We start from the raw sequence: 230,686 nt of genomic DNA, 5'->3' as shown, positions 1-230,686 counted from the left end.
TGTCAGGTTCATAATCTTCGCAACCTGAGAAATATTCCCCGAAGCTTCCTTGATTCCGACAATGTTATCCACATTCTTCACAAGATGCGCAACTGTCGCCGGCTCAATATTGCAGCCTGTTCTGCTTGCCACACTGTACATGATAATTGGCGCTTTAGCTTCATTCGCAACCGCTGTATAATGTTGAATCAATCCGGCCTGTGTTGCTTTATTATAATATGGGGTGACAACCAGTAATCCATCTGCCCCGTACTCTGCTGCCGCTTTTGACAATTCAATTGCTGTTCTTGTACAGTTTGATCCCGTTCCCGCGATAACCGGAACTCTTCCTTTTGTGAAATCAATTGTCTTTTTAATACAGTCCAGATGTTCTTCTTCTGTCATCGTCGCAGACTCACCTGTCGTGCCACAAATCACAATACTGTCTGTCCCGTTATTGCAATGATAATCAATCAATTCTTCTAATTTTTCATAATTAATACTTCCATCCGCATGAAATGGTGTGATAATCGCCACTCCTGCCCCTGTAAAAATAGCCATTCTAGTCCTCCTTACATACCGAGTTCTCAGTTCTCTCTTACAGGATTTTAGCACCATTCACAGGCAATGTCAATGCACGTGAACTCATTCTTCTACACATTCCAGTTTGCTTACAGAAACTTCATATGCAATCCGTTTCTGCGTCTCTGTCTCTGTCAGTTTTTTTATATATTCCCGGCTCTGAATCCGCCCTAATATCTGCACATGTTCTCCGACTTCAAAGCCAGATGCAAATCTTGCATTTCTTCCCCAGCAGATGCATGGTATGTAATCCGATTTCCCATATGGTCTGTTTACAGCCAGCAGAAGATCTGCAATCTCTCTTCCAAGCGGTGTCTTTCTGTAAATCGGTGTTTTGCAGATATAGCCATCTAAAAAGATACTGTTTGTCTTTGCCCCATCAAGCTCTTCTTCCACAAATGTTACCTCTCTTACAAATACAGAAAGTACAAGTCTGTTTTTTTGTTCATCATGATGATTATAGGAGCGGAATTGCCCTGTTACCATAATATATTCCCCTGTGTAATCCTGATGCACATCAATCAGCCTCTCTGAAATCATCAGCGGAATACGATCGTCTGAATTGCTCAAACGCTTCACAAGCACTTCCACCATATAAAAGCCTTCCCCGAATACCTCGTGGCTGAATGTAAACTGAGACGCCACCTCTCCCATAATCGTTACCTGGTTGTTTTCAATAATCTTATCTGACATGAATTGTAGTTCTCCCTTCCTCTTCGCAGTATTTTTTAGTCACTACTAAGTCTATTTCTATTTTACACACTTTAGAACTTTTTGCCTTAAAAACCGTGCGCCAATTCTCGACAGCCTTTCTCGACATTTTCTATATTTCTCACTTAAACTCTTGTATTCTGTTAATAATATGATAAACTATATGAGTTATATTTTAAAACCTTTGCTTTTATGGATATAAAAGCTTTTTGATAACAGAAAGAAGGTATTTTACAATGAAGAAACAAAGAGAAGATATTAGAAATATTGCCATCATCGCTCACGTTGACCACGGAAAGACAACACTGGTAGACGAGCTTTTAAAGCAAAGCGGTGTATTCCGCGCCAATCAGGAAGTGGCTGAGCGTGTCATGGATTCCAACGATATCGAGCGTGAACGTGGAATCACTATTTTGGCAAAAAATACAGCCGTATACTATAAAGATACGAAGATCAACATCATCGACACACCTGGACATGCCGATTTCGGCGGTGAGGTAGAGCGTGTCTTAAAGATGGTAAACGGTGTTATCCTTGTCGTAGATGCATTTGAAGGTGCGATGCCTCAGACAAAATTCGTATTGAAAAAAGCGTTGGAGTTACAGCTTCCGGTCATCGTCTGCATCAATAAAATTGACCGTCCGGAGGCAAGACCGGAAGAGGTCATCGACGAGATTTTAGAATTGTTCATGGATCTTGACGCATCTGACGAACAGTTGGACTGCCCATTTGTATATGCATCTGCCAAAGCCGGACATGCCATCTTAGATTTGACAGATGAACCGGAAAATATGATTCCATTATTCGAGACAATTTTAGATTATATCCCTGCTCCGGAAGGTGATCCTGACACCGATACACAGGTTCTTATCAGCACGATCGACTACAATGAATATGTCGGACGTATTGGTATCGGAAAAGTAGACAACGGTACGATCGCCGTAAATCAGGACATGGTTGTCGTAAACGCCCACGAACCTGACAAACAGAAAAAAGTAAAAATCAGCAAATTATATGAATTTGACGGACTCAACAAAGTAGAAGTAAAAGAGGCAACAATCGGATCGATCGTTGCAATTTCAGGAATTTCAGATATTTCTATCGGTGACACACTCTGTTCTCCTGAAAATCCGGTTGCAATCCCATTCCAAAAGATTTCAGAACCAACGATTGCAATGCAGTTTATCGTCAATGACAGCCCATTTGCCGGACAGGAAGGAAAATTTGTAACGTCCCGCCACCTGCGTGACCGTCTGCTGCGTGAATTGAATACAGATGTCAGTCTCCGTGTCGAAGAGTCAGAAAACGCAGACAGTTTCCGTGTATCCGGACGTGGTGAACTTCACTTGTCCGTTCTTATCGAAAACATGAGACGTGAAGGTTATGAATTTGCAGTAAGCAAGGCGGAAGTTCTCTATAAAAAAGATGAGAACGGCAAACTCTTAGAGCCAATCGAGACTGCATACATCGACGTACCGGATGAATTTACCGGAACAGTCATCGACAAGTTAAGTCAGCGAAAAGGAGAACTCCAGAATATGAGCGCCTCCAACGGGACAACTACAAGACTGGAATTTTCAATCCCTGCAAGAGGTCTGATCGGATACCGTGGGGAATTCATGACAGACACAAAAGGAAATGGAATTTTAAATACTGCATTTGACGGCTACGCACCATATAAAGGAGACATTCAGTATCGCAAACAAGGTTCTCTGATTGCTTTTGAAACTGGCGAATCTGTTACTTACGGATTGTACAGCGCTCAAGAGCGAGGTACTCTCTTTATCGGGGCCGGAGAAAAGGTATATTCCGGAATGGTCATCGGACAGAACGGAAAAGCTGAAGATATTGAACTCAACGTATGTAAAACAAAACATTTAACAAACACCCGCTCTTCCGGTGCCGATGATGCGCTCAAGCTTACAACTCCACGTATTTTGAGCTTGGAAGAAGCGCTTGATTTTATCGATACCGACGAGCTGTTAGAAGTAACACCACAGTCACTTCGTATCCGTAAAAAAATTCTGGATTCCAAGATGAGAAAAAGAGGAAAACTATAGTTTTCGAGTTTTTTCTTATTTTAGCTTTATTTGTCAGTTTTTTTATATTATTTTTAGAATTTTCTCGTTATTTTTATTGCATGTCCCATCATTTGGTTGTATAATAAGACCATAAAATATATCGCAAAGGGGTTGGAGACATGAACTATATTATTAGCGGCAAAAATATCGATGTAACACCTGGTTTAAAATCAACCATCGAGCAAAAATTAGGAAAACTGGAAAGGTATTTCACTCCTGATACTGAAATTATCGTGACACTCAGTGTTGAAAAAGAGCGTCAGAAAATTGAGGTAACTATCCCTGTCAAAGGTCACATTATTCGTTCCGAACAAGTGAGTGACGATATGTATGTATCCATTGACTTAGTGGAAGAAGTAATTGAACGTCAGCTTCGCAAGTATAAGAACAAATTAATTGCAAGACAGCAGGAAGGCGGGAACTTCCAATCAGAATTCTTCGAGGCAGAGCAGGATACTTCTAACAACGATGAGATTAAGATTATTCGTACAAAACGTTTTGGAATCAAGCCTATGTTCCCAGAAGACGCATGTGTTCAGATGGAACTTCTTGGACATAACTTCTTCGTATTCAGCAATGCTGAGACAGATGAAGTGAACGTTGTCTACAAACGTAAGAACAACACATACGGTCTGATTGAACCGGAATTCCAATAGAAGATAAGAAAGAGGTGCTCACGCACCTCTTTTTCAATCTTTAAAAGTCTTCATTTCCCCATCTATCTCCGCGAAGTAGCACTCCTCTTCTATCTCCATGACAGCTTTTCCATTCGTGCCTTCTGTAATCTCATTTCGCACTGTTTTGAGTTCCTCCGCCGGAATTAACGCAGTCAGCTCCACCTGATCAGTGTACACAGAATCAAGTACCGACAGTCCTCTCTGCCCCAAAATATACTGTATTTTTCCAAGTCCTGTATAATCTGTCTGTATCCGAAGTTTATACCCGTGCAATTTGGTAATAATCTTACTAGCGGAAAGTCCCGCCTGTACCGAACCGGAATAAGCTCTCACAAGTCCACCTGTTCCAAGAAGCGTTCCTCCAAAATACCTTGTCACAACAACTGCTGTGTCATGAATCTCCTCGCCAAGCAGGACATCTAGCATTGGTTTCCCAGCTGTACCACTTGGCTCTCCATCATCACTGCATCTTTGGATTTGAAACTGCTCACCGATTACATAGGCAGAGCAATTGTGCGTTGCATTCCAATACTTTTTCTTCATGCTTTCGATAAACGCAATCGCCTCTTCTTCTGTCTTTACCGGAATGACCGTCGCAATGAATCTTGACTTTTTTTCAACGGTCTCCCCTTCGCCGCCTTGATATACTGTTTTATATTTTTCTAACATGACATCACCTTTTCATTTTTCTTTCTGTATAACACTATATCAGGAAAGCAGGTATTTCCACAATATTTTCTTAAGTTTTTCCTAGCGAAATGTGAACTTTTCAAATTTCGCTTTATTTAAAACTATATCTTTGCTATAATGAACTTCGAATAAAGGAGGCAATATTCATGAATTATGGAAAAAAGAAAGCTTCAAAACGGCAGAAGAATGTTACTTCAAAAGCCGCTATGAAGAAAAAACGAGCTGGTGTCCGCCTTTTCAAGGCCATGCTGCTTACCTGTCTTGTCGCGATTGTACTATGTGTCGCCGGCGGCGGACTTTTCATCAAAAAGATGATTGATGATGCTCCAGATATCACCCCGGAAGATGTAAAACCTTCTAAGTTTACCACACAGGCACTTGCCGATGATGAGACAACCGTTCTTGATACTTTCGTAGATGCCGGTGCCAACCGTGTCTATAAATCAATTGACGAGATTCCAAAAGATCTGCAGAATGCGTTTGTTGCAATCGAAGACTCTCGTTTCTACGAACATAACGGTATTGATTTGAAAGGTATCGTAAGAGCCGGATTAAAAGGTATTATATCCGGACATTTTTCGGAAGGTGCGAGTACACTGACCCAACAGCTTATAAAGAACAATGTTTTTCCTAATTTCGTAAATGAAGATACGTTTTTTGACCGTGTAGAACGTAAGCTTCAAGAGCAATATCTGGCTCTGGAAATTGAAAAACAGATGACCAAAAGTAAAATTCTTGAAAATTATCTGAATACAATTAACCTTGGACAAAATACCCTCGGTGTACAGGCCGCTTCGAAGCGTTATTTTGGAAAAGATGTCAGTGAACTGACTTTATCAGAATGTGCGACGATTGCTGCAATCACACAGAACCCTGGAAAATATAACCCTGTCACTAACCCTGACAAGAATGCGGAGCGCCGCGAAAAGGTTCTCAATGATATGAAAGAACAGGGATATATCAATCAGACACAGTATGATGAGGCGCTTGCCGATCCTGTATATGAACGGATTCAGGCTACCAATGCCCAATACGAGGACAGTACTTCTGTCAGCTCCTATTTTATAGATGCTGTGGCAGATGAAGTTATCGAAGATCTCGTGAACGAGATGGGATATACAGAAACACAGGCCTACAATGCCGTGTATAGTGGCGGACTTAGCATCATCACCACACAGAATGTTGAGATGCAGAAGATTTGTGAGGAAGAACTCAGTGACGACAGCAATTACCCTTCGAATATCGAATGGGGCATCAGTTGTGCAATCACTGTGACTCATCCGGACGGAACACAGGACAATTATGATCACAATACGATGCGTAATTATCTGTATGAGAAAACCGGTGATAAATATTGTTTGACACAGTCGACGCAGGAAGAGGCGAATGCAAAAGTAGAGGAATACATCGCAGCGATCACCTCAGAAGGCGATACCGTAGACAAACGTGTAAAACTTTCCCCTCAGCCACAGGCTTCTATTGTCGTTATGGATCAATATACCGGACATGTCAAAGCAATGGTCGGAGGACGCGGAGAAAAGACCGAGAGCCGAAGCCTGAACCGTGCTACGCAATCCTATAAACAGCCTGGTTCCTGCTTTAAGATTTTATCCACATACGCACCTGCATTGGATGTGCATGGCGATACACTTGCAACTGTAATTGAGGATTCTCCATTTTCTTACTCAAATGGTCGTGAAGTAAAAAACTGGTGGGGAAGCAATTATAAAGGCAATATGACTATTCGAGAATGTATTGAACAGTCAGCTAACGTATGTACGGTGAAGAAATTTACAGAGATCACACCTACACTTGGATTCAAATATCTGACTGAAAACTTTAACCTGACTACTTTAGATTCCAAGAGCGATATCGTACAGGCTGCCTGCCTTGGTGGTATCTCAAAAGGTGTTTATAATATCGAGATGACTGCTGCCTACGCAGCAATTGCAAACGGCGGTGTTTACACAGAGCCAGTTCTGTACACAAAGATTTATGACCATGACGGAAATCTGTTATTTGAAAAAACACCAAAGACACATACAGCTATTAAAGAGACAACTGCTGCATTACTCACAAATGCTATGGAAGGTGTTATCACAAACGGTACTGGTACTGCTGCCAGAATGTCTAACATGCCGGTTGCCGGAAAAACAGGTACTACAACAGACAGCGTTGACCTTTGGTTATCTGCCTACACTCCATACTTAACAGCTTCTGTATGGACGGGTTATGATGATAACAAACCGATGGAAGGTCTTAGCCAAAGTTTCCATATGAAGATTTGGAAAAATGTTATGGAACGTATTCATGAAGGATATGAGTATAAAGATTTCGAGATGCCATCTTCCATTGAGAAAAAGACGATTTGTGCAAAAACCGGAAAACTTGCAAGCAGTGAAGCCTGCAGTGCCTATACGGAATATTTTGCACCGGGAACTGCTCCTACTCAGAGTTGTCCTGGACACGTAGTTGAAAAGCCTGATACAGATGCGAATTCTTCTGACACCTCAGGTGAAACTGACGATACAACAGACAACAATAGCGGAACAACCACTCCGCCATCTGATAACAGCAGTGACAGCAGCGGAAATACAAGCGGTGGCGACAGTAGCAGCAACAGTGGCAGTAACAGCGACAGCGAAACTCCACCTACTCCGCCAACCCCTTAAAAAATAAGACATTGCATTCTGCAATGTCTTATTTTTATAGTTCCTATTTTAATACCATCTTTGCCGCTCCGAAGATTCCTGCATCATTTCCAAGCTGTGCCAATGCAAATCTTACTTTTTTATTTGCAAAGAACACTCTTTCTTTATATGCCTTTTCTACATAATCCAATAAAATCTCTCCAGCTTTCGATACGCCGCCTCCGATTACGATTGCCTCCGGATCTACCAATGCTGCAATGTTTGCCAGTGCATATCCCAGATAACGTCCGAATTCTTCCGCAATTTCCATTGCGACCTGATCTCCTGCCTTCACCGCATCAAACACATCTTTTGCTGTCAAATTCTCTGCATTTAATACTGTATCTGCTGTACCTGCTTCCAGTTTTTTCTTTGCAAGACGCACAATTCCTGTCGCAGATGCATATTGTTCCAAACATCCACGGTTGCCACATCCACATTGATCTGTCTCTTCATAGTTCACACAGATATGACCAATCTCTCCGCCGGCGCCATTTGCACCTGTCAAAATCTGGCCATCAATGATAATTCCACCGCCGACACCTGTCCCAAGTGTCACCATCACAATATTTTTCTGTCCAAGACCGCCGCCTTTCCACATCTCACCGAGTGCTGCCACGTTCGCATCATTTCCAACTTTTACTTTGATTCCTGTCAATTCCTCAAGCTCATGCTTTACTTCTTTATATTCCCATCCAAGGTTTGCTGTGCCATTGACGATTCCATCTTCTGATACCGGTGCCGGTACTCCGACACCAATTCCTAAAACTGCTTCTTTCGGAATTGCATGCTCTTTTAATTTCTCCGCAACAGAATATGCTACATCAGGAAGAATTGCCGATCCCTTATTCTCTGTTCTCGTTTTGATCTCCCACTTGTCCACAGTTTCTCCATCAAATTTAAAAATTCCCATTTTTACAGTTGTTCCACCAATATCTACTCCAAAACAATAATTCATCTTTCTTTTTCTCCTACTTTCTTGTCAAACTTTCCTGTACACGTCTGTATAATTCCTGTGCTGCATTGTATCCCATCTGTTTTTGTCTATGGTTAACAGAAGCAGATTCTACGATAATCGCAAGGTTACGTCCCGGACGGATCGGAATCGAATGGCACACAACTTTATTTCCTAAAAATTCTGTGTATTCTTCTTCCAGTCCAAGTCTGTCATATTCTTTTTCTTTGTTCCAATCTTCCAGTGTAATCACAAGATCGATTGTCTGTGTCTCCCTTACACTCTGTACACCGAACAGTGTCTTTACATCCACAATACCAATACCACGAAGTTCAATCAAATGCTTCGTAATATCCGGTGCAGATCCAACGAGCGTATCATCACTGACTCTTCTGATCTCGACTACGTCATCTGTAACAAGACGATGTCCTCTTTTTATTAATTCCAGCGCTGCTTCACTCTTGCCGATACCGCTTTCCCCCATAATAAGAACGCCAACACCATACACATCCACCAAAACACCGTGGATAGAAATACAAGGCGCCAATTCCACATTCAGCCAGCGAATCAACTCAGCCTGAAACGGTGATGTCTTCTGCTCTGTGGAGAATACAGGGGTATCAGTCTCATTTGCCTGCTTTAACAACTCCTCATCCGGGAAAATCTCTGTTGTAAACACAAGACAAGGAATTTTATAAGATAAAAGCTGTTTGTATATCTTCTTTTTCTGTTCCATCGGCAGTGTCTGTAAATAAGTATATTCGACATATCCGATTACCTGCACACGCTCTGAATCAAAGTGATCAAAGTATCCAGTCAACTGCAAAGCCGGACGGTTGATATCCGGTACTGTAAGACATTTTTCTGTCATATCAATATCTGGTGTCAGATTTTTCAAATTCATCTTTTCCACCATCTTACTCATTTTTACTCCTGACATGTTTCTCTTCCTTTCCTACTTTTTATTACTCTTTTTCTAGTATAACATTAATGAAAAAAGTTGTATACGTCCTTTGCAGACTTTTCATTCATAGAAGGTAAATTTTTTAATTCCTCTACACTTGCGTTCTTGATTGCATCAAGATTCATAAAATGCTTCATCAACGCTTTTCTCCTTGCCTGCCCGATTCCAGGAATATCATCCAAAATCGAATGCACCTGTCCCTGACTTCTAAGCTTCCTGTGAAACTCAATCGCAAATCTGTGCGCCTCATCCTGTATTCTCGTGATCAGCTTAAACCCTTCTGAATTCCGGTCAATTGGGATTTCAATATTATTATAGTAAAGTCCTCTCGTGCGGTGGTTATCATCTTTCACCATGCCGCACACCGGAATCTGCAGATGTAATTTGTCAAGCACTGCAAGTGCGACATTTACCTGACCTTTTCCCCCATCCATCATGATCAAGTCTGGGAACACATGGAAACTTCCAAGCTCTTTCCCATCTTGGCGTTCTTTCAGACCATGCTCAAAACGCCTTGTCAGAACTTCCTCCATACTGGCATAGTCATCTGCCCCCTGAACGCCTTTGATTTTAAATTTTCGGTAATCATTTCTCTTTGGCTTTCCTTTTTCGTATACAACCATAGAGCCTACCGATGCAAATCCATTTGTATTCGATATATCAAATGCCTCCATACGCACAATACCACTCAAATCTAAAAGCTTTTCAATCTCTTTGACTGCCCCGATTGTTCGTCCTTCTTCCCTTTTCAGTCTTTCCTTATCCGTGTTTAAAACTAACGCAGCATTCTTTCTCGCAAGCTCCACCAACTTTTCCTTTTCTCCTTTTTTCGGTACACGGATATGCACACGGTGCTCACGCTTCTTTGAGAGCCACTCTTCTAATATCTCGCGTTCTTCAAGTTCTTCCTGAATCATCAATTCCGCCGGAATAAACGGTGTGCCGGCATAGAACTGTTTGATAAAGCTCTCAAGAATCTGCCCCTTCGATTCTTCCGAAGAATTACGCAAAAAGAAATGGTCTCGCCCAATCAGCCTTCCTCCCCGTATAAAAAAGACCTGTACAACCGCATCTTCTGCATCCTTTGCCACTGCAAGAATATCCCGATCCTCCCCACTGCTGTCTGTAATCTTTTGTTTCTGTGCGATCTTCTTTACACTGCCAAGTAATTCCCGATATTCGATCGCTTTTTCAAACTCCATCTTCTCAGAAGCTTCTAACATTTTTTCTTCCAAATCTTTTAAAATCACATCATAATGCCCATTTAAAAACCGAATCACCTCATGGATGGATTCCCGATATTGCTCTTCTGAAATATATCCCTGACAAGGCGCTTTGCACTGCTTGATATGATAGTTCAGACAAGGTCGGTCTTTTCCAATATCTTTTGGCAGATTTCGATTGCAGCTTCTGATATGATAAAGCTTCCGAATCAGCTCAATTGTATCTTTCACTGCCCCGGCGCTTGTATAAGGTCCAAAATATTTTGCTTTGTCCTTTTTCATCGTCCTCGCCATCATAATACGCGGAAATGGTTCGTTCACCGTCACCTTGATAAAGGGATACCCTTTGTCATCCATCAACATCGTGTTATACTTTGGACGGTGCTCTTTGATCAAATTACATTCCAGTACAAGCGCTTCCAATTCCGAATCTGTCACAATATACTCAAAACGACGTATATGTGTCACCATCTGTTCAATCTTTGCCCCTTTGTTTCTGCTTGTCTGAAAATACTGACGTACCCGATTCTTCAAACTGATTGCTTTTCCCACGTAGATAATGTGATCTTTTTCATCATGCATCAGATATACCCCCGGTTTTGCCGGAAGCTTTTTCAACTCTTCTTCTATGTCAAACATCTTTTTACTCCATCTTTTTTCGTTTTTTCCATTATAGCATAGATTAAGGGTACAGGAAACGCTGCATTTCCTGTACCCTCAATAAAACTTGCTTTCTTTTAGACTAACCTATCACAATCTCAAATTCCGAGCCTACTTCTTTTGTACTTACCTTTTTCCCATGATCTTTGGCAAATTTCTCTACATTCGTTCTCTGGTGCGGCTCACTCACCAAAACTTTTATCTGCCCTTTCTGTTTCTTTAATGCCTCCGCCGTCATCATCAATGGCTCCGGACAAGATAATCCCCTTGCATCTACTTCATACATATTTCATTTCCTTCTTTCTCTTTTTCAAGATATCTACGCTGTTTTTCTTTTATTTCCCACAAATGCAATGATAAATAATACGACAATACAGATGATACATGCCACTTTTCCTGCTGGTGCTGCTGCTCCGGCTGTGATAACTCCTTCTGCATCTGCTGCTGTTCCGCTTGAAGCAAGTCCCAAATTGTGGCAAAGGGCTGCTCCTACAAACATTCCGATCACAGTCATTCCTGCATCAGATGATCCCTGCCCTGCAAGAACAAGCTGACGAAGTGGACAACCACCCGCTAAAGTTGCCGCAAATCCTACCGTATACATACCTAGAATGTTCCATAAATGATCTGAGTGCGCAATAATTCCAGGTGTGTCAAAACCTAAAATAAAATTTCCTGTTGCGATATTGTAAATCAACATTACAACAAATAAGCCACCGATCACCGATAACAGATCAAAATTTTTCATAAGAATGACGTCTCGAATACTTCCTGCAAAACACATTCTTGACTTTTGGGCAAATGCGCCAAATAACAATCCGCCAATCAATGCGATTACAATCGGCGCATGTTTACTTCCCGGTCCCTCTGTGCTGGACGCCAGAAGCGTTGTTCCGACTGCAAGAATCAAAATTCCCACCATAAGTACCGGCAGCACTGCTCCGCTCATCTTGTTCGTTTCATGTGCCCTTCCAAGGCTGAAACCTTTTTTCAATGCAACAATCCCAGTTGCAATTCCAAGAATAAATCCAATCAATGCCACATACGCATTCAAATCCCCTGCCGACATACGAAGTACCATTCGAAGCGGACATCCTAAAAATACCAATGACCCAATCATGATAGCAATTCCGAGGACAAAACGTGTCATCGGAGATGATCCTGCTGTAGAACGATATTCTTTTGTAGCCGCTGAAATCACAAATGCACCTACCACAATCCCGATAATCTCAGGTCTTGCATACTGTACAACCGCTGCCTGATGCATCTTCAATGCACCTGCTGTGTCTCGAATAAAACAGGCAACACAGATTGCCATATTTGCCGGATTACCAAAATAGGCTAGCACCGCTGCAATCACACCGCATAACGCACCGGCCAATGCTAATTTTTTCTTTGAATCTGAAAAGTTCATTTTCAAATCCCCCTTTCTTTGTTCTCATATAAAAATTGTAGCATATCGGTAATTTACGGTCTAATTGCTTTATCTTATAATCCTCATAGGAAATTTCTATAAATATGTAACAGAAAATGAGGTGGAAATCCACCTCATTTTCTACTCTTCATTATCATGATGCTCTTGTGCTGCTTCTGCAAATTCACTTTCTTCTACAACTGCTATCGCTTCTTTCTTTTCCTCTTGTACCGTCTCTTCTTTTAAAACGTCCTCTTTTGAAGTCTCTTCCTCTTCCATTTCAATGCCTTGTACTTCATGGAAAATCTTCATGAATTCTTTTCCTGTGATTGTCTCTTTCTCAATCAAAAATGCAGCAATCTTATCTAGCGCTTCTCTGTTCTCCGTCAAAAGACGTTTTGCTTCTTCATAAGCTGCTTTTAACATCTTCATAACTTCCTGATCGATCTCTGCTGCAGTTGCCTCACCGCAATTCAATACTGCACGACCGTCCAGATATCTGTTCTGGATAGATTCCAATCCCATCAATCCGAACCGCTCTGACATACCATATTGAGTGATCATCGCTCTTGCTACCTTTGTAGCCTGTTCAATATCATTCGATGCACCTGTTGTCACTGTGTCGAAAACAATCTCTTCTGCCGCACGACCTCCAAGCATACCGACAATCATCGCTTCCAGTTCTTTCTTTGTATTCAGGAACTTTTCTTCTTCCGGTGTATGCATAACATAACCAAGAGCTCCCATTGTCCTTGGCACAATGGTAATCTTCTGCACTGGCTCAGAATCTTTTTGCAGAGCACTCACAAGCGCATGTCCTACCTCGTGGTAAGAGACGATTCTTCTTTCTTCTGCATTCATAATGCGATCCTTTTTCTCCTTACCGACAAGAACTACTTCCACCGCTTCAAATAAATCTGCCTGCAATACAACATTTCGGCCATTCTTGACTGCATTGATGGCAGCCTCATTGATCATATTTGCTAAATCTGAACCAACTGCTCCTGAAGTTGCTAGCGCAATTGCCTCCAAATCTACTGTCTCATCCATCTTTACATCTTTTGCATGTACTTTTAATACATCAATACGCCCCTTTAAATCCGGCTTATCCACAATAATTCTTCTGTCAAAACGTCCCGGTCTCAAAAGTGCCGGATCCAAAATCTCTGGTCTGTTTGTTGCTGCCAGCAAAAGCAATCCCTTATCCGTATCAAATCCATCCATCTCAGCTAACAGCTGATTCAGCGTCTGTTCACGCTCGTCATTGCTTCCCATACTGTTATCACGGCTTTTTCCTATTGCATCAATCTCATCAATAAAAATGATACATGGAGCCATCGACTGTGCCTGCTTGAACAAATCTCGCACTCTCGATGCACCGACCCCGACGTACATCTCTACAAATGCCGAACCAGACAATGAGAAAAATGGTACTTTTGCTTCTCCCGCTACCGCTTTTGCAAGCAATGTCTTACCTGTTCCCGGAGGTCCTACTAATAGTGCACCTTTTGGAAGCTTGGCTCCAATTCCTGTATATTTTCCCGGATTATGCAGGAAATCCACAACTTCCTGAAGAGATTCTTTCGCTTCATCCTGCCCGGCAACATCTTTAAATGTAACCCCTGTCTGCTTCTCCACATACATCTTGGCATTGCTCTTTCCAACTCCCATCATTCCGCCGCCTTTTGCCATCTTCTTCATGAGATAATTCAAAACGACAAAAATCAATACAAACGGAAGGATCAATGTCACAAATATGTTCAGTAAAACGGCACTTGTAGAGTCCGGAATTTTTTCACCGAATCTCACATCCGCCTTTTCTAAACGGTCAACCAGCTTACTGTCCTCCATACTTCCGGTGTAACCGGTGTAATATGTCACCTTTACCTGCGGCAGACCATTTTTCTTTTCTGTCTTCGGTGTGATGATCAGCTGATTCGTATCAAATACAACTTCTTCAATTTTCTTGTCATCTAGCATCTTCAGGAACTCACTGTAACTAATCTCCTTCGATGTCGTCTTCTGCATAAATGAGTATAGTCCTAATACCAAAAATACAGTTACCAGAGTCGTAATGATAATAATACTCCAATTCTGTTTATTGTTCTTAGGATTTTTATTATTGTTCTGGTTATTATCCATCTTTATCCTCCTAATCTCTATCTTCTTTATTATAAGTACTGCTTTTCTATAAATCAATAAAAACATTATGAAATACGCAAATACTTTTCTAAAACTTTTGTAAAATAATCTATTTTGTAGTATACTATCCTAGTGCATTTATTATGCCATTGAACAATGTAGGAAAAACTTTTAATAGAGGGATGGATTACTTATGAAAATTGGATTTGATAACGAAAAGTATTTAAAAATGCAGTCGGAACATATTCGAGAACGGATTAATCACTTTGATAACAAACTTTATTTGGAGTTTGGCGGAAAATTATTTGACGATTATCATGCTGCCCGCGTATTACCTGGATTTGCTCCCGACAGCAAACTCCGATTATTGATGCAGCTGTCAGATCAGGCGGAGATCGTAATTGTAATCAGTGCCGGAGACATTGAAAAGAATAAAGTCCGCGGAGACCTTGGAATCACATACGATTCAGATGTCTTGAGACTGATGGACTCTTTTAAAGAAAAAGGATTGTTTGTCGGAAGTGTCGTAATCACACAATATTCCGGTCAGGGAAGTGCAAATTTATTCAAAGCTCGTTTGGAAAAACTTGGAATCAAAGTGTATACACACTACTCCATCGAAGGATATCCATCTAATATTCCGTTGATCGTAAGTGATGAAGGTTATGGAAAGAATGATTATATTGAGACATCCAGACCACTTGTCATCATCACTGCACCTGGTCCTGGAAGCGGTAAGATGGCAACTTGCCTTTCACAGTTGTATCACGAACATAAGAGAGGGATCCGCGCCGGATATGCAAAATTTGAGACGTTCCCAATTTGGAATATTCCGCTAAAGCATCCTGTGAACCTTGCTTATGAGGCTGCAACAGCTGACTTAAATGATGTGAACATGATCGACCCGTTCCACTTGGATGCCTACGGAGTCACAACAGTCAACTATAATCGTGACGTTGAGATTTTCCCAGTTCTAGATGCTATTTTCGAACGAATTTACGGAGAAAATCCTTATAAGTCTCCAACAGATATGGGCGTTAACATGGCTGGAAATTGCATCTGTGATGATGACGCTTGCCGCGAAGCTTCCAATCAGGAGATTATCCGCCGTTATTACGCTGCATTAAATGGATTGGCGGAAGGAACTGCACAGGAGGAAGAAGCATTCAAGATTGAACTTCTGATGAAACAGGCTCATATCACAGTGGAAGACAGAAAAGTGGTGGATGCCGCGCTCAAACGTGCCGAAGAAACGAATGGTCCTGCTGCTGCTATGGAACTTCCAAACGGACAGATTATCACTGGAAAGACTTCCTGTCTTCTCGGTGCATCCTCAGCACTGCTTTTGAATGCCCTAAAAAATCTTGCCGGATTGAATGACGAATTACACTTGATTTCACCAAGTGTAATTGAACCGATTCAAAAGTTAAAGACAGAATACCTTGGAAGTATCAATCCAAGACTTCACACAGATGAAATTCTGATTGCGCTTTCTATCTGTGCTGCTACAGATGACAACGCAAAACTTGCTTTGGAACAGATTCCTAAGTTAAGTGGATGTCAGGCTCACACTTCTGTAATGCTTTCTTCTGTGGACATCAAGCAATTTAAACGTTTGAACGTTCAACTCACTTCAGAAGCAAAGTATGAAAACAAACGAATTTATCACTAATTTTATAAAAAGTAAGACGAGAGAAATCTTCCATTTCCCTCGTCTTCTTTTTTATTTATGCACTCGTTTTTTCAAACTGTGAATTATAAAGTTCTGCATAAAATCCATTTTGTTTCAGCAATTCCTCGTGATTTCCCTGCTCGATAATATCACCGTCTTTCATCACAAGAATCAGATCCGCATCACGAATCGTAGACAATCTGTGCGCAATGATAAAACTTGTTCTTCCTCGCATGAGGTTATCCATTGCTTTTTGAATCCGCACTTCAGTTCGCGTATCTACCGAACTTGTCGCCTCATCCAAAATCAAAATCTTCGGATCTGCAAGAATCGCTCTCGCAATCGTCAAAAGCTGCTTCTGTCCCTGAGAAACATTGCTTGCCTCCTCATTCAGTTCCATATCATAGCCGTTCGGAAGAGTCTGCACAAATCGATGTACATGAGCCGCTTTTGCTGCCTCAATAACTTCCTCGTCTGTCGCATCCAATTTTCCATACCGGATATTTTCCTTGATACTTCCATGGAATAACCATGTGTCCTGAAGAACCATTCCAAACATCTGACGAAGTTCACCTCGATTGAAATCTTTCAGGTTATGTCCGTCAATCAGAATCGCACCGCTGTTTACGTCATAGAAACGCATCAGCAATTTGATCATCGTCGTCTTTCCTGCTCCGGTCGGTCCAACAATCGCAATTTTCTGTCCCTGTTTTACCTTCGCTGAAAAATCATTGATAATAATCTTATCCGCATTATATCCGAAATGAACATGATCAAACTCCACATTTCCTTCCAGTCCCTCTACTGACACTGGATTTTGCGCAAATTGATCTTCCTCCTCTTCTTCCAGGAATTCAAACACTCTTTCCGAAGCGGCTGCTGTCGACTGCAGCATATTGGCAACCTGAGCTACCTGCGTAATTGGTTGTGTAAAGTTTCTTACATACTGGATAAAAGACTGGATATCTCCGACTTCAATCGTTTTCTTAATTGCAAGGTATCCTCCTAAGATTGCAACTGCAACATATCCAAGATTTCCCACAAACTGCATGATCGGCATCATCATTCCTGAGAAAAACTGTGATTTCCATGCTGACTGATACAGGATCTCATTTGTCTCATCAAACTCTTTGATGACATCTGCTTCCTTATTAAATGCCTTTACAATATTATGCCCGCCATAAACTTCTTCTACCTGACCATTCACATGTCCCAGATATTCCTGCTGGTTTTTAAAGTGTCTCTGTGATCGCTTTACGATTGTCGAAATCAATCCAAGCGAAATCGGAAGGATCAAAAGTGCCACAAGGGTCATCAGAGGACTGATGCTCAGCATCATGATCAAAACACCGATAATTGTTGTAAAAGAAGTAATGATCTGAGTTGCACTTTGGTTCAAACTCTGGCTTAGTGTATCAATATCGTTTGTCACACGTGACAATACTTCTCCATGTGTCCTTGTATCAAAATAGTTCATCGGCATACGATTGATTTTCTCTGAAATCTCTTTTCGAAGGCGATACGTCAGCTTCTGTGACACACCCGTCATAATATATCCCTGAATGAATGAAAATATTGCACTTGTTACATACAGGCACATCAGGAAAATCAAAATATGTGCGATTTTTTCAAAATCAATTCCGGAGCTTCCGGATACTTTTCCCACAAGTCCTGTAAAAATCTCTGTTGTCGCTTTTCCCAAAATTTTCGGTCCCGCGATATTAAAAATCGTACTTCCGATTGCAAAAAGGAGAACAAAAATCAATCCAATTTTATATTCGGAAAGATATTTCATCAATTTCTTGATTGTTCCTTTGAAATCTTTTGCCTTTTCTCCGGCTCCCATTCCTCCGTGTGGACCTCCGCCCATAGGGCCTCCCTGTCTTTTACTCATGACTCTTCTCCTCCTTTCCGAGTTTTCCTGCAAGTTCTTCTTCTGATAGCTGAGACATTGCGATCTGCTGATATACTTCACAAGTTTTCAGAAGTTCTTCATGCGTTCCTCTTCCTACTACTTTTCCTTCATCTAATACAATAATCTGCTCTGCATGCAAAATTGTACTGATTCGCTGTGCTACAATCAGGACGACACTGTCTGTTGTATGCTCCTTCAGAGCCTTTCGAAGTGCCACATCTGTCTTATAATCCAATGCTGAAAAGCTGTCATCGAAAATAAACACATCCGGCTGTTTTGCAATGGCACGCGCGATTGACAGACGCTGTTTCTGTCCACCTGATACATTTGCACCACCCTGTGCGATTCTGCTTTCATATTTTTTGTTCTTTTCTTCGATGAAATCACTTGCCTGTGCAATTGCTGCAGCCTCTTTCATCTCAGTTTCAGAACCATCCGGATTCCCATATAAAATATTGGATTCAATCGTTCCGGAGAACAGCACACCTTTTTGCGGCACGTATCCAAGACGATCACGCAATTCATGCTGTGTAATGTTTCTGATATCCTCTCCATCGATTGTGATACTTCCTTCTGTCACATCATAAAATCTCGGAATCAGATTTACCAACGTTGATTTTCCACTTCCGGTACTTCCGATGAATGCTGTAGTCTCTCCCGGTTGTGCCACAAAATTAATATCGTGCAGCACATCTTCTTCTGCCCCCGGATATCGGAATGACACATGATCAAATTTCACAACACCTTTTCCATCTTCTGGAAGCTGTTTTGGTTCTTTTGGATCATGAATCAAAGTCTCGCTTGTAAGGATCTCATCCACACGTGTTGCGGAAACAGCTGCTCTTGGGAGCATGATTGAAATCATACAAATCATTAGGAATGCCATGATAATCTGCATTGTGTACTGGATAAATGCCATCATATCTCCTACCTGCATCTGTCCGTCATTAATTCCATGTGCTCCACTCCACACGATCAGCACTGAAATTCCATTCATAATGAGCATCATAGTTGGCATCATAAATGTCATCGCTCTGTTTACAAATAGATTCGTTCTTGTCAAATCTTTGTTCGCCTTATCAAATCGTTCTTCTTCATGTTTTTCTGTGCTAAATGCACGGATAACAGAAAGTCCTGTCAATATTTCTCTTGTTACCAGATTTAATTTGTCGACCAGATTCTGCAACATCTTGAATTTCGGCATTGCCACAACAAACAATACAATCACAACACATAAGATCAGAGCTACTGCAAGTGCGATGATCCATGACATCGATACATTTGTGTGGAATACTTTAAACACACCACCCAGTCCAAGAATCGGTGCATAGATCACCAATCTCAGCATCATTACCGTCAGCATCTGAATCTGTTGAATATCATTCGTGCTTCTAGTGATCAAAGACGCAGTTGAGAATTTATCAAACTCCCCATTGGAGAACCCAACTACCTTCTTAAACACACCACTTCTCAAATCTCGTCCGGTAGCGGCCGCCACCTTTGATGCCATAAGACCTACAAGCACACTTGCCGCCATTCCTAAAAACGCAAGTGCGATCATCTTTGCACCAGTTGCAAACATATAATCTGTCTGCACTTTATCCATATCAATTCCCAGATTTTCATACGCAGACTTGATGTATATTGTGGCTGCCTGTTCCACCATCGTCTCCGGCATCTCTTCCATCTTTTCATCTAACTGCTTCGTCATCTGCAGCCTCTGTTCCTCTGGCATCATAGAAAGTACATCGTATATCGTTGTATCCTCCGTAAGCATCTCCTGAGGCACATTCGCAAATATTGCCTGTTTCATCTGTTTGCTCGTCTCAGAATCTGAATCAAATCCAGATACCAACAGCATTGGTTTTCCAAGGATATCAATTAATTTTTCTTCCTTATCTTCATCTTTCAACATATCGTCTTTAAGAACATAAGCATCTTTTTTATATGTCTTAGAATCTAACGTATAGGCATCCATCACAATTTTCTGATCATCCTTAGACACAAACAGCAATAACTTTTCCATGTCGTCTTTTGCAATCTGTTCCGGAATTGCCGAATCAATTCCTCCCTGTTGGATTCCAACATTTACAATATCAGAAGTGTATCCCGGCAGCGACAGATCACAATATGCCTGAATGATCAGCACTGCAACAATTGCAAGCACCGCACCTACACGTGGCTTCAAAAATTTAAATAATTTTCCCATCGTTTTGTCTTCCCCTTTCTAGTCTTTCTCGCCTTTTATAAGGTTCTCTTTCATTTGCAATAGCAATCTGTGAAGCAGCATAATCTCCTGCTCGCTCATATTTGCAAATGCCTCTTTCTCAAGCTGATGCAAAGCATCATCCATATTCTCTGCGATTTTTCTTCCCTTTTCTGTAATATAAATACGGGTAATTCTTTGATCCTTCTCATCCTGATGCTTTTCAATCAGATCTTCCGCTTCCATCTTTCGGATCATCACCGTAATAGACGGTGGCGTAATCCCCATTTTAGATGCAAGTTCCTTTTGTGAAAGTCCGTCATTTTGGCTTAATCCCCACAACATGCCGCATTGCCCAGGATGTATTTTCAAGTCCCGCAGTAAGTGCATACTTCTTTGAATATACAGATGCAGTACTTGGTTTACCAGCAACTGTGTATTATTCTCCATCCCTTTCTTCTCCTTTCCAAATTAGTTAGATGTCTAACCGTTATATTATTAGTATTCACTAAAAATGTCAATGAAAATCCTTCTATTTAACATTTTTTTTATATTTTTTGTCAAAATTTAATTAAATATCTAATTAACAAAAGCAGGAGTGACTACTTCTCACTCCTGCTGATAATGCGCATTTATTCTTCTTTTATAAACTATCTCTTATTTTTACCGAAACATTTTGGTTTCAAATTTCCCGGCAATGATAACACTACCAAATATACAATCAAAATAGAACCGATTTTATCAAGTAAATTATTGAATAACTTCGGTATAAATGATGCCGCAAAAATACCTGCTCCACTCTGTTTTAAGAACATTACCGCCACATCAGATATCGTACCTGTCAGTCCTCCATAAACTGCAATCCCAATCGGTGTCCCCACAACCGGCGCTGCAATTCCTGTAATGATTCCAACAACCAACGCCGTTACAAAATTAAATTTCACTTTACGGAATACAAAGCCGACAATCAACGCTACCACAATACTCACTAACATAAATGGCATTCCGGTAAACGAACCGCTAAAAAGGCTTGTCAAAATATTAGTCAACGCTCCAACAACTGCTCCATACCACGGTCCAAAATAAATTGCAATGAATATCGTCCCCATCACATCCAGATAAAATGGGAATTTCAACGCTGCCGTCACGATTCCAAGCACTATATTCAGTGCAATTGCGAGACCACACAACACAAGTCTTGTTGTCCCTGAAATTTCTTTGTTCATCTCTCTTTTCTCCTCCTTTAAATACATCTAAGACTATTTTATCAACACATCAACTTTTTGAAAAATTGAATATTTTTATATGTATATTATATTTTTCTATAACCTTTTCTTAAAAAAAATGATACAATATCTATAATATAAAGCGGAGGATTTATTTTATGAGACAAAAAATTTTATTTGTCAGCCATTGTTTTTTGAACGATGCGGCAAAATTAAAACATCAAAATTTAGAAGCTCAACAATCTGAACGAATTTCCAAAAGAGCCTTCTTAAAACAAATATTAGACAGTGACATTGAACTCATCCAACTCCCATGCCCTGAATTTCTCTTATATGGCAGTAATCGCTGGGGGCATGCTGTCTCTCAGTTCGACACTCCTTTTTTCCGTAAAGAGACAGAACGTATGCTGGAACCAGTTCTCATGCAGATTGAAGAATATCTTTCTTCCCCAGAACGTTTTGAACTCTTAGGAATCGTTGGAATCGACGGAAGTCCGAGCTGCGGTGTTCATTCGACCTACGACGGCGATTGGGGTGGAGAATTAACTGGCATTCCTGATTTAACTGAATCTATCCAGACGCTCAGAAAAGTAAAACACTCTGGCATTTTCATGGAAGTGTTTCAAAAGCTGTTAGAAGAGCGCTGCTTAAACGTTCCTTTTTTCTCTATTGAAACATTTTCATTTCCACCAAATTCAAAAATTGTGGAGAGATAATTACATATCCCTCCACAATCACACATTTCGTACTTTCTTTGTATATGCTAATCCCACACATAATATCACCGGAAATACAATTGCCGCCAAAGTTCCCATCTGCAAATTATCTGCAAAATGACCGGAAACCATTCCTACGACGGTCGGACCTCCTGCGCATCCAAGATCTCCTGCAAGCGCCATCAGCGCAAACATCGCTGTTCCACCTCTCTTTATGGACACTGATGCCATACTAAACGTTCCCGGCCACATAATTCCTACAGATAATCCGGCAATTCCACAAGAAATAAGCCCCAACGCCGGTATCGTAAAAAATACGATTCCAAGATAAGAAACCACACATAGCATGCTGCTTCCAATCATAAAACGCTGCAAATTTATTTTTTCTCCAAATTTTCCATAATATGCTCTGGAAAGTCCCATACAGATTGCAAAGAACATCGGTCCTGCCAGATCTCCGATTGTTTTGCTTACACCCAAACCTTTTTCCGCAAATGTAGATGCCCATTGACTAACAGCTTGTTCACTCGCTCCGGCACATATCATCATTAAAAGAAATAGCCAAAATAGTTTCTTTGAGCATAACTCTTTTATCGTAAGTCCCTTCTCTCCTTCTCCTATCAATGGTGCAATTGGGACTTTTGCAAACAAAATTGTATTCGCCAATGGAATACATGCCCATATTATCGCCATGATTTTCCAGTTGTCAATTCCAAAAACAGCAAAAAAGACAGTGGAAAGAAATACAACTCCAACATGTCCCCAACAATAAAATGAATGTAAAAGGCTCATTGCTGCCTCCTTATTGTCTGTTGGGCACGACTCTATTATTGGACTTACCAAAACTTCCAAGAGACCTCCTCCTGTCGCGTAGATTATCACTGCAATCAAAAGACCTACAAATGGCTCTGAACACCTATCCGGCAATACTGTTAACAGCAATACTCCACCTGCTGAAAAAATATGTGCTATTAAAATCGACACCCGGTATCCAATGCGATCCACGAATCCAATTGCCAGTAAATCCACCAATAGCTGTACTGCAAAATTAATCGTCACAAGGAGTGTAATCCTGGACAATGGTATTTGATAGGTTTCCTCAAAAGTTAAAAATAACAGCGGAACAAAATTATTGACAATCGCTTGTACAATATACCCCAAAAAGCATGCATAGATTGTTTTATGATATTGATTTTTCATCAACTATTCTCCTCCGGAAATAAATATTTTTAATTGCATAGAAGGCAATTTATTATAAAACTAAAAAACATCTGGAAATAATCTCCAGATGCTTCACTTTATATACCTGCAAAATCACATACAATCCACTCGATAAGTCTCTCTTCATCCTTCTTGTTCCTATCACCTTTTGGTTATGCCCTCGACCGATTAGTAACAGTCAGCTGCATACATTACTGCACTTCCACCTCTGTCCTATCTACCTTGTCGTCTTCAAGGGGTCTTACTAACTTGACGTTATGGGATATCTCATCTTGAGGGGGGCTTCACGCTTAGATGCCTTCAGCGTTTATCCCTTCCCGGCTTGGCTACTCTGCCATGCTCTTGGTAGAACAACAGATTCACCAGCGGCCAGTCCAACCCGGTCCTCTCGTACTAAGGTCAGCTCCTCTCAAATATCCTACGCCCACGCCGGATAGGGACCGAACTGTCTCACGACGTTCTGAACCCAGCTCGCGTACCGCTTTAATGGGCGAACAGCCCAACCCTTGGGACCTACTCCAGCCCCAGGATGCGATGAGCCGACATCGAGGTGCCAAACCACTCCGTCGATGTGAACTCTTGGGAGTGATAAGCCTGTTATCCCCAGGGTAGCTTTTATCCGTTGAGCGATGGCAATCCCACTTTATACCACCGGATCACTAAGTCCTACTTTCGTACCTGCTCCACCCGTCGGTGTCGCAGTCAAGCTCCCTTCTGCCTTTGCACTCTTCGAATGGTTTCCAACCATTCTGAGGGAACCTTTGAGCGCCTCCGATACCCTTTCGGAGGCGACCGCCCCAGTCAAACTCCCCACCTGACATTGTCCCCCAGCCGGTTCACGGCTGCTGGTTAGAAATCCAATACTGCAAGGGTGGTATCCCAACAGCGACTCTGCGGCAACTGGCGTCACCGCTTCCTAGTCTCCCACCTATCCTGTACATGCAATATCGAATCCCAGTATCAAGCTGGAGTAAAGCTCCATGGGGTCTTTCCGTCCTGGCGCAGGTAACCAGCATCTTCACTGGTATTTCAATTTCACCGGGTGCATTGTCGAGACAGTGCCCAAATCATTACGCCTTTCGTGCGGGTCGGAACTTACCCGACAAGGAATTTCGCTACCTTAGGACCGTTATAGTTACGGCCGCCGTTTACTGGGGCTTAAGTTCAAAGCTTCGCGTTACCGCTAACCTCTCCCCTTAACCTTCCAGCACCGGGCAGGCGTCAGCCCATATACTTCACCTTTCGGTTTTGCATAGACCTGTGTTTTTGCTAAACAGTTGCTTGGGCCAATTCTCTGCGGCCAGCTCTCACTGGCACTCCTTCTCCCGAAGTTACGGAGTCATTTTGCCGAGTTCCTTAACAATGCTTCTCCCGTCGGCCTTAGGATTCTCTCCTCATCCACCTGTGTCGGTTTACGGTACGGGTACGATATGAACAATAGCGGCTTTTCTTGACGCATGGCTCACGGACTTCCTTACTTATATTTCAGTACGCATCACATCTTCAGATTGACTGGCGGATTTGCCAACCAGTCTCCTACCTTGCTTGCACCGGTCTTTCCATTCCCGGCTTCCGCTTTCCACACGTGTCCCCACAGTTCTGTCATATCATAGTACAGGAATTTCAACCTGTTATCCATCGACTACGTCTTTCGACCTCGCCTTAGGCCCCGACTTACCCAGAGCAGATCAGCTTTACTCTGGAAACCTTAGATATTCGGCCGGAAGGATTCTCACCTTCCTCTCGCTACTCATTCCGGCATTCTCTCTTCTTAAAAATCCACTGCTCCTTCCGGTACAGCTTCTTCTCTTTAAGAATGCTCCTCTACCAATCATCTTGCGATGATTCCACGGCTTCGGTAGTGTGTTTCAGCCCCGGACATTTTCGGCGCAGGACCTCTCGACCAGTGAGCTATTACGCACTCTTTTAATGTATGGCTGCTTCTAAGCCAACATCCTGGTTGTCTTCGAAATCCCACATCCTTTTCCACTTAACACACATTTTGGGACCTTAGCCGGTGGTCTGGGCTCTTTCCCTTTCGACTATCCAACTTATCTCGTATAGTCTGACTCCCATACATCATCTACGCGGCATTCGGAGTTTGATATTCTTCGGTAAGCTTTGACGCCCCCTAGGAAATTCAGTGCTCTACCTCCGCAAGACTCGTATGAGGCTAGCCCTAAAGCTATTTCGAGGAGAACCAGCTATCTCCGGGTTCGATTGGAATTTCTCCCCTACCCACACCTCATCGCCACCCTTTTCAACGGATGTGCGTTCGGTCCTCCATTGCCTTTTACGGCAACTTCAACCTGGACATGGGTAGATCACCCGGTTTCGGGTCTGCTCCGACTGACTATATTCGCCCTATTCAGACTTGGTTTCCCTTCGGCTCCGGACCTTCAGTCCTTAACCTCGCCAGCCAGCGCAACTCGCCGGACCGTTCTACAAAAAGTACGCGGTTGAGCATGTAAAGCTCTTCCACAGCTTGTAAACATATGGTTTCAGGTTCTCTTTCACTCCCCTCCCGGGGTCCTTTTCACCTTTCCTTCACAGTACTATGCGCTATCGGTCACTAAGGAGTATTTAGCCTTACGGGGTGGTCCCCGCTCATTCCCACAAGGTTTCTCGTGTCTCGTGGTACTCTGGATACTGCCATGCTCACTCGTCTTTCATGTACGGGGCTTTCACCCTCTCTGGCAGGCTTTCCCAAAACCTTTCCATTAGACTCGCTCGTCAATTTTGCAGTCCGAACCCCGACCTGCACGCAGGTCGGTTTGGGCTCTTCCGCTTTCGCTCGCCGCTACTCACAGAATCGATGTTTCTTTCTCTTCCTCCGGCTACTTAGATGTTTCAGTTCACCGGGTTCCCTTCTTAACGTTATGGATTCGCGTTAAGATGACGGAGGGTTGCTCCGCCGGGTTTCCCCATTCAGATATCTCCGGATCGTAGGATATTTGCTCCTCCCCGAAGCTTTTCGCAGCTTATCACGTCTTTCATCGGCTCTTAGTGCCAAGGCATCCACCATACGCTCTTTCTAGCATAACCAACTGCTTCCATCCACGGGAATGGATGTCTGCTACACACACCTAGCGTGATGTGCGTTGGTAATAGGTCATTTTTTTAATTCGTTGTGTTCGAATGAGTTAATTATTAGTTTTAACAATTACCTCGGATGTCTTGATATTTTTCTTATCATTTCGTTTCTTGTATGCGATTTTCAAGGTACATTCTTTTTTGACTGTTTTATCAGTCATCAGAAATCAAAATCTCTTTTCATCTCTGATCACTGGTAAACCCAGTTCTTTTCTTTTGTAGATTCGGCAGCCACCTACTCTCCCACACCGTCTCCAGTGCAGTACCATCGGCCTCCCAGGTCTTAACCATCGTGTTCGGGATGGGTACGGGTGTTTCCCCTGGGCGTATCGCCACCGAAAAGTTGGTTCTTAGCGAGGTTTCTCACGAGCTTAGAATAAAACTTTGTTCTTCGTTCTTGGCGAGGTCCTTTCGAGCCTTAGTTCGAAGAACTTCCTCTTTTCAGAACACTCATAACTAAACAACAGATTTCTTTCAATCCCTTACTTCTTCCCTAGAAAGGAGGTGATCCAGCCGCACCTTCCGATACGGCTACCTTGTTACGACTTCACCCCAGTTATCGGTCCCACCTTCGGCAGCTCCCTCCTTACGGTTGGGTCACTGACTTCGGGCGTTACTGACTCCCATGGTGTGACGGGCGGTGTGTACAAGACCCGGGAACGTATTCACCGCGACATGCTGATTCGCGATTACTAGCGATTCCAGCTTCATGTAGTCGAGTTGCAGACTACAATCCGAACTGAGACGTTATTTTTGAGATTTGCTTCCCCTCACAGGTTCGCTTCCCTTTGTTTACGCCATTGTAGCACGTGTGTAGCCCTGGTCATAAGGGGCATGATGATTTGACGTCATCCCCACCTTCCTCCAGGTTATCCCTGGCAGTCTCTCCAGAGTGCCCACCTTAAATGCTGGCTACTGAAGATAGGGGTTGCGCTCGTTGCGGGACTTAACCCAACATCTCACGACACGAGCTGACGACAACCATGCACCACCTGTCACCGGTGTCCCGAAGGAAAGGCAACATTACTTGCCGGTCACCGGGATGTCAAGACCAGGTAAGGTTCTTCGCGTTGCTTCGAATTAAACCACATGCTCCACCGCTTGTGCGGGTCCCCGTCAATTCCTTTGAGTTTCATTCTTGCGAACGTACTCCCCAGGTGGACTACTTATTGCGTTTGCTGCGGCACCGAAGAGCTTTGCTCCCCGACACCTAGTAGTCATCGTTTACGGCGTGGACTACCAGGGTATCTAATCCTGTTTGCTCCCCACGCTTTCGAGCCTCAACGTCAGTGATCGTCCAGTAAGCCGCCTTCGCCACTGGTGTTCCTCCTAATATCTACGCATTTCACCGCTACACTAGGAATTCCGCTTACCTCTCCGACACTCTAGTTACATAGTTTCCAATGCAGTCCCGGGGTTGAGCCCCGGGCTTTCACATCAGACTTACACAACCGTCTACGCTCCCTTTACACCCAGTAAATCCGGATAACGCTTGCACCATACGTATTACCGCGGCTGCTGGCACGTATTTAGCCGGTGCTTCTTAGTCAGGTACCGTCATTTTCTTCCCTGCTGATAGAGCTTTACATACCGAAATACTTCTTCGCTCACGCGGCGTCGCTGCATCAGGGTTTCCCCCATTGTGCAATATTCCCCACTGCTGCCTCCCGTAGGAGTTTGGGCCGTGTCTCAGTCCCAATGTGGCCGTTCACCCTCTCAGGCCGGCTACTGATCGTCGCCTTGGTAGGCCGTTACCCCACCAACTAGCTAATCAGACGCGGGTCCATCTCATACCACCGGAGTTTTTCACACTGTGCCATGCAGCACTGTGCGCTTATGCGGTATTAGCAGTCATTTCTAACTGTTATCCCCCTGTATGAGGCAGGTTACCCACGCGTTACTCACCCGTCCGCCACTCAGTCACAAAAACTTCAATCCGAAGAAATCCATTTAAGCGCTTCGTTCGACTTGCATGTGTTAAGCACGCCGCCAGCGTTCATCCTGAGCCAGGATCAAACTCTCGTTAAAAGTGTTTGTTCCGGTTTAGATAACTGCTAGCTATCTTTCCCTTTACTGTTTTAGGTTGACATTTTCATGTCTGTTCTGAATTTTTCTCTTTTAAGAATCTTTCAGGGTTATCTTGTCATCTGTTGTTTAATTATCAATGTTCTTTGTTTTTGTTGTCTTGCGACAGCTATATTAGATTACCACATCTCTTTTCGCTTGTCAACAACTTTTTTTATTTTTTTGAGATTCTTTTTTCTGTCATTCATTTCTGTCTGTTTAAACCTCTGTTGTGTTCGCCGCATCTCTCAGCGACGAATGTTATTCTATCATGCCTCTTTCTAATTGTCAATACTTTTTATATTTTTTATTTTATTTGTACAATTGGCACAATTTGTCTTCCCATAGCTATCATTTCTTATCTACTTTCCTTAATGGATTGACCTGAAATAAAATCTTTGCTCTCATCAGACATTCCTGTTCATTCTATCCCATCTGCTATTGTAAAGGCTATGTAAATACCTTTAAAACCATTGACAAGCAGCCCCCATTTGTATTATTATACATTATATAAAATATAAACAATATTCCACATAGGGGATTGGTCAAATGGTATGATAGGAGTCTCCAAAACTTTTGGTGGGAGTTCGATTCTCTCATCCCCTGTACCTAAAAACACTGCTCAACCGTAAATAGTTGAGCAGTGTTTTTATAATGCTTCTAAAACTTCCCTGGCTTTTTTTATTCTTTCCGCGCTTGTTCTCCAAATTTCATATTCACTCATAGATGCAATTCCCATACTTACATCTTCTTTTCGATACTTCATTTCGCTGTTCAAAGTCACTTTCCCGGACATATGATACGTATGACTTCCCGTCTCTTGATAAAGTTTTGGAATGACGTTTCCATCAACGCCGCCCGCGATTAATATATCTAATTTCCCTTCCGCCTGTTCTACCAGCTTTTTAAGCAGTTCTATTCCCTCTACACAATTATTTTTCTGTCCTGAGGTCAAAATGGTATGAATTCCAAGCCGTTTTGCCTGTTCCAACGTCGCAAATGGATCTTTGCACATATCAAACGCCCTATGAAGTGTAATCGACATATCGCCTGCCTCTTCAATCAACTCCTTCATCTGCTCTGTATGAAGTGAACCATCTGGTCTCAATGTGCCGATGACAACTCCATCTGCTCCAAGTTCCCGAAACATTCTAACTTCTTTTTTTAATAGTTCATGTTCATAATTTGTATAACAAAAGTCTCCAAACCTTGATCTCAGCAACGTATGAATGCGGATATCTACGTTTTCACGAACCGCTTCAAACAATGCTTTTGACGGAGACAGTCCTCCAATTACAAGTCCACTGCACAGCTCGATACGATTTGCGCCACCCTTTTTCGCCTCAATTGCAGATTCTACTGAATCTACACAGCATTCTAAAATATAATCTCTCATAGTTTCGCTCTTCTATTCGACAATTGCCTCTGCGAAAAATACCGGAAGATGAAAATTCGGTGTTTCGCTGCCTATTGGGGCATATGCTCCATAGTGTTCAATTTCCGGGTCCTCTGAAATCTTATAAAAATTACAATAAAAGATTTTTCCAGATTTAATAGCTTCTAAATCGCAGATTTTTTTCAAGAAAGATTCTGGAATCACAAATTCCACAGTCCAATAGTCTTCTTTTATGTCTGCTTGAATTTCTGTTTCCGATACTACATCCTCTGCAATGAACTGTCGATTCTTACGTCCCTTGCCATATTTTGCAAAAAGCGCTCCATTTGAATTTATCTCAAAATTGATATACATGGAATCGTTTGTTAATGTCTCTCCCTCTTCTACAAATGACATAAATACTTCCACCGCACTATCATCACAAACTCGCTCTCTATGCTCTGTTTTAGTCCTTTTCGGATTTTGTTCTTCACATACTATCTTCACAAAAAAACCTTTATTCTCCAAATATCCAAGCCATCCATATGTTTTTGGCTCTTGTGTACTGTTCCACATGTATTTATCAATAACAAAATTTTCGCATTTTTTTATATCTGATTTTTCACAAATTTTCTTTACTGTATATTTCATAATTCCTCCTGTTTAGAAATAAGGAGATGCATGATATGCATCTCCTTATTATTTTTATGTAGTTATCTACACATTAACTATTTACATAATTTTTTGAATTCGTCTGCTACATGCTGTACCTGTGTACCAATGATAACCTGTACGCTTGTTTTTCCTGGACGAATTACACCTGCTACACCTGCAGATTTGATTTTCTTCTCATCTACTTTTGTATAGTCTTTGATTTCAAGACGAAGTCTTGTAATACAGTTGTCGATAGAAGTAACGTTTTCTTTTCCGCCGATACCTTCTAATACGATTCTTGCAACTTCTGTGAAGTTATCGTTTGCTAAAACAACTTTTGTTTCATCATCATCGTCTTCTCTACCCGGTGTTTTCAGGTTAAATTTCACGATTACGATTCTAAATACAACATAGTAAATAACAGCTACGATAAGACCAATTCCTAATAAGTAGATCGGATTCAATGCCATAGGAGCTTTGAAGCTCAAGAACCAGTCAACGAAACCGGCACTAAAGTTAAATCCTGCTCTAACTGGAAGAGCTGCAACAACTGCTACTGTAATACCTGTTAACAATGCGTGTACTACGTAAAGTCCTGGTGCAAGGAACATGAAAGCAAATTCCAATGGTTCTGTAACACCTGTAAAGAAAGCAGATAATGCTGCTGCACCCAAAAGACCTGCTGCAACTTTTTTCTTGTTTTCTTTTGCTGTGTGGTACATAGCCAAAGCACCTGCTGGAAGACCAAACATCATAACTGGGAAGAATCCAGCCTGGTACATACCTGTTACACCTTTTACTCCACCTTCAATCTGTCCCCAGAATTTACCGATATCATCGATACCAGCAATGTCAAACCAGAATACAGAGTTCAATGCGTGGTGTAATCCGAATGGGATTAATAATCTGTTGAAGAATCCGTAGATACCTGCACCGATTGCACCTGCACCCATGATCATCTCACCAAATGATACTAATGCGCCGAAGATTGCTGGCCATGCGAAGAACAGGATAAGTGCTGCCACGATTGACATTCCTGCTGTAACGATAGCAACAGATCTCTTTCCACTGAAGAAAGCAAGCGCTGAAGGAAGCTTTGTTCCTTTAAATTTGTTGTAGCAAGTTGAACCGATCAAACCTGCTAAGATACCTGTAAACTGTGTTGCGATTTTTCCGAATGCCGGAGCTACTTCTTCTACCGGAATACCTTTTAACATACCAACTACTGCTGGTGATAATAATGTTGTGATCATCAACCATGATACAAGTGCTGCAAGACCACCTGTTCCGTCATTATCCTCTGACATACCAACACCAACACCGATAGCAAATAAGATACCCATGTTGTCAATGATAGATCCGCCTGCTTTGATTAAGAAAGCAGCAATTGCGCTGTTAGCTCCCCAACCTGTAGGGTCAATCCAATAACCGATTCCCATTAAAATACTACATACTGGCAATACAGCAACTGGAAGCATTAGGGATTTCCCTAATTTTTGAAGATATTTCATCATAATTTTTCTCCTCCTTTTCTCTCAATCTTTTATGAGTTATCTTCACTTATATAAAAGTCCGCTCTGCAGACTTAAATACCTATTTTACTAATGTCATGACTTCATCTAAAACTTTTACATGTTTTCCAGCTTCTACTTTCACCTCTTTGTAATCCGGTGTATTGCAGACTACAACTGGAGAAATTATTTCAAGACCGGCTGCTTTGATTGCTTCGATATCAAATTCAAGCATCAAATCACCTGCTTTTACCTCCTGTCCTGCTGAAACATGTGCTGTAAACGGCTCTCCTTTTAAATTCACAGTGTCAAGCCCTATATGAATCAAAAGTTCTGCTCCTCCTGCTGTCTTCATAGAAATTGCATGCTTCGTATCGAAAATCATCTCAATTCTTCCATCAACAGGGGCTACCACTTTACCCACTGTTGGAATGACAGCCATTCCTTTTCCAAGAATTTCCTGACCAAATGTCGGATCACTTACTTCAGAAATTGCAACTGCTTTCCCTTCGATCGGCGATCCAATCACTTCTCCTTCTTTTTTTCCAAATCCTAATTTCCCTTTTAATGCGTTTAACATCTCTTCTCCTTTCTATTGCTTGCTTTCTTCCAATTTATGAAGTTCTATATAAATTCTTCTAATATGGACTGCAAGATACGTCATCTCATCTTGAGAGATCGTGTAATTCTGATATTTATTTTTTATATAGTCTACAACCTTTTTACTGCATTCATACTCATGCGGATACATTTTCTGAATCATTAAAGAGAGCTCAGTCTCTCCATCATCCAGCATCTGATTCGAAAAAATTCTTTGTACCAAAAACTTCAGATGTGTTACCAAACGTGAATAATGAAGGCTTTCCTCATCTAGCTTCATTCCAAAAAAATTCTCAATAATACTTAATACCTCACGAATAGTTGTAGTTATTCTCATTGTATTACTCATATCGGAATCATATTCTGCATTCACAATATGAAGTGCAATTGAAGCCGCCTCATCTGTCTTAAATTCGATTCCTAAATCCTTGCGAATCAAAGCGATTGCATATTCTCCAATCAGATATTCACTTGGATAAAAACTCTTCACTTCCCACAAAAGTGGATTAGGAAATTCCATTCCATCCTTTACTCTTGTAATTGCAAAATTGATATGATCAGTTAATGTAATATAAATGTTCTGGTTGATTCGCCTCTTCAAAACACTCTTGGCATAATCTATGATTTCCACAGAAGTCTGTATATGCTCTAATGGCATCGCTTCTAAGAGCTCCTTGAACTTTCCAATCTCACTTTCATCATTCAATCGAAAAATCTTCTCAATTCTCTCTTCTGGTATCTTCTGACCTGCCTTTGTATGGAAACCAAGTCCTTTTCCCATTACTACAATTTCTTTATTCTCATCATCTAATGCACTTACGATATTGTTATTAATTATTTTGACAATCTCCATAAAAAGACTCCTAAAAAATAAAAAACCAAATCAAAGCAGATCAATCATCATAATCTACCAGACTTGGTTTTGCCTGCCGAGCAGTAACAATCCATTAATATTTTTTGTCTAAATCTATGATAACAATATTGTACATGAATGTCAAATACTATTTTATAGATTCTTTATTTTTAATTAAGATTTTGCTAAGATTACACTCTTACTCTTCCTGTCACTTACAAATGTCTGTGTTCCAACTCTCTCAACAGTTTTCTCCTTGCCTGATAATCCGGTAAAACCTTCTCAACATGATTCCAAAATCTTTCTGAATGGTTCATCTCCTTCCGATGTGCCAGTTCATGTACAACCACATAATCTAACACCTCTTCTGGCATAAGTACAAGTTTCCAGTTAAAATTCAAATTGCCCTTGCTACTGCAGCTTCCCCATCTTGTTTTCTGTTCTCGTATCGTAATTCTCCCATAAGTAACATTCATCATCTCTGCAAAATACTCTACACGTTCCGGAATCACACACAAAGCTTTTTGAACTCCCTTCAGCCTTTCCTCTTCTGAAAGAATCTTATTGCTCATCTGCCTTTCTGAAATCTCTTTCAAATGTTTTTCTATCCACTGTTTCTTCTCCTCGATAAACATCTGCACTTGATATTTGGAAATGCCATATGGTGTCCGCACAATTACTTTTCCATCTGTCTTAATCTGAATGCTCATTGTTTTTCTATTCGAACGAATCCAATCATATTTTATCATAACCTAATATCCTTTAAAATCTAGTGTACTGTCTCATTCACTTTCAGCATAATGACACAGAATGAATTTTCAGTCTGCAAGGCGGCGGAGTGAGGCGATGCGGTGGCATCGTCGATTGACGACAACGCAGTAGAGTGGAATTCAGGCAAGTCATTATGCGAAATATGAATGATACAGCACACTAGTATACAATACGGTACAAAAAAACCGCGTAAACACGCGGTTTTTTTGTAACAGGGGATGAGAGAATCGAACTCCCACCAAAAGTTTTGGAGACTCCTATCATACCATTTGACCAATCCCCTATATACTATTGATATATTCGGAAAAGCATCTGGCAATAACCAAATGCTCTATATTATGTACCTTCAAAACCACATACAATCCACTTTGATAAGTTTTCTCTTCATCCTTCTTGTTCCTATCACCTTTTGGTTATGCCCTCGACCGATTAGTAACAGTCAGCTACATACATTACTGCACTTCCACCTCTGTCCTATCTACCTTGTCGTCTTCAAGGGGTCTTACTAACTTGACGTTATGGGATATCTCATCTTGAGGGGGGCTTCACGCTTAGATGCCTTCAGCGTTTATCCCTTCCCGGCTTGGCTACTCTGCCATGCTCTTGGTAGAACAACAGATTCACCAGCGGCCAGTCCAACCCGGTCCTCTCGTACTAAGGTCAGCTCCTCTCAAATATCCTACGCCCACGCCGGATAGGGACCGAACTGTCTCACGACGTTCTGAACCCAGCTCGCGTACCGCTTTAATGGGCGAACAGCCCAACCCTTGGGACCTACTCCAGCCCCAGGATGCGATGAGCCGACATCGAGGTGCCAAACCACTCCGTCGATGTGAACTCTTGGGAGTGATAAGCCTGTTATCCCCAGGGTAGCTTTTATCCGTTGAGCGATGGCAATCCCACTTTATACCACCGGATCACTAAGTCCTACTTTCGTACCTGCTCCACCCGTCGGTGTCGCAGTCAAGCTCCCTTCTGCCTTTGCACTCTTCGAATGGTTTCCAACCATTCTGAGGGAACCTTTGAGCGCCTCCGATACCCTTTCGGAGGCGACCGCCCCAGTCAAACTCCCCACCTGACATTGTCCCCCAGCCGGTTCACGGCTGCTGGTTAGAAATCCAATACTGCAAGGGTGGTATCCCAACAGCGACTCTGCGGCAACTGGCGTCACCGCTTCCTAGTCTCCCACCTATCCTGTACATGCAATATCGAATCCCAGTATCAAGCTGGAGTAAAGCTCCATGGGGTCTTTCCGTCCTGGCGCAGGTAACCAGCATCTTCACTGGTATTTCAATTTCACCGGGTGCATTGTCGAGACAGTGCCCAAATCATTACGCCTTTCGTGCGGGTCGGAACTTACCCGACAAGGAATTTCGCTACCTTAGGACCGTTATAGTTACGGCCGCCGTTTACTGGGGCTTAAGTTCAAAGCTTCGCGTTACCGCTAACCTCTCCCCTTAACCTTCCAGCACCGGGCAGGCGTCAGCCCATATACTTCACCTTTCGGTTTTGCATAGACCTGTGTTTTTGCTAAACAGTTGCTTGGGCCAATTCTCTGCGGCCAGCTCTCACTGGCACTCCTTCTCCCGAAGTTACGGAGTCATTTTGCCGAGTTCCTTAACAATGCTTCTCCCGTCGGCCTTAGGATTCTCTCCTCATCCACCTGTGTCGGTTTACGGTACGGGTACGATATGAACAATAGCGGCTTTTCTTGACGCATGGCTCACGGACTTCCTTACTTATATTTCAGTACGCATCACATCTTCAGATTGACTGGCGGATTTGCCAACCAGTCTCCTACCTTGCTTGCACCGGTCTTTCCATTCCCGGCTTCCGCTTTCCACACGTGTCCCCACAGTTCTGTCATATCATAGTACAGGAATTTCAACCTGTTATCCATCGACTACGTCTTTCGACCTCGCCTTAGGCCCCGACTTACCCAGAGCAGATCAGCTTTACTCTGGAAACCTTAGATATTCGGCCGGAAGGATTCTCACCTTCCTCTCGCTACTCATTCCGGCATTCTCTCTTCTTAAAAATCCACTGCTCCTTCCGGTACAGCTTCTTCTCTTTAAGAATGCTCCTCTACCAATCATCTTGCGATGATTCCACGGCTTCGGTAGTGTGTTTCAGCCCCGGACATTTTCGGCGCAGGACCTCTCGACCAGTGAGCTATTACGCACTCTTTTAATGTATGGCTGCTTCTAAGCCAACATCCTGGTTGTCTTCGAAATCCCACATCCTTTTCCACTTAACACACATTTTGGGACCTTAGCCGGTGGTCTGGGCTCTTTCCCTTTCGACTATCCAACTTATCTCGTATAGTCTGACTCCCATACATCATCTACGCGGCATTCGGAGTTTGATATTCTTCGGTAAGCTTTGACGCCCCCTAGGAAATTCAGTGCTCTACCTCCGCAAGACTCGTATGAGGCTAGCCCTAAAGCTATTTCGAGGAGAACCAGCTATCTCCGGGTTCGATTGGAATTTCTCCCCTACCCACACCTCATCGCCACCCTTTTCAACGGATGTGCGTTCGGTCCTCCATTGCCTTTTACGGCAACTTCAACCTGGACATGGGTAGATCACCCGGTTTCGGGTCTGCTCCGACTGACTATATTCGCCCTATTCAGACTTGGTTTCCCTTCGGCTCCGGACCTTCAGTCCTTAACCTCGCCAGCCAGCGCAACTCGCCGGACCGTTCTACAAAAAGTACGCGGTTGAGCATGTAAAGCTCTTCCACAGCTTGTAAACATATGGTTTCAGGTTCTCTTTCACTCCCCTCCCGGGGTCCTTTTCACCTTTCCTTCACAGTACTATGCGCTATCGGTCACTAAGGAGTATTTAGCCTTACGGGGTGGTCCCCGCTCATTCCCACAAGGTTTCTCGTGTCTCGTGGTACTCTGGATACTGCCATGCTCACTCGTCTTTCATGTACGGGGCTTTCACCCTCTCTGGCAGGCTTTCCCAAAACCTTTCCATTAGACTCGCTCGTCAATTTTGCAGTCCGAACCCCGACCTGCACGCAGGTCGGTTTGGGCTCTTCCGCTTTCGCTCGCCGCTACTCACAGAATCGATGTTTCTTTCTCTTCCTCCGGCTACTTAGATGTTTCAGTTCACCGGGTTCCCTTCTTAACGTTATGGATTCGCGTTAAGATGACGGAGGGTTGCTCCGCCGGGTTTCCCCATTCAGATATCTCCGGATCGTAGGATATTTGCTCCTCCCCGAAGCTTTTCGCAGCTTATCACGTCTTTCATCGGCTCTTAGTGCCAAGGCATCCACCATACGCTCTTTCTAGCATAACCAACTGCTTCCATCCACGGGAATGGATGTCTGCTACACACACCTAGCGTGATGTGCGTTGGTAATAGGTCATTTTTTTAATTCGTTGTGTTCGAATGAGTTAATTATTAGTTTTAACAATTACCTCGGATGTCTTGATATTTTTCTTATCATTTCGTTTCTTGTATGCGATTTTCAAGGTACATTCTTTTTGACTGTTTTATCAGTCATCAGAAATCAAAATCTCTTTTCATCTCTGATCACTGGTAAACCCAGTTCTTTTCTTTTGTAGATTCGGCAGCCACCTACTCTCCCACACCGTCTCCAGTGCAGTACCATCGGCCTCCCAGGTCTTAACCATCGTGTTCGGGATGGGTACGGGTGTTTCCCCTGGGCGTATCGCCACCGAAAAGTTGGTTCTTAGCGAGGTTTCTCACGAGCTTAGAACAAAACTTTGTTCTTCGTTCTTGGCGAGGTCCTTTCGAGCCTTAGTTCGAAGAACTTCCTCTTTTCAGAACACTCATAACTAAACAACAGATTTCTTTCAATCCCTTACTTCTTCCCTAGAAAGGAGGTGATCCAGCCGCACCTTCCGATACGGCTACCTTGTTACGACTTCACCCCAGTTATCGGTCCCACCTTCGGCAGCTCCCTCCTTACGGTTGGGTCACTGACTTCGGGCGTTACTGACTCCCATGGTGTGACGGGCGGTGTGTACAAGACCCGGGAACGTATTCACCGCGACATGCTGATTCGCGATTACTAGCGATTCCAGCTTCATGTAGTCGAGTTGCAGACTACAATCCGAACTGAGACGTTATTTTTGAGATTTGCTTCCCCTCACAGGTTCGCTTCCCTTTGTTTACGCCATTGTAGCACGTGTGTAGCCCTGGTCATAAGGGGCATGATGATTTGACGTCATCCCCACCTTCCTCCAGGTTATCCCTGGCAGTCTCTCCAGAGTGCCCACCTTAAATGCTGGCTACTGAAGATAGGGGTTGCGCTCGTTGCGGGACTTAACCCAACATCTCACGACACGAGCTGACGACAACCATGCACCACCTGTCACCGGTGTCCCGAAGGAAAGGCAACATTACTTGCCGGTCACCGGGATGTCAAGACCAGGTAAGGTTCTTCGCGTTGCTTCGAATTAAACCACATGCTCCACCGCTTGTGCGGGTCCCCGTCAATTCCTTTGAGTTTCATTCTTGCGAACGTACTCCCCAGGTGGACTACTTATTGCGTTTGCTGCGGCACCGAAGAGCTTTGCTCCCCGACACCTAGTAGTCATCGTTTACGGCGTGGACTACCAGGGTATCTAATCCTGTTTGCTCCCCACGCTTTCGAGCCTCAACGTCAGTGATCGTCCAGTAAGCCGCCTTCGCCACTGGTGTTCCTCCTAATATCTACGCATTTCACCGCTACACTAGGAATTCCGCTTACCTCTCCGACACTCTAGTTACATAGTTTCCAATGCAGTCCCGGGGTTGAGCCCCGGGCTTTCACATCAGACTTACACAACCGTCTACGCTCCCTTTACACCCAGTAAATCCGGATAACGCTTGCACCATACGTATTACCGCGGCTGCTGGCACGTATTTAGCCGGTGCTTCTTAGTCAGGTACCGTCATTTTCTTCCCTGCTGATAGAGCTTTACATACCGAAATACTTCTTCACTCACGCGGCGTCGCTGCATCAGGGTTTCCCCCATTGTGCAATATTCCCCACTGCTGCCTCCCGTAGGAGTTTGGGCCGTGTCTCAGTCCCAATGTGGCCGTTCACCCTCTCAGGCCGGCTACTGATCGTCGCCTTGGTAGGCCGTTACCCCACCAACTAGCTAATCAGACGCGGGTCCATCTCATACCACCGGAGTTTTTCACACTGTGCCATGCAGCACTGTGCGCTTATGCGGTATTAGCAGTCATTTCTAACTGTTATCCCCCTGTACGAGGCAGGTTACCCACGCGTTACTCACCCGTCCGCCACTCAGTCGCAAAAACTTCAATCCGAAGAAATCCGTTTAAGCGCTTCGTTCGACTTGCATGTGTTAAGCACGCCGCCAGCGTTCATCCTGAGCCAGGATCAAACTCTCGTTAAAAGTGTTTGTTCCGGTTCAGATAACTGCTAGCTATCTTTCCCTTTACTGTTTTAGGTTGACATTTTCATGTCTGTTCTGAATTTTTCTCTTTTAAGAATCTTTCAGGGTTATCTTGTCATCTGTTGTTTAATTATCAATGTTCTTTGTTTTTGTTGTCTTGCGACAGCTATATTAGATTACCACATCTCTTTTCGCTTGTCAACAACTTTTTTATTTTTTTGAGATTCTTTTTTCTGTCATTCATTTCTGTCTGTTCGAACCTCTGTTGTGTTCGCCGCATCTCTCAGCGACGAATGTTATTCTATCATGCCTCTTTCTAATTGTCAATACTTTTTATATTTTTTATTTTATTTGTACAATTGGCACAATTTGTCTTCCCATAGCTATCATTTCTTATCTACTTTCCTTAATGGATTGACCTTCAATCTCTCTCTTCCAATAAATCCGAAACTGTTTTGCATCAATTGACTCAATAAAGCGTTTTTTATACATCAAAAACTCTTCTAGATCCATCATAATATGATATAGTTTTGCCTCATTTTCAAACTCTTCAAAATTTCTCGGAAGAGCATGCTCTTTCATTTGCTCTAGCACCCTTTCCAGTTGTTTCATCTGTAATTTCGGATCGTTCATCTCAGTGACATGCTTTTTTACTTCTTTGATATAATCAGATATAATGTCTGCTTGTCTGGGAAGATTTCGAATTTTCTGCATCTCCGCATGCAGACTCTGCAGCACCCCACATTGTTTTAAGCGCATCTCAAAATAGTAAATATAATAACTCGGATGTGAATGAAATGTATTATTCTGATACTCAACCGCCTGTTCTACAAATTCTTCCAAATCTTTTTCCAGTGCACTGATATCTCTCCACACATGTTCTCCAATTACCTGTTGTTTTAAATATCCTGCCAATTCTTCTAATATTTCCTGCATCTGGCGTTCTACATGACGCATACTTTGTATGATATCTTGTTCATGACTTCCATTGATATGAAAGAGATTCAAAATAATCGCAATGGTAATTCCTATTGCGACAAGCAAAAACTCATCAAATATAAATGCAGCCGAAAAGTCTTGTGTAGCCAAAAAATGTGTTCCGATTACTGCGTTGACAGAAATCGTATTTCTGCACCCTAATTTATCACAAATCAATATCAGGAAAAACAGAAAAATCCCAAATTCAATCCATTTGCCAGACATCAAGTGAAAAATTCCCCAGCAAAGTGCAACTGACATCAAAAAAGTAAGGACTCTGAGGAGGGACAGCTTTAATGTCCCCCATTTTGTCGATACGAGCGAAAGCATGGCAATAATCCCTGCCGAAGGCGCAAACTGCAATCCTATCTTTTCCGCAATATAAATTGCTGCACTTCCTCCGATCGCAGTTTTTAATGCCAGAAGTAACAACTTTTGCCTTTTTAATTTTACATGCTCACTCATATGTTTCTCCTAAGTCCTTTCTTCTATTTTTCTGTCACTACTCCTCTATGATAATTCCAGTTTTCCTGTATACAACTGATAATAGGTTCCTTTCATCTGAATCAGATCTTCATGATCCCCACGCTCAATGATCTTTCCATGTTCCAGTACGATAATCGCATCACTATTGCGGATAGTCGATAATCTATGTGCAATTACAAACACGGTACGACCTTTCATAAGATTATCCATACCTTTTTGCACGATACTCTCTGTTCGGGTATCGATACTTGATGTCGCTTCATCCAAAATCAGTACCGGTGGATTCGCAACTGCTGCTCGCGCAATCGAAAGAAGCTGTCTTTGTCCCTGGGAGAGTTCCTCTCCATCACCACTTAATACTGTATCGTATCCATTTGGGAGCATTCTGATAAACTGATCTGCATGAGACAGTCTTGCTGCTTCATACACCTCTTCATCTGTCGCATCCAGCTTTCCATATCGAATATTTTCCATAATTGTTCCTGTGAACAAATGTGTATCCTGCAGTACAATGCCAAGCGAACGTCTGAGATCATCTTTTTTAATCTTTGTAATATTAATTCCATCATAACGGATCTTTCCGCCCTGAATATCATAGAAACGATTAATTAAATTCGTAATTGTCGTCTTTCCGGCTCCTGTGGAACCAACAAACGCAAGTTTCTGTCCTGGCTTTGCAAACAGACTGATATCCTGAAGAATAACTTTGTCACTGTTATATCCAAATGTGACATCCTCAAAGCGGACATCTCCTTTTAGCTCTGTGTAAGTAACTGTTCCGTCTGCTTCATGCGGATGTTTCCATGCCCACATACCAGTTCTCTCTTTGCACTCTACAATATTTCCCTGTGCATCTTTCTTTGCATTGACAAGCTCTACATATCCTTCATCCATTTCCGGTTCTTCATCAATCAAGTTAAAAATACGTTCCGCACCTGCCAGTGCCATTACAATCGAGTTGAACTGCTGCGCTACCTGCATGAACGGCTGTGTGAAACTCTTTGTAAACTGCAGGTAAGACGCCATCACTCCAAGCGTAATTCCTCCAACTCCCTGAACAGATAAAAATCCACCGAGTACGGCTGTCAATACAAACTGAAGATTTCCGATATTTCCAATAACCGGTCCCATCATGTTTGCAAACGCATTTGCATTTGCCGCGCTTTCGAACAGCTGCTCATTCAGCTTGTCAAATTCTTCTTTTGATTTATTTTCATGATTAAACACTTTTACGACACGCTGTCCATTCATACGTTCTTCTACGTATCCTGTCACATCAGCAAGTGCAATCTGCTGGCGAACAAAGAATTTCCCACTGTTTCCACCGATTTTCTTTGTCACTAACAGCAACACACCAATCATCACAACCGCAAGTACAGTTAGTAACGGACTTAAAATAAGCATAGAAATAAATGTTACTATGATTGTAAAAAATGACATCAATGCCTGCGGAATTGACTGATTGATCATCTGTCTCAATGTATCTGTATCATTTGTGTAAAGACTCATAATAGAACCATTTGTATTCTGGTCAAAGTAGCGAATCGGAAGCGTCTGCATATGCTCAAACATGTCATCTCTGACTTGCTTTAACACACCCTGACCAATCGTTACCATCATTCTTGTATACACAAAAGTAGAAACAACTCCCACTAGAAAAATACATCCCAGCACCGCCATAGCCTGATATAATTCCGCAAAGTTTGGCTGCTTTTGTCCGATCAACGGAATGATAAAATCATCCAATAAAAATTTCAAGGACAACGATACTGATATAGATGCCACAGAACTTAATAAAATACAGACAAACACAATAACAAACTGCACTTTATACATTCCTGTTACATATTTTAGGAGACGTTTTGCTGTCTTTGCCGTGTTTTTAGACACTCCGGATTTTTGATTCTTACTCATCGTCTCCACCTCCTTTTACTTGTGACTCGTATACTTCTCTGTAAATTTCATTTGTTTCAAGCAATTCTTTTGAAGTTCCGATTCCGCTAATGCGGCCTTCATCTAATACAATAATCTGATCTGCATCTTCTATAGAAGAAACCCTCTGTGCAATGATAATTTTCGTTGTATTCGGAATTTCTTCCCTAAATGCTTTTCGAATCAATGCATCGGTCTTTGTATCAACCGCACTTGTCGAATCATCCAAAATTAAAATCTTTGGTTTTTTCAGCAATGCCCTTGCAATACAGAGACGCTGTTTTTGTCCACCGGACACATTGTTACCGCCTTGCACGATCATCGTATTATATTTATTCGGAAACTCCTGTACGAAACCGTCTGCCTGAGCCAATTTACAAACTCTTTGTACCTCTTCGTCGGTTGCATGTTCGTTTCCCCAACGGATATTTTCATAAATTGTCCCTGAGAAAAGAACATTTTTCTGTAATACCATGGAAACCTGATCTCGCAGCGCCTCCAAATTATATTCTCGGACATCAATTCCGCCTACTTTTACACTTCCACCTGTCACATCGTAAAGTCTTGGAATCATCTGAACAAATGTTGATTTTGCACTTCCGGTTCCACCGATAATACCGATTGTCTGACCTGATTTAATGTGTATGTTAATATTTTTCAAAGACAGGTTGCCACCTTCTCCTGCATAACTAAAGTCTACATTTTCAAAAGATATGGAACCGTCCGGAACTTCTTTTACTGCGTCTTCTTTATCCTGCATCTCCGGAACTTCTTTTAACACTTCTTCAATACGATCTGTAGATGCCTCTGCAATCATAATCAAGACAAACACAAAAGTCACCATCATCAGTGACATCAAAATCTGCATTGCATACACCATAATACTTGTCAGTTCGCCGGTCTCCATCGTCTGGAATACAATATTGCGTCCCCCCAGATACACAATCAGCAATACTACGATATACATCGTAAATTGCATCACCGGAGAATTCCATGCTACAATTTTCTCCGCTTTTGTAAACAGGTTATACACAATTTTTGAAATTCCATGAAATTTTTCAATCTCATGATCTTCTCGTACATATGCTTTCACAACACGGGAAGCATTGACATTTTCCTGCACAGAATTATTCAAAATATCATATTCGTCAAACACCTTTATGAAATGCGGATGCGCTTTCTTCGCAATAAAAATGAGCGCGCCTCCTAAAAGCGGAATCACTACCAAAAACAACAGCGCAATCTCTACATTGATCGTGAGTGTCATAATCCATGACAGAATCACCATAATCGGCGCCCTCGCCAAAAGACGGATACTCATCATATATGCCATCTGCACATTTGTAATGTCGGTTGTCATTCGGGTCACCAAACTCGGTGTGGAGAAATGATCAATATTTTTAAATGAAAAATCCTGTATTTTATAAAAAATATCATGTCGCAGATTTTTCGCATATCCCGCTCCTGCTATTGCAGCAAATTTTCCTGCCAGCACACCAAACCAAAGCGCAAGCATTGCCATCACCACGAGAATCACACCCATTTTTACAATGTATCCTAAATCTCCTTTGGCAATTCCCACATCGATAATTTTTGCCATCTGCAATGGAATCAAAACTTCCATAAACACTTCCAGGATTACGAAAAGCGGTGCCAGTACAGATTGCTTTTTATATTCTCGAATCGATTTTAGTAATGTTCTATTCATTGTTTTCGTTTTCCTCCTTTTTTTCTGATTGTTTTGTCTCCGTCTGTGCAAGATTGTCAAACATCTTCCACAATACATACATGCACATCGAAAATTCTTCTTCTGAAATTCCTTTCGTCAGCCGCTTTTCCATAACGCGTATATTTTCCAGAATCTCTGCTCGAAGCGCCTCCGCCTTTTTGGTCGGTACAATCGTCTTAAGTCGGGCATCTTTCTCGGAAGATTCTCTGTAAATAAAGCCGTTCTTTTCCATCAGCTGAAGAATACCGGTTGCCGTTGATTTTCGTATCTGAAATTCTTCTTCTACATCTTTTTGGTAAATCTCTCTGTGCAACGTCTCCAATAGAATGAATTTCAATACATGCTTTTGCATCGTTGTAAGTCCGTCATCTCCACAAGGTATAATATTCTGACGTTTTAAGCGATGTGATAACATATGAATCAACTTTCCTGCATGAACCTTTTGTCTTTGTCCGTCTGTTTCCTGCACATCTTCACTTCCTTTCATTAGTTAGTTTCCTAACCTTTAACAAGTATAATGAAAGAAAATTTTATTGTCAAGAGAAAAGATATTCATATTTTCTTTTTTGTTCTCTTTATACTTTCCCTTACTCTTTCTCCATCATTGTGATTGACACCTTTTTATAGGAATCTCCCTCTAAATTCTTCCATGTAAATGTCTCATCTTCCATAATCATATAACTATGCTCCGAATCCTCTTTTGGGATAGATACAGAGCCCGGGTTCATATAAATAATATTGCCAACGGTTCGATATGCTGGCACATGAAAATGTCCGTTTAACAAAATATCACCCGCTTTCAGCATCGGAAGGTGTTCTGCGTTAAATGTATGTCCGTGTGTGGCAAATATCATGCGGTCTTTTACATATAAAATACAGTACTCTGCCAAAACCGGAAATTCCAATACCATCTGATCCACCTCTGTATCACAGTTTCCACGGACGCAAAGAATGTCTTCTTTGATATCATTCAACATCTGAATCACTTTCTTTGGATTGTATTCTTTTGGCAGATCATTTCGCGGTCCGTGATATAAGATGTCCCCCAGAAGCAGCAACTTATCTGCTTTCTCTCTCCGATAGGCCTCAATCATTTTCTCACAATAAAATGCAGAACCGTGTATATCTGATGCAATCATAATCTTCATATTCTCTTCTCCTTTTATACAAACTTAGGCGATACTATATTAGCATCGCCTCATTTCTTATTTTCTTTATTCTCGTTCATGATAGTTCCGGAAAAACTCTGATAACCCATTTAGTGTCTTCAATAATACCGGGATCTCTTCTTCTGTCAGTTTATCCACAACCGCCTGTGTCATCTGCGTATGGAAATCTTCGTGATGTCGATACGCCTTCTCCCCCTTCTTTGTCAGTCTGATATAGACAACACGCCTGTCCTCCTCACTGCGAATTCGGACTGCATATTTTTTATTCACCAGACTGTTCATAGAAGTTGTCAGAGAGCCAACTGTAATATTGAGCTTTTTTGCAATCGCAGACATGTTGTTACCTTTGCCTAATCCGATTGCTTCTATAATGTGCATATCATTATTACTGATGTCTTTATATTCCTCCGTAATAATTGCTTTTTCTTCCAGTTCCCAGATCTCATTGAACAAGTGAACCAATATATCATTGATCGTCTCATAAGCATTCACGTTATTCTCTCTCCTTCAACCAGAATATCTTTCCTTTTCTATTATACACATTCTTGCATCAAATTCGCAATGACTTCTTTTACAGTTTCTATTTTCTCTGCTCGATAAGCATTTGCACCACAGAACAGCAACCCCTCTTCTGTATTTCCTTTCGCCGCTTCTATGAGCGCTTTTGTGATACAATATGGGATTTTTCCAGGATCACATTTTGCAAGACAATGATAGCATCTTCTTGGAGGTATGTTCTCACCTCGCAGCACACTCTCAAGCATTGTATTTTTGATCGCTCTCCCCGGCATACCAACCGGACTTTTCACAATTACAATATCTTCTTTACAAGCTTTGATATACGCTTGTTTATACCGGATATCTGCGTCGCATTCTTCTGTCGTGACAAACCTTGTTCCCACTTGTACTGCCTGAACTCCCAAATTCAATACATGTTTCACTTTTTGCGGTGTGTCAATCCCTCCTGCCACCGCAATCGGAATCTTTGTGTCATACTTTTTCGCATAACTATCGACTGTCTTTTGAATGTTTCCGATCTCATGGGCATATTTTTCATCTGTATAATACGAAAGTTCTTCTTCTGAAAAACCAAGATGTCCGCCGGCTTTTGGTCCTTCAATGATCACCATATCTGCCGTTCGTCCATATTTTCTATCCCAATATTTTAAAATGACATTTGCTGATTTACAGGTAGATACAATCGGAGCAACCTTTGTATTACTTCCTTTTACATAGGCAGGCAGATCTACCGGAAGTCCTGCGCCGGATACAATAAGATCGGCTCCTGCCTCCACTGCTGCACGGACATATTTCTCATAATCTCTCATCGCAGTCATAATATTGAATCCTACTATTCCATCTTGCGCAATACTTCTTGCTTTCCGTAATTGCTTCTCTATTGCCCGCAAATTCGCTTCCAACGGATTTCCTTCAAAATCCGGCTCCGAAAAACCAATCTGTGCCGCAGAAATCAGACCAATCCCGCCTTCTCTTGCTACCGTTCCAGCCAGATTTCCCAGACTGATTCCAATCCCCATACCGCCCTGTATCACCGGAACTTTTATTTCTTTTTCTCCTAGTTTAAACGAACCCATCCTTTTCCCTTCTTATACGTTAGTATTTTCGAAAACGCGCATATCGATGTTCCATCAATTCTCCCTCTGTCATATTGGAATAGACACCAAAAAACTGTCCCATATAAATAGAAAGCCTTTCACAGACCCTTCCCATCCGATCCGCTGTCAAATCTGACTCTTCAAAAATCACGCGCTCCACAACACCCATCTGTTTTAAATCTTCTGCTGTAAGGCGCATGACCTCCGCAGCCTCCTTCGCCTTCTTGCTGTCTTTCCATAAAATAGAAGCAAATCCTTCCGGTGAAAGGATGGAGTATACGGAGTTTTCCAACATCCACACTTCATCTGCCACTGCCACGGCAAGCGCTCCACCACTTCCACCTTCTCCAATTACAATCGAGAGCACAGGAACTTTCAACCCAGACATTTCAAATAGATTTCTCGCAATTGCTTCTCCCTGACCTCTCTCTTCTGCCTCCAGACCGCAAAATGCTCCCGGCGTATCTACCAGACAGATGATTGGGCGACCAAACTTCTCAGCCTGTTTCATTAGACGAAGTGCTTTTCGGTATCCTTCCGGAGAAGGCATTCCAAAATTACACTCAATATTTTCTTTCGTTGTCCTTCCTTTTTCCTGCGCAATCACTGTAACCGGAATTCCCTGGAACTTTGCAATTCCACCGATAATCGCCTTGTCATCTTTATAATAGCGGTCTCCGTGAAGCTCTATAAAATCCGTAAACAGACGTTTGATATAGTCACTTCCGGTCGGTCGATCTTTTCTGCGAGACAGTTGAACACGCTCCCACGCAGACATCATCTTCCTTTCTGCCTCTCCTTCATTTTCCTCCTGCTGCCTTTCTGCAATCGGAATGTCTCTTTTTTGATGCATGGAAAGAATTTTTGAAAGTACAGCCTTCAATTCTTTTCGCTCTACAATCCGGTCAATAAATCCATGTTCCAGTAAAAATTCAGAGCGCTGAAATCCTTGCGGGAGTTTTTGTCCGATTGTCTGCTCAATGACTCTTGGACCCGCAAACCCGATCAATGCCCCAGGTTCTGCCAGAATCACATCCCCAAGCATTGCAAAACTTGCTGTCACTCCTCCGGTTGTGGGATTTGTCAACACCGAAATATAAAGGAGCCCTGCATCACTGTGCCGTTTCAATGCTGCCGACGTCTTTGCCATCTGCATCAGCGACACGATTCCTTCCTGCATTCTCGCTCCACCTGAGCATGCAAATAGAATTACTGGAAGTTTTTCCTCTGTCGCGCGCTCAACCATACGCGTGATTTTTTCTCCCACAACTTCTCCCATACTTGCCATAATAAACCGGCTGTCGCACACACCGATTGCTGCTTTGATTCCATGAACCAAAGCGCTTCCAGTCAAGACAGCTTCATCAAGTCCTGTCTTTTCCTGCAGCATTTTAATTTTCTCTTCATAGCCTTTATAATGCAGAGAATTCCTTGTCCCCAGATCGGTATTCCATTCTTCAAAACTTCCTTCATCCGCAACCATCTCAATTCTATGACGTGCATGAATCCGAAAATAATTGTGACATTTCGGACAGATATAGTCTGCATCTTTTACGTCCTGCGCAAAAATTGCCGATTTGCAGGCATTACATTTTTTCAACAGTCCTTCCGGCACTTCCGGCTTTTTGGAGCTGTTTTCTGTAAGCGAAATATAAGTATTCTTTTTAAACATGTTTTTTAGTCTCAACTGTATCACCTGCCTTTTTTCTATCCTTTATCAACACATCTTTTCGGAAATGAATTCAATATCCACATTTCCTGCCTGATAATCCGGATGATTCATAATTTCATACTGATAGTCCACATTCGTATCGACCCCCTCGATAATCACTTCTCCGAGCGCGCTTCTCATCTTGGAAATCGCCTCTTTTCTGGTCTTTGCATACACAATCAGTTTTGCGAGCATGGAATCATAATACGCCGGCACTTCATAGCCATTATAGACAGCTGTATCAATCCGAACTCCTTTTCCGCCCGGAAAATACACATCTGTGATCAGCCCCGGCGATGGACGGAACTGCTCTTTTGGATTCTCCGCATTGATCCTACACTCAATCGCATGTCCCCCAATCCTTACATCCTGCTGGCGATAGGAGAGTTTTTTCCCTGCCGCGATACGAATCTGCTCCTTGATCAGATCAATCCCTGTCACACATTCTGTGACCGGATGCTCCACCTGAATTCTTGTATTCATCTCCATAAAATAAAACTGCTCATTTGATTCCAGCAAAAACTCAATCGTTCCCGCATTGACATAATGTGCTGCCTTTGCTGCCTTTATTGCTGCCTGCCCCATCTTCTCACGAAGTGTATCTGAAATTGCTGCCGACGGAGATTCCTCTATCATTTTCTGATGATTTCTTTGAATGGAACAGTCTCGCTCCCCAAGATGAATCACGTTTCCATAGCTGTCTGCCAGAATCTGAAATTCAATATGGCGGGGATGCTGTACAAAATGTTCAATGTACATGGTGCCATCTGCAAATGCCATCTCAGCTTCTTTTTGTGCCGTCTGAAAACTTGTCTCAAATTCATCTGCATTGTGGGCGACACGCATTCCTTTTCCCCCTCCGCCAAGTGCGGCTTTTACGATGACAGGATAACCTATTTCCTCTGCAATCTTTGCTCCCGTCTTCGCATCATATATCGGCTCCTTACTTCCGGGAATGACCGGCACCCCTGCTTGGATCATCGTGTTTCTCGCCTCAGCCTTGTGCCCCATTTTGCGGATGACATCCGAATTCGGTCCGATAAAAGTAATATGACATTGCTCACAAAGCTCCACAAACTTGCTGTTTTCCGACAAAAACCCAAATCCGGGATGAATCGCATCTGCGCCTGATACAATCGTCGCACTGATGATCTGTTCCATATTCAGATAACTGTCTTTTGACGGTGCCGGACCGATACAGACCGCCTCATCTGCAAGCTGTGCATGCAGCGCTTCCGCATCCGCCTCTGAATAAACGGCAACGGTCTCAATTCCCATCTCGCGGCATGCCCTTATAATGCGCACTGCAATTTCTCCTCTGTTGGCAATTAACACCTTTTTTATCATTTTCTCACCTATCCAATCATAAATGTCAATTCTGCGCTGACTACTATTTTCCCATCTACACTTGCTACCGCTTCACCGACTCCGACCGGTCCTTTTTGCCGAATAATCTTCGTCTCCAGCTTCACCTTATCTCCGGGTACAATCTTTCCTTTAAATTTGCACTTCTGAATTCCTCCGAAATATGCAATTTTTCCACGATTCTCTTCTTTTGCAAGAATTGCAACTGCGCCAACCTGCGCCAACGCCTCCACTGTCAGCACACCCGGCATAACCGGTTCCTGCGGAAAATGTCCGGCAAAAAAATCTTCTCTGTATGTGACACATTTATATCCTGAAGCAAACACACCCGGCTCATAATCCTCAATGTAATCCACCAAAAGAAACGGATGTCTGTGCGGAATGATTTCCTGAATCTGCTTTGTACTCAAATACCTCATACGTGATCTCCTCTTCTCAACTCTATCCAATGCGGAACAATGGTTGTCCATATTCCACCATCTGCCCATTTTCCACCAAAACTTCCTTGATTTCTCCTGTGTATTCACTCTCAATCTCATTCATCAGTTTCATCGCCTCCACAATTGCAAGTGTCTGACCGCTTTTCACCTGATCACCAACCTGTACAAATGGATCCGCATCTTCTGAAGGGGCGGTATAAAAAGTTCCAACTAACGGAGACTTTACCACATACCCCTCTTGTTTTTCTGCCCTTACAGGTGCTTCCGGTATCGGAAGTTCTTCCTCCTGATAAACAGTTACCGCTTTTGCGAAACTTTCTTTTTGCAAAGATAGCTTTACGCCCTTTTCTTCATATTTAAAACTATTCAATGCGGACTTTGACACCACATCAATCAATTTCACAAGCTGTTCAAATTCCATATTTTCACACCTATCCTTCATATTTCTTGACAAGCAGCGTCGCATTATGTCCGCCAAATCCCAAAGAATTACTCATCGCATAACGAATCTCTTTCTCAATCGGCGCTCCGACTGCATAATTCAAGTCACAATCTGCCTCCGGTTCTTTTGTTCCCATTGTCTGATGAATAAAACCTTCCTGTATCGCTTTTACACAGACGATCAATTCCACCCCGCCTGCTGCTCCAAGCAAATGTCCAATCATTGATTTTGTAGAATTAACGATGACATCTTTTGCCGCCTCACCAAATGCACTTTTAATTGCATACGTCTCGAACAGATCATTGTGATGTGTGCTCGTGCCATGTGCATTGATGTAGGCAACTTCTTTTGGCTGTATCCCCGCTTCTTCCATCGCAAGCAGCATCGCTTTTGCCGCACCGCTTCCATCTTCTGCCGGAGATGTAATATGGTAAGCATCCCCTGTTGCACCATAGCCGACAAGTTCTGCATAAATATTTGCTCCTCTTGCCTTTGCATGCTCCAGCTCTTCCAGTACAACGATTCCAGAACCCTCCCCAATCACAAATCCGCTTCGGTCTTTGTCAAACGGAATTGACGCCCGCAACGGATTTTCCTCTGTCGTAAGCGCAGTCAATCCGGTGAACCCTGCCACTCCAGTCGGGCAGATTGCACTCTCAGTTCCTCCTGCAACCATCACATCTGCATCGCCATATTGAATGGCACGAAACGCATCTCCGATGGAGTTTGTCCCTGATGCACATGCGGTTACAACATTCGTACACTTTCCTCGTGCTCCTAATTGTATGGAAACATTCCCTGCTGCCATGTTAGAAATCATCAGCGGAACCATTAATGGATTGACTCTCGAAGGACCCTTTTCCATAATCTTTGTATACTCTCGCTCCACGACCTGCAGACTTCCGATTCCGGATCCAACCATCACTCCCACACGGAACGGATCTTCTTTTTCCATGTCAATTCCCGCATCCGCAAACGCTTCTTTTGCCGCAGCTACCGCGTATTGAGAAAACGGTTCCATACGTTTTGCCGCTTTAAAATCCATATGATCCTTTGCCTGAAAATCCTTTACTTCCGCAGCGATCTTTACTTTATACTCTGAAGTATCAAATTTTGTGATCGGTCCGATTCCTACTCTTCCCGCTCTGATACTGTCCCAAAATTCCGTCACACTGTTTCCGACTGGGGTGATCGCCCCCATTCCTGTTATTACAACTCTCTTTTTCATGCGCTCCTGCTCCTCCTTTTAAATTACCATTCCACCGTCTACATGAAGCACCTGCCCTGTAATATAGCCGGCCTCCTCCGACGCAAGAAATGCTGCCGCATTTGCCACATCTTTTGGACTTCCAAATGTTCCAAGAGGAATTTTCGCCTTTGTCTCTTCCTTCACCGCATCTGAAAGAATCTCGGTCATCTCAGTCTGAATAAATCCCGGAGCAATCGCATTTACCGTAATATTTCTGGATGCAAGCTCTTTTGCAGCAGACTTCGTCAGTCCGATCAGCCCGGCTTTGGACGCTGCATAGTTTGCCTGTCCCACATTCCCTGCAACGCCTACAACCGAAGACATATTGATAATTCTTCCCTGACGCTGTTTCATCATATATCTTGATGCGAACCGGATACAGTGAAACGCTCCCTTCAGATTCGTCGCAATCACATCATCAAACGCCTCCTCTGACATTCTCATCAGCAGACCATCTTTTGTGATTCCCGCATTATTCACAAGGACATCAATTCTTCCATATTTATCCACAATCTGTTTGATAAATGTCTCGCATGCCGCAAAATCAGCCACATTACACTGCATAATTTCTGCATTTCCTCCATGCTCCAAGATTTCACGCTTCACTTCTTGTGCATGTTCTTTTGAACCGTTATAGTTAATGATCACAAACGCACCTTCTGATGCAAATCTTTCCGCAATCGCTTTGCCGATTCCTCTTGATGCCCCTGTGATGACCGCTATTTTCCCCTGTAACATATATTTTCTCCTATCTTTTCCACATCTTCCCACTCACTGACATGGAAAACCTTCACTTCTTTATTGATTTTACGTATAAATCCTGCAAGCGTCTTGCCCGGACCAATTTCCACAAACATATCCACACCGTCCGCAATCATTTGTTCCACACTTTGCTGCCATCTCACAGAAGAATATACCTGCTTCTCCAAAAGAGGTTTCGTATCCTCAATATCTGTGACATACTGCGCAGTCACATTTGTAACATATGGTCTTTCCAGCTCTTTGAACGAAATTCCCTCTAAAACTTTTCCTAATTTTTCTCCTGCTTCTTTCAAAAACGGCGAATGAAATGGTCCGCTTACATTCAGTAAAATCGCTCTTTTAGCGCCACTGGACAACAGCGCCTCATTTGCTTTCCGAACCGCTTCCGCCTTTCCGGTAATCACAATCTGTCCCGGACAATTGTAATTTGCAACAAATACATCTGGTATCTCCTCTAAGACAGCCTCTACCGCCTCTCCTGACATTCCAAGAATCGCTGCCATTGCCCCGACTCCCAAAGGTACTGCCTCCTGCATCAAAATTCCTCTCTGCCTTACCGCCATAATAGCATCTTGGTCATTAATTCCTCCTGCCATCGCCACGGCACAGTACTCACCAAGACTTAATCCCGCGGTCACATCCGGTCTGATTCCTTTGCTTTCCAACACCCTCGCCATCGCAAGACAGGTAGCTACAAGCGCTGCCTGTGTATATTCTGTCCTGTCAAGCTTCGCATTTTCTTCAAAACAAAGTTTCCTCATATCAAGCTGCAATGCTTCCGTTGCCATATCGTAAATGTATCTTGCCACTTCACTATTTTCATAAAAATCTTTTCCCATGCCAGCTTTCTGTACGCCCTGCCCCGGGAAAATAAATGCTGTCTTACTCATAAAAGCCGGTTCCTTTCATCAATGAATCTGTCTCCCTCACCAGTTTTTCGATCAGTTCCTTGCAGGTCATCTCTTCTTTGACCATTCCTGCAATCTGACCTGCCATCACACTCCCGTGCACAACATCGCCTTCTACCACTGCCTTTCGCAGACCTCCAAGCGTAAGCAGCTCCAATTCTTCAAAAGAGGCTCCTTCTTTTTCCAGACGAAGATACTCTTTTGTCATCTGGTTGCGAAGTGCACGCACCGGATGACCGGTTGTTCTGCCTGTCACTCTCGAATCAATGTCCTTTGCCTTTAAAATACATTTTTTATAATTTTCATGCACCTGAGACTCTTTTGTCACTACAAAATGTGTTCCCATCTGAACTGCTCTTGCCCCCAGCAGAAACGCTGCGGCAATTCCTCTTCCATCCGCGATTCCTCCGGCTGCGATGACCGGAATCGAAACCGCATCTACAATCTGAGGCACCAGAACCATCGTCGTATTCTCTCCGATATGACCTCCGGCTTCTGTCCCTTCTGCCACAATCGCGTCTGCCCCACAGCGCTCCATCCGCTTTGCCATTGCTACCGATGCGACAACCGGAATCACTTTCACCCCCGCAGATTTCCATATCTGCATATATTTTTCAGGATTTCCGGCCCCCGTCGTCACAACAGGGACTCCTTCCTCGACAATAATCTTTGCCACCTCGTCCGCATTCGGACTCATAAGCATAATATTCACACCAAATGGTTTGTCTGTGAGTTTCTTCACTTCTCTGATCTGCTCGCGCACCCATTCTGGCAGCGCACTTGCTGCTCCAATCAGTCCCAGACCTCCGGCTTCTGATACGGCGGCGGCAAGATGATATTCTGCAACCCAGGCCATACCACCTTGAATAATCGGATATTCAATTCCTAATAATTTTGTGATTTCTGTCTTCATCATCTTGTTCCTTTTCTATTTTTCCAAATATGCTACCACCGCTCCAATGGTTGTTAATTGTTCTAAATCTTCTGATGGAATCTCTTTTTCAAACTCTTCCTCAAACGCCATTACCATCTCGAACAAATCTAACGAATCTGCTCCCAAATCTTCTTTGAAAGAAGTCGCCTCTGTAAGCGTCTCCACATCTGCTCCCAATGAATCTGCTACAATTTCTTTTACTTTCTCTAACATCTTTTTTTCTCCTTTTATCTCACTTATTTTTGATTCTGTTTTTATGTAATCCCAAAGGGAAATTACCACTCTAACAAGCTTGCTCCCCACGAGAGTCCTGCTCCAAATCCTGCCAGGACAAGCTTTTGCCCTTTCTTTAGTCTGCCTTCCCGATTCATCTCGTCTAACAATAACGGAATACTGGCAGAAGATGTATTTCCATACTCCTGCAGATTCATCGGAAATTTTGTCAGCTCTACCTTCATCCTTTTGGCAACCGCCTCCACAATCCGCCGGTTTGCCTGATGTAATATAAAATAGTCAATATCTTCTGCCATTAAGTGATTGTGTTCCATCACTTCTGCGATGCAAGCAGGAACCTGTCTTACTGCAAATTTAAAGACCTCCTGCCCATCCATTTTCATAAACGAGCCTGTGTCGCACGTCAGCGCTTCTCCCTTGCTCCCATCGGAATGTGTCACCATATGGTATGACTCTCCCTCTTCTGCCCTGAGTACCACTGCCCCCGCTCCATCTCCAAACAAGATACAGGTACTTCTGTCTTTCCAGTCCACAAGGTTCGATAAACTCTCCGCCCCGATCACCAGTACATTTTTATACATGCCGCTTGCGATATAGGCCTGCGCCGTATTATATGCAAACAAAAATCCCGTACAGGCTGCATTCAGATCAAAACAGGTCGCATGTACTGCATGAATCTGCTTTTGCACTTCACACGCCGTGCAGGGCAGAATCACATTCGAAGAAATCGTAGACACAATCAACAAATCGATTTCTTCCGGCAGCATCTTTGCCGATTCCAACGCTTTTTCTGCAGCTTGCGCCGCCATCGAAACCGTCGTGTCTGCCTCCACAATATGTCTCCTGATTATTCCTGTTCGCTCTTGAATCCACTCATCTGAGGTATCCACTATCTGCGACAGATTATGATTATCCAGATACCTTGACGGTACATAAGAACCCGTTCCACTTATTTTTCCTATCATTATTTTTCTCCAAACTATATTGTTTTTGTTTTCTTATATTTTTATTCTAAAGTATTTTGATATTCAAAGTATATCATCAAAAAAATATTTGTCAAGAGAAAGCTTGACATTGTGTGAAATATCAACACGTTTCATTCAAGTTTTTTTGTATATTATCATATTTTCTATTGCCATACACACATTTTTGTGGTAATATATTTTTTGTTAGCGGAAATGTCGGAATGGCAGACGAGCTAGATTCAGGTTCTAGTGTGGGTTACCACGTGTGGGTTCAAGTCCCATTTTCCGCATATAACTAAGATGCAGAAGCCTTTGATATACAAGGGTTTCTGTATTTTTTTATTTTCAGAAATCGTAAAAAGGAGTATCAATTATCTTCTAATCAATACTCCTTCTTACTTCGATTCTTCAATCATTCTTTTACCCTTTCTTCATTTTCCCATCTTTTCATTTCTCTTTCTAACATCTGCTTCCACAATCCTTAATAAGAATTGACATTCTCACTAACCAACCGTGTCTTGCAAATCCGAATTCCGAAACTATAATGGTTTTTCTTATGAGTGAAGTCCTCATTCTCTTACTATTCTGGTGGTCCGTACCTCCTGTTATAGATTTGCCTCTCCGATTCCGATATCTTCAAAGCTCTTACCAACAATAAATAAATTTAATAAAAAGATATTTTTATCTGTTATTAACTTTATTTATTTTGTTTATACCGTCATTATATCATCATTTTTATATTTGTCAATACATTTTTAATTTTTTTTTAAAATTTACAGATTTTTACACTTATCTTTTTAATCTCTGCTCATATATCCAAAAAACAGCAATCGCCATTCTGCATGCAAGCATGCCAATGTCAATTGCTGTTTTTATCAGACCGTGAACTACCCACACTTTCCAGTTAGATCATTTCACTGTTCTTTCTCATATTTTTATATTCCGCAACAGATCTGTCAAATGTTTTGATATGTCCAAACAACCAGTCTACCACTCTTTTATTCACCTGTGCAACAAACGCATCCGATGGTCCTTCCTCTTCCTCTAACATCTCATGAAGATCATCAATTGCTTCCACAAATTCTTTGTGTTTTTCCTTGTGTTCTTTTATTCCCGGATATTCAATCTCTTCCTGAAGCTTTTCCTCTTCCTTGAAGTGATAATCCGTATATGTTGCCAGATAATTGAGCATCTTTACCGCGGTTGCTTTTTCACTTCCTTTTTCACAACTTCTAAGCAAATCCTGAATTTTCCCAATCAGTTCTTTGTGTTGTTCATCAATCATCTCATTCCCTGTTACTAAGCTTTCATCAAATTCTACATTATACATTGTGTTTACTCCCTTTCATTATTATATTTACACTACATTCCCGATTCAATCTCGCTGATCAGGCTGATATTGTTTTCCTCTACCATGCTCAATTCTACTGTATCCAATAGCTCACTGATCGAAAGTGTAGGTGTATACCATGATTTACTTTGGAAATATGCATCCAGATCATCCACTCCGAAGATGGCACCATGTCTTGCATAAATCTCATTTCTAGCAATACGTAATTCCTCTTTTGTATGCCCTTGAACCTCTTCTCTTGTCAGTTCTGTTGTCCCACTATTCGGGAAAATATAATCTGTCTCTGTCGGCTCACTTACCGGTTCGTCTACTGTTCCATTCGTCTGTTCTTCCGGGTTCTTCGTATCCGTATCTTCCTGTTTTTGCTCCTCTTTTTGGGAACTTTTCTGTTCTTCCGTCACTTTCGGCTTTTCTGATGACGGCTTTTTCTTTTCCGGTCGATTCGCCACCACGGCAATCACTACTGCGACAATCGCAAACACTACTGCTGCTCCTGCCAGACAGACAGCAATCTTTTTATCCAGTCTTTTCTTTTTCTCATGCGCAATGATCTCTTCCTGTATCGGATTCCAATCATCTGCTTTATAATAGACAACCGTCTTTTTCACACCTGCAAATTCTTTTCCGCTCAGAGAAATAGAATGTCCGTGCAGCTCAAGTGCCTTGCAGATATTATAATATATATTTTGCGCACTTGTTATACCAAGGCAATGTTCAACTCCCCATTTGCGAAGTGCTAGACAAACCGCCTCCACAGAAAATGTATCGCAGCCTTCCGTGCTCTCACCACGCTCTTCCCATGCATTCTCTATCGCTTTTTTGAAATATTTTCTTGTATAATTCAATCGGTTAATGATCACGCCCACACTACAGTCCATCAGGTCCGCAATCTCATCCATTTTCAAATAATCAAAATAAAATGCAAACAGAGTTGCCTGATACAAATCCGGAAGCTGCTCCAAACTTTTGCTGATAACATCTAGATTCTCATTCAGATGCTGCTTTTGCTTCGGATTCAGCTCCTCCTCTTCCATCTCCACAAAAGCCGCTTCTCTTTCTTTTCTCTTTTTAAAATGCTCGCATCCAAGCCGATACACATGCTTTCCGAGCCATTCATACAAATTATCCAGCTGTATCTCATCTGCGGACCGATACAAATCCACATACACCGTCTGCATAAACAGCTTGATATCTTCCTCATTTTTCAAAATACTTTTCGCACGTAGATAGATAAAGTTATACGTCTGGGAGTAAATATAATTCAATCCGCCCTCTTCTTTTTGTTTCATCTGCCAAACGGCATTTTCCATTCCGTTCTTCATATCTGCTCTCTCCTGTTAGTTATGTCCTAGAGTATATTACTACTCTTAGTTTAACATGTTGCAGATAGGTAGGCAATATCTACTTCATTTTTATATTTTTCATGTAGACCGACACTGAGAACAGATAGCATATAAGGAAGAAAATTCCTATGATCACTACACTTAAAATGTTAATTTCAAGTAGTTCTGTGCGCATCATATTTCCTAATGCTTTCACAGAAAAATAAGAGGATATCGCCATCACAAGGAACGGTGACAAATAGGCAAACCGAAGTTCACACGCAATTTCTTTTTTTACAGTTCTGCTGCCCACGCCGATTTTGTTCAAGATAACATATCGTTCCCGTTCTTCAAATGCATCATTATAAATCTTCACAAAAATAATACTTCCACTCGCAAGTATGAATACCATAAACATGAAAATACACACCGAATAAATAATCTGAATCCAGCTTGCTTCCTGATCATCAGGATCAATTTTAATCAATCCTGCACAATCTGCGCTCCCTTGCAGCGCCGCCACAGAAGCCTCAAAATTTTTTACATCTTTAATTCTATAATTATACACATAAACTTCTTCGCCAATATTTTTCAGACGTTCATATTCATGATTATTGACAAGATAAAATTCTGTCATTTCCTGCAAATATCCAAGATACGGCTCCGTGGTCACATCTGCACATTCATAGGTCTTATCATGAATCTCTATAGCGTCCTCTTTCCTATCCGTAATCAATGACAGCAGTACCAACTTATCTACATTGATATATTCGTCATCCTTCGGCTCCTTCAGATTAAATTTTAGATTTGCTTCTTTTGCCGCCTCTTTCACTTTGGAATACGGTAAAACTGCATACCCAGTGGATTTCCACCTTGCCTTGATTTCGGATTGTTCCAATTGAATCATAGACACCTCTGTTCCATATGCAATATCGTTATCCTTTTGAATTAATTTTTCAAACTCTTTGTATTTCCCCGCACTTGTACTTAGCACCTGATATGTGTAAGTATTTCTGAAGTGTATCATCCCGTCATATCGCTCTTTCATCGCAAATCCTGCTGCCAGTGCGGTAACTGAACACAACATTAAAACAGATACAATTGCATATGTCCGATAATTTCTCTTCATGCGGAATACGATATTATTCACCCAAAGCGTTCTCTGTTTTTTATAAAGAAATGATTTTCTCTTTGTAATACCCTGAAAAATAATCGGAATCAAACCACCAAACACAAGGTACACTCCAATCGTAACAAACACAACTGCGGATAATGTATTTCTAAATACTTCCATTCCACCTTTGACAATCGCCAGGTAATATCCTGTTGAAAGCGCGGCAACTCCGAGAACTGTTTTTACAAGCAGAATTACCGGATGCTGTCTGACATACTCATTTTTTCTGCTGGCAGAAATCATCTCCAACACACTGCTTCTCACGATATTGGCATAGCCTTTGACCGCAAAAATCACATATATGGCCACGTAACAGGCAGAAACTGTCAAGATTGATTTGAGCGAAATACTGTTAAAAACCTCCACCGTAATGTCAGATAACTTCATCATAATCATTTGGAAAAGACGCGCTGTCAATGTGCCGACTCCAAGTCCAAGCGCCAGTGATAAAAGTCCTGTCATCGAAGTCTCTATCATATATAACTTCCCGATTTTTTGATTCGTCAATCCTATAAATGCATAAATTCCAATTTCCTTTTTCTTTTTTGTAAGAAATACACTCGTGGAATACCATATAAAAAATAGCATAAAACAAATTAATACAAACGTGACTGCCTGAATGACGAACTCTGCATTTTCTCGATTTGTTTTTCCAAGTCCATCCAGAATCCCCGAATCAATCACATTTTGAAAATTCAGAAAAATCAGAACCGTGAACGCCAATGATACCATGAGTGAAAGATAGTTTTTCAGACTTTCTTTGAAATTTTTGAACGCCAGTTTCCACATACTCATGAAAAATCCCCTCCCATAGACACCTGCATGTCAATGATACGGTCGTAGAATTCTTTCCTGTCTTTTCCCCGGTTAATCTTACATTTAATGACACCATCGCTTAGAATATAAACTTCCTTCGCATAAGAGGCTGTAAACGCATCGTGTGTAACCATCAAAATAGCCGCCTTTTCCTTCTCGTTCACAGTACGCAGACATTCTAGCAGCTCTTTACTCGATCTCGAATCCAACGCCCCTGTCGGTTCGTCTGCAAAAAGGATTTTGGGATTTGTAATCAACGCCCGGCACGCTGCCCCTCTTTGTTTTTCCCCTCCTGACAATTGATACGGATATTTCTCCAAATGCTCTTTCAATCCAAACATCGCCCCCATCTGCCTTGTCCGTTGAATACATTCTGATGCAGGAACTCCATTCAATGACAATGGCAGTGCAATGTTATCCTGAAGACTCATCGTGTCTAACAGATTATAATCTTGAAAAATAAATCCCACCTTATCCCGCCGTATCTTAGATAACTCTTTATTGTGAATTTTTGTAATGTCCTTCCCATCTAAGATCACCGAACCATGCGTTGGCTTATCAATGGTCGACAGCATATTCAAAAGCGTTGTTTTTCCGGAGCCACTCGGTCCCATAATCGCAATAAAATCACGCTCACATATGCTGAGACTGATTCCCTTCAACACCTTTGTCTGAAAACCTTTCGAGCCATATGTCTTTGTCAGATTGTTTACTTCTAATACTTTACCTTCCATATTTCGACCTCCTTTACAAGCAATATTATACGAAAAGTTCTGCTCTTTTGTCCTTACATCCACATTACAAAAACAGCCCTAACATTACAAAAATTGTAATGTCAGAGCTGAAAATAGTCTCTGTTATCCCGAAACCCCAGTATCACTCTCGTGAAACAGCCAAATTCACTCTCCACCGTAATCGTATGTCCAAGTTTTTTCATAATCAAATGCGCCAAATATAAACCCATTCCGGTAGATTTATATTTTCCGTTATGATGGTTACTTCCGGTAAAGCCCTTCTCAAATACATTTTTCAAATCACTATCCTTGATTCCTTCACCATTGTCTTCTATATAAAGCCGTGTCACATCCTCCTCTGACTCTCCCCAGATAGAAAGTCTCGGACATTCGGATGTATACTTGATTGCATTACCGATAATCTGATCCAGGACATAAATCAACCACTCTTTATCTGTGTACACTGTAAGTTCAGGCACCGACACTTCCATCTCAAACCGATTCTGAATCAGGAAAAACTGATTGTTTTTAACAGAGGCACGCACACATTGACTCAAACTTGTCTTTCCGATCTGCAAATCGTACATCGTACTTTGTACACGACTTCCAATCAGCGCTCCGTTCAACAGCTGACGGATTCGCTCCAATTGCTCCTTCATCGCCTTTTTCTGTACACTATCCTCAATTTTTTCATTCATCAAAAGCAGGGCAGCAAGAGGTAGCTTCACCTCATGACACCATTTTGTAATGTAATCCTGCAGATTGCAATTCATTTCAAACTGCTCATCCAGCTGTCCTTTCAGAACCTCCACATCATGAATCACAATTTCTCTGTTTTCAAACTCCGAAAGCTCCGAATAAATAACATCCTCCACCTCAAGCAGTTCCTTAACTTGTCGCCTTTTTTGCGCCTGCTGCCTATAATCTACGACCACAAAACTCATCAAGGCAATCCCAATTAACATATCCAGATAAAAAAGATTCTCTCTATCTACATCTGCAAAAAGCAGACCAAAATATAAGTTGTATGCAAGAATGACAGCCAAGAGCAGAAGGAACATCTTTCGATTCTTCTTCAAATACCACATCATTCGATAAAATACCCCACTCCCTTTTTTGTGTGTATCACATCATCATTACAATTGGCTTTGAGTTTCGCACGAAGACGGCTTACAATGGTCGTCAAAGTTCCATCAGACACATACTCATCCGTATTCCACAGCTCCATCATCAGTTCTTCTCTGGTCACAACCTTGCTTTTTTCCTCCAGCAATTTTACAAGAATCCTGTTCTCCATCTTCGTCAATTCTATTTTTTCAGATTGAAACAATAACGTCTGGCTGTCCACATCATAGTAAAGATCCTTCAAAACACAAATTTTATCTTTTACTTTATATTCATACGCCCGCCGTAATACTGCATCAACTTTTGCCCTCAAAAGCTCCAAATGAAATGGTTTTTCGATATAATCGTCGCCCCCTTGTGCAATTCCCATGATTTTGTCTGCATCATTGCTTCTGCTGCTCACGAACACAATTGGAACCTCTGATTGTTCCCGAATTTTCCTGCACCAATAAAACCCATCATAATAAGGAAGATTCACATCCAGCAATACAATATGCGGTCTGCAATCCTGAAATTCTTCGCTGATCCTCTCAAACTCTTTTGCCACAACCGCATCATAATTCCATCGCATCAGATAACTTTTCAGTTCTTTTGCCAATGCTTCATCATCTTCCACTATAAAGACTGTTATCTTTCCCTCCATCTGTTTCACCTCATTCCCATTATAAAGGCTTCCACATGGAAAAAAAAGAAAAATTATCTAATCTTACAATAATGTCAGAAACCGCACGTTATCGTCTTATAATTATAACGCCTGTTCATGAATAAATTGTCATTTTTTTAACTTCGTTAACAAAGATGTCATTTTTTAAACACACTTTTATCACATTTTCATAGTATTATAGTATATGAATAAAGGATAAAACCTTTAAGTTTCTTTTTTCATAACGCCGGTCGAAAGACCGGCCCTTTCCTTTTTATAGGGAATGTTCTGTAACAAATATACAAATTTCTCATTCGCATTTCCTCCAAGGGTCTCTTTATCTGTTCCCACTATCCCCAAAAAATATCTATCTTAAAATATAATTCCACACACGAAAAAAGCCGCAACCCTTGATTTCTCAAGAATCACGACTTCTATACTGCGGATGACAGGAATCGAACCTGCACAGTCTCCCACTAGATCCTAAGTCTTAGAAATAGCCTTTTCCCCTCTATTTTCCGCTCTTTTTTAATGTTTTTACTACATCAACCGCCCATTATTTTCTTTTATTTCCACCTATTTTTCAGACGTTGCTGTAGTCGTTGATGTAGTTGCTGCAATCAATTTACAATCAAATTAGCAAGCAATCTCTTGGCATTATAATGTATTCTGCGATTCTATTTTGGAATTTGGAAATCGCCCATCCTTTTTCTATACTTCGAAACAGGTTTGTTCTGCTAATTTCTCTAATTATTTCTTTACCCTTTTAAAGACAGCTATTTTTTCTTATATAACTTCCTGCCTATAATTACGACAACTACCATCCACGTTATTACACTAATATTTTCTATAGTAATATATGGAATGTCCCCTCTTACAAAGTACATGATTTTTCGAATAATAACAAATGTTTCACATATGGCAGGTAGTCCAAATATTATCGAAAAAAACAAGCCACTGAGAGCTAACCCATTCTGCAGTCTTTCCTTTTCATTTTGAACTTTCTTTTCTATCAAGTTATTTATTGCTACTTGTTTTTCCTGCATTAAATCAGGCATTAAATAATATTGCATATGTTTTTGGAAAAATTCTATTTGCTCAGATACCGAACCATAGCATCCTTCTTGCAATCCACTTATAAAAATTTTATTCCAATTATAATTATTTCTTATCTCATAAAGATCCCGTAGATATGACTCTTTTTGGTAAAAATCTGCACTTGCATTAATTTTTTTCAGCATAACCACAATTAATGCCAGTTCTGAATTGATTTGTAACTCTCTAACTATGCTATTGCATACGTAATAGTAATCCCATTCATCTTGTACCTCATATCCTGTTTTCTTCAAAAATGCTAATTTATATTCATTTATACAACCACAATCTATAAAAGAAAGGCATCCTCCTGTTGTTTTTACAATATATCTTATATCTTGCTTTCCAAATGAATTAGCTTCTATATATTCCTTTGCCTCTTTGAGACAAGAAATATTTTTTCTCTCAGGAACAGGTGCACATATAATGCGATAAAGTTCTTCTTGCAATTGATTTGATAAGTTATTCATATATTTAGGCATACCTTCAAAATCAGCCAACACTATATGTCTAAAATCTAAATTATACTTTATTACATCACTTTTCGTTTCTTCACCGATTGTTTTTAAATACATCTCTGGTATTTCTGATATTCTTTTACAAGAAGTTGATGCCCCATCTAACCAGTTATTTTCTATTTTAGTTACAAATAAATCAATTTGATTTTTTAAAAATGGAGTAATGTCAACATTTAATAGCGGCAATTCTATTTTTAAAATGATCATTTTATTTGCAAACAAATATAAAATAACCTGAGCCCAAACCACCATTTCATTACAAAGTGTAATTTTAAATGGTAACAGCACAATCCTCTTATGTTCCTCTAAAAATTTTCTACCATAAATATTTTGGAAAATATTATTTTCTTTCTCCAAAAAACTTGTTCTTTGTTTTAATGCTTCTAGCTCTCTATGTTTTAATTCCATCAGAATACCTGATTTATGGGGATTATTTACCTCAGATAAATTTATATATGTATCTTTGCTTTCTATTTTATACGAAGATTCTTTGGTATTTTGTAGTTCCGTAACTTTTATATTCAATTCTTGCTCTTGACTTAATCGCTCTACTTTATTGCATATATCATTCAATGCATTCCCCAAAGCATTTTCTATTTCTTCAATATTATCCTTTTTTAACGCGATTAGACTATCTCCTATTTTCTGTTGTATTTCTTCATAAGACATAGTCGTATTTAACGTAAACGGAAAAAAAAATTGTATTTCTCCATATTTTATCTTTCCAATACCGTCATTATATTTCATGCACATTCCTCATCTTTTTCTTATCGTTTTCACACTATTACTTTTCGTATTTATACGGTACAGAATAATTTTCTGTAACACACATTTTATTATAATTGGCTTAGTATATGCATTGTCCTTCACTCCTCAAATGCCAGTGCTGTCTCTGCAATTTTATTGTCTCTTACAAGTTTCTCTAAATAAAGATATACAAAGTTTTCATTTACAATCTCTTTTAGCTACGTTGCATCCAAAGAAAATCCAAGCGGATATGGTTTTTGGGGAAACATCGTTCAAGACTATGCAAACCAATTTCAAATCAGTTGTTTTCTTTCTTCTCAGGAAGAAGATCAGAACATTTGGCACTTCTGCATTTCTTCACGTTTTTTCTCAAGCAATAAATATTTCTCTTTGGGACTTGCAAATCAAATTGCCCAAATTTTCAAAGATCATTTTCAAATCATGTACGCCTATGATGGTAAAAAAACAAATCACCCACATATACATTTTGCTGTAAATGCGTACAGCTATTATCCAACTGTACCTGCCTTGACGAAAGCACGCTTTACTTCCTATCTCGAAAAAGTAAAGCTGCTTCTAAGGAACGAATACCCGAATACAGAAGTGCAAATTCTATTTAAGGAGGATTCTCAAAATGTTTGAAGGTTATGATGATATTTTAACGATTGAAGAAGTTGCCGAAGCATTGCGTATCGGTTCTTCACAAGCATATCGCATTGTGCGTTCCAATCAATTAAAAGCCTACAAAGAAGGACGGGATTGGAAGATTCCAAAAACTACTCTCATTCAATACATTCAAAAAAGGATCTCATAAACTTATAATGCTGGACTGACACCCTCAGTCCGGCACATATTTTCTCTTTTATTTAAAATTCATAACTCTCTAGCATATAAATTGGCACCGTCTCAATGTTCTTATCAATTCCGCCTTTTGTGTCTCCCTTGAGGTACAGCAACTTATTCGCTTTCCCACTCTGTAATGCTTTTGTTGCTGTAACCGCAGTTCCCTTTCCTGCTTTTACTTCCACCAAATATCTAAGATCATTTTTCAAACATTGTACGACAAAATCAATCTCACCACCTTTGTATGTTGCAAAAGCTGGCGTTTCAAATGCAATTTCAGGTGGAAAATCTTGACGTTTCTTTAAATTAATATATACATAATTCTCATTCAAAGTCCCCATCAATACTCTTGAATCAGTTCCTGTTAATTTTAAATAGTAATTAGCCACTCCCAAATCCATAAAATAGCATCTGCTTGCTGGTTTGAATTCCAAAATATCCATTTCAGAAATTTTAGCACAGAACCCAATGATTCCTGAAAAATATAACCAGCTAATAGCACGATTACAAGTTGCTTTTGAAATATTACTAGAGTAGTCTCTTGTCACAATTTTCTGCAGTTCTTCGCTAATGCTATCTTCTGCCAATCCTTTTTTCTCTCGGTTCAATATTCTGCACACAGATAGAAAAATTTCTGTAAATACCCTGCTGTCTAAAATATCTGTAAAATATCGGATAGATTCGTTGATGAATGTATCTATAATCTTCACCAATTCTCCCTGTGCTAATTGTATATTTTTTGTCTTCAAATAAGTTTCTACTACTTTGGGATATCCTCCGATCTGACAGTATACATCGTAAATCTGTTTCAATGAAGCATAAATATCTTTCTCGCATTTTCCTATCGCCAATTCACAATATTGTTCATAGAGACTCTCATCAAACGCTCTTAAAAATTCTTCATAAGAAAGTGTATAAATTGTCAGTTTTGTAACATCTCCACTGGAAAACCGAAACTCTGAATCATACACTCTTCCTAAATAACTTCCTGTCACAATAAATCGACACTTAAACTGTCTTGTAAATTCACGAATTCGATTATAAATCTCTGCTGATTCCTGTATCTCATCAATAATGATTACTGTGTCTTCTGTATCTTGAAATGATGGCTCATATAATAAAAATGCATCATGCAAGGGATGCTCCGGTCTTTTTGTTCCCGGTTTCCACGCTATTGCCTGTTCGTAGCACTCCAAAAATTGCTTTCCACTCAGTTCAAAAAGATTGATATAAATCTTTTGCTTAAAATATTCATCCGCAAATTTATTTATTAGATACGTCTTTCCTACCTGTCTTGCTCCATTTACCTCTAAGGTACTATGATCAACACTGTTTTTCCATTCTATTAGACGTTTATATACATTTCTTTTCAGATACATATCTAATCTCCTTCCACTTTCTTCTCCTATTATAGCAAACTCCATTTCAATAATCTACACTTTAAAATCTATTCCATAATTCGGGCATAAAACGTCAGGCTGATTTTTTCAGCCTGACATCTTCTAATCTTATCGTTTTTTCTTATGATACGTCCAATTTGTTCTCTTAATTTCTGCAATTGCACCCATCTCGAAACCATTTTGAAATTCATAAAATCTTTCTTCCGCCCATTCTTTTGCATCTTCAAAGTTACTGAATTTCTTAATGTTCGCCTTTTTTACATATGTTTTAGACAACAATGCTTCGTCATAATTGTTGTAAACTCCATATGCGTTGCATCCTGCCAGTGCATAATATTCTCTTTGTCTTTTTCTTCTACTCATAATCTTGCTCCTTTTCTACTGTTTTAATTCATTTACTGAAACTACGATATCTTTGTTCCCACGGTTCTTTCCAAAATTTCAATCGACCGTTTTTTCGTTTCCTTCGTCACATGCGAATATATATCCATTGTTGTTGTAATTGTTGAGTGCCCTAGTAGTTCTTGGATTACCTTCATCGACTCCCCTTCATTTATCAAAATGGATGCAAAGGTGTGGCGTAAATCATGGAATCTGCACTTTCTTACTCCTGCTTTCTTCAAAATTTTGTGAAAACGTCTTAAGACTTCTCGTGGATCTTCAAAACTTCCATCTGCCTTTGCAAATACAACACCATTGTCTTGATAAATGTCCCGATAAAGCATTTTTTGTTCATTCTGTTTTCTTTTGTGCATTTTCAATACTTTTACCACTTCTTCACTTAACGGAATTTCACGAATACTTTTCTTCGTTTTCGGTTCTAACAAAATCAGCTTTGTCTTTCTGCCGTCCTCTTCGTCATTGTTCTCAACTCGGCATAAATTTTTCCGTACCCATAATACCTTCTTTTCCAAGTCAACATTTTCCCATTGAAGACCAAGAATTTCACCTTTTCTCATTCCATTAAAAACTTCTAAAAGTATGAGCGAATACAAATCTGTTTCTTTCGCCACTCTCAGAACTTTCTCTAAATCTTCTATTGTCAACGGCTCAATTTCTTTTTCCTCTTTTTTCGGTAAAACAGTAAATTCATTGACATTCTTTGCGATCATCTCGTTTTTATATGCCTGCTCCAGTGCACTCCCAATAATTGTGTGAAGATATTCCACAGTTCGTCTTGAAAGTTGCTTTCTTTGTGCCGTTCCTTTCAATTTCATATTGTAAAACTTCTGCAATGCACTTGTACTAAGCTTTTCTAATGGGATATCGGCAATGTCACTCCCCTGCACATGCGTCCGAATATATCCCAAATAATTTTCATAAGTGGTTATCTTCAACACATTTTTCTTATACTGCTCCATCCACTCAAGCATCCGTCCCACCAACGTCGTTGTCTGTGCTTTCGGCTCTTCGTAGTTTTCTAATTCCTTCAATTTTTCTTTTACACTCTTCTGTGTCTTGCCATACACGTATTTTCTTTTAAATTTACCATTTCCACAAGGTACATAACGGCTGGCACACCATATACCATCTTTTCTTTTGTAAATTGTTCCTTCACCATTACTTCGCTTTGCCATAAGTTTTTCCTCCATAAAAAAAGACGCTCATATTTGAACGCCTTTTATATAGGTTATTCAGTTACATCAAACATTTCTTCCAGCCTTTTGATTGGAACTAAAATTCTGTTTCCCATTCGAATGATCGGGAGTTCTCCTTTTTTAGCCATCTCATAGGCAAGACTTTTGCTGATTCCTAGTACCTCAGCTACTTCTTTCATGTTGTACGCTAATTTTTCCATTTCTTTTACTCCTTTCCATAGTAATTCAAACAATTCGTTTGATTACCTTTAAGTTGGAAACATTGTAAATTTTTATTTTTAGTTGTTTATCTTATGAAATGTAAAGGTTGATTGACTACTTTTTTCAAGGATATACGGTAAATCCGATGCCTCCATAACCCTATTGAATTTTTCTTTTGTAAGAGTCTTCGCCCTATCATTGAAACTTTTAATATCATTCCTTCTGTTTGCTTCATCTTTGATATATTTCGTTGCTAAAAAAACTAGTGATTTTCCTAGTTGTTCTTTCAACTTTTTGTTATCATCCACTGTTAATTCTTTATCCAAATTATCCATTAGCACTTCTTCTATCAGCCTTTTATGATTATTTTCTCGCTCCTCTTCCGTTTCTCTAACAATCTTTTGTATATCATCCATACTTTTTCCTAGCCATTGAGCCTGTAAAATTAGAAATGCATTTTCATCATTCTCCAAAGTCTCCATAATCTCTCTCTAAAACTTCTTCAAATTCCTGCATCTTTGAATTGAAAACCAATTAACTGCAAATGTTCCCCAAACCAAATAACACACACGTCTGATATTACTATACACTCTTTTATTTTTCATAATATCTTCCAGGATTCTATTTTGGAAAAATATATTGTAATTTGTTTAAATTATATATGTGTTTTTGACTATCTTTTTATATCTTCTTAAATGTCCGCAAAGCCTTATTTTATCGGCTCTACGGGCATTTTGCTTTTGTGGTAAACCTCACATATCTAGGTCTATCTTCTTATATTTTCTCTATCAAACGTGGTTAAAATCGTGGTAAATACTTCTATGCAATTAGACGCTGAACCTCTGATTTTGCGGTATCTATGGACGCATGAGCGTACCAATTCATTGTGATACTAATGTTTGAATGCCCCATGATATACTGTAAATCTTTTGGGTTCATGTTCTTGCTTGCCAGCCTTGTGCAGAACGTATGGCGTAGCGTATGCGGTGTGATATGTGGCAAGGGATTGTCTTTGTGGTGCTTGTTGTATTTCTTTACCATACGGACAAATAAGGCGTTGTAATCAATCGCAACTTTTGGCTTGTCCTTATGATTGACAAATAGGAAATTGCCCCGTCCGTCTATCACAAATGGTTCTGCCTTTGGGCGTTTCTTCATAACCCGTTGAAATGCCTGTATCGTTTCTCTGCTTAATGGTACTTGCCTTATTCCGCTTTTCGTCTTAGGCGTTTCAATATAATAGCCTTGTTCCTTGCTCTTTAGTAACTGGTGGTCGATAATCACAACTTCATTCTTGAAATCAATATCGGCTACTGTCAGTCCGCACAGTTCCGAGATACGAAGTCCTGTTTTTAACAGTATCAGCACATCATCATAATACTTGTGATACACATTGTCCGTCTTGATGAATGAGAGTAAGGCTTGTTCCTGTTCCTCTGTCAATGCAACTTTCTCTTTGGTATCATTTTCTAGGACTTCACTTAACTTGAAATCAAAGGGATTTTTCCTTACGCAATCGTCTTGTATGGCGATATAGAATGACGCTTTTAACGAGCGTTTATGGTTGTTAATGGTATTGTAGGAAAAGCCTTTGTCTTTCATGCGTACCGCCCATTCTTTAGCGTCAGAGGGCTTGATTGTATCAATGCTCCTAGCACCCAACTTGTCCTCTTTCAATAACCGCATGAGTTGTTCCCGTTGTTTCATTGTGCTTTTCTTCACATTTGCCCTCTGTGCGTTCTGTTTGGCATAGAGTTGGCAAAGCGTCATTTTCTTGCCTGTGCTGTCGATACCGTCCTCAATATCCCGTCTTATCTGCTGTTCCAGTTCTCGAAGTGAGGGTTTTTCCCGTTTTCCCTTTGGTGTCGGGTCTGTGGGTGTCAATCTCCAAGCATACACATATTTTGTGTTTCCAAATGCGTCTACATATTTATATAAGTATTTTCCGTCTGTTCGTTGGCTCTCTCCAGTATGCAGGATACGACCTTTGCTATCCCGTCTTTTTTCTTTCATGGTGTCTGCTCCTTTCCTTGTTGGAAAGAGCCTTGATATGACTTGTGTTCATCATAACACATACAAGGCTCATTTGCATTAGATTGCGTCCAATTTGTCAATGACCTGTTCAAACTGTCGGCGTTTAATCTGTATGCGGTTGCCATTCATAATGAGCCAGCCAGCGTCCTTGTTTTCCTCTGCCAATCGTCTTAACTTGTTTTCTCCAATGCGGAAATACTTTGACGCTTCTTCAATGGTAAGGGTGTATTTTTCCCATACGGGAATATCGTTGTTATTCATCAGATACCCCCTTTCCCATGTTTTGTGTCATACTGGATATAGGGGATAAGGTCGGTGCGGTTTATCCTCTGTAAATGGGCGGTTAATTTACTGGAAAGGGAATTGCTGTATCTTGCCTTATCAAGCATAGTTCCTACTTTTTCCAGTCCACCTAATGCGTCATGTTCTTCCAAGAAATAAAAACTTTTGACAGCGGAAATGACGCCACCCTCTGTGAGCCATTGCTGTGTTTCTTCAAGGGAATTATGCTGCTTTGGTACTTGCAGTTTCAAGACTTCCACAGCCCCTAAAAAGCGTTCCCAAAATCGACACGTTTTCCACCTGCTTTTATTACTTTCGTTTCTGTTTGGCACGACAAAGCGTAGGTTGTTTGCCAGTAGCCCGAAAGCCAGTTCCCCAAGTTCCAGCGGTCTGTCCTTAAATGTCATGGCAAAAACATGAGCCTTATCATCACGCAGTTGCATTTCTGTTCGTTTCCAACTGCCGACTTCCTCAAGCGTCTTATTATGTTTTGAACAGACTTCCTTATCCTTATCATAAAAGCGGTAGGATAATCCAGATTTTCCAGCACCGATATAAACAGTCTTTGCGGTGTCGAAATCGTCAAACTTGCTTTCATCAAAGTGGTAGCCCTCACTATTGGAGATAAATTCCTCTTTTTCGCATTTCTTCTTTATCTGCTCTATGGTAAAGAATGGCTTTTCGTTCTTATCATCAATGGCAATATCAAGTCTTGTGAAATGAAAATTATCCAGTCCGTATCTTCGCTCACAGCGTCGGAACATATCCCCAAAGGTATAATTCCTACTGTCGAGAATACGGAAAATATCATCACAACCTCTGCCAGTCATAACAAGATAACAGCCTAGCCCCTGTGGGTTGTCCTCTGTCTTTCTTGCGTCCCCCGATACATAAATATCTCCAATCTGCCAGCGTGCTTGATAGGTTTTGTATTTAATGCTTGCCGGATAGACATTGAAAATATCAGTCGGTAAACCTAAAATGTGCATGATTACATCTTCAGCGGTTGCCGTTTCAAATACAATGCTGATGTAATCAATCTTAACGGATAAATTTTTGTGTGTAGTTATAGTGCATTACTCCTTTCGTATGCCCCGTTTTTTTGCGGGGTAAAAATAGCGTTTTGTCCTTTATTTATCACAGTTTCTAGGTACTATGACATGTATGCGCAGGGCGGTGTTACATATACGCCCTTTACGAGCGCCTAAAGGCGTTCCCTTTCTTCCTGTGTCTGTTCCGTTCTTAACGCTCACGAGCCTTGAGAGGCTCGTGGCTAAACGAAACAGCCCCAGTCAGAAACCCTATTTTTAGTCTGATAGTCCATGCTCATTCATGCTATCAAAGTGAAAACATCTCTTATATATGCTTACTCAAGTGTGTGATTGACCCTAGCGTGCTTAATCACTCTGTCTGATAAGATAATAACGCCACTAGAATTACTTGTCAAGAAGTTTCGATTGACTTTTCGATATATATTAAGTATGATATGCTTATAAATGACAATAAAAGCAACGAAAGGAGCGGTTATACTAAGTTATGGAGTATTATGAAAAGAAAATCAGTTTCTTAGGAGAAAACATACAAATCATAAGAAAACACAGGGGAATGAAACAACAGGAACTTGCCAATAAAATCGGTATCAATATGCAGAGCCTTTCCAAGATTGAACGAGGTGTGAATTATCCTACCTTTGATACATTGGAAAAGATAATGGACGTGCTGGGAGTAACACCGAATGAATTATTGTCGGGGGAATGGAAATATATTGACCACACCGAGCCATATATCATGGACGTTATCAAACGAGAACAGGATTTTAATGTTTCCTTAGATTATTTGTCTGAAAATGAATTTTTCAATGACGAAAAAGAATGTAGATTTTACATGGAAACTACATTGATTAGATACATTAGCAATTATCTTTCTAGTGAGGTAGTAGAGTTGGAAGAACTTATGGAAATCAAGCAGTTGATACAGCGTCAGAAATTGGAACGCATGATGAAAGTACATAAGGAAATGCGAGGGTTAGACCGATACAGAGAACAGCCCAAAGAGTATAAATATCACGACCCTTATGATGATTGGATATTCCGTCAGCTTGCAGATATAGACAACAGAAACAACATTCCCAACACTTCGCCACAATTAGATTTTAATGAAACGGACTATGAAGATTATCTAAAAGAGAAATGGAATAGAGGACTTTAATTTTCCTCTTGCATGAAAGATACAGCAAACAAAAAGCCCAATCAAGAGTGCAAAGCACCACCAATGGTGGTAAGGCTCTTTACAGGGTTCTTTCTTTTCTGTGGTGGGTAATCAAGCGAAAAATGAAGAAGTGTTTTGTCATGCTTTATATTTTTATCCCGACTTTGATAATTCAGATTGTGAAAATGATTAAATACAGAAAAGCTAAATAACACGATTTATATTAGCATCACTTTAATGATAAATTAGTTAGAGTGGTGCCTTATTTTTTTCTCTGTACAATCACTTAAATAGGTGCTATAGTAATGGGTAGATAGTATTCGAACAGAAACTATACCACATATTTTTTATTTTTAAACCATGAGGATTATATCAGTTTGAACGAGACCTCATCCATGCAGATTTTCATGATTGTCACTTCCCAGAAAGGAGTGATCGATATGAGAGCAGGATTTATCGGAGCGGGGAAAGTAGGATTTTCCCTTGGAAAATACCTGAAGGAAAACGGCGTAGAGATTACGGGTTACTTCAGCAAATCACCGGAATCAGCTAAATCAGCAGCAGATTTTACTAACACAAAACTATATAAGAGTATAGAGGATATCTTAAGTGACAGTGATACCCTGTTTATTACTGTGCCTGATGGACAGATAAGCAAAGTATGGGATTATATGAAGAATCTGGATATTAAAAATAAAAATATTTGTCATTGCAGCGGTTCGATTTCATCAACCGTTTTTTTTGATGGTGAAAACCTCGGTGCAAATATCTATTCGGTACATCCCCTATATGCAATAAGTGATAAGTGCGAATCATGGAAACACTTGAATAAGGCTTATTTTACTGTGGAGGGTTCGGCAGAGAATCTAGATGAGATTAAGAGTATCTTTGAGCGAGCAGGAAATAAGGTAATCGCAATGGGAGCGGAAAATAAATCTCTTTACCACTGCGGTGCAGTAGTTGTAAGCAATCTCGTAAACGGACTTTTTCAAGTGGGGGCTGAAATGCTTGTAAAATGCGGCTTTGATAAAAAAGATGCAAAGAAAGCCTTAGTGCCTTTGTTTACTGGAAATGCCGACACATTGGCAGAAAAAGGAGTTGCGGCTGCCCTCACAGGTCCTGTTGAGCGAAATGATTTGTCGACTATCACAAAACACATTGAAGCTATTAAGGCAGCATGGATAAACGAGTCTGAGGAAAAGGTGGGATATGAGATGATATATCTTTTGCTTTCAGAAAAGCTTCTCAGTATTGCACAGGAAAAACATTTAGACAGTGACTATTTGAAGATGACGGAGGTAATTAAAAATGAAAAACACAGTATCCACTTTTAAAGAACAGAAGGTTAAGGGCGATAAGATTACAATGCTGACAGCCTATGACTATTCGACAGCTAAATTGATGGATCAGTCAGGTATTAACGGTATTCTCGTTGGAGATTCTCTTGGCATGGTTATGCTCGGATACGAAAATACTTTGCCGGTAACAATGGAAGATATGATTCACCATACAAGAGCAGTTACAAGAGGTGCCAAAGATGCCTTAGTAGTTGGAGATATGCCGTTTATGTCATATCAAGTTTCAGTTGAAGAGGCCATGTATAACGCAGGAAGACTTATGAAAGAAGGAAGATGTCAAGCAGTAAAGCTAGAAGGTGGAGCCTCTGTTTGTCCACAGATTAAAGCTATTACAGCTGCTTCAATTCCTGTTATGGCACATATTGGACTTACACCTCAGTCAGTGAACGTTTTTGGAGGCTTTAAAGTTCAGGGAAAAAGTGAAGAGGGAGCAAAGAAACTCATTGAAGAGGCAAAAGCTGTTGAAGAAGCAGGAGCATTTGCGATTGTTTTGGAATGCGTACCTGCAAAATTAGCGGAAATTATTTCTGAAAGCATTAATATTCCTACAATAGGAATAGGTGCAGGATCTGGCTGCGATGGACAGATTCTCGTTTATCAGGACATGCTTGGAATGGTCTCTGACTTTACACCTAAATTCGTAAAACAATTCGCAAAGGTAGGAGATGTAATGAAAGAAGCCTTTGCTGCATATATAGAAGAAACTAAACAGGGAAGCTTTCCAGCACCTGAACACACATTTAAAATTTCAGAAGATGTAATTAACAAGTTATATTAGGAGATAGAACGATGAAAATAGTAAAAACCGTAGATGAAGTGAGAGTTATAGTCAAAGAATGGAAGAAAGAAGGTCTTACAGTAGGTCTTGTTCCTACTATGGGATTTTTGCACGAAGGACATAAGAGTTTAATTACAAGGGCTGTTTCAGAAAACGATAGAGTTGTTGTCAGTGATTTTGTAAATCCGACTCAATTTGGAGTAGGGGAAGATTTGGAAAGCTATCCGAGGGATTTGGAAAGGGATACTATGCTATGTGAGGAGGCAGGTGCTAATTTAATATTTAATCCTGAGCCGGAAAATATGTATTTTGACGATTTTTCAACATATGTAAACATAGAAAGTCTTTCAGAGGAACTTTGTGGAAAATCACGACCAATACATTTCAGGGGTGTAGGCACAGTAGTATCTAAACTTTTTAATATTGTAAATCCCGACAGAGCTTACTTTGGTCAAAAGGATGCACAGCAGCTTGCGATTATAAAAAGAATGGTTAGAGATTTGAACTTTGATATCGAAATTGTGGGCTGCCCTATAGTTAGAGAAGAGGATGGTCTTGCAAAGAGTTCAAGAAATACATATCTAAGCAAAGATGAGAGAAAGGCGGCACTAATTTTAAGCAAAGCAGTTAAGCTCGGAGAAGATATGGCAAAAGCAGGAGAAAAAGATACAGATAAAATTGTATCAGAAATGATTAAGCTTATTGAAACTGAGCCTATGGCGAAAATAGATTATGTTCAGGCTGTAGACGCTGTTTCAGTTAAACCGGTCAAGGAGATGACAGCACCAGTACTAGTTGCCATGGCAGTTTATATCGGCAAAACCAGATTGATTGACAACTTTATTTACGAAGGTTAAACGGGGGTTAAATATGACATTTGAAATGTTAAAGGGGAAGATACACAGAGCTACAGTAGTTCAAGCAGAACTTGATTATGTAGGAAGCATCACTGTAGACGAAGACTTACTTGACAGTGCTGGAATTTTGGAGTATGAAAAGGTAAGTATCGTAGATATAAATAATGGGAACAGATTTGAGACATACACAATTGCAGGAGAAAGAGGCAGCGGAATGATATGTCTCAATGGAGCTGCTGCAAGATGTGTTCAGACAGGTGATAAGATAATCATAATGTGCTATGCACAGATGACTCCAGAAGAGGTAAAGAAAAATCCACCTAAAGTAGTATTTGTAGATGAGGATAACAAAATATCAAGAGTCGCAAGATACGAAAAACATGGTAAGCTATAAGACATGTAATTTGCAAATAAAAAAGGGAATTTCGGTAATTAAAAAATGTAAAAGGTGAAGAATATGTCATCTGCCCTCGTTGTGAGCAAGAAGTTTATAAAGAAGTAATAATTTATCCATTTTGTAACTTTGGCATAATGGCATGGCTTGAAGGAGAAAATGATGAAAATAGCAAACCAGTGAAAGATAAATCTAAGTAAAATCTCAGCTTAACAATTTAATATCTATATTTACAAAGCAGTTGGTCTTATGATTGACTGCTTTTAAAAAAGACACCGTTTAGGTGTGAGGTCTTTTTAGTGTTATTTATAGTCATATCAAGGCTCGTTTAATTATGGTAAATTCGTGGTAAAATGAGTGCTTTTCTATACTTCAAAATATTTGAAAGTATAGTGTTTATACGGATAATCAAAAATTAGATATAAAATTTATTACAATTATTGTAATACAAAAAGTTACTCATATAATTATATGGATTTTCACATACTCCCCAGATTCTTGCTAGGTCTTTTTCATATTGCTCATATATTTTTAATATCTCTTTTGCAGCAACAAAGCGTTTTCTAAAATGCTCTCTGTCCCTTCTACACACATACAAATTAATAGTTTTTCCATCCGTCCTCTTACGTCCAAGCATTTGGATAAATTCTTCCTTTGTATCTGCAAAAATCACCATATTCCTCAATGCAGTATCATGAAAAGAAACACCGTTGTCCATTACTGCAGTTGCAATCACAATCCGTTTATCAATGTATTTACTCTCCGATACTTGTGTTACACTTCAAAATGCCTCTTCATCCTTATCGTAATCAGCATCAATAAAAACTACATCCTCTGCACAAACAGAACATTCTCCTTTTAAAAGTTCAGAACGAAACTTTTTTCCTCTCTCTATACTGTCTGTAAAAATCAGCCACTTTTCATCTGTATCTTGATATTTTTCTTGAATAATTTGTTCTATTTCTTCCCCACTATCAAATGCAAATAAGTTAATATAATCATATGCAATCTCCATGCTATACAAATAAGGAGCCCTTCGATGTTGTTTTATCACATCCATCCATTCTGCTTGATATTTCATTCCTTTACCACAGGGAAATTCAAATTTTGTTCTTAAAAATGGTTCTATATTTTCCATTGTTGCAGAAATAAAAATTTGAATCTTGGTAAAAAAATATCTCTTAAGCAATCAAAAGAGAGTTGTGTGTTTGTATTAAAATTAGAATCTGAATAAAAATAATGGCATTCATCATAAACTACATACGAATACGTTTTCAATTCTTCAATATTATATCTCAATGCATAATTATTTTTTTCATTCAAATTTTTCTCTATACTTTGATAAGTTCTAACCGTAACATAATTTTCAATTATAAGACGATAACCAAATTCTTCATAAATCTCATTTGATATATCGCTATATAATTCCTCTTCAAGCTGTTTTTTAAGAACACTGCGATTTACAAGATATAAGATTTTCCGATTCTGACTTATCGCCCACTTTAGTAATACATGTAAAATAAAATAACTTTTTCCGCTTCCTGTAGAGGCTTGGATTAAAATCTCATCCCCCTCTATCCAATTTCTGTATTCATCCCCTATTTTCTCTGTAACGTACATCCGTTATTTCTCCTTCCATATTTTGGGAAATTGGATTTTTTAATTATATCACTTTTCCATTTTCCAAAATTCTTCTCATCTTTTTTGTGTTGGATCCCTCTTTATATCTCCCACTTATATAACTTTTTTCTCCCCGTTGATGTAGTCGTTGATGTAGTTTCCCATTTTCTTCCGCTTTTTTCTCTTTTCCAACTACTTTCTTTACACACGAAAAAAGCCGCAACCCTTGATTTCTCAAGAATCACGACTTCTATACTGCGGATGACAGGAATCGAACCTGCACGGTCTCCCACTAGATCCTAAGTCTAGCGCGTCTGCCAGTTCCGCCACATCCGCATATCTGATTTATCGGAATATCTCCCGAAGAATAAATATGAACAAGCTTACGCTTGTCCATTTAGTGAAGCATCGGGGATTCGAACCCCGGACAACTTGATTAAAAGTCAAGTGCTCTACCGACTGAGCTAATGCTCCATAATAATTACTGGGCTAGTTGGATTCGAACCAACGAATGCAGGAGTCAAAGTCCTGTGCCTTACCGCTTGGCGATAGCCCACTATAGAAGGGTGGATAGTGGGACTCGAACCCACGATATCCAGAACCACAATCTGGCGCGCTAACCAACTGCACCATACCCACCACAAAGCGTGCTTGAAGGGATTCGAACCCCTGACCCACGGCTTAGAAGGCCGTTGCTCTATCCAACTGAGCTACAAACACACATTTGATTTCCTGTTCCCAAATCCTCTAAAAGGCTTTAGGAAAGCGGGTGATGGGAATCGAACCCACGTATCTAGCTTGGAAGGCTAGTGTTCTACCATTGAACTACACCCGCAAAGTCGGGGTGACAGGATTCGAACCTGCGACCTCCTGGTCCCAAACCAGGCGCTCTAGCCAAGCTGAGCCACACCCCGTTATTTTGTTTTCTTGTTGTCATCTCCGTGACACAATAGCTATTATATATGCACATCACGGAAATGTCAACAACTTTTTTTAATTTTTTTATTTTTTAAAAATGTCAACATTAAATTCGACATTTTTTCATGTTTTTATTGTTTTGCCGTTTTGCACAATACGTAGCCTGTTTTATTGTATATTTTCACTTTTAGGCAGCGCAATAGTAAGGCTGCCACTGCTGCCAGCCTCTCACGCTCCCTATTTCCGTTCTTATGCAAGCTGCTTTACCTCTTCCTCGAATAGTTCCCCTGCTGAATGATAGCCATGTATTTTGCGTGGGTATCCGTTTATCCAGTTCTCTATACTCTCTACCTCTTCCTCTGTCCTGTCGTCAAAATTTGTGCCTTTCGGTATCTTCCGGCGTATCATCTTATTTGTTACCTCATTTGTGCCACGCTCCCAACTGCTGTACGGGTGGCAGTAATATACCTTTGTCCGCTTTTCTCCCTCATTGATAATAGAACGCTGTAAGCCCTCTGCATCTGCAAACTCGCTGCCGTTGTCTACTGTGATTGTCTTAAATACCCGCTTAAACATATCAGCGCCCCATTTTCTTTCTAATCTATCCAGTGCCGCTACTACTGCTTCGTCTGTATGGTCTGGCAGTTTAAATATAATCTCGTTTCTGGTTTTCCGCTCTGTCAGTACCAGCAACGTATTTTTTGACTTTCCCCGCTTACCTAAAACGCTGTCCATTTCCCAGTTGCCGAACTCTTCCCGTGTATCTATCTCTTTCGGGCGTTTGTCTATACTTTCTCCTGCTGCCGCCCTTTTCTGCTGCTTCTGTACTTTCTTATAATTTCTCTTCTTATTCTTCTTTACTGGCAAATTCTTATTAGACAGTTTAAGGAAAATACCCTTGTCAATGTAGCTGTATAAAGTCGTTACGCATACTGTTACGGAAAAGTCCCCCTCTTTCCCCTGTGCTTTCAATTCTCCCAGTACCGCAGCTGGGCTGTAATCTTCATTTACTATTTTATCTTCTATATAATTTGCGTATGCAATATCGTTGCCTATTTTAAGCTGTGTACCCCTTGCCTTTAAGTTTTCCTCTGCTTTCATTTGTGCCTTGTTTGGGCTATAACTTAATGTTTCTGTATAGTCGCTATTTCTGTGCATATATTCCCCTCGCTTAAGCTCATTGTATATAGTGCTACGGTGTACGCCCAGCTGTTCTGCTATCTCTATCACGCTATGCCCTGCTTTTTTCAATGCCTCAATACTTATACGGTCTGTCCATGTCAGCTGTCGGCTGCCTTTCTTATTTGCCATTTCTGCTACCTCTCTTTCGTTCCTGTTCTTTCCCCATATACGACGAAAAGCCGCAAACTCTTTTACAAGTCTGCGGCTTATGCCTTTACCTATTTACAACACTTTTTACAAGCGGTGTATTTCTTCTTTGCTTGGCTTAGCGGTATGCTCTTTGGGTTTTTCATTCCCGAACAGTTAGGCTTACTATGGTATTTTTTGTTGCTACGGTCTACATATACTGTAGTTTCTCTCGTATGCTGGCTTACGCTGGGCGTTGCGTCCTCGATTACGTCAAGCTCTATATTGCACCCGAACGTCTGTACCCCCCCCCCAGAAATTTCCAGTATTTCTGCGGTGTAGCGGGCTTTCGGGTACTTTCTCGCTAAGTCCCCCGCCAGCTCTGCCGATAGATTGCCTATTACCTTATCGCCCCACTTTACGTATGCGGCAGGCTCTCCGTTGTATGTGTACTTTTCTACTGTAATATCTTCACTGCCGGACATTCTGCTTAAAATATCCTGCCTGTTTTCTCCGTCCTCATTATTGAACGTCACGCCTACTACTTTCGTTCTGATTGTATCTAAAACCCTGCTACCAGTTGCGGCGGCAGGTGCTGACGTTCTGTTTTCGTTCTCTTTTCCTGCGCTTTTCTTTTTCAGTCCAAAATAGGCGCATACTGCCGCAACCACAATGCAGCCCACCCCACCTGTTATATTTCCAGACGGCAGCGCCGTTAAACCGCTTACTGCAAATAATGCAGCCGCTGCCACTAAAATTACCTTTTTCTTTGTCATAGTAAGCCCTCGCTTTCGTATCTACTTCAATTCTAAAATTTCATCAGCAGAGGCGTTAAGCTCTCTGCATATTTTCGCAAACATTTCTATTGTCGGTGCGTGCGCCCCATTCTCCCACCTGCTTATATCTTTCTGGTGGACTTGCAGGCGTTCCGCAAGTTCTGACTGTGAAACGCCCGCCGCTTTTCGTGCTTTCCTTATGTTCTCGCCTAAGTTCATGCCTTACCTCTCTTTTCCTTTGCTCTCAAAACGAAAGCAATAAGCAGCTTTACCAGTCCTACTACTACTAAAAATACTCCTAATTTCAAAAGCATACTCTTTACTCGGCTGTGGGTTTGTGTTATATTTTTTATAGGCGGCGGGCTTATCGCCCGCCTGTCGGTTAGGGCTTTCGCCCTAACCTATGTACTTACCGATTATGATAAGTATTATGCCTATGATTAAGTCTATCAATGCGTTGATTGTCAGGTCTCGCCATTCGATAGGCTTTTTCTTTTGTTTCTTTTTCTTACCCATTGTGCCGTTTCTCCTTTCCAGTGGCTTTGCCTCTTATTTGTTCTTATCTCCTTTCCATGATTTTATTATATACCAACTTTGGTATATTGTCAACGCTTTTATGCAGAAAATCCTATAAAATTGCAAAAAAATAGAGGGCAGACAGCGAACCGCCCACCCTCGAAAACTTAAGCTAATCTTGTGGCATAATCTAAGCTAATCCAGCCTGCGCCACTCTTCAAGCGTCCCCAGCCAACGCTTGCACCCTGTCCGGCTTTCACTTCCACAATGGTAAATACTCCCTTTCCTGTGGTTTCTCCCGTCTTTGCATAGTTCGTGCCTGCTCCTGTTCTGATATTAAGGTCTAAAATATCTACCTGTACGCTAAACGGAACTCCTGCGCTTGCCTGCTGCCCTGCTGCGGTATATACCGCCTTGCCGTTATCATCATATACAGTATAGCCCGCCTTGCAAGCGCTCTTTGCATTTTCCAGCGACGTAAACGCCCCCAGCTGGCTTGCTGCGTCCGTCCAGCTCTTGCGCACTCTGTAATACTTTGTACCGTTTCCTGCTGCATACTTTTTATAGTATCCCTCGCCGTACTCTGCACGCTTTTTCTTTACTGTTTCGCTCTGGTCTGCTGGCTTTTCATATCCAGTAAGAACGGCATCAGATGCAGCACGCACGCTGCCCGCCTTTTTCAGTGCGTCCATTACTGCTGTGTATCCCTGCAATTCTTCCCATAAAAAGCCCAGCTGCATATTAAGGTCTGCAATGGATACGCCCGCCTGTTTTGCATGATTAAGCAACGCCTGCTTTCTGCTCCAATACGTCCACTGCGCCAGCCCATAGCCTGCACTGTCGTTTACAAAATTGCCATAGCTGCCATTATCCACCGCTGCTGTATATTCTGCGTCCGTCTTACCCAGCTTATTGTTATAGGTGTTCTGTAAGTTGTTCGGCATAAGCCCGCTTTCAGCATACAGATTACCCATAATACCAGCCACGGCATAAGCATTTAAGCCCTTTCCTGTAAGAAAATTCCAGATTGTTTTTTCATTGCCGCCCTGCGGTGTTTCTGCCTGTCCGCTGATTTTACGCTTAAACTCGTCCCATGTGTGGGCGCTGGTGTTATATACATACGGGTTAGGGCAAATCTTGCCCGTTACGTCGTAATGTCTGATTACATGAGATGCAGGCACGCCGTATTTATTCATAAGGTAACGGGTAAGCTCTGCCGCTGCCTCTACTGTTGCGTCCTCAAAATACCAGTCTTTATCTGTTGCGCCCATGCTCTTTGTGTTTTTCTTCCTTACGCACATTTCAATACCGATACTATTAGCGTTTCGGCACTCTGCGTGCTTATAGCTCGACGCTCCGCAATGCCACGCTATATTAGCGTCCTCTACGCACTGCCATACCTCGCCGTTAAATCCTACAAAGTAATGTGCCGACGCATTTCTATTGCCGCCGCCATAATATCGGCAGTTGTCCTCTGCGCCGCCCAGTGCGCCTACATAATGGATAACAATATACTTAATTCTGGAAACGCTGCCCTTATTGAAATTGTACTTACTTATCTTTCTGTTAATGTTCATATTTCCTGCCTTTCCGCATACAAAATAAGCGCCTGCGGTGTCCCGCAAGCGCTCTTTGCTGCTATGTCCTTATTATTCTTATCTTTCCTGTGTCCTGTGTTCCTCTACGTTGCCTGTGGTGCTGTCCCCGTCCAGTTCGTCTGTGTCCGGCAGTTCGTCCGTATACTTCGCCAGAAACTCCCGCACCTTTTCCCATACCTTTTTTACGGGCAGCCCGCATAATGCCATATTTTTAAAAATGCTCACTACCTCATAGGCAATGTAAAGCAATGCGAAAAATTCAGCCACGCCCACGGTATCAAGCCCTAAATATGTACGTGCCTGCTCCGGTATAAATCCGATTAAGTTAATCTTAATCAGTACGTCGATTGCCAGCATGAATACCAGAGAAATAAGCATACCTACTTTTCTGATAGCCCCGTCAATGCCTGCGCAGCTGTTAAATTTCTTCTCTTTGATTGCACGCAGCACGCCAAAAACCGTGTCGCACACAATCGCCAATACTACCAGCTGGATAATTTTGTTATGTGCCGCCGCCTCAATAAATTCTGTAATAGTCATGTTCATAAATCCTGCCTTTCTCTTAATTGCAAATCTTTTGCCCGCTCTTTCAGCTCTGCGCCGTCGTAGCCTGCTGTCTGCTCCCAGCTTTCCAGAGTGGCTATTAAATCAGCAATAAGCCTGCTTTGCTTTTCTATGGTTTCCTGTTGTTCTTGTACTACCCTTAATAAATTGCTACTCATGTACTCGCTCCTGCATTTTGCCGCTTAAGCAGCCTTTTCTATGGCTGCCTCTGCCAGCGTTTCTATTTTCTTTCGTAGGTTATAGCTGTCGGCATGTCCTGCGTGTCCCGTCCAGCTCTGTATACTCTTTTGTAACTGCTCTTTTGTGATTTTCCCGCTCTCGCACTTCTTGATAGTACGCTTTATGCGCTTTATGCTGTCCTTTCGTACTTTCCTGTGCGTTGCCCTGTGTTTGTAGCCTACAAAGTCTATACCGTTCTTTGCTGCCAGTATGGTAGTTTTCGGGTTAAACTCTAACTTAAGCTCTTCCCGTAAGAATTGCTCTATCCGTGCAAGCCAGCTGCGCAGCTGTTCCTTGTCTGGGCTTAATATTACAAAGTCGTCCATATATCGTATGTACGCCTCTACGCCCAGCTCATGCTTAATAAACTGGTCTAATGCGTCCAGATAGATATTTGCAAATAACTGACTGGTAAGGTTTCCTACTGGTATCCCTACGCCGTCCGGCATATTGCCGTTGTGGTCTATTATCCTGTCCAGCAATGCCAGTACCCCAGCGTCTTTTATAACCTTACGTATTTCAGTTTTTAATACCGCATGGTCTATGCTCTGGAAATAGTGGTGTATATCTGCCTTGATAGCATAAAGCGGCTGGTCTGGGTGGTATTTGTTCCACTCATACAGCCACTCTTTTAGCGTATCAGACGCAGCGTGCATACCTTTACCTTTCCGGCAGGCGTAAGACTGCGATATAAACCTCTTATCAAATATAGGCTCTAACACGTTGTTTATGGCGTGCTGTACCACCCTGTCATAGAACGGCAGCGCCATTATCTGCCGCTCTTTCGGTTCGTACACCTTAAAGTAATGGTATTCGCTCGGCTCATAGGCAAGGTTTAGAATATCTTCCCGCACCTTGTCTAAGTTTTCCTCTTTGTCTTTCGTAAAAATCAGTACGTCTTTTCTGTGGCGTTTACACTTTCTGGCTTTGTTATAGGCTTTCTGTACGTTTCCATAGTCGCCCATAGCCTCTAAAAGCGTAATGCGCCGCCCGTCCTTATCGGTAATGTATCCTACTCTCTTCAAGTATTAAGCTCCTGCCTTTCGCCGTAGCTACTAACCAGCAGCCGTATTTTTTCTCTTTGCCTCACGGCGGGACAGCCGCTCTGACTATAGGATATTAAACACTCGGTCTTATCCCTTTCTAAGTCCTTGCCAGTATTCCGTAGAACTCTGTGCCTGTAATGTTCTCACTAAGTCACACGCCCCACGAGCGCCAATGTTCGTATTGACATTCCACGGGTAATTGTTGCAATTCACGGCACGAGCGCCGCAATTCGCCCCATTGTTCCAGTTGCCGCCCGCCGTCTACAGAGAGTCACACGCCCCACGAGCGCCAACGTTCGTATTGACAGACCACGGGTAAATGCCGCAATTCACGGCACGAGCGCCGCAACTCGCCCCACTGCCCCAGTTGCCGCCCGCTAACAGCGCCGCCAGAGAATATGCGTAATACTGGTAAATGTTACCAACGTCGTAAGACTTCTCGCCTGTGTTCAATGGGCTTTTCTTGTCCCAGCCCCACGCTACGCTTGCGTGGTAGTCTGCATTTGTGGCGTGTTCCGCTCTTGTAATAAGCTCGTCCAGCCACTCCCAGACACGCCCCACGGCATCTACAACGCCCACGGAAGAAACGGCATTTACCACACTGCCTGTTACGCCCCTACCTGTGTTGCTGGTGGCGCTCCATGCGTTTGTATTTGCGTTATCCAGTCCGGCAGGGCTGCCAAAAGCATAAGCGCAAAATTCTGCATAGTTCGGCAGGCGTTTACCGCTCTTTGCCAGACGTTCTACAAAGTTATACCAGTTCATGCTTTCTGTACCCGTCATAGGTGCGCAGCCGTACTCTGATTTCAAGCCCTTTGCTCCGTCGTCAGAATTAAGGTAAATATCTACCCATGTGCCACCGCCTAAATATACCATACCCTCTGGGCTGCATTTCGGGCGGTGTCCCAGTGTCCATACAGAACGTGGTACAATGCCGTTGCTTACTGCACTTTCCCAGCCTGTTCCAAAAATAACACTGCTGCCATTAAGCGGCTGTAAATTGCTGTCCACCTTGCGGCAGCGTCCATAATGAAAGCCGCCGATTTTACGGCTGTTTGTAGCGTTCCAGCCTGTCGGGTATGTAGAGTTAAGGGAAATTACGTATTTCTCGTCTGCGCTGTCAATTCTGCTGTCGCAGATATATACGTAATAGTCTTTACCTACCGCAAAAGCGCTGCCTGCGTCCAGATTAGCAGCCGTAAGAATGGTATTTGCTGTCTTGAAAATTCCAGCACCACCCACGGCAATTACGCAGCCCTCTACTACGGTCAGTTCATTTGCTCCGCTGGCGTAAATGTACTCATTGCTCGGTGCTACAATATCGCTGATTGTAGCCATTTTATTTACGTTCAAAAGCGCCCTTGCGTCGGTCTTTGTAACGTCGTCCACTAATAATCTACTCATACTGCTTTAATACTCCTTTCAGTGCTGCAATGTCGTCTGTTGTCATTCCTGCCACGGTGTCTGTGCGTTCCAGCGCAATTACCTTGCAGCCCGCTTTTACCGCTTTGGAAAGTGTAAGGGCTGTTCTGTCGTTTCCTGCCTCTCCTGCTGCCGCTGCCTCGTCGGTCTGGATATGTGTTACTCCCTGCACCGTGCCGGATACGTCGCCCGCTACAAATTTCATACCTACCGCTGCCTCGTCGCAGTAATATACCGTAACCGCCTTTTTCTCTTCCTCTACAGCTGCTACGCCACACTCAATATAACGCTGGTTCTCTGCGCTCTCGATTTTCGCCAGCAAATCTGCTGCCGCCAGTTCTCCGCTTGCTACCATAGCAAGGCAGTTGTAATAATCCTCTTTTGTCTTTAATACTTTAGGAAATCCTTTCATGGTCTGCCGCCTTTCTAAAATGTATTTGCAAGATAGGAATTACCCACGTAGGTAGCCCCTAACACTGCCGTTTCTACTGTTCTTTCGTAATGCTGGCTCATGTATGCTGCACCCATGTAACACAATCCCAGTACAGCATCATGCTTATAGTCAATGCCCCAGCCGCTTTCTACTCTCTTAAGTCGCTCGTCCAGCGCTGCTATTGCCTCTTTTGTTTCTTTCGTGCCTGCCTCTGCCTGCTTTTTCACTTCCTGCATGGCTGCTGCCAGCTCTTCAATTTGCAGTTGCAGGCTGCCTGCTATGTCCTCGCCCAGCTTGTCCTTGATACTCTCAAACCATGTGTTAAATTCGTTTTCAGCGTCCGACTGGAATAACTTAATTTTTGCCATAAATTCTGTATAGGCGCTTAAAAGTTCCTTGTCCCAGTTGTCAAGCGTGCTTTCAAAACTGCTGTATCTTTCGTTAAACTGGCTCTCATACTGTGCAAATAAGCCCTCTGTCTTGCTTACGTAGCTGTCATATACGCCCGCAATCTCTGTAAGGTACTTTTCCATACTCTGCTTATATGCGCTGAACTCGTCCAGCACGGCTGCGCTGTAGGTGTTGAAAAAGTCCGTAAACTGCTTTGTAAGCACGCTTGCGTCTATCTCTTCCACCGTTCCTGTTACAATGCCGCAGACTGCGCTATTAAACCGCTGGTCTGTGATGTTCTGCGTCTGTATCCTTGTTACGCCCTTGCCTACGTAAATATCTGCAAGCGCAAGCTCCCATATTTCCGTAGTGCGTGTTACTGCCGTTGCTGTCGGCTTTGCAGACGGTGTGCCTTTCAGCACCGCAATATACATATCTCTTTGCGGCAAATCCCAGCGAACTACTACCCTGTCCACCCTGTTAAGCGCTCCCTCTGCCGTATCCAGTGTTACGCTAAGCGTTGCAGGATTTCTAAAGGCGTAGCCGTTTATAAAGGCATAGCCTGCATTTACTCTTATTTCCATGCCGCTGTAAGCTACCACCTGTAGCCCGTCGCTTGGCTTTGGAAAAATGCCGTTTGCAATGAAAGTAGCAAAGTACCACGCCCAATCCTCGGCTTTATATACCCTGTCGTACTCTCCGTCTACTGCCACGGCATTAAACGGTAAGCTGTTTGCCATTTCTGCTACCTCACTTTCCTAATCTGGTCTACCAGTGTCGGCAGGCTGTCGCCAAAAGTCGCCTCTATGGTTTCCTCGCCTTTCTGGTATGTTTCTGCTACTTCTGTAATGCGTGCATCTATCTGTATGCCCCACTTGGTTTCTTTGCAAGTAATACGGTCGCCTAAATCAAAATCAGCCTTAAATTTTAAGTTTGAATTTGTATTTATGGTACTTACAAAATTTATGTTCTTGCCGTAGTTTTCCAGTTCTGCGCTGCCTCTCGTTTTCAGCATTGCAATATAGGTATTCAGCGGTATTGTTACCTCTGTTTCCCCCTGCTGGTACTTTCTGGCAATGTCCGTAGCGTCGCAGAATACCTCTACTAAATCCAGCCCCGTTGCGCCCTCGCCGTCCACTGTGGTTACTGGCTGGCTGCCGTCGTCGTCAGCTGCTCCCTGCACATAAATAAAGTTGCCGCAGTTCTCTATACTGGCTGTATATTCCTGCTCGTTGACATTATCAAAATCTCTTGAAAATATGCAGGGTGTGTTACCCTCGGTATTTGTGGCTGTAAGGTCATTGCCCTTATACAGATAAAAGCCAAACAGTCTCTCTCTTTCGTTAAGCAGAATGTCATAGCCCAGCTTTCCAGCCTGCGCCCTTGCCTTTACTTCCTGCCCCAGTTGCGCGTATACCTCGTTTGCATATTCAACCGCCACGCCGTCTATGGTTTCCTGCGCCAGAAATGTAAGCAACGGAAAACGCCGCTTTGTTCCTGCTGCGCTGCCGCAGTTGTTCTTTACCATAAGGTTTATAAGATACTGGTTTGTACCTGTCGCCACAATCTGCGGATAAATGCAGCGCTTATTAAGCCACCAGCTAAGCATATAGCCTTGTGCCTCTAACTGCTCTAAGCCGTTCTCGTCTTTGGTAATGTGTACGTAGGTTATCTGCGCTGCCCTGCGCCATACGCCGCCGTCAGCGGTCTTTACTTCCTTTTTTCCGTCGTGCTTGGTTATTAAGTTACCCTCTACCAGCAAACGGCTGTTATTGTCCGTAATCGGCGCAAGCAGGCTAAAAGTTCCTACGTCAAAATACTTTGTATGCCATAGCAGGCTTGCCAGCTCGTCTATAGCTCCCAGCGGCTGTACTGTCTTGTCGAATACTCTAAGCTCCATACCGTCACACTCCTAAAAATTCCTTGCTGTAGAATATGGATACTTCCAGAGAATTTACGCCGCTGGCTGCATCATACCTAAACATATTGTCGCCTATGGCAAGCTGCATAAATGTACTGTCTACATCAATGTAGCGGAAATAGTCGGTTTCTACGCCGTCCCTTATCAGCTTAGCGCCCTTGCTGCCGTACTTCGTGTTAATCTCTATCACGTCGCCCGTTTTCATAGTGGCGTTAATCTGTATAAATTCCTCGGTATCCACATTAAGCAGTATCGGGTTTGAAACTGTCCCCAGTGCTGTAAACCTTATCCTCATTCCTGTTGATACGTCGCCCTCGTTGTAGCAGTCCACTATTACGCTTTCCGCTCGGTATCCGTATATCATGCTCTTTGTGCCGTCCTTTTCGATAACGCAAGGGAAATGCCACGCAGCCACCCAGCTTGCTATATCCTCTTTTGTTTCTTCCTCTTCCCGCCAGAACGGGTTAAGGCACTCTATTTGTAAATCAAACTCATAAAGTACCTCTTTCTTTAGTATCTTAGGCTCTCCATACGCCCTGCAATCAATCACACGCTTAAAGCCGCCGTACTCATACACCAGCGTAGCGCTAAGCTCTGGGTTAAATATCTTAAGCATACGGCGGCGCAGTTCCAATGCCTGCGCCTTGTCCCGTGTGTTGATATGTCCCACTACGTCTATGTCCCTCGCCTCGATACGCTGCCCTACGTAGGTGTCGCCGTGCTGTCCCATACTATTTGTGCTGTAAATGACGCTCGTAACGCCGGAAATGCCCTCTACGTCTTTACTTATATTGCAATGGTATACGCTGTCTACTCCCAGCTCTAACCGCTCGCCCCTTGAATTTATGTAAGTCAGTTTTTCATTTTCCATGTGTTACACCGTCCTTGCTATCATTCTGAACTGTCGGGCTGCCTCTTTCTGCTGTTTTGCATAGTCCGTGGTATTCGCATAAATATACTGATTGACAACTACGCCGCCTGCTGCACTGCCGCCTCTCGGCTTTGGCTTTTTGTCGTCGTTATCATACTTAAATTCATTGCCTACATTTACCTTTGCGTCTACGTCAAACTCCTGCGGTACGCTGTCCTCAATCATTTTCTTAACGCCGCCGATTTCATTAGAAAAGCCAACACCGATACCCTGCGCCAGATATACGCCGATTTCGTCACGCATCAGCTTAGACGGGCTGGCAATTCCAAATAAATCCTTAAGGAAGTCGGTAACATTGCCTACCCAGCCGCTTATTTTGTCCTTTATCCACTGCGTAGCTCCGTTTATGCCGTTCCAGATGCCCTCTACCATGTTTTTACCGAACCCGGCAAACGTACTGCCAATATTCTTAAATACGTCTGTTATTCCAGTAATTACATTTTTCATTCCCTCTACGGCTTTGTTCTTTACTTCTGTACCCCATGTAGCCACTTTGGTAATTGCACCAGAAATGCTGTTATAAATCTTTTGCGGTATTTCCTTAACAATCGTAACAATGCCCGTTACCATGGCATTCATTACCTCTTTGGCTTTCGTAAGCATATTGTTACCCCACGTAGCCACTTTGGTAACTGCCCCTACTATGCTGTTCCAGATTTTCTGCGGCAGTTCCTTAACAATCGTAATAACGCCTGTTACCATGGCATTCATTACCTCTTTGGCTTTCGTAAGCATATTGTTACCCCACGTAGCCACTCTGGTTACTGCCCCTACTATGCTGTTCCAGATTTTCTGCGGCAGTTCCTTAACAATCGTAATAACGCCTGTTACCATGGCATTCATTACCTCTTTGGCTTTCGCAAGCATATTGTTACCCCACGTAGCCACTCTGGTTACTGCGCTTACTATACTGTTCCAGATTTTAGCAGGCGTTTCTTTCACAATCGTTACAATGTTCGTAAGCATTGTGTTCATTACTTCTTTGGCTTTGGTCTGCATATTTGCGCCCCACGTAGCCACTCTGGTTACTGCGCTTACTATACTGTTCCAGATTTTCTGCGGCAGCTCCTTAACAATATCTATAACTTTCGTTACAAAATTTGTTATAACTGTGCCGCCTTTTTCCTGCATATTTGCGCCCCACTCTGCTATTTTCTCAATGCCCGCAGCGATTGCCTGCGGTATCAGAGTAGGTAGCTCTTTTATTTTATTTATGATTGTCGTTACCAGCTTGCCTGCCGCCGTCAAAATCTTAGGCAGCCCCGTAATCAGTCCTGTTACAATGGCTGCTATAATCTGCGGTATGGCTGCGATTAAAAGCGGTATTGCATCTATGATGCCGTCAATCAATGCAACTATAATATCGCCCGCACTTTCGATAATAAGCGGTATGCCCTCAACCAGTGCATTTATGATAGCCGTTATGATTTCCGGCAGTGCCTCAATCAGTACGGGCAGCGCTGCTACCAGCCCCTGTGCCAGCCCCGTAAGCAGCTGTAATGCTGCTGTAATCAGCAACGGTATATTTTCTATCAGCATGGTTACAATGTTCGTAACCACCGTTACGATTGTTGGCAGCAATGTAGGTAACGCTTGTGCGATACCTTGCGCCAATTCCGTAATAATCTGTACGCCTGCCTCTAAAAGCTGCGGTAATATAGTAAGCAGCGTATCTATGATTGTCGGTATAATCTGCCCGATTATGCTTATCATTTCCGGCAGCATTCCAACCAGCGTATTAAGCAAGTCCTGTACGCCGCTCATTAAAGGCGGTAATAACTCCTGTATAACCTGTGGTATATACGTTGCAAGCTGCTCTACGATTTCTCCCAGTCCGCTTACCAGCCTCGGCACTGTTTCTATTACCCTCGGTGCTATATTCCCTACCACTGTTACAATACTGTCTACCAGATTGCTTGTAAGCTGTGAGAAATTCGCCTCGCTGTCTGCCATTCCAGCTACCCAGTTGTCCCACGCTGAACTCATAGAACTAACCGAACCCTCTATTGTTGTACTTGCCTCTTTTGCCGTTGTCCCTGTTATGCCCATTTCCGTCTGTACGACGTGAATAGCGTCTACAACGTCTGAATATGATGAAATATCATACTTAATGCCGGATAGCTTGCTTGCATCATCAAGCAGTCGCTGCATTTCCTCTTTTGTACCGCCATATCCCAGTTTTAAGTTATCCAGCATGGTATAATTCTGCTTTGCAAAACCGTTATAGGCGTTCTGTATAAGCGATATATCAGTACCCATTTTATTTGCATTGTCTGACATATCCGTAATTGCCACGTTTGCCTTTTCTGCTGCCGCTGCCGTGTCATTATTCATACTGGCAAGCAGCGACGCTGAAAAGCTGGTAACTGTTTCCATGTACTCATTTGCAGACATTCCGGCTGTTTTATATGCGTCGTTTGCATAACCAACAACCGTATCAGACGACGTTTTGAAAAGAGTTTCTACACCGCCTACAAGCTGTTCCTGTGCTGCGTATCCCTCTATCGCTTTTGTGGTAAGCGCTCCTATGGCTGTTGCCGCTCCCGCAACTGCTGCCGCCGTCGCCGCTGCTGCTGCTTTAAGCGCTGTACCCATTCCGCTTAGCACGCTTGTAAATCCAGAAAATTTTCCCTTTGCGTCGTCTGCCTGTTCCCCGCTGTCTTTTATTTCCTTTCCCATTTCGTCAGCGGCTTTTTCTACTTTTTCCATTTCGTCAGTCGTTTTGCCTAATTCCTGCTCTGTCTTTACAAGCGCTGCTTTCTGGTAATTTAACTGGGTTTCAAGTTTTTTACTTTCTTCGCTATTGTCTCCTGTTGCCTTGCGACATTTTTCTAAAGCCGTCTCGGTTTCTTTTACCTTTTTTGCCTGCTCGTCGTATGTTTTCTGTAGTACCGCCTGCTTTGCTTTCAGCGCATCTACGCTGCTTGCATTGTCCTTATATTCAGCCGTTACAAGTTTCATTTCAGAATTAAGCACTTTAAGGGTGCTGTTAATTTCCTTGCAGGCTGCTTTATACTCTGCCTCTCCGTCAAAACTTAACCTTGTTTTGACGTTCTGCGTCTTATCTGCCATAATTAAAAGCCCCCTAACGCTATGTCTATATCGTCCATGTTTTCTGTAGCTGCTGGTGTTCCCGCCTGTTCCTGTCGGAAAATGTGCGGGTTATATTCCTTGTGATATTTAAACAGTGTCGTTATCTGGTATGGTGTTTTTCTCCATGCCTCACGTTCCCTGTATCTCAAAAGCACTACTGCAATATACAAAAGCCGTGCAGTATCTAATTTTCCTGCACGGCTGCCCTGTTTCCCTCTTCTGTTGTTTCTTCTCCGTCGTTTTCGTTCTCTGTGTCGCTGTTGTCTCCCGCAGTTCCTCTGTAGAACGATTTAAAAATAGCGTTCTGTACTTCCTGCAAATTTCCTGCGTGTATCAGTCTGCCTACCCTCTTCTCTTCAAGCAGCTGGGCGTTTTCGTCCTCTGCTAAAAGTGCCTCGTTAATAAGCAGCGTAAGTAACCACCTTGTATCTTTAAAAAGGTTTGGGTTATCTTTATTGAATACCTCACTTAATTTGTCGTAGCCCCCAAACTTTTCCTGTACTTCGTCTAATGCGTTCAGTGAAAAAAGTAAACCATATTCTTTGCCGTTCAGCTCTACGGGAAAAGCCCCGCTCTTTAATGCTCCCATGATATAAAATTAAGGCGCAGCCCATGCTACGCCTCTCTCCTTTCCTGTTTTATACACTTTCCATTGCTGCTGCCTTTTCCGGCACTGCTGTAAACCACGTTTTAGCCGCTGCGCTTTCCTCTGTTCCCACAAAGTCTGCTTTCCACAAGTTATCTTTCTTTCTTGTTGTAAAAGATGCCTCAATGTCCGGCGTGTTAAACTTGATACTCTCGCCCTTTGTTTCGTACTTTTCAGACGGTACTTTAAATTTTGCTTTAAGCAGCCATACGTAACGGTATTTACCACCCGTTTTCTTAGCTCTGAACCCTACAGCAACATACGGCGGCTCGTCCTCTTTTCCCGCCCATACTACGCTGTTCTTATCTACTGCCTGCCCCAGCAGCTCTGCCAGCACTTCCGGCGTAAGGTCTTTAATTCCCAGCTTAAGCGTTCCGCTTGCAAACTCCGTGACGCTCTCGCTTAATGTGTCGTCTGCATACAAGCTGCCGTCTGCTGTCTTTACGGATAAATCGGCGCTCATTGCCTCTGCCATTTTCTTAGGTGTCCCGTAGCTCTCTGCTCCGTCTGCCTCTGTGCATACGGCATAATATAAATCTTTCAGTCCCAGTGTCATTGTTTAATCACTCCTCTTTCAAAATCTCGACTGTGATAGGCACTAACCAGTACCCCGTTTCTGTTTCGTAGCTTTCTGCGTCTATGCTGTTGATATAAACGCCTGCTGCTTTCAATACCTCTTTTGTCTTATCAAGCTGCGCCTCAAAATCGCCCTTATGGAAAAGCGTAACTCTATACATTTCCCTGCGCTCTTTCTCTTCGTCGTCTGCATTTACCGCAGGCGTACCCAGCAGCCGCAGAAACGTATAATATGCGTCTGGCTTATCCCGTCCAGTGTAAACGCCTCTCTGGGCTGGCAACCCTGCGCTTTCTAAAATCTCCTGTATACTCATTCGCCTGTTTCACTCTCCCATATACTGCGCTGTGCCTCTACTACCTTTTCGTGCGCCTTTTCGTTTGCCACTGTCATATAAGGGCGTGCAGCGTGGCTACTTGTGCCGTACTCTGCCACAAAGCCGATTGTTGCATAGCGCACCTTGCTTTTATCTCCTTTTCTGTCGTTTCCATGCTTTGCCCGTCCCTGTGGGTATATCTCTACGTATTTCTCCGTATCGTCGCCCTTTACGTCCGTGGCTTTTATGGAATTGATAAAACCGCCCGTTTCATTCAGTCCCATTGCCTGTGCCTCTGCTCTCTGTGCCTCTATCAGCACATCAGCACCAGCTTTAAGCATTTTGGGTACTGCCTCAACTGTAGCCGCCTCTCTCCGGCTGAAAGCGTCTATAATATCTTCCAGCCCGACTGTGTTAAACTCTCCCATGCTTACACCTCGTTTCTGTGGCGTAAATCTGTAAGCGTAAGCTCTATGGTGTCTGTTCCTGTATCGTAGGTCTTAAGTACAAAATAGCGCCGCCCGTTTACTTCTACTACGTCCTCGCCGCCATAATCTGCCTTATGTACCTCGTACTTTGCCTCTACCAGCTTTCCTGTCTGCTGGCTCTTGAAATACTCGCTATACCCCACTGATTTTTTATTACAAAATACAGTACGGGTGCTTTCTTTCGGCTTTGTCGCAAATCCGTTTTTGTTTACCCTGTCTTTTTCGCTTGCCTCGCTTATCAGCGTTATTTCGTCTATCCAGTCCATACCTTACCTCTCTTTTAGGTGTCCGTTTCGGACACATAGCCCAAATAAACGCTACCGCAATAGCAGTTACCCAGATATGCAGCATCTGTTTTATGCTCTAAGGCATCTATGCGCCCGTCCAATGTTTCCATGTTTTCGTAAACTTCTGAAAACGTATTATTTACAGCCTGCATATTGCTGCTTTCTCTGGCTTTCATTTCCTGTACCAATGCCTTTAAGCTGGTAAAGCTAAACCACCTCATGCCAGCACCTCACTTATGCAAACAAGGCTTTTATTTCCTGCTGCGTAATTTCTGTAAGGTCTGCTGCTGTCAGTGCCGTTATTCCTTTTGTAGCTGTAAATTTGCCTGTTTTGTTATCATACGCAAGCCCTGTAATCACATTGCCTGCGCCCGTAACTGTTACGCTTAAATCGTCCAGCTGGATAAGTCCCGCTACTGCCTCGTTGATTGCTTTTGTTACGTCTGCGGTCTTTGCGTATGTTGTCAGTGCATTTGCAATGGCTGCCGTTACTTCCGTAGTCTTTGCATAACTACTTAAGTCTACTTTCCAGTCTCCCACCTTTTCCAGTTTACCGTTAATTACCATGTATTCGCTGTAAAGGTTTCCTGCCTCTCCACTGGCATTTTTTACCATGTAAATTTTCTTTTCTGCGTCGTCCGCTACTGTATCAATGTCTCCCGTGCTGTCTACCATTACACGGCTTAAGTGGTCTGTCCCTGCAATCGCTGTGGAAATAGCGGCGGCTACCTCTGTTGCGGTCATTCCGTCTTTAATTCCATAGCCTGCAAGCGTTGTAGCTGCGTCTGCTTTCCCGTTTATAAGGCTTTTCAAATCCTCTGTAAGATTTTCTACAGCTACCTTATCAAGCCCCCCCAGCGCCCCTATGTCGCCTTTTTCTGCATAGCGTTCTTTAATTTCCGCTACCAGAAATTTAAGGGTATCGTATGTAACTCTCTTAATTGCCATTGCTCTTATTTCTCCTATCCAAACAAATCCTTAATATCCTGCTCTCCTACTTCGTCGTCCGCAGTATCTGGCGTAACGCCGCCTGTGTATTCACTGGATAGGCTTAAGTGCATTTTAAGACACTCGTAAGATTTCCAGAATTGCTCTGATTTATCAGAGTATCCAAATTCTGCCTTGCAGTATAGCGTAATGGCTCTAATAATCAGTGCGTCTGTTTCTTCCAGTTTCTTTACGCCTACGTCCTGCAAATCCATTTTGCAGGCGGCTATGCAGTCGTTTATTTCTTCCGTGATTTTTTCGCTTGTGCTGCTGATACGCAGCGCCGCCCGCATCTTTTCGGTTAATGTTGTGGCAGTTGCTGCCATAGCCTGCACCCTCTTTCTTACTCTGTTTCTTCCGCTACTCCTGCATTTACCAGAACTGCTGCACGTTCTCTGGTTACTGTGTAAGTATCTCCTGTATCCTTAATCTGGTTCAATTCCTTATCAAGAAAACGGTTCTTTGCTCTCACTTTTACCAGCCCTGCTGTTTTCTTTTCTTCCTCGGCTTTTGCTGCTGCCTTTCTCTCTTCCTCGGCTTTTGCTGCTGCCTCTGCCGCCTTTCTCTCTTCTTCGGCTTTTGCTGCTGCCTCTGCCGCCTTTCTCTCTTCTTCGGCTTTCGCTGCTGCCTCTGCTGCTGCCTCTGCTGCTACTTTTTTATCCTCTTCCGTAAGCTCGCTGTCGTCTGGTATATCTACCTCGACGGCTGCGCAGCGTGCAGCAATTTCTTTCTTTGTTCCTTCTGCATCTACGCCCAGCTGCTTTGCCAGTTCCTGCAAATCCTCTTTCTTATAGCTTTCCAGCTCTTTTGCGTCTAAGTATCCTTTCATGCTCTACCTCGCTTTCTTACACTGCTTTTACGCCCTTTTTAACTAAGATAATACCCGCAGCGTCAGCTACTTTGCCGTCCACTACCATTAAGCACTTATTCTTAATCTTGTTGTTGTCGTGGTCTGTCCACTTCACTACCTGCATTTCCATGTTGGTATTGATAACGTAATCAGAGAAATTCATAAATACTGCGATTACGTCGCCCTCGTTTGCGTCGTCCCAGCTCGGTAAAACGTCGTCCTCTACAGTTTCCACATTCTTACCCATGAAACGGTATGTTTCCTCTCCATTCACGCCGTAGTTTGTGCGTCCGATAGGCTGCCCGTTCTTATCTTCCATACCGTCAATGCCAGTATCAAAAGTGGACTGGTTCATAACAAAGCTGCCGTTTCTGTACGCCTTTTTCATTTTACCTTTTACCTTGTGCCAGCCGTTCCAGCTTGCGTACTCTTCCGGGGTCAGAGTAATTACAGTTGTTACCCTGTTGTCTTTAAGAACACCCAGCGGCTGCCCCTCACCTGTACCGTTGAAAATGGCAATTTCAATAGCCTTTACCATTGCCTCTGTTGCCATAGGTACAAACAAATCAGTAAACATTTTCAGCGTTACTACATTCGCTAAAATGCTCTGGGAAATTTTGCACTCCAAACCGTAATAATTGAATGTTACGGAATTTTTAGCAGATGCTTTCTGGTCGTCGCTGCTCTTTTCCTCTGCAATCCAGTGCGCAGTAGGCTTTAAGTCTGCAATCGGAATGGAAACGCCGCCCTGTACGTTAATCTTGCGCACCTTTGCATAAATGCTGCCGTAGCTTTCCAGTTTCTGAATGATTTCATTCATAATAGTTGTCGGAATTACAGCGCCACTGTCTGCTGTAGTGGTGGTTTCAGCCGCTCTGTACTCTGCCGGAATAGCAACGCCTCTGCATACATAATTCATAAACGCTTTTCTGTATGCCATAGTGTCGTATTTGTCCTCTGTTTCTCCTGCTCCTGCGCCGCCTGCTCCCTTGAAATTTCTAAGCAGCGTGGTATCTGCTCCCGCTCCACCTGTCGGCTCTCCTGCTGCAATTCTTTCAAGCAGCTTTTTACGTTTCTCTGCCGCTGTCAGTAAAGCTGTACGCTCTTCCTGTAAGTCTGTTACCTCTGTTTCCAGTTTTGTAATTTCCTCGTCCGTAAGCTCTGCCGCTCTGGTGTTAAGCTCTTCTTTGATTTCGGCTAATCTTGCCTCAATTTCCTTTAATCTCATAGTCTGTGTTCTCCTTTTTTGTTTTGATTTTTATAAGCTCGCCTTAATCTTTAGTATTGCTGCCCGCCTCTTAAGCAACTCCTGCCGCTCCCGCTCATAACTCCTACTCGCAAAAGCACGGGCGCTTATTTCAGTATCGTTATTTGCCGGAATACTCACGGCTGATACGTCATAAACCTTTTTGATTTTCAAAATTGTTCTTGTATGTGTTTCTCTGTCGTAACTTTCCTCTGCCACTGTAAACGCCCATGACATTTTAGTAATCATTCCTGCGTTTATGTCCTGATACAGTCCGCGAGCTAAGTCTGTCCGGCTTAAGTCTGCTGCCACAAAAAGCCCCTTTGCGTCCGGCTCTAAAATCAGCGTATTATTTGACTGTCTGGCAAATACTCTACCCTCATGGTCGTACTGCATAATAACGTCGCTCATGTCTGCGCTGTCTAATGCGTGTGCGTCTATTCTTTCGTAAATCTTTGTGCCGTCCTCAAACTCATATAAAAGGTATGGCGCATTAAATGTAGTGGCGTAGCCCTCTACGTAGCACTCCGACTGTATACGCTTTTCGCCGGAACTCTGCGCTACCAGAGGTGCTACCAGCGTTCTATATTCCCGTTCTTTCTTAACTGGCATTATTTACACCCTCTTTCTCTTTCTGTCCGTTCTGCGGCTCTTCTCCTGCTGCTGGTTCTGTCTGCTGTTGTACTTGCTGTATGATAACTGGCTGCTCACTTCCTTTGTTCAGCTCGCTTACCTCTGTATATTCCTTTCGGATATAATACTTTTCCCCGTCCTCAACGTGTGCCATGTTCCATATATCCATCACGCCGTTTCTGTTCAGTAACGCACGGTCAAAAAGCTGTGTGCTTACGCTTAACTTTGTGGCGTTGCTGGCGTATTGCAGGCGATTTGCAGAAAAGAAAATAGCATTGCCGCAGGCTCTTTCTCTCTCTGTAAAGCTCATATTTGTCATAACAAGCGATAGTTGTATTGCAAACGGTTCTATTTTTCCCTCGTAGTAGGCGTTCCACGTATTTTCATCAAATTTATTTTGCAGAATGTCCATATTTGTACCAAAATGCGTACATACATTTTCTTGTATGTGCTGCATCTGCAATGCGTTTGGTGTGTACGGTTTACTTTCTACCTGTTTCAGCTCACTAAACTTGTTATCATAAATAATCATGCCGCTATCGTTGTCTGCGCTTAAGTTGTCCTCTGTAAAGCGTTTCCGTTCTTTCTTTATATCATCTGGTTTCAGCATATTTGCCACCTTTGCCAGAAAACGGATATTTGCCGAATTTTTTACAGCGTTTATAATTCCCTCATTCTGCGTATGTATCAGCTGCATAGTTGGTGCAAGCGTGCTGTTGTCCTCTCCAAAAAGGTCGTCTTTATATTCAAAGTCTGTCATAATGCCTACACGCTCAAACTCAATAGCTCCATAGCTGCCATTTGCAAACAGATACCGTAAATATAACTGCCCCTCACTCTCTACCACCTCGCAGCGTTCAGCCCGCAGTGGATACCAGCCACACAAGCGCCCGTATTCGTCCTCGATAGGTATAATAAAAGCGGTGTGTTCCACCGCTACATACGTTGCCAGACGCTTTATAAATTTTGTTGTATCCATGAAGTAGTTGGGCTTATGCTGTAGTGTCTTTTCCAGTGACTTAAGAGCGCTGCCCTCTATCTCCGGCTTTAGCTTGCTGCAATGTGTAGCAAAATTATTTATAGCCGTTCTGGTTAAATCCATTTCATACACGCCGCCGCTAAAGCTGGTAAACGTCGGGCTGTATCCGTTCAGCATTTTGAAATAATTACCTATGGCTTTTAATTCTTTGCCATGAAAAAGATAGTCTAAAAATTTCATGCCGTTTACACTCCTTTCTATGCGGCATTTTTAAGCAGCTCGCCGCACTCTTCCCAGTATTTCTGCCGCACGGTCATTGCATCTATGACAGATACAAAGCCGTCGATATGCGCCCGCTGCTCGATTTTTATAGGTCTGAATTTTCTTGTCTCCATGTTGTGCTTAAGCGCAACATTTAAGAAATGCGTCTTTAGTAAATTGTTGTCGGCAATCTTAAAATCGCCGTCTTTTATGATGCCCTCAAACTCCCGTATAACTGGTGTAAGGTTCTCGCCTTGGTAAACGTCGTCCATGTGAAAACCATAATTTGCCATATCGGTAATAAGGTACTGGGCGCTGTATCTGTCGTAGCCGATTTTCAACGGTCGTATGCCGTAATCTTCCAGCAGCATAGTAAACCAGCCGTAAACGTCGTGGTAATCTACGTAATTCTCGCCGCTTAAGGTTATCAGCCCCTTTTTAACGAATATGTCATACGGCACGCCGTCCGTAGCCTGTAAGTATTCCAGTCTGCCCCGTGGCATAAAGAACTGTGTAAACGCATACAGTGTACCGTCTTTCTGAATAACCACACTGGCTGCTGTTAAGTCCGTTGTCTGGCTTAAGTCGATACCGCCCACTGCGTAGCAGTCCCTAAAGTCCTCTAAGGTCTTTTCTACTCCGGCGTTCTCTACTGTCTGATATTCCAGCCATGCAATAGAGCTGTTCTGCTTGATATTGCAATACTTTGTAAGGAACTCTGCTTTTTTACTTAAGCTGCCCTCTGCTACTGCTATCTCGTCCATAAAGAAACTTTCTTTTACGGATACGCCCATGTTAGGGTTAGCCTTTTTCAGTTCGTCTATGTCGTTCCACTTCTCCACATCATCAATCATGTAAAGGAATGGTAATAGCCTGCGCTCTTTGCTGTTTCCTTTCAAGAAACTTGTGCTACGTTTCATTAGTTCATCATAAATACTGTCGTTGATATATCCGGCAGTGCTTATGCTCAATATCATAGGTTGAGTACGTGCGCCTAAAGCGGATTTCATAACCTCATACTGCTTTAGTCCAGCGTCCCCGCTCCATGCTGCCATTTCATCACATACCACAAGCTGCGGGTTAAATCCGTCTGACTTCTTGGCATTAAAAGCAATCGGTTTTATTACCGTGTTGCTCTCCGCAATATAAATATCGCTGCGCCGTTTCTTTGCCAGCTCCGCTAACTCGTCCTCTGCCTGTACCATTTGATAAAATCCGTCATACACCAGCGCCGCTTGGTCTAATTTCGGCGCTAAGCAGTATATTTCTTGTCCATACTCTGGCTCTAAGTACGCCATATATGCAATAATCGCAGATGCAAATAAACTTTTTCCGTTTTTTCTGCCAATTACAATAAAAATTTCACGGAAAATACGTATTTTTTCTGCGTCCTGTATGCCAAAAATAACAGAAACTATGGCTTTCTGCCATAGCTCCAACTTGATTAAATCATTACGTCCCTTGCTGTGGTGGCAAAAGTTCTCTATGAACCGTATAGCCTTATTCGCAGCCTTTGCATTAAAAAAATACTCCTGCTTTTGCAGCCCGTTTATAATGATTTCGTATATTTTCTTTATCCATTTTCCCGCTATGATTTCGCCGCTTGTAATCTTTGCGTGGTACTCATAGATATAATTTCGATAAGGCGGCAATATTGCTTACTCTTCCCGCAAAGCCGCCAGCCTGCTTGTCTTTCGTTTCGCAGCTGGTACTAATTCCGTAAGCTGCTTAATCACTGCTGCATAGTTCTTACTAAGCGCTATGTAGGTTTCTGCCTCTGGGCTTTTCTTTGTTCCCCACTGGTTCTGCCCGTTCTGGTACTCACTCGTCCATCCGTCTTTTTCAAGTTTCGCCTGCAAGTCGTCCAGCTCAATGCTCATAAATGCAGCCTTTTCTATCAGCGGCGTTACTAATTTTCTTTTGTTTTCGTCTAAGTCCTTGAAAATTCCCTTAAGTCTGGTCTTTTCGGTCTTTATCCTCTGTTCTTTGGTTTTCTCTTTCTTTGTTGCCATTCCTTTACCCCGCTTTCCATTCCTGCGCCGCACCACACCCCCTACACCACCCGTGCGCACGCCCGTAGGGTAATTTTAGGGTATCCCCCTCGGTATTCGCCCCCTTTAATTATTTTTCTGATATGGGGGGAGTATGCCGCCGTTCTCGTCGAACTGATACCGCTTATGCCTCTCCTGTTTGTGGTGTTCCTTGTTGTGGCAGTCTTGGCACAACGCCTCTAAGTTATCCCAGCACAACGTAACGCTTATGTCGTTTATGTTCTCTCTGTTAAGCCAGCGCTTATGATGCACTATCTTTGCGGGCTGCCCGCAGCGTTCACAAATATAATCTTGTGACATTAAATAAGCGGCTCTGGTTTTTTCCCATGCCGCTGATAAATAAAAACTCTTAGCCCATGCTTTCATACTGTCCCCTCTCTTTCTTCATTCCCCAGCGCCCTAAGTTTCATGCGCTGGGTGGAGGCTAAAGAATGAATAGAAAAAGAGTAGGCAACTGCTGCCGCACATGGCTTAAGCTATCGCCTACTCATTTCATGCTACCATTGTATCTCTTTTGTTTTCCCATGTAAACACCACGTTTTTACCACGATATTACCCGCTGCTGCTCTGTTATCATTTCTCTTACTGGCACGCCTGCTGCTCTTAGCTGCTCGTATATACTCCTTATCTCGTGCCTAAACCAGCCTGCATACTGCATGGGTACTGGCTGATATTGCCGCCCCATAAATGGGTTATCCGCATACGCTGCCACCTGTGAAAACTCATATAGCAGCAGCGGCTTACTCTGGTCTAATAATAGCCGCAATATATATGCTGTCGTTCTTCCGTGTAGCCGTCCCTCTGGCGGCTGCCATATCCCAGTTATTATATATAACCTCTGCCACTCGTAAAGCTCAAATCCTAACGCCTGCTCTATATGCTTTATCAACCTGTCTGCCGCCTGCTGTTCTCTCGCTGTTTCCCGCTTTCTTTTTATCCATGCTTTTATTTTTTCAAACACTTACTTTACCCTCTCTTCGTCAATCCCCCACAATAATACTGACAGTTCGTTTATGATGCCCGTAACCCAGCGCCTCGGTGTGTTCTTTCCTGTATCCAGTTCCTCTGCGATTTCCGCATAGTCCATGCCCTGCATGAAATACATTTCAAAAGCCTTGTACTCTACACCTCTGCCTGCTGCCTCTCTGCGGCGCTCTATCTCTTCTACCGCTTTGTCTATATGCGCTGTCATTATCAATGTCTTAAAGCGTGTGCGTCTGATACTCTCTAAGTATGTACGCTGCTGCTCGTCCGTCATGCCTTTAAGTTCTAACTGCTGCCCGTCACTTATTGCGTTCTCGATATGGAAAGCCATATCACGGTAGCATTTCATAAGCGTAAAAGTGTTGTGGTATTTCTCTTTCTTCCTCTCCTGCTTTTCCTGTCGTTTCAGTTCCGTTATTGCAGCCTTTGCCTGTTTCTGCATCAGCTCTGTTAATTCGCTTTCATGCAGTTGTACCCAGCTTTCAGCCTCTGGCGGCATTTCTACCCCTGCCGCCGCTGTTGTCTTTGTTTCTTCCTGCTCCATGTTCTGTACCTCGCTTTCTGTTAATTAAACGGCAGCTCTTCGTCTGCTCCCTCTGGGATATTCATAAACCCGTCACTCTCCGGCAGCTGCTGCCCTCTCGCCTCTGCCTCTGCTTTGCTCTCTCCAAATCCTACGCTATTTGCCACAACCTCTGTGTAATATACCTTGCTGCCCGTGCGCTGGCTCTCGTAGCTGCCTGTTTTAATCTTACCAGTAACCTCTGCCCTGCTGCCTTTGCTTAACCATTTCTGCGCCCATTCCGCAGTACGTCCGAAACGCTTAATATTTATAAAATCTGTATCTTTCCCGTCGTCTACCGCAAGCGTAAAGCGGGTAATAGCTGTGCTATTGTCCTGCCCGCCATATCTAAGCTCTGGCTCTCTTGTAAGCCGCCCTGTAAGTGATACGTTATTCATTCTCTCTGCCCCTCTCTTCCAGTTTGTCCAGCTTTGAAAATATAGCCAGCAATTCCAGTGCTATAATTCCCAGTAAAATATTAGTCATTTTCTACCGCCTCGCTTTCTTCATTCCCCAGCGCCCTAAGTTTCATGCGCTGGGTGGAGGCTAAAGAATGAATAGAAAAAGAGTAGGCAACTGCTGCCGCACATGGCTTAAGCTATCGCCTACTCATTTCATGCTACCATTGTATCTCTTTTGTTTTCCCATGTAAACACCACGTTTTTACCACGATATTACCCGCTGCTGCTCTGTTATCATTTCTCTTACTGGCACGCCTGCTGCTCTTAGCTGCTCGTATATACTCCTTATCTCGTGCCTAAACCAGCCTGCATACTGCATGGGTACTGGCTGATATTGCCGCCCCATAAATGGGTTATCCGCATACGCTGCCACCTGTGAAAACTCATATAGCAGCAGCGGCTTACTCTGGTCTAATAATAGCCGCAATATATATGCTGTCGTTCTTCCGTGTAGCCGTCCCTCTGGCGGCTGCCATATCCCAGTTATTATATATAACCTCTGCCACTCGTAAAGCTCAAATCCTAACGCCTGCTCTATATGCTTTATCAACCTGTCTGCCGCCTGCTGTTCTCTCGCTGTTTCCCGCTTTCTTTTTATCCATGCTTTTATTTTTTCAAACACTTACTTTACCCTCTCTTCGTCAATCCCCCACAATAATACTGACAGTTCGTTTATGATGCCCGTAACCCAGCGCCTCGGTGTGTTCTTTCCTGTATCCAGTTCCTCTGCGATTTCCGCATAGTCCATGCCCTGCATGAAATACATTTCAAAAGCCTTGTACTCTACACCTCTGCCTGCTGCCTCTCTGCGGCGCTCTATCTCTTCTACCGCTTTGTCTATATGCGCTGTCATTATCAATGTCTTAAAGCGTGTGCGTCTGATACTCTCTAAGTATGTACGCTGCTGCTCGTCCGTCATGCCTTTAAGTTCTAACTGCTGCCCGTCACTTATTGCGTTCTCGATATGGAAAGCCATATCACGGTAGCATTTCATAAGCGTAAAAGTGTTGTGGTATTTCTCTTTCTTCCTCTCCTGCTTTTCCTGTCGTTTCAGTTCCGTTATTGCAGCCTTTGCCTGTTTCTGCATCAGCTCTGTTAATTCGCTTTCATGCAGTTGTACCCAGCTTTCAGCCTCTGGCGGCATTTCTACCCCTGCCGCCGCTGTTGTCTTTGTTTCTTCCTGCTCCATGTTCTGTACCTCGCTTTCTGTTAATTAAACGGCAGCTCTTCGTCTGCTCCCTCTGGGATATTCATAAACCCGTCACTCTCCGGCAGCTGCTGCCCTCTCGCCTCTGCCTCTGCTTTGCTCTCTCCAAATCCTACGCTATTTGCCACAACCTCTGTGTAATATACCTTGCTGCCCGTGCGCTGGCTCTCGTAGCTGCCTGTTTTAATCTTACCAGTAACCTCTGCCCTGCTGCCTTTGCTTAACCATTTCTGCGCCCATTCCGCAGTACGTCCGAAACGCTTAATATTTATAAAATCTGTATCTTTCCCGTCGTCTACCGCAAGCGTAAAGCGGGTAATAGCTGTGCTATTGTCCTGCCCGCCATATCTAAGCTCTGGCTCTCTTGTAAGCCGCCCTGTAAGTGATACGTTATTCATTCTCTCTGCCCCTCTCTTCCAGTTTGTCCAGCTTTGAAAATATAGCCAGCAATTCCAGTGCTATAATTCCCAGTAAAATATTAGTCATTTTCTACCGCCTCGCTTTCTTCTCTCAATCCTGCTGCCATATTGCTAAACGCCGCTGCTACGTTCTCACATAATGCCGCCAGTGCTGGCTTTATACTCTGCGCCCAGCGGTTAATAGCTGCCGCCAATGTTTCTGCTGCTGTTGGCAAGGTTTTATTTATCTGTCTTGCCATTTTTCTTGCAAGCCTGCGCTGTTTTCGCTTGTCCAGCTCTAACGGCGGGTTTACTCCATGCTTTTTCTTATAGTTCTTTTTCCACTGTCTGTATTTCACTGCTTACGCCCCTTTCTCCATATCACATACGGCAATATCCATACTGGCGCTGTTATTATCAACACCGCTTTTGCTGTGCATATCGTCACAAATACTGCTACGTCTACTGCTGCCTGTCCAATTTCTTCCACTGCATCTACTATGCCGTCCATATACTCAAACATTTACTACCCCGTTTTCCTGCTTAATCTCAATATTTCTGCCGCCTCGCTGTTTTATGATTGCCTCTACGTGCAAGTATGCAGGCAGCATAACCACGCTGCCTGTTCGTAACTGATATTCTACGCTTTTCCGCATCTTCTCGTATTGCTCTGCCTTGCAAAACGCCGTACAGCCCAGAATAATTGTAAATACCTGTGCTTTCTTCTTTTTCCGCTGCCGTCTATTCATGTTCTGCCCCGCTTTCCGTGTCCGTTTCGGACACCTTACCTGTATAGTCTGTTACTCTGATACCCAGAATACAGTAACCCTCTGTAAGCCCTGTATAATCTTCCAGCATATAAATAATATCTGCATCAATCGTGCGCCCTGTGTGCTTACCGTCCTTAAATTCCAGCATTTTAAGGCTGTCGCCCTGTTTGTATCCTCTGTCATTCTTCCGCAGCTCAAAGCTCTTTTTCCCGCTTATTACGTCCTTGTAATCAGATGCCACTATCTTTAATTCATGTTGCTTATGCTCTATATTCCCCTCGCTTGGCAGATGCTCCATTTTTTCTGTGTCTTCCCGCTCCTGCAATTTTTTCTTTGTCTGGCGGTCTATAGCGTCCTGCTCTTCGCTGTATCGCTGTTCGTCTGTCTTTTCAGCCTCTGCCTTATTTATGTACTGGTCGCATTTCTGGCACGTTCCCGTTTTTACGTTGCAGTCCTTGTATTTCTGGCAGGAATAGCACAAAGACGTTATGCTTTCTGGGTGCGGTGTTTCGTAATCGTCCCCTGCCTTTTTCTCTGCTACCTTTTCCGCTATTTCCTTTGCCCTCACATTTTTGCCCGCTGCTGCTTTTTCCGCTATTTCTTTCTGCTCGTCCTCGTCCAGCTTGGCTGCCTCGTATGCAGCGGTAATACCTAAATTGCCCTCTTTCAGCTGCTCTTTAATCTCCGGCGTTGCGTTGTTGTTGATTGCGTCCATTCTGGCTACGTTTGTGCTGCTTTCGTTTATCATAGCCGCCACTAAATCACGCATTTTGCCTTGTATCTCTAAGCCGTCCTCTTCCTTGGCTCTGATAAGCGCCGCTTTTGTACGCTCTACTAATCTGGTTTTTTCATAGGCTGTAAGCTCCTGCGTAAATCCGTTGCCAGCCAATAAGCGCAGCTCATACATTGCCTCGCTCATATCCATAAAGCGGTAAAGCACTTTCTCATACTCCTTATGTCCCCGCTCTAAGTTCAAAATATTTGCCGCATTACGTCTGTGTCCGTCGATTATACGGTATTCCCCGTTTACTCTCGCCAATACTGTAGGCTGTTCCTGTCCTACGTGTAAAAAGCTGTCTGCCAGCTCTTCTATGTTCTCTAATTTCTGGTGCGTATTCTCCTGTGCTGCCTTTACTTCATACGGGCTTAAATAAATCTCTTTGTATCCGCCCGTCTGTGCCTGCTGCCCTGCCGCTTTCGTCTTTGCGTTCAGAATGTCGTTAATGCCAAACTTTGCCATATTCTCTACCTCGCTTTCTTCTCTGTTCCCGTTCCCAGTCTTAAGCAGCCGCCGTTTTTATATGCCATGCACTTACTGCCGCTGCATCTTACAAACAAATTACGCACATTCCTTGCACCGTTCCTGTAATCTACCTGCATACTGCTTTTGAACGGGCAAAACCGTTTTTCTTTATCCATGCCCGCTACCTCTCTTTCCCTGTATACGCTGTTACAAATTTCTTGTATCCCTGCGCCGCTCCGCAGCATGGGCTATACTCATAAATCGGCTTACGCATGAAAGTATTTTCTGCTACTTTCTTGGAATACCGAATAATACCCAAAATATTAAAATCTGTCTTTTGTTCCAGCCACTCTACGCCTGCTGCCTCGCCGTCTGTGTTCTGGTATGACGTAATCAGCACGCCTGCCAGCTTTAATGCTGGGTTAAATGCCTTTGCGTCCTCTATCTGCTCTGTCACAATGTCCAGCCCCTCTAAAGCGTCCTCGTCCACCTTTACGGGTACTATTACCTCGTCCGTGATTGCCAGCGCATTTACAACATTAAGCCCAATATCCGGCGGGTTATCAATGATGCAGTAATCATACTTGCCGTATATGGTGCAATCTCCGTAATACTGCATCTTTGCATATACCAGTGCTTTATATCTCTCTATCTGGTTTTCGCTGTCCTCTTTGGTTAAATTCCATGTAGCCCCAAATAATGACATATTCGCCGTTACAATGTCGATACCCTCATACTCTGTATGCTGTATCAGCTCGTCTGCGTTTTCCCAGTCCCCAGCCAGTAGCCTTGTAACTGGTGCTACGTTCTCTGCATCATATCTGCTGTACGCCTTGCTTAAGTTTCCCTGCTTATCGTTGTCAATCAGCAGCACCTTATAACCTCGCCTGTAAAGCTCATACGCCATGTTTGCCGCTGTAAAGGTCTTGGCTACGCCGCCCTTTAAATTCAAAATGCTTATTGTTTTCATTCTTTGCCTCTCTTTCCTGCGTCGCCCCTAACGCATGGTTACTGTTTCCTGTTCTTTTGTAAGCTCGTCTGAATGTAATAAATACTGCTCTATCAGCTGCGCTGCTGGCTGCCAGCCGTAGCAGACGGCGGTATAATAGCCCTGCTGCCGCAGATACTCTAACCACTCTTTCTGTTTCTTGGTCGTCGTGTTCTCGCCTGCCTTAAGCTCTATGTGAAGCCCATGATACCCAGCCCTTGCGGCTGGTAGCATAATGTCTGGCACGCCAGCCTTTACGCCCTGCCTCTTAAGCACCGCTGCTGTTGCTTTATCACGTTTGCCGCCGTTTGGCACATGATACATATATTGCAGTTCCGGCATAATCTCTGTTCTGTATGCAGCCCAGCTAAATAATGCCTCTTGATGCCCGCTTTCGTCGTCCAGTCTAAAGTTTCTCATTTTCTCGCCTCGCTCTCTGCTTAAATTCTACATACTGGCAAATTCTAAAAAGTAGCCCGTCCTTATGCGGCTTGCTGTTCTCTATCGCCAAAAGCGTTATTGTTTCCTCGCTTTGTAGTCCTGCATTTCCCAGTACGTCCCAGCGGCATATATCGTAGTATCTGCACCGCAGGCAGCAGCGCTTACAGTCCTTGCCTTTCTGGAATAACCAGTATTTAATTTTTTCTATCATGTTTTCTGCCCTTTCTGCTGCCGCTGTCTTTCCAGCTCTCTTGCTGTTCAAAAATAGCCGCCGCAATTCTAAACGCCAGATATGCTGCCACAATCAGCGCCAGCAGTCCGGCTATTATCAACACTGCTGCAATGGCAATGCCCTTGATTATCTGCATTTCAGCCCCCCCTATCTGTTATTTTTACTAAGGTGTATCTTAAATACCCATAGCCGTAATACTCTGGGCTGTGTACCCCCATGCTTACGCTGTTCTTGTCCACGTAATAGCCCTTTATTGCCTTTGGCTCTTTCTTGAAATACTCACGGTCTGAAATTATGTGATACTCTGGCTCTGGTCTTACTAAATTCTTGCTGCAATTCCAGCGCTTACCCTGTAATGCTCCGTCAGTACCCTTTTTGTGCGTTCCTGTGTACTTGATTAAATAGCTTGCCAGTTCTGCATAGTTGCCGCTGTCGTCCAGAGGGAATACCTTTACTCTGTTATGCCCCTCGTATGCCTTATACCAGCAGCGCTGTAAAATCTCTGTGTCAATTTTATTTACTACAAGGTGGTGATGCCTCGCACCTTTCTTGCCTATCTCCATAACGTGTATGTATTTGAACTCTAACCCTGCTTTTCTGTACTCCTTTCTGCACTCCCTCAAAAATACGTCTATGTCCTGCCGCATCTGCTCCGGCGTTCTGTCCGACTCTCCTTTCCTGCGGATATAGTCAAGCACTAAATGGTAGTCCCCATAGCCATAGTTTGCATTTATGAGTATCCTTAACTTTCTCTCTGCCTGTCTGGTGTTTACTTTCTCCTGCTCTTCTTTTGTTGGCTTTACCTTATCCCCTCTGCTGATACCTTTCTTTTTGTATCTGCTGGTAAAGTACCTCTCTATCTCTATCGTATTTCCCGCTTTTGTTACCCTCTCTACGTACGGCATATATCTACCTCTCTGTCGGTTCGTTAATACTTTTATCAAGTGTTAAAACGGGCTGCCTGCCCGTTAAATTTCTTGACTTTGCGCCATACATAGCTTATAATTTTTATAGTATTTCAAAGCTGTATAGCTTAGCGCCTATGGTGTTTCCCCACCGTAGGCGCTTTTATTTTTCATGTTTCCTGCCACTCTCTTATGCGGCTTAAGGCATACTCATAAGCCCGTTTATATGCAGCTGTGCAAGCGCTGGCGGTACAGCAGTTCTCATGCCCCATAAGGCTACATAATCTACGCTCGTAACAATGCTTGCACTTATGCAGCTTTGCGTAGTCGCTCGCTACCCGCTCCTGTCGCTTTTCCTCATATTCCAGATGCCGTTTAATCTGGTTTGCATCTATAACCGCAATTCCCAGCATATTTGCTGTATGTATTTCTCTGTCCATTCCCTCTGTTATGCCGTATTTCACACCAGCAATAACAAAATCGCAGCCTTTCAGCAGCGCAAGCCCCGCAGCCATGCCCCTTGCCCGCTCTTCCGGCTTTTTATCGTCCATGCACTGCGTCATATATAAATGTGGCGTAATGGGTGCTAAGCCCGCCTCTAACGCCTGCCGTGTCAGCTGCTGCGCATAATCTATGTTTCTGTCCAGCTCTGCGCCGTCTTTCGCCCTGTATGGGCTGCATATATAAACCTTTCTCATGCCTTTTTACCCGCTTTCTGTTGTGCCTCTGCCCGTGCCTGTTCATTTCCTGCCAGATATGCTGCTAAGCACATCAGCTCGTCTGCTCCCTTTTGGTCTATAAAATTACAATCAACGCAGCATTTACAATACCCCGTAATCTGTAAATATCTGTCGTATACTTCCTGTGGTGTCTGGCACTGCTTTAAGCTGTCCACCATGCCTGCAAGCTGCTGTATTGCCTTTATGCCTGCCTCGCCGCCCTTTCCGTGTATCCCTACTGTAATCTGCCGCATTTTTGTTGCGCCGTCTGCTCCTAAAATTGTTTTACTCTTCATTCTGTGCCTCGCTTTCTTCCTTAAACCCAGCCAAAAGCATAGTCATTGCATCTATCGCTGTATCAAAATGTTTTCCCAGCTCTGCTGCATCAATAAGCCCCTGCTTTGTGTTTCTTCCGTTCCCTTTTATTGCTTGCGTTTGCAAAATAGGTTTTAACTGGCTAAGCCCAGCTATGCTGTTCTCTAACTCTTCCTCACTCACGCAGATTTTTACATATCCCTTGCCGATATGTTCAACACTCATTTTCTTTCTCTTCCTTTCTTCTAATCAGCCGTACCGATACCTCATAAGCTGTGCGCTGTTCTCTTTCTCCTGTGGCTGCATCAAGCACCTTTTCATACTGGCGGCTCTGATACCGTCCCAGCAGCTCTACAGTGTCGCCCTGCTGCCACTGCGCCGTCTCGTCTGCCTGTTCCTGCCAGCAGATGCACGGTAAAAAGCAGCTGCCGCCTGTAAGCTCATTTCTTACCTTTACCGTAATATCAGTAATGCGCTTGCCTCTCGGTGTTTCTCTGTATGTTGGCTTATTCGCTATAACGCCTCTTACTGCTGCCTCGTCCTGCTCTACTGCCTTTTCCGATACCGTCACAAAATCTGCCAGAATATATACCAGCAGTCTACCGCTCTGGAAGTCCTTAAGCGTCTGCACCTTGCCTGTCAGTAAAAGCCTGCTGCCCTCTACAAATTCCTGCATAACGTCAAATTCTATGCCGTTGCAAGCCCTGTATGGTACGTCCTCTGCAAATACTACCGTTACCTCGTCCGGCACGCCGCTTGGTCTTACCGTTTCCAGCTTTGCCATATAACCACAAAACGGCAGCCCGCATAGCTGCTTAATTTCCTTAATCTGTGTAAGCGTTCCTACCAGTCCCGCTGCATTTCCCTTGATACCGCCACCTGTAAGCTCGTCCATGATTGCAGTATCTAAATCCCGTAAAAAATCTGGCTTTTTCTTTGTCATACTTCCTGCCCTTTCCTTTCTTATATGTAAATGGTGTAGTAAAGCGACATCTGCAAATCACTAAACTTATACTGTGCTGTCTGGTCTGGCTCTAATGGTTTCATAAGCCCCAGCTCTTTCCAGCGTCTGTGCGTTATCTCCGGCACTGCTCTAAACTTCTTTACCTCATGCTCGCTGTATTTTCGGTATTCCTCGCTTATCTCATGGTCTGCAAACGGTTTGAACGCTGCCAGATACCCTACGTAAACCTCTGCTTTTCCCTCGATAATGCGCAGGCGGTCTGAACTCTCCAGCGTGCCTATAAATTCCTTTACTGTCACTGTCTGCCTCTCCTACTTCTCTGGCATTTCGTACAGCCTCGGTATTACTGCTGCAAACGGCTGTACGTCCATGCCGCCCCTTATTACGGCTGCACCGCCAGCCGTAAACAGATAGCTTACGCACGCTTTCTGTATCTCGTCCAGCACCTCTAAGCAGCGCTCTTTTGTGGCATACTCTCCAATTTCCTCTAAACACCCGTCACTTATGCAAATTACGTGGCGCTTTTTGTCTGCCTCTGCGCCGCCTCTCTTTTTCTTTATGTCCTCGTACTCTCCATACTCTACGCAGGCGTAATTACCGCCCAGTCTATACAGCTTTTCTTTATTCTGGCTGCGTATATATACCTCGCTCATTGCCTTTATCTCCTTGCCTCTAAGTTTTCCATTTCAGAAATGCAGTTTGACGGTATCAGCTCATAAGCTGCCGCCTCTATTTCTGTAAGCGCCTCTTTGTACTCAATGTATCCCCACGCCTGCCGTGCTATCTCTGGTACGTTCTGCCGTTCCTCAAAATTTTCTATATGTAAAATCTCGTTTCCCTGCGGCTTTGGAAATGTTCCCAGCGATAACGGGCGTAAAGGGCTGTAATATCTGTGGCTCATTCTCCCGCCCCGCTTTCCTCTTTATGTTCTTGGTAGCCCTCTAAATAGCCTAATGCCTCTACGTCAATTTCCTTGCCGTCCTTACCGTCGCTGTTTATCCGAATTTTGCCGTAGTAGGAATAAATACAGCAGCCGTCATAGTCGTATACTCTTATACTGCCCTCTGTGGCTGCCTCTGGTGTTTCAATAACCAGCGGCTCTGCCTGCTGCATCTGCGCTGCTACCTGTTCGTCTGTTACTGGCTCGCTGTTCTTTCCTCTGTACCAGATAGCCAGCATAAACAAAATGATTGCCAGCACGCCTGCCGCTATAATGGCTACGCACTGTATCAGTTTCTTAACTGCCTGTCGTTTCATTATCCTTTTTACCTTTCTGCTTTTCCTGCTCTTCCTCTGCACACCGTATAAACGCCTCAATGTTGGCAATTTTCTTGTTATGTGCGTTAATAGCTTTTTTGGCTTTTTCATACAGCCAATACCATTGCGCAATTTCCTTATTTTCTTTCTCTTTCTGCAAATCCCTTTCCGCTTTTTCTATTGCATCTTCCAGATTTCCAGAATATGTAAAATGCCGCATATTTTTTGTTTCTCTGATTTTATAGCTTGCCTTTCCCACTTACTCGCCCCCTTTTTCTACCTCAAAACGTAATTTCATTTGTGCCGGGTACAAATCTACCTTTGGTGCGCTGCGCCCGTTCCAGCGTTTCCCGCCGCACTCCCCTACACATTTCCAGCCAGCCGCTTTAAGACTGCTGCCTGTTTCGGATACTAAAATATAAGTAATCAGTTTTTTGTATCCTAAATTTCTTGCTGCTCTCCATGCTGCCGAATACAAAAAACTGCACGCATTTCTTGTACCGTCTGTGCAAAGTCTATTTACTTCCAGCGTTAGCCCGTTATCCAAATATCTGCTTACTGGTCTACCCACAATAGCCACGCCTACTATTTTCTCTCCGTCGCTTGCCGCAATGCTGAATTTATGCCCCACTACTGGCTTATGGTGTCTATGGTATCTCTCAACAAAAGCATTAGCCTCTTTTAACGTAATTGGTACTAATTCAAGCATTTACTGCCGCCTCTCTTCCGTAGCAAAATAGTAGTTATCTACTATCAGCATTTTTTTACTGAAAAGACACATAAGCCCCAGCGGTACGGTAATAACCGCTATTGTTATGTCGCCCTCTGCCGCCCATACTGCCAGCACGGTAACTACCAGCATTGCAAGCCCATAGGCTTTCTGCTTAATGAAATACCAGCGGCGGGCTTTCTTTTCCTGCTCCCGCTGTCGCCTCTGCTCTTTTTTCTTTCGCATATCTGCCATTGCATCTGCGTAGCCTTTCTGGTATGCGTCCTCTACTATCAATGCCTCTGCTGCCATTCTCTGCCTCTCTTCCTTTCGGCGGCGCTCTCTGTCTTTCCATGTGTGCCGCTCTCCTGTTCTGGCGTTTGGTTTTACCGTGCGGGCTGCTTTTCGCATTAAAAAGCAACTGAAAACCTGTTGACTGTCCACATACTTTCTGGCTGGTATGACCGCCGCTATTTTTCCACGGTATACAGATTGCAGCTATTAGCCTGCTGCCCTCTGCCGCAGGCTCGCCATGCCTGCTACACAATGTGCCGTGTGGGATTTGAACCCACGACTTGCCGCTTATGAGGCGGCTGCTCTAACCGCTGAACTAACGGCACTCGTGGCGGCTGCTGCCGCCTACTCATTAAATAAAAAGCCTTTTTCTATTAAAAATCTTATCCAATCGCAGCCCGTTACGTCGTCCCGCTCAATGAATTTGTAAAAGCTCTCTGCGTCCTCTATTCCGTATTTCTTCAAAATGTTTCTTGCGTTCTTTGCTGCTGGCGTAGTAAAAACATTCTCTGCGTAAAATGTAGCCTCTATAGTCCCGTAGCTGTTCTTTCCTGCTGGTGTTCTCATTTCCACTACGACTACATTCTTTTTGCTTTTTCTTCCTACGCCCTTTCTTATTACTACTGCCTCACTGAATAACCAGCCATTCCAGCCGCTACGCATAGGTGCAAACTGTGTGCGTGGCACTTCTACTAAGTCGCCTGCCTGCAATTTATTAAAATCTACTTTTTTCATGTGTCTTACCTCTCTTTTGTTATTCTTGTTTATAACGCCTGCTGCCCTGCTGCCGCCGTGTAGGTTTTCAGTGTGGCGTTGCAGCGTTTGAACTCCCTATAAATTGTGTCCCTATGCGTTCCCAGTGCCTCTGCAATATCACTTACACTGCTGCCCTGCTTACTCATAGCCTCTATGGTCTGCCTGTCCTCGTAATGCAGACGCTTGTACTTTCGTTTCGCCATGTTCTATGCTCCTTTCCGTCCTCATTTGCTTTTATGGTAAAAAAATAAGCGTGTCAGAGTTTTTACGCTCTGCACGCTCTTCTTTTCTGCTGTTTCCTATAAAAAAAGAAAATCGGCAGAGGCTTTATAACCTCTTGTCGATTTTCATTCTAAAACTTATCAATTTTTTTATTTTTTTCAAAATCGGTTATTTTACACATATTCCAGCTCAAAATGAGCCTCTCCATTTTTATCAATCTCCATCATCACATAAGTCGCTCTCCGCCCCTCCTGCCGTGGATATGAGAGGCTTCCCGGGTTAATGACGATGATATCTTCATCAAATTCCAAATCCGGCTTATGTGTATGCCCGTACATGACGATATCCGCTTTTCTCAATCTTGCCTCTTCTTTTAACCGAGCAGTTCCCATAGATACATAGTAATTATGTCCATGGGTGATGAATATATTATACTTTCCAAGTGTGAACTCTCTTTCTTTCGGCAAAAATGAAAAGAAATCATTATTCCCTGCAACCATATAAGTCTCGCAGTCCGCCACCGCTTCAATGTAATGTTCACCGTTCTCCACATCTCCCATATGGATGAGTGCATCAATTTTTCCGACGCGTTCTAACACCGCATCTAAATTTCTGTGACTTCCATGTGTATCACTTACAATTAATACTCTCATAGTTTTTTCTCCATAATTTCACGCATTGCACGAAGTGCTTTCCCTCGGTGGCTCAGTTCATTCTTCTTCTCCGGATCAAGTTCTGCTGTCGTGCATCCGTATTCCGGGAGATAAAAGATCGGATCATAGCCAAAACCATGCTCTCCGGCGATTTCGTAGCCGATACGCCCTTCAATTGTCCCTCTGACTACTTCTGTCGTTCCGTCTGGAAATGCCGCAGCCACTGCACAGACAAATCTCGCTGTACGTTTTTCATCCGGTACTCCTTTCAGACGGTCAAGCAGCATATTATTTTTGATATCATACGATGTATCCACCCCCGCATAGCGTGCAGAATAAATTCCCGGCTCCTTGTTCAGGTAATCAATCTCCAAACCAGAATCATCTGCAAGCACAATACAGTTGCCGGCAATTTTTGCAATCTCCGTCGCCTTGATCAATGCATTTTCTTCAAACGTGCTTCCATCTTCCACAACATCCACATCAATACCAGCTTCTTTCATCGACTGGATTGGCATTCCAAGGTCAGAAAGGATCATGCGGATCTCTTTCATTTTATTCTCATTACCTGTTGCAAATATAATCTTTGGTTCCATATTCGGTTTCCTCCTTTATTTCTTCTGTTTTGGTGGTTTCGGTCCCAGAAATTGATAAAAATACGTCTTCAACATTCCATTGTAAATCTTTCGGTTCTTGTCCGCTTTTCTGCCAAAATACTTTTCTGTATCCTCATAGCTTGTAATCATATATGCCGACCAGCTGTCCAAGTTGCGGAAGCTGTCACCAAACTCTCTATATAGCCCGGGAAGGTTCTCTTTTTCTTCCAAACGCTCTCCGTACGGCGGGTTTGTGATAATGAATCCATATTTTTTTGGATGGCGCAGATCTTTCACAGCACGCTCCTGAAAATGAATCAAATGATCCACCCCTGCCTCTTTTGCGTTTTCACGAGCTGCTCTGACTACATCTCCATCGATATCATATCCCTGGATGTCCACTTCAATGTCATCATTAATCAAACTGTTTGCTTCATCAATCGCATCGTACCACGCTTTTTTCGGAATCAGGTTACTCCATTCTTCTGCGGTAAACGATCGGTTCATTCCGGGTGCAATATTCGCCGCAATCATCGCTGCCTCAATCGGAAATGTTCCACTTCCGCAAAATGGGTCGACAAGTATTCTATCTTTTCTCCAAGGTGTCAGCATGATCAGCGCTGCCGCAAGAGTCTCAGTAATCGGGGCCTTGCTTGACAGCTGTCTGTATCCTCTCTTATGTAAAGAAACACCGGATGTGTCAATTCCGACCGTCACGATATCTTTCATCAGAAAAACGCGTATCGGATAGGAGGCTCCACTTTCTTCAAACCAATCCACATGATAGTGTTCTCTCATGCGGTTTACCATCGCTTTTTTCATAATAGACTGGATATCGGATGGACTAAACAGTTTGCTTTTTACCGATGCCGCCTTTGTCACCCAAAACTTTCCATCTTTCGGAACGTATTTCTCCCAAGGAATTTTTTTTGTATGTTCAAACAGCTCTTCAAATGTAACTGCCTTAAAACTTCCCACTTTCAGAAGTACTCTCTCTGCGGTCCGCAAAAATATATTTGCCCTGCAGATTGCCTCTGCATTTCCATAAAATGATACCCTTCCATCTTCTACATTTGAAATCTCATATCCGAGATCCTGTATTTCTCTTTTTAACACAGCCTCAAGTCCAAAATGACATGGCGCTATTAATTCCATTCTTTCCATTCTCTTCCTCCTGTTTCTATATACTTTATATTACGTGTAAGGCGTCCCACTGTCAAGAGATGCCACATATTAATAGAGATGGGAAATGATCACATTCCCCATCCCTTGCTGTCCGCTTAATAGTTGTTGCTTTCGTTTCTGCTTGCATCAGATGCGCTTGCTTTATTCTTAGATGCATTTGAGTTTGTATTTTTGCTTGTTGTCTTGTTAGATGTCTTATTCTTGCTCTGTGCATTGCCATAAGAAGAAGTTGCGTTGTTGTTCATTGAATTGTTGTTTGTTGCATTATTATTTTTTGCCATTGTTTCATTCCTCCTGAGATTTTAATTGGTACAAACCTTATTATCTCTCATCCGAAATGTTTTATACATTCAACTTTTTTCACAAATTACTTCTTAACAGTCTCTGAACCTGCTTAAGAAATTTTTAATTTTTAACTTGCTTTTTTTTCCAATCTATATTATACTAACTCTTGTAGAAAGCGATTTTCTACAACCCCTTATTAATTATTTATACTCCCCTCAAAAAGACCAATGGCTCCCCCATTGGTCTTTTTATTTTCGGCGGAGCATGTTGAAAATCGTCACAACCAATATCAAAGGAATTGCAATCGGCAACACAATCGAGAGAATCCCCAATATCAAAGAAATAATAAGAATAATAATAGCAATCACGCCCAAAATAACCGCGGCCTTCTTCCACCAGGTGTCCAGTCCAAACACATGAATCTTTTGGCTTTGCTGTTTCTGTTCCTGATCGCTCCACACTTCCTCTGAGTTGATGCTCTCCTGTGGCCCACTCATCTTTTCTTCCAATAGGATTGTCTTGGCAATCGCCCATGGATCTCCAAGCATGTCCATCACTTCCTGCTCCGATTTTCCACTTTTCATTTCCTCTTTGATATAGTTTTTATAATATTCTACATTATCCTGAACCTGAGCTGCGCTCAATTCATTCTCCAATGCTTTTTTTAATTGTAATAAAAAATCACTGCTTCTCATACATTCACCTCCGTGTTATTCTTTATATGCAGAATAACACAAAGGCTTCTATATGAAAAGCAGTTTTTTATACTTCGAACAACAGATCCCCGTAAGACGGCATCGGCCACATCTCTTTATTTACAATCATTTCCAGTGCGTCTACCGGCTCACGCAACGCCTGCATTCCGGTTACAACTCTATCTTTGAAAAATTCCGCCTGTGCCGGACCTTCCTGCATCTTGCATGCCTCATCTGTCACCACAATCAGATCTTTCAAAGCTTTTCTAGTCTGAGCCAGCAATTCGGAAGATTCTTTCAAAAGCTCTTCCTGCACACTTACTCCAACATCTCCACACGCCTCACGCACCTGATTAATAGAATTTGCAAGAGAGGTAATATATTTGATTACAGCTGGAATAATATGTTTGCTCGCAATGTCGATCATCGCTCTCGCTTCTATATTGATCGCCTTCGCGTAAGTCTCGTATTTAATCTCTGCACGTGATTCCAATTCCGCCCTTGTGAACACGCCAAACTTTTCAAACAACTCGACCGTTTTCTCCGTTGTCAGATATTCAATCGATTCCACAGTTGTTCTAATATTCGGAAGCCCTCTTCTCTTTGCCTCCTCTACCCATTCGTCAGAATATCCGTTTCCGTTAAATACGATTCTTTGATGCTCAGAAGCAAACTGCTTGATCAAATCATGTACTTTCATGTCAAAGTCTTCTGCTTTCTCCAACTCATCGCAGACTTCCTGAAATACTTCTGCCACAATCGTATTCAGCACGACATTCGGCGCTGCCACAGAATCTCTGGAGCCCACCATACGGAACTCGAACTTATTTCCGGTAAATGCAAACGGTGAGGTACGATTTCTATCTGTCGCATCTTTCGCGAAATCAGGCAGGGTGCGGACACCCGTCTGTAATTTTCCACCTTTCAGACTGTGAGTTGCCTCTCCTGTACTGATCAATTGTGAAAGTACATCTTCTAACTGTTCACCTAAATATACCGAAATAATCGCCGGAGGCGCCTCATTCGCCCCAAGTCTGTGGTCATTTCCCACATCTGCTGCAGATTCTCTCAACAATTCGGCATGTCTGTCTACCGCACGTAAAATACATGTCAAAACAAGCAAAAACTGAATATTCTCATGTGGTGTTTTTCCCGGATCTAAAAGATTAATTCCATCATCAGTCGTCAGAGACCAGTTGTTATGCTTTCCTGAACCGTTCACCCCCGCAAATGGTTTTTCATGCAATAAGCAGTGCAGCCCATGACGGTATGCAACCTGCTTTAATGTCTCCATCACAAGCTGATTGTGGTCAACTGCCACATTACACTGTGCATAAATTGGCGCCAGCTCGTGCTGCGCCGGTGCAACCTCATTATGTTGTGTCTTTGCGGACACTCCTAATTTCCAAAGCTCCTCATTGACATCCTTCATAAAGAGTGCAATACGCTCACGAATTGCCCCGAAATAATGATCGTCCAGTTCCTGTCCCTTTGGCGGCATTGCGCCAAATAACGTTCTTCCCGTAAAAATAAGATCTTTCCGTTTCAGATATTTTTCCCGGTCAACCAAAAAGTATTCCTGCTCCGCTCCTACTGACGGTGTCACTCTCTGAGAAGTTGTGTTGCCAAACAGGCGAAGAAGTCTTAATGCCTGTTTGTTAATTGCCTCCATAGATCGAAGTAATGGTGTCTTTTGGTCCAAGGCTTCTCCTGTATACGAGCAAAATGCTGTCGGTATGTAAAGAATCGCTCCCGTTCCGGTTGCATCCTTTTTGATAAATGCCGGAGATGTACAATCCCATGCCGTATATCCTCTCGCCTCGAATGTGGCTCTAAGTCCTCCTGACGGAAATGACGACGCATCAGGTTCTCCCTTGACAAGCTCTTTCCCTGAGAACTCCATCAACACCTTTCCATCTGACTTTGGCGCTGAAATAAAGGAATCATGTTTTTCCGCAGTTGCCCCGGTAAGAGGCTGAAACCAATGTGAATAATGCGTCGCACCTTTTTCAATCGCCCATTCTTTCATCTCATGTGCCACTACATCCGCAATCGACTGCTCTAATTCTTTTCCTTCTTGAATTGTTCTCTTTAATTCTTTATATACTTTTTTCGGCAGGCGCTCCTGCATAACAGAATCATTGAAAACATTTTCGCCAAATATCTCTGCTACATTTATTATCTCACTCATTGTTTCACCCTTCCCAGTTCATTCGTTTCTTGCAAAATATTCTCTTCTAAGATACTCTAATTTTTTTTAAAATGCAAGGAAAAATAAAGAAGGTGACGGAAATAACTTCCATCACCCTCGATTAAGAACTTGTCCTTATTAAGCTTTATTAACAGAACCAAATAATTCCATTTTTTCTTTTACAGTTGCTTTGATTGCATCTGCACCTGGAGCTAATAATTTACGTGGGTCGAATCCTTTTCCCTGTAAATCTTTACCAGCTTCAATGTATTCACGAGTTGCTGCAGCAAATGATAACTGGCACTCTGTATTTACATTGATCTTAGCAACACCTAAGTCAATTGCTTTTTTAATCATGTCTTCCGGAATACCTGTTCCTCCGTGAAGTACTAATGGCATCTCTCCTGTAAGCTGCTGAATAGCATCTAAAGTCTCGAAGCTTAATCCTTCCCAGTTTTCTGGATATTTTCCGTGGATGTTACCAATACCTGCTGCTAACATAGATACTCCAAGATCAGCGATTGCTTTACATTCCTTAGGATCTGCGCATTCACCTTTTCCTACAACACCATCTTCTTCTCCACCGATTGAACCAACTTCAGCTTCAAGAGACATTCCTTTTTCGTTACAGATTGCAACTAATTCTTTTGTTTTTGCTACGTTTTCTTCGATTGGATAGTGTGAACCATCAAACATTACTGAAGAAAATCCAGCTTCGATACATTTCAAACATCCTTCATAGCTTCCGTGGTCTAAGTGAAGTGCTACTGGAACTGTGATATTCAGTTCTTCTAACATTCCATTTACCATTCCTACAATTGTCTTGTATCCCGCCATATATTTTCCAGCACCTTCAGATACACCAAGAATTACTGGTGAATTGCATTCCTGAGCTGTAAGTAAAATTGATTTTGTCCATTCTAAGTTGTTAATGTTGAATTGACCTACTGCGTAGTGTCCTGCTTTTGCTTTTTCAAGCATTTCTTTTGCTGATACTAACATTATTCTTTCCCTCCGATTCTTTACTATAAGTTTTGACGTTTCTTATTATAAACCATATTTTGCAAAAAAGAAACCCTTAAAACAAAGTATTTCATGACAAAAAAATATCCGCAGAATCTTCTGCGGACACTTATCAAGAAATGACTCCAAGGGGAATCGAACCCCTGATTCCAGCGTGAGAGGCTAGCGTCTTAACCGCTTGACCATGGAGCCGTATCACTCGTACTTGTATATTATAACGCATTGCCGAAAAATATACAAGTACTTTTTTAATTTTTTTAATTTTTAACTAAGACTTCCCATACCCCAAATGGGACTTGTTCCTTGAAAATTCAATATTTCAGCTAACAAAATAGCGATTTATGCCACAGTAGCCAGTGGATGGAGTGCATTACGCAGATATTCCGGCAGTCTGGACTCAAAATCAGCAGTAAATCTAGCCAACTGTTCGTCACTAAGCTTCAGAAGTTCCTGAAGGCTTGCCATGAAAGCATCCATCAGGATGCTAAGTGAACGGTAGAAAGTGATATCTGCCATTTCATCTACCAGAAAAAAGAACAGTTCCCCTAGGGTTCGTTGATCTTCATTCTGTCTCTGCTCCATTGCAAGTAACATGTATCTGGTAAACACGATTGCTACGTGAGCAGTCAGTGCATCATAAGATAAGCTATGACATTCACCAATCAGATTCAGCATAGACTTGCAGGTCTTGAAAAAGACCTCGATTTTCCAGCGTTTGCCATAGATGCGGATGATTTCTTCTTCGGAGAGCGATGTATCTGTGCATATGAAAGCAAGCCAATCCTTACGATTGGCCTTGTTTCTTACGCAAACGATTTTTGCTGGAATGGGATTCTCTTTCCCTACCATCACATCAACAGAAAGAAGATACCTGGAACGGCCACGACGTTTCTTGTTCCTGGAATATATTTCCTTGATATTAAGCTGGTCCTCACCATAAGTGTACTTGATGCGGCTGCTTTTCTTGATCATGGCAATGACATCCATTCCTCTAGACTTAAGCGCAGTTATCTGTGCAGGATTGGAAAACCAGGAATCAAAAAGCATATATTCTGCAGAAAGCCCCGCAGATACAGCGGTATCAAGGAGTGTAAGCATTGCCTCCGGAGCTTTTGTCTGTGCAAGCTTACGACGCTTTCCGGCAAGAGTTCTCTTATCAAATGCCTTCACAGGGCCGATGATGTTCGACTCTTTGGATGAAGCCAGGAGACAGCTGTTTACAGGAATCAGCGTATTCCCATCGCTCCAGCTTACGGTCAGCATACGGAAGCCTTTCTTGTAGTTCATTCCCGTATGATCAAAGACTTTAGATCCCAGTTCTGTCTTTTTGCAGCTTGTACGATGGAACAGACTGTCGTCGATGATAAACACGTTCTTACGGGAGTCATCAGTAAGGTGCTTTAGATCATTCTTCACGATGTCAGCAGCAAGAAGTGATGTAAAACGGAGCCAGTTGGTTTTCGTAGAATTCAGAAAACGATAGAAGGTGTTCTTGGAAAACGCTTCTTTGAAGGAACCTGTTTTCTGTTGCATATACATACTTCTTCCAGTGAAAATGTTCCCCATCTTATACTTAAGCAGAGAAACAGCGGAAACGCCTTTCTCTTTGGTGCCGTTGCATTGCTTCAACAACCTGCCAACGTGATGCTTGATAAAAAACTTCTGGACACAATCAAGTAATGCTACCTCATTGCTATTGTTCTGTGATATACTGGACATGGCATAAATCCCCTTTTCTATTTTGGTTTTTCGACAATTCTATTATACCAAAGGAACGTATTTATGCCTTTTTAATTGGCTGAAATATTGAATTTTCAAGGTTAATCACACCTTATTGGTGTGGGAAGTTTGAGTAATATACTATACTTCTGCCTTGAACGGAGATTTCCTGGTGAAAGGAGTCAATCTCTGTTTCAATGTATGCATTATCTCAAGGGAATACTTTCTTTGAATAACTATGTTTCGTAATTAATGTTAAAGTTAAGTTTTTGAGTTAATTTCTTTTATTTTAATCTTGACTACAGGAAAACAGGCAGAACAATCACAAGATTGCACTGCCTGTTTTCCCGACATTAAATTTATTTGAATATTTTTAGTATTCTACTTTCCACATGTATCTACGTGTTGTGTAATCAATTCCTGTTGCTTTTGATAATGCTTTCATATATACATTATTTAAAATTGGCGTGAAAAGAAGGTGATTGAAGTATTCTGCAACAGAATCTTTTAGGTTATTTAATCCTAATTCTTTTGCATCTAATATGTATACTTTATCTCCAGCATATTTGTTCATAAATGTAATTGCTCTCTCATCTGCTTTTCTTGTTCTTCCATCAGCCACAAGGAGGAAAAACGGCTTATTTTTGTCTGTAATCTCAAAAGGACCATGGAAGAAATCACAGCTGTTAAATGTTGGAGACTGAATCTGAAGCATTTCAAGGATATTGCATGTTGAGAAAATATGTCCAGATCCATATGCCGGGCCACTTGCAAGTACAGTGATGCATTTTTCATCTTTCATCTGTTCTGCCCATTTTTCAGCCAATGGTCTGCAGTATTCACGAGCTTTCACATATGCTGGCTGCACTTTTGTAAATGCATCCATAGCATCTGCATAATTGTCATATCCTTCTACAATATCTACAATTGCCATCGCCATGCGAAGTGCATTTCCTGCATTGGTTTTGCTCTGATCTTTATCATCTTCCCAGATGCTTCCATACTGAACATTGTAATCACACACTTCTGTAAGTTCAGACTCATCCACATACTGGCTAATTGTAACTGCTCCAAGCTGTTTTGCAATTTTTGCAGCTTCGATTGTTTCTTTTGTACCTCTCATAGAAGTAAGAACAACAATTGTATTTTTACCTACACATTTTGGTGCTGCATATACAAATTCACTGCTTGTAATCTGCTGAGAATGTACAGCTGTAGATTCGCGATCCATAAAGTACTGTGCTGCATAATGTCCATCATGAGATCCTCCAGCTGCAACCCATACAACACTCTTAAGACCTCCGTCTGATTCCATATCTTTAATTACTTTTTCAATAAGTTCTCTGATTTCCATTTCATCCTTCTCCTTTTCTAATTGTTCTAACTCTTTGATTGCTACTGCAACCGCATCATGATTGTTATCTGTCACAATCCAATCTGCCACATTTTTTATTTTCTCTAACGCATTCTCTACAGCAATTCCTACATCTGCAACTTTTATCATTTCATAATCATTATTATGATCTCCGATACAGCAAATGGTTTTTTCGCTATGATCTAAAAGTTCTCGATAGCGTATCACAGCATCACCTTTTGATACATCTGCGCCTACAATCTCTCTCGAATACGTTCCTGTTGCCAGACATCGAACATTTTTTGGCACTGTCAAAGTAAGAAATTTATCAAATTGTTTCTGATCAACAAGATCTGTTGTCATCTCAGCCTTAATCCAACCGTCTGGCATTTCATCGATTGATTTTACTTCTGTATAATTTATGGATTCTCTTTTCAAATACGCCTTAAATACAGGTGTTGGGTGATACGAATAAATCCCTGTTTCTGTCATGACCTGCATTCCAAGTTTGGGAAACTCATCTACCAGTTTTTGAATATAAATTTTGATTTCTTGCGGTAACCAACGAACCCATACTATTTTTTCTTTCTGATAATCATATATACAGCTTCCGTTATATAGAATTACGGGGGCCTGGATATTCAGCATATCCTGATAAGGACGAAAACCTATGATAGATCTTCCTGTTGCAACAGTGAAGAGTCCACCTTTTTTCTGATAATCAACAATTGCTTCTCTGTTTTTAGCAGATATCTGTTTATCATCATCAAACAGAGTTTCATCCATATCAGAGATAAAAATCGTCTTTCCTAAATCCATTCTTACATCACACCCCTAAGATTCCGAAGAAAGCACAAATAATTGAAACTACGATAATACCAAGCAAGATCCATGTAGTCTTTACGTTTTTACCAAGAAGCCAGTAAATCAATGCTGTCACACATACCGGAAGTAAGCATGGCATAATAGAATCCAGAATTCCCTGAAGTTCTGTCACTCCATCGCCTGATCCAAACGTAAGTGGAACTTTTACACTAACCATTGTAGCTATCATGGAACCAATTGTCATAAGACCTACAATTCCAGTCATATTCGTTACTTTATCCATCATTCCAGATTTCTGTATCTTTTCAAGAAGTGTTGTTCCCAGTTCATATCCTTTCATCATGCCAATATAACGCACAGCAAATGCAGGGATATTGTATAAAAGAAGGAAGAGAATTGCACCGAATGGATTCCCATTCATACACAGTGAAGCTCCTATACCAGCTGCAATAATTCGAAGTGTTCCAAGGAAAATGGAATCACCAATTCCCGAAAGAGGTCCCATCAAACTAGCTTTTACATTGTTAATAGATGATGTATCAAAGTTAGGATCTTTCGCTCTTCTTTCTTCCATTGCAGTTACGATTCCTAATACGAGAGTGGAAAAATATACTGTAATGTTGAAAAATTCCATGTGTCTTTCCAGTGCTTCTTTTCTGTTTTCTTTTGTTTTGTATAATTTCTCAATAACTGGAGTCATAGAATAGGCAAATCCCATATGATCCTGTCTAACGTAGTTCCATGAGATCTCAAATGGAAGAGATTTCCAGAACACTTTTCTCAAGTCTTTTTTTGTAATCCCTGAATTAGTTTCATTATTAGAAGTCGTCATCTTCATCTACCTCCATTCCTCCAGCTGCAACTGGTTTTGCATCACCAACTCCACCGAATACCATAAGTGCTACAATACTTACAGCCATGATTGCTACTCCCAATACCGGAAGGCTTAAATATGCTGTCATTACAAATCCAATAGCTAAAAATGCTGCAATTTTCTTATTTAAAATCATTCTTAACAGAATTGCAAATCCAAGTGCCGGAAGAATTCCCGCAGAAATTGTAAGTCCATCCTGCACAAACTGTGGAATAGCATCCAGAATGTTCTCCATAACACCACTTCCTAGATAATATGCTACAGCTACAAGAATCGCCATTGGAAGGTACATTCCAAAGATTCCACCATACCAATGCATTCTTGATACTCCTTTGATATCACCTTTCTCAGCATACTGATCTGCTCTATTTGCAAAAAGTGGTACAATCGCAATAAAAAGGAAGTTTCTTAATAACATTACCAGCATCGCAATTGGAAGACCTAATGCCACTGCCATTCCTGCATCTTTATGTCCTGCAATTGCAAAAGCTGTTCCAAGAATTCCACCTGATACAACTTCTGGTGGGAGTGCAGCTCCTACTCCAACAGCTCCCATAAGTGCGAGCTCCATAGTAGCTCCGATCACACATCCTGTCTGTAAATCTCCCATTGCCAGTCCTACTAGAGGTCCTAAAACCAATGGACGTGTCTGAAGTGATTTTCCAGTAAAATAATCACTATATCCGAAACATGCAATCAAAAATATCAATAATACTTTGATCATTGTCTTATCCTCTTTTCTTCATATTACAATGCATTTACTGCATTAATTTTTTTGTCATTTGGAACCTGTCTGATTTCTACTTCAATTCCTTCATCTGCCATCTCACGAATCAACGCTTCTTCTTTTGGAAGAACATTGATAGATTTTGAAATATTACGTGTTCCTTCTTTTGCTTTCACAAGTCCAAGATTTACTTTGTCCACTGCTGGAACTGCAAGTGCAAGTTTTGCAGCATCTTCAATAGATTCAACAACAATAAAAAGTTTATATTTGTCTGTCACGCCACTTTTAAGAGCCGTAATTGAATCCTCAATATTCTTGATTACAAGCTTTGCTCCTGCTGGTTTTGCGAGTTTCATTGTCGTTTTTCTCAAATCATCTGTAGCCACTGAATCATTTGCAATTAATATGCAGTCTGCTCCAAGTCCTGATGTCCATGAAACCGCTGTCTGTCCATGTAACAATCTACAATCCACTCTTGTCATTAGTACCATGCTCATATCCTCCTTTATAAATTAAAAATCATCTTCATCAACAACATCTTCCTGTTTTAAAAGATCATTACAGTAAATCATCATACCCTTTGATTCTTCCATACAGTCTTTGATCATTGATTCCAGATCTGCATCTTCATCTTTATTCACAACCAGGTTCATAACCAACGCAAGATTCATTCCAGAAATCAAATAAATCTTTTTATCTGTATTAGTAAGTAACGATGTAAATTCGTTATTTACACTTCCTCCAAACAGATCCGTAATTACGATCAACTCATCCTCCGGCTGAAGTGCTGTAAGTTTCTTTTCAATCTCCACTTTGATGTCATATTGTTCATCCGTATATGCACACAATACATCCACACACTCCTGTTCACCCAGGATTAATTCCAATGATGACTTCATTCCCTTGGCCAGATACGCATGGGATGCTAACAAAAACTTTCTCATTCTTTTTTCTCCTTCCTATTCCGTTGACACCTCAACTTATATTATGACGTCTGCATACATCTTGTTTCTGAATAAATCATACCATTGATTTTGTACTCTTGTAAACCCGTATTTTTCATTTTGTGAATACATTACAATACAACATAGTTCGTTTTATGCATTTTTTATCAAAATATACGTTTTTTCAAAATACATCTACATACATCTTGATTTACAATTTTTATTTGCTATAATATACATATAAACTTATCATTTATAAGTCGGAGGTATGTTTATTATGGAACAACTCAACACATCTATTAGCAAAACTTTATACGATCAGTTGGCCGATCAGATACGTTATGATATATATGAAGGAAAATTCAAACAAGGGGAGAAAATCCCTTCCGAATTCGAATTGAGCGATATGTACAAAGTAAGTCGAAGTACTGTAAGAAAAGCTATTTCTATACTTGTCCAGGAAAGTCTGCTCGAAAAAGCACATGGAAAGGGAACTTTTGTATCCTCAGCAACAACCAGACAGAACAATTCTTCTTTCTTAAGTTTTACCGATAACGTTCGATTGATGGGGCAAACACTCACCACAAAGACCATACTTGTGTCACATGAAATGCCAACAAAAGGACAACAACATTTTTTTAATTTAAGCGGGAATGAATCTCTCTTAAAAATCGAAAGATTAAGATACGTAGACAATATCGCAATTTGTATGGAAACCACCTGGTTCACTACTGCTTTTAATTCTCTTCAGACAAAAAATCTGAATGGTTCACTTTATGCGATTTTACAAAATGAATATAACATCCGCCCATTAACAGGTAGCAAAACCATCGAGCTGTGCTATGCTTCTTCAGAAGAAGCAGAACTTTTAGATGTTCCAAGAGGTTCTGCTTTGATGTTAATTGAAGACATGGTATATGACAGCAATGGAACCCCATTACATATTTCAAAACAAGTGGTAAGAGGCGATAAATTCAAATATGCCTTGAAATAATCTAAACACTATTCCAACATTTTGTCATAAATTTCAATCAAAAAGGGGGTGTCGCTCAATCAATGTCAATAAGTTAAGGATTGTCCCAACAACTTCATTATGAATGATCAAATAGCTAAGAGCAGATATTTCTGCTTTTGGCTATTTTTGCGCATAGCAAATAAAACAGTCCCATGGGCTGTAAGATTATATATATTTTTTTATTCTTTCTATGCTATTCTATATAAGAAGCTCACTGCTGAGTTAGGACGGATTTTCCGAGGAGCCTTACGCCCTTCTCTTACAGGCAGGATATTCTTTTGAATAAGTGCTTCTAAATTTGGTGGAGGAACCCTGCCCGAAAAAAATTTCCGGCATATCAGCACCGCAACAGTGAAGTTGGCCTGATAAATATACTTCCTGTTTTTCTGTTGGATTACGATCTTTGTGATAATCCTTTCACAAAAGTTGTAGATGATCAGTCGGGCAAAAATTTCCTGCAAGATATACTCCACCTTTTTTGCATGGAAATTCGTTAATCCAATCGTATATTTCAATTCTCGAAAAGAACGCTCAATTCCCCATCTCCATTCATACAGTTTTTTGATTTCTTTCATTGGAAAATCTTCTTCCTCTAGATTCGTAATGATACATTCCATCGTACTTTCTGTAATCGGAAACCGTAAGACACGAAAATGAAGTGTATAAAAAGGATTTTCGATTGGATCCAGAAAATCACATACAGTTTTGTTTGTGAGGAAGCGATATTTATGGGGCTGGCTTTTTATTTCTTTTGTTTGCTTCCTGGTAAGGATTAAGGACAAAGTACAATCAAAAGTTCCATCTTCCGGTATCGGTAAATGTGTAAGAATACCGCGGCTTCCCAGATCTTTTGCACGGATCAGAAATTTCCACCCTTTTTCCTGTGCGTTAGCCATGATGTTATAACTTTCATATCCTCTGTCTGCAATCAGCAGAACCGGCTCCTGCACCTTAGAGTGTTTCAACATTTCAATAAGCGCCTGTGCCTCGTTTGGATGACGGCCGGGTTGTATGACAGCATCTATATAAATGCGGTTTTTCAGATCATACAGTGCATTTAAATGAAGTTGGTTATACCCCTTTTCACCTCGCTCGATAGAATTATGCCGTCTATTGGTCTCTTTGTCTTTCGGATTGCAGGCGATAGCAAGGTCGGAACCGTCACAGGCAATTAAACGAAATCCCCGGTAAGTACTCAGAGTTGAGAAGGAATCCGTAAAAGTATGGAATAGAAAATCCATTGCTTCAGGGAGCAACTTTTGTCGTTGCTGTAAAAAGGCAGAAACAGAGGGCATATCAGGATAAAAATCCCAATAATCCATCCATTCTTTTGGAACCGTGTTTCCATTCATAGACAAAAGAAAACGGATTGTGTCTGCAAAAGAAATCTTCCGTTTCCTAGAAAAGTCTTTTTCGGGCTGCTTTACAAACAGTTGAGATACTTCCTGCATATTTGAGATTGTGCGAAGCAGATTCTGTTTTAACATAGTAGGTGAGTCATAAAACATACGGGAACCTCCTTAAATAAAAAATATATTCAAGTGGCTTCGCCGCAAATTTTTGAAGATTTGTCAAGCGTTTTTTCTATTTTATTACAAAAAAAGAGTGAGCATACATTTTTGTATTACCCACTCTTTCAAGATTATCTTAACTTATTGACATTGATTTCCCGACAGCCCCTTTTACCCTGTCCCTAAACAGGCAACTCTACAATATTATTTTTTTCTTTTTGCCCGCACTGCCATTCCAGCTCCGAACATCGCCAGAATTAACAGCACACCCCAGGAAACAACATTAGCCGTATCTCCGGTTTTCACCGTACCATTTCCACTTCCGCCATCTCCCTGGCTATTACCGCTGCCGCCTTGATTACCTCCATTATTTTGACCATCTCCAGCATCCGGTACTACAACCGTTAGTTTTGCACAAGCCTCTCCGCCGTCGCTATAAACAAATGCAACCGTATAAACACCTTCCGCGAGGCTGTCTAAATACTCCGGTCGAACTAGGATTGTCATATTTTCTGCATCAAAGGTATATTGAGATGGGTCAACTACGACACCGCTTATCTCTAAATGATCAAACTTACCTTTACTGATTTTAAATGTAAGACCTTCTTTCGAGCCTCGTGTCCACTTGCTGTCGCTTCCTTCCAGCACCTTATAACCTTCATTCTCCTTTAATTTCAGATTCTCCAGTGCATCTTCCAGCATTTTTACGGCTTTTGCAATCTCGCACTCTGTTGCCTCCTGATCATCATAGACTTTCTGTGCTTCAGAGAATGCTTCCTGCATCTTTTCTACTGTTTCTTCTGTATACTTAGAAACATCTACCTTAGACGCCCGCTCAATTACTTTTGCCAGCTTGCTCTTATCTGGCGCCGTTGCTTTCTTTTCTGTAAACTGCCATTCATCGATGCTCATCAGATTATCTTCCTTGGAATCTCCGTTAAACACAAAGAAAACATTATGTGTTCCTGTCAGGCCTTTTACTTCGCAGCTTAACTCCTTCCAGGATCCATCTCCTGCTGGAATGTCAAGTGTTCCCACCACTTCTCCATCCGGTGAATCAACTCTAAGCTCTATCGTTCCTCCTGCCTCAGATGCAACTTTCGCTGTGAAGGATGCTGCCCCCTCCATTCCAAAATCTGCACCGGCCACTGCTGCCCAGTCTCCAGGGTTAATACCGGTTACTTTTCTATTGTTTACCGCTGAAAGTCCATTTCCTTTTTCTTCACAGTCTTCCACCTGTATTCCAGACTGCCATGCAATGGTTTCTCCTGCAGTCTTGGCATATGGATCTATTGTGTGAAGCTGGCTGATTCCTTCGCGATCGGCAACAATCTCCTTAATGCTTCCGTCTGCATAATAGAATACCTCATTAATATGTGTGGATCGATATCCTTTCTCAATACCCATTGCCTGACCCAGCGTCTGTGCATGATAGGTGATATAGGATTTTCCGTCAAAGTTAAAAATAGCATGATGATTGTTGCCGCCTACATCAAAGTATGTATGCGGATTCTGCAGAATTTCTCCCTTGTACTCATATGGTCCCATCGGATTATCACTTACCATATAGCAAATGTTTCCATATCCCGGATATCCTGCTATCGCTGAATGATCACCCGAAAAATTAGAACAATAGGTATAATAATACTGGTCATTAACCTTGTGAATGCCACCATCCTCAAACATACACGGTGCATCGATCATCACAGCTTCGCCTTCAACGCTGGTCATATCATCTCCCAGCTTCATCACTCTTGCCGTCTTTGGATTCAGGCAGCTTGCATTATCCTGGTCGTTTGGAATTCCTCCGCCGAACACTAAATATCCAGTTCCATCATCATCCACCATAACAGCCGGATCAAAAATCCAGGTAACTCCCTGTGCTCCTGGTGTGCTGGCATCTACAAGTGCTTTTCCATTTGGATCTCTAAATGGTCCCACCGGAGAGTCTCCCTCGAGCACTCCGATGCCGCCTCCGCCATTACAGAAATACAGGAAGAATTTATCTTCTCCATTAATTTTCTTATAAGCTGCTGCCGGAGCCCAGGAATGATTTGCCCATTTAGCCGCTCCATTTTCTCCCGCCACCTGAACAAATCCATGATCTGTCCAGTTCACCATATCTGCGGAAGAAACCACATGCAACTTATTAATCTTACTGTATGTATTATCAATCAAATTTCCTTCGGCATCATACTCGAACTGGTCGGCTGTCATATATAAGTAAACCCGGCCATCATAAGTAAGCGCAAATGGATCCGCTCCAAAATCATAATCAATAACTGGATTTGAGTAGCCTGGGATTTTTGCCAATGCACTCGTTTTCAGCTTGGTCATAGAGATATTGGACACTGCCTGGTCTACATTGTAGCTTACATTTCCTCCTGCCACTTTTACATAGTCTGTACGCACTGTTACCGTCTTATCTTCGGTAAGATAATCCGCTAATCGCAATGTTACCGTTGCAAATTCCTGTCCTTCTGTATTGTTGTAATCAACTTTATCCCCTGTAACTGAAAGAACCAGTCGTCCATTCAAGTAAGAATAAGAAGTATTTCCTGATACATTTTTGTCCTGGAAAGCAACATCTGCCACTCGGAATTCTTCTGGAATATTCATAGACATCTCAATTCCGGAATACTCTCCATCCGGAAGTGCGTCCATTTGAATCGGGAGCTTCACCTCTGCATTTGCAATTCCTGATACCCCTTCGATATCCTCTAACGATACATTCAATCCTGTCGGCGCACTTTCTGCTCCCATATCTCCCACGTGGAAATAATCAAAATCTGCATATCCACCGGCTTCTATAGTCGCATAATTAAATAATCCGAAGCGATATCCCATGAAATGCGGAAGCGTATATGCCATCTGCAGAGTATCGCCAATCTGAGACCACTCTTTTCCGTCCAGGCTATAAAAGAATACCGCTTTATCCGTCTTCTGTTTAAAGTCCATATCTGCACGCAGATAAACTCTCTCTACAGAAGGATCAAGTTCTACCCGTTCGATCTCATTTCCATTTGGGTTATCATCACTTTCCGTCTTCACCATAACCAAATATTTGGTTCCGCCTTCCATCTTGACTCCGACGTATCCATAATGCTTTTGGAATGCAGCAAGACCTGCTACATCGCCATTTTTCATGCCTGAAACCTCCAAAGCCACATCGCCGGAACAAGCTGGTCCATATGTTCGCTGTGTCAAAGTATTTCGAGCTTCAAGAATATTCGTCACAACATTTCCCGTTGTCAGACGCAGATAACCATTTTTCTCTGTCAATGACCAGTTATTATTATTTGGATTGTGATTCCACTGCCATTCCAGCTTCAAATTTGATCCATTATAATCGTTCTCGCCATTTTCAATCTGCTCATCTTTTGGTTCTTCGACAATTGAGACATCATCTACATAGAAATCCATTAAATCCTTCTGCTTATCCTGTTCTACTGTCCATGTCGTCTCAAGAAATGCATAGACATCTGACATATCTGCATCTGCCGGAATCTTGTAGCTTCCTTCTATCAGTGTCCATTCATTTTTCTTTACCGTTGCAATTTTGGCATTTTTAAACGTTCCATCTCCGTAACGGAAGGTAAATGCAAAATCTCTGCTGTCTGGTCCTGATGTATATTTTACTTTCGCAGCAACCTTATACTTTCTGCCTGCATTCACCTTACCTGTCAAGTTCTGCATCGGACCATTTCCTGTTGCCACTCTGTCTTTTGCCAATACACTGTATGTTCCTGATGCTGCATCTGCATCTGTAACTTCTAATTTCCCTTTGCCATCCTGCATCTGCCATGGGGCTAAACCAGATTCAAATCCACCGTTTTCAATAATACCGTAATTCGCTTCATAACTGCAGGATACGTCATCCACATAAAAATCCATCAGATCCTTGTCCTTGGAAGGCTCTGGTACCCATCCTGTCTCAACAAAAAGTCCACTATAAGACATATCTGCATTGGCCGGAATCGTATAGCTTCCCTGAATTGTCGTCCACTCTCCTTTTTTCACTTCGGCTGTGGCCGCAGTTTCAATTCCATCCCATACATTTCCATCTTTATTATTCTGAATGCAAATATTAAAAGTCCTAACGTCTGGCCCTTCATCATACTTTACTTTGGCGCTGACATTGACTTTCTGTCCAGCCTTTATTTTGCCGGTAATCACCTGCTTTGGACCTGATGCGGTCAACGTTCTATCCGTCACTTTTACAGCCTTTTCTCCACTTACAATCACATCTGTCACTTCCGTAAGTGTTCCCGGCTGCTGTGTTGTCCAGCCTTTCGTTCCTTCTTCAAATCCGCTGTTTTCCAGCACTTCGATTATTTCTTTCTCTGCCTTATTTTCTTTATTCTTCACTGCCTTTTTTGGCTCTTCAGAAGATTGAACAACCGCATCTTTATCCGAATAAACTTTTCTGGTTTCTCCATTATAGAATTCATCGGATACTACAATATTCTTCTCCTCACTTGAGACTCCCGGAATCTTCATAACTGATTCTGCTTTGCCATTCTCATCACCAAACACCGGCCAGCCATCTTTCCATTCCACCGGAACCAGCACCGGAACTCTTCCGACTGATCCATGATCCTGGAATAAATATGAATACCACTTTCCGTCTTTCGTCTCTACAACTCCGCCCTGGGCAACTCCGGCTTCATCCATCTTGCCATCGAACTCCAAGCCTGAATCAAAGATCTTTCTGCTCTCCCAGCCTTTTGAATCAAGCGTTTTCGATCTCCAGCAGATCTCCTGGCGGCGTCCGCCGCTTGGCCATTGAATCATAAACAGATAGTAATACTCTCCGATCTGATATGCGTGAATTCCTTCTGAAACATAATTTACTGCACCGTTCACCGGATTCCCATCCTTGTCAAGTGCTGTATGTTTAATTAATGTAGATTCTTCTCCAAAAGAAATATCTCCATTTTCATCTTCTGACAATTCCCGGCAAAGAGCGGTACCGCTTCCATACACTACATACATCTTGTCTTTTGTTGTAAGAAGAGAAATGTCATGAAGATATCCCTTAAACTCTGACTTATGCCATGGTCCATTTTCAATATCCGCTGTAGAGTAGATATACGTCTTTCCCGTACTTAAGCTTGCAAAAGTCACATAGTATTTTTCTTTAAAATACCGAAGACTTGCTGCCCATGAACCATTTCCGTAATCGCTTTCTCCATTTCTCAATGCCAGCTTGTCTTCATCTCCCAAGGTATCATAGACATAATTGACAATTTCCCAATTAACCATGTCCGTAGATTTCATAACTGGGCATCCTGGAGACAAATGCATGGTTGTGCTTACCATATAATAAGCGTCTCCCACACGGATTACATCCAAATCCGGAACATCTGCATAAATAACCGGATTTGTAAACGTTCCATCTCCATTATCCGAAGACGAAGACGCTTCCAAATAATTTACGGGGAGTAAACTACATATCATGGCTAGAATAAGCAGAATACTCGCCACCCCCCCCAGTATTTTCTCTTTCTTTTCATCCTTTTTCCTCCTTTTTATTTGAAAATTTCATTCTATATCTACAATAGCACCGGGCTATTTTATTTTAAATAGATTTTTTTTGGAAGTTTTTTCATTTTTTTGTGATTCAAAGAATTTAAAATTTCCGTTAGATTTAGTTACTCAAACTTCCCACACCAATAAGGTGTGATTAACCTTGAAAATTCAATATTTCAGCCAATTAAAAAGGCATAAATACGTTCCTTTGGTATAATAGAATTGTCGAAAAACCAAAATAGAAAAGGGGATTTATGCCATGTCCAGTATATCACAGAACAATAGCAATGAGGTAGCATTACTTGATTGTGTCCAGAAGTTTTTTATCAAGCATCACGTTGGCAGGTTGTTGAAGCAATGCAACGGCACCAAAGAGAAAGGCGTTTCCGCTGTTTCTCTGCTTAAGTATAAGATGGGGAACATTTTCACTGGAAGAAGTATGTATATGCAACAGAAAACAGGTTCCTTCAAAGAAGCGTTTTCCAAGAACACCTTCTATCGTTTTCTGAATTCTACGAAAACCAACTGGCTCCGTTTTACATCACTTCTTGCTGCTGACATCGTGAAGAATGATCTAAAGCACCTTACTGATGACTCCCGTAAGAACGTGTTTATCATCGACGACAGTCTGTTCCATCGTACAAGCTGCAAAAAGACAGAACTGGGATCTAAAGTCTTTGATCATACGGGAATGAACTACAAGAAAGGCTTCCGTATGCTGACCGTAAGCTGGAGCGATGGGAATACGCTGATTCCTGTAAACAGCTGTCTCCTGGCTTCATCCAAAGAGTCGAACATCATCGGCCCTGTGAAGGCATTTGATAAGAGAACTCTTGCCGGAAAGCGTCGTAAGCTTGCACAGACAAAAGCTCCGGAGGCAATGCTTACACTCCTTGATACCGCTGTATCTGCGGGGCTTTCTGCAGAATATATGCTTTTTGATTCCTGGTTTTCCAATCCTGCACAGATAACTGCGCTTAAGTCTAGAGGAATGGATGTCATTGCCATGATCAAGAAAAGCAGCCGCATCAAGTACACTTATGGTGAGGACCAGCTTAATATCAAGGAAATATATTCCAGGAACAAGAAACGTCGTGGCCGTTCCAGGTATCTTCTTTCTGTTGATGTGATGGTAGGGAAAGAGAATCCCATTCCAGCAAAAATCGTTTGCGTAAGAAACAAGGCCAATCGTAAGGATTGGCTTGCTTTCATATGCACAGATACATCGCTCTCCGAAGAAGAAATCATCCGCATCTATGGCAAACGCTGGAAAATCGAGGTCTTTTTCAAGACCTGCAAGTCTATGCTGAATCTGATTGGTGAATGTCATAGCTTATCTTATGATGCACTGACTGCTCACGTAGCAATCGTGTTTACCAGATACATGTTACTTGCAATGGAGCAGAGACAGAATGAAGATCAACGAACCCTAGGGGAACTGTTCTTTTTTCTGGTAGATGAAATGGCAGATATCACTTTCTACCGTTCACTTAGCATCCTGATGGATGCTTTCATGGCAAGCCTTCAGGAACTTCTGAAGCTTAGTGACGAACAGTTGGCTAGATTTACTGCTGATTTTGAGTCCAGACTGCCGGAATATCTGCGTAATGCACTCCATCCACTGGCTACTGTGGCATAAATCGCTATTTTGTTAGCTGAAATATTGAATTTTCAAGGAACAAGTCCCATTTGGGGTATGGGAAGTCTTAGTTTTTAATTGTTACAGTTCACACATCAGTCTGCAGTAGCTCTTAAGCTCCTACTTTATCATCGCCACATATCCTTGCACAAAGATAAACAGTACTACCAATGGCAAAATATAGGTAAGATAGAACTTAAATGCCTTTCCTCCCGGGAATTTCATGCCTTCTCCGGTATTCGCTTCTTTCAGGAAATTGTCCCATCCCCATCCGTATCTTGTCACACAGAACAGCAGATACACAAGCGAACCAAGCGGAAGCAGGTTATTACTTACAAGGAAATCTTCCAGATCCATGATATTCTTTCCGCCAATCTGAAAGCCTGCCCAGTCTGTCATTCCCAGCACACATGGAAGTCCTAAAACGATAAGCAAAATTCCGTTTAACAATGTCGCTTTTTTCAGCGACCATCCCCAAAGATCTCTGGTACATGTAATAATGTTCTGGAAAACGGCAATGACAGTAGACAATGCCGCAAATGTCATAAAGAGGAAGAACAAAGTTCCCCAAATACGTCCGCCTGCCATCTCATTGAATACGTTCGGCAGTGTAATAAACACAAGTCCCGGTCCTTCCCCCGGATTGATTCCGAATGCAAAACACGCCGGGAAAATAATCAGCCCCGCCATAATCGCAACGGATGTATCCAAAAGTGTTACGCTGATCGCCTCGCCTGTCAGCGCTCTCTCTTTTCCAATATAGCTTCCAAATATTGCCAATGCGCCGATTCCGATACTCAACGTAAAAAATGATTGTCCCATCGCCGCAAACACAGTCGTTCCAATTCCGGCTTCTTTGATCTTGGACAAGTCAGGTTTCAGATAGAACTCCAATCCTTCCATTGCATTTGGCAATGTCAATGCTCTCACCACCAGCACAAGCATAATGAAAAACAAACTTACCATCATTGCTTTTGTGATTTTTTCGACGCCTTTTTCCAAGCCAAGGGAGCAAACCGCAAGCCCCAGCAATGAGATAATGATCATCCAGAAAATCATCTCATTTCGGTTCGATGTAAGCGTTCCAAAAATATTAGTAATCTTCTCTGAGTCTGCTCCAACAAACTCACCTTTTAACATCTTGAAGAAATACGCAAGCATCCATCCACCTACTGTTGTGTAGAACATCATGAGGAGGAAATTTCCTGCGATTGCAAAATATTTGTGAATATGCCATTTACTTCCTTTTGGTTCCAGTACTTCATACGACAAGGCAACACTCTTCTGACTGGCACGTCCGACCGCAAATTCCATAATAACGATTGGCAATCCAAGGACGAATAAGAAAAACAAATAAATTAGTACAAATGCTCCCCCGCCATACTGTCCCGTAATGTAAGGGAATCTCCACACATTCCCAAGTCCAATTGCACAGCCCGCCGAAATCAGGATAAACCCAAGTCTCGACGAAAACTTTTCTCTCTTTTCCATAGTAACTTTTCCCTTTCTACTCTTCTGTCTTTTCTTCTGCCGCCTCCAAACTCAGTTTCTCCGGATATTCCATCAGAGACGAAATATGCTCAGGCGATACCATAATCTGAAGCGCCTGTTTTTCGTTGTGAATCTGTACAAAATCATGCTGACCGCCAAATTCCCCATCCAGTGTCCACGGAATTTCTTCTAATGATTCAAATGTAATATGATTTGTCTTGAATGTATACATATGTTTTGTATCAATCTGCTCAATCAAAAGCGCCGCTATAATTTCCTGAAGTTCCAACGCATTCTTTGGGCTTTTGATCAAGGTCACTTCAAATTCTCCGTCGTCAAACACTACATGTTTTCCGATGATATTGCGGAAACCACCGACAGATCTTGAGTTTGTCACCATGCCATACACAAAATTTTCCTCAATCACCTGATCATCATATGTCACCTTCACATGATAGGACGGAATGTTATACAGCCGTTTCACACCTTCAAGCACATACGCAAGATGACCGAGCACATTCTTTACATTCTGTTTTGTCTGATAAGATACATCAGTAAACAGCCCAAAGGCAGCTATGTACACAAATACATCATCATTAAATCGTCCAATATCACACGCAAACGGCGCCCCATTCACAGATGTATGTGCTGCCATCAAAATATCCTTCGGAATATGCAGACTGTTTGCAAAATCATTCGTCGTTCCAGTCGGGATATAACCAATTGGAATCTCATGCTCCCTCTGCATCATCCCCGTCACAACCTCATCGATTGTTCCGTCTCCACCACTGCACACGACAAGCTGATATCCTTCTTCCAGCTCACAAACTTTTTTATATGCATCTCTGTAGCTCTGCGTCGGATAAATTGTAACCTCATATCCGGCTTTTACAAAAATATCAACAATATCAGATACTTTCGGTCTAAGCAGCCCCTTTCCGGCATTTGGATTATATACAAATAGCATTTTCTTCATGATCTGTACCTCCCACTACTGTAATGATGTTAAAAAAGAGCATTCACATGCTCTTTTCTCATCTTATTGTTTACTTAAGTACTCCTCAATCGCACTTGCTGCCTCTTGTTCATCTTCCCCGTCCGTCACAACAGTAACCGCTTCACCATCTGAAATATTCAAAGACATCATGCCCATAATACTTTTTGCATTGATCTTTTTCTGATCCAGAATTTCAATGTATACATTGCTTTCAAACTGGCTTGCTTTTTGTACGAGCATCGCAATCGGGCGTGCATCCAGTCCACCTACACAATTAACAGTTACTTCTCTCCTAATCATAATTCTCCTCCTTGTTTTCCCTAAGCTTTTCAGCCATGTTGCTCAGCTTTCTAAGCCTGTGGTTCACACCTGATTTTCCTAACGGTACCGTCAGTAAATCTCCAAGCTCCTTTAACGTTGCCTCCGGATATTGCAGCCTGATTTTTGCGATTTCTTCTAGTCCCTCCGGCAACTCGTCTAAGCCTACTGTATTTTTTATGTATGTAATATCTTCCACCTGTTTGACCGCGGCAGATACGGTTTTATGAATATTGGCAGTCTCACAATTCACCTTTCGATTCACTGTATTTCTCATATCCTTTAGAATACGCACATTTTCAAATTCCATCAATGCAACCGGTGCTTCCATAACATTCAAAAGATCGACAATCTGAGCCCCCTCTTTCAAATATACAACATGTGATTTTTTTCGAATCACCACTTTTGCTTCAATCTCAAATGCATGCATTACCGATTGCAGTTGTTCCGCTTTCTTTCCTGACATGCATACGATCTCCAAATGGTATCCTTTCGCCGGATTGCTCATGGAGCCTGCTCCTAAAAAAGCTCCTCTGATAAACGCTCTCTTGCAGCAGCTCTGCTGTAACAGCAAATTTCTGGAAACCGAAAATTCCTCTGATATCTCTCCTGCTCCATCCATCAATTTAGTCGCCTGAAGTACTTTGATTGCGTTCTCGTGTTTTTTTATAATGACTGTATAGTAAATACTTCCATTTGATTTATTTCTCGCGACAGAATTTTCAGTATCTATATTAAATGTTTTTTTCAATAATGTAAAGTACTTTCTAGCAACAGATACATTTTCTGTGCGCACTTTAATCGAATAATTTTCTCTGCTGTCAATCGAAACCTTTCCACACATGCTGATAATCGCAGCAAGTTCCGCTATTTGACAATGTCTCGCCTCGGACCACTGCCTGGCAAGTTCTTCTTTTATTTTTCCGGAAAAAGACATTTCCTGTTTTCCATTACTATTTTCTTTTTGCATCTTTTTCAATATCCCGATGTTCTATTTTTATTCCATAATTTTCATCTTCACAAAGTTTTTCATACAACTCATTTGCCAATGTCACAGATCTGTGTTTTCCCCCTGTACATCCTATGGCAATGACCAGTTGATGTTTTCCTTCTATAATATAATTCGGAATCAAAAAGCGAATCATATCCTCAAGTTTCTCCAAAAATTGAGTTGATTTTTCATTGTTCATCACAAATTCGCGGACTTCTCTGTCATTGCCGGTCTTCGGACGCATCTCTTCTATGTAATACGGATTCGGCAAGAAGCGAACATCAAATACCAAATCTGCATCACTTGGGATTCCATACTTAAACCCGAAAGAAAGCACTGTAACATAAAGATTCTTAAACTCTTTATTTTCCACGAAAATCTTATTCAGTTCGACCTTCAATTCCCTTGTGAGCAATCTGCTTGTGTCCAATATGTAATCTGCTTTCTGTCTCAATTGTTCTACATAGGCACGCTCTTTTTGGATACCCTTATCAACTCTCCCATCTCCCGCCAGCGGATGATTCCTCCTCGTCTCCTTATATCGTTTGATCAATACGTCGTCACTCGCATCCAAAAACAGAATCTCATAATCCATTCCGCTTTCCTTAAATCCTTCTAAAATACATTCCAATTCAGGAAACTTCTGCCCACTTCTGATGTCGATTCCAAGTGCAATCTTATTAATCTCAGAATTCGGAACACGCAACAGTTCTGCCAGCTTCGGGACAAGCGGTACCGGCAAATTATCCACACAAAAATATCCCACATCTTCAAGCATCTTTAACGCTGTACTTTTTCCTGCCCCTGACATTCCCGTCACAATTATAAATCTCATGTTTTAAAATTCTCCCAACTTCTTTACTTCCGGCTCTAATTCGACGCCGAATTCCTTCTGTACTCTTTCTATAACCTGCCTCATCAACTCTATAATATCAGCTGCTGTAGCATTGTCCTTATTGATCACAAATCCACAGTGTTTTTCGGAAACCTGTGCTCCTCCGACCTGAAATCCGCGAAGCCCTGCATCTGCAATCAGTTTCCCCGCAAAATATCCTTCCGGTCGCTTAAATGTACTTCCTGCACTCGGGTACTCAAGCGGCTGCTTTGTTGTTCTTTGCACTTTCAGTTCGTTCATCCTTTCTCGGATCTTGGTTTGGTCACCCTTCTTCAGTTCTACTTTCGCTGACAGTACAACATATCCTTTTTTCGCCACAATACTTGTCCGATACCCAAGCTCCAGCTCCTCTTTTTTCAGAACCCGTACCTCGTTATTTTCATCTAAAACAGTCACTTCTGTCAAAATGTCTTTCATCTCTCCGCCATAGGCTCCTGCATTCATAAACACAGCGCCGCCCATCGTTCCTGGGATGCCGGATGCAAACTCAAATCCTGCAAGTCCCGCCTCCAGCGCCACATTGCCAACCCTCGAAAGCAATGCACCTGCCTGCACATTCAAAAAATTATCTTCCACACTGATCTCATTCATCTCCTTACAAATCTGAATGATCACTCCATGGTACCCTTTATCACCTACTAAAAGGTTACTTCCATTCCCAAGAATGTAATATGGCATTCCTTCTTCTTTACACAGGCCGACAATCCTTTCCACCTCTTTTTCCGTCTTTGGAACTACAAAATAGTCTGCATTGCCCCCCACACGGAATGTCGTATGCTTCTTCATCGGTTCCTCTCGATAAATACGTTCTGCTTCTATATAGTCTGTAAGTTTATTATAAAAATTCAAATTCATTACTCATTCTCCATACACTTCTATGTATTCATTTATATACATGTTTCATCATACAACAAACCTCCTGCAAATTCAACGGGCACTTGCAAAATGCAATAAAATGCGGTATATTAATTCCAATATGTAATTTTTAAAAGGAGTGAATTTATCATTGGACTTGAGTGCCGTCATACAAATTATTATTTTAATTATTCTCTTAGGGTTATCTGCATTTTTTTCTTCGGCAGAGACCTCTCTGACCACCATAAACAAGATTCGCCTTCGTTCTCTTGCAGAAGAAGGTAATAGACACGCAAAAATGGCATTAAAGGTGACTGACAATTCCGGAAAAATGTTGAGCTCAATTTTAATCGGCAACAATATTGTGAATCTGTCTGCTTCAGCCCTGACTACAAGTATCGCCTATAATTTTGGTGGCTCAGCCGTTGCAGTTGCAACAGGTCTCATCACTGTGCTGATTCTTATTTTTGGAGAGATCACACCAAAGACTGTTGCAACAATCCACTCTGAGACGCTCGCTTTAGTATATGCTTATCCGATTCATTTTATTATGACGATTGTGACTCCAATCAGTTTCATCGTAAATATGTTGTCTCGCGGTATTCTTCTTCTTCTCCGCGTCAACCCGAACGGAAAAGTAAATACAATGACTGAGACAGAGCTTCGGACAATCGTAGATGTCAGTCATGAGGACGGAGTTATTGAATCCGAGGAAAAAGAGATGATTTACAATGTATTTGACCTTGGGGATGCCAAGGCGAAAGACGTCATGGTTCCTCGTGTACATGTCACATTTGCTGATGTGGAAAGTACTTACGACGAACTGCTCGACATTTTCCGCGAGGACAAGTTCACTCGTCTTCCGGTCTATGAAGAGACAACTGACAATGTCATCGGTACAATTAATATGAAGGATCTTCTTTTATTCGATAACACAAAAGAATTTCATGTCCGTGATATTTTACGCGAAGCATATTTTACGTACGAGTATAAAAGTATCTCTGAACTGCTTGTCGAGATGCGAGAGGCATCTCTCAACATTGCCATCGTCTTGGATGAGTACGGCGAGACAGCAGGTCTTATCACACTGGAAGACATTTTAGAAGAGATTGTCGGAGAGATTCGAGATGAATACGACGAGAACGAAGAAGAGTTTTTAAAAGAGATTACTCGCGAAGAGTTTGTTGTAGAGGGTTCTATGAATCTGGATGACCTCAATGATCGGTTAGATTTGGATCTTTCGTCTGAAGACTATGATTCTCTTGGCGGTTTCATTATCGAACAACTTGATCGTCTTCCGGAAAAAGGTGATGAGATTACGACCGAAAACGGAATACGCATGGTTGTAGATTCCCTTGATAAGAATCGAGTTGAAAAAGTTCATATTTATCTGCCGAAAGATTTCTATGACAAAAAAGATTCGGAGGATAACAACGAAGAGTAATCTGTGTCGATTCTTAAGCGGGTCTTCTTTCGAAGACCCGCTCTCTTAATATCTATTCCTCTTCTTCTGTCTCTTCTCCTGTCAACCGCAAAATATCTTCTACCTCTTCTTCTGACATTCCCATGTACACTGCAAGCTCCTCGATCGTCACCTTACGCCCAAGTTCCTCTGTTAATGCTTGAATACTTTCATCCAGTGTATTCACCTTTTCTACCATCTTCTTGTCTCTGTTTTTTAATTCCGTCTGTTCTTCGATCAACATTTGAATAGCCTGTCTGATCTCTCTGCGAATCACGTCATGCGCCTTGTCCAAATCGTCTATCATATCTACACCGAGAATCAGTCCGACATTTCCCTCCTGAACGAGATCTCCCAAAAATACTTCTGGGTGATACAGCTGTTTTGCAATTTCCACAACTTCCGGCAGATATATCTCCACCAGCCTGCTTTTTGCGAGTGCATCTCCTTCCAATACCTTTTCAAACAACGCTTCTCGTTCTTCTTCATCAGCCTCTCTGATTCCGCCAATATCTTTCATATACTCTTTAAGATATCGTTGTTCTTCCTCAGTAAATGCGGCCTTGTTTTCCTCACTGCTCGTCACACTTCCTCCAGTCTTCTCATAGCCTTTTACGACTATCTTTTGCGCTAAAAGATAGTCGAAGACTAATTCTATCTGTTCCTTTGACAAATGTTCCTCTTCAAAATAACATTCTACCTCGTCTATTGTAATCTGGCATCCATTCTCTTCTGCCATCTTCAAAATACCGCTTAGTTTTTCACGAAATTCTATTCTTCCTCCCATATATACCTCCATATTGTTCTTGTGTATCTCTATTATGTCACGATAACTGTCTGATATCCAGCTCTTTTTAATCTTTGTTCCATCGCAGTCGCCTCGTCCAGTGTCCCATAATTTCCAACCATCACACGGAAGAATCCGTTAGACTGTTCCACACGTGCCGGGAAATCCATCTCTGTCAGTTCATTTTTCAGGTTGTTTGCATACACCTCATTCCGAAACGCCCCTGTCTGTACTTTATATCTATTTGTACTCGGTGCATTTTCAACCTCCAGTGTATCTAAAATCCCCTCTGCGATTGCCTGTGCAATATCATAAAAATGGCTGTCAAACAATTCATTGTCCACATCCGAGTTGATAAATCCCACTTCCACCAACACCGCCGGCATCTTTGTCCTCCGAAGCACGATAAGATTCGGTCTCGCCTTCACACCAAGATTCACAAACCCGACCGTCTCTAACTGTGCATTGATGTTTTTTGCCATTTCATATTTGATTCCCGACAAATCATACACCAAAGATTCCACTCCTGACACAACATTGTCAGTCGGAAACGAATTGCGGTGAATCGATACGAAAAAATCCACTCCCGCGGCATTTGCTTCCTGCGCTTTTTGAAGCGGCGACTCGTAGATGTCCGTCGTTCTCGTATATTCTACATCAATCCCGTTATTTTGTAAAATTTCCCCGATTGCCAGCGTCAGGCGGAGCGTATCATCCTTTTCCTGCCGTCCCTGATAGACTGCACCGGGATCACGTCCGCCGTGTCCGGCATCGAGCATAATTGAATATGGCATAAAATCTCTCCTATGTTTTCTTTATATACCATTATATGTGCACCGCATATTTATGTGTCACTTTTAATCAATCACAAAATACTGTCCGCATTTCCAATTTAATTAAAAACTTCTCAGCTTATCTTCCTCATCCGGATCCGCTATTTTGATTGACTTCACAACTACATAGTATCCTGCATTAGCGTTGATCGGAATCCACACTTTGTCCCCTACCTTGTGGCCGAGCAATGCTTTTCCAATCGGAGACTCTGTACTTACAAGTCCCTGAAGAGAATTTCCACGCACAGTCGTCACAATTTTATATGTCTCTACATCATCTTCGTCTTCAAAATACAACTCCACAATCTTGTTCAGTCCGATTTCATCGTCTTTTGATTCATCACTGATCACTTCCGCTGTCTTTATCATTCTTTCCAAATACCGTATTCTGCTTTCGTTCCTGTTTTTTTCTTTCTTCGCAGCATGGTATTCAAAATTTTCACTCAGATCACCATGGGCTCTCGCCTCTTTCACATCTTCCAACAGTTCTTTTCGCACCACGACTTTTCGATGTTCTATCTCCGCTTTCATTGCATCAATATCTTTTTGTGTCAATTGATTATACACACTCACCACTCCTAGCTGGATTTTTCTATTTTCAAAAGAAACAACCGCCCGCAAGAAATTATCCTGAAATTTTGCAGACATAGAAAATTCCACCCTAACCGCAAAGGTATAAGGGTGGTTCTATGTTGGAAATCCGCAACGATAACTCAAGTAAATGATTGTTCTCTTATTGATATCTTATCACGTTTATGTAATGCTGGCAACTGCCGGCAGGATTGTAACTTCTCTTCACAATTATTTTTTCACTTTTTCGTATGTAAATGTATGAAGAAATCTCTGTGCCCGCTCTGTTTTTGGGTGTTCTAAAAACTCTTCTGCTTTTCCTTCCTCCACAATGATTCCTTTATCTAAAAAGATTACACGATCTGCTATTGCCTTTGCAAAAGACATTTCATGCGTCACGATGACCATCGTACGCCCCTGTTTTGCGAGATCCAAAAGTACCTCAAGCACCTCCCGCACCATCTCCGGATCCAGTGCCGCTGTCACCTCATCAAATAAAAGCACTTCCGGATGCATGCAAAGAGCCCGCACAATTGCAACACGCTGTTTCTGTCCTCCGGAAAGTTGACGTGGATAGCTGTCTTTCTTCTCTTCCAGCCCGACCCGTTTTAAAAGTTCCAATGCTTCTGCCTCTGTCTCCTGCTTATTACGACTCTGCACCAATTTTGGCGCCAATGTGATATTTTGAAGGATTGTCTTATGCGGGAAAAGCTCATAGCTTTGGAACACCATCCCCACTTTCTGACGAATCTCCATAATATTTTTAGATCTGCCATCTACGGTTTCTCCACAATAACTGATTGTTCCCTTTTCGATAGGCTCCAGCCCATTCATACACCGAAGAAGGGTGCTTTTCCCGCATCCGGAAGGACCAACAATCACTACAACCTCTCCTCTTCGAATAGATAATGACAAATTCTCGAAAATAACATTTTCATTGTATTTCTTTGTAACCTGCTCTATTTTTATTAATTCTTCCGCCATATTATACCCATTTCCTTTCCAAGTATTTTGAAAACATACTGATCGGCCAGCATGCAATAAAGTATAAGACAAACACCGCTGCAAAAACACCAAATGCCGCATTTGGAGACGAAGTACGGTTCGCCTCAATAATCTGCTGACCAACTTTTAAGACTTCGACCACCCCGATCATCATAATCAAGCTAGTTGTCTTGATCATTCTTGTGATGAGATTCATGGACAGTGGAATTAATCTTCGCAATGTCTGCGGCATTACAATATGTAAATAGATTTGCAGCTCACTCATCCCCAATGCTTTTGCACTCTCATATTGGTGTTTTGGAATGCTGATCAATGCACCGCGTACAAGATCCGCCATTTCCGCTGTTCCCCAAAAACTAAATACAATAATAGATGCTTTTTCTGCCTCAATATCGATTCCAAACACTCTGGTCGCTCCAAAGAAAACAATAAAAAGTAATACCAGCTGAGGCATAATTCTTACAATTTCTAAATAAACACGGGTGAACACCTTGAGAATTATATTTTTCCTTGTCATTAAAACTCCCACTATCAAGCCGAGAAAAATACTAATCACAACTGCTATCAAGCTGATTCGCAAAGAGGTCCAAAGCCCTATTAGAAGACGCTGCATGTTAGATCCTTTTAGCAAAACATCAAACCCCAAATCCTGCATAACGCACCTTCCTTTCTACAATGCTCCCAATAAGGGATACCGGCAATAAAATAATGAGATAAAAAATCACAAGCAGCACAAGGCATTCCGTTGTTTTATAATACAAGCCTATCAAGTCTTTTGCTGTAAACATCAAGTCCATCAAACTGATTGCTGAAAACACACTCGTCTCCTTCAGCAAAAATATGATATTTGCGACAAATGCCGGTACACTGATTGAAATCGCCTGCGGGAGAATAATATGCCTCACCGCCTGCTGCCTGCTCATTCCCAGCGAAAGCGCGCTTTCCATCTGGATTTGTTCTACGGACTCTAAACCGCTTCGAAAAGCTTCCGCCATATATGCGCCGCCCAAAAGCGCCAATCCTAACACTCCGCAAAATTCTGCTCCAATGGATATTCCCAATTTCGGCAAACCAAAATACAGAAAAAACAGCTGTACCAGCAATGGAGTATTCCGGAAAAATTCGATATATCCCCCTGCGATCGTGCTAAGAACCGGCACTTTATAATGCCGAATCAAAGCACAGAACAAACCAATTACAATCGCAAACAAAATACCAATCCAACCAATCTTTAAAGTTAATATACAAGCCTTCTCATATAGCGGAAGGTATGATTTCATTGCTTCCCAATTCATTCTTTGATTTTATCTCCTTCCGTTAGTTGCTCTCCACAACACCACTTTCTACTACCAGCGTATCTTCGTAATCAAATCCATAAGCATCCGCAAGCGTTTCCTCATAATCTTTATGGAAAAATTTCTCTTTTCCCAATGTCTCTATTTCTTCGTTCAGCCAGTCTAACAGAGAGGTGTTTCCTTTTGTAACAGCCGGTGCAATCGTATCCGAACTTCCAAGTGAGTCAATTCCAATGGTATACCCTTCATTTTCTTTCGCAAATGCTATAACTTCTGTGTTGTCATTCGCCCATGCAACTCCGGTTCCATTCTCAAATGCACTTTTTGCTGCTGCATATGTATCAAATTTCTGTAATTTAATATCCGGATAATTCTTCGTCAGATAAGTCTCTGCTGTAGTTCCCGAAATTACAATCACCTGTTCATCCGCACCAACCTGACTCAGGTCAGTTATCACATGCTCCTTATGCGACACCACACCAAGAGAAACATTCATGTATGGCAAAGCAAAATCAACTTCTTCTGCTCTTTCATCTGTCACTGTAAAGTTTGCAAGAATCACATCAACCTTCCCAGTCTGCAGATACTCAATACGGTTCGCCGCCTCGGTAGATACATAGTTAATCTTTACCCCGAGATCCTTTCCAAGTCTTTCGGCAAAATAAATATCGTATCCTTGATACTCTCCATTTTCATCTACATACCCAAATGGAGCTTTATCTGAAAATACGCCTATATTGATGGTACCGCTTTTCTTAATCTCATCCACTGTTCTATAGATTGTTTTTGATGATTTTGACGACTGGTCTGTCTTTCCGCATCCTGCTAATAATCCGACTGCCGCCACCGCTGCAAGACCTACTGTACTGATTTTTTTCAAAAACTTCTTTCTCATAATAAATATCCTCTCTTTCTCTTATTGTGCTTTTACATTTTCCGAAATTGAGCGAAAAAAAACGGGAGTCTTTCAACTCCCGGACAAAATGGCATATGTAACATTTAATCTAAATGTTCTTTACAGGCGCACAGCAATGTATGTCGAAACACCTGGCCATATAAAAATGCCCGGGAAAAAATCATTCGACAGAAACACATCATATTATTTACAGTAATGTTATAAATTTTCACTGCACTCGCCTCCTTAATCATAGTCTACTCAAATTCGTTGTTGTAATATTACACCCATTCACCTACTATGTCAATAGGTTATTTGTTTTTTCTTTAAAAATGATACACCTAGTGATATAATAGGTAAAAGAAAGGAGGTTTCTTTATGATCTCAACCAAAGGGCGCTATGCCCTACGCGTACTGATTGATTTGGCTGAACAAGATACAACCACATATGTTCCCTTGAAAGAAATTGCAAAAAGACAGGGAATATCAGAAAAATATCTTCAGCAGATTGTAAAAATACTTGTCGGGAAAGGATTGTTAACCGGAATCAGCGGAAAAGGCGGTGGTTACCGACTAACTGCCAGCCCTGAAGAATATAATGTAGGAGAAATTTTAGAATTGATGGAAGGCAGCCTTACACCGGTAGCCTGCCTGGCTCCCGATACGAAAACTTGTTCCAGAAGCTCCCACTGTAAAACGTTGCCTATGTGGAAAAAATTCGACAATCTTGTACATGATTATTTCTTTCATATAACAATTGCCGATCTGGTTAATGGAACTGTTTAGAATATTGCAACAGAAAAAGGAACAATTGCCAAACACAATTGTTCCTTTTTCTGACATACTTGCTCGTCTCTGTTTTGTGCTGGAATGTACGCCAGGTGATATAATAAAATATAATTTTTGATTTTACTATAATACTATCTTGCATACCGATTTCCGAATCCGCGACGATGGTTCTGATCTTTCTCTCTTTCGTTTACCAGCTGTACTTTCGTATAAAGTTTTTCCAGAACACGTTCTCTTTGTGCTCTGCTACAATCTCATATGCCTTATTATAGTTCTTCTGAATTTGTATGATCGTAGAATTGTTAGTTATAAAATCAGTTGCCATAATGACAATGTATAATGCACTTGTGATGTCTACTATTGATTACTATGATAACCGACGTCTGCAACGCAAGTTACATATCATGCCCCTATGGCATTTCATAAACTTGCATTACAGGTGGCATGAAAATACCGCCAGCCAGTTACTGGCTGACGGAAGAAAAATTTGTTATTTTTCATTGTCCTCTTGACGGATAGCACACCAACCGTTCAAAGTATCAGGGTGGTTTTTGTGTGCTCTGATAACCTTGAAATTAACGTTTTGGTAACTGGGAACGCTTGATTTTACTGGGTTCTTGGAATGTGGTGTTGCAAACACGTTACAAACACAGGACTTCTCGTTACTCCTCACCACCCTCATAAATTTCAACTAAGAAATCTGACAGCAAGTTCCTGAATAGCAAGTATCGGACCTTGTGCATATGTTTCTTGGGGATACATTCTTTCCAGACGTTCTGTTTCTTTCATCAAAAACGGAATCATTTCTACATCTCCTCGAAACCCAATTACTAAGCACAACATAGATTTTAAATATTCATTCCGAATATTGGCATATTCTTTCTTTTCTTCTTAACCTTCTTCTGTTTCCGCCCGATAAAGGCTTTCGCATCAATTTCAACAGTTCTTCTGTTGTTTCTGCTTGTTCAATCATTCTTTTTGAATGCAAATCCTCTTCAGACTCACCTAATATTTTTTCTGAAATCGCATTGGCATATTCAACCGCTTCAGGCTCAAGGTATAAACTATATTCAAATTTAGCTGCTGAGAAAGGTATATCCGGATGCTTATCTAAAAATTTATGTACTTCTTTTTTGCTAATGGTTGTCATAATGTTTCGAAACCTCCTCCAACAATGACAAATCACAACATCTTTCCTTTATTCGCCTATCATTGCCATTCAATTGTTCATTTTTCTTAAAAAGGGTATCCCTTAATCTTTTTGCCGTCAACTGAATTTGTTCTCGGTCAGCTTTAATACACTTGTATTGATTTTGAAGCAAACGCTGATATTTTGAATCTTCCATTGCATCAATATCAATAAGAAGCAATGCCGAATCCACAACCGGTATCATATTATTAAAATTAATTGCACCATATATTCCCTGATTAATTTTCCTAAAATCTTTTGTGTTCTTCATTTTACGATGCTTTTCTTTGGGCAATGTAAATGGAGTATAATATTTTATCCCCTCAATCTCAAGCACTACACCTACATACGGCCGCTTTCCCTTTTTATTATCTGCAACTTTTGCATCATATTTTTTCAAATAATTGATGTATTCATCTTTGATATTATAAAATTTCATTTTTCCTCATTTGTCAAAAAAAGAGACGACATCACTCGCCTCTTTTTCAGGTTCTCTCTTTATGGTGGAGACTCACCTACTTTTTTAGGTTTCCACTTTATGGTAGAAACTCACCTAAGACAATCCTTTGTCTATAATAAGTATATGCAATTTCTCCTAAAAAATCAATATAATTCTACAATTTTATCAAAATATAAACCTCCCAAGGAATTCTCCCTGAGAGGTTTAAAATTCTTTTCTGAAATTGTACGTTCCAAAAACGTATGATTAACGTTTTGAGAACTGTGGTGCTCTACGAGCTGCTTTAAGTCCGTATTTCTTACGTTCTTTCATACGTGGATCACGTGTTAAGTATCCTGCTTTCTTAAGAACTGGTCTGTAATCAGCATCAGCTTGAAGTAAAGCTCTTGCGATACCGTGACGGATAGCTCCAGCCTGTCCTGTGTATCCTCCACCGTGTACGTTTACTAATACGTCGAATTTGTCAACTGTCTCTGTAGCAACGAGTGGCTGACGAACTACAACTTTTAATGTCTCTAATCCAAGATATTCATCAATATCTCTTTTGTTTATTGTAATTTTACCTGTTCCAGGTACTAAATATACTCTTGCGATTGATTTTTTTCTTCTTCCTGTTCCGTAGAATTTTGCATTAGCCATTATAACTTCCTCCTTTCAACCTTTCCTTAAAATGTTAATACTTCTGGTTTCTGAGCTTGTTGTTCGTGCTCTGGTCCAGCGTATACGTGTAATTTTTTGATCATACTTCTTCCCAAAGGTCCTTTTGGAAGCATTCCTTTAACTGCAAGTTCAATTACTTTTTCAGGTTTCTTAGCCATCATTTCTCTTAATGTAGTCTCTTTCATTCCTCCTACATAGTCTGAGTGATGATAGTAGATTTTCTGATCTAATTTTTTACCTGTTACTTTAATTTTTTCAGCGTTGATTACAACTACGTAATCACCTGTATCGATGTGTGGTGTATATTCCGGTTTATTTTTTCCTCTTAAAACTTTAGCGATCTCAGAAGTTAAGCGTCCTAATGTGCATCCTTCTGCATCAACTACATACCATTTTCTTTCAATCTTGTCTGGATTAGCCATGTAAGTTTTCATTGGGTGACCTCCTAATAATTTTTATCAAGTTAATATCTTCTTTCTATTAGAATCAGTCCACTCCGGGGCTTTGGTGTAAACTGTTTCCTCTGTTTTCATACTGATTTATTATATTATTATTATGGGCTTATGTCAAGTACCATTTTCTCTTTCTATTCCGATTGTAAATGTCAACACTCAACGCTCACCAAACTTATCAAAAAATGCATTTCTACATTTTGCACAAATGCATCCGCTTGTTTTTGTTTGTTTTGACACTTTGTTGTCGCTTTGCTCAAAAAAATCTCACTAAATATATTTATACTATTTTTTATTTTCGTACTCTTACCCGAGCTATATCATAAAACATAGCTCGGGTAAAAATACACTCTTCATTTCTTCCGCTATAACGCAAGCCTGTTTAACTCATCTTGAAACAGCATATCAGAAGACCTTCCGCCAAAAAGTGCCCTCGGGTACTCATTTATCCATTTTTCAATTTCTTTTACATCCCTTTTACTGATTGTATCCAAGTCCGTTCCTTTGGGGACGTGTCTGCGGATTAGTCGATTTTGATTTTCATTACTTCCTCGCTCGTAACTGCTGTAGGGATGGCAATAGAACACCTCTGTTCTCGTTTTCTTCCCCCTCCGTGCTCTTTTTAATCCTTCCGCATCTGAAAATTCACTTCCATTATCAACCGTAATACTTTTAAATACTTGTTTAAATGCTGCTCCCCACTTCCGTTCAATCTTATCTAAAATACGCACCACTTCTTTCGCTGTATGCTCCTTTAGGATTTCTATAATCTCTTTTCTTGTTTTTCGCTCTGTAAGAACCAAAAACGATTTTTTAGAAATTCCCTGTTTCCCGACAACCGTATCCATTTCCCAGTGACCAAACTCTTCTCTTGTCTCAATCTCCTTTGGTCTCTCTTCTATACTCATTCCCGCACTTGCTCTCTTGCGTCTTCTATGGCTTTTCCTTTTTTGTTTGACTTGTCCGCCTAATGGCAGCTCTTTTTCTGTTAAGTTTAAGAAAATGCCTTTTTTAATATAATTATAAATCGTTGCTCTGCAAATGCTTATACTAAACTTTTTCCCATCCTGTTTCATTTTTTGGATTACTGCGTAGGGAGAGTATTTCTTCTTTATGATATTTTCTTCCAAATACTCAGCAAGTTCATAATCTTTCCCAAGCTTTATATCTCTTCCTTTTTGTCTTAATTGTTTCTGATTCTTTTCTTCTGCAAGATCCGGACTGTATCTGATCTCTTCTGTCCAATCGGAATTCCTATGCACATATGCCCCTCTCTTTAATTCTCTCGCTATAGATGTACGGTGCTTGCCAAGTAACTCTGCTATCCTTGTTGTATTATGTCCAGCTTTTACAAGAACTTCTATTTTCAGCCTATCTTCCCAGTGTATTCTTTTGTATCCCATTTTCACTCCCTTTGTCTTATCAAATCTCCTATTCCAATACCACCGGAGCCATCACTACACAGTATGTCAATAATGCCTGAAAAAGCACTATATTTATTCCACACTTTTTTTGATGAACTCTAGCTTGTTCCTCCGCCACTTCTAACAGTAGCTGTTCCCTCTTTTCATCCAAATATATCTGTTCCATTTCATCTTTTTGAATATAATTCGGGTCTGTCATTTTTCTGATCAGTAGCTGTGGTTTTACAGTACGATCGTACTCTAAGTAATAGTCTATCATCCGTCTATGAAATGTAGTACGTGGAATATCCATTTTTTGAATCAATGCGTTTTCCAGTTCCAAAGTTGCTTTGGTAACTCTAAATGATGTTTTTTTCATTACTTTCCCTCATTTTTAATTTTTTTACAAAACAGCGTTAGTTTTTATCAAGTAAAGTGTATTTATTAGTAGAGGAGAAATTATTCATGAGGTCGGAGCGCTGGCACTTAAGACCACGCTCTGCTGTCCTCTACCTCATCTTAAATTTTCTACCATAACACTCTTTCAAGCTGATTTAAGGCATTCAGATATTTTTTATATTCTTTGCTGCCGAGTTCGACTTCCTGTGAACATCGTTCCAAAATCTTTTTTAAATCACACTCTACCTGTTTTTTCGAAATAATTTTCTTTTTTTCAATCTCCTCTATTCTTTTTTCGACTTCCTTAACTTCAATCTTTTCTCCTGTTGTTTCTTCCAGTAATTTATTTTGTTCTTCCTTTGGCATCTCCAACATTTTTTCTGCCGCAGCAAATGACACCTCATTGTTCAGCAATTTATCCATCAGTTCATCACTTGCATTTTTTTCCACTTTATTAATCTGCTGTACTTTACCTTCTGAAATTCCAACATGTGCAGATACTAAAGTTTTCATTTTCTGACCCACAAGACGTTCTGGTTCATATTCTCCATTTTCCCCATATCTCGCTGTTCCAGCCAAAAGAGCCAATTGTTCCGGAATATACTCCTCGCCATTATCCTTAAGTTCTTGAAAAATACGTGTCCAGTTTTTTACTTCCATTAATTGATCTGCTTCTTTTTTATGACGATATTGGTTTGTAACCATTATGGAAAATAATTCTTTTGTATCATTGGACAACGGTAATTCAATATCTTTTGGGTCTCGGAAAATACACGGTACAGTATTCTTATACTTCACTGGGTATCTCCCCTGTTCCTTTAATAACTTCGCCGCTCTCCATCTTCTTTCACCAGTCGTTAGTATATACATCCCCTGCTCATTTCTCTCAGGCAATAAAATCAATGGCTGTAAAATCCCATCTGACATTACAATAAGTTCCGCCAGCTCATCCAATTCATCTATTGAAAAGTCATTCTTTTCATTCGGAGCAATTAAGTCCATATCTATATTTACAACTTCATAACTAGATACATCTGCTGTTTTTGAAACTGGACTTAATAGTCCAGCTCCGACTTGCAATTCCTCTTCTCCTTTTCGCTTAAATTTACTCATATTACTTTCACCTCATCCGTGTTTTTATATTCTATGATTTCTTTTCAGATTCTATAATAATGTATTATAACATACACTTTCTACTCTCTGCAAATAATAATAATTATTTTCTGAATTTTCTAATTATTCAATATATATTCTGCTAACTTTTTGTATTGTTGCGTAGCTTTTCCGTATGCATCTAATACAAGTAACGGTTTCTGTTTCAAGCCTGTCTGTTCCATTTTTGTGCATATTGGAATTGAACAATCTTTTAAAAATATATCTCCAAGGGCTTCCTCACAATCTTTTTCTGCATCTTTGCAGATATTTTTTCTCATGTCATATTGTGTGAGAAAGACGCCTTTCAACTCAAGCCTTTGAGTATACTCCTGTACTGTTTTCATCAAGCGAATAATATTTGCAACACCTACTCTTGAATCCTTATCACATCGAGATGGAATATAAATTCCATCACAGGCTGCCAATGCATTTACATTTAACAGTGATACACTCGGTCCACAATCAATCATGCACAAATCAAATTCGTCTTTTACTTTATCCAATTGTTTTTTTAAACGGAATTGCTGTGGCATTGTAACATTTCCGAGCAATTGATTTTCTACGCTTGATAAAGTGATATAGGATGGTACTATAAACAAATTCTCATATTCTGTCTCGTAAATACAATCCCTAATATCCTTTTCTGAATCAAGAAGAATATCTTCCACCGTGTTCTCTACTGGATACACTCCCCCATTGAGAAGTTCTGTCAACGAATATTCCTGTTCATCCCCACTAAAACCAAAAAGCTGACTTGTATTCGCCTGTGGGTCGATATCTACAACTAATACTTTTCTTTTATATTCAGTTGCAATCATATGTGCCAATGTTGTTATACTTCCTGTTTTACCTACTCCACCTTTGTTATTTAAAAATCCTACTACTTTCATTCTAATTTCCTCCTTTGAATGTCTCTCTTTTCTATATTTATATTATATTATAACTTTCATTCTTTTTCAATAAATTGTAATATACAATGCACATTCATTTTTCTTTTTTGAGGAAATTCTTTAGGGGACAAATTTGTCCCCTAATAAAATCATAGACTGATTTCATCCAACACATATTCCTGCTCCAAATTGTACTCACGTATGTTTTTCATGCTCTGTATCATTTCTGTCCGGAAAGATTTATTTAGTTGCATCAATGCTTTATCTAGTTCCCCCAATGGGCTTCCCATCCGTCGCTTTGTCCTCTCAGTAGAAAGATCCAGCATCATATTTTCCGCTAATTGATTTCCCTGTGCTGCCGCCTGCGAAAAATAATTGTACGATGAAAATATATTCCTTTCCACATTTTCCCCCTTCAAATACTCAAAACCAAGTTTCAGCTGCGCATATTCATTTCCTGATTCTGCTAGCTCTGTCATATACTGCAGCCCAAGTTCGGGACTATATTCTGAACTTATTTTATCTAAATAAATTTTACCAACAAAATACTTTGCCCTATCATTCCCTTGCTCTTTCGCTCTTTCTAAATATTGGACTCCTTTTGCTTCATTGTAGTATGGAGATTCTTTTCTCACATACTCTTTTCCAAGATAATAGCAAGCATATTCATTTCCCGCTTCCACTAATTCTCTCAGATATCTTACGCCTTGTTCCACATCATATATTCCACTATCTAAATCAAGATACACTTTCCCCAAAAGAATTTTTGCGTATGTATTTCCTTTTTCTTCTGCAGCTTTTAAATATCCTACTCCTTTATTGATATCTTTTAATTTTTCATCCGATATGAAAAGTTTTCCCAATGCATACTGGGCGATTTCATTATCTCCTTTCTCTGCCAGTTCTGTCAGATACCCAAGTGCAATTGGCAACTTTTCTCTTATGTCGTATTTAATATAAATCTGACTCAGCAACAACTGTGCCGGAACATTTTTTCCTTCTGCTGATTTTTCTAAATATGAAATTGCTTTTTCTGTGTTTTGTTCACATCCCTTTCCAGTATACAACATCTTTCCAATCTGATATTGTGATAGCGGATCTCCTTCCAATTTTCTATCCATAGATAGGAATCCATCAAAAGCATTTTTATAACTATTTTCCGCTGCTCCTAAGTTTATTTCTGTTCCCTGTCCACATTCATACATTACTGCTTTCTTCTGTTCTGCAAATGGTGAATTTGAAATCCCCTGAAATATCTGAAATGCTTTTTCGTAATCTTGTTCCACATCATCTCCACGATAGTAAATATTTCCTAATGCATATCTTGCATAATCTGTGTCTGAATTTTCAAACCACTGGATTGCCTCTTGAACATCTTTTTCTGTTCCCCATCCTCTCTTATACTGTTTCCCGATTCGGTACTGTACATAGCTCTTCAGATCAAATGAATTGGTTTCACTTCCCTTAATATAAGGCTCTGCCTGTTCAAACATCTGTAAAGATTTTTGAAAACATTCTTGGGATTTCTCTAAATCAATTTCTGTTCCTCTGCCATACATTGTTATCTCTCCAATGAAGTACATCACAAATGGATTATCCTGATATTTTTTTTCAAGCATATCTGCCGAATTTTTTTCTTTTGCAAAATCAATCTGTTCTTGAAGATCTTTCCACTCCTTGAAATAGTCCATATATGACCCTGCTGATTTATTTTGCTGAGAACTTTTTTCAAATAAGTTCCCAGCCTTTTCAAATATTTGTTCTGTCTGTTGAACTTCTAAGGTTTCTATATTCGATTCTTCTTGTTGTAGCAAATCCGGCTCCTTTAAAATCATATCTTCTTTCAAGTTTTCTGTAATCTTTACTTTTTCTTCTCTGTATCCGCTACCCAAATATGTTTTTTCAAGTTCAAATGAAGTTTCTTTTTTTGAAATGCCAACCTCATATGCCCTCATTTCACGCAACACGAAATTTCCCATGCGCCTATATAGATCTTCTTTTTTCGTCTGTTCAAAATCCTCCCAATTCCCTCCGCCATATGCCTCCGCATATAATTTACTTTGCCTTTGCAAAATTTCTGTAAACTTTTTATATTCCTCTTTACAATACTTTTGTATATAAGCCTCACTAATGCCATCTATTTGTTCCCGAAGTGGTTTTATTGCATAGCTATTATAATTTTGTTTATGCTTAGGAACTCCCTGTAAATTTTCAAATAGTTTCAAAAACTGTTCCCGGATAACCGGATTCTCTCGAAAATTTCTACTTTCTGCTGAAGCAATAATATCTTTCCGGATAATGTTATTGATTTGTAGATTAATATCTTTCGTTCTCATAATTTCATTTACAACGGCACTTTTACAATTATTGATATTCTGAAGCTTAAATTTTCCTCGTACCTCTTTTTTCCCATTGTACATCATTTTTTCCCGCATCGGGTACGGCTCTACTGTCGCAATATGCACATGCAAATTGTCTGTATTGTAATGGATACCGGCACTCCATACAGCATGTTCTAAGCCTTCACTTTTTAATAATCGGTTCACTGCAAGACGGGTTACTTCTTTTAATTTTTGTTCATCCAAAATTTGCTTTTGAGAATCATATATCCCATTTTGTTCCAACCACCGATTGTCAAAAGATATAACCGTCTGCCACATAACACTCTCATTATCCTGAGCTGTTTGAAAAATATCTTTTAATGCTCTTTTTTCAGAATGAGTTAAGTTATCTTTTTCGTTGGTAAACAGTCCTGTTGATTTTTCTGGATTTCCCATATAATCATTAAACAGATTAAAGGTTTGTATTGCATCATTTCTTTGTGCCTCCTCCCGAGCCAAATAATCTATATACCCCGAAAAAATCTCACTTTTAGGTCTACAAAAATCTTGCATAAAAGTAACTCCTGCCTTTATATCTCCCAACCTTATACCTCCTTTTCCGGAAACATTTTTGTCTTTCTCTGTTTAGGGGACATTTTTGTCCCCCTCTTTTTCTTCCCTGCTTAGGAGACAATTTTGTCCCCCTCCAGTTCTTCTCTTCTTAGGGGACAATTTTGTCCCCCTCTGGTTCTTCTCTATCTAGGGGACAACTTTGTCCCCCTTCAGTTCTTCTCTTCTTAGGGGACATTTTTGTCCCCTCCAGTTCTTCTCTTCTTAGGGGACATTTTTGTCCCCCTCTGTTCTTCTCTTCTTAGGGGACATTTTTGTCCCCCTCCAGTTCTTCTCTTCTTAGGGGACATTTTTGTCCCCTCCAGTTCTTCTCTTCTTAGGGGACATTTTTGTCCCCCTCTGTTCTTCTCTGCTTAGGGGACATTTTTGTCCCCCTCCAGTTCTTCTCTTCTTAGGGGACATTTTTGTCCCCTCCAGTTCTTCTCTTCTTAGGGGACATTTTTGTCCCCTCTGGTTTTTCTCTGCTTAGGGGACAAAGTTGTCCCCCTCCGGCTCTTCTCTATCTAGGGGACATTTTTGTCCCCCTCCAGTTCTTCTCTTCTTAGGGGACAATTTTGTCCCCTCTGGTTTTTCTCTGCTTAGGGGACAATTTTGTCCCCCTTCAGTTCTTCTCTTCTTAGGGGACAATTTTGTCCCCCTCTGTCTCTCCCCTGCTTAGGGGACAATTTTGTCCCCCTCCAGTTCTTCTCTTCTTAGGGGACAATTTTGTCCCCCTCTGTTCTTCTCTGCTTAGGGGACATTTTTGTCCCCCCTCAGTTCTTCTCTTCTTAGGGGACATTTTTGTCCCCCTCTGTTTCTTCCCTGCTTAGGGGACAATTTTGTCCCCCTCCAGTTCTTCTCTATCTAGGGGACATTTTTGTCCCCCTCTGGCTCTTCTCTATCTAGGGGACAATTTTGTCCCCCTCCGGCTCTTCTCTATCTAGGGGACATTTTTGTCCCCTCTGGTTTTTCTCTGCTTAGGGGACAATTTTGTCCCCCTCCGGCTCTTCTCTATCTAGGGGACAACTTTGTCCCCCCTCAGTTCTTCTCTTCTTAGGGGACATTTTTGTCCCCCTCTGTTCTTCTCTTCTTAGGGGACATTTTTGTCCCCCTCCAGTTCTTCTCTTCTTAGGGGACATTTTTGTCCCCCTCTGTTTCTTCCCTGCTTAGGGGACAATTTTGTCCCCCTCCAGTTCTTCTCTATCTAGGGGACAATTTTGTCCCCCTCTGTTTCTTCCCTGCTTAGGGGACAATTTTGTCCCCCTCCGGCTCTTCTCTATCTAGGGGACATTTTTGTCCCCCTCTGTTCTTCTCTGCTTAGGGGACATTTTTGTCCCCCTCTGACTCTTCTCTATCTAGGGGACATTTTTGTCCCCCTCCGGCTCTTCTCTGCTTAGGGGACATTTTTGTCCCCCCTCAGTTCTTCTCTTCTTAGGGGACATTTTTGTCCCCCTCTGTTTCTTCCCTGCTTAGGGGACAATTTTGTCCCCCTCCAGTTCTTCTCTTCTTAGGGGACATTTTTGTCCCCCTCTGGCTCTTCTCTATCTAGGGGACAATTTTGTCCCCCTCCAGCTCTTCTCTATCTAGGGAACAACTTTGTCCCCCTCTGTTCTTCTCTTCTTAGGGGACATTTTTGTCCCCCTCTGTTCTTCTCTGCTTAGGGGACATTTTTGTCCCCTTCTCTTAAACCCCTTTCTTTTTATTTTTGTAATCTTTTTTCTGCTTCAAATTAGCTAACTTTTTCTTTCTATGATCTTTTAATTTAATAAGAACTTCTGATTCCTCCTCGCTTACTGGATAACACACATCAAATCTACTATCTATTAAAATTGTATTTAAAATATCCAATGTCAGTTCTTGCATTTCTTCCATTTTCCGAAACACTTCCATTGATATTCCATTAACAGTTTTTTCATTTTTACTATATTGCCGTAAAATATACCGCAATGCTGCCGCCTCACTTTTTAGTCCTTGTTCTTCTTGCACTTTCTGAATTATTTTCTCATCTTCCTCTTCCAATCTAAAAGGTTTAACTTTCATTAGCTCTTCTCCATTCTTCTTCTAAATATTTCTCCATCAAAATCTCCTGTTTCAACATCTCTAATGTCTCAGAGTTATGCTGTATAACTTCCATGTTCGTTTTGATTAAATTCACATAGCGTTCCTCGACCTCTTTTATTTCTCCAGCTATCACATGATTCTTTAAAATACCGATTAAATATTTATTACGACTCATCCCATGTTCTTTTGCCATCCTATCAATCGCAAGCACAACTTCACTTTCTAATTTATATATTTTTATATCCTGCTTCATATTAACTTCCACCTCTTAATCATTATTTTAATATTTATATATTAATATATTAATATATAAAACTCAACTTATCAAGACCGATATCGCTTGTATTCTCCAAAAAAGAAAAATCACCCCACGAAAACCCTAGGCTTTGCCTAGCCCCAAAGCCATTTTGGGGTGGGTTTTCCCTTATGCTCTTTACCTAGCTGTCGCCAAAGCTTCTACGTGGCAGCCACTGATCATTGAATTACAAAAAAACAGCACGAAGAACTTTTGTTCTTAATGCTGTTTTTTTTATCCCTTTTAGCACAATTCCTCTAGTATCCTACTACAAGCCAATGCAAAATCATCGTAAAGGCTGTGATGAATGGTAACGTGTATAATAAAATTTCCTGTAAGATATCTTTTATTTTGTTCATTGCTCTACCTCCTGATCATGCAATCTTTTTCAGTGCTTCCGACGGCTCAAACCGGAAGATAAAGCCATGTTTGAATTTTGAGTAATAACCGCCTAAATCTTTTACGGCTTTGTTGATCCTTATATATTCATCTTTTGTCAATGTCTCTTCGATTCTTACAACCCAAAGTTCCGACCCATCACGTGTATCCTCTCCATGTGTAATTTTGAAAGTATATGTGTTCTTTTCCTCGATTGCGGTGCTGTCTGTTTTTTCCGGCTGTTGCCTTTGCCTGTCCTGTTTTACCGGTGCTGTGCTGCGATTTTTAATTCTTGCTGTCTTCGGTACAATTTTTATATTTTTGCCATTGTCCTGACAACATCCAAAATAATAGAAGTCAACATGGAAATAGTCCATCATCCCATCACAATCATGGTAATTATAAGATTTCACAAAATTGTCTACATCCTGAATAACCGCCCTCGTAGCTTCATTCAAGACATTTTTATATGCATTCGTTGAATCTCTAATGATTTTTTCTTTTTCTTCTCTTGATGCATTTAGAAAATTCATTCTTTCATCAACAACCCAATTCCATGGAAATAAACTTTTTCCAATTTTTTCAAAATCATCATTTGTCAATTCTTCAAACGTTTTATAGATTGGAATCGGGCTTTCTTTTAATGTTACATGCAATTCCTTACACATGGAAGCATAGGACGTTCGCACGCTAAACTTGTAAGTCGGATATTTTTCTTTTACGTATGTTCTGACAATCTGAGCAACTTCTTTTAATGTTCTGTTCCAACTGTGATTGCTCCCCTCCCAGCCAAATTCTGTGTAGAACTGACTTCTAACACTGTCCGCCGTTTCCTTTACTGTTTCATACACTTCCGTTTCTTTTCTGTTTTTCCAAATAGGAAAAAGGGAATCAAATTGTACATTGATTTCTTTCATAGCCTCAACATCTCCACCGTTGTCCGGATGATGTTTCTTTAGCAGTTCTTTGTATTGTTTTTTTAACTCTTCAAAACTCTTTACATTTTTAAAATATTTTGTCATAATATAAATATCTCCTTTCTTGGGGTGCCGGTTTCGTTTCATTGCTAGTGTTGGCGATTCCGGCTTTATTATTTGCTTTTTTTCTATATTTATATTATACTATATTTGTATTTTTATTTCCTTTGTTTTTAGGATTTAACACACTTAATTTTTCTTTTTTGAAGAAAAAACTTGTTGCCAAAATGGCAACAAAAAAAGAGCCTTTCAGCTCTGTACACCTTCAAGTTTTCTTTATTCTGTTACTAAATTATTTAGGGGACAAAATTGTCCCCTATCTTTTTAGTCCCAATTTATAGAATCATGTGATACTGTTCCGTGCTGAGCAATGCTTTCATTTGCCCGTTCAATTGCCTCTATTTCATCCGGCAATGCTTTATCTTCCGGAACAAACCGAACCAACACTCTAAATATTGTTTCTGTGTCACTCTCATCAATTAAATCTATTAATCCTTTTAACATTTCTTTACTCATTCTCAACGCCTCCTATAATCGCTTGTATACCTGCCCTCTTGGTAAAACATCCTTTATGATTATTGTATCATTTATTACCGAAAAAATAACTCGCAAATCTCCAACTCGTAATCGGTAATCATCTTTAATTCCTTGTAACTTTTTTACATCACCCGCCGGAAGTTTCTCAATTGCTATCTTCAACCTCTGTTTTGTTGGTCTATCCATTTTACCAATGTGCTTCGCAGCCTCTTTTTCATACTCGATCCGCAACTTGACACCTCCTTTATTTTCCTATCAATACTTTAACATTTTTTTTCTTTAAAGTCTATTCTCTTTACAGACTTCCATTTATTTTTTGGAACTGTCCGCTATCAGCAGACAGCTCCTGACACATAAGAGATGCTTTTACAAGAATATTTTTCCCTCTTCTATCGAATAATAATATGCATGGTCTGAAAGCCTTTCTTCCTTGCTTACTTGTGTTTCATTCACTTCTTGTATCATAATGTCCATCATTTCTCTATCTATATCTGCATAAGACGGAACAATAAGCACTTCATCAATGCTACTTGGAATAATATAAAAATTTTGTTTTAATTTTTTGCCAATCTCTTCTAAAATTTCTATTCTCAAAATTGCTGTAGCCCCCCAAAACTTTTCTTTGTTTGTAAGAACATACATAATTTCCTCTTCACACGATTTTATCAATCTTCTCTTTTCTTCTTCATCTATTGGCATCTCTTCAAATATCTCTATCATGTTATAAAACTTATATTCGAATTTGATTTCCATGTTTTTTAATGCCAACTCATATAATTTTTCCTCTCTTAAAGGTATCATTTTCAAAATATCATTTGTGATTAAAATTGTCATTCTTTCACTTTTATCTTTTAGCTCTCCGCCATCTAAATAATATATAACAGACAAGTCTAAAAAAGTCTTATGCGGTACTCTTTGCAACAATTGCACGTTACTGTCCGTATGTATTAATTTACAAATTACATTTTCCTCTCTTCCCACTTTCTCTAAAATCTTTTTGCCACTGAAAGGAACGTCCCTGTGCTCGTTATACACTTTTATTATTTCCTTTGCGATTGTTTCAATCGAGCAAATTTTTTGTTGATACTTATAAAAAAATTCTTCCAAATATATTATTGGCAAAATCTCTTTTTCCCCCATAATAATTCCGACTCGCACAACACCATTATTTTTTGTGGTTTCGCATAATCTTACATCCTCTCCTGTTCTTCTTTTTACCTCTTCCAATACACTTTTTTGAAATTCTTTGTAATTCATTTTCCATTCTCCTTTTCTTATTGTTTTGTTTACAATATAATTATATTATATTAATTCCTAAAGTGCATCTTTTCAGAGATAATTAGAACGAAACTTTTTCTTTTTTGGGGAAAACTATTTGCTTTTATTATGCCAATATAGTATTATATAAATAACCTTTTAAGGTTGTTTTTGTTTACAAAATAAAAGCCTTTGGAACAGTTCTCCATTGGCTTTTATTCTACTATCAGCTCCACTATGCTCTTTTCTATATTCTATTGCACTTCCCTTTTCCCCAAAAAAGAAAAATTTTTATTCGATATAATCCACTCCCTGCTTTTTTGCTTCTTTTATTCTTCGGAATAAGGTTGATCGACTTACACCTAATTCTTCCGCTACTTCTTTCGCAGTCGTTGCATCAATCCATTTTTCAACCTCTTTAATTGAAATTTTCCGTTTCAACTTAATTGACTTTGCCCCAGCCTTTCTGCTTTTTATTTTTCTTATAGTCTCTTTGTCATAACGAATTTTCAAGAAGTTCTCTCCAGACTGTTCTTTTTCAAAAGAAGCATCCGCTCCCACATTTTTTAATATATCGTTCAAAATTTCCAGTCTTTTTATCTCTTCACAAGAATTTGTTATCTTTATTTCAAATAAAATTTTGTCCATAGCTTTCTTATTTTATCGTTTCACAATTAATATTGAGACTGTTTATAGACAAAATAAAAAGCGTCTCATTATTAATTATGAATCTCAATCTTTTTCCCCTCTTTCTTTACAACCTTATACCACTTCCCGCATTTTGTGCACCTGTATCTATAAATACGTCCAACAACACGCTGAAAATAGATATTGCCACATCTACAACTTTGACGTTTTCCGCAGTCATCTCTTAACATTACCTTATCCATAATTCTCCTTCTTTTACATAGGGGACAAATTTGTCCCCTAGCTTCAAATCCTGTCCTTTACTTTTTAATTCCATCTAATATCTCTTTTACTTCTTCGCTTGTCAGGGTTCCTTTCCTCTGCAAGTTTTCAGATATAGTTTCAACCATTGTTCTATTTTCTGAAAGAATCTTCTTTGATTCATTCCAAAATTTTTTTGATAGTAATATCGTTTTTTCTTCTAACTCTCTATCTAGCAAAGTTTTACTTATGCTTGAATCTGTCATAACAATATATGCTTTGATCCATTCTGTGGCTTGAGGAAAATCACTGTCTTCACCTATAAAACTTCCTATATGCATTTTATCAAGCAGTATTTCTTCTGCAATAGCTCCCGCATACTTTATTAAAATTCCTTTCTTCACTGCATTTGCATCCTGTAACTTTTGCACCATTACAACTCTAGGCTGTATATCAGATAGGATCACTTGAAAACTTTCTATTTCCATTAAATATGCCATTACTGCATGTCCAGCTTCGTGGACGGAAGATACTTTCCTATTATATTCAGTAAGCGTATCATTTTTGTTTTCACTTCTGATAACTCGTTTTGCATACCCTAATGACGTTCCAGTGATAACGTTATAATCATCATCCGAAAACATTCTTTTTGTTATTTGATACACGCAAAGCAAGGATATCAAAGAATAGCAGATTACTAAGACGTTTCGTTGAATCAGTTCTTTTGTAACAGGGACTTCTTCGTTGAAAAAATAGAATAGTAATACTATTCCGCATGACATCAAAAAACATTTCATAATATTACAAAAAAATCCAAATAATTTTCTCATTAAAATTTCTCCTTTTCCGCTCCAGCAAAATTATAATCATATGAATGGAAAAAATCTCTTGTATACTATTCTTGCTTTATATTGAGGGAACAAATTTGTCCCCCATCTTGCGGCACCTTTACTCTAGTCCTCACTGCCAAACAATTCCGCATGTGCATTGTTATATACAGCATACTCCGGATATCGCAATTGGATTGCCTGCCAAAAGAATGGTGCATATTCACAAGCGAAAAGCTCCTCTACACTGTAGCGACTGCATTCCTCAAGCTTTCCCTTTGCATCCTTTTTTTGATTCACTGTAGGAGTTCCATTACAGAACAAGTTAAATGCCATACGTACCACTTTCAAGCTGCCACTTGTCTGCCAGCCCTCCTGCAGACATTCCAATCTAACGCAATGAATTTCTTCATCAAAAATATTTTCAAAATGAAATCGCGTATCTGCATTTACTCCAAGGCAATAGTATAGTGCTTGATGATATACATCTTTAAATTTTGCATTTTGCATTTTTTCCATATAAAACGCCTTATGTTTTTCACTGATAAATTTTATATTTTTTTCTGCCATAATCCTCTTCTCCTTTTCTTATCGCTGCATCACGTCCATTTTGGCCGGATGCAGCTTCATCTATCGTATGTTACCTATCGCTCACTTTATGAGAATGGAAGTTCTTCATCAATTCCATCCGGAACATTCATAAATCCATCCCCTGCAGGACCTTCTTCGTTCATGCCATATCCCTGACTTTTTTTACTCTCAGCAAATTCCTGTTCTTCTACAACAACATCTGTTGTGTAAACTTTCACACCGTCTTTATTCGTATAACTTCCTGTTTGGATACGTCCAGTCACAGCAATCTTTACGCCCTGATGTAAATACTTCTCTGCAAATTCTGCCAGCTTACCAAAGCATACACAACTGATAAAATCCGCCGTTGCATCTCCCTCTCTCTTAAACCGACGGTCAACTGCCAATGTATATCTGGCAACCGCACTTGCATTCTCTCCTTGTGAATATCTCACTTCCGGCTCTCTTGTTAAACGTCCTATCAAAATTACTTTATTCATGTTTCGTACCTCCGCTTTCTTTTCGTCTTTGTTTTATCTTTAATATAATTATAATATATTTATACTTTAAATTCATCAAAAACACTATTGATTGCACATATAATTTTTCTTTTTTGGGGAATATTTAATTCTATTTTTTATATACGTTTCTTTTTTGGCAATATCTTTTCATCTCCACAACTTGCTTGAAAAGCTCCTTTATTGTTTCGGAGCAAGTAATGTCAATTATGGATTTTATATAAATTAAGATTTTATATAAATATAGATTTACTCTGTCTTAAAAAGTGTCTACAGCCCTCTATTTTCAAGGGTTTTCCTATTTTACACATGAAGTAAAATTGTAAATATTTCCCACTTTTCCTCTTTATATCTTGAAAAAACTTCTCAACGGATTCCTGAAATTTGAAATTCCTCTAAAAATCTACCGTGATATTTGAAAAATTTTTCTACAATGACTCAAAAAAAACAGCCTCCTTCCCGATGCTGCATTGTTTTCCAAAATTTTTCTCTTTATTTTCTCTTTTATTTTCATTTCTGTATCATTTCTTTTACGCAAACTAGACCTAAACTCAACTGTTCTTTTTCTCCAGTAAGTATAGGTTCTTTTGCTTTATGCAACTCCAAGCTCTTCTCTTAATAGCTTGTGGAATAAAGACGCTTTCAGTCTCCGTATCCATTTTTTTGGATTTAATACCCTATCATTAATGATCAGGAGCATTTTAGGGAAAATGTCCAACGGGTTTATAAAGCTCTCCCACAGACGTTTCCGATAATTCAAAAGCAATTGCAAGATGTCTTTATACTCCTTTTGATCCGGTTGCTTGATTTTATTTCTTCTACATGCAACTTTCATCAAATACTCGTATGTCTGTTTATGTTCCGACTGTACTACCTTCTCTGAAAATTGTTTTCTCAATGTGATCAGATACATTCCATCCTTAATTCCAACATAAAAGTACAGCTTCAGCATCTTCAGATACGTCTGAAGTGTTCTTGCGTTGATATTAAGAAGTCCTCTCTCCATACTTCCATCTTCAGCTACTGTATTTGCATATTTTTTGATAAAATTCTCACGCTTAATTCTGTGCGTGCGAAATTTCCCTGCTTCATTGATATTGAGCAAATCCATGATCAATAGTTTTTGAGCCGGTTTTAATTTTTTCCAATTTACATCATAAAAAAGTTTTTGATTTGTCCGGATATATGGTACGTTTCCTGTCTTATAATCTCGATCTGTATAAGAAGTAAAATCATTTCCACACAAAACAATATCATAGTCCTTCTGTCCTTTTGTCACTTGGATGATACCCTTTTGTGCAAGGCTTTTTTTACAGTCATAGAATGCCTGCACAGAAATATCCATTTTCTCGCACATTTCTTTGTAATGCACCCCAAAGGCTTCCCCACGCCCATTCTGCAGGTGGGTAAGTGCTATAATAAAATCAATTTCATTCCCGGTAAGCTCTTTCTCAAATAGGCTGTGAAATACGTCTAATTTTATCCTTTGCATGATTTTCTTCTCCTTTCTTTTGACAATTGGTATTTTTTATGATATAAATATATTAAATATAGATGTATCAGATTTCACAGTCATACCTTTTCTGATACTTATCTATATGGAACATTTATAAAAACGGAGTAGGCTTGCTGGCTTGGGCTCCGTTTTTTGTTTTCTATAATTCCATTCCCATCATGGGAGTTGTTGCTGCTACTTGCTGGTTTTTACTTATTTCCTGTTGCTGTAGCTGGTTGAGATAATTTTCCGTCCGGACTGCCTTTTGTTCCTGACTTTCTTCACACAGTTTCAATTGTAATATGGGAAGTGTTTCATCCAATTCATAATGATTTTCCTTCAGAAACAAATTCATCTGTTCTATCTGTTCATTTGATAGCAAATGCTTTTCATATGTATCATCAAATGTCATTCCTGTACAAATGTAAACTTTATCTCTTTCTTTCCACACTGCTTCTTCCAGTTTTTCTCCTCTATATTCAATTTTTACCATTAGAGTATTTTGATCTTCCCTAAATCCTTCTACAAGGAGTTGTTCTGTTGCTTTTTCAGCTTGTTCCACCGGCGCATGCTCAGCCTGCTCCTGCTTTACTTTATCTACTTCCTGCTTTATTTCTTCTGATACCTGTTTTTGTTTTTCTGCAGGTTCTTCCGAACGTAACGCTCCTGACCTCACAAGAGCTTGGCGCTCCAGCAATTCCTCATACGGAAGTTTCTTGTACATATTAGGAATCCGTTTTTCTACTTCCTGTGGGGCAAAAAACATTGTGTTTTGCTTTGTAAGTGAAACTGGTATTAAGTTTCCCTCTGTATCCAGTTCTACAAGACGATATTGATGTTTTCCATTCCGCACACGGAATCCCTGCTCTTCTATTTGTTTCGTGCTCTGAATTGCGCAATAATGGATTTCCGGAAGTCCTTCTTTCTCTAAAAAAGAAAGTTCTTCCACTGGTTTGAATTTCTTGGCATAATTCATTAATGCTTCATTCCAATCCTTTGCGTTTTCCGGTACATGACAATGAATCTGTTCTGCAGACATCCCTTCCCTTTTTAGGAGTTCTTGTATATGCTGCATGCTTTCTACTCCACTCAAATCATGGTCTTCCGCCAAATGAACTTCTTGTTTTGGATATTCTTTTAGAAGATTTAATATTGGTTCGTATTTTCCTGTTCCTCCTAATGGCAGATAGTCATATGCTTTCCAGTCTTTTCCCTGCGCTTGTAAAATAGTCATTACGCTCATCGCATCGATGACGCTTTCTGTTACGATCAATTTTTCAGACTGATTGTTAATGCAAAAACCTTTTTTATAGTCACATCCCTCCAGATCTCCGAGAAAACGTACATCCGAAAGAGTGCCTCGAAGAGAAGCAAAATTGGGTTTGCCTCCTGAATCATAGGCAACAAATACACAATTCCCATTCACATCCTGATACAGCATTTTCCGGTCTACAAAATCCTGTACAATCTCCGGTGCAATATACCGGCTTTTTGTCAGATAAGCGTACACCCTTCTCATGTTTTTTCCTCTCTCCGGTAAGATTAACTCTTGTTTTACCAATTGTTTTTCTTTGAGCTGTCCTTTCGGCTGCGGTGTGTAGTGTTCGGGAATATAAATCCGTTCTTTCAATTCTTTTAATGCTTCGTGCAGATCTCCATTATGTACAAATTCTGCCGCAAATCCTATAATAGAATCCCCTTTTCCGACCCCCGATTTTCCCGGTATGGAATTTCTCCAGTAGTAGTTTTTTGTTGTATCAATACGTACACTGTCATGTTGTGCAAGGGTATAATACCTTCCTTTCCGAATCAAGGTAAATCCATGCTCTCTTGCATACTCTGTGATTTGTACCTGATTCTTAATTTCGCTTATCAACTCTTCATTGCTAATCCTTGGTTTTCTCTCCTTCTGTTCTGCAGGTCTATTGCCAGCAACAGACGCCTCTTTTTGCGGACTTTCCAAATATACTTCCAGTGTCTCTTGCACTTCCGGTATTTTTTTTCGACACAGTTTATAAGTCTGATTTAAAACGGCAAACAAAGACTGTTCCGGATTCATCTCCTTAATCTCTTTCCAAGAAGATGCAAGAAAATCTTTTCTCGTTTGTGTACTTACAATTCCTAAATGATTTTCCAACATCATTCCAAAGGCAACTTCCTGAAATTTTGTTTCCGGATTTTCTTGTAAATATTCCAGTTCGGAAATTCCGTGGCTGATTTGATAAATCAATTCTGAAACTGCCTTTTCGCCTGTTTCCTGTAATGGTGCCGGCTCTTCTTTCTGCATCGCAGAAAGCTGTTCTGCATAGGAAAGCAATCCCTTTACCATTCCTGGATACATCTGTTCTGAATATCCTATTTGATAAAAATTCTTTCGAGCAAGCACTGGGCAGGTTGTCTGAACAATATCAAATACCGCTTTCACTCCGTCATGCTTTTGCTGAGTGACACTTTCTATCTCTCCTGCCTGATATCTAATTTTTTCTTCCTGAGATGCCTGTTCAAGCGGTACGAGATTCCCATCTATTTTGAGCAGTGTTGCTTGATATGGTACGTACACCTTAATCCCTTTTGCTCCCCTTTTTACTTGATACCCTGCATCATTCCAAGCAGAAAAACTTTGACAGTAAACTGCTTGCGGATTTTCTCGATAGATAAGTAAATTGTTCTTCAGGCTGTATCGATAGAACCGACTCCCAAATTCCAAAAAATCAGCGATTCGTTCCGGTTCTTTTTCCAATGCATCCAGCATCTCTACAATGTTTCGATCCATTTGTTTTTGCTGCATCTTCTCATCCCCTGTCTTTTCTAATTTGCATATATTTTTAAAATCTCTTTCTGCTCTGTTTCTTCTAATTGATTCAATGGTTTTAATAAATCACTTTCTGCAAGTGTTCCAATCGGAAGCTCATTTTCTTCGCAATTCACAAAATAAAAACTTCCATTTTCATCTTTTACAATGGCTTTTCCCTGATAATATCCGATAGAAAGATATAACTTATGAAGTACCTCAAAATTTTTCGGTTCTTTTTTATATTCCATTTTCATCTCTCCTTTTCTTATGCTGCATCTGGTCCATCTTGGCCGGATGCAGTTCTTACCCTCTAATTAACTTTTGTCCCTCTGTTAAAACACCACCAAGAACTTGAATCAGCTCTTGTCGAATCTCCGGATAAATCAAAGCAATCAATCCAATTGCTGCAAGAACAAATAACATGATCAATGCTGTAATTCTGATACATCTTCCCATTGTTCTTACAAGGAACTTTCCCATATTATTTCGTTCTACAATTCGGACATTTTCGTTTTGTATTCCATATTTTTCCTGTAATTTTTTCTGCTTCTGATTTTCTTCTTGTTCTATCCGGATTTTTTTTACTAATGATTCCTTATACTTTGCCATCTTTTTCCCCCACCTAGACTTTTTTCCAGCGAGAAAATAAACTTCTTTTTTCTTTCTGCGGCTTTTCTTTTTCTTTCACCGGAAACAATTTTTCAAAAGCCGGGTTATGAACATATTCAAATTGATCCGGGGAATACACTGTAAAAAATGTCCGTTCTGCTTTATTTTCCATAAACTCCAGTACGTCCTTTTTCTCACGTTCGGAAACAAAATTAAAAACGTACATTATGTCTGAATAATATTCATTTCTTAATATCGTTTCTGTTTCATCCATCTCTGATGCTGTCGTTCCACTCACAAAAATCCGGACATCTTTTTCTAAAAATGAGGTTTTATTAAAATCTGCGTTCATGTACGTACCGAAATCATAAATGTAATAGTCATATTCCTGTTTTAATACTTCCGGAAGATTTTCCGGCTTATAAAACATGTCCACATTTTCAAATCTAACCTTTCCAATATTTGCATCATGTTCTTCCGCATAGAAGCGTGCTTCATGTTTCTGTACAAATCCAGTATCATTTACTTCCAGATAGCAAGCCCGGTATCCTTTGAGCTGCAAATATTTTACAAGCTGGATTGCAAACGTAGTTGTTCCCATTCGTCTGCATATCCCGGCAATCCCAATTTTGATTCCCTGTTTCAATTCCTCTTGTGCTTCTGCTTCTTCCTGATACGGGTGTGACTCCGGCTCTTTATAATACCCATACAGACACCGTTCTAACTCCTCTCTCGCCTCCGTTTGACTTACAGCGAATATATAATATAAGATTCCTTGATTTTGAAGCTCCTGAATGATTTTGCTTTGTCTGTCATATCCTGGAGCATAAATGATCACTTGACAATTTTTTGCCCCCTCTATCCGCTTGATTTCTACCGCTACTTCTTCTGCTGAATCAACATACTGCTCAATATCAAAAATCAGATACTCGCATTGTCGACTTAAAATATCATTTAGATGATTCTTGATCGTAAGGCTTCCTTGCAAATATTCCAGTCCCATCTTTTTGATTGCTGCTGTTTCCTGTACAAAAAATCCTCGCTCCTGCGAGCCTGCAAAAAGTATCATTTTTATCGCACCTTCCTTTCCCCCAAAAAGAAAAATTATTATTTTAACTCGGTAATTTGTTGCTGAATATTTTTTGTTCTCTGCACTATGGTTTCTATTTCTTTTTCTATTTCTGCAACCTGATTTTGATTGACTGCGATCTGATTTTGCGCTTTCAAAATCGTATCTTCTGCCTTTTGCGTTTCTTCCTCTGATGGATAGGTTGCTTCCTTTAAAGATGTAATCCGCTTTTCCAGTTTCTCATTTTCTACTTCATAGGCTTTTATTTTCTTCTCTTTTTCCGCTATTTGCACATCATCATATGTAATCTGTGCCTGAAGGCGTTCTTTTTTACAGTCATTTTCAGTAACCTTAACCGGAACTTTTCCGCGCTCTATCTCATTTACATTTGTATAAAATCTTGCAGCTTTACTTTCTTTACCAACTCGGAAAGAAATCTCTTTCCAAGCCTTTGGTACTTCTTCGATGTGCAAAAGTACAAATTCTGAATCTTGATACATCACTTTTATTTTTAATGTTCCACCGTTTCGTTCAACCGCCTCAAAATCTAGTTTTTGATCTAATACTTCCTTATTTTCCAACTCGATAATGACCTGCATTCGGTTTGCCTTTTCATCATATCTCCACTGCGTCAAATAAATATCGTATGTTTCATATACCAGCTTCTGATAATACGGCGTTGTGCTTTTAAGCGTTGCGCTATCCGGAAGCCATAATTTTGAAGTAAAGAAAACAAAGTATCCCACAACAATCACCGCAAGAAATCCTACTAATGGAGCACTTTTCTTTCCGATCCGTTCTTCCCTTACTTCTCTTACCTTTCTTGTTTTCAAGTAATTATCCCTCCTTCAGCACACGCTCCATGGCGCCCACCGGAATAAAATTTTCAGTCACAACGATTGTTTTGATCTGCATTTGATTTGCATATTCTAAACATCTTGTTATAAATTCATCCTCAGTTTCTGTCGGCTGAATGATTACGATCATGTCTGTATCTTTTCCAATTTCATCCTGTATACAAATATATTCTTTATAGATATCCTTCGCCTTTTCTTGAAAAAACTCTTCTTTTCCTTCTTCACAGCATATGTAAAGATTTTTAATTTCCGCCATTGTCATTCCCTCCCTGTTCCGTATTGTATTTCAAATCCAAACCGCATCTGATCACTTTCCTGGTACGTATCACAGACTGCTTTTATCGTAAGTGTGTCAGATGTATCTGTTCGATAATCAATATCAAAATATAAGTTTCTTTCATATTCATTTATAATCTGTATCGTGTCCGGATGCAGATTCACTGTTGTAACTGTTTCAAACCCTTTTACATAGAGATACTGTTTTACTTCTTCTTGGAAACGCTTCCAGTCTTCTCCTTGTAACCATGCAAATTTTTCCGGATACTCTTCATATCCTTTAAATTGCACTTCCACTTTTCTTTCTTCCTTTTCTTCTGAAGGAAGATTGTCTTCTGGTTTATCCTGCATATTGGAAATCCGGTTTTCGTTCCATTCATGGATTTCTGCTTCAGAAATAGGTTCTTCCGAAACATGAAACTCACCTTTTTGTGATTTGTTTGAAGAGTTTGAAGAATTTCGGTTTCCGCAAAAGTTTAATAAAATCGCAACCCCTACAAGTAATAAAAGCAAACTGATTTTTGTCCTATTCTCTTTCATTTCCCTCTCCTTTTAAATATTTGTCCGGATTTACCGGAACTCCATTTTCTTCTACCTGAAAATGCAGATGATTTCCCGTAGACTGTCCAGTAGATCCGACCTCGCCGATCTGTTGTCCTTTTTTTACCATATCCCCTGTTTTCACAAGCAACCGGGAATGATGCATGTATTTTGTTGTCAAGCCGTTTCCATGATCGATCACCACCCAGTTTCCGGCACTGTTTGACCAGCCGGCAATCGTAACTGTTCCATCTGCGGCAGCAAGAGTAGGCGTTCCTGCAGGAGCCGCATAGTCATTTCCTTTATGTCCTCCAGTTTCAAATTCCCGGATTTCCCCAAAATAGCTGGACTGATATGTCATTCCCGGACAAGGATGGGTAAACATTCCCGTTCCAATTTCTCCCAAACCGTTTTCTAAGTCTGCCGAAGTCATATAATTGAACCGATAAAGATTTCTGCTTTTCATCACTGCGATTACCTTACTGACATATGCCGGGTCAGTTGCATATCCTGACTTCCACAATGCTGTAATAAAACTGTCTGCATCATAATGTCCGGTCACAGGGTCTCTTTTACAGGCGGTCACATTATCTACATAAGGCTGCCTTGTAAACTTATTCCCCCAAGCAAGCATACAGTCTACATAGTTTGCAAATGTAGAAAATTCCGCTGTGACTGTGCCCCATGCCTCTTCTGTCCGCATCACGACTGTTCCGTTTTCTTTATAGCAATGTGCCTTTTGACCAAGACAGTTATAATATGGCGGATTAGCAAGTTCCGAACCATCTGCCCCAGCCTCTAATATCATCTGACCTAACACCACAGATGCCGGATATCCAGTCTCATTCATCATATCGATGGCAGCTTGTACCATCTCTACAGTAATCCATGCCGGAAGTCCTTCTAAATCCGATTGTGTAATCTGTTTGTTTGCTTCCTCACCTGCAATTGCCCTCACAACTTCTTCAATTAAAACGGAAACAAATATGATTCCCAAAGTACCAATCGCAAAGGATATGCACGAAATCAACAAGTATTTTTTTACTTTTTTCTTAAGCATTGTTTTTATACACCGCCTTTGAACAGACGTTTATCTGCTTCTGATAAGTACACCTTAAATTCAATGTTCTGATCTCCCGAAATGCAAAGAATGACTTCTCCACGCTGCAGCCTTGGAATCTTTTCTTTTTGCGAGTATGTAAGCACATTATTAAACACCCGGTCAATAATCGGAAGCACATTACTGTCCTGATGGAAGATGAACTTATACTGTGCCAGTTCAAAAATGGTTTTTAATTGCTTTTCTCCTTCTTTGGTACTTCCATCCGGAACATAATCCCGGATAGATTGTGTAGCAAGCCACAACCCAGTAAAATATTTCGGACCTTCTCTTAGATAAATTCCCAAAAGCTCTAATGCAAACAGTTTTTGAGCATTTACCCATCGATGGCTCTCATCTACAAGCAGCAACGTATGTGTGACATCTTCCAACGCAATTTTTTCGCTCTCCCATAATGTTTTCATAATACTTCCATTTGTAATAGATTCATCCCATGAGATGCACAGGATATTGAATAGCTGCAGATCAAATATGGACGAATCCATATCTTTTAATGCCGTCACATTATACGATACTACTTTGACATCCATCAGATTATTAATGGATGTATAGCCATCAAATAGATAGCCATAAGTATCTACCAAAATCCGAAGCTGGTCTTTTACCCTGTCTAAGTTGATTAATTTTCGGTCAATCAAAACTTTTTCTTGTTCTGTGTATGTTTTTGACAATATCTCAGAAATCATCTCATTTACTAACTCTAATAAATCCCGGTATCTCGGATAACTTTTTGCCGGAAGCCCTGTGATCTGCTTCTGCCGTTTTGCATCCCTTGCATAAGGAATCAGGTCGTATCTGCCATATAGCGCTTCCACGGCTTCAATATACACATTTACTTCATCCGATTCCGCCTCCGGTTTTAAAAATCGATAAGACTTTCTCAATTTTGATAAGTGTCTCGTATAACTGATATTCTCGTTGTCTCCTGCCTTAAAAATCTCAAGTAGATTAATGATCCCATCACTTCCATCCATGTTTAAAACTCTTCCGCCAAGTTCCGTTGCCAATGCAGAATATTCTCCGGTAACATCAATTACCCTGACGAAATCCCCCCTTAAGGATCTGTCTTTCATCTGATTTTTTAAAAGTGTAGATTTCCCAAATCGCATATTTCCCATTGCTACTGCAGATGCATTTACACGGATTGCATTTGTCGTAAACGCATCAAATGTTACGTTTCCTCCACATGCAGTTTCTCCGAGAAATGATCCAAATGGGTCTTCCAAGCTGCTAAAATGGAACGGATTTCCCGCCGCAATAAGCTGTGACTTCATCGCAAATCCTGGAAGTGTATGAGTTTCTTTCATCTGCTCCTCTGCACTTTGATAAACACTCTTCCATTCTTTTCTCGTTTCATTTAAAAATACAGTAGCCCGATAATTATCCCCCTCTAATGACTTGATTACCTTTGCTACAGAGTTCTCCAGCTTTTGCTTTGTCGATTCCGCTGCAAAAATACGAATAGCAACAGCTTTAATTACTTCTCCCATCGAATTGATTTCATCATAAAGTGCTTTCATTTCACTTTCCCTTGCAGCTGCATCGTAAAAATCTTTATATTCTTTTGCAAACTTTTTTCTTGATCCCTGCTCTTCAATAGAACGATTCAGATTCTTTTTTACTTCATTCTGATCCTCATTGTGAATACTGATCGTTACAATCGTATTTTCCTGATTGCACGGATTCGTCAGCCAATAATCATCCAGTACTTCCGGATAATCATAAATGTGTACACAAGCTTCATAGCCTGTTCCTGTTCTTGAGTAAGATTCATAGTGCAACAGGTCTCCTGCCGGGGATATTTCCTGTAACAATTGTTCATCCTCAACAATCTCTATTTTCTCTTTCTCTCTTTTTCGCCATTTCTTCCACATGATTTTCTCTCCTACTAGGGGACAATTTTGTCCCCTTCTCAAAATATCCGTGAGTTTTTATTGCCCAATTTATATAAAATCTGTCTTTTTTTCTTTTCGGGGATTTCTTTCAGTATTTCCATTCCGGTTCTTCTTTCCTCTTCCGGAACAATTCCCAAAATACTGTCAATCAGTCTTATAGATTCTTTTCTTTCATTGTCATCTGCAAAGAAAACCTGAATAAAAAATTGCTTTGTAACTGCATGTTTTTCCCGATACTCTAATTCCGCAAGTTTTCTCTTTATCATTTCATGGTACAGGGGATTGGTGTTATTCCGCATTCGTTTTTTCCAATACTCCTGTTGTGTATGCGTATTACAGGGAAACATCATGGATATGATTTCAATATCCAACCCATAGATCTTAAGGAATTTCGCCCATTTAAAACAATCCATTTCAATCTCATCCACATCTGAATTTACCAAATCCCTTGGAATGATCTGATAAAGATTGCTGTAGCTTCCATTCTCCCGCTGAAAACATTTCTTTTGTTTATCATATCTTCGAATTGGAATATCTTCCCTGATATCCAAAACTTCTTGTTTCTCTTTCTTCTTCATGTTTTATCTCCTTTTTCCGAAAACCAATTACTTTTTTGGGTTTTAATAGGTATAATGCAATCGCCTGATATATCCGGCGTTTCGGATTCCCAACTGCCGGAATCATCAAACATATGCCAATCATTCCGGAAAAAATCAAATATGGTATCTGCAGATACTCATGTACATTTTCTTTCAGGTTCAAACAGAGAAATATCCAAACGGATAAAAACACAAAATCCTGAAGATATAATTTCCAAATCACTTGTGTTTCCGATTTAATCTCTTTTGTAACCAAATACCTCATTTATCGTTTCTTTCTCCTTTCTGTTTCCGGAAAATCAGACTTTCCTCTTTCTTTTCTTTTTGGGGAGTTTTCTGCATATTTCCTCTGTTCCTGCATTGGTGTTCTCTCTCTCATTGCAGACGTACTTGCTCTATTTACATCTGCATGATTTGAAACCTTCCTACTGTCCGTTTTATTTTCCCATTTCTCAAACATATTTTTCGGCTCTTCATAAGTGAATGGCTGCTTCCTGTTCGTCTGTTGTGATTCAAATCCATTTGTCTGCTTCTGATCCGCCGCATGCATATCATTCACATTATTCTTCTCCGACTTTTCTTCCTGATCAGAAAAAGGTTCTTTCGATGTCACTTCTCCTGCAGATGTTAAATTCTCTGTTGTCCCTTGCTCTTCCATTCTGGAAACTTGCTCTGTCCCATGCTCTTCTTGCTCCATGTTCTGATGTGACATTTCATCAAAAGAATTTCCTTGCCGGTTCTCCATTCCATCTGCTCCCTTTACATTTTCTTCCATCTGCTGAGTACTGTTTGAATTTTGGTTATGAGCACCATTCTGTTCCATTGACTGCTCCATGTTCTGATGCAATATTTCATCAGTGCTATCGTCCTGCATTCGGAAGTCTTCATTCATATTGTTCATTTGTTCTGATTGCATCTCATTTTCAATGCTTTGTGACATCTCATCAAAAGAATCTCCTTGCCGGTTCTCCATTCCATCTGCTCCCTTTACATTTTCTTCCATCTGCTGAGTACTGTTTGAATTTTGGTTATGATCACCGTTCTGTTCCATTGACTGCTCCATGTTTTTAAAGCTGTTTCCTGCAGTCTTGCCAGTTCCACCGCCTTGGCTTGTTGCCTGCATATTTCTCATCGCATCTCTTTGCTCTTTCATCATGTGGAACTGTCTCGCCTGCTGGACAGTTTGTCCTGCCCCTCGCATCATATGATATGCAGCAATCAATTTGCCTGTCATGCTGCTTAAGCCAGCATCTACACCTGTTAATTTTTCTATGATATTCGCTCCATCAATGACACACCAAGCAATAAATAAAATGATGATTCCCCTTGCCAATCCGTTAATTTCTGTCTTGGAATTGACGTATTCCACAAAAAGAAAATAGGATTTCAAACTAATTGCCGTAAAACAGAGCGCAAAATAACTATCTCGAATACTCTCCAATATTTTTACCACTTTTCTTGAAGAAGAAAGGTTCGCAGCATATAAACCAACTAGAATACGACTTACAAAAATTTCATAAATCACTCTTGTATTCTTATATGCAAGACAGATATAGATCAAAATTGCTGCAGCTGCAGTTAAATAATATGTACCATAGTGAAACGTGTACCGGTAATAATAGGTATTTCCGAAGTCTGTCCATGCAACTCCGTCTTTGGCATCTATCAAACCATATTCCCCATTTCCTATAGGCATCAACCGTTTCTTTAAAATGCTTTCTGCATTTTTAGACAATCCATCTGTTCCCGGATCGAGTATTTCACCAATATTGATGTAATCTACGTCCGTTTCACTGAAAGACGTACTCTGTGGGATTTTTCCTTTACTATTCAAATTTTCCAGTCCAATCTTGGAATCAATATAGTAAAGATCATACAAATTGGTACGGATTAATTCTGTTCCGTTAACCGTACTTCCCCCGGATAATGCTGCATCTTTAAAAGCAATGGAAAATCGGTTCAGTTCTGTAAAAATGGTTGTCGACGCCGACATTACTACCATCAAAATCGAAACACTGTGGATTACATTATGCTTTTTGTTCTTCCCAAACATATACATGAATCCAAGAATGACAAGAGAAGCCATCATAATTGCCTGTATCAGTGGTTTGTAATCACTCAGGTAATTTTCTAAAACAGACCATCTTGTAATATCAATCAGACCAAACGTCCAATCGTACAGCGTAATGCAACAATCAAGTAACAGTGACAATCCCTTTACCAACAGCCATCCTACTGTCCTTACTGCGGTAAGGATGATATCATTCGTACTGAAAAAATCAGAATTTAATTTTAAAAATTCTATAATCTGTGCTTCTGACATAACGCCTCCTATCCTGCTTTTTGGAGCGTTTCCAAAAAGAGTGTTTTCTGTATCTCCGGAAGTTCTATCCGGTTTAAACAATCTGTAAATTCTGCAATTGTCATCTCTCTTCCAATTCCATATTTTTCCTCCATATCTTTTCCAAATGCGTTATAAAGCAATGGTTCTAATTCTTCATAAGCCGGAAAGTCAGACAGCCTTTGCACTTTGTTTCTGTCTGCCTCCTGAAACATCTGAAAACTTTTTGCAATATCCCATACCCTTTCATCTAGTCGGATCCCCACCCGGCTTTCTTTGCAGATATCCATAAAATTCACATCATTTGGATGCGGATATGTTTCTTTTGGAAAATATTCATATGCATACCAAAAATACCTTCCATTTTCTACAGAGTTAAAAATAGGTCTTGGTTTAATCTTGTTTCCTTTTAAATCTCTTCTCTTTGAACGCCGGAAGATAACAATCTCACCTTCCTGAAGTTCCATGAGTTCGTTGTGATTTAACAATGGTCGTTCGTCAATGGATTCCGTATAATATTTATGAAACGACAACTTGCTTCCTGCTCTCTGCACGTTTACAATTGATTTGCTACCGAGCATATTCGAGAAACTTTTTGAGGTTTCCTCTGAGTTTGTCTGCAGATAAAAGTGATTTCCACAATTTCCTTTGATCGTTTCTGCAATCTGTTTTCCATAAATCTCTTCTAGCTGTTCATAATTCTGTAAATACAAGTCAAACGAAATATTTTGTCCAAGTCCCATTGTCGTCATTATTTTCATCAACTCAATATTCGGCATATTTCCTGCCTCGTCCAAGATGACTTTTACCTGCCGAGCACATTTTCCTTTTCCATCATCACACATCTTTCCAAGTATATAATACATCTGCCGGATAAAAATGGTTGGCAATTTATAAAGCGAGCTATCATAGGATGGTGTTGCAAGAAATACTGCAATTGGACGTTCCCCGAATCCAATCTCTTCCATATCTATACTGCTCTCTGCCGTCATCATTGCGACATTCCGAAGGGTAAAGATATCTAATTCTCTCAGCATTTCTGAAAAAACTCCTGCTTTCGTTTTTCCCGGAGCAACTTTCACGCCTAAAAACTTCATTCTTGCCCGATCATCCACTGGACGCTGCTCAAAGTAAACATCCAAAAGTGTACGAGTTCCAGTTTTATTAACAGGCTTTTCTACTAATTTTCCAAAATTTATTAAAATGCTGTAAAAATTAATGGTCTTTTCATTATCGTTCCGATAATGAAAGGGATGTTCTTTCTTTGCTTCTTCGGTCAGATAAGACCATATTTCATATCGTTTCTGATTTTCTTCTTCATCTGCCCGGAATGCATCTATAATACTTGCAAGTATCATCGCGCTACATAATGCGGCAGCTGCACTGACAAAGTACACCATATCGCCTTTTGCTCCATCCACATCAAAAAAAGAATGTGTCAAAGAATTTACAACCTGTTCTGCCATATCATAATCTTTCTGCTTATAGAACTTCACTGCAACACTAAGTAAATTAAATCCCATGGAATACTTGGGATTAGATGCATTTAGCAGATATACTTTATATCCTCTTTTTTCCAACGCTGAAGCAAATACTTTATAATGCTCCAGCTTGTTATCATTTATAATCACGCTTGGTCGAAATTCAGCTCTTGAATAACTCTCTATACTGGACTTTACAAGTGTCTCTCCTTTTCCGGAACGTGTGATTCCAAGAATCAGGTTATTCACAACCGAATCATCTATATAAAATGTCTCACCGATTCTAGAAATTAAGATGCCCGGATTTCCCGGATAAGGAGTTTCAAGCGGCTCAATCGCCTTATATTGCTGCTTAATCTCATCTTCGTTTGTAAATCGAGAGACACCTTTTTGTCCTACATTAAAATGTGTTTCAGACCAGGATAACTTGATTCGGATGACCAAAACAGTATCCAGTATTACCAAGCCGATCAACACTATTCCTACTTCCTGCATGGTTACTTCCGTTAAATTCGGAATCATATGTACAAGCGAAAATATTCCTTCTAAAGTACCATGTCCAAGCAAAATGGATGGAAGCTGTTTCAATAGATGGATTAGATATGTCCCGCCTAATATTACAAATAGATCTAACACGATCATCAATACGGTAAGTACATAATTATTTGACAAGAAGTATTCCAATTTCATTGTCCGCCCCTTATCTTTTAAGGGATTGACCAGTTCATTTTTCCATTTATTTTTTCTCATATTTTTTCCTGTTTTTTGTAAGGGGGACAAATTTGTCCCCTTGTTTTTTCTAAAATCCAAAGCTTGCTGCAATATCCGTCGCCCAGCTTGATCCTGTATAAATCAAAGCTGCACCGATAATCAGCCAGAGCACATGCTCTTTTGCCCATTCCTTTGCTTTATGTCCCGGCGCAAGAAAGGCAAATCCCATAATTACAATCACGACAAATATAGCTGTTACTCCCAAAGGAATCACATTTTTATTTACAAATCCCTCTATCATTGTCTTAAGTTGCTGCATGTTCCTGTTTCTCCTTTCTCTTCTTCGCAAGTATCATTAAAATTATTATGATTAAAGCCACACCAACCAAAATTCCTACTCCTGCAAGTATGTAAGATAATTGGTTGTCAACTTTTTGATAAACTGCCGTAGCTTCTATCGTGTAATTAATATCTGTTTCGCTGTCCACTTCCTGCTCTCCTTGGTACAACGCAGTTTTCACTATGTGTGGTGTAGTAATCTCACCTTGATATTCGGCACGATATACCGGAACAAGTTTTTGAATATTTGCACGTGCATCTCGACATACCACACCATCTGCATTCGTGTAAATATCCGATGTATAGTATGTGTTTTTTACCTTGCCATCTGTCCCAAGCCCTACGGATGCCAGCAGTTGTTCTTCATATCCCTGCAAAGGAGCGTTTGCTCCTCTGTCGTTTGGAAATACCAATCCCTGCCATTCAATTGCATTCCGGTCGTATCCTTGGAATGTAATATCAATATCAGAATCAATCCAAACATGGTCTATAAGACGTACTGCAGAAAGGCTACATGTTACCGTTTCCATTCCCCCCGTTTTTTCATTTTTCACAGAAACCTCTTTCGTCTGTGGCGCAGACGAATGTGAAATCTCGTATTGATACTCATTGTAAGCTGATACACTTTGTTTATAAGGTTCACTTTCCTGTTCTGTAATTTCCTTCAATTTATAAACGATTCCATCTACTGTTTTTTCTTCCGGAAATTGATATTCGCTTCCTTTCACAATCGGATCAGATTTTTCGGTATACTCTACTACTTTCTTCTCCTTTTCCGGTTCTGACGTAAGACTTTCATATGTCACATTCTTTAGCACATATTTATTTCCATCAAATGTTTCTGTTTCCGGAAAGGATTTTTCTTCCTCTTTGTCTTTGGTCTGATATGTAATTGTCTTTTCTCTGATGTCAGTATCTTTTGCCTGTGTTGGAAAAGATACTGTACCAATCAATAAAAGTCCCAGCATACCTGCCAGCCATTTATTTCTCTTCATAATTTTTCTTCCTTTTCTGATAAAAAAATGCCAGCATAGTTCCTATAAGAGTAGCTCCTACAATTACTCCTGCCATGCAAAGAGCAATATTAACGTTATCACCAGTTTTTACATGATCTCGTTCACTATCCGGTGTGTCTGTGATGATTTTCCCTGGTTGAACCGGAGTGTGCTTTGGAATCACTTTTACATCATAGAGCATGTCTCCTTCTTGCTCTCCCCACGTAGGGATTGCAATCAAAAGCGGTGTGATATCATCGTATCTTTTGTGTTCTGAAGCATATAAAAGATACACTCCAACATCTAAATCTTTTATGATCGCTTTTCCATCCGCATCTGTCGTGCAGCTTCCGTCTGAAGTTTTGTAAGCGCTTAACTCTAAAGCTGCCTCTTCTAATTGCTCCGCTGTCTCAATTGCGTTTAAGTCTATCCCGCTTCCTTGATAAGCCTCCAGCAGCTCATACTCTCCGTCTACAACGTCCGCTACCTTTGCATATTCAAAAACGACATCCTCTTTTGTTGTTCCAACTCCGCCGTCTGTCAATTCTATTTCAATGCTTCCCTCTTCCTCTGTTTGGACTGTCTGCAGTTCATTCAGTAATGCTATATTTTCATTTGCAGCCGATACCGGAAATGTACAAATTATCACCGAAAAAACCAAAGGAAGTAATTTTTTAATCTTTTTGTGTTTCATTGCTGCTACGTTTCCCCCTTTTCTTTCTTATCATGCTTCCAATTCCTACAACCAGATATAAAAATGGAAGTGCTGTAAAGACCAATTCCCGAAAAGACATACTTCCCGGTACAATTTCTTGTTCTTGTTTCTCTGTATAAGGAATCCGTTCGCCTGTGACTACCAGCCGCTTGGTATTCAATCCGTATGGCGTACATGTGATTAGGGATACCAAATCTTTTTCCACCTGTATCCTCAATCCTTCCACATCCTCCGGATGAACGATTTCAATTTTCGTTACCTCATATGCCAACTTTTCGCCACAAACTGTTAAGAAAAATATATCACCTTGTTCCATTTCATCCAGTCTTGTGAAGAGCCTGGCGTTTGGAAGTCCCCGGTGTCCGGTTAGAATACAGTGTGTATTTTCTCCCCCAACCGGAAGGCTGCTTTCTTGAAGATGCCCTACCCCATTTGCAAGAATTTCTTCTTCTGTACCGTGATAGATTGGAAGGTCGACGTTAATCTTAGGGATAGAAAGCGTCCCCATCACGCTTGTTCCCGATAAATTCAATTGACTTTGATAGCTCTCCTCTTCTAAAATCCCCTGCTCAATATCTCCAATCAGTACGCCGTTAGTCTGCCACAGCATTTCATTATACCGCTCTGCCTCTCCAAGCATTTCCTGAAGCTTCTCTTCGCTGTTTGCCTCTATATTTCCCTGATACGTCTGAATCACATTCTGCTGATGCTTTCTGTCTATCAGACTAGCAAATGCAGGATATATGCAAAGAAGCAGACCTGTTACAAAAAGAACACCCGTAAGCATCTTTTTTCTCTTTTTAGTTCTCGTCGTTTGATTTTTTCTGTCGTTTTCCATACACAAATGCTCCTGTCACAAGTGCTGTTCCTGCTGTGAGCATCAGAAGCATCATAGAAGAACCAGTTACCGGAAGTTTCTTTCCAACCTTGTTAATGACTGTCAAGTTTGAAGAACCTTCACTGGTATCTGTTGTCAAATCTACATCTGATTCTTTGTATGCTCCGTCAAAAAATTCCTTGATATGCGCAGTCGTTTCTAATTTTTGTAATGTCTTATCGGTTGCTCCATCGCCTTTTACATAATCGTTTCGTTCATCTGTGAACGTCGCTTTCAGATTCAGCACGATTGGATCAAGCAGAGGGCGGTATCCGGTCGGTGCCTCGGTCTCCTTCAGATAATAAATACCTGTATCCAATCCATAGATTTTAATTTCTCCCTTTGCGTTGGATACCATCTCTACTGAATCCTGAGGTGTCGTTCCGCCAATGTGGTCACTTCCTCCGACTGTATCACGATTAATGACAATATACCCCTCATCCTCAGCTTTCTTCACATATACTTCATTCTTCAACTCTTTGTCCGAATATAGGCGGAATTTTGCTCCTTCCAATTTCAAATCATGGTCATTCGTTTTCAGAATATTGAGTTTATACGTGAAGCAGACAACCGTATCCCACGGAGTATATCCTGTTGTTCCATCCCCATCATGGTCTGGATTATTTGAAAATTCGAGACGTACATCATTTTCAAATCCCGGACGTCCAGTGTCTTCTGCAGCCTTATCATTTAAAGTTGCATTGTATCTTAAAATTACTTTCTGTCCATACACGTTTTCGTTCAAATCGTTCTTTTGATCAAATTCTCGATCTACGATTGCTTTGATGTCCTGAATCTCTACTTTGAACGTCTCACCATTTCCCGGATTCGTAATCACTTGAAATTCATCTTTTGCAAGCTCATAATTTTTATCCTCTGTTCGAATGTGAATTGCAACTGAATCCGGATCAAATGTCAGTGCTTCGTCCATCACGTCATGCCATGCATAATAATATGTATCATATCCATTGATGTTTGGAATATTGGATTCAAATTTATATGGCACCGTCTGTCCAATCTCGAAATCTCCGATGTCGTTCCACCCGTCATTTCCGATATTCTCTTTGTTGTCATCTTCTTGTATTTTTTTGATCACTGTCGGATAATCTGACTTAATATTCACATCTGCTTTTGGATTGGCTGTATTTACGATACACATAGATGCTGCGGAATGTGTACCCTCTACATCACTTACTTCATCCACTACGTAATAGCCATACTCCAAACCTCCAATCACGATCGAGTTATCTTCCTTTACGCCTGTTACATTCACCACATCTGCCGCTGCTTTATCTTTTACAATCTGATCTCTAAGCTCTTCGACAAAATATCGGAACTCACTGTAAGAACCTTCTATATTCTGTTCTGTCTGTGCTCCCTCTACCTGATTATTGTTTAAAGACTGAATGTAATCGATCACTTCATACTCTGTTACTTTAGAGGCTTCTTTTCCAATCTTTTTTCCTACCACTGTTTTTAATGATTTCTCATATAGTTCATTAAATGTATAATTGATTGATTCCCCGCCATCTGAGTTTTCCGCATTGAACAGCTTATATACTTGGAATTTCTTTCCCTTCAAAGTTTGTCCTTCATTTCCCTGAACAATGATACTTGCATCACCTCGTCTAAAATCCGCAATACCGTTTTGTGTGTTGAGCATTGTACGGGCTTGTGCTGCAGCCACCTGCATGGTTCCAATTGTTCCTGCTCCTCCACTGACTGCAACAGCTGTAGAAAGTGCCAATGCATACAGCATTTTTAATGTTTTCTTTTTCATAGATCCTCCCCTGTCTCGTTTCCATCTAATCATAGTGATTACGCCCAGAATCAGCGCTCCCATCATTAACAGCATCGTTGTATTCGAACCTGTATTTGGAAGTTTCATCCCAATGTTATTCACAATCGTCATGTTTGTTATCCGGTCTGCTTTTGTGCCAGTCACTGTAAACATGCCATCTGAATCGGTTGTAAATGCCTTTCCGTTTACATAAAAGATAAACTCATCCTTTACCGGAGTGCTCTCTGTACGTATCTCATAAGTTACCGGATTTCCAGAGGCATCCAATGGAAGCCGATAGCCTTTTGGTGCCTTGGTTTCCTGTAAATAGTATTGTTTCCCTATTTTCAATCCTTCCATGTTCAGAAGTCCTTGACTGTCTGTAGTACCCTTTGCCACTTCCTGTGTACAGTCCGAATCACTATATACGGTAAACTCTGCACCAGAAAGCATCTTTCCTTTATTATTTTCTTTATGGATCCGGAGAGTGAATGGAGAAAGAGGGTCTTCTACAATCACAGAAATATGTCCTTCATCTGTAACATCAAAGACTACATTTCCAAGAGTAATATCAATCTTTGACGTGAGTGTAACCTTATTATCTTGTGCAACATGAAATTCAATCAGATTGCCATTGATCTCATAACCGTCCATGACTTCAATTTCTGTAATGCGGTGTGTCCCATACTGCACTCCTGTTAATGTCAGTTTTCCTGCTTCATCCGTTGTCAGTATCTCTTTTGTTCCATCTGGCTTCGTATGTTCAAACTTCGCACCCGGAATTGGGATGTCTGTTTTCTCCTGCCGCTTCACCAAATCTAACTTCATCACTTTTTCTGGCACAGTTGGTCTGTTATAGGTGTTCACATATTGGTCATTCCCTTCAGCCGTAATTTGCATAACAAACATTTCATTATTAATCAAGTACCCTTCCGGTGCTTTTGTTTCTTGTATTGTCACAGTTCCTAGCGGTAATGATGGATTTCCTGTAGGTGAAAGATACAATTCACTCCCCGATACTAAATAATCTTTTGCATAAGATGTAAATCCATCCTCATCGGTCTGAAACACCCATGTACGAACTGGCGTCTGTCCAAGTATCGCCGGGTCTACGTTGGGTGCCCACAAGCCAGCATAATACTTCACTGTAAACTGTGCGCCCTGTAGTGTTGCACTCCCCTGTGGTTTATTCTGGTTCGTCTCTGCATCTACTTTCCCGAGCAAGATTCCAACCGGATCCATCTGCGGAAGATCTTTAAACGTCACCACAGCCTTTTGATCAGCCGTCACGGTTACCTCTTTCACACTTGGGTCAAGTGCAAATCCTTTCGGTGCAGTCAGCTCTTTTACATAATACGTTTTTGCATCTAATTGGAGCGTATCAGAATTTCCATTCGCATCGGTTGTAAGCGTTCCCACCCTGGATGCGCCGGACAGTGATGAGCTGCTGTACACGCCGAAAACTGCTCCCTCCAATGAATAACAGCTGTTTCCATTTGTCAATCCCGGATTTGCAGATTCCTTTTTTAAAGTCAGCGTGCCTTTACTTGGCGCATATCCTAAAAATGCCACATCCTGATAGCTGTCCGGGGTAATGTTGACTTTGTATGCATGGAATCCTAACGTAATCGGGTCTGCTTTTCCTTCCAGCGATGCAATATAGCTTTTTGCCCTGCCGTTATTGTTACAGCTTCCATTCTGATATCCCACTGCAAAGGTCGCATTGTCCATGTCATATCCTAGATTATTTCCGGCATACCCTGGTCCTCCCGGAGAGTAATATAAGATTTTTCTTGCAACAGCATCATCCCATTCTGTAATCTCGCCATATTTTGTACCATAATTACTCCAAAAGTTCTTTTTGTTTTCTGCGCAGTATCCGTAACTGTTTGCACCATCAATTGAAAAATAACCATTTCCTGCACCACTTACTCTTGGCATCTGAGTAACTCCTACTGTCTGCCCCGGTGTAAATGCACGTTCGCTCATCCTATTTAACTTTATTTGGCTTCTTGCAAGAGTTGCCTTCATTTGGCTTTTTGCAAGGACTGCCTGCATCTCCTCTTCTGTTGCCATTTCTATCAGAATGTCCAGCGCTGGATCTTTGATTGCTCCATCCTTTCCAATCTCCTGCTCATTCCGATAATCAACTGACAGAAAAGCTCTTTCGTCCAAAAAAGCTTCCAATCCCAGCTGCTCTGCCGCCTGCTTTCGTGCTGTTACGACTTCCTCCGACATCTTATCGCCTTTTCGGTAGGCTTCCAACACCTTTTCGTATATCTCGTCTTTATTTGTATCAAGTGTCTCCCCCTGTGCGTGAACTGTTGTTGAAAACAGGATACAGATCAGCATCAGTGATAAGATTTTTTTTAATATTTTCAAATGCTTTCCTCCCATCTCACTTAAAATGGTAATAAAAAATAGAGTACCTGAAGATACTCTACTTTCACGTCGATATTTGATTTTCTATTTACTTGCTCCGCAGCTACATGTATAACCAGTTATCACCGTTTCATCCCATGCGGCGCTGTCTTGCACCCATCTTGTTTCATACTCTGCTGGATGTGCTATAGTTTCTGTCCCTGTCTGCTTTTGGATATATTCTGTACGCCATGAACCGCCTTCTCCCGCAAGCATGTGTTGTTTAATATGTTTCGAAGGGTTATCTGTAATATCAGCACCACATGTATTACACACTTCAATTGCTACTGTTTCATAAATTGGCTTATATTCCGTCCAAGCCTCTTTTATCAGCACCTGCTCATTATGTCCGGATGCCGGATGATGTACAACTGTCGTCTGAGCATTCCAACTGTGTGTATGGGACGGCTTAGAAGGTTTTTCTCCTGTTTCATTGTTTGGTCTTGCATCAGAGGATGGCTTTTGTGAAGTTGTATTCTTGCCGTCTATTGCAGATGCTTTTTCTGTATCTGTCTGATCCACTGTTTTATCCTGTGTTTCTGTTTCCTGATCCTTACTGTCCGCTTCTTTCTCTTTGTCCGCATCCGATGTATTCGGTTTCTGATCTGTCTCTTTCTGAGCAAATATCGAATCTTCTTTTTCCTGATCAGATGCATCATCATTCACAGCTGCCACCTTCTCTGAGTTTTCCGCTCCTGATGCAGTTGCTGTTCCCTGGTAGAATACTGTCGTCCCTGTCAGACCAAGCAACAATACAAAGGCTGCTCCTGCTCTTGCTATGTTCTTCTTCCTCATACCTTTTCCTCCTCCTTAAATCTTACACTTTACAAAACCACTTTTATTATAGCTTACTTCTTTCCTGTTTACAATCTGTTTGCGGGTTATAAATACTAATTTTTCATCTCTTTATATCAACGTGAAAATACCATGTTTGTTTCCGTCTACATTCCAAAATCAATGCTGCAAAAAGCACTCGCTTATATGATTCCTTTAACCACTTTGTATATGAGAAGAGCAAAATAATTATCAGTATGATAACCGCTATTGCCAATATTCCTGCTATACTGAAACCAATCTTCAAAAGCACTTCTGGATTCTCTTGATAGCTTGCCACTGTCCTTACCTGATTGATAAAATCAGTACAACTCTTACAGATTTGTAAAATCAACAATACCGACAATACAATACTTAATATCCATATATTTTTTTGATGCCGATAGTTTACTTTTACATTGATGTATTCAAACATCAACTCCTGTTCAGACATACTTTTTAAACGCTCATACTTTTTACAATTGCTTAAATACTTTTTTTCATTTTGTCTATCAACTAACCGTTTAAGCCATGCAAAATGATCATTCATAACTGTTCCTCCTTGATTTTAGTGTAACGAAAATAAACAAAAGCCGCATAAAAAGTCTCTCATAAACTTTTCTTTTTCAAAAGCTTCCTGTTATTCTCAAAAAAGAAAAATTTACATGGATTTGTTAGATCCACTACATTTTTTTCATCACCGTACCTGCAACGGCGTAAGAACTATTTTCTTAAAGCATATTCAGTTGTTCATTTGTTTACTTGGATATGAACCGGATTTGATTTCACTAAGATACCTTGCTACAGTTGCTCTGCTACATCCGATTTTTCCAGCCATGTCTTTCACAGTCATATCTGGATTTTCTCTAAACAAAACATAAACCTTTTTGCGAGTAGTCTCACCTCTCGCAAGTTGCTTTGCAATATTCTTCTGTTTCAAGTTAGCCTTTGCTCTTTTTTGTGCTTCTTTTGCGTTGTAAGGCTGCCCGTCTGCAGTATTATGCAATACCTCACGATAAATCGTTGTCCTGTTCCTCCCAATTATTCTTGCAATCTTCTCCGTTTCTGCCATAGTCATACCTTTTTTGTACAATTTTTGAATAACTAGTCGTTCTTGAAATGACAATCGACTATAGCACTTCCCCATTACCGTTATCCATCCTCCTTCCTAAATTCATTGATTTTTCAATGTTTTTGAGACTTTTCAATACAAAAAAAACGCCCCAGAGACTAATTAAATTTAGTCTCTGTGCGTTCAATTATAGACGTTGCTTCTTTCTATTCCGATTTTTCAGGGAATTTTCTAAGTATCCTGCCTGTTCTTCTCATCAGATTCATTCCTTTTAAAATCCATTTTCGCATTGCAAGCGAAAAACACCATATAGCCACATATATATGATACAAACGATTTTTCTCACAATCCACATATCTTTCCCCGCGATAGAATCCTTTCAGCACACCCAGCACCTGCTCATCGTTAATTCCCCACTCGAGCACCCACTGGTTGTCTCCGCATAACACATATCCATCCGGCTTCGTTTTAATTACTCTGTGAAGAATATAATTTCCATTTTTTCTTTTATAAAGAATAACATCGTGTTTTTTTACGCCTTGGTTTGGAGTGACAAGATGAATCATATCTCGTTTTGGACGAATACACGGGAGCATACTGATACCGGAGGCAGTTGTAAAAAGTTCTCCAGTCTCCACAAGAATCTGTTCCATTTTTTTAATCATTGCACACTCCCTGCCTTACGCCTCTAAGATTCCAGCCTCAATGAGCTGACTGGTAAATGTCTCCACGTCTTTTTCAGCTTGTCCTTCCGTCATCTCATAATGCTCCAACATTGCGCAAACAAGCGTTTCTTTCGTCTGTTTTTTCTCAAGTAATTTCCAGAGAAATGCTCCCGTTTTATTGGTTTGCAGCATTCCTTTAAAATCATTTGCTCCCACTCCTACCGGAACCGCCACGAATTTTCCAGCTACTTCTCTCATCATAAACCCAGTTTTAATCTTCATCTTGATCTCCTTTCATTTTCTCATATGCCGTCACTACCGCTTCCTTTGAAATCGTACATTTCATTCGGTAAACCGGCACTTCACTCAACAGTGTATCTAAAATCGCTAATAATTCCCCTGCCATCTTTTCGCTTCTAGGCACAATCGTCTGGCGCATCAAAAGCGGAATCGCTTCCCAAACTCCGATTCTCTCGATCGCATTCTCGTTTCCACGCTCCAACATACAGATCCCTTGAAGAATAGCTTTGCGATTGAGGTTCTCATCTGTCTTTCCACTAAACGGTGTCCCATATGCAGCCCATCCGTTTTTGTCTTTTCGAATCGCCGGTTTATCATCATTGATGATCAATGCTCTTTCTTTTCCGAAATAGTTCTGCCACTGCTTTGTATGTGTCAACTTTCCTGTTCCACTGTCCGCCGAGAACAGATATGCTTTTCCATCCACTTCAACCGCTGAGGCGTGCACCATAATGCCACCTTCCGAAATAAATTTTTTGTAAAACTCAGAGCCTGCAAAAATATACTCACATTGTGCTTCCGTGAGATGTGGCTGCTCCTTTTGCTTTTCTTCGCAAAATTGTTTCGTTAATGTCAATCTGATATCTGGCTCTCCTTCTCCCGCAGTTCGATATGGCTCCATCTTTCGGCGCAGCATCTCATAATGCGGCTCATATTCCGTCACGCATTCAGCAATCTTATAACGCATAATTCCTCCTTATTCTTTGGCAAAAAGGACTTGGCAATCATTTTCCCAAGTCCTTTTCTGATTAGTCAATTGTAAATTCTTTTTCTACTTTTAACAACTGTCCATCTTTTTCTATATACATACTCATTTTATATGTTCCCGTCTTAAATGCTCCGTTCATTGTAGTCATGCGAAGCTTCTTTTGCTCACCGTCCAAAAATTCAGTCGACCATAGTACTTTTCCCGGAGAACTTCCCTCAATCACTTGAATTTGAATCAACTTTTGATTTGGTAGCCAATCAATTCCAGTTGTAAATGTGACGTCAAGACAAGTGGTCCAACTATCTGATAAGTCTTTATTATAGACAATAGATTCAATTGCAGGTTTGGACTCATCTGGTTTTACCGGTGGTACATATGCCGGAATCTCTTTATGTTCTGTATACCCTGCATAATTTCCTTTTTCATCTACGTAAAATGCAAATATATCTTCATCTGTTCCGTTATATGTAAACTCTACAGTATTTTGTCCCGCATGCATCTGCACTTTTGTGGACGCAACTGCTCCACTGAGAATCTCTTTTCCAGTCGGTGTATTATTCCATGATGCATTACTTTCATCATTCCACGTATACGTTCCATAATAGAGCACACCATCTTCATCCGAAGTAAAACTATAGCGTACTTCTGTCTCAGAAATACGTTCTACTTTCTGATTTGTAATACGCGGCGGTGTATATTCCACTGTAAAGGTCTTCTTTGCCACTGTTCCATCTTGGAATGTCACTTTCGCTGTATACTGATTGTCCTTGTGTCCATAATCATCCGGAATTACAATTGTATACGTTGTCTTGTCTTCACTTACCTTCAACTGTGCTTTGTCGATTGTAATCTCAGAATCTGTCGGGCAAATGAACGAGAAATTATCCAGTGTCAATTCCTCCTCAGGTGCTTTATTTAGCACGATTGTAATTGTATTTTTCGGCTTTTCACCGACAGAAACTATGGAATATTCTTTGGAAATATTCGGATCTTCCTGCACGCTTCCACTGATCGCAATCGGTCCTAACACTTCAGAACTTCTTCCGTCATGCGCTTCTAACACATAGTATAGCTGATAAGAAATCCCCGATTCCAGTCCTCTAATCATTACTTTGTTAAAACCAGTCTTAATTTGCTGCTTGTATCCTTTTTTCACCGTTTCCACAGATGGAATGTCTACCGCTTTGCTCACCTGTGTGTGTCCCGGAATATATACGTATACATACCCGCCTTCATCCACGTCGAACAAGTCAAATTCTGCTCTTGTTGCCTCGCTTCTCAACACTGTTGCGTTACTCACTGTTGGGCAGTCTACTTTGTAGCTGAACTCTTCCTGAATAATCTTTCCTGATTCCAATTTAATTGAAAATGTATATGTGTCATCTTTGGCAAATGTAGAAGTCGACACTGTATAAACCTTGTTGTCTGTCGTCTCTACCTTTAAGATTGTCATATCTTTTCCTCCGTGACAGAGGATTGTCATGTCATCTACTGTGAGTTTTTTCTTTGTCGCTTTTTCAAGTGTCACAATCATGCGGTTCATTCCACGCACTACCACAGATACGATACTGTTTGAAAGAACCTCTACCTGCACATCATTATTTCCATTGTCCTCTACTTTGTCAATCTTTCCGGTTCCGGAAATTGTAGAATTTTCACCTGCCAAAACAGCATCTTCCACCATTTTATTTACTTCAATCTTAGAACCGCTTGCATTCTCTGATACAGTCAGTTTTTCTGCCGGTGTATTCACAACAAAATTTTCTACTTTGTTATCAACTGTTACTTTCGCAATTTTCAAATCGCCCGTAATTGTCATGTTGCTTGATGCACTGAGTTCTGTTACATTTGAACCGGCACCAAGATTCAGTACAAGGTTTCCTGCTGTTCTGCTTTTTCCGGCTACTTTACTTATTTTATCAAACGATACATTGTTCGCTGTGATTGTACAGCTCGCATCTGCTGCAACTTCCAAATTTCTCACACGGATATTATCCAAAATAATCTCTCCGTTGTTTACAGAACTATCCACGATCACTTTTTTGTAATTTCTAATTTTTGAAGTTGCTTCTAATGTGTACTTACCATTTTTCAAATCAGCTGATGTGATTGTCAGTGTCTCTTTTGTCACTTTCTTCGCATCATCACATGCATCTATGACATTTGTTGCAAGCCATGATTTCTGACTTGTTGCAACATCTTCCGAACTAATCATATCTTGAGCTATTGTATATGGTGACTGTGTCAATGTATTTCCATATGTTACCTTACCATCCACACTGATGTAAGAACGAACCGCATATCTCGTATTAAATCCGGAGCCGCTGATTCCTGTCAACACACCGGTAAAATAAATTTTATCCTCTGTCGTCTTCCAAATCTCTTCTCCCGGAATATTCAGCACCTTATACACTTTCTTATTATAAGTATAACTTTTACCAATCTCCAATGTACCATTCACTTTTTCCAGCACGGTCGCCGGCAAAGCTACTGTTCCGTAAGTCACATTCTTACCTTCCGACCGTAATTTTTCTACATATGCTTTATCAACCGCTGAAATTGTACGAAGCCCCACTTTTTCCCCTGTACGAATTTCCATCGACTCTGTTGTGACAGGCGTCCCTGTCTCTGCCGCAAACGCCATTCCTACGCTGCCGAACATGCATACGAAAGCGACTATTATTGTCAGCCATATTTTATTTCTGTTTTTCCACATTCCTCTTTCTCCTTTGTTGTTACTCATTCCATTCCTCCGGAATTTCCATCTCGTTATCAAGATTTTCTGTCGTATCTTCTGTCGATTTTCCCTCTCCATCTTCTTCGATTTCTTCATCATTGTCAGATACATCTTGATTTTTATTCTGATTTCCTTTTACATCCTCATTCTGTTCTTCTGTTTTCTCCGTGTATTTCCCCAAACTTTTCCTAATTCCTACCATTTTTATCATCATTCTAACCAATACACTTTACGCACCAATCGACAATGTTTCTTCTGTATGATAAAATAAATATCAGCAAACACTAACACAGCAGAGGAGGTAATGTCTATGTGGGCTTACGAAAGTGTTTTTTATCAAATTTATCCAATCGGATTTTGCGGTGCTCCAACCGAAAATGACGGCGTCACGGTTCCACGTATTCGCAAACTTATGGATTGGACAGACTATTTAAAATCCCTTGGTATAAGTGCCGTTTTACTGAATCCAATCTTTGAATCTGACAATCACGGATATGACACCCGTAATTTTCTGAAAATCGACTGTCGACTAGGAACAAACAAGGATTTTTCGGATGTTTGCTCTCATTTGCATCAACATGGTATTCGAATTGTTTTAGATGGAGTTTTTAATCATGTCGGTCGTGGTTTTTGGGCTTTTCAAGATGTAAAAGAAAAGAAATGGGGCTCTCCATACAAAGACTGGTTTTATCTGAATTTTGACGGAGACAGTGCTTATCAGGACGGTTTCTGGTACGAGGGCTGGGAAGGCCATTTTGAACTTGTCAAACTCAACCTACAAAATCCTGCCGTCTCCGATTATCTGTTGGAGTGTGTAAAACAGTGGATTGAACAATTTGATATTGACGGGCTTCGTCTGGACGTTGCCTACAGTTTAGACCACAGCTTTATGAGAAGACTCCGCAGCTTTTGTCAGGAATTAAAACCGAATTTTGCTCTGATTGGAGAAGTGCTTTTTGGAGATTACAACCTGATTGTAAACGACGACATGCTGCACAGTTGCACAAATTACGAATGTTACAAAGGATTATTTTCCAGCTTAAATGATATGAATTTATTCGAAATCGCACACTCTCTGCACCGTCAGTTTGGCGCAGACCCATGGTGCATTTACCGTGGAAAACATTTGATGACATTTGCAGATAACCATGATGTAACAAGGCTTGCAAGTATTTTAAAAAATAAACAACATATCCGTATTGCATATGGTATTTTACTTGGAATGCCGGGCATTCCTTGCCTGTACTACGGCAGTGAATGGGGCGAAGAAGGGATGAAAGCTCCCGATAACGACTATGCACTTCGTCCGTGTTTTGAAGAGCCAAAGCCAAATGAACTGACAGACTGGCTTTGCCATCTCATCTCGCTTCGCCAAAAAAGCGATGCACTTTGTAACGGCGATTATCGTAATATCGTCATTCAAAACCACCAGCTTATTTTTGAGAGAAAGACAGACAACGAACGAATTCTCGTTGCTGTCAATGCCTCGGAGCAGGAATATACCGCTTATCACGGCGATTTGAATGGAACTGGAACAGAATTGATAACCGATGCCGAACTAACATTGAACGGTGCACTTACGCTTCCACCTTACAGTGTGCAGTATATTCGATTCTAGGTTAAAATCCAAATATACAAAGGCACTCAATCATTTGCGCTGAGTGCCTTTATATTGTTCACTATGATACTTTTCATCTGTTTACTCGTCTACCATGTCACTTTTAATTTGCAGTCTTTCCAAATCTCACAGGAATCCAAAGAAAGCTCAATTCCCGCACTTTTCAATACTTTGCAAATCTCCTTAAACACACCTAAGACTGTATTTTCATGTTTCATATTTTCTTTATATTGCTGATAATACTGATAATTGGTCAGTATCATACCTTTGACAAATACTTCTTGAATATTCACCGCAGTAACCCAGCTGAAGTCGCTAAACAAAAATTCATTCAACATTCCATCCTCCGAACCATTGTCCAACTTTTGCGGCACTTGCTCCAAGCGTTTTCTCGCCTTCTCAATAATCCCGTAAATATCGTACACTGCCTCTTTACTTACTTTAAACATCTGAAGCAGCCTGATGTCATCAAAAAGGCGATAGACACAATACCTTAGATTTCCATTTCCATAAAGTTCTATCGAAAAACCTCCGTCATCTCCCTCCATGCCGTTTAAAGGTTCCGTGCGATATGAAAAAATTTTCATATCTTTTGTCAATGTCTTCATGCTCTTTTATACCCCTTATTCTTTTTTATTTCTCAAGAAATTCTCCAATATTCTCGCTTGTCACTTTTATATATGGCAGATAAACATATTTCTCGGCAATCTCTTCGTCTGTTCCAATTGCCTCAACCATCTTCGCCATCGCCTTTGCCTGTCCTTCTTTATCATTATATACTGTTCCCGACAGCTCTGAATCTGCAAGCGCTCTAAGTCCGGCATCCGTGCCGTCAATCCCAAAAAACACCGGCCATGCCGATTCCGTATAATTCGCCTTTTTGTAAGCGTCAATTGCTCCAAGCGCCATATCGTCGTTGTTTGCAAGAACAAGTTCAATCTTGTTCTGATACTGGCTAATCAACTGCTCCATCCTGTTCTGTGCCTGAACACGGTTCCAATTTGCAATCTGATAGCTTAGTTTTTCCAGCTCTATTCCACTGTTTTTTATCGTATCAACCGCATTTCCTGTCCGGATGATTGAATCTTGATGTCCTGCCTCCCCTTCCAATACGACATATTGGATCTTTCCATCTCTGTTTTTGTCAATCTGAGTATTTTTCTGTATTACTTCAGCCGCAAGCTCTCCCTGCATCACACCGGACTGTTTCGCCTCTGCTCCCACATAATAAAGTTCATCCCACTGTCTTAGATCTTCCTCTACCGGCTCCCGGTTAAAAAAGATAATCGGAACATCATGATCTCTGGCAAGGTCTATAATTTCCGACGGATCTGCCCGATCCACCAAATTTACACAGAGCACATCACACCCCATGTCAATCAATTCCTTCACCTGATCATCCTGTGTGCGCTGTGACCCCGCTGCATCTAATATCGTAACCGTCGCCTCAAGCTCCTCATGTTCGGGATTTTTCAACTGTTCCTTGAACCGGGCAAGAAGCTCATTCAAAAACGTATCGCTTTGGTTGTAATAAGTAACCCCGATATGCACCTTGTCGTCCCGTGTTTCCTGACGTTTTCCACAGCCAAACAAAAGAAATACATTTACGATGACAAGCATCCCAACCAACCATTTTTTCTTCTTTCTCACTTTTCTCCCCCTTTCCTCTACTGGCTCATTGTAAAAAGCAGTTCTTGATTTTCTTTGCTGAACAACGTCTCCTTTCGGATTACCGAGTATGATACCGTCTGTTTCTTCATATTTTCAAAATAATGGTCCAGCTTTCTTGCAACTTCGCTCAGACTCTGATAGCCAACATTAAACTCGTCCGGAACTACAACACACTCCGCAATCCCTTTATCAAGATAATAGATAGCTTCTGTAGACTGACCTATTCCATACAGTAATTCTCCGTGCGGCTGACTGCTCGCCAAATATTCGCCAATTGCAGTCAGATTGCTATCATCCAAAGCAATCACAATATCCACTTTCGATTCCGTGTTTTCCTCTCTGTCTAAAAGCGAATCCAAAGAAAGCTCTAAAATATTGGCATTTTTATCTTCCAGCGCATCTTTAAAACCACACTCTCGGCTGCTGAGCATATTGGAATCCGTCGACGCTAAAAGAAGTCCTATTTTTTTCTCTTCTATATTTCCTTCAAAATCTTTGAGCATTTCTTCCGCCAAAGCTTGTCCCATCTCATAATTGTCTTCTTTTATAACCGGAAGATCATACCTTGTTTCCCCTTTCTCCGCTTCATAACCCACAAGCATAACCGGTACTCTCTTCTCAATCTTCTTCAGCACCTCCTGATCATTCTTGTCTAACACCGGCTGCACGATCAACGCATCCGCTCCATCCTCAATCTCACGTTCAAAAACTTTTTTCTGAGCTTCTGCATCCAATCCTTCTTCTACATCCACAACCGCAAGTTCAATGCCCTCCTCCTCTGCCGCCATTTTCAGACCATACTTCAAAGCAGACCATTGACTGTCTCCTGCATTTTCAAGAATTACCGAAACCTTATCCAGTGCTTTTTTATTCTGTCCCGAAATCATCATCAACGCCAGTCCGATGACCATTATCATCAGAATCACTTCTGTCAGGACAAATCCTTTTTTGTTATTCATCATCTCGTTTCACCTGCACTTCTTTTGCCGTCTCTTCCTTTCGGAACATACGCCCTTTTTCAAGATCCTCCCGGTTGTCTTCCGTGTACAAAACTGCCGGAATACAGATGGATACTGTCGTCCCTTCATCTGGTTCACTCTCCACAACCAGACCATACTCTTTTCCGAACAAAATCTGTATTCGGTTATTCACATTCACAAGCCCTACACCGGAACCATGCTTGCGAATCCGTTTACTGTCCGTCAAGATCAAATCAACTTCTTCCTCCGTCATCCCAAGACCATTGTCTGTAACAGAAAGAATAATATTTTCTCCTTGCATGCGGCCTGTCACTTTGATTTCTCCACAATCATCCATCGAACCCACACCGTAATTGATTGCATTTTCAAGAATCGGCTGCAGCACCAGCTTTACAATACAATACTCATACAGTTCAGGTTGTACATCAAATATGACTGAAAACGTGTTCTTATAGCGTACTTTTTGTATATTCATATAGCTTTGCGCATGCTGAAGTTCTTCTTTGATACTGATTACCGTACGCCCTTTCGAAAGACTGATTCTGAAAAGCCTTGCCAGCTGGGTGATCATAAACGATGCCTCGTCATTTCGCTCCCCCTCAATCATCCAGGTAATAGACTCCAGCGTATTGTAGAGAAAATGTGGATTAATCTGGCTTTGCAATGCATCCAATTCACTTTTTCTCCGTTCGTTCTGCTCCAGTACGATTTTCTTCATAAGCATGTCAATCTGCTCATAGGAGTTCTGAATAGAGTTTCCAAGATGCCTGATCTCCGTGGAGCCTCCAATATAAATCTTCGGTTTCTCTCCCGCTTCATATTCAATAACAGAATGATTTAATTTCAGAATCGGGCTGGAAATCCTCACAGAGACAATACGATTAATAATCATCAACATCATCGCCATCAAAAGCATCAGCATGGCAATGAAATACCGGATATCGATTGTGCCGTCAACAAAGGTCGTCTGAGGAATTACACCAACCAGCTTCCAGCCTGTATAGCTGATTGTATTTACAACAACCTTTCGATGCTCTCCCTCAAATTCCTCGTCATACACTCCTTCTTTATATTTTGCCACAGATTGACTGCTTTCCTTCCTTGTTCCGTCTGCAATCTGTATCTGCTGCGGATGATAAATAATCTGTCCGTCTCCATCACACAGATAGTAATATTGTCCTTTGTTTGCCGAATTGATCTGCTTCATCATGCGGGCAATTCCTGAGTAATCCATATCTACAAGCAGAACTCCCATACGCGACACTCCATTGTCGGTAATCTCCACTGCCCGGCTCAGCGAAATCACCCAATAATACCGAAACGTGCCATCGTCGAACAGATTCTGGATATGCGGCACTGAAAAGTGCATATTTTCCTGAATCTCCATCGCCTTCTTATACCAATCCTGTTCTGTGACATCCGGATCTTCCTTCTCCGCCGCCACAGGCTCCGCTGCCATCAGACGTCCATAGTCATTATAGATAGCAATACTCTGCAGATTGTCTCCATTTACTTCATACAAAAGATTCATTCCACTTTGAATACTCTGAGCCTGACTGGAAAAATCATTTTCTTTTATTACATTATAATAAACCGTGTCTGAGATCTGTCTCATACTCACCAGATAGTCTTCTAAATATTCACTTGCCTGTTCCATCAGTTTTTGTGTGCTTCCAACCATCTCATCTTTTGAAATCCCTGAAAATCGAAGATAGAGTGCAACCCCCAATATCAGCATGATAGAAATCGACACCACAGAAAAGGCAATCATAAGGGTTGATTGTATCCCTTTCGGCTTTATTTTTTTCAAATATGCCAAACACTTATTTTTCACGTTCCATATACTCCGTTCTGTATTTTGACGGCGATGTGTGAAACTGCCGTTTAAAAACATAACTAAAATAATTCGGGTCTGTATAGCCTACTTTTTTCGCTATGATATAACTCTTTTCCCCCGTCTCGATCAGCATACGGGCAGCCTGCTCCATACGATACTCTGTCAGATACCCGATAAAAGAATTGCCGGTCTCTTTCTTAAAAATTGTAGAAAAATAAGAGTTGGATACTCCAAGTTCTCTACAGATGCTGTCCAGAGACAACTCTTCATCTGCATAATGATTGCGAACATACTCCTGTGCTTTTAAGACAAAAGATTTTGTCGATCTGCTTCTTGAATTTAACAGTCTCTCACGGAAAGAGAAACTTATATCCAAAAGCCATTTTCGAAAGCTCTGCGGCTCCATATCAAGAAGCCTTCCATACAGTTTTCTCATATCTCCGGAAAATTCATCCATCACAATCTCGTTATTTGCAGAGAAACGATATAATTCACTTACCAGTTCCATGACTGAAATATAGTGCTGCTGTAAGGATTTTCTCTGAAAGGATATCTGCTCCAAGTATTCATCAATCGCTTTTTCAATATCCTCTTCCGTGCCCAAACGAATCATCTTAAACAGCTGATTAAACGAATCTGTCCCCTGCTTTAAATCCGGTTCACTTACCTCCTGCGGCGCAACCTCTTTGATATTGATTGCTCTTGACGCCCCATAAATCGCGCGGTATGAAACCGCATCTCTTGCACTTGCATACGACTGTGCAAGGTCCAAAATATTGTCGCAGACAAATCCAATCCCAACAGTCACAACAGCTCCGACCATTCGCTTGACATATCTGCAGAACCGGTCGCACTCATCTGTCAGCCTTGATACCTCGTGCTCATCCTGAAGCTGCACGAGCAAAATACTATTTCCCAAATAAGAAAAGCACTTTCCTCTCCAAGCTTCTCCAAGGCGCTCTTTTGCCTGTTTTTCAACTGATGCAAATAAAAGCAACGGATTCACATCCTGCTGTATCCTGCTTGAAGATGTATGGATCACAAGACAACAGTAACAAGGTCCCTCCAACGAGATCTGATAGTCTGAAAGATACTTCTGCAGTTCCCCTGCCTGAATTCTTCCCTCTATCAGCGTGGAATAAAAATTGACCTGCAAAAGTGGCAAAGACTCCAGATAATAATTCTGCAGCACCTGAACGTTTTTCTTCTCGCTGATCTCCTCATCAAGCTTTATCTTCATCTGCGTAAACACATTGGTCAGTTCAACTGAATTTACCGGCTTTAACAAGTACTCCTCAACTTCTAAATGAACCGCCTCTTTTGCATATTCAAATTCATCAAATCCGGTGAAAATCAACAGTTTTGTGGCCGGAAACTCCTCTTTGATGTGATGTGCAAGTTCCATGCCATCCATATATGGCATCTTAATATCCGTCATCACCACATCCGGCTGGTATTCTTCCACCATCTCAAGCGCTTTTACACCGTTGTTCGCATAGCCGATCACAGAAAAACCAAGCCCTTCCCAGTTGATCTTTTTCATAATGACTTGTATTACATCTTCTTCATCGTCTACTAAAAGTACTGTGTATGTTTTCATATCCTTCTTCTCCATGTCTATATAGTAATTTTTATTATATCAGATGTCACTTCAAATGCAATGCATACCCCGAACAAAATAAAGAGCCAGAATAGCTTCTGACTCTCTTTTTGTAAAAATAAAATTATTTTTTCTGAACATATTTCAAACAGTCCAATGTTACTGCTACAAGAATAATGATTCCTGAGAATACGAACTGAAGGTTTGTGTCAATACCAAGGATTGTAAGAGAATATGTAAGTGCTGTGAAGATACATACACCAACTACAACTCCTGAGATCTTACCGATACCACCTGTAAATGATACACCACCTACTACGCAGGCTGCGATGGCATCCATCTCCCATCCCTGTCCATAAGCCGCTGAACCGGAACCAACCATTCTCACACATTCTAACCATGAACCAAATCCATAAAGAACACCTGCAAGAACAAATGCACCAACTGTTACCCAGAATACGGAAATACCTGAAACAGATGCTGCTTCTGGGTTTCCACCTACTGCATACAGGTTTTTACCAAATGTTGTCTTATTCCAAATGATCCATACAATTACGATTGCAGCCACTGCCCAAAGGATAATTGTTGGGAATCCATTGATTTTCGGAATTACCATATTCGGAATCGCTGGTTCAATCGCACCAAAGGATACACCTTTTGTCGCATATGTAACAAGACCGAAGATTACAAGCATGTTTGCCATTGTTGAAATAAATGGGTGCATTTTGAATTTTGCGGTAAAGAAACCGGCAATTGTTGTAAACACTGTACATAACAAAATACACATTACAAGTGCTAATATCACTCTTGCTCCAAGCGGCATTTTTGTAAAATCAAAAATATGTCCGAATACAGAACCTGTATTGACACCCTGGTGCATGATAATTGTTGCGGTTGTCATACCCATTCCGACCATACGACCGATAGAAAGGTCAGTACCTGCAAGAAGAATCAATGCTGCTACACCAAGTGCAAGGAACATTCTAGGCGAAGCCTGCTGTAAAATATTCAATACGTTGTTGTAAGTAAGTAACGGTGAACCTTTTACCATTGGAGTAATAATACATAACATGATAAAGATTAAAATAATCGCAATATACAAACCGTTTTGTAAGAAAAATGCTCTGCGGTTAAATGTATATTTGTAGTTTTCCCATTTCTGTGCTCTTGTCTCCAGGAAAGTGAATTTTGACATACGCAGTAAATCAATCAAATGATATTTGTAATTGTAAGCTGCATGTCTTCTGTCTTTGATTTCCTGAAGTTCTTTCTGATATTGAATCTTCGCATCAAACAGGCGGTTTTTGTAAACATACTTCTCATCTTTAATTTCATTGTGATCAGAAAGTTTTGCAACAATTCCCTGATGCTCTTTTTCCAATTCTACAAGTCTTGCTTTATAGTTTTCTTTTGCCTGTACTTTTTGCTGTGCACAGCTTTCTAAAACTGCATTGTAGTAATCTTTGTTAAAATGTTCTTTCAAGTAAGCTTCTGCTTCTGAAATCAATTTTGAAATCTGATCTTTATTTTTTGCCTCAACAGCTTTTGCTTTCTCCAGCTCCCGTTTTGCCTCTTGAATCCGGTTCTCTTTTTCCCCTTTTGTAAGGCTTCGGTCTTTTTTCATTCTGTCTATAATGCCCTGAAGATGAACAACTTTTTCTGTACCATCTACTCTGAGGCTGTCAATTTTTTCCTGAATTTTACCCACATGATCCTCAATCGGTTTGCGGAGCTTTAACTCCTGCTCTTCCGTAAGAATCTTACTGTTTCCATTAGCCATATCTATCATTCTCCCTCATTATAGGTATTTTGCACTGAGCCTTAAGAGCTCTTCCTGATTTGTGTCTTTTGTATTAACAATTCCCGCAAGATGTCCATTAGACATAACACCAATACGGTTTGTGATTCCCAAAATCTCCGGCATTTCAGACGAAACAACAATGATTGTTTTTCCTTGCTTTGCCATTTTGATAATCAATTCATAGATTTCATATTTTGCACCAACATCAATTCCTCGTGTCGGTTCATCCATCATAAACACTTGAGGTTCACGTTCAAGCCATTTTCCAAAAATAACTTTCTGCTGATTTCCTCCTGACAAACTTGAAATCATATCATCTGGTCCCATACATTTTGTATGCATAATCTTAATCTCATTCGAAGTCGCTTTTGTCATCTTTGCGTCAGACAACAACTGTCCGGATTTGTACTGACTGAGATTTGCAATTGTTGTATTAAATGTCAAATCTCCTTTTAAGAACAATCCGTTTGCCTTACGTTCCTCTGTAATCAACGCAAATCCATGCTCCATCGCTTCTTTTGCACTTCCGAAGTTCATCAGATGGTTGTTAAAGTAAACACGTCCTGCCGCTCTGGTTCTAATTCCGAAAATTGTCTCCAAAAGCTCTGTACGTCCTGCTCCTACCAAACCGTACAATCCAAAAATTTCACCTTTTTTTACATCAAAGGAGATATCCTGCAAATGAGGCTCAAATTTCGTTGACAAATGCTGGATAGACAAGATCGGTTCTTTTGGTTCATTGTCTACCGGCGGGAAACGATTCTCAAGAGAACGTCCAACCATCGCAGCGATCAGCTCATTCATATCTGTGTCTTCTGACCGTTTGGTCATAACAAGATTTCCATCCCGTAGTACGGATACTTCATCACAAATCGTGAAAATCTCATCCATTTTATGCGAAATATAAATTAAGGAAATTCCCTGTTCTTTCAACATATTCATCATCTCAAACAGCTTTTCAACTTCCTGAACTGTCAATGAGGATGTTGGCTCATCGAGAACGATTACTTTTGCATTGTAAGAAATCGCTTTTGCAATTTCACACATCTGCCGCTGTGATACGGACATATTCCGCATCGGTTGAGTCAGGTTGACAGTCATTCCAAGTTTTCTAAAAAGCTCGGAAGCCTCTTTTTTCATTCTTCCCTCATCCACGATTCCCATTGAGTTGCGCGGATAGCGTCCGAGGAATAGATTGTCAACTACATTTCTTTCTAAGCACTGGTTCAATTCCTGGTGAACCATTGCGATTCCGTTTTCCAGTGCATCTTTTGGACCTGAAAAACTTACTTCCTTTCCATCAAGGAAAATTTTTCCTTCATCTTTTTGATATGTACCGAAAAGGCACTTCATCATCGTAGATTTACCAGCACCATTTTCTCCCATCAGTCCCATAACCGTTCCTTTTTTCACATCTAAATTAATGTGATCCAAAACCCGGTTTCTTCCGAAAGACTTGCTCATGCCACATATCGATAAGATGATTTCTTCTTTCTTATCTGCCATTCTTCTCTACTCCTGTTTTGTTTACACGTATTATTATTTTCTTTTACTCAAAAAGAGGTTATCGGGAAGAATTTCTTCTTCCCAATAATCTGCTCTTTTTCATTTCTTTTTTGTTATTATTGATTCAATAAAGATGTGTAAGAAGCTGCGTTGTCTGTCTTAACCATGTTGATTGCGAACGCATCATACTGGCTTGGATTTCCAAGACGGTTTGTAATGTTAGATTCTGTCTGTCCATCACCACCGATGTATTCAACATCAAGGTTAAGAAGATCATCATAGTTCTGAAGTAATGGCTGATATGTTGAGCTTAAGAAGTTATCAGAAGCATTGTAGATGTTCAACCATACTTTTTTCTTTGCATGTTCTTTTTCATCAAGTTGATTTGAAACTGGTTCGAATACCTTTGTAGAATCTGTAAATTCTTTATAGTTTTCAGCTGTAACTGCTACGTTCAATGCATAGTAAGAACGTTCTTCTTCGCTGTATCTGTATACGTCTTCTGAAAGAACATTTCCAGCTTCATCTGCTGTACCGATACCTGTGTCAATATCTACACCATCAAGTGAGTTACGAAGAACACGAAGTGTTAAATATGCCTGTACGTCTGCATGCTGGCTGATTGTTCCGCCGTATCCTTCTGCGATAGCTGCAACTGCATCGTTATTTGCATCGTATCCGAATGTAGGAACTTGATTGTCTTTTGACCAAGCATTGAACATTGACATTCCCATACCATCGTTGTTAGATGCGATTACATCGATCTGATCACCGAATGAAGAAGACCATGTTCCGATTGCATTACCTGCTGTTGCCGCATCCCATGTAGCTCCTGAAGAGTTCTTCATTTCCTGAGAAGCAAGCTCACGAATAATATATTTCTTTCCGCCAACTTCGATTGAACCATCTTTTACTGCTTTTGAAGAACCATCTGTATTAGTTCCGATTGGGTCACTGTTGATTGCACCATCTTTTTCAACGTCTGTTCCAAGAGCTTTACGAACACCTCTTGTACGAGCGATAGAGTCATTATGTCCGATATCACCGATTGCCAATACATAACCGATTACACCATCACCATTTTTATCGATTGTAGCAATATTTTCTTCAATGTACTCTTTGATCATTGTTCCTTGAAGTTCAGCACCCTGATTAGCATCAAATCCTACATAATATGTATCTTTATTAAAGTTCAAAGCGTTCTTGTCTAACTCACCTGTAGAGCTGTTAGATGGCTGACGGTTGAACCATACTAAAGGTTTATCTTTGTTCGCAACGTCTGATGTGGATTTGTCTCCGCCTTTGTCAGATCCTCCATTGTCTCCTCCACTTGATCCACATGCTGCTGTAGATACAACGAGTAATCCTGCCATTGCTAATAATGCTAATTTTCTTTTCATAACTTTTGTTCTCCCTTCTGTTATCGACGTTTCGCTCCGTCGTTTGTTGATATTGCTAGTATAATATATGTTTTAAAGAAAAAATATAGGATATTTTTCTTTTTTCATTGAAATTTTAAAGCTTTCACAAAAATTTTATATTAATACTTTTAATAAATTACAAAAAACGACATCATTTTGCATATACACTTTCACCAAACATTTTTATCAGCACAAAAAAAGGAACCCTCCCAGTTCAATCACCTGGTGGATTCCTCTTCTTTTCGCACTCTTATTCTTTCACAAGCACCTTCACAATTTCAGCCATATACATCGTATGATAATCTTTTTCCGGATACCATCTTGCATCATTCTCTTTGACATCAAAACATTCCGGACGCATCTCTTGATGATACTGTTTTTTGCAGACCATAATCATATCCGCCTCTTCAAACGCCACTGTTCCATCTGTAAAATACGGTGTCAATCCTGCATTTTTCACCTTATCCTCGTCTCTTCCGGATATTTTTCCACAGTAAGCAAGCGCCGGACGATAGTTTTCCCCAAAAAACGCAATCGTAAACAGATCATTGTGATCTACGAAGTCTTTCGTGTATCTCTGTGGACGAATGTAAACACTTACCACATTCTTTCCCCACATAACACCAACGCCTCCCCAGCTTGCTGTCATTGTATTATAGGATTCTTCATTTCCCGCTGTAATCAAAAGCCATTCTTTTCCAATCTTTGTAAATGGATTGAACGAAAGGTCTTCTATTTTCACTTCTTGAAATGCCATCTTATACACTCCTTTCACCTGCGCCACATAAGGCAGCTGTCATAAGTCTATGTTTCAGAACCTTATTTCATGATTACTTTTCTAAAGTTCTTTTTCCCTCTTCTCAGCACGATACCTTCTCCTGCAAACACGTCTTTTGCAAATACCGCTTTAATATCAGTAACTTTGTCTCCATCTACAGCAACACCGCCCTGATCTACAGCACGTCTTGCTTCAGATTTAGATGGAACTAATCCGCTCTTTACAAGCATTGTCAAAATATCGATACTTCCGTTCACAAGATCTTCTTCTGTAAGTTCTGCTGTCGGCATGTTTGCTGCTGCACCACTTGAGAACAATGCTCTTGCACTTTCCTGTGCTTTTGTCGCTTCCTCTTCTCCATGAACAAGTTTTGTCAACTCAAATGCGAGAATCTCTTTTGCCTGATTCAGCTGGCTTCCTTCCCAGTCATCCATCTTGTCAATCTCTTCCAACGGAAGGAATGTAAGCATACGGATACATTTCAGAACATCTGCATCTGCGACATTTCTCCAGTACTGATAAAATTCAAATGGTGATGTCTTATTCGGGTCAAGCCAAACTGCACCAGACTGTGTTTTTCCCATTTTCTTTCCTTCAGAGTTCAAAAGTAATGTGATTGTCATCGCACTTGCATCTTTTCCAAGCTTACGGCGGATCAATTCTGTACCTGCCAGCATATTGCTCCACTGGTCATCTCCACCGAACTGAAGATTACATCCGTATTTCTGGTACAATGCGTAGAAATCATACGCCTGCATGATCATGTAGTTAAACTCTAAGAAGCTCAGTCCTTTTTCCATTCTCTGTTTGTAGCACTCTGCTGTCAGCATACGGTTCACGCTAAAGTGCGCCCCTACTTCGCGAAGCAATTCAATGTAGTTCAGATCCAAAAGCCAGTCTGCATTGTTTACCATCATTGCTTTTCCTTCTGAGAAATCAATGAATTTGCTCATCTGCTCTTTAAAGCAGTCGCAGTTGTGCTGAATCTGCTCCGGGGTCATCATAGATCGCATATCTGTTCTTCCAGATGGATCTCCGATGTATCCTGTTCCTCCCCCGATCAATGCGATTGGTTTATTCCCTGCCATCTGAAGACGTTTCATCAGGCACAGTGCCATAAAATGTCCCACATGAAGACTGTCTGCTGTCGGGTCAAATCCGATGTAAAATGTTGCCTTTCCTTCATTAATCAAGTTGCTGATCAGCTCTTCGTCTGTTACCTGCGCAATCAATCCTCTTGCTTTCAATTCATCATAAATCTTCATTTTTCATTCTCCTTCTTGTCTGTCGGTTTTATTACTTTTCGGAGCGTTTTATTGCATGACATATAATTTTCTATAATTAAAAAAACCCGCCCCTTATCTAACATAAAGGGCGAGTGTAATCCCGCGGTACCACCTTCATTCGCATTCACTTCACAGCAAACGCCTCTGCAAGTATCTATCAATACTCAGGCACGATAACGTGTGCCATCCCGTTGCAGCCTACTTAGAATTATGTCACTGTTCGGTGCAAAGCTCCAAGATGTATTCATAATCGACTTTCCATGCGCCTCTCATCAACCGGCAGCTTTCTGTATGGCGTCTCAATTATTACTTTTTCTTTTCTTCGCCGTTTCTTATTCTGAGGAAATACTACCCCATAAAATGATATTTGTCAAGGGGCTTATACGCCTTTTTCTTGTTCCAAAGCATCATTCCAGCCAAGAGCAGCAAGCCCGTCACAGACAATACTTTTCCCATCTTCAATCCCGGTGCATGATACACAATCTCTACCTCATGTGTTCCGACCGGCATCTTTACTCCTAAAAATGCCGTATTGACTTTTTCATACTTCACGTCTTTTCCATCTATCTTCACTTCAAAGTGCTCATCATATGGAATCGATGTAATCAGATACCCATCTTTCACGCCGTCCACACTTCCTACAATTCGGTTTCCTTTTGTCTGTGCCTTGTCCATCCTAAATTCGCTTTGGCACAGCGTCTTTAAGGATTCGTCAGTATTTCCGATATAGCATCGAAGGTTTCGGATTTCATAGTTTCCTGCTCCTAGTCCCAGATTCACTTCCGTTTGTCCCGCCTTTAGGTTTACCGCATAAGTAAAGGTTGTGTTGCCATTATAGTAAATATGCGATCCTGCGCTTAGTTTATTTTTCACACCTGCAAGCCACACAGAAACATCCTTGGATGTCTTGTAATTTTTTAGTTCAAACTGCACAAACAGAATCTCTTCCTTCTGTGCCTCCTCACTGATTTTTAATTTCACATTCTGAATTTTTTTTGACTTAATATGGTATCCATCTTCTATCTTTTCAATCGCCTTCGTATCTTCCATCGGAATCTCTGCCCCAGTCTCTTTCACCTGACTGTTCAACACCTCTTTCGGATTCACTGTATCATTTACTGATTTTCCTACAGCAAATCGCAAAAAAGCGAGCTGACTGTACGGAAATTCCAAATCTTCATACGCTTTTTCCGAAATCATCTGATTTGTCACATACGCAATCGGAAGAACTTCTTCATTTTTATAGACTGTCACATCTCCGACTTTCTTCTCCTGTTGATACCCTGTGATTTCTTGTTCAGAAAGAATGTATTTTACCCCCATCAATTTCTGATAAATCGGGTTTTCTGTCACAGACTGCATCAATACATTTCGAAATGGCTGTTCCACCAGAAATGTTTCGGTTCGAAATTTCTGGTACGCCGGATTGTAGGAAGACGAATAAATCGATGATACATACTGCTGCATATTCCAAATACGGTTCAAATTTGCGGCATTTTCACTTGTCGTGCCGCTTTGCTCCATTCGGTAAAATCCGTTCTCTTTTTCTGTTAACTCTTCAATCTCAGTTCGAATCTGCTTATTTGTCACCTCTTCGTAAAATGCCGGTTCGATCATCTTGTCGGCACTTTTGTGCAGCACCACTCCATACAGCGCCAAAAAGCCAATTGGAACAACGATGAGAACCCAATCGAATTTCTTCCAATAAAAAATAAGATAGCAGACAAGCATCACCAGCGCATCCACCAGCACCCAGCCCAGATATTCTGAATATTTTCCTTGTTCACGTCCCATATACACCAACACAATTGTCAGTAAAAACGGCAAGGCTCCTGCCCAAAAAGAGATTTCACGCCGTTTTTGCTTTTCCAAATAAGTTGCAATCAGATAACATAAAAACGGCAAAAATGGAATCATCACTTTATCCCGAATATAAAGTCCTCCATTAAGCAAATAGGCAAACAAAGGTACTGCCAAAATAACGATACAGGCAATGTGCAAAAATTTCTCATATAGCTTCCGATATGTCAATCCGGTAATCAGGACCGTGATCGCAAGTGTTGTCAATCCGATACCGTACGGCGTATATACAACCCGGAAAATCGGAATTTCCGGAATCAAAAGCGCAGACAGTGCCGTCTTATGTCCTCCTTCTCGTCCTCCCGCAAGCGCCATCGCCGTCGGCACAAGAAGTACGGCACTCATCAAAACTGCCGTCAGCATCGGTAAAAGGAAGCGAAATCCATCTGACACAAACCCTAAAATCTTTATATTTTCTCCAAGTTTCTCTTTGCCCTCGGTATACCGATAAATAACATACAATACAAGCGCAAACATTCCACCTATGCTAAAGTAGAAACTTGTCAGAATCATAAGAAATACACTTATCGTGTAGAGTCCTGCTTTCTGTTTCTCAAAATACCGATCTACACCTAAAAATGCCAGACACAAAAACGGCATATAATTGACAAACATAATCTGATTATAAGAATGGTAGATCATCGGTCCGGACAATAAAAAAAGCAACGCCGTCAGAAAACTAAGCCTGCTCGTAATCCCTCTTCGCAAAAGCCATTTATAAAACAATAAGACAGCTGCTAAAAGACTTATAACGCCTGCAGCCATCATATAATCGCTCATTTTTACAAAAGGCAGAAAATACGAGATCAAAACAACAGGGCTATACAACCCATAATAGGCAAAGTTATAAATATTTTGCCCTCCTCCGATATTTGCTGCAAACTCCGGAAATAGCTGTCCTGTATTATAAAACTGCTGCCGGAAATAATCCGGCAGTACGCTGTGCTGACTGATCCAGTCTACCTTCGAGCCAAATACACCATATCTTCCGCAAAAAAACCAGCAAAAAAACAGTGTGAACATTCCCAGTAGCAGATACGGAATCGTTTGTTTAAACTTCTGCCTGTTCATATTGGTTCTCCTCGCTGGAATCTTTCAATATGTAAATCGGACGATGCTTCGTCTCCAAATATGTCTTAGACAAGTACTGCCCAACAATTCCGGTACAAAGCAGTTGTACTCCGCTCACCATAAAAATGATACACACAAGTGAAGGCCAGCCTGCTACCGGATCCCCCCACACGATCGTGCGCACAATAATAAACACAATTATCAAAAAAGAAAGGATACAGAACAAAATTCCGACAACGGACGCCAAGGAAAGCGGGGCAACCGAAAACCCTGTAATCCCTTCCAACGAATAGAAAAATAATTTGCGCAGCGACCACTTTGTCTCTCCTGCTGACCGTTCTACATTCTCAAACTCCATCCATTTTGTGCGGAATCCGACCCACTCAAAGATGCCCTTCGAGAATCGGTTATATTCGCTCATCTCCAAAATCGCATCTACCATTTTTCGTTTCATCAATCGATAATCTCTGGCTCCGCTTACAATCTCTGTCTTGGAAATCTTATTGATAAATTTATAAAAACGATTGGATAAAAAGGAACGGATTTTTGGCTCCCCTGTCCGTGTAGACCGCTTTGTCGCCACACTGTCGTACGGCTCTTCAATAAGAGTTCGATACATCTCGGGCAGCAGACTCGGCGGATCCTGTAAATCCACATCCATAATTGCCACATAATTCCCCTCTGCATTGCTAAGTCCCGCATAAATCGCCGCCTCTTTTCCAAAATTTCTTGAAAACGATAAATATTTGCAGCGCTCATCCCTCTCATGCAGACTTTTCATAATCCCAAGTGTCCGATCCGAAGATCCATCATCCACAAACAGCAATTCAAAGTCTACTCCTTGCATCTGTTTCATAATACGGCTCATCTCCTCATAATATACCGGCAGAGCCTCCTCCTCGTTAAAGCAAGGTATCACAATACTAATTTTATTCATTTTTCTCACCTCACGTCTATTTTACAGATAAAATCTTAAGGAACTACGCAACTAATTCTTAAGATTTCTTAAGTCTCTCTGATTTTTGTCATTTTTTCGCTATAATAAGCATAGAAGACAAAACACGGAGGAAACACCATGGATAATGCACACATTTTGATCGTCGACGACAACCCGGAGATTCGAGAAATCATACAGATTCTGCTGTCCGGTGAGGGCTTTTTAACAGAAGAAGCAAAAGACGGAAAAACCGCACTCGACCTCTTACAGACAACTTGTTTCGACCTCATCATTTTAGATATTATGATGCCTGGACTTAACGGATATCAGACCTGTCTGGAAATCCGTAAAATAACAAATGCCCCAATTCTATTTCTGAGCGCCAAAACAAAGGACAGCGACAAGACACTTGGATTTTCAAGCGGAGGTGATGACTATCTCGCCAAACCATTTTCCTACAGTGAGCTGATCAGCCGTGTCAAAGCGCTCATCCGCCGCTATCACATTTACAAGGGAAAAAAAGAAGCACTACCTCCACAAACAACCTTTCAATACCGTCATCTTACCATTGACGAAGAGAAAGAAGAAGTCTTATCAGACGGGAAGCCGCTCGACCTGACTGACACAGAGTACCGAATGTTACTCCTTCTCGTGAAAAACCGGAAACAACTTTTTTCTGCAGAACGGCTCTATGAGGCTGTTTGGGACGAGCCTTACTATTATGGCGCAAACAACACCGTAACGGTGCATATTCGGAATCTGAGACGAAAAGTGGAAATGGATCCGAATCATCCAACTATCGTCAGAACGGTCTGGGGAAAGGGGTATCGATGTGATTAAGAAATTTCAGAACTGTAAAATACGCACGCAGTTTGCAATTGTCATACTACTCGCCGGAGCACTCTGCTATCTCCTTTTTTCGTTCTTATGGGGAAAACGCTATGAGACCTTCGGTTATCTGAACGACAAATTCAACTTTTACCCGCAGCTAAACGACGATTCCTTTTGGGGAACGCTGTATGAGGAGGCACTCAAATATGACATCCCAGACTCAGAAGATGACAAGGAAACGATCGAAAAAATGCAGCCTTTCTTCGATCTCGTGGACGACTATACAGGTATTTATCTTTACGGCTTGGAAGATGGAATTTTTCTGTGCGGAAAAACTCCGATTTCCATGGAAAAACATGCGTTTCGGAGTTTTTTTGACTTCGGCTATGCTTTGACCGGTGGAGAGGGCGAAACCCCAATCAGCTTTCCGATTCAATTTAAAAACGGAATGGCGCAGGTACATATTACTTTTTACCACAGTTCCTTCTTTCTCTACCCATACTGTATGGTGCTTCTCGTAGTCTGTATCGGATTCTTCCTTTTTCTTGTACTTTTTTTTGTCAGCCGGAAAATGAAACAGATCATTCGCTTAAAAGACGATGTGCTCGTGATGGCAGGTGGCGATCTGTCACATCCTTTTCCAGACTACCAAAAAAATGAAATCGGAATCCTCTCCCATGAACTTGATCATCTCCGCATCGCCTTTGACGAAAATATACAGTCCGAGCAGGAGAGCCGCAAAGCCAATCAGGACTTAATTACCGCGATGTCACATGACCTTCGCACACCGCTCACCATTTTGAATGGATATTTGGAAATTTTAAAGCAGCAAAAACGCCCTGATAAGCAAGAGGAATATTTAAACCGTTGTCTGCAAAAGACAGCGGACATCAAAGAAATGACAGATCGTATGTTTGAGTATGCGCTCGTATTTGATCCCACTGAGACACCGGAACTGCACTCTCAAAATTACGCTCTGTTAAGACAGATTTTGATGGAGCACTGTGAATTTCTGAAATTGGTTGGTTTTCAGACAGAACTTGCCTTTCCTGAGAGTACGTTCTTTTTTCTCTGTGATGTAACGATGCTGAAACGCATTTTTTCAAATCTATTCGCCAACATTATCAAATACGGAGATAAGCAGGATAGGATAACCGTCACAGTCACACAAGCACTACATTCCATTACCATCAAGCTTACAAACACTGTCAAAAAAGATTTCTCTGCCATAGAAAGCAATCAGATCGGATTGAAGAGCACTGTAAAAATGATGCAGCTAATGGGTGGTACAACAACGATTGAAAAAACAGCGACACAATTTTCCGTGTTGCTGACATTAAAAAACGAGAGGTCTTAAACCTCTCGTTCTATTTTCTTATGAACGCCCCTCTCGTCTCTTACGCACAAATACTGCAACTACCGCTACACATGCTGCCATAAGAACCGCAACTGGTAATACTGTCATTGTATCCCCTGTTTTAACCGGTTTTTCCTGATTCTTATCTTTATTTGAATCAGATGGTTTTTGTTCTGGTTTCTTTTGTTCATCCACTTTTACCAGCTTATCAACCGCATTTTTCAACACTGTGCTTGCTGCATCTACTTCTTCCTGAGTTGCATCCTCATCTGCCAGCACTTTTTTTGCTGTATCCATTGCTTCCTGGTAGCCTTTCCAGCTATCTGCTGTATAATCTTTCTCTTTCAGTTCGCTGTATTTATCTACCAATTCTTGTAAATCTGATTTGTCAGCTTTGTCCGGTTCTACTGGAATATCTTTTTCTGTTACTTCAATTGTAACTTTCCCGCTCACGCCATTTTCAGCTGTTGCAATAACTTCTGCTGTTCCTTTTGCTTTCGCTGTTACTGTTCCATCTTCGCTCACTGAAAGCACGTTCTTATCCGATACAGACCATGTCACATCTTTATTTGTTGCATTGTCCGGTAACACTTGTGCTGTTACTTTTGTTGTATCTCCAACCTTCAGTTCTGTGTCTGCTGCTGTCACTTCGATACTTTCTACTTCTACATCTGGCTCTACCGGCGTATCCTTTTCTGTCACTGTGATTACCACTTTCCCGCTTACGCCATTTGCGGCTGTTGCAATAACTTCTGCTGTTCCTTTTGCTTTCGCTGTTACTGTTCCATCTTCGCTCACTGAAAGCACGTTCTTATCCGATACAGACCATGTCACATCTTTATTTGTTGCATTGTCCGGTAACACTTGTGCTGTTACTTTTGTTGTATCTCCAACCTTCAGCTCTGTGTCTGCTGCTGTCACTTCGATACTTTCTACTTCTACATCTGGCTCTACCGGCGTATCCTTTTCTGTCACTGTGATTACCACTTTCCCGCTTACGCCATTTGCGGCTGTTGCAATAACTTCTGCTGTTCCTTTTGCTTTCGCTGTTACTGTTCCATCTTCGCTCACTGAAAGCACGTTCTTATCCGATACAGACCATGTCACATCTTTATTTGTTGCATTGTCCGGTAACACTTGTGCTGTTACTTTTGTTGTATCTCCAACCTTCAGCTCTGTGTCTGCTGCTGTCACTTCGATACTTTCTACTTCTACATCTGGCTCTACCGGCGTATCCTTTTCTGTCACTGTGATTACCACTTTCCCGCTTACGCCATTTTCGGCTGTTGCAATAACTTCTGCTGTTCCTTTTGCTTTTGCTGTTACTTTTCCAGTGTTATCCACAGAAATTACCTCTTTATCTGATACAGACCATGTTACCTCTTTGTTTGTTGCATTATCTGGTGTTACGATCGCTGTTGCCTGTGCTGTCTCGCCAACTTTTAACTCTTTCTTGTCAGCTGTCACTGCTACACTCTCTACTGGTACGCTCGGCTCTTCTCCTCCATCAAATGCTGTGACAAATTTTGCATCCGCCCAGTCAGCGTGGTCGTTGCTATCACTTGCTCCCATCAATGCCTGCAAATGAAGCTCTTTTGCTCCCTCTGGAATCGTAACTTTAACATGTTGCATAATATCTTCTGGAACCATCTCTTTTGTTGAAGTAAATACTTCTTGCTCATCTATAAACACTTTAAATGTTACTGAGCCAGGTTTTCCAAGCTGTGCTGCATCTACCCCCACGTACGTTTCAAACTCTTTATAACCTTTGTTTTCCAAGTCGTAGTAAATATTTGCAGTAGCATGAGACCATACACCTTTTTCAAATGTACGAATATTCTGTTCTTCATCTTCTACCAGTCTAATTGGATTTCCTTCATAAGTCTTATCCATTCCAAATGGTTTATTGCTCCAACCATTTGTCGAATTATTCTTATGCTCCAAATCAGAAAGATAGATAACACTCTTTCCTTCTAACTCGAATGTATAAGTCTTTTTCTCTTTCTTGTCCGGAGAAGTCACTTCAATTACAATTGTATTGTCTCCTTCTACAAGTTTAACCTTCTTGAGTTCTTTTTGTTCTTTTCCATTGACAGTTACTTTTACCGTCGCATCTTTTTCTTCGGCTGCCACATCTATTGTTATTGCAGAAGAAGTTGCGATTCCAGTATATTCTGTCGTTGTTTTTTCAAACTTCTTATCTAATTTTACATTGTCACTGAATACAACACTTTCCAGATTTGCATTTGTCGGATCCGGAACTTTAATATTTACTGCGTAACGTGTTGGCTCTGCACTCGTTTCTGGTGTCACGATAATATTCACCATATTGCTGCCTGGTTGCAAAGTTACTGTGTTGTCTTTTACAACTTTACCCTCGAATGACATTGCTACTTTTGCAGATGCGTTTGCTACTACTTCTAATGCAACTTCTTTTGCTTTATTCACATCAACTCTGTATTCGTATACATCGTCTTTTAATTCAACTGTTTGCCCATCTACTTTCAAAGAAGTCAATTTTGCATTATCATCTCCATCACGGAAAATGGTGAAACGATAATATTTCTTTGTAATACCATCTTCTGCAGTTACTGTCACTTCAATCAAGTTACGTCCACTTGTAAGTGTCAGTTTACCTTTGTTACCTTGTACCACTTTATCATTGAATACAGTCTCAACTTTTGCATTTTTGTCTTCTGCCGCAAATTCTACATTGAGTTCTTTCTCTTCTGTTGTTGCCATTGTAAGATATGTCAATGTATTTTTGTCGAATTCAAATCCTTTTGTAAGTCCTGTAATGTCTGCTTTAGCTAACCGTGCATTTGCAGATTTTGCGTTTCCTGCATCCAGTCCTTCTCCTGTCACTTTCACTGCCTTAGATGACCATACGATGTCTCCAGATACTCCACTATCTTTTACTGGAACAACAACTGTTTTCACATATTTATTCTTCATATCCGGAGTTGCAGTCAATGTGTCACCTGCATTTGCTTCTAAAACTGAATAGAATCCATTTTCTTCACTGGAAACTGCCCATTTCACAATCTTATCCGAACCTTCGCCCAATTTGTAAGACGCTGTCAATTTGTTTTCTGCTTCTGTGTAAGCTACAGATACCTCAGATACAGATGGAAGGTTATCTGATACTGACTGAGTCAAGGCAACAGGCTTATTATTTACTTTCAAGTCTGTGAATACATACTCTGTATTTCCATTTCCCATAGCTCCGAATGCGACATACAACTGACCATTGCTGTCTGGCATAAATGTTGTGTTGGTAACTTCATTGCCAAATTTTGTCCAATCTTTTCCATCTTCACTATAGTAAGATGTGACTTTATTATCGCTTCTTAATAATCTAAAATAAAGATCTTTTACATCTTGCTTGTCACTTGCGCTCTCAGCCAACTGCTCACTTGCACTCTGATTAGACTCACTAACCATACCGAATCGTTCACCAACATTTGATTGTCTATGTTTTCTCTGAATTGCCACATAGTTGTCTGCATCTTTTCCAAGATAAAGCCCTACGTCTTCCCATTCAACTGCAGTTTTCCCTTCAATCTTAAGAGATACTTCTGTTGTATTACTGTCTACCGGAACTTTGAACCAGTTTGCCGGTGTCTGTTCCTTAAAAGTACCACCTTTTGTTGATTTTACGTGAATTCTATTTTCTTCCTCTATATTCCAACGTTCTTTATTCTCTCCCTGGATAATAATTCCTTTTGCAAGTTCCTGTGCAGAGTCTTTTGTCAATGGCACTTTTTTGCCATCAACGGTCAATTCAGAGAAAGTATACGAAGTATTGCCATCTGCATTTTTATCCATCATTGCACCAAATGCAACATAAAACTGACCATCTCCTTCTGGAATAAAAGTTGTATTTTCTACAGTCTCTCCAAGTTTTGTCCAATCTTTTCCTTCTACTTTATAATAAGATGTTACATTGTTTCCTTCTCTTGACAATTTAAAGTACATCTCTTCAACATCTTGGTCTTCAACTTTTTTAAGCTGTTCACGTCCGTTATTTGCATCTCCGTTCATTTCATTAACCATTCCGAGATTTTCTTCTGTTCCGCCGCGATGTTTTCTCTGAATCGCCACATAGTTGTCTGCATCTTTTCCAAGATAAAGTCCTACATCTTCCCAAGAACTCTTGGTCTTTCCTTCAATCTTAATTGTCACTTCTTTCACAGTTTTATCAACCGGAACCTTGAACCAGTTTGCTGGTGTCTGATTATTGAATGTACCTCCCTGTGCTGCCTGTACATGAATCTTATTTGTTTCTGGAATAGACCAACGAGATGTATCTTCACCCTCAATTGTAATTTCCTCCGCAAGCGTCACTTCTCCCACTTGGATAGAAAGTAATTTTCTTGCTTCTAAACCATTCTTTGTCTTTGCAACGACTTCCACCGCACCGCTTTTTTCTGCTGTCAAAAGTCCTGAAGTTTCATTGATTGTTGCTTTATCTGTTGCTTGACCTGTTGTCGGATCAACAACTGACCATGTTACAGCTTTATCCGCTCCGTCTTCCGCTGTCACTTCTGCTGCATATTGCAATGTTTGGTCTGTTAATTTTTCTGTCTCTGTTGTAATTTTAATCGCAGTCGGCTGGACCGTTGCTTCTCCTTCTACTGTATATGTAATTGGAGCTGCCTCGAATTTTCTTCCTCCTGCAACTGCATATGCCGTTACATCTGCTGTTCCATTTCCCACTGCTGTCACAACACCTGATGCAGATACTTTTACTACTTTATCATTAGATGATTTGTAGAAAATCGTTCCCACTTTATTCAGCTTGTTATCTGCTCCCACTTTTGCAACGTCATTTTTCACTGTCACTTGGTTTTTGTCTGTACTTGCAAGCTCAACACCTGCATTTAAACCTCCGTCATATGTATTACCCTCGATTGTAACATTTTTACAGCCTTCAAAACGATATGCTTTTGCACCAAGCTCCGCTCCATCTGCTGTCACAGTGATACTTGAAGATTCCCCTGCTGCAAGATTTGTTTTATCCGCTTTCGCACTTACTGTCACATCTGGATTTTGACGATACACTTTATTATTCTTAAACGTCAGATTTTCCACACATTTTGCATTCAATACATTTTGACTCTGTGCCATGAAAAATGTATTGCCTTCAATTTTCATATTCTTATGAACTGTTCCATCAACATTTCTATTTGTCGGTTGCACAAAGATTCCAGCAGCTCCTGCCGTAAGCGGATTTACAATAAATGTATTTCCTTTGATCGTCACATCTGTCGTACGTCCTGATTCATACCATCCCTGTGCATCATTGGAAATATAAATCGCAGCCATCCCCATGTTGTCAAACATATTATCAGTAATCTCTACTTTTCCTCTTGTTGTGCAGAGTACGCCACGAGTCGGAGTTTCTTTAAAAATATTATCATGAATCTTCACATTCGGTGTGTATGTAATGTTTTCCACCGCATGTTGATTAACCTGTACTCCTTCTGGAATCGCTTTGTCAAATGTAAGCTTAATCTTCGTCAGATCGTTCAGACTTCCTTTGCCACCTTTTCCATCCGGTCCGTCCACTTTCACAACTTCTCTCACTGCAACGTCCCCATTTTCAGATACCGGAACCATATTCCCCAATGTTGAAAATTCTACCTGATCTCCCACATAGTAATTCGGGAATCCAGCCGTTTCATTATGTTTGTACTGCACAGTCACTTCTGTTCTGTCATCACTAATTCCAATTACCTGCAAGAATGTACCATGAACATTGATTGGGTCATCATGTGGGTTAGAAAATGTACAGTCTGAAATATCAATCAATCCTTTACAGCCTGACATCTGAATGAAATCCGCGTAACCTGCTGTTGTTCTTCCAGATGCTTTGTCTGTCTCAAAATCCACATCTTTCATTGTAATATTTTCAGAGAACTGCCCTACCATACCAAATCCATGAATAAAACGAATATCTAAATCATTCAGAGTAACATCTTTGCTCTGCCAGAAAAATGTTCCTGCATGATCTCGAGTTGTATCTCGCAATTGATAACAGAATCCTTCTTCCAATGTTCCCATACTGGAATATGTAATCTTTACCTGATGATTTCCTAAATCTTCAATCTTTGATACATTGTTGAAAACATGCTGGTCGCTTCCTCGTTTTCTCCATGTCTGACCGTTTTTTGTATCAAAAATCTGAGAATATGTAGAACCATTAAATGTATATGTCCAATAATATTCCTCTGTATACGGACTCTTATCACTCATCCACTTGATACTGTTTCCATTTACCTGATAGTTATAGCATTCCGGAATATAGTATGTAACCTCATTCCCTTCTTTTTTGACAGCTGTCATATCTATAACTGTCGGAACTTGGAAATCCACCTCAAAGTTCTGGAATGTTACATTCTCACTGTCAATAGATGCAAATGTTGTCATCTTTCCATGGAACATAAACAATGAATCATTTCCTTCTACCGTTACATTGTCCATATCCTCAATCAGAATACCTATCTTCTTATCTTTATAAGTCTGATTTGTTCCTACTGTATTCGAGATATACAATTCTCTTTCTTCTGCCTGGTCCGGATAAATATCATATCTACCCTCCGGAAAATCGATTACAACAGGTGTATCCGATTTTTTTGTTACCTTTTTAGCCGCTTCAATAGCCTTTTTAATTGCCGGTGTACTGTCTGTCGCACCAGTTGGATCCGCACCATATTTGGTTACATCAATTACCTTTGCTTCTTCTTTGTCTGCTGCTTCCACAGTAGCTCCAACTGTCCCAACGCTTGGCACTGCCATACAAACCGCCATCAAAAAAGCAACTAGTTTCTTTTTCACTTTCCTTTTCCTCCTATTTTCATCATTTTCACCAAGATATCAAACTTTATAGATAATACATATTATACATAGCGTAGATTTGTATTTCAATATATTTTTTATTTTTGTACATTTTGTATATTTACTTTTCAATCTCACAATATAGATCTGCAAACAAAGAGAGATGGAATTTCAAGAATTCCACCCCTCTGCTTTTTAAACACTATACATATTTTTTCTTTATACACAAAAACAAGGTACATATTTCTATATACCTTGCTTTATAAACTCCATCTCTATTCTAACCATTTATAATGATCTTTTTAATATTCAAATCCTCATCCAACAGCACTACATTTGCTATTTTTCCCTCTGTGATTGAGCCATATTGTTCATACAATCCAACACTTTTTGCAGGGTTCATAGTCGCAGCCGCAACTGCGCTCTCCAGCGGAATACCCATCTCTTTAACTGCAGTTCTCATACAATCCATCAAGTTTGTGACAGAACCGGCAATTGCTCCGTCCGATTTCAAAGTCGCAAGCTTTCCTACTACCTTTACATCTTGTCCACCAAGTGTATAATCTCCGTCTGACAAGCCACACGCTCTCATGCTATCACTGACCAACACGACTCTGTCATTTCCAAACATTTGGAATGTCGCACGGACAACTGACGGATGAATATGAATTCCATCACAGATCAACTCTACCATACAGTGTTCACTGTCTCTTGCTGCTCCGATTACTCCTGGCTCTCTATGTGTAAATGGTGGCATCGCATTGTACAGATGTGTTGCATGACAAGCTCCCAATGCATACCCTGTCTTAGCTGTATCGTAGTCCGCTGTCGTATGCGCAAACGAAATATGCACTTCATCCTTCAGCTCACTGATAAATTCCATTGCCCCCTCTACCTCCGGTGCAATATCTACGAGACGAATCAATCCGTTTGCTGCCTCCTGAAGCCTTCTGAACATCGCAACGTCTGGTTTGTGAATATGTGTTGCTGCCTGTGCTCCCTTTTTCTTCGAACAGATAAACGGTCCTTCCATATTGATTCCAGCAAGCACAGCCGCACCTTCTTTGTTCTCGTAAGTTCCTCCGTTTGCCATGATTTTCATCAGCTCTTCTTCTGATAAAGTCATCGTTGCCGGAACAATCGTTGTAACTCCCTGAGACGCCTCATATTCAGCAATCTTCTCAATTGCTTCTTTTGTACCATCACAAAAATCATATCCCATACATCCATGAAAATGTACATCAATCAATCCCGGGATTGCATAACAGCCTTCTCCGTCAATAATCTCTCCGCTGTCAAACAGATTATTCTTAAAAATACCATTTTCAATTCCAATTGCTCCTGGTTCAAATGTTTTATCTTCTGTAAACACTTTTACATTTTTAATAATCATAACACTTTGCACAGTCCTTGTCCTGTGCCGCCTCCTTCCAGATCAGATTATGCTTCTACTTTTGAATATGCAGCCGCATCACAAATCACAGTCACATCCGGATGCATCTGCAAAATAGATGCCGGAACAGATGGTGTCACCGGTCCGCTAAACGCTCTCTTTACAATATCCGCTTTGTCTTCACCGCTTACTACCACAACAATTTTCTTTGCACTCATAATCGTGCCAATTCCCATTGTATAAGCCTGTCTTGGAACATCGTCCGCTGATTCGAAGAAACGTTTATTTGCTTCAATTGTGCTCTCCTGCAAATCTACACAGTGTGTCACTTTGTCAAATTCTTCTGCCGGTTCATTGAATCCGATATGTCCGTTATGTCCAAGACCTAATAACTGCAGATCAACCCCTCCCAAGGATTTGATCAGTTCTTCATAGTTTGCACACTCTTTTGCCGCATCTGGCTCCATACCATTAGGCACATGTGTATTTGCTTTATCAATGTTAATATGATCAAACAGATTGTGGTTCATGAAGTAATAATAGCTTTGATCATTGTCTCTTGGAAGTCCTTTGTATTCATCAAGATTTACAGATTTCACCTGCGAAAAATCAAGATCTCCTTCTTCACATCTTTTGATCAGTTCTTTGTAAGTTCCAATCGGAGAAGATCCTGTTGCCAAGCCCAAAATACAGTTTGGTTTCATAATTACCTGTGCCCCGATCAAGTTCGCTGCCTTTCTGCTCATTTCATTATAGTCTGCTGTTTTAATAATTTTCATACCTTTTTTCTCCTTTTTCTGCTTTCCCAAATCTCATAATTCCCTTAATTTCATTATAATATATATACTGCTTTCTAGCAATTGCACAATCAGCCGTATTTTGTGTATAATTGCATACTCCGATTTTTGGAATTTTCTTAGAATTTTACCTAAACGCTAAAATAGATTGCACAAAATAGCTTATCTATT

The 230,686-nt window shown here is 40.9% G+C and carries 224 protein-coding genes, 12 tRNA genes, 6 rRNA genes and 1 other annotated feature (1 of these 243 only partly in view); of the genes, 21 read left to right on the top strand and 221 right to left on the bottom strand.

Features of this window, described 5'->3' with window-relative positions:
• Both dapA and AC6I5B_RS03615 read right to left on the bottom strand, forming a co-directional pair.
• Positions 1-540, bottom strand: partial view of a 4-hydroxy-tetrahydrodipicolinate synthase gene (dapA, locus tag AC6I5B_RS03620; protein ID WP_022249953.1) — the 5' portion only. It extends 345 nt beyond the left edge of the window; only the first 540 of its 885 coding nucleotides appear in the window; its start codon is at positions 538-540; its stop codon lies beyond the left edge, outside the window.
• A gap of 84 nt (positions 541-624) precedes the next feature.
• The gene (locus AC6I5B_RS03615; protein WP_004613627.1) at positions 625-1,254 is read right to left on the bottom strand and encodes a single-stranded DNA-binding protein; all 630 of its coding nucleotides are present in this window, start codon (positions 1,252-1,254) and stop codon (positions 625-627) included.
• A gap of 254 nt (positions 1,255-1,508) precedes the next feature.
• Here AC6I5B_RS03615 and typA point away from each other — a divergent pair, with 254 nt between their 5' ends.
• Positions 1,509-3,332 carry a translational GTPase TypA gene (gene typA, locus AC6I5B_RS03610; RefSeq protein WP_004613626.1) on the top strand — a complete coding sequence of 608 codons (1,824 nt, stop codon included), beginning with the start codon at positions 1,509-1,511 and terminating at the stop codon, positions 3,330-3,332.
• A 140-nt stretch (positions 3,333-3,472) separates the two neighbouring features.
• On the top strand, positions 3,473-4,009 hold the full coding sequence (gene hpf, locus AC6I5B_RS03605) for a ribosome hibernation-promoting factor, HPF/YfiA family (RefSeq protein ID WP_004613625.1): 537 nt from the start codon (positions 3,473-3,475) through the stop codon (positions 4,007-4,009).
• Positions 4,010-4,042: 33 nt separating this feature from the next.
• Here the strand turns inward: hpf and AC6I5B_RS03600 are convergent, their stop codons facing one another.
• Positions 4,043-4,699: a YigZ family protein gene (locus AC6I5B_RS03600; RefSeq protein WP_004613624.1), complete on the bottom strand. Its 657-nt coding sequence runs from the start codon at positions 4,697-4,699 to the stop codon at positions 4,043-4,045.
• A 167-nt stretch (positions 4,700-4,866) separates the two neighbouring features.
• Here AC6I5B_RS03600 and AC6I5B_RS03595 point away from each other — a divergent pair, with 167 nt between their 5' ends.
• On the top strand, positions 4,867-7,392 hold the full coding sequence (locus tag AC6I5B_RS03595; protein WP_497773626.1) for a transglycosylase domain-containing protein: 2,526 nt from the start codon (positions 4,867-4,869) through the stop codon (positions 7,390-7,392).
• Between the two features lie 43 nt (positions 7,393-7,435).
• On the opposite strand, the gene AC6I5B_RS03590 is transcribed toward AC6I5B_RS03595, so the two are convergent.
• The 6 genes from AC6I5B_RS03590 to ftsH form a co-directional block, all read right to left on the bottom strand.
• Complete coding sequence (locus tag AC6I5B_RS03590) at positions 7,436-8,368, bottom strand: ROK family glucokinase (protein ID WP_004613622.1); 933 nt, start codon at positions 8,366-8,368, stop codon at positions 7,436-7,438.
• A gap of 13 nt (positions 8,369-8,381) precedes the next feature.
• Positions 8,382-9,305: an HPr(Ser) kinase/phosphatase gene (gene hprK / locus AC6I5B_RS03585; protein WP_004613621.1), complete on the bottom strand. Its 924-nt coding sequence runs from the start codon at positions 9,303-9,305 to the stop codon at positions 8,382-8,384.
• A 47-nt stretch (positions 9,306-9,352) separates the two neighbouring features.
• Positions 9,353-11,191: an excinuclease ABC subunit UvrC gene (uvrC, locus tag AC6I5B_RS03580; RefSeq protein WP_004613620.1), complete on the bottom strand. Its 1,839-nt coding sequence runs from the start codon at positions 11,189-11,191 to the stop codon at positions 9,353-9,355.
• 103 nt (positions 11,192-11,294) lie between these two features.
• Positions 11,295-11,498 carry a sulfurtransferase TusA family protein gene (locus AC6I5B_RS03575; RefSeq protein WP_004613619.1) on the bottom strand — a complete coding sequence of 68 codons (204 nt, stop codon included), beginning with the start codon at positions 11,496-11,498 and terminating at the stop codon, positions 11,295-11,297.
• A gap of 33 nt (positions 11,499-11,531) precedes the next feature.
• Complete coding sequence (gene yedE, locus AC6I5B_RS03570; protein ID WP_004613618.1) at positions 11,532-12,626, bottom strand: YedE family putative selenium transporter; 1,095 nt, start codon at positions 12,624-12,626, stop codon at positions 11,532-11,534.
• 141 nt (positions 12,627-12,767) lie between these two features.
• Entirely contained in the window at positions 12,768-14,768 is a 2,001-nt protein-coding gene (gene ftsH, locus AC6I5B_RS03565; RefSeq protein ID WP_497773625.1) for an ATP-dependent zinc metalloprotease FtsH, read from the bottom strand.
• 193 nt (positions 14,769-14,961) lie between these two features.
• Here ftsH and AC6I5B_RS03560 point away from each other — a divergent pair, with 193 nt between their 5' ends.
• The gene (locus AC6I5B_RS03560; RefSeq protein ID WP_004613615.1) at positions 14,962-16,440 is read left to right on the top strand and encodes a DUF1846 domain-containing protein; all 1,479 of its coding nucleotides are present in this window, start codon (positions 14,962-14,964) and stop codon (positions 16,438-16,440) included.
• 55 nt (positions 16,441-16,495) lie between these two features.
• Here AC6I5B_RS03560 and AC6I5B_RS03555 read toward each other — a convergent pair whose 3' ends face one another.
• The 4 genes from AC6I5B_RS03555 to AC6I5B_RS03540 form a co-directional block, all read right to left on the bottom strand.
• Positions 16,496-18,334 carry an ABC transporter ATP-binding protein gene (locus AC6I5B_RS03555; RefSeq protein ID WP_004613614.1) on the bottom strand — a complete coding sequence of 613 codons (1,839 nt, stop codon included), beginning with the start codon at positions 18,332-18,334 and terminating at the stop codon, positions 16,496-16,498.
• Positions 18,327-20,564 carry an ABC transporter ATP-binding protein gene (locus AC6I5B_RS03550; RefSeq protein ID WP_004613613.1) on the bottom strand — a complete coding sequence of 746 codons (2,238 nt, stop codon included), beginning with the start codon at positions 20,562-20,564 and terminating at the stop codon, positions 18,327-18,329. The genes AC6I5B_RS03555 and AC6I5B_RS03550 overlap by 8 nt, the downstream gene beginning before the upstream one ends.
• 18 nt (positions 20,565-20,582) lie before the next feature.
• On the bottom strand, positions 20,583-21,011 hold the full coding sequence (locus AC6I5B_RS03545; protein ID WP_004613612.1) for a MarR family winged helix-turn-helix transcriptional regulator: 429 nt from the start codon (positions 21,009-21,011) through the stop codon (positions 20,583-20,585).
• 200 nt (positions 21,012-21,211) lie between these two features.
• Positions 21,212-21,787, bottom strand: a complete 576-nt coding sequence (locus AC6I5B_RS03540; protein WP_022249947.1) for a CD3073 family putative ECF transporter S component — start codon at positions 21,785-21,787, stop codon at positions 21,212-21,214.
• A 158-nt stretch (positions 21,788-21,945) separates the two neighbouring features.
• Between AC6I5B_RS03540 and AC6I5B_RS03535 the strand changes: the two genes are divergently transcribed.
• The gene (locus tag AC6I5B_RS03535) at positions 21,946-22,503 is read left to right on the top strand and encodes a CD3072 family TudS-related putative desulfidase (protein ID WP_004613610.1); all 558 of its coding nucleotides are present in this window, start codon (positions 21,946-21,948) and stop codon (positions 22,501-22,503) included.
• 18 nt (positions 22,504-22,521) lie between these two features.
• Here AC6I5B_RS03535 and AC6I5B_RS03530 read toward each other — a convergent pair whose 3' ends face one another.
• From AC6I5B_RS03530 to AC6I5B_RS03515, 4 genes are all read right to left on the bottom strand, one after another.
• Positions 22,522-23,703: an MFS transporter gene (locus tag AC6I5B_RS03530; protein ID WP_117787834.1), complete on the bottom strand. Its 1,182-nt coding sequence runs from the start codon at positions 23,701-23,703 to the stop codon at positions 22,522-22,524.
• A 169-nt stretch (positions 23,704-23,872) separates the two neighbouring features.
• Positions 23,873-26,769 (bottom strand): 23S ribosomal RNA (locus AC6I5B_RS03525).
• A 270-nt stretch (positions 26,770-27,039) separates the two neighbouring features.
• Positions 27,040-27,157: ribosomal RNA gene (gene rrf / locus AC6I5B_RS03520) — 5S ribosomal RNA — on the bottom strand.
• A 157-nt stretch (positions 27,158-27,314) separates the two neighbouring features.
• A 16S ribosomal RNA gene (locus AC6I5B_RS03515) occupies positions 27,315-28,845 on the bottom strand.
• Together the 16S, 23S and 5S rRNA genes form the textbook arrangement of a ribosomal RNA operon.
• A gap of 571 nt (positions 28,846-29,416) precedes the next feature.
• On the opposite strand from AC6I5B_RS03515, the gene AC6I5B_RS03510 reads away from it, so the two are divergent.
• Positions 29,417-29,487, top strand: a tRNA-Trp gene (locus AC6I5B_RS03510).
• A 43-nt stretch (positions 29,488-29,530) separates the two neighbouring features.
• Here the strand turns inward: AC6I5B_RS03510 and AC6I5B_RS03505 are convergent.
• From AC6I5B_RS03505 to AC6I5B_RS03375, 27 genes are all read right to left on the bottom strand, one after another.
• Entirely contained in the window at positions 29,531-30,277 is a 747-nt protein-coding gene (locus tag AC6I5B_RS03505; protein WP_004614993.1) for a copper homeostasis protein CutC, read from the bottom strand.
• Positions 30,278-30,289: 12 nt separating this feature from the next.
• Positions 30,290-30,907, bottom strand: a complete 618-nt coding sequence (locus AC6I5B_RS03500) for a carbohydrate-binding family 9-like protein (RefSeq protein WP_004614994.1) — start codon at positions 30,905-30,907, stop codon at positions 30,290-30,292.
• 77 nt (positions 30,908-30,984) lie between these two features.
• Positions 30,985-32,424, bottom strand: coding sequence for an N-acetylglucosamine-specific PTS transporter subunit IIBC (gene nagE / locus AC6I5B_RS03495; protein WP_004614995.1), 1,440 nt, complete (start codon positions 32,422-32,424; stop codon positions 30,985-30,987).
• A gap of 79 nt (positions 32,425-32,503) precedes the next feature.
• Positions 32,504-33,001 carry a PTS sugar transporter subunit IIA gene (locus tag AC6I5B_RS03490; protein ID WP_004614996.1) on the bottom strand — a complete coding sequence of 166 codons (498 nt, stop codon included), beginning with the start codon at positions 32,999-33,001 and terminating at the stop codon, positions 32,504-32,506.
• A 12-nt stretch (positions 33,002-33,013) separates the two neighbouring features.
• Positions 33,014-33,874: a BglG family transcription antiterminator LicT gene (licT, locus tag AC6I5B_RS03485; RefSeq protein ID WP_004614997.1), complete on the bottom strand. Its 861-nt coding sequence runs from the start codon at positions 33,872-33,874 to the stop codon at positions 33,014-33,016.
• Positions 33,875-34,089: 215 nt separating this feature from the next.
• The gene (locus AC6I5B_RS03480) at positions 34,090-34,623 is read right to left on the bottom strand and encodes a M48 family metallopeptidase (RefSeq protein ID WP_071143396.1); all 534 of its coding nucleotides are present in this window, start codon (positions 34,621-34,623) and stop codon (positions 34,090-34,092) included.
• A gap of 234 nt (positions 34,624-34,857) precedes the next feature.
• Positions 34,858-34,928 (bottom strand) — tRNA-Trp (locus tag AC6I5B_RS03475).
• Between the two features lie 126 nt (positions 34,929-35,054).
• Positions 35,055-37,951: ribosomal RNA gene (locus tag AC6I5B_RS03470) — 23S ribosomal RNA — on the bottom strand.
• Between the two features lie 269 nt (positions 37,952-38,220).
• Positions 38,221-38,338: ribosomal RNA gene (gene rrf / locus AC6I5B_RS03465) — 5S ribosomal RNA — on the bottom strand.
• Between the two features lie 157 nt (positions 38,339-38,495).
• Positions 38,496-40,026, bottom strand: a 16S ribosomal RNA gene (locus AC6I5B_RS03460).
• Between the two features lie 393 nt (positions 40,027-40,419).
• Positions 40,420-41,469 carry an aromatic acid exporter family protein gene (locus tag AC6I5B_RS03455; protein WP_156555868.1) on the bottom strand — a complete coding sequence of 350 codons (1,050 nt, stop codon included), beginning with the start codon at positions 41,467-41,469 and terminating at the stop codon, positions 40,420-40,422.
• 45 nt (positions 41,470-41,514) lie between these two features.
• On the bottom strand, positions 41,515-43,404 hold the full coding sequence (locus tag AC6I5B_RS03450; protein WP_173691651.1) for an ABC transporter ATP-binding protein: 1,890 nt from the start codon (positions 43,402-43,404) through the stop codon (positions 41,515-41,517).
• Positions 43,397-45,130 carry an ABC transporter ATP-binding protein gene (locus tag AC6I5B_RS03445; RefSeq protein WP_156555873.1) on the bottom strand — a complete coding sequence of 578 codons (1,734 nt, stop codon included), beginning with the start codon at positions 45,128-45,130 and terminating at the stop codon, positions 43,397-43,399. Before AC6I5B_RS03445 ends, AC6I5B_RS03450 begins: the two co-directional genes overlap by 8 nt.
• Positions 45,123-45,638 (bottom strand): MarR family winged helix-turn-helix transcriptional regulator, encoded by a 516-nt coding sequence (locus tag AC6I5B_RS03440; protein ID WP_497773624.1) that lies wholly within the window; start codon positions 45,636-45,638, stop codon positions 45,123-45,125. The genes AC6I5B_RS03445 and AC6I5B_RS03440 overlap by 8 nt, the downstream gene beginning before the upstream one ends.
• A 100-nt stretch (positions 45,639-45,738) precedes the next feature.
• Positions 45,739-46,299, bottom strand: coding sequence for a phosphodiesterase (gene yfcE / locus AC6I5B_RS03435; RefSeq protein WP_156555875.1), 561 nt, complete (start codon positions 46,297-46,299; stop codon positions 45,739-45,741).
• A 66-nt stretch (positions 46,300-46,365) separates the two neighbouring features.
• Positions 46,366-46,812 carry a MarR family winged helix-turn-helix transcriptional regulator gene (locus tag AC6I5B_RS03430; RefSeq protein ID WP_004612155.1) on the bottom strand — a complete coding sequence of 149 codons (447 nt, stop codon included), beginning with the start codon at positions 46,810-46,812 and terminating at the stop codon, positions 46,366-46,368.
• 41 nt (positions 46,813-46,853) lie between these two features.
• Positions 46,854-47,915 carry an NAD(P)H-dependent flavin oxidoreductase gene (locus tag AC6I5B_RS03425; RefSeq protein ID WP_497773623.1) on the bottom strand — a complete coding sequence of 354 codons (1,062 nt, stop codon included), beginning with the start codon at positions 47,913-47,915 and terminating at the stop codon, positions 46,854-46,856.
• 19 nt (positions 47,916-47,934) lie between these two features.
• Positions 47,935-49,623, bottom strand: coding sequence for an acetyl-CoA carboxylase carboxyltransferase subunit alpha (locus AC6I5B_RS03420; protein ID WP_497773622.1), 1,689 nt, complete (start codon positions 49,621-49,623; stop codon positions 47,935-47,937).
• A 30-nt stretch (positions 49,624-49,653) separates the two neighbouring features.
• Positions 49,654-50,994 (bottom strand): acetyl-CoA carboxylase biotin carboxylase subunit, encoded by a 1,341-nt coding sequence (locus AC6I5B_RS03415; protein WP_497773621.1) that lies wholly within the window; start codon positions 50,992-50,994, stop codon positions 49,654-49,656.
• An 8-nt stretch (positions 50,995-51,002) separates the two neighbouring features.
• Entirely contained in the window at positions 51,003-51,431 is a 429-nt protein-coding gene (gene fabZ / locus AC6I5B_RS03410) for a 3-hydroxyacyl-ACP dehydratase FabZ (RefSeq protein WP_497773620.1), read from the bottom strand.
• A 22-nt stretch (positions 51,432-51,453) separates the two neighbouring features.
• Entirely contained in the window at positions 51,454-51,873 is a 420-nt protein-coding gene (gene accB, locus AC6I5B_RS03405) for an acetyl-CoA carboxylase biotin carboxyl carrier protein (RefSeq protein WP_497773619.1), read from the bottom strand.
• A gap of 10 nt (positions 51,874-51,883) precedes the next feature.
• Positions 51,884-53,122 carry a beta-ketoacyl-ACP synthase II gene (fabF, locus tag AC6I5B_RS03400; protein ID WP_497773618.1) on the bottom strand — a complete coding sequence of 413 codons (1,239 nt, stop codon included), beginning with the start codon at positions 53,120-53,122 and terminating at the stop codon, positions 51,884-51,886.
• An 18-nt stretch (positions 53,123-53,140) separates the two neighbouring features.
• A complete protein-coding gene (fabG, locus tag AC6I5B_RS03395) occupies positions 53,141-53,881 on the bottom strand; it encodes a 3-oxoacyl-[acyl-carrier-protein] reductase (RefSeq protein WP_022250009.1) in 741 nt (246 codons plus the stop codon).
• Entirely contained in the window at positions 53,863-54,795 is a 933-nt protein-coding gene (gene fabD / locus AC6I5B_RS03390; RefSeq protein ID WP_173691644.1) for an ACP S-malonyltransferase, read from the bottom strand. Before fabD ends, fabG begins: the two co-directional genes overlap by 19 nt.
• Entirely contained in the window at positions 54,788-55,726 is a 939-nt protein-coding gene (fabK, locus tag AC6I5B_RS03385; RefSeq protein ID WP_156556053.1) for an enoyl-[acyl-carrier-protein] reductase FabK, read from the bottom strand. The genes fabD and fabK overlap by 8 nt, the downstream gene beginning before the upstream one ends.
• 15 nt (positions 55,727-55,741) lie before the next feature.
• On the bottom strand, positions 55,742-55,960 hold the full coding sequence (gene acpP / locus AC6I5B_RS03380) for an acyl carrier protein (RefSeq protein WP_022250011.1): 219 nt from the start codon (positions 55,958-55,960) through the stop codon (positions 55,742-55,744).
• Positions 55,961-56,022: 62 nt separating this feature from the next.
• Positions 56,023-56,946, bottom strand: a complete 924-nt coding sequence (locus tag AC6I5B_RS03375) for a beta-ketoacyl-ACP synthase III (protein ID WP_497773617.1) — start codon at positions 56,944-56,946, stop codon at positions 56,023-56,025.
• 207 nt (positions 56,947-57,153) lie between these two features.
• Between AC6I5B_RS03375 and AC6I5B_RS03370 the strand changes: the two genes are divergently transcribed.
• Positions 57,154-57,236: transfer RNA gene (locus AC6I5B_RS03370), tRNA-Leu, on the top strand.
• A 614-nt stretch (positions 57,237-57,850) separates the two neighbouring features.
• On the opposite strand, the gene AC6I5B_RS03365 is transcribed toward AC6I5B_RS03370, so the two are convergent.
• The 7 genes from AC6I5B_RS03365 to AC6I5B_RS03335 form a co-directional block, all read right to left on the bottom strand.
• Positions 57,851-58,276 (bottom strand): bacteriohemerythrin, encoded by a 426-nt coding sequence (locus AC6I5B_RS03365; protein WP_004612142.1) that lies wholly within the window; start codon positions 58,274-58,276, stop codon positions 57,851-57,853.
• Positions 58,277-58,308: 32 nt separating this feature from the next.
• Positions 58,309-59,619, bottom strand: coding sequence for a sigma-70 family RNA polymerase sigma factor (locus AC6I5B_RS03360; RefSeq protein WP_497773616.1), 1,311 nt, complete (start codon positions 59,617-59,619; stop codon positions 58,309-58,311).
• Between the two features lie 79 nt (positions 59,620-59,698).
• The gene (locus tag AC6I5B_RS03355) at positions 59,699-61,588 is read right to left on the bottom strand and encodes an FtsX-like permease family protein (RefSeq protein WP_497773615.1); all 1,890 of its coding nucleotides are present in this window, start codon (positions 61,586-61,588) and stop codon (positions 59,699-59,701) included.
• Complete coding sequence (locus tag AC6I5B_RS03350) at positions 61,585-62,343, bottom strand: ABC transporter ATP-binding protein (RefSeq protein WP_497773614.1); 759 nt, start codon at positions 62,341-62,343, stop codon at positions 61,585-61,587. Before AC6I5B_RS03350 ends, AC6I5B_RS03355 begins: the two co-directional genes overlap by 4 nt.
• 101 nt (positions 62,344-62,444) lie before the next feature.
• Entirely contained in the window at positions 62,445-63,434 is a 990-nt protein-coding gene (locus AC6I5B_RS03345; protein ID WP_497773613.1) for a sensor histidine kinase, read from the bottom strand.
• Complete coding sequence (locus tag AC6I5B_RS03340) at positions 63,431-64,111, bottom strand: response regulator transcription factor (protein WP_497773612.1); 681 nt, start codon at positions 64,109-64,111, stop codon at positions 63,431-63,433. The genes AC6I5B_RS03345 and AC6I5B_RS03340 overlap by 4 nt, the downstream gene beginning before the upstream one ends.
• A gap of 776 nt (positions 64,112-64,887) precedes the next feature.
• Complete coding sequence (locus AC6I5B_RS03335) at positions 64,888-66,471, bottom strand: hypothetical protein (RefSeq protein ID WP_156555895.1); 1,584 nt, start codon at positions 66,469-66,471, stop codon at positions 64,888-64,890.
• 634 nt (positions 66,472-67,105) lie between these two features.
• On the opposite strand from AC6I5B_RS03335, the gene AC6I5B_RS03330 reads away from it, so the two are divergent.
• Positions 67,106-67,285, top strand: a complete 180-nt coding sequence (locus AC6I5B_RS03330) for a helix-turn-helix domain-containing protein (RefSeq protein WP_156555897.1) — start codon at positions 67,106-67,108, stop codon at positions 67,283-67,285.
• 52 nt (positions 67,286-67,337) lie between these two features.
• On the opposite strand, the gene AC6I5B_RS03325 is transcribed toward AC6I5B_RS03330, so the two are convergent.
• The 8 genes from AC6I5B_RS03325 to AC6I5B_RS03290 all read right to left on the bottom strand — a co-directional run bounded on the left by AC6I5B_RS03325 (position 67,338) and on the right by AC6I5B_RS03290 (position 73,869).
• Positions 67,338-68,693 (bottom strand): ATP-binding protein, encoded by a 1,356-nt coding sequence (locus tag AC6I5B_RS03325; RefSeq protein ID WP_156555899.1) that lies wholly within the window; start codon positions 68,691-68,693, stop codon positions 67,338-67,340.
• A 129-nt stretch (positions 68,694-68,822) separates the two neighbouring features.
• Complete coding sequence (locus AC6I5B_RS03320) at positions 68,823-69,077, bottom strand: ribonuclease H1 domain-containing protein (protein WP_156555901.1); 255 nt, start codon at positions 69,075-69,077, stop codon at positions 68,823-68,825.
• 41 nt (positions 69,078-69,118) lie between these two features.
• The gene (locus AC6I5B_RS03315) at positions 69,119-70,291 is read right to left on the bottom strand and encodes a tyrosine-type recombinase/integrase (RefSeq protein ID WP_497773611.1); all 1,173 of its coding nucleotides are present in this window, start codon (positions 70,289-70,291) and stop codon (positions 69,119-69,121) included.
• Between the two features lie 53 nt (positions 70,292-70,344).
• A complete protein-coding gene (locus tag AC6I5B_RS03310; RefSeq protein ID WP_156555905.1) occupies positions 70,345-70,512 on the bottom strand; it encodes a helix-turn-helix domain-containing protein in 168 nt (55 codons plus the stop codon).
• A 78-nt stretch (positions 70,513-70,590) separates the two neighbouring features.
• The gene (locus tag AC6I5B_RS03305) at positions 70,591-70,995 is read right to left on the bottom strand and encodes a hypothetical protein (protein WP_156555907.1); all 405 of its coding nucleotides are present in this window, start codon (positions 70,993-70,995) and stop codon (positions 70,591-70,593) included.
• A gap of 337 nt (positions 70,996-71,332) precedes the next feature.
• On the bottom strand, positions 71,333-72,526 hold the full coding sequence (locus AC6I5B_RS03300; RefSeq protein ID WP_009320106.1) for a site-specific integrase: 1,194 nt from the start codon (positions 72,524-72,526) through the stop codon (positions 71,333-71,335).
• A 78-nt stretch (positions 72,527-72,604) separates the two neighbouring features.
• Positions 72,605-72,808: an excisionase gene (locus AC6I5B_RS03295; protein ID WP_002607397.1), complete on the bottom strand. Its 204-nt coding sequence runs from the start codon at positions 72,806-72,808 to the stop codon at positions 72,605-72,607.
• A complete protein-coding gene (locus tag AC6I5B_RS03290) occupies positions 72,808-73,869 on the bottom strand; it encodes a replication initiation factor domain-containing protein (RefSeq protein ID WP_259302594.1) in 1,062 nt (353 codons plus the stop codon). The genes AC6I5B_RS03295 and AC6I5B_RS03290 overlap by 1 nt, the downstream gene beginning before the upstream one ends.
• Before the next feature lie 496 nt (positions 73,870-74,365).
• Between AC6I5B_RS03290 and AC6I5B_RS03285 the strand changes: the two genes are divergently transcribed.
• The 5 genes from AC6I5B_RS03285 (at position 74,366) to panD (ending at position 78,424) form a co-directional block, all read left to right on the top strand.
• Positions 74,366-75,037, top strand: a complete 672-nt coding sequence (locus AC6I5B_RS03285) for a helix-turn-helix domain-containing protein (RefSeq protein ID WP_004847061.1) — start codon at positions 74,366-74,368, stop codon at positions 75,035-75,037.
• 377 nt (positions 75,038-75,414) lie between these two features.
• Positions 75,415-76,371, top strand: coding sequence for a Rossmann-like and DUF2520 domain-containing protein (locus AC6I5B_RS03280; RefSeq protein ID WP_227086737.1), 957 nt, complete (start codon positions 75,415-75,417; stop codon positions 76,369-76,371).
• Entirely contained in the window at positions 76,346-77,173 is an 828-nt protein-coding gene (gene panB, locus AC6I5B_RS03275) for a 3-methyl-2-oxobutanoate hydroxymethyltransferase (protein WP_004847068.1), read from the top strand. The genes AC6I5B_RS03280 and panB overlap by 26 nt, the downstream gene beginning before the upstream one ends.
• An 11-nt stretch (positions 77,174-77,184) precedes the next feature.
• Positions 77,185-78,030 (top strand): pantoate--beta-alanine ligase, encoded by an 846-nt coding sequence (gene panC / locus AC6I5B_RS03270; RefSeq protein ID WP_004847070.1) that lies wholly within the window; start codon positions 77,185-77,187, stop codon positions 78,028-78,030.
• A gap of 13 nt (positions 78,031-78,043) precedes the next feature.
• Entirely contained in the window at positions 78,044-78,424 is a 381-nt protein-coding gene (gene panD, locus AC6I5B_RS03265) for an aspartate 1-decarboxylase (protein ID WP_004847071.1), read from the top strand.
• 415 nt (positions 78,425-78,839) lie between these two features.
• Here the strand turns inward: panD and AC6I5B_RS03260 are convergent, their stop codons facing one another.
• From AC6I5B_RS03260 to AC6I5B_RS02850, 83 genes are all read right to left on the bottom strand, one after another.
• The gene (locus tag AC6I5B_RS03260) at positions 78,840-79,160 is read right to left on the bottom strand and encodes a hypothetical protein (RefSeq protein WP_497773610.1); all 321 of its coding nucleotides are present in this window, start codon (positions 79,158-79,160) and stop codon (positions 78,840-78,842) included.
• A 45-nt stretch (positions 79,161-79,205) separates the two neighbouring features.
• Complete coding sequence (locus AC6I5B_RS03255; RefSeq protein ID WP_173704072.1) at positions 79,206-79,505, bottom strand: hypothetical protein; 300 nt, start codon at positions 79,503-79,505, stop codon at positions 79,206-79,208.
• Between the two features lie 44 nt (positions 79,506-79,549).
• The gene (locus AC6I5B_RS03250) at positions 79,550-80,044 is read right to left on the bottom strand and encodes a DEAD/DEAH box helicase family protein (RefSeq protein WP_156555913.1); all 495 of its coding nucleotides are present in this window, start codon (positions 80,042-80,044) and stop codon (positions 79,550-79,552) included.
• A 256-nt stretch (positions 80,045-80,300) separates the two neighbouring features.
• A tRNA-Leu gene (locus AC6I5B_RS03245) sits at positions 80,301-80,380 on the bottom strand.
• Between the two features lie 65 nt (positions 80,381-80,445).
• Positions 80,446-80,518 (bottom strand) — tRNA-Lys (locus tag AC6I5B_RS03240).
• A gap of 10 nt (positions 80,519-80,528) precedes the next feature.
• A tRNA-Gln gene (locus AC6I5B_RS03235) sits at positions 80,529-80,600 on the bottom strand.
• A 9-nt stretch (positions 80,601-80,609) separates the two neighbouring features.
• Positions 80,610-80,683: transfer RNA gene (locus tag AC6I5B_RS03230), tRNA-His, on the bottom strand.
• A 7-nt stretch (positions 80,684-80,690) separates the two neighbouring features.
• Positions 80,691-80,764: transfer RNA gene (locus AC6I5B_RS03225), tRNA-Arg, on the bottom strand.
• A gap of 44 nt (positions 80,765-80,808) precedes the next feature.
• Positions 80,809-80,879, bottom strand: a tRNA-Gly gene (locus AC6I5B_RS03220).
• Positions 80,880-80,883: 4 nt separating this feature from the next.
• Positions 80,884-80,958, bottom strand: a tRNA-Pro gene (locus tag AC6I5B_RS03215).
• A gap of 253 nt (positions 80,959-81,211) precedes the next feature.
• Positions 81,212-82,273: an IS30 family transposase gene (locus AC6I5B_RS03210; RefSeq protein WP_118084375.1), complete on the bottom strand. Its 1,062-nt coding sequence runs from the start codon at positions 82,271-82,273 to the stop codon at positions 81,212-81,214.
• 89 nt (positions 82,274-82,362) lie between these two features.
• Entirely contained in the window at positions 82,363-83,046 is a 684-nt protein-coding gene (locus AC6I5B_RS03205) for a hypothetical protein (RefSeq protein ID WP_497773609.1), read from the bottom strand.
• 21 nt (positions 83,047-83,067) lie between these two features.
• Positions 83,068-83,265, bottom strand: a complete 198-nt coding sequence (locus AC6I5B_RS03200) for a helix-turn-helix domain-containing protein (RefSeq protein ID WP_003023288.1) — start codon at positions 83,263-83,265, stop codon at positions 83,068-83,070.
• A 464-nt stretch (positions 83,266-83,729) separates the two neighbouring features.
• Positions 83,730-85,139 carry a phage tail tip lysozyme gene (locus AC6I5B_RS03195; RefSeq protein ID WP_497773608.1) on the bottom strand — a complete coding sequence of 470 codons (1,410 nt, stop codon included), beginning with the start codon at positions 85,137-85,139 and terminating at the stop codon, positions 83,730-83,732.
• A gap of 78 nt (positions 85,140-85,217) precedes the next feature.
• A complete protein-coding gene (locus AC6I5B_RS03190; protein WP_038269743.1) occupies positions 85,218-85,706 on the bottom strand; it encodes a phage holin family protein in 489 nt (162 codons plus the stop codon).
• Positions 85,703-85,882: a hypothetical protein gene (locus AC6I5B_RS03185; protein ID WP_117553022.1), complete on the bottom strand. Its 180-nt coding sequence runs from the start codon at positions 85,880-85,882 to the stop codon at positions 85,703-85,705. Before AC6I5B_RS03185 ends, AC6I5B_RS03190 begins: the two co-directional genes overlap by 4 nt.
• 24 nt (positions 85,883-85,906) lie before the next feature.
• The gene (locus AC6I5B_RS03180; RefSeq protein WP_118293891.1) at positions 85,907-86,968 is read right to left on the bottom strand and encodes a reverse transcriptase/maturase family protein; all 1,062 of its coding nucleotides are present in this window, start codon (positions 86,966-86,968) and stop codon (positions 85,907-85,909) included.
• A 282-nt stretch (positions 86,969-87,250) separates the two neighbouring features.
• A complete protein-coding gene (locus AC6I5B_RS03175) occupies positions 87,251-88,393 on the bottom strand; it encodes a phage major tropism determinant (protein WP_497773607.1) in 1,143 nt (380 codons plus the stop codon).
• Positions 88,386-88,823 carry a hypothetical protein gene (locus AC6I5B_RS03170; protein WP_055056154.1) on the bottom strand — a complete coding sequence of 146 codons (438 nt, stop codon included), beginning with the start codon at positions 88,821-88,823 and terminating at the stop codon, positions 88,386-88,388. Before AC6I5B_RS03170 ends, AC6I5B_RS03175 begins: the two co-directional genes overlap by 8 nt.
• A gap of 14 nt (positions 88,824-88,837) precedes the next feature.
• The gene (locus AC6I5B_RS03165; protein ID WP_002591281.1) at positions 88,838-89,974 is read right to left on the bottom strand and encodes a hypothetical protein; all 1,137 of its coding nucleotides are present in this window, start codon (positions 89,972-89,974) and stop codon (positions 88,838-88,840) included.
• Between the two features lie 5 nt (positions 89,975-89,979).
• Positions 89,980-91,134 carry a siphovirus ReqiPepy6 Gp37-like family protein gene (locus AC6I5B_RS03160; protein WP_118684081.1) on the bottom strand — a complete coding sequence of 385 codons (1,155 nt, stop codon included), beginning with the start codon at positions 91,132-91,134 and terminating at the stop codon, positions 89,980-89,982.
• Positions 91,135-91,138: 4 nt separating this feature from the next.
• Positions 91,139-92,026 carry a phage tail family protein gene (locus AC6I5B_RS03155; RefSeq protein WP_497773606.1) on the bottom strand — a complete coding sequence of 296 codons (888 nt, stop codon included), beginning with the start codon at positions 92,024-92,026 and terminating at the stop codon, positions 91,139-91,141.
• A 3-nt stretch (positions 92,027-92,029) separates the two neighbouring features.
• On the bottom strand, positions 92,030-95,158 hold the full coding sequence (locus AC6I5B_RS03150; protein ID WP_497773605.1) for a phage tail protein: 3,129 nt from the start codon (positions 95,156-95,158) through the stop codon (positions 92,030-92,032).
• A gap of 2 nt (positions 95,159-95,160) precedes the next feature.
• Positions 95,161-95,328, bottom strand: coding sequence for a hypothetical protein (locus AC6I5B_RS03145; protein WP_004843023.1), 168 nt, complete (start codon positions 95,326-95,328; stop codon positions 95,161-95,163).
• 35 nt (positions 95,329-95,363) lie between these two features.
• Positions 95,364-95,768, bottom strand: coding sequence for a hypothetical protein (locus AC6I5B_RS03140; protein WP_009297822.1), 405 nt, complete (start codon positions 95,766-95,768; stop codon positions 95,364-95,366).
• 49 nt (positions 95,769-95,817) lie between these two features.
• Positions 95,818-96,381: a major tail protein gene (locus AC6I5B_RS03135; protein WP_002591275.1), complete on the bottom strand. Its 564-nt coding sequence runs from the start codon at positions 96,379-96,381 to the stop codon at positions 95,818-95,820.
• 7 nt (positions 96,382-96,388) lie between these two features.
• The gene (locus AC6I5B_RS03130; RefSeq protein WP_002591274.1) at positions 96,389-96,715 is read right to left on the bottom strand and encodes a hypothetical protein; all 327 of its coding nucleotides are present in this window, start codon (positions 96,713-96,715) and stop codon (positions 96,389-96,391) included.
• Complete coding sequence (locus tag AC6I5B_RS03125; protein WP_002591273.1) at positions 96,712-97,143, bottom strand: hypothetical protein; 432 nt, start codon at positions 97,141-97,143, stop codon at positions 96,712-96,714. The genes AC6I5B_RS03130 and AC6I5B_RS03125 overlap by 4 nt, the downstream gene beginning before the upstream one ends.
• Before the next feature lie 2 nt (positions 97,144-97,145).
• Positions 97,146-97,469 carry a hypothetical protein gene (locus AC6I5B_RS03120; RefSeq protein ID WP_118084367.1) on the bottom strand — a complete coding sequence of 108 codons (324 nt, stop codon included), beginning with the start codon at positions 97,467-97,469 and terminating at the stop codon, positions 97,146-97,148.
• 14 nt (positions 97,470-97,483) lie between these two features.
• Positions 97,484-97,711: a hydroxymethylglutaryl-CoA synthase gene (locus AC6I5B_RS03115; protein ID WP_117469162.1), complete on the bottom strand. Its 228-nt coding sequence runs from the start codon at positions 97,709-97,711 to the stop codon at positions 97,484-97,486.
• 13 nt (positions 97,712-97,724) lie between these two features.
• Positions 97,725-98,438, bottom strand: a complete 714-nt coding sequence (locus AC6I5B_RS03110; protein ID WP_118084366.1) for a hypothetical protein — start codon at positions 98,436-98,438, stop codon at positions 97,725-97,727.
• Between the two features lie 14 nt (positions 98,439-98,452).
• On the bottom strand, positions 98,453-98,803 hold the full coding sequence (locus AC6I5B_RS03105; RefSeq protein ID WP_118684094.1) for a phage head-tail connector protein: 351 nt from the start codon (positions 98,801-98,803) through the stop codon (positions 98,453-98,455).
• A gap of 17 nt (positions 98,804-98,820) precedes the next feature.
• Positions 98,821-99,306, bottom strand: coding sequence for a hypothetical protein (locus AC6I5B_RS03100; protein ID WP_497773604.1), 486 nt, complete (start codon positions 99,304-99,306; stop codon positions 98,821-98,823).
• A gap of 16 nt (positions 99,307-99,322) precedes the next feature.
• The gene (locus tag AC6I5B_RS03095) at positions 99,323-100,555 is read right to left on the bottom strand and encodes a phage major capsid protein (protein ID WP_118293898.1); all 1,233 of its coding nucleotides are present in this window, start codon (positions 100,553-100,555) and stop codon (positions 99,323-99,325) included.
• Between the two features lie 30 nt (positions 100,556-100,585).
• On the bottom strand, positions 100,586-101,185 hold the full coding sequence (locus tag AC6I5B_RS03090) for an HK97 family phage prohead protease (protein WP_118084362.1): 600 nt from the start codon (positions 101,183-101,185) through the stop codon (positions 100,586-100,588).
• Positions 101,175-102,425, bottom strand: a complete 1,251-nt coding sequence (locus tag AC6I5B_RS03085) for a phage portal protein (RefSeq protein ID WP_118084361.1) — start codon at positions 102,423-102,425, stop codon at positions 101,175-101,177. The genes AC6I5B_RS03090 and AC6I5B_RS03085 overlap by 11 nt, the downstream gene beginning before the upstream one ends.
• Positions 102,426-102,442: 17 nt before the next feature.
• Positions 102,443-104,098 carry a terminase large subunit gene (locus AC6I5B_RS03080; RefSeq protein ID WP_002591266.1) on the bottom strand — a complete coding sequence of 552 codons (1,656 nt, stop codon included), beginning with the start codon at positions 104,096-104,098 and terminating at the stop codon, positions 102,443-102,445.
• 6 nt (positions 104,099-104,104) lie between these two features.
• Entirely contained in the window at positions 104,105-104,458 is a 354-nt protein-coding gene (locus AC6I5B_RS03075; protein WP_174805388.1) for a hypothetical protein, read from the bottom strand.
• A gap of 105 nt (positions 104,459-104,563) precedes the next feature.
• Positions 104,564-104,863, bottom strand: coding sequence for an HNH endonuclease (locus AC6I5B_RS03070; RefSeq protein ID WP_055056147.1), 300 nt, complete (start codon positions 104,861-104,863; stop codon positions 104,564-104,566).
• A 175-nt stretch (positions 104,864-105,038) separates the two neighbouring features.
• Positions 105,039-105,458 (bottom strand): hypothetical protein, encoded by a 420-nt coding sequence (locus AC6I5B_RS03065; protein WP_055272326.1) that lies wholly within the window; start codon positions 105,456-105,458, stop codon positions 105,039-105,041.
• Positions 105,459-106,025 (bottom strand): sigma-70 family RNA polymerase sigma factor, encoded by a 567-nt coding sequence (locus AC6I5B_RS03060; RefSeq protein WP_009297812.1) that lies wholly within the window; start codon positions 106,023-106,025, stop codon positions 105,459-105,461.
• 20 nt (positions 106,026-106,045) lie between these two features.
• Entirely contained in the window at positions 106,046-106,441 is a 396-nt protein-coding gene (locus tag AC6I5B_RS03055) for a single-stranded DNA-binding protein (RefSeq protein ID WP_497773603.1), read from the bottom strand.
• Positions 106,442-106,706: 265 nt separating this feature from the next.
• Positions 106,707-107,126, bottom strand: a complete 420-nt coding sequence (locus AC6I5B_RS03050) for a hypothetical protein (RefSeq protein ID WP_055272326.1) — start codon at positions 107,124-107,126, stop codon at positions 106,707-106,709.
• Positions 107,127-107,693: a sigma-70 family RNA polymerase sigma factor gene (locus AC6I5B_RS03045; RefSeq protein WP_009297812.1), complete on the bottom strand. Its 567-nt coding sequence runs from the start codon at positions 107,691-107,693 to the stop codon at positions 107,127-107,129.
• A gap of 20 nt (positions 107,694-107,713) precedes the next feature.
• Positions 107,714-108,109 carry a single-stranded DNA-binding protein gene (locus tag AC6I5B_RS03040; protein WP_497773603.1) on the bottom strand — a complete coding sequence of 132 codons (396 nt, stop codon included), beginning with the start codon at positions 108,107-108,109 and terminating at the stop codon, positions 107,714-107,716.
• Between the two features lie 80 nt (positions 108,110-108,189).
• The gene (locus AC6I5B_RS03035; protein WP_497773602.1) at positions 108,190-108,468 is read right to left on the bottom strand and encodes a hypothetical protein; all 279 of its coding nucleotides are present in this window, start codon (positions 108,466-108,468) and stop codon (positions 108,190-108,192) included.
• On the bottom strand, positions 108,465-108,632 hold the full coding sequence (locus tag AC6I5B_RS03030) for a hypothetical protein (RefSeq protein ID WP_172594737.1): 168 nt from the start codon (positions 108,630-108,632) through the stop codon (positions 108,465-108,467). Before AC6I5B_RS03030 ends, AC6I5B_RS03035 begins: the two co-directional genes overlap by 4 nt.
• Positions 108,625-108,858: a hypothetical protein gene (locus tag AC6I5B_RS03025; RefSeq protein WP_002591257.1), complete on the bottom strand. Its 234-nt coding sequence runs from the start codon at positions 108,856-108,858 to the stop codon at positions 108,625-108,627. The genes AC6I5B_RS03030 and AC6I5B_RS03025 overlap by 8 nt, the downstream gene beginning before the upstream one ends.
• Positions 108,851-110,119 (bottom strand): ParB/RepB/Spo0J family partition protein, encoded by a 1,269-nt coding sequence (locus AC6I5B_RS03020; RefSeq protein ID WP_497773601.1) that lies wholly within the window; start codon positions 110,117-110,119, stop codon positions 108,851-108,853. Before AC6I5B_RS03020 ends, AC6I5B_RS03025 begins: the two co-directional genes overlap by 8 nt.
• 5 nt (positions 110,120-110,124) lie before the next feature.
• Positions 110,125-110,298 (bottom strand): hypothetical protein, encoded by a 174-nt coding sequence (locus AC6I5B_RS03015; protein WP_003023380.1) that lies wholly within the window; start codon positions 110,296-110,298, stop codon positions 110,125-110,127.
• 5 nt (positions 110,299-110,303) lie between these two features.
• On the bottom strand, positions 110,304-111,092 hold the full coding sequence (locus AC6I5B_RS03010; protein WP_003023383.1) for a ParA family protein: 789 nt from the start codon (positions 111,090-111,092) through the stop codon (positions 110,304-110,306).
• A 27-nt stretch (positions 111,093-111,119) separates the two neighbouring features.
• Positions 111,120-111,530, bottom strand: a complete 411-nt coding sequence (locus tag AC6I5B_RS03005; protein WP_497773600.1) for a VRR-NUC domain-containing protein — start codon at positions 111,528-111,530, stop codon at positions 111,120-111,122.
• Positions 111,517-111,762, bottom strand: coding sequence for a hypothetical protein (locus tag AC6I5B_RS03000; protein WP_009297806.1), 246 nt, complete (start codon positions 111,760-111,762; stop codon positions 111,517-111,519). Before AC6I5B_RS03000 ends, AC6I5B_RS03005 begins: the two co-directional genes overlap by 14 nt.
• Positions 111,746-111,919 (bottom strand): hypothetical protein, encoded by a 174-nt coding sequence (locus tag AC6I5B_RS02995; RefSeq protein ID WP_003023394.1) that lies wholly within the window; start codon positions 111,917-111,919, stop codon positions 111,746-111,748. Before AC6I5B_RS02995 ends, AC6I5B_RS03000 begins: the two co-directional genes overlap by 17 nt.
• 1 nt (position 111,920) lies before the next feature.
• On the bottom strand, positions 111,921-112,688 hold the full coding sequence (locus AC6I5B_RS02990; protein ID WP_003023397.1) for a rolling circle replication-associated protein: 768 nt from the start codon (positions 112,686-112,688) through the stop codon (positions 111,921-111,923).
• Between the two features lie 170 nt (positions 112,689-112,858).
• Positions 112,859-113,386, bottom strand: a complete 528-nt coding sequence (locus tag AC6I5B_RS02985) for a DUF7768 domain-containing protein (RefSeq protein ID WP_138343654.1) — start codon at positions 113,384-113,386, stop codon at positions 112,859-112,861.
• Positions 113,383-113,703, bottom strand: a complete 321-nt coding sequence (locus AC6I5B_RS02980; RefSeq protein WP_002591249.1) for a hypothetical protein — start codon at positions 113,701-113,703, stop codon at positions 113,383-113,385. Before AC6I5B_RS02980 ends, AC6I5B_RS02985 begins: the two co-directional genes overlap by 4 nt.
• A complete protein-coding gene (locus AC6I5B_RS02975; RefSeq protein WP_118084353.1) occupies positions 113,693-113,947 on the bottom strand; it encodes a toxin PIN in 255 nt (84 codons plus the stop codon). The genes AC6I5B_RS02980 and AC6I5B_RS02975 overlap by 11 nt, the downstream gene beginning before the upstream one ends.
• On the bottom strand, positions 113,937-114,665 hold the full coding sequence (locus tag AC6I5B_RS02970) for a single-stranded DNA-binding protein (RefSeq protein ID WP_497773599.1): 729 nt from the start codon (positions 114,663-114,665) through the stop codon (positions 113,937-113,939). The genes AC6I5B_RS02975 and AC6I5B_RS02970 overlap by 11 nt, the downstream gene beginning before the upstream one ends.
• A 20-nt stretch (positions 114,666-114,685) precedes the next feature.
• Complete coding sequence (locus AC6I5B_RS02965; RefSeq protein WP_412457466.1) at positions 114,686-114,985, bottom strand: hypothetical protein; 300 nt, start codon at positions 114,983-114,985, stop codon at positions 114,686-114,688.
• Positions 114,986-114,997: 12 nt separating this feature from the next.
• Complete coding sequence (locus AC6I5B_RS02960) at positions 114,998-115,339, bottom strand: hypothetical protein (protein WP_002591245.1); 342 nt, start codon at positions 115,337-115,339, stop codon at positions 114,998-115,000.
• Positions 115,340-115,344: 5 nt separating this feature from the next.
• The gene (locus AC6I5B_RS02955) at positions 115,345-115,587 is read right to left on the bottom strand and encodes a defense against restriction DarA-related protein (RefSeq protein WP_022279748.1); all 243 of its coding nucleotides are present in this window, start codon (positions 115,585-115,587) and stop codon (positions 115,345-115,347) included.
• The gene (locus AC6I5B_RS02950) at positions 115,584-115,943 is read right to left on the bottom strand and encodes a hypothetical protein (RefSeq protein ID WP_118627673.1); all 360 of its coding nucleotides are present in this window, start codon (positions 115,941-115,943) and stop codon (positions 115,584-115,586) included. Before AC6I5B_RS02950 ends, AC6I5B_RS02955 begins: the two co-directional genes overlap by 4 nt.
• A complete protein-coding gene (locus AC6I5B_RS02945) occupies positions 115,924-116,202 on the bottom strand; it encodes a hypothetical protein (protein WP_118771927.1) in 279 nt (92 codons plus the stop codon). Before AC6I5B_RS02945 ends, AC6I5B_RS02950 begins: the two co-directional genes overlap by 20 nt.
• A complete protein-coding gene (locus tag AC6I5B_RS02940; RefSeq protein WP_055214515.1) occupies positions 116,203-116,652 on the bottom strand; it encodes an XF1762 family protein in 450 nt (149 codons plus the stop codon).
• Positions 116,653-117,063, bottom strand: coding sequence for a hypothetical protein (locus AC6I5B_RS02935; protein WP_118627675.1), 411 nt, complete (start codon positions 117,061-117,063; stop codon positions 116,653-116,655).
• A gap of 136 nt (positions 117,064-117,199) precedes the next feature.
• A tRNA-Ile gene (locus tag AC6I5B_RS02930) sits at positions 117,200-117,272 on the bottom strand.
• 19 nt (positions 117,273-117,291) lie between these two features.
• On the bottom strand, positions 117,292-117,681 hold the full coding sequence (locus tag AC6I5B_RS02925; protein ID WP_118293907.1) for a hypothetical protein: 390 nt from the start codon (positions 117,679-117,681) through the stop codon (positions 117,292-117,294).
• 29 nt (positions 117,682-117,710) lie between these two features.
• Positions 117,711-117,905 carry a helix-turn-helix domain-containing protein gene (locus AC6I5B_RS02920; protein ID WP_002591239.1) on the bottom strand — a complete coding sequence of 65 codons (195 nt, stop codon included), beginning with the start codon at positions 117,903-117,905 and terminating at the stop codon, positions 117,711-117,713.
• A 192-nt stretch (positions 117,906-118,097) separates the two neighbouring features.
• Complete coding sequence (locus AC6I5B_RS02915) at positions 118,098-118,577, bottom strand: metallophosphoesterase family protein (protein WP_022250134.1); 480 nt, start codon at positions 118,575-118,577, stop codon at positions 118,098-118,100.
• Positions 118,574-119,173, bottom strand: a complete 600-nt coding sequence (locus tag AC6I5B_RS02910; protein WP_004612127.1) for an XTP/dITP diphosphatase — start codon at positions 119,171-119,173, stop codon at positions 118,574-118,576. Before AC6I5B_RS02910 ends, AC6I5B_RS02915 begins: the two co-directional genes overlap by 4 nt.
• A 15-nt stretch (positions 119,174-119,188) precedes the next feature.
• Positions 119,189-120,337, bottom strand: a complete 1,149-nt coding sequence (locus tag AC6I5B_RS02905; RefSeq protein WP_497773598.1) for a THUMP domain-containing class I SAM-dependent RNA methyltransferase — start codon at positions 120,335-120,337, stop codon at positions 119,189-119,191.
• 116 nt (positions 120,338-120,453) lie between these two features.
• Positions 120,454-120,639 (bottom strand): hypothetical protein, encoded by a 186-nt coding sequence (locus tag AC6I5B_RS02900; RefSeq protein WP_022250133.1) that lies wholly within the window; start codon positions 120,637-120,639, stop codon positions 120,454-120,456.
• 252 nt (positions 120,640-120,891) lie between these two features.
• On the bottom strand, positions 120,892-121,338 hold the full coding sequence (locus tag AC6I5B_RS02895) for a DUF1700 domain-containing protein (RefSeq protein WP_022250132.1): 447 nt from the start codon (positions 121,336-121,338) through the stop codon (positions 120,892-120,894).
• Between the two features lie 67 nt (positions 121,339-121,405).
• Positions 121,406-123,529 carry a glutamine synthetase III family protein gene (locus tag AC6I5B_RS02890; protein WP_497773597.1) on the bottom strand — a complete coding sequence of 708 codons (2,124 nt, stop codon included), beginning with the start codon at positions 123,527-123,529 and terminating at the stop codon, positions 121,406-121,408.
• Between the two features lie 138 nt (positions 123,530-123,667).
• Positions 123,668-124,531: a class II fructose-1,6-bisphosphate aldolase gene (fba, locus tag AC6I5B_RS02885; RefSeq protein ID WP_004612122.1), complete on the bottom strand. Its 864-nt coding sequence runs from the start codon at positions 124,529-124,531 to the stop codon at positions 123,668-123,670.
• Between the two features lie 141 nt (positions 124,532-124,672).
• A tRNA-Glu gene (locus AC6I5B_RS02880) sits at positions 124,673-124,744 on the bottom strand.
• Between the two features lie 147 nt (positions 124,745-124,891).
• A complete protein-coding gene (locus tag AC6I5B_RS02875) occupies positions 124,892-126,271 on the bottom strand; it encodes an IS4 family transposase (RefSeq protein ID WP_497773589.1) in 1,380 nt (459 codons plus the stop codon).
• 373 nt (positions 126,272-126,644) lie between these two features.
• Positions 126,645-128,444: a Cof-type HAD-IIB family hydrolase gene (locus AC6I5B_RS02870; RefSeq protein ID WP_497773596.1), complete on the bottom strand. Its 1,800-nt coding sequence runs from the start codon at positions 128,442-128,444 to the stop codon at positions 126,645-126,647.
• A 7-nt stretch (positions 128,445-128,451) separates the two neighbouring features.
• A complete protein-coding gene (locus tag AC6I5B_RS02865; protein ID WP_497773595.1) occupies positions 128,452-129,282 on the bottom strand; it encodes a PTS system mannose/fructose/sorbose family transporter subunit IID in 831 nt (276 codons plus the stop codon).
• Entirely contained in the window at positions 129,269-130,048 is a 780-nt protein-coding gene (locus AC6I5B_RS02860; RefSeq protein WP_497773594.1) for a PTS mannose/fructose/sorbose/N-acetylgalactosamine transporter subunit IIC, read from the bottom strand. Before AC6I5B_RS02860 ends, AC6I5B_RS02865 begins: the two co-directional genes overlap by 14 nt.
• 23 nt (positions 130,049-130,071) lie before the next feature.
• Complete coding sequence (locus tag AC6I5B_RS02855) at positions 130,072-130,542, bottom strand: PTS sugar transporter subunit IIB (RefSeq protein WP_497773593.1); 471 nt, start codon at positions 130,540-130,542, stop codon at positions 130,072-130,074.
• A gap of 21 nt (positions 130,543-130,563) precedes the next feature.
• Complete coding sequence (locus AC6I5B_RS02850) at positions 130,564-130,995, bottom strand: PTS sugar transporter subunit IIA (RefSeq protein ID WP_172537846.1); 432 nt, start codon at positions 130,993-130,995, stop codon at positions 130,564-130,566.
• A 277-nt stretch (positions 130,996-131,272) separates the two neighbouring features.
• On the opposite strand from AC6I5B_RS02850, the gene AC6I5B_RS02845 reads away from it, so the two are divergent.
• Positions 131,273-131,989 (top strand): GntR family transcriptional regulator, encoded by a 717-nt coding sequence (locus AC6I5B_RS02845; RefSeq protein ID WP_497773592.1) that lies wholly within the window; start codon positions 131,273-131,275, stop codon positions 131,987-131,989.
• Between the two features lie 209 nt (positions 131,990-132,198).
• Here the strand turns inward: AC6I5B_RS02845 and AC6I5B_RS02840 are convergent, their stop codons facing one another.
• Positions 132,199-133,518, bottom strand: a complete 1,320-nt coding sequence (locus AC6I5B_RS02840) for an IS4 family transposase (protein ID WP_497773591.1) — start codon at positions 133,516-133,518, stop codon at positions 132,199-132,201.
• A gap of 207 nt (positions 133,519-133,725) precedes the next feature.
• Complete coding sequence (locus AC6I5B_RS02835) at positions 133,726-139,008, bottom strand: family 43 glycosylhydrolase (RefSeq protein ID WP_497773590.1); 5,283 nt, start codon at positions 139,006-139,008, stop codon at positions 133,726-133,728.
• Between the two features lie 304 nt (positions 139,009-139,312).
• Between AC6I5B_RS02835 and AC6I5B_RS02830 the strand changes: the two genes are divergently transcribed.
• Positions 139,313-140,692 (top strand): IS4 family transposase, encoded by a 1,380-nt coding sequence (locus AC6I5B_RS02830; RefSeq protein ID WP_497773589.1) that lies wholly within the window; start codon positions 139,313-139,315, stop codon positions 140,690-140,692.
• Between the two features lie 120 nt (positions 140,693-140,812).
• Here the strand turns inward: AC6I5B_RS02830 and AC6I5B_RS02825 are convergent, their stop codons facing one another.
• The 6 genes from AC6I5B_RS02825 to murB all read right to left on the bottom strand — a co-directional run bounded on the left by AC6I5B_RS02825 (position 140,813) and on the right by murB (position 146,239).
• Positions 140,813-142,183, bottom strand: coding sequence for a sodium-dependent transporter (locus AC6I5B_RS02825; RefSeq protein ID WP_144166919.1), 1,371 nt, complete (start codon positions 142,181-142,183; stop codon positions 140,813-140,815).
• A 16-nt stretch (positions 142,184-142,199) separates the two neighbouring features.
• Positions 142,200-143,159: a diacylglycerol/lipid kinase family protein gene (locus AC6I5B_RS02820; protein ID WP_497773588.1), complete on the bottom strand. Its 960-nt coding sequence runs from the start codon at positions 143,157-143,159 to the stop codon at positions 142,200-142,202.
• Positions 143,160-143,222: 63 nt separating this feature from the next.
• On the bottom strand, positions 143,223-143,480 hold the full coding sequence (locus tag AC6I5B_RS02815) for an HPr family phosphocarrier protein (protein ID WP_004612119.1): 258 nt from the start codon (positions 143,478-143,480) through the stop codon (positions 143,223-143,225).
• Complete coding sequence (whiA, locus tag AC6I5B_RS02810) at positions 143,473-144,435, bottom strand: DNA-binding protein WhiA (RefSeq protein WP_497773762.1); 963 nt, start codon at positions 144,433-144,435, stop codon at positions 143,473-143,475. Before whiA ends, AC6I5B_RS02815 begins: the two co-directional genes overlap by 8 nt.
• A 16-nt stretch (positions 144,436-144,451) precedes the next feature.
• Positions 144,452-145,324 (bottom strand): RNase adapter RapZ, encoded by an 873-nt coding sequence (rapZ, locus tag AC6I5B_RS02805; protein WP_004612117.1) that lies wholly within the window; start codon positions 145,322-145,324, stop codon positions 144,452-144,454.
• 3 nt (positions 145,325-145,327) lie between these two features.
• On the bottom strand, positions 145,328-146,239 hold the full coding sequence (gene murB / locus AC6I5B_RS02800) for a UDP-N-acetylmuramate dehydrogenase (protein WP_022250129.1): 912 nt from the start codon (positions 146,237-146,239) through the stop codon (positions 145,328-145,330).
• Between the two features lie 151 nt (positions 146,240-146,390).
• Here murB and AC6I5B_RS02795 point away from each other — a divergent pair, with 151 nt between their 5' ends.
• Positions 146,391-147,683, top strand: a complete 1,293-nt coding sequence (locus AC6I5B_RS02795) for an HlyC/CorC family transporter (protein WP_022250128.1) — start codon at positions 146,391-146,393, stop codon at positions 147,681-147,683.
• A 52-nt stretch (positions 147,684-147,735) separates the two neighbouring features.
• On the opposite strand, the gene AC6I5B_RS02790 is transcribed toward AC6I5B_RS02795, so the two are convergent.
• The 7 genes from AC6I5B_RS02790 to AC6I5B_RS02760 form a co-directional block, all read right to left on the bottom strand.
• Positions 147,736-148,488 (bottom strand): sigma-70 domain-containing protein, encoded by a 753-nt coding sequence (locus AC6I5B_RS02790; RefSeq protein ID WP_022250127.1) that lies wholly within the window; start codon positions 148,486-148,488, stop codon positions 147,736-147,738.
• Between the two features lie 32 nt (positions 148,489-148,520).
• Positions 148,521-149,282, bottom strand: a complete 762-nt coding sequence (locus AC6I5B_RS02785) for an N-acetylmuramoyl-L-alanine amidase (protein WP_022250126.1) — start codon at positions 149,280-149,282, stop codon at positions 148,521-148,523.
• A 102-nt stretch (positions 149,283-149,384) separates the two neighbouring features.
• Positions 149,385-149,888, bottom strand: coding sequence for a GreA/GreB family elongation factor (locus AC6I5B_RS02780; RefSeq protein WP_029158218.1), 504 nt, complete (start codon positions 149,886-149,888; stop codon positions 149,385-149,387).
• A 234-nt stretch (positions 149,889-150,122) separates the two neighbouring features.
• The gene (locus tag AC6I5B_RS02775; protein ID WP_022250125.1) at positions 150,123-150,875 is read right to left on the bottom strand and encodes an amino acid ABC transporter ATP-binding protein; all 753 of its coding nucleotides are present in this window, start codon (positions 150,873-150,875) and stop codon (positions 150,123-150,125) included.
• A 1-nt stretch (position 150,876) separates the two neighbouring features.
• Positions 150,877-151,551, bottom strand: a complete 675-nt coding sequence (locus AC6I5B_RS02770) for an amino acid ABC transporter permease (protein ID WP_004612080.1) — start codon at positions 151,549-151,551, stop codon at positions 150,877-150,879.
• Positions 151,532-152,191 carry an amino acid ABC transporter permease gene (locus tag AC6I5B_RS02765; RefSeq protein WP_004612079.1) on the bottom strand — a complete coding sequence of 220 codons (660 nt, stop codon included), beginning with the start codon at positions 152,189-152,191 and terminating at the stop codon, positions 151,532-151,534. The genes AC6I5B_RS02770 and AC6I5B_RS02765 overlap by 20 nt, the downstream gene beginning before the upstream one ends.
• A gap of 22 nt (positions 152,192-152,213) precedes the next feature.
• On the bottom strand, positions 152,214-153,086 hold the full coding sequence (locus tag AC6I5B_RS02760; protein WP_497773587.1) for a transporter substrate-binding domain-containing protein: 873 nt from the start codon (positions 153,084-153,086) through the stop codon (positions 152,214-152,216).
• 378 nt (positions 153,087-153,464) lie between these two features.
• Here AC6I5B_RS02760 and AC6I5B_RS02755 point away from each other — a divergent pair, with 378 nt between their 5' ends.
• Both AC6I5B_RS02755 and AC6I5B_RS02750 read left to right on the top strand, forming a co-directional pair.
• Positions 153,465-153,872 carry an RrF2 family transcriptional regulator gene (locus AC6I5B_RS02755; protein ID WP_004612076.1) on the top strand — a complete coding sequence of 136 codons (408 nt, stop codon included), beginning with the start codon at positions 153,465-153,467 and terminating at the stop codon, positions 153,870-153,872.
• On the top strand, positions 153,859-153,993 hold the full coding sequence (locus AC6I5B_RS02750; protein ID WP_004612075.1) for a helix-turn-helix domain-containing protein: 135 nt from the start codon (positions 153,859-153,861) through the stop codon (positions 153,991-153,993). Before AC6I5B_RS02755 ends, AC6I5B_RS02750 begins: the two co-directional genes overlap by 14 nt.
• A gap of 738 nt (positions 153,994-154,731) precedes the next feature.
• On the opposite strand, the gene AC6I5B_RS02745 is transcribed toward AC6I5B_RS02750, so the two are convergent.
• From AC6I5B_RS02745 to AC6I5B_RS02505, 49 genes are all read right to left on the bottom strand, one after another.
• Positions 154,732-155,025 (bottom strand): hypothetical protein, encoded by a 294-nt coding sequence (locus AC6I5B_RS02745; protein WP_008788868.1) that lies wholly within the window; start codon positions 155,023-155,025, stop codon positions 154,732-154,734.
• Entirely contained in the window at positions 155,012-155,503 is a 492-nt protein-coding gene (locus AC6I5B_RS02740) for a type III toxin-antitoxin system ToxN/AbiQ family toxin (protein WP_008788867.1), read from the bottom strand. The genes AC6I5B_RS02745 and AC6I5B_RS02740 overlap by 14 nt, the downstream gene beginning before the upstream one ends.
• 267 nt (positions 155,504-155,770) lie before the next feature.
• Positions 155,771-156,163, bottom strand: a complete 393-nt coding sequence (gene rpsI, locus AC6I5B_RS02735) for a 30S ribosomal protein S9 (RefSeq protein ID WP_004612070.1) — start codon at positions 156,161-156,163, stop codon at positions 155,771-155,773.
• 26 nt (positions 156,164-156,189) lie between these two features.
• On the bottom strand, positions 156,190-156,618 hold the full coding sequence (rplM, locus tag AC6I5B_RS02730) for a 50S ribosomal protein L13 (protein ID WP_004612069.1): 429 nt from the start codon (positions 156,616-156,618) through the stop codon (positions 156,190-156,192).
• A 383-nt stretch (positions 156,619-157,001) separates the two neighbouring features.
• Positions 157,002-158,039, bottom strand: coding sequence for an IS30 family transposase (locus tag AC6I5B_RS02725; RefSeq protein WP_004611196.1), 1,038 nt, complete (start codon positions 158,037-158,039; stop codon positions 157,002-157,004).
• Between the two features lie 28 nt (positions 158,040-158,067).
• The gene (locus AC6I5B_RS02720) at positions 158,068-158,418 is read right to left on the bottom strand and encodes a hypothetical protein (protein ID WP_004611197.1); all 351 of its coding nucleotides are present in this window, start codon (positions 158,416-158,418) and stop codon (positions 158,068-158,070) included.
• 149 nt (positions 158,419-158,567) lie between these two features.
• A complete protein-coding gene (locus tag AC6I5B_RS02715; RefSeq protein WP_497773586.1) occupies positions 158,568-159,551 on the bottom strand; it encodes a ParB/RepB/Spo0J family partition protein in 984 nt (327 codons plus the stop codon).
• Positions 159,552-159,670: 119 nt separating this feature from the next.
• A complete protein-coding gene (locus AC6I5B_RS02710) occupies positions 159,671-160,483 on the bottom strand; it encodes a ParA family protein (RefSeq protein ID WP_270651207.1) in 813 nt (270 codons plus the stop codon).
• Between the two features lie 149 nt (positions 160,484-160,632).
• Entirely contained in the window at positions 160,633-163,407 is a 2,775-nt protein-coding gene (gene mobP2, locus AC6I5B_RS02705) for a MobP2 family relaxase (RefSeq protein WP_270651206.1), read from the bottom strand.
• Positions 163,408-163,601: 194 nt separating this feature from the next.
• Positions 163,602-163,724: a hypothetical protein gene (locus AC6I5B_RS02700; protein WP_497773585.1), complete on the bottom strand. Its 123-nt coding sequence runs from the start codon at positions 163,722-163,724 to the stop codon at positions 163,602-163,604.
• A 666-nt stretch (positions 163,725-164,390) separates the two neighbouring features.
• Positions 164,391-164,552, bottom strand: coding sequence for a hypothetical protein (locus tag AC6I5B_RS02695; RefSeq protein ID WP_497773584.1), 162 nt, complete (start codon positions 164,550-164,552; stop codon positions 164,391-164,393).
• A 544-nt stretch (positions 164,553-165,096) separates the two neighbouring features.
• The gene (locus tag AC6I5B_RS02690; protein WP_004613499.1) at positions 165,097-165,453 is read right to left on the bottom strand and encodes a hypothetical protein; all 357 of its coding nucleotides are present in this window, start codon (positions 165,451-165,453) and stop codon (positions 165,097-165,099) included.
• Positions 165,443-165,727 (bottom strand): hypothetical protein, encoded by a 285-nt coding sequence (locus AC6I5B_RS02685; RefSeq protein ID WP_004613500.1) that lies wholly within the window; start codon positions 165,725-165,727, stop codon positions 165,443-165,445. The genes AC6I5B_RS02690 and AC6I5B_RS02685 overlap by 11 nt, the downstream gene beginning before the upstream one ends.
• 416 nt (positions 165,728-166,143) lie before the next feature.
• Entirely contained in the window at positions 166,144-167,169 is a 1,026-nt protein-coding gene (locus AC6I5B_RS02680) for an LPD29 domain-containing protein (protein WP_015527619.1), read from the bottom strand.
• Positions 167,170-167,448: 279 nt separating this feature from the next.
• Positions 167,449-167,640: a hypothetical protein gene (locus AC6I5B_RS02675; RefSeq protein ID WP_015527620.1), complete on the bottom strand. Its 192-nt coding sequence runs from the start codon at positions 167,638-167,640 to the stop codon at positions 167,449-167,451.
• A 12-nt stretch (positions 167,641-167,652) separates the two neighbouring features.
• A complete protein-coding gene (locus tag AC6I5B_RS02670; RefSeq protein ID WP_044988540.1) occupies positions 167,653-167,892 on the bottom strand; it encodes a type II toxin-antitoxin system RelE family toxin in 240 nt (79 codons plus the stop codon).
• Positions 167,893-168,027: 135 nt separating this feature from the next.
• Positions 168,028-168,918: a DUF5688 family protein gene (locus AC6I5B_RS02665; protein ID WP_177505291.1), complete on the bottom strand. Its 891-nt coding sequence runs from the start codon at positions 168,916-168,918 to the stop codon at positions 168,028-168,030.
• A gap of 291 nt (positions 168,919-169,209) precedes the next feature.
• Positions 169,210-169,566 (bottom strand): winged helix-turn-helix transcriptional regulator, encoded by a 357-nt coding sequence (locus AC6I5B_RS02660; protein WP_004614794.1) that lies wholly within the window; start codon positions 169,564-169,566, stop codon positions 169,210-169,212.
• Between the two features lie 71 nt (positions 169,567-169,637).
• Positions 169,638-169,808 (bottom strand): hypothetical protein, encoded by a 171-nt coding sequence (locus AC6I5B_RS02655; RefSeq protein WP_004613511.1) that lies wholly within the window; start codon positions 169,806-169,808, stop codon positions 169,638-169,640.
• Positions 169,809-169,865: 57 nt separating this feature from the next.
• Complete coding sequence (locus tag AC6I5B_RS02650) at positions 169,866-170,636, bottom strand: FtsH/Yme1/Tma family ATP-dependent metallopeptidase (RefSeq protein WP_497773583.1); 771 nt, start codon at positions 170,634-170,636, stop codon at positions 169,866-169,868.
• A 123-nt stretch (positions 170,637-170,759) separates the two neighbouring features.
• Complete coding sequence (locus tag AC6I5B_RS02645; protein ID WP_004614796.1) at positions 170,760-171,203, bottom strand: DUF6075 family protein; 444 nt, start codon at positions 171,201-171,203, stop codon at positions 170,760-170,762.
• Between the two features lie 86 nt (positions 171,204-171,289).
• Complete coding sequence (locus AC6I5B_RS02640) at positions 171,290-171,703, bottom strand: single-stranded DNA-binding protein (protein WP_004614797.1); 414 nt, start codon at positions 171,701-171,703, stop codon at positions 171,290-171,292.
• A gap of 610 nt (positions 171,704-172,313) precedes the next feature.
• Positions 172,314-173,213: a hypothetical protein gene (locus AC6I5B_RS02635; RefSeq protein WP_004614800.1), complete on the bottom strand. Its 900-nt coding sequence runs from the start codon at positions 173,211-173,213 to the stop codon at positions 172,314-172,316.
• 163 nt (positions 173,214-173,376) lie between these two features.
• On the bottom strand, positions 173,377-176,004 hold the full coding sequence (locus AC6I5B_RS02630; RefSeq protein WP_015527627.1) for a DUF3991 domain-containing protein: 2,628 nt from the start codon (positions 176,002-176,004) through the stop codon (positions 173,377-173,379).
• A 20-nt stretch (positions 176,005-176,024) separates the two neighbouring features.
• Positions 176,025-176,258: a hypothetical protein gene (locus AC6I5B_RS02625; RefSeq protein WP_015527628.1), complete on the bottom strand. Its 234-nt coding sequence runs from the start codon at positions 176,256-176,258 to the stop codon at positions 176,025-176,027.
• A 55-nt stretch (positions 176,259-176,313) separates the two neighbouring features.
• On the bottom strand, positions 176,314-176,619 hold the full coding sequence (locus tag AC6I5B_RS02620; protein WP_004614804.1) for a hypothetical protein: 306 nt from the start codon (positions 176,617-176,619) through the stop codon (positions 176,314-176,316).
• A 13-nt stretch (positions 176,620-176,632) separates the two neighbouring features.
• Positions 176,633-177,688 carry a hypothetical protein gene (locus AC6I5B_RS02615; RefSeq protein ID WP_497773582.1) on the bottom strand — a complete coding sequence of 352 codons (1,056 nt, stop codon included), beginning with the start codon at positions 177,686-177,688 and terminating at the stop codon, positions 176,633-176,635.
• Between the two features lie 38 nt (positions 177,689-177,726).
• Positions 177,727-178,521: a hypothetical protein gene (locus tag AC6I5B_RS02610; protein WP_497773581.1), complete on the bottom strand. Its 795-nt coding sequence runs from the start codon at positions 178,519-178,521 to the stop codon at positions 177,727-177,729.
• 4 nt (positions 178,522-178,525) lie between these two features.
• Complete coding sequence (locus AC6I5B_RS02605) at positions 178,526-178,801, bottom strand: hypothetical protein (protein WP_497773580.1); 276 nt, start codon at positions 178,799-178,801, stop codon at positions 178,526-178,528.
• Positions 178,802-178,803: 2 nt separating this feature from the next.
• The gene (locus AC6I5B_RS02600; protein WP_497773579.1) at positions 178,804-179,361 is read right to left on the bottom strand and encodes a hypothetical protein; all 558 of its coding nucleotides are present in this window, start codon (positions 179,359-179,361) and stop codon (positions 178,804-178,806) included.
• Positions 179,348-180,421 carry a peptidoglycan DD-metalloendopeptidase family protein gene (locus AC6I5B_RS02595; protein WP_497773578.1) on the bottom strand — a complete coding sequence of 358 codons (1,074 nt, stop codon included), beginning with the start codon at positions 180,419-180,421 and terminating at the stop codon, positions 179,348-179,350. The genes AC6I5B_RS02600 and AC6I5B_RS02595 overlap by 14 nt, the downstream gene beginning before the upstream one ends.
• Before the next feature lie 5 nt (positions 180,422-180,426).
• Positions 180,427-182,355: a VirB4 family type IV secretion system protein gene (locus AC6I5B_RS02590; RefSeq protein ID WP_004614810.1), complete on the bottom strand. Its 1,929-nt coding sequence runs from the start codon at positions 182,353-182,355 to the stop codon at positions 180,427-180,429.
• Between the two features lie 38 nt (positions 182,356-182,393).
• Positions 182,394-182,954 (bottom strand): TraC-like domain-containing protein, encoded by a 561-nt coding sequence (locus tag AC6I5B_RS02585; protein WP_004614811.1) that lies wholly within the window; start codon positions 182,952-182,954, stop codon positions 182,394-182,396.
• Positions 182,890-183,240 carry a DUF5592 family protein gene (locus AC6I5B_RS02580; protein ID WP_015527632.1) on the bottom strand — a complete coding sequence of 117 codons (351 nt, stop codon included), beginning with the start codon at positions 183,238-183,240 and terminating at the stop codon, positions 182,890-182,892. Before AC6I5B_RS02580 ends, AC6I5B_RS02585 begins: the two co-directional genes overlap by 65 nt.
• The gene (locus AC6I5B_RS02575) at positions 183,241-185,298 is read right to left on the bottom strand and encodes a pLS20_p028 family conjugation system transmembrane protein (RefSeq protein WP_497773577.1); all 2,058 of its coding nucleotides are present in this window, start codon (positions 185,296-185,298) and stop codon (positions 183,241-183,243) included. It lies immediately after the preceding gene.
• Between the two features lie 8 nt (positions 185,299-185,306).
• Complete coding sequence (locus AC6I5B_RS02570; protein ID WP_015527634.1) at positions 185,307-187,547, bottom strand: VirD4-like conjugal transfer protein, CD1115 family; 2,241 nt, start codon at positions 187,545-187,547, stop codon at positions 185,307-185,309.
• A 49-nt stretch (positions 187,548-187,596) separates the two neighbouring features.
• Positions 187,597-187,827 (bottom strand): hypothetical protein, encoded by a 231-nt coding sequence (locus AC6I5B_RS02565; protein ID WP_004614814.1) that lies wholly within the window; start codon positions 187,825-187,827, stop codon positions 187,597-187,599.
• A complete protein-coding gene (locus AC6I5B_RS02560; RefSeq protein WP_004614815.1) occupies positions 187,814-188,842 on the bottom strand; it encodes a hypothetical protein in 1,029 nt (342 codons plus the stop codon). Before AC6I5B_RS02560 ends, AC6I5B_RS02565 begins: the two co-directional genes overlap by 14 nt.
• Positions 188,829-189,536 (bottom strand): hypothetical protein, encoded by a 708-nt coding sequence (locus AC6I5B_RS02555; RefSeq protein ID WP_497773576.1) that lies wholly within the window; start codon positions 189,534-189,536, stop codon positions 188,829-188,831. Before AC6I5B_RS02555 ends, AC6I5B_RS02560 begins: the two co-directional genes overlap by 14 nt.
• Entirely contained in the window at positions 189,517-190,395 is an 879-nt protein-coding gene (locus AC6I5B_RS02550; protein ID WP_497773575.1) for a class C sortase, read from the bottom strand. Before AC6I5B_RS02550 ends, AC6I5B_RS02555 begins: the two co-directional genes overlap by 20 nt.
• Positions 190,358-194,611 carry a SpaA isopeptide-forming pilin-related protein gene (locus AC6I5B_RS02545; RefSeq protein WP_270651423.1) on the bottom strand — a complete coding sequence of 1,418 codons (4,254 nt, stop codon included), beginning with the start codon at positions 194,609-194,611 and terminating at the stop codon, positions 190,358-190,360. Before AC6I5B_RS02545 ends, AC6I5B_RS02550 begins: the two co-directional genes overlap by 38 nt.
• A gap of 69 nt (positions 194,612-194,680) precedes the next feature.
• Positions 194,681-195,430, bottom strand: coding sequence for a hypothetical protein (locus tag AC6I5B_RS02540; protein ID WP_270651425.1), 750 nt, complete (start codon positions 195,428-195,430; stop codon positions 194,681-194,683).
• Positions 195,431-195,533: 103 nt separating this feature from the next.
• Positions 195,534-195,998, bottom strand: a complete 465-nt coding sequence (locus AC6I5B_RS02535; protein ID WP_270651426.1) for a hypothetical protein — start codon at positions 195,996-195,998, stop codon at positions 195,534-195,536.
• A gap of 192 nt (positions 195,999-196,190) precedes the next feature.
• On the bottom strand, positions 196,191-196,595 hold the full coding sequence (locus AC6I5B_RS02530) for a helix-turn-helix domain-containing protein (protein ID WP_004614821.1): 405 nt from the start codon (positions 196,593-196,595) through the stop codon (positions 196,191-196,193).
• Positions 196,596-196,726: 131 nt separating this feature from the next.
• Positions 196,727-197,185 carry a S24/S26 family peptidase gene (locus AC6I5B_RS02525; RefSeq protein WP_071143623.1) on the bottom strand — a complete coding sequence of 153 codons (459 nt, stop codon included), beginning with the start codon at positions 197,183-197,185 and terminating at the stop codon, positions 196,727-196,729.
• A 15-nt stretch (positions 197,186-197,200) separates the two neighbouring features.
• The gene (locus tag AC6I5B_RS02520; protein WP_004612067.1) at positions 197,201-197,467 is read right to left on the bottom strand and encodes a PqqD family protein; all 267 of its coding nucleotides are present in this window, start codon (positions 197,465-197,467) and stop codon (positions 197,201-197,203) included.
• A complete protein-coding gene (locus AC6I5B_RS02515; protein ID WP_497773574.1) occupies positions 197,457-198,173 on the bottom strand; it encodes a hypothetical protein in 717 nt (238 codons plus the stop codon). Before AC6I5B_RS02515 ends, AC6I5B_RS02520 begins: the two co-directional genes overlap by 11 nt.
• A gap of 61 nt (positions 198,174-198,234) precedes the next feature.
• Positions 198,235-200,937 carry a hypothetical protein gene (locus AC6I5B_RS02510; protein WP_497773573.1) on the bottom strand — a complete coding sequence of 901 codons (2,703 nt, stop codon included), beginning with the start codon at positions 200,935-200,937 and terminating at the stop codon, positions 198,235-198,237.
• Entirely contained in the window at positions 200,930-201,133 is a 204-nt protein-coding gene (locus AC6I5B_RS02505; protein ID WP_044986845.1) for a hypothetical protein, read from the bottom strand. The genes AC6I5B_RS02510 and AC6I5B_RS02505 overlap by 8 nt, the downstream gene beginning before the upstream one ends.
• A 108-nt stretch (positions 201,134-201,241) precedes the next feature.
• Here AC6I5B_RS02505 and AC6I5B_RS02500 point away from each other — a divergent pair, with 108 nt between their 5' ends.
• Positions 201,242-202,549, top strand: a complete 1,308-nt coding sequence (locus tag AC6I5B_RS02500) for an alpha-amylase family glycosyl hydrolase (protein WP_004612063.1) — start codon at positions 201,242-201,244, stop codon at positions 202,547-202,549.
• Between the two features lie 89 nt (positions 202,550-202,638).
• Here the strand turns inward: AC6I5B_RS02500 and AC6I5B_RS02495 are convergent, their stop codons facing one another.
• From AC6I5B_RS02495 to AC6I5B_RS02440, 12 genes are all read right to left on the bottom strand, one after another.
• Positions 202,639-203,157 (bottom strand): hypothetical protein, encoded by a 519-nt coding sequence (locus AC6I5B_RS02495; RefSeq protein ID WP_004612062.1) that lies wholly within the window; start codon positions 203,155-203,157, stop codon positions 202,639-202,641.
• A 25-nt stretch (positions 203,158-203,182) separates the two neighbouring features.
• A complete protein-coding gene (locus tag AC6I5B_RS02490) occupies positions 203,183-204,199 on the bottom strand; it encodes a galactose ABC transporter substrate-binding protein (protein ID WP_004612061.1) in 1,017 nt (338 codons plus the stop codon).
• 17 nt (positions 204,200-204,216) lie between these two features.
• Complete coding sequence (locus AC6I5B_RS02485) at positions 204,217-205,182, bottom strand: substrate-binding domain-containing protein (RefSeq protein WP_497773572.1); 966 nt, start codon at positions 205,180-205,182, stop codon at positions 204,217-204,219.
• Positions 205,172-207,034 carry a sensor histidine kinase gene (locus AC6I5B_RS02480; RefSeq protein ID WP_004612059.1) on the bottom strand — a complete coding sequence of 621 codons (1,863 nt, stop codon included), beginning with the start codon at positions 207,032-207,034 and terminating at the stop codon, positions 205,172-205,174. Before AC6I5B_RS02480 ends, AC6I5B_RS02485 begins: the two co-directional genes overlap by 11 nt.
• The gene (locus tag AC6I5B_RS02475) at positions 207,024-208,637 is read right to left on the bottom strand and encodes a response regulator (protein WP_022249999.1); all 1,614 of its coding nucleotides are present in this window, start codon (positions 208,635-208,637) and stop codon (positions 207,024-207,026) included. Before AC6I5B_RS02475 ends, AC6I5B_RS02480 begins: the two co-directional genes overlap by 11 nt.
• A gap of 124 nt (positions 208,638-208,761) precedes the next feature.
• On the bottom strand, positions 208,762-210,417 hold the full coding sequence (locus tag AC6I5B_RS02470; RefSeq protein WP_044986843.1) for an ABC transporter permease subunit: 1,656 nt from the start codon (positions 210,415-210,417) through the stop codon (positions 208,762-208,764).
• Positions 210,418-210,435: 18 nt separating this feature from the next.
• Positions 210,436-211,944, bottom strand: a complete 1,509-nt coding sequence (locus tag AC6I5B_RS02465; RefSeq protein ID WP_004612055.1) for a sugar ABC transporter ATP-binding protein — start codon at positions 211,942-211,944, stop codon at positions 210,436-210,438.
• Between the two features lie 116 nt (positions 211,945-212,060).
• Positions 212,061-213,344, bottom strand: coding sequence for a substrate-binding domain-containing protein (locus AC6I5B_RS02460; RefSeq protein WP_004612054.1), 1,284 nt, complete (start codon positions 213,342-213,344; stop codon positions 212,061-212,063).
• Between the two features lie 271 nt (positions 213,345-213,615).
• Positions 213,616-214,122 carry a flavin reductase gene (locus AC6I5B_RS02455; protein ID WP_071143617.1) on the bottom strand — a complete coding sequence of 169 codons (507 nt, stop codon included), beginning with the start codon at positions 214,120-214,122 and terminating at the stop codon, positions 213,616-213,618.
• A gap of 62 nt (positions 214,123-214,184) precedes the next feature.
• A complete protein-coding gene (gene tyrS, locus AC6I5B_RS02450; RefSeq protein WP_004612052.1) occupies positions 214,185-215,408 on the bottom strand; it encodes a tyrosine--tRNA ligase in 1,224 nt (407 codons plus the stop codon).
• A gap of 102 nt (positions 215,409-215,510) precedes the next feature.
• Positions 215,511-215,761, bottom strand: a binding site (T-box leader).
• 16 nt (positions 215,762-215,777) lie between these two features.
• Entirely contained in the window at positions 215,778-218,360 is a 2,583-nt protein-coding gene (locus AC6I5B_RS02445) for a YfhO family protein (RefSeq protein ID WP_318261245.1), read from the bottom strand.
• Positions 218,341-219,297: a glycosyltransferase family 2 protein gene (locus AC6I5B_RS02440; RefSeq protein WP_071143615.1), complete on the bottom strand. Its 957-nt coding sequence runs from the start codon at positions 219,295-219,297 to the stop codon at positions 218,341-218,343. Before AC6I5B_RS02440 ends, AC6I5B_RS02445 begins: the two co-directional genes overlap by 20 nt.
• Positions 219,298-219,435: 138 nt before the next feature.
• On the opposite strand from AC6I5B_RS02440, the gene AC6I5B_RS02435 reads away from it, so the two are divergent.
• Entirely contained in the window at positions 219,436-220,137 is a 702-nt protein-coding gene (locus AC6I5B_RS02435; RefSeq protein WP_071143614.1) for a response regulator transcription factor, read from the top strand.
• Positions 220,130-221,485 carry a sensor histidine kinase gene (locus AC6I5B_RS02430; RefSeq protein WP_497773571.1) on the top strand — a complete coding sequence of 452 codons (1,356 nt, stop codon included), beginning with the start codon at positions 220,130-220,132 and terminating at the stop codon, positions 221,483-221,485. The genes AC6I5B_RS02435 and AC6I5B_RS02430 overlap by 8 nt, the downstream gene beginning before the upstream one ends.
• 18 nt (positions 221,486-221,503) lie before the next feature.
• On the opposite strand, the gene AC6I5B_RS02425 is transcribed toward AC6I5B_RS02430, so the two are convergent.
• From AC6I5B_RS02425 to nagB, 3 genes are all read right to left on the bottom strand, one after another.
• A complete protein-coding gene (locus AC6I5B_RS02425) occupies positions 221,504-228,325 on the bottom strand; it encodes an Ig-like domain-containing protein (RefSeq protein WP_497773570.1) in 6,822 nt (2,273 codons plus the stop codon).
• A 280-nt stretch (positions 228,326-228,605) separates the two neighbouring features.
• Positions 228,606-229,718: an N-acetylglucosamine-6-phosphate deacetylase gene (nagA, locus tag AC6I5B_RS02420; RefSeq protein ID WP_071143611.1), complete on the bottom strand. Its 1,113-nt coding sequence runs from the start codon at positions 229,716-229,718 to the stop codon at positions 228,606-228,608.
• Positions 229,719-229,765: 47 nt separating this feature from the next.
• Entirely contained in the window at positions 229,766-230,497 is a 732-nt protein-coding gene (gene nagB, locus AC6I5B_RS02415; protein ID WP_022250482.1) for a glucosamine-6-phosphate deaminase, read from the bottom strand.
• Positions 230,498-230,686 lie beyond the last annotated feature (189 nt).

The organism is Faecalimonas nexilis (assembly GCF_059731825.1).
This window is presented reverse-complemented; position numbering and strand designations above follow the sequence as displayed.

Excerpts from the sequence above, each read along its gene's own strand:
- AC6I5B_RS03590 (WP_004613622.1), bottom strand. The coding sequence starts at position 8,368 with ATGAATTATTGTTTTGGAGTAGATATTGGTGGAACAACTGTAAAAATG.
- AC6I5B_RS03165 (WP_002591281.1), bottom strand. The coding sequence starts at position 89,974 with ATGGCAAACAGCTTACCGTTTAATGCCGTGGCAGTAGACGGAGAGTAC.
- AC6I5B_RS03335 (WP_156555895.1), bottom strand. The coding sequence starts at position 66,471 with ATGAAATATAATGACGGTATTGGAAAGATAAAATATGGAGAAATACAA.
- AC6I5B_RS02875 (WP_497773589.1), bottom strand. The coding sequence starts at position 126,271 with ATGTCCAGTATATCACAGAACAATAGCAATGAGGTAGCATTACTTGAT.
- AC6I5B_RS03350 (WP_497773614.1), bottom strand. The coding sequence starts at position 62,343 with ATGGAAGGTAAAGTATTAGAAGTAAACAATCTGACAAAGACATATGGC.
- AC6I5B_RS03560 (WP_004613615.1), top strand. The coding sequence starts at position 14,962 with ATGAAAATTGGATTTGATAACGAAAAGTATTTAAAAATGCAGTCGGAA.
- AC6I5B_RS02720 (WP_004611197.1), bottom strand. The coding sequence starts at position 158,418 with ATGAAAAAAACATCATTTAGAGTTACCAAAGCAACTTTGGAACTGGAA.
- AC6I5B_RS02575 (WP_497773577.1), bottom strand. The coding sequence starts at position 185,298 with ATGTCAGAAGCACAGATTATAGAATTTTTAAAATTAAATTCTGATTTT.
- AC6I5B_RS02555 (WP_497773576.1), bottom strand. The coding sequence starts at position 189,536 with ATGAAACACAAAAAGATTAAAAAATTACTTCCTTTGGTTTTTTCGGTG.
- AC6I5B_RS02660 (WP_004614794.1), bottom strand. The coding sequence starts at position 169,566 with ATGGACAAAATTTTATTTGAAATAAAGATAACAAATTCTTGTGAAGAG.
- AC6I5B_RS02905 (WP_497773598.1), bottom strand. The coding sequence starts at position 120,337 with ATGGAAAGAATGGAATTAATAGCGCCATGTCATTTTGGACTTGAGGCT.
- AC6I5B_RS02675 (WP_015527620.1), bottom strand. The coding sequence starts at position 167,640 with ATGAGTAAAGAAATGTTAAAAGGATTAATAGATTTAATTGATGAGAGT.
- AC6I5B_RS03285 (WP_004847061.1), top strand. The coding sequence starts at position 74,366 with ATGGAGTATTATGAAAAGAAAATCAGTTTCTTAGGAGAAAACATACAA.
- AC6I5B_RS02770 (WP_004612080.1), bottom strand. The coding sequence starts at position 151,551 with ATGCAGGATTTGGGGTTTGATGTTTTGCTAAAAGGATCTAACATGCAG.
- AC6I5B_RS02565 (WP_004614814.1), bottom strand. The coding sequence starts at position 187,827 with ATGCAGCAACTTAAGACAATGATAGAGGGATTTGTAAATAAAAATGTG.
- AC6I5B_RS02470 (WP_044986843.1), bottom strand. The coding sequence starts at position 210,417 with ATGGCTAATGGAAACAGTAAGATTCTTACGGAAGAGCAGGAGTTAAAG.
- AC6I5B_RS02650 (WP_497773583.1), bottom strand. The coding sequence starts at position 170,636 with ATGAGAAAATTATTTGGATTTTTTTGTAATATTATGAAATGTTTTTTG.
- AC6I5B_RS03455 (WP_156555868.1), bottom strand. The coding sequence starts at position 41,469 with ATGAGTGAGCATGTAAAATTAAAAAGGCAAAAGTTGTTACTTCTGGCA.
- fabF (WP_497773618.1), bottom strand. The coding sequence starts at position 53,122 with ATGAAAAAGAGAGTTGTAATAACAGGAATGGGGGCGATCACCCCAGTC.
- tyrS (WP_004612052.1), bottom strand. The coding sequence starts at position 215,408 with ATGAAGATTTATGATGAATTGAAAGCAAGAGGATTGATTGCGCAGGTA.
- AC6I5B_RS02970 (WP_497773599.1), bottom strand. The coding sequence starts at position 114,665 with ATGACAAAGAAAAAGCCAGATTTTTTACGGGATTTAGATACTGCAATC.
- AC6I5B_RS02700 (WP_497773585.1), bottom strand. The coding sequence starts at position 163,724 with ATGTCCCCTAAGAAGAGAAGAACTGGAGGGGGACAAAAATGTCCCCTA.
- AC6I5B_RS03020 (WP_497773601.1), bottom strand. The coding sequence starts at position 110,119 with ATGGCAAAGTTTGGCATTAACGACATTCTGAACGCAAAGACGAAAGCG.
- AC6I5B_RS03160 (WP_118684081.1), bottom strand. The coding sequence starts at position 91,134 with ATGGAGCTTAGAGTATTCGACAAGACAGTACAGCCGCTGGGAGCTATA.
- AC6I5B_RS02510 (WP_497773573.1), bottom strand. The coding sequence starts at position 200,937 with ATGAGTAACAACAAAGGAGAAAGAGGAATGTGGAAAAACAGAAATAAA.
- AC6I5B_RS03155 (WP_497773606.1), bottom strand. The coding sequence starts at position 92,026 with ATGGAAAATGAAAAACTGACTTACATAAATTCAAGGGGCGAGCGGTTA.
- AC6I5B_RS02715 (WP_497773586.1), bottom strand. The coding sequence starts at position 159,551 with ATGAGTAAATTTAAGCGAAAAGGAGAAGAGGAATTGCAAGTCGGAGCT.
- AC6I5B_RS03045 (WP_009297812.1), bottom strand. The coding sequence starts at position 107,693 with ATGGAGCAGGAAGAAACAAAGACAACAGCGGCGGCAGGGGTAGAAATG.
- ftsH (WP_497773625.1), bottom strand. The coding sequence starts at position 14,768 with ATGGATAATAACCAGAACAATAATAAAAATCCTAAGAACAATAAACAG.
- AC6I5B_RS03550 (WP_004613613.1), bottom strand. The coding sequence starts at position 20,564 with ATGGGAAAATTATTTAAATTTTTGAAGCCACGTGTAGGTGCGGTGCTT.
- AC6I5B_RS02605 (WP_497773580.1), bottom strand. The coding sequence starts at position 178,801 with ATGGCGGAAATTAAAAATCTTTACATATGCTGTGAAGAAGGAAAAGAA.
- nagE (WP_004614995.1), bottom strand. The coding sequence starts at position 32,424 with ATGATGAAATATCTTCAAAAATTAGGGAAATCCCTAATGCTTCCAGTT.
- AC6I5B_RS02785 (WP_022250126.1), bottom strand. The coding sequence starts at position 149,282 with ATGCCATATTCAATTATGCTCGATGCCGGACACGGCGGACGTGATCCC.
- typA (WP_004613626.1), top strand. The coding sequence starts at position 1,509 with ATGAAGAAACAAAGAGAAGATATTAGAAATATTGCCATCATCGCTCAC.
- AC6I5B_RS03205 (WP_497773609.1), bottom strand. The coding sequence starts at position 83,046 with ATGACAAAGAAAAAGGTAATTTTAGTGGCAGCGGCTGCATTATTTGCA.
- panB (WP_004847068.1), top strand. The coding sequence starts at position 76,346 with ATGAAAAACACAGTATCCACTTTTAAAGAACAGAAGGTTAAGGGCGAT.
- AC6I5B_RS02845 (WP_497773592.1), top strand. The coding sequence starts at position 131,273 with ATGGAACAACTCAACACATCTATTAGCAAAACTTTATACGATCAGTTG.
- AC6I5B_RS02515 (WP_497773574.1), bottom strand. The coding sequence starts at position 198,173 with ATGCGTTATAAGATTGCTGAATGCGTGACGGAATATGAGCCGCATTAT.
- AC6I5B_RS02955 (WP_022279748.1), bottom strand. The coding sequence starts at position 115,587 with ATGAGCCACAGATATTACAGCCCTTTACGCCCGTTATCGCTGGGAACA.
- AC6I5B_RS02495 (WP_004612062.1), bottom strand. The coding sequence starts at position 203,157 with ATGAAGACATTGACAAAAGATATGAAAATTTTTTCATATCGCACGGAA.
- AC6I5B_RS03200 (WP_003023288.1), bottom strand. The coding sequence starts at position 83,265 with ATGAACTTAGGCGAGAACATAAGGAAAGCACGAAAAGCGGCGGGCGTT.
- AC6I5B_RS02820 (WP_497773588.1), bottom strand. The coding sequence starts at position 143,159 with ATGAAGAAAATGCTATTTGTATATAATCCAAATGCCGGAAAGGGGCTG.
- AC6I5B_RS02585 (WP_004614811.1), bottom strand. The coding sequence starts at position 182,954 with ATGAAGAAGAAAGAGAAACAAGAAGTTTTGGATATCAGGGAAGATATT.
- AC6I5B_RS03255 (WP_173704072.1), bottom strand. The coding sequence starts at position 79,505 with ATGAAATATCAAGCAGAATGGATGGATGTGATAAAACAACATCGAAGG.
- AC6I5B_RS03360 (WP_497773616.1), bottom strand. The coding sequence starts at position 59,619 with ATGAAGAACGGAATGGAAAATGCCGTTTGGCAGATGAAACAAAAAGAA.
- AC6I5B_RS03540 (WP_022249947.1), bottom strand. The coding sequence starts at position 21,787 with ATGAACAAAGAAATTTCAGGGACAACAAGACTTGTGTTGTGTGGTCTC.
- AC6I5B_RS03440 (WP_497773624.1), bottom strand. The coding sequence starts at position 45,638 with ATGAAAGGAAGTGAAGATGTGCAGGAAACAGACGGACAAAGACAAAAG.
- AC6I5B_RS02725 (WP_004611196.1), bottom strand. The coding sequence starts at position 158,039 with ATGGGATACAAAAGAATACACTGGGAAGATAGGCTGAAAATAGAAGTT.
- AC6I5B_RS02635 (WP_004614800.1), bottom strand. The coding sequence starts at position 173,213 with ATGCAAAGGATAAAATTAGACGTATTTCACAGCCTATTTGAGAAAGAG.
- AC6I5B_RS02685 (WP_004613500.1), bottom strand. The coding sequence starts at position 165,727 with ATGAAGCAGGATATAAAAATATATAAATTAGAAAGTGAAGTTGTGCTT.
- AC6I5B_RS03005 (WP_497773600.1), bottom strand. The coding sequence starts at position 111,530 with ATGAGAAACTTTAGACTGGACGACGAAAGCGGGCATCAAGAGGCATTA.
- AC6I5B_RS02750 (WP_004612075.1), top strand. The coding sequence starts at position 153,859 with ATGGAACTGTTTAGAATATTGCAACAGAAAAAGGAACAATTGCCAAAC.
- AC6I5B_RS02980 (WP_002591249.1), bottom strand. The coding sequence starts at position 113,703 with ATGAAGAGTAAAACAATTTTAGGAGCAGACGGCGCAACAAAAATGCGG.
- fba (WP_004612122.1), bottom strand. The coding sequence starts at position 124,531 with ATGTTAGTATCAGCAAAAGAAATGCTTGAAAAAGCAAAAGCAGGACAC.
- murB (WP_022250129.1), bottom strand. The coding sequence starts at position 146,239 with ATGAATTTGAATTTTTATAATAAACTTACAGACTATATAGAAGCAGAA.
- AC6I5B_RS03530 (WP_117787834.1), bottom strand. The coding sequence starts at position 23,703 with ATGAAAAATCAATATCATAAAACAATCTATGCATGCTTTTTGGGGTAT.
- AC6I5B_RS02570 (WP_015527634.1), bottom strand. The coding sequence starts at position 187,547 with ATGAGAAAAAATAAATGGAAAAATGAACTGGTCAATCCCTTAAAAGAT.
- AC6I5B_RS03075 (WP_174805388.1), bottom strand. The coding sequence starts at position 104,458 with ATGGCAACAAAGAAAGAGAAAACCAAAGAACAGAGGATAAAGACCGAA.
- fabZ (WP_497773620.1), bottom strand. The coding sequence starts at position 51,431 with ATGAGGTATTTGAGTACAAAGCAGATTCAGGAAATCATTCCGCACAGA.
- whiA (WP_497773762.1), bottom strand. The coding sequence starts at position 144,435 with ATGTCTTTTTCCGGAAAAATAAAAGAAGAACTTGCCAGGCAGTGGTCC.
- AC6I5B_RS03170 (WP_055056154.1), bottom strand. The coding sequence starts at position 88,823 with ATGAAAGGATTTCCTAAAGTATTAAAGACAAAAGAGGATTATTACAAC.
- AC6I5B_RS02505 (WP_044986845.1), bottom strand. The coding sequence starts at position 201,133 with ATGGTAGGAATTAGGAAAAGTTTGGGGAAATACACGGAGAAAACAGAA.
- AC6I5B_RS03450 (WP_173691651.1), bottom strand. The coding sequence starts at position 43,404 with ATGAGTAAGAATCAAAAATCCGGAGTGTCTAAAAACACGGCAAAGACA.
- AC6I5B_RS02535 (WP_270651426.1), bottom strand. The coding sequence starts at position 195,998 with ATGAATGATCATTTTGCATGGCTTAAACGGTTAGTTGATAGACAAAAT.
- AC6I5B_RS02445 (WP_318261245.1), bottom strand. The coding sequence starts at position 218,360 with ATGAACAGGCAGAAGTTTAAACAAACGATTCCGTATCTGCTACTGGGA.
- AC6I5B_RS03345 (WP_497773613.1), bottom strand. The coding sequence starts at position 63,434 with ATGATGTGGTATTTGAAGAAGAATCGAAAGATGTTCCTTCTGCTCTTG.
- AC6I5B_RS03545 (WP_004613612.1), bottom strand. The coding sequence starts at position 21,011 with ATGGAGAATAATACACAGTTGCTGGTAAACCAAGTACTGCATCTGTAT.
- AC6I5B_RS03300 (WP_009320106.1), bottom strand. The coding sequence starts at position 72,526 with ATGAAAGAAAAAAGACGGGATAGCAAAGGTCGTATCCTGCATACTGGA.
- AC6I5B_RS03425 (WP_497773623.1), bottom strand. The coding sequence starts at position 47,915 with ATGGGTTCGTTTAAACTAGGAGAAAAAGAAATAAAAGTTCCGGTGATA.
- AC6I5B_RS02755 (WP_004612076.1), top strand. The coding sequence starts at position 153,465 with ATGATCTCAACCAAAGGGCGCTATGCCCTACGCGTACTGATTGATTTG.
- AC6I5B_RS02435 (WP_071143614.1), top strand. The coding sequence starts at position 219,436 with ATGGATAATGCACACATTTTGATCGTCGACGACAACCCGGAGATTCGA.
- AC6I5B_RS03195 (WP_497773608.1), bottom strand. The coding sequence starts at position 85,139 with ATGAACATTAACAGAAAGATAAGTAAGTACAATTTCAATAAGGGCAGC.
- AC6I5B_RS03060 (WP_009297812.1), bottom strand. The coding sequence starts at position 106,025 with ATGGAGCAGGAAGAAACAAAGACAACAGCGGCGGCAGGGGTAGAAATG.
- AC6I5B_RS03480 (WP_071143396.1), bottom strand. The coding sequence starts at position 34,623 with ATGATAAAATATGATTGGATTCGTTCGAATAGAAAAACAATGAGCATT.
- AC6I5B_RS03100 (WP_497773604.1), bottom strand. The coding sequence starts at position 99,306 with ATGAAAGGATACTTAGACGCAAAAGAGCTGGAAAGCTATAAGAAAGAG.
- AC6I5B_RS02895 (WP_022250132.1), bottom strand. The coding sequence starts at position 121,338 with ATGAGAAGCAGTGATTTTTTATTACAATTAAAAAAAGCATTGGAGAAT.
- AC6I5B_RS03210 (WP_118084375.1), bottom strand. The coding sequence starts at position 82,273 with ATGGCAAATAAGAAAGGCAGCCGACAGCTGACATGGACAGACCGTATA.
- rplM (WP_004612069.1), bottom strand. The coding sequence starts at position 156,618 with ATGAAAACTTACATGGCTAATCCAGACAAGATTGAAAGAAAATGGTAT.
- AC6I5B_RS02620 (WP_004614804.1), bottom strand. The coding sequence starts at position 176,619 with ATGGCAAAGTATAAGGAATCATTAGTAAAAAAAATCCGGATAGAACAA.
- AC6I5B_RS03250 (WP_156555913.1), bottom strand. The coding sequence starts at position 80,044 with ATGTACGTTACAGAGAAAATAGGGGATGAATACAGAAATTGGATAGAG.
- AC6I5B_RS02440 (WP_071143615.1), bottom strand. The coding sequence starts at position 219,297 with ATGAATAAAATTAGTATTGTGATACCTTGCTTTAACGAGGAGGAGGCT.
- AC6I5B_RS03120 (WP_118084367.1), bottom strand. The coding sequence starts at position 97,469 with ATGGACTGGATAGACGAAATAACGCTGATAAGCGAGGCAAGCGAAAAA.
- AC6I5B_RS02460 (WP_004612054.1), bottom strand. The coding sequence starts at position 213,344 with ATGAAAAGAAAATTAGCATTATTAGCAATGGCAGGATTACTCGTTGTA.
- AC6I5B_RS03295 (WP_002607397.1), bottom strand. The coding sequence starts at position 72,808 with ATGAATAACAACGATATTCCCGTATGGGAAAAATACACCCTTACCATT.
- AC6I5B_RS03555 (WP_004613614.1), bottom strand. The coding sequence starts at position 18,334 with ATGAGTAAAAGACAGGGAGGCCCTATGGGCGGAGGTCCACACGGAGGA.
- AC6I5B_RS03090 (WP_118084362.1), bottom strand. The coding sequence starts at position 101,185 with ATGCCAGTTAAGAAAGAACGGGAATATAGAACGCTGGTAGCACCTCTG.
- rapZ (WP_004612117.1), bottom strand. The coding sequence starts at position 145,324 with ATGAGATTTATAATTGTGACGGGAATGTCAGGGGCAGGAAAAAGTACA.
- AC6I5B_RS02840 (WP_497773591.1), bottom strand. The coding sequence starts at position 133,518 with ATGTTTTATGACTCACCTACTATGTTAAAACAGAATCTGCTTCGCACA.
- AC6I5B_RS03140 (WP_009297822.1), bottom strand. The coding sequence starts at position 95,768 with ATGGGAGCATTAAAGAGCGGGGCTTTTCCCGTAGAGCTGAACGGCAAA.
- AC6I5B_RS03445 (WP_156555873.1), bottom strand. The coding sequence starts at position 45,130 with ATGAATAGAACATTACTAAAATCGATTCGAGAATATAAAAAGCAATCT.
- fabD (WP_173691644.1), bottom strand. The coding sequence starts at position 54,795 with ATGAGTAAGACAGCATTTATTTTCCCGGGGCAGGGCGTACAGAAAGCT.
- AC6I5B_RS03340 (WP_497773612.1), bottom strand. The coding sequence starts at position 64,111 with ATGGAGGGAAAGATAACAGTCTTTATAGTGGAAGATGATGAAGCATTG.
- AC6I5B_RS02825 (WP_144166919.1), bottom strand. The coding sequence starts at position 142,183 with ATGGAAAAGAGAGAAAAGTTTTCGTCGAGACTTGGGTTTATCCTGATT.
- AC6I5B_RS02645 (WP_004614796.1), bottom strand. The coding sequence starts at position 171,203 with ATGGCAGAAAAAAATATAAAATTTATCAGTGAAAAACATAAGGCGTTT.
- AC6I5B_RS03115 (WP_117469162.1), bottom strand. The coding sequence starts at position 97,711 with ATGAGGTGGTTTAGCTTTACCAGCTTAAAGGCATTGGTACAGGAAATG.
- AC6I5B_RS02560 (WP_004614815.1), bottom strand. The coding sequence starts at position 188,842 with ATGAAGAGAAATAAATGGCTGGCAGGTATGCTGGGACTTTTATTGATT.
- AC6I5B_RS02910 (WP_004612127.1), bottom strand. The coding sequence starts at position 119,173 with ATGGAACCAAAGATTATATTTGCAACAGGTAATGAGAATAAAATGAAA.
- AC6I5B_RS02860 (WP_497773594.1), bottom strand. The coding sequence starts at position 130,048 with ATGATCAAAGTATTATTGATATTTTTGATTGCATGTTTCGGATATAGT.
- AC6I5B_RS02890 (WP_497773597.1), bottom strand. The coding sequence starts at position 123,529 with ATGAGTGAGATAATAAATGTAGCAGAGATATTTGGCGAAAATGTTTTC.
- acpP (WP_022250011.1), bottom strand. The coding sequence starts at position 55,960 with ATGTTAGAGAAAGTAAAAGAAATTGTAGCAGATTCATTGGGAGCAGAT.
- AC6I5B_RS03175 (WP_497773607.1), bottom strand. The coding sequence starts at position 88,393 with ATGAGTAGATTATTAGTGGACGACGTTACAAAGACCGACGCAAGGGCG.
- AC6I5B_RS02580 (WP_015527632.1), bottom strand. The coding sequence starts at position 183,240 with ATGAGGTATTTGGTTACAAAAGAGATTAAATCGGAAACACAAGTGATT.
- AC6I5B_RS02990 (WP_003023397.1), bottom strand. The coding sequence starts at position 112,688 with ATGCCGTACGTAGAGAGGGTAACAAAAGCGGGAAATACGATAGAGATA.
- AC6I5B_RS02640 (WP_004614797.1), bottom strand. The coding sequence starts at position 171,703 with ATGAATAAAGTAATTTTGATAGGACGTTTAACAAGAGAGCCGGAAGTG.
- AC6I5B_RS02865 (WP_497773595.1), bottom strand. The coding sequence starts at position 129,282 with ATGACGACTTCTAATAATGAAACTAATTCAGGGATTACAAAAAAAGAC.
- AC6I5B_RS02830 (WP_497773589.1), top strand. The coding sequence starts at position 139,313 with ATGTCCAGTATATCACAGAACAATAGCAATGAGGTAGCATTACTTGAT.
- AC6I5B_RS03000 (WP_009297806.1), bottom strand. The coding sequence starts at position 111,762 with ATGATAGAAAAAATTAAATACTGGTTATTCCAGAAAGGCAAGGACTGT.
- AC6I5B_RS03105 (WP_118684094.1), bottom strand. The coding sequence starts at position 98,803 with ATGGCAGCAACTGCCACAACATTAACCGAAAAGATGCGGGCGGCGCTG.
- AC6I5B_RS03505 (WP_004614993.1), bottom strand. The coding sequence starts at position 30,277 with ATGAGAGATTATATTTTAGAATGCTGTGTAGATTCAGTAGAATCTGCA.
- nagA (WP_071143611.1), bottom strand. The coding sequence starts at position 229,718 with ATGATTATTAAAAATGTAAAAGTGTTTACAGAAGATAAAACATTTGAA.
- AC6I5B_RS03110 (WP_118084366.1), bottom strand. The coding sequence starts at position 98,438 with ATGGCAATTAAGAGAGTTACATACGATACCCTTAAATTTCTGGTAGCG.
- accB (WP_497773619.1), bottom strand. The coding sequence starts at position 51,873 with ATGGAATTTGAACAGCTTGTGAAATTGATTGATGTGGTGTCAAAGTCC.
- AC6I5B_RS02500 (WP_004612063.1), top strand. The coding sequence starts at position 201,242 with ATGTGGGCTTACGAAAGTGTTTTTTATCAAATTTATCCAATCGGATTT.
- AC6I5B_RS02995 (WP_003023394.1), bottom strand. The coding sequence starts at position 111,919 with ATGCAGATAATCAAGGGCATTGCCATTGCAGCAGTGTTGATAATAGCC.
- AC6I5B_RS03130 (WP_002591274.1), bottom strand. The coding sequence starts at position 96,715 with ATGAGTATACAGGAGATTTTAGAAAGCGCAGGGTTGCCAGCCCAGAGA.
- AC6I5B_RS03325 (WP_156555899.1), bottom strand. The coding sequence starts at position 68,693 with ATGTATCTGAAAAGAAATGTATATAAACGTCTAATAGAATGGAAAAAC.
- AC6I5B_RS03415 (WP_497773621.1), bottom strand. The coding sequence starts at position 50,994 with ATGATAAAAAAGGTGTTAATTGCCAACAGAGGAGAAATTGCAGTGCGC.
- AC6I5B_RS02595 (WP_497773578.1), bottom strand. The coding sequence starts at position 180,421 with ATGCTTAAGAAAAAAGTAAAAAAATACTTGTTGATTTCGTGCATATCC.
- AC6I5B_RS02545 (WP_270651423.1), bottom strand. The coding sequence starts at position 194,611 with ATGGGAGGAAAGCATTTGAAAATATTAAAAAAAATCTTATCACTGATG.
- AC6I5B_RS02465 (WP_004612055.1), bottom strand. The coding sequence starts at position 211,944 with ATGGCAGATAAGAAAGAAGAAATCATCTTATCGATATGTGGCATGAGC.
- licT (WP_004614997.1), bottom strand. The coding sequence starts at position 33,874 with ATGGAGATTGTCAAAATAATTAATAACAATATCGTAAGTGCATTAGAT.
- AC6I5B_RS03615 (WP_004613627.1), bottom strand. The coding sequence starts at position 1,254 with ATGTCAGATAAGATTATTGAAAACAACCAGGTAACGATTATGGGAGAG.
- AC6I5B_RS03010 (WP_003023383.1), bottom strand. The coding sequence starts at position 111,092 with ATGAAAACAATAAGCATTTTGAATTTAAAGGGCGGCGTAGCCAAGACC.
- AC6I5B_RS02680 (WP_015527619.1), bottom strand. The coding sequence starts at position 167,169 with ATGACAAAATATTTTAAAAATGTAAAGAGTTTTGAAGAGTTAAAAAAA.
- AC6I5B_RS03040 (WP_497773603.1), bottom strand. The coding sequence starts at position 108,109 with ATGAATAACGTATCACTTACAGGGCGGCTTACAAGAGAGCCAGAGCTT.
- AC6I5B_RS03315 (WP_497773611.1), bottom strand. The coding sequence starts at position 70,291 with ATGGCAAAGCGAAGTAATGGTGAAGGAACAATTTACAAAAGAAAAGAT.
- AC6I5B_RS02590 (WP_004614810.1), bottom strand. The coding sequence starts at position 182,355 with ATGTGGAAGAAATGGCGAAAAAGAGAGAAAGAGAAAATAGAGATTGTT.
- AC6I5B_RS03150 (WP_497773605.1), bottom strand. The coding sequence starts at position 95,158 with ATGGCAGATAAGACGCAGAACGTCAAAACAAGGTTAAGTTTTGACGGA.
- AC6I5B_RS03190 (WP_038269743.1), bottom strand. The coding sequence starts at position 85,706 with ATGAACATGACTATTACAGAATTTATTGAGGCGGCGGCACATAACAAA.
- AC6I5B_RS03600 (WP_004613624.1), bottom strand. The coding sequence starts at position 4,699 with ATGTTAGAAAAATATAAAACAGTATATCAAGGCGGCGAAGGGGAGACC.
- AC6I5B_RS03025 (WP_002591257.1), bottom strand. The coding sequence starts at position 108,858 with ATGAATAGACGGCAGCGGAAAAAGAAGAAAGCACAGGTATTTACAATT.
- AC6I5B_RS03575 (WP_004613619.1), bottom strand. The coding sequence starts at position 11,498 with ATGTATGAAGTAGATGCAAGGGGATTATCTTGTCCGGAGCCATTGATG.
- AC6I5B_RS02925 (WP_118293907.1), bottom strand. The coding sequence starts at position 117,681 with ATGAAAAAAGTAGATTTTAATAAATTGCAGGCAGGCGACTTAGTAGAA.
- AC6I5B_RS02615 (WP_497773582.1), bottom strand. The coding sequence starts at position 177,688 with ATGATACTTTTTGCAGGCTCGCAGGAGCGAGGATTTTTTGTACAGGAA.
- AC6I5B_RS03490 (WP_004614996.1), bottom strand. The coding sequence starts at position 33,001 with ATGTTAAACGCATTAAAAGGGAAATTAGGATTTGGAAAAAAAGAAGGA.
- AC6I5B_RS02550 (WP_497773575.1), bottom strand. The coding sequence starts at position 190,395 with ATGGAAAACGACAGAAAAAATCAAACGACGAGAACTAAAAAGAGAAAA.
- AC6I5B_RS02540 (WP_270651425.1), bottom strand. The coding sequence starts at position 195,430 with ATGAGGAAGAAGAACATAGCAAGAGCAGGAGCAGCCTTTGTATTGTTG.
- AC6I5B_RS02520 (WP_004612067.1), bottom strand. The coding sequence starts at position 197,467 with ATGAAGATTAAAACTGGGTTTATGATGAGAGAAGTAGCTGGAAAATTC.
- AC6I5B_RS02530 (WP_004614821.1), bottom strand. The coding sequence starts at position 196,595 with ATGGGGAAGTGCTATAGTCGATTGTCATTTCAAGAACGACTAGTTATT.
- fabG (WP_022250009.1), bottom strand. The coding sequence starts at position 53,881 with ATGTTACAGGGGAAAATAGCGGTCATCACAGGGGCATCAAGAGGAATC.
- AC6I5B_RS02455 (WP_071143617.1), bottom strand. The coding sequence starts at position 214,122 with ATGGCATTTCAAGAAGTGAAAATAGAAGACCTTTCGTTCAATCCATTT.
- uvrC (WP_004613620.1), bottom strand. The coding sequence starts at position 11,191 with ATGTTTGACATAGAAGAAGAGTTGAAAAAGCTTCCGGCAAAACCGGGG.
- AC6I5B_RS02630 (WP_015527627.1), bottom strand. The coding sequence starts at position 176,004 with ATGCAGCAAAAACAAATGGATCGAAACATTGTAGAGATGCTGGATGCA.
- AC6I5B_RS02485 (WP_497773572.1), bottom strand. The coding sequence starts at position 205,182 with ATGATGAATAACAAAAAAGGATTTGTCCTGACAGAAGTGATTCTGATG.
- AC6I5B_RS02850 (WP_172537846.1), bottom strand. The coding sequence starts at position 130,995 with ATGAGAAAGTTTTTGTTAGCATCCCATGCGTATCTGGCCAAGGGAATG.
- AC6I5B_RS02765 (WP_004612079.1), bottom strand. The coding sequence starts at position 152,191 with ATGAATTGGGAAGCAATGAAATCATACCTTCCGCTATATGAGAAGGCT.
- panC (WP_004847070.1), top strand. The coding sequence starts at position 77,185 with ATGAAAATAGTAAAAACCGTAGATGAAGTGAGAGTTATAGTCAAAGAA.
- AC6I5B_RS02960 (WP_002591245.1), bottom strand. The coding sequence starts at position 115,339 with ATGAGCGAGGTATATATACGCAGCCAGAATAAAGAAAAGCTGTATAGA.
- AC6I5B_RS02690 (WP_004613499.1), bottom strand. The coding sequence starts at position 165,453 with ATGAAAGTTAAACCTTTTAGATTGGAAGAGGAAGATGAGAAAATAATT.
- AC6I5B_RS02625 (WP_015527628.1), bottom strand. The coding sequence starts at position 176,258 with ATGGAATATAAAAAAGAACCGAAAAATTTTGAGGTACTTCATAAGTTA.
- AC6I5B_RS02935 (WP_118627675.1), bottom strand. The coding sequence starts at position 117,063 with ATGCGAAAAGCAGCCCGCACGGTAAAACCAAACGCCAGAACAGGAGAG.
- nagB (WP_022250482.1), bottom strand. The coding sequence starts at position 230,497 with ATGAAAATTATTAAAACAGCAGACTATAATGAAATGAGCAGAAAGGCA.
- AC6I5B_RS02815 (WP_004612119.1), bottom strand. The coding sequence starts at position 143,480 with ATGATTAGGAGAGAAGTAACTGTTAATTGTGTAGGTGGACTGGATGCA.
- AC6I5B_RS02740 (WP_008788867.1), bottom strand. The coding sequence starts at position 155,503 with ATGAAATTTTATAATATCAAAGATGAATACATCAATTATTTGAAAAAA.
- AC6I5B_RS03310 (WP_156555905.1), bottom strand. The coding sequence starts at position 70,512 with ATGGAAAAATTAGCGTACAACATGAAAGAAGTAGCTGAGGTACTAGGA.
- AC6I5B_RS02525 (WP_071143623.1), bottom strand. The coding sequence starts at position 197,185 with ATGATTAAAAAAATGGAACAGATTCTTGTGGAGACTGGAGAACTTTTT.
- AC6I5B_RS03500 (WP_004614994.1), bottom strand. The coding sequence starts at position 30,907 with ATGAAATATACAGTAAAGAAAATTTGTGAAAAATCAGATATAAAAAAA.
- yedE (WP_004613618.1), bottom strand. The coding sequence starts at position 12,626 with ATGAACTTTTCAGATTCAAAGAAAAAATTAGCATTGGCCGGTGCGTTA.
- AC6I5B_RS02475 (WP_022249999.1), bottom strand. The coding sequence starts at position 208,637 with ATGAAAACATACACAGTACTTTTAGTAGACGATGAAGAAGATGTAATA.
- AC6I5B_RS03070 (WP_055056147.1), bottom strand. The coding sequence starts at position 104,863 with ATGAAAGCATGGGCTAAGAGTTTTTATTTATCAGCGGCATGGGAAAAA.
- AC6I5B_RS03015 (WP_003023380.1), bottom strand. The coding sequence starts at position 110,298 with ATGGATAAAGAAAAACGGTTTTGCCCGTTCAAAAGCAGTATGCAGGTA.
- hpf (WP_004613625.1), top strand. The coding sequence starts at position 3,473 with ATGAACTATATTATTAGCGGCAAAAATATCGATGTAACACCTGGTTTA.
- AC6I5B_RS03185 (WP_117553022.1), bottom strand. The coding sequence starts at position 85,882 with ATGAGTAGCAATTTATTAAGGGTAGTACAAGAACAACAGGAAACCATA.
- AC6I5B_RS03320 (WP_156555901.1), bottom strand. The coding sequence starts at position 69,077 with ATGAGTAGAAGAAAAAGACAAAGAGAATATTATGCACTGGCAGGATGC.
- rpsI (WP_004612070.1), bottom strand. The coding sequence starts at position 156,163 with ATGGCTAATGCAAAATTCTACGGAACAGGAAGAAGAAAAAAATCAATC.
- AC6I5B_RS03055 (WP_497773603.1), bottom strand. The coding sequence starts at position 106,441 with ATGAATAACGTATCACTTACAGGGCGGCTTACAAGAGAGCCAGAGCTT.
- AC6I5B_RS02950 (WP_118627673.1), bottom strand. The coding sequence starts at position 115,943 with ATGAAACGACAGGCAGTTAAGAAACTGATACAGTGCGTAGCCATTATA.
- AC6I5B_RS02600 (WP_497773579.1), bottom strand. The coding sequence starts at position 179,361 with ATGAAAGAGAATAGGACAAAAATCAGTTTGCTTTTATTACTTGTAGGG.
- AC6I5B_RS02760 (WP_497773587.1), bottom strand. The coding sequence starts at position 153,086 with ATGAGAAAGAAGTTTTTGAAAAAAATCAGTACAGTAGGTCTTGCAGCG.
- AC6I5B_RS03355 (WP_497773615.1), bottom strand. The coding sequence starts at position 61,588 with ATGAGTATGTGGAAACTGGCGTTCAAAAATTTCAAAGAAAGTCTGAAA.
- AC6I5B_RS02870 (WP_497773596.1), bottom strand. The coding sequence starts at position 128,444 with ATGGATTTAGGAAAGACGATTTTTATCTCTGATATGGATGAAACTCTG.
- AC6I5B_RS02915 (WP_022250134.1), bottom strand. The coding sequence starts at position 118,577 with ATGAGAGTATTAATTGTAAGTGATACACATGGAAGTCACAGAAATTTA.
- AC6I5B_RS02655 (WP_004613511.1), bottom strand. The coding sequence starts at position 169,808 with ATGGATAAGGTAATGTTAAGAGATGACTGCGGAAAACGTCAAAGTTGT.
- fabK (WP_156556053.1), bottom strand. The coding sequence starts at position 55,726 with ATGAAGACAGAAATCACAAAATTATTAGGAATTGAATATCCGATTATT.
- AC6I5B_RS03030 (WP_172594737.1), bottom strand. The coding sequence starts at position 108,632 with ATGTTTGAGTATATGGACGGCATAGTAGATGCAGTGGAAGAAATTGGA.
- AC6I5B_RS03595 (WP_497773626.1), top strand. The coding sequence starts at position 4,867 with ATGAATTATGGAAAAAAGAAAGCTTCAAAACGGCAGAAGAATGTTACT.
- AC6I5B_RS02985 (WP_138343654.1), bottom strand. The coding sequence starts at position 113,386 with ATGAGAAAGGTTTATATATGCAGCCCATACAGGGCGAAAGACGGCGCA.
- AC6I5B_RS02940 (WP_055214515.1), bottom strand. The coding sequence starts at position 116,652 with ATGCTTGAATTAGTACCAATTACGTTAAAAGAGGCTAATGCTTTTGTT.
- AC6I5B_RS02975 (WP_118084353.1), bottom strand. The coding sequence starts at position 113,947 with ATGAGTGTTGAACATATCGGCAAGGGATATGTAAAAATCTGCGTGAGT.
- AC6I5B_RS02695 (WP_497773584.1), bottom strand. The coding sequence starts at position 164,552 with ATGTCCCCTAAGAAGAGAAGAACTGGAGGGGGACAAAAATGTCCCCTA.
- AC6I5B_RS03375 (WP_497773617.1), bottom strand. The coding sequence starts at position 56,946 with ATGATAGGAAAAATAAGTGGAACGGGTTCTTATGTACCGTCAAGGTAT.
- AC6I5B_RS02920 (WP_002591239.1), bottom strand. The coding sequence starts at position 117,905 with ATGGCGAAACGAAAGTACAAGCGTCTGCATTACGAGGACAGGCAGACC.
- AC6I5B_RS03135 (WP_002591275.1), bottom strand. The coding sequence starts at position 96,381 with ATGACACTGGGACTGAAAGATTTATATTATGCCGTATGCACAGAGGCA.
- AC6I5B_RS02900 (WP_022250133.1), bottom strand. The coding sequence starts at position 120,639 with ATGGCAAAAAATAATAATGCAACAAACAACAATTCAATGAACAACAAC.
- AC6I5B_RS03125 (WP_002591273.1), bottom strand. The coding sequence starts at position 97,143 with ATGGGAGAGTTTAACACAGTCGGGCTGGAAGATATTATAGACGCTTTC.
- AC6I5B_RS03330 (WP_156555897.1), top strand. The coding sequence starts at position 67,106 with ATGTTTGAAGGTTATGATGATATTTTAACGATTGAAGAAGTTGCCGAA.
- AC6I5B_RS03365 (WP_004612142.1), bottom strand. The coding sequence starts at position 58,276 with ATGTATAATGTAGAATTTGATGAAAGCTTAGTAACAGGGAATGAGATG.
- AC6I5B_RS02710 (WP_270651207.1), bottom strand. The coding sequence starts at position 160,483 with ATGAAAGTAGTAGGATTTTTAAATAACAAAGGTGGAGTAGGTAAAACA.
- AC6I5B_RS02855 (WP_497773593.1), bottom strand. The coding sequence starts at position 130,542 with ATGGTACTAATGACAAGAGTGGATTGTAGATTGTTACATGGACAGACA.
- panD (WP_004847071.1), top strand. The coding sequence starts at position 78,044 with ATGACATTTGAAATGTTAAAGGGGAAGATACACAGAGCTACAGTAGTT.
- AC6I5B_RS03535 (WP_004613610.1), top strand. The coding sequence starts at position 21,946 with ATGAGACAAAAAATTTTATTTGTCAGCCATTGTTTTTTGAACGATGCG.
- AC6I5B_RS02665 (WP_177505291.1), bottom strand. The coding sequence starts at position 168,918 with ATGAATTACAAAGAATTTCAAAAAAGTGTATTGGAAGAGGTAAAAAGA.
- AC6I5B_RS03305 (WP_156555907.1), bottom strand. The coding sequence starts at position 70,995 with ATGGAGACTTTGGAGAATGATGAAAATGCATTTCTAATTTTACAGGCT.
- hprK (WP_004613621.1), bottom strand. The coding sequence starts at position 9,305 with ATGTCAGGAGTAAAAATGAGTAAGATGGTGGAAAAGATGAATTTGAAA.
- yfcE (WP_156555875.1), bottom strand. The coding sequence starts at position 46,299 with ATGAAGATTATGATTGCATCAGATATACACGGTTCTGCATTTTATTGT.
- AC6I5B_RS02745 (WP_008788868.1), bottom strand. The coding sequence starts at position 155,025 with ATGACAACCATTAGCAAAAAAGAAGTACATAAATTTTTAGATAAGCAT.
- AC6I5B_RS02790 (WP_022250127.1), bottom strand. The coding sequence starts at position 148,488 with ATGGGAGGAAGAATAGAATTTCGTGAAAAACTAAGCGGTATTTTGAAG.
- AC6I5B_RS02775 (WP_022250125.1), bottom strand. The coding sequence starts at position 150,875 with ATGGCGGAAGAATTAATAAAAATAGAGCAGGTTACAAAGAAATACAAT.
- AC6I5B_RS03095 (WP_118293898.1), bottom strand. The coding sequence starts at position 100,555 with ATGAGATTAAAGGAAATTGAGGCAAGATTAGCCGAAATCAAAGAAGAG.
- AC6I5B_RS03085 (WP_118084361.1), bottom strand. The coding sequence starts at position 102,425 with ATGAAATTTTTAGACTATCTTTTTCATGGCAAAGAATTAAAAGCCATA.